Genomic DNA, 228,535 nt, shown 5'->3' on the forward strand with positions numbered 1-228,535 from the left:
GAACGTGGCGGAAGCATCCGACACCGAAGGCATCCTCCGTCAAAATCTCATTGACGCTGGCTGTGATTTGGAACTCGTCCAACAGTGCATGGACTTGGCCCAGGGAGAGAGAATGGAAGAAATGAAGCGGATTCTGACCCGGCACAGGCAGACCTTGTTGGACATGATTCATGCGGAGCAAAAGAAGATCGATTGTCTGGACTATCTCTTTTATAACATGGAAAAGAATTTAAGTCGATGATAAGGAGTAACGATTATGAATGAAACACTGACTTTGACCCAGGAGTGGGATAAAACCTTCCCGAAGAGTGACAAGGTGAATCACAGCAAAGTGACGTTCCACAACCGCTACGGCATCACTTTGGCCGCTGACCTCTACGTCCCCAAGGGCGCGTCCGGCAAGCTGCCCGCCATTGCCGTCTGCGGTCCCTTCGGCGCGGTGAAGGAACAGTCCGCCGGCCTGTATGCCCAGACCATGGCGGAGCGGGGCTTCCTCACCCTCGCGTTCGATCCCTCCTTCACCGGTGAGAGTGGAGGCGCTCCCCGGTATATGGCCTCTCCCGACATCAACACCGAGGACTTCCAGGCGGCGGTGGACTATCTCTCTCTGCGGGACGATGTGGACCCGGAGAAGATCGGCATCATCGGCATCTGCGGCTGGGGTGGTCTGGCATTGAATGTGGCGGCCCTGGACACCCGCATCAAGGCTTCCGTGGCCTCCACCATGTATGACATGAGCCGGGTGAACTCCAACGGCTACTTTGATGGGGAGGACAGCGAGGAGGCCCGCTATGCCAAACGCAAGGCTTTGAACGCTCAGAGGCTGGTTGACTACAAGAGCGGCGAGTACGCCCTGGGCGGCGGCGTGGCCGACCCCATGCCGGAGGACGCTCCCTTCTACTTCAAGGACTATCACGATTACTACAAGACCCCGCGGGGTTATCACCCCAGGTCCCTCAATTCCAACGGCGGCTGGAATGTCACCGGCTGTATGTCCTTCCTCAACCAACCCATCCTGGCCTATGCGGGGGAGATTCGCTCCGCCGTTCTGGTGATGCACGGGGACAAGGCCCACTCCTGCTACTTCGGAAAGGACGCTTTTGCCAGGCTGAAGGGGGACAACAAGGAACTGCTGCTCATCCCCGGTGCTGTCCACACCGACCTCTACGACCGGACGGATATTATCCCCTTCGACAAGCTGGTTGAGTTCTTCCAAAAAAATCTGAAATAAAAGGAGGTCCCGGCATGGTAAAACAGACTGCGGGCAGGGATGCCCTGAATGATTTTGCTCCCAAGTTTGCGGAGCTGAACGATGATGTGCTGTTTGGCGAGGTCTGGTCGAGGGAGGATAAGCTGTCGCTGAAAACACGCTCCATCGTGACCATCACCGCCCTCATCAGCAAGGGGATCGTGGACAGCTCCCTGACCTATCACCTCTCCACCGCCCGGGAGAACGGCGTGACCCGCACCGAGATGGCGGAAATCCTGACCCATCTGGCCTTCTACGCCGGATGGCCCAACGCCTGGGCCGCATTCCGTATGGCAAAGGAGGTCTATGCCGGGGACGGCGAACAGGAACAGCACGGCGGCTTCTTTGGGCAGGGTGAACCGAATACAGCCTTCGCGCAGTATTTCACTGGCGGCAGTTACCTCAAGCCCCTGACTGATCCCCAAAAGACGGTGTTCATCGCCAACGTCACCTTTGAGCCGCGTTGCCGCAACAACTGGCACATCCACCACGCCCAAAGCGGTGGCGGGCAGCTCCTGATCTGCGTGGACGGCGAGGGCTGGTATCAGGAGGATGGGAAACCTGCCCAAAGCCTAAAACCCGGCGATGTGGTCACAATTCCAGCTGGTGTGAAGCATTGGCATGGGGCCAAGGCAGACTGCTGGTTCAGCCATCTGGCGGTGGAGTGTCCGGGTGAGGACACATCCAATGAGTGGCTGGAGCCGGTAACAGATGACATCTATGATGGGCTGTCTTTGCGCAGAAAGGAAGAACCAAAATGAAAAACAGATTTCTTTCCCTTTCTATGGCAGTCTGCATGATTTGCCTTCTCATATTGACCTCCTGCTCTGCGGCGGAGGTCCCCGCTGACAATGGCGGAACGAACTTGGATAGCACAGCGCTCACATCTGCGGCTCAGCCTGTGGAAGCGTTTACCGATGTGCCCTCTGACGCCTGGTACGCCGAGGCCGTTCAATACTGCCAGGGGAAGGGCTTGATGGCCGGCACTTCCAACACCACCTTTGCCCCGGAGGCCACCCTGACCCGCGCCATGTTGGTCACGATTCTGTGGCGGCAGGCGGAAAAGCCGGTGGTGAATTACCTCATGCAGTTTTCCGACGTCCCTGAGGGCCAGTGGTACAGCGAGGCCGTCCGCTGGGCAGCCAGCGAAACGCTGGTGGCCGGCTATGGCGATGGCCGCTTTGGTACCAATGATCCCATTACCCAGGAGCAGCTGGATTTGATTTTTCAGCGATATACAGATCAGCCTGTCACTGACGGTATTCCCGGCTTTGACGGCAGCTCCAGGCACACTACACGGGCCCAAGCCGCGACGGCGGTGATGAACTATGCCCAGCTTTCCCGGCGGGGTACGGGGAAGGTGCTGGTGGCCTATTTCTCCGCTACCGGAAATACCCGTCCGGTGGCGGAAAAAGTGGCGGAGGTGACAGGCGGCGACCTCTTTGAAATCGTCCCCGCCCAGCCCTACACCGCCGCCGACCTGAACTACAACACCGAATGCCGGGCCAACGCCGAGCAGAACGACCCCGGCGCCCGGCCCGCCATCGCCAGCACCGTGGAGAATATGGAGCAGTATGATGCGGTGTTCATCGGCTACCCCATCTGGTGGGGCCGCGCCCCCAAGATCATCCATACCTTTCTGGAGACCTATAACCTGAGCGGCAAGACCGTCGCCGCCTTCTGCACCTCCGGGGGCAGCCCTCACGAGGACGCCACCCTCCGGGGCTATGAGCCGGACGCCGTTTGGCTGGAGGGCCGGCGGTTCTCGGGCGCCTCTCAGGTGGAGGACTGGGTCAATGGATTGGATTTACCCAAAGCTGCGGAGGAGGAAAACAAGATGTACCTTCAAATCGGCAATACGGTCTGGACTGCGACCCTGGAGGACAATCCCTCGGCCACAGCGTGGAAGGGGCTGTTGGCCAAAGGACCGCTGACCGTGGATATGAGCGATTATGGCGGGTTTGAGAAGGTAGGCAGTATCGGCACGGCTCTTGCCCAAACCAACCGGCAAATTACCACCAGGCCAGGGGATATCATCCTCTATCAGGGCAGCAGCGTCACCATCTACTATGATCAAAACACCTGGAATTTTACCCTTCTGGGGCACATCGACGGCGTTACAGAAGCTGAGCTTCGTCAAGTGCTGCAAGCCGGCGGAGGCAATGTCTCCGTTACTTTTTCGCTGGAGCGGCCAGGGGACAGCGGAGCCGGAGTGTTCAATTTTGAAGCCAGAAGCGTTACCCTCAACAGCGGCTATACCATGCCCATCAACGGCCTGGGGACCTACAGCCTCCGCGGAGCGACCTGTGTCCATTCGGTAAAGTCCGCTCTGCAAAGCGGGGTCCGGCTGATTGATACTGCCTCCGCCTATGGCAACGAGGAAGAAGTAGGCCGAGCCATCCGGGAGGCCATTGACGAGGGCGTCATAAAACGGGAAGATGTGTTCATCATCACGAAGATCTACCCCGGCAGCGAAATGGCAGACCCGGAGCAGTCCATCCAGGCGTGTCTGGACCGGCTGGACATTGACTATGTGGATATGATGCTCCTGCACCACCCGGACCGGAACGATGTGAAAGCGTACAGGGCAATGGAAAAATTTGTGGAGGACGGAACAATCCGTTCCCTGGGTCTGTCCAACTGGTATGTAGAGGAGTTGGAATCTTTCTTGCCCCAGGTGACAATCACCCCGGCCCTGGTTCAGAACGAGATCCACCCCTACTATCAGGAGAATGATGTGATCCCCTATATCCAGAACCTTGGGATCGTGGTCCAGGGTTGGTATCCCCTGGGGGGCCGGGGCCATAGGTTGGAGCTGCTGGGGGACGAGGTGATCTCCGGAATCGCCAAGGCCCACGGGGTCTCCTCCGCCCAGGTGATCCTTCGCTGGAATCTGCAAAAGGGCGTGGCAGTCATCCCCGGCTCCAGCAACCCCGACCATATCAAGGAGAACACCGAATTGTACGGCTTCGAGCTGACCAATGGGGAAATGGGACAGATCAATGCCCTTGACCGGAACGAAAAGCATGATTGGTATTAAAATGACCCCCCCTATGCGCTGCTGTAGGCTGTGTATAGGGGGGATTTCGCTGTTTGGTCAAACATCTGTCCCGAACAAATTTACCCTTGACCAAAGCTCTCTGAGGGGATTCGATCTGAACATACGATTCTTTGGAGCAGGGATGTAATCTGCCGCATTGGCTCTTATGAGCTGTGAACATGCTGTATGCAACAATAAGACCCCGCGCCGTCAGACGCAAGGTCTTATTTTTCTATGGCGTAGGCTCAGTGTTAGTGCTCTGCACAGGGAGGTTTCCTTCATAAACATTAGACAAAGGTCTATATTCAGCAATCTGCCACACTGTTTCCGCTCACTCTTGTAGGGGGGAATATCACTCTTCTAACCGGCATTTCCGGGTGCTCAATCCTCTCTAACAATGTCAACGCCGATATGAAATTGCAAGAAAACGCCGAAGAAATTTTGTCATTTTTCGGCGGTGGTGGGTAACAAAATCAGCAGTTGCCTTGCTCAAAAAGAGTGTTCACGATTTGCTGCTTCTGGCGCATAAATTCCTTGCGTTCTTTCAGGCGGTAAGACTCACCCTTGATGTTGATAACGGTGCAGTGATGCAGGACACGGTCCAGGATGGCGGAGGCGATGGTGACGTCGGCAAAGACCTCGTTCCACTGGGAGAAGGTCTTGTTGGAGGTAAAGACGGTGGACGTCTTCTCATATCGCCTGGCAATCAACTGGAAGAACAGGTTTGCGCCCTGGATGTCCATGGGGAGGTAGCCGATCTCGTCGATGATAAGCATCCTGTACTTGGCGAGAACCTTGAGCTTGTCCGGCAGACGGTTCTCAAAATGGGCCTTCTTGAACTGCTCAATAAGCTGATGGCAGTTGATGTAGTAGGTGGAGAAACGGTGCTGTGCTGCCACAAGGCCCAGAGCGGAGGCCAGATGGGTCTTGCCCACGCCGGGCGGGCCAAGGAAGACCACATTCTCCCCGTTTTCCAGGAAGCGCATGGTGGCCAGTTCGTCGATCTGACGCTTGTCGATGGAGGGTTGGAAAGAGAAGTCGAAATCGTCCAGGGTCTTCTTGATGGGGAAGCCGGACATCTGGATCTGCTTCTCATAGGCCCGTCTCCGCTTGGATTTGGCTTCTTCTGAGAAAATGTGATCCAAAACCTCCACAATGTTGAGATCCTCCGCCACCGCCCGTTCCAGGTAATTGTCCAGAATCTCCAGGGTGTTTTTCATCTTAAGGGCTTCCAGGTTTTCCCTCAGCCTGTCCATAGTAAATTCAGTCATACAGCACCTCGTCATATCTGGATAAATCGGAGGGCTTCAAGGGGAAATCTATTACTTTGCCCTGTTCCAGCAGAACATTTTCCGCATCTATTGTCTGTTTCAGCGTAAGCCTTCTATAATGCTGAGGATTGACAACCATGTCCTTCCTTTGGTACGATATTCGGTGCAGAGCGATTTGCTTCCCCTCGTAATACGCAGCCAGCATACTGTCGAGGGCCACGACTGCCACATCTTTGCCGACATACTCCGCTGGCACGGAGTACTGATTTCCGGCGTACGAGATGAGGCAGTCTTTTTGTACTCGCCTCAGGTTGATTTTGTCGATGATATACTCGCGGGAGAGAGGGCTCAGCCCCTCTTTTTGTAGCCGCTCAAAAGGAATCTCGCTGGTGGTGGCGTGGACTTTCCCGTTCACCTTGTTGCACCAGGCCAGAGCCTGTCCGTTCAAGTCCGCCAGGCTGTTGTACTGGATCCCCACCATGAAATTATCTCTGACAAACTGAACCGTCCGCTCCATTTTCCCCTTGGTCTGACCTCGGTACGGCCGGCACAGAATTGGCTTGAACCCATAGAATCCCGCGAAGTCCTCAAACTGCCGGTTCAGCGTGGAGTCCTCCTGCTTCAAAAGCCGCTTGATGACTACCTGCTTTTGGATGGCTCTTAGCGGCTTTGCCGCTTAGAGCCATCGCATCCCCCTTGCGGGGACATATTGTCATACAGGATCTCCTCCGGGTAACCTCCGAAATACCGAAATGCGTTCTGATGGCACCGTATCAACGTGTTTGTGCTCATATCCGTTACGAACTCGATGTACCGCATCCGCGAATACCCCAGAATCATGAGAAAGCAATACAGCTTCTTCCACTTTCCGTCCTCGTATACCAGGTGATCCTCGAAGAATCCCCAGTCCATCTGCCCCTGCTTCCCCGGCATCGTCTCAAACCGCACTGTTGCTTTCTCATTCAAGTCCATCTTCCGGCTGCTCACATACGCCTTGACAATACTGTAACCTCCGTCAAACCCCATCTCCCGCAGCTTCTCCAGGATCCGCAGCGCTGAATACGGCGCCTCCTCCAGCCACTCGTCCACGATCTGCTTGTATGGGTCCATCTTTGTGGGCTTGGGTTCGCTCAATGTGTACTCCGGCTTCTGCGGCGACTCCGCGTACCGCTTTGCCGTCCGCGGGTCCATGTGGTACTTCCGGCCCAGCTCCACATAGCTCAACCCTTTTTGTCTGTCGCTTCGGATTTCCATCCACTGTGCTCCTTTCATTTCCTGACTCCCTTTCCGGGCTCTTTTTCGCCCTGATTGGGAGTCTATCTTTTTTCCCTCCTCTCCGCCACAAAACTACATTTTTTCCTCGGCGTTTTCTTTCATTTTATCATTGGCGCTGACACATCTACCTTCCGAAGTATCTCCAACAGCAACCCTTTGACAGAAGAATCAAAGGGACATTGAACACAGATGCAGGGAATGATCTTGGTGTGGGGGTTCTCTACCTCAATAATTCGATTCTCGGTAATCAGAGTGATTGCCCTGCTGATGGCAGATGATTTCCCAATACCAGAGGCCCCTATGATCGTAAAGCTGTCGGAGCCACCCATGATACCGCTGTACTCCTGCTGCATGATGGCCTTGAAGTTCTGGTTCTGCTGCTGGACTGCCAGTTTCGTCCCCTTTTTCTGCAATGACCGCATCAAGGCCAGATAGAGCTTACTATAAATCTCCAAGGACATCTGAGAGGGAACATACACCCAGTAGAGGTTGGAAAGTGCCATGAGCCGTACAGGAGCATCAGCATCACAGATAGCAGCATCATACTTCGGCAGCACTTCCAGGGCAGACAGCAGTTCATTCCCAGACTTCATCGGTGGCAGGATACGGATAACATCAGACAGATTATTCACGGCTCGTCCCCTCCTTCATGTAGTCCCGATGATTCTTTGTCTGCTCCTGTCTCCTGGTACTGCGGATATCCTTCATGTGAACATCACCATGACCAGCACCACTACCCACGATGGCCTCAATGTGTTGAGCAAGGTTGATCTGAGCCTGTAGGTTATCCCTGACTGCACCTCTGGCAATGACCTTCTGGCTCTCTTGTAACTCCTGTACTGCTGTCAAATCCTTACCCTCAAATCTGGATTCGATGATGGAAAACTCGGTATATGTACCATCCTCCAGTACCCACACGGAGGTCACATTTTCTGGATTGTAGGCTACAGTCACATCACCGCCAGATAGATACTGTTCCGTATACCCCTCACAGTGATACCGCAACTTGTTTACCTTCAATCCTGACCTGCTGAACTTACCTGTAGTCCTCGGTAGCAACGTCAGCATCAGCTCTCTTTTCCCAATTTCAATAAGATTAGCTCCGATTTGGGATTTTCCCCAATTCCAGATTTGGGAGGCGTAGGGCTTCACTTGGGCGGCAATCATGTCCTCGGTATAGGGAAAGCTCTCAATGATCCGCTGAGAGTTGTAGTAGATGATGCAATGCAGGACGATCTTCTCAAAGTCGGTCATAGTCAGACAAGCATCCTTCCGGTAGTCATGCGCACCACGTTCCTGATAGTCAGGCTCAATTACACCTTTGCCCTTCAAATGCTTCTTGTAGCTCTCCTGTACCAGATCGAAGAACTTCTCTATCAGCCCCTTCAACTCTGGCCTGTAAGAAGGTAGATTAACAACCTTAACCCCCAGCTCTGCAATCTGCTCAAAGTTCTCGGATGTATACTCGCTACCCATATCGGTGATGAACGTAGCTGGAAGCATACTACAGTCCCAATCCTCTTTCTGGATAGAGATACCGAACTTCTGACACCAGCTAACCTTGTCAGATATGATGTTGAGCATCAGCCCTCGGAGGCTGTAGACACCACCTTCCCACGACAACGAATACCCACAACACAGACCACTGTAGGCATCAATGCAGGCTGTCAGGATAGGTCTGCCAACCAGACTACCAGTGTCGTTGACAAGGTAGATGTCGCAGACGGTAGCATCAAACATTCCTACTCCAGCAGCAGGTGCAAACTCCTGTACTCCCTCACCCACAAGGGGTCGATTGTTCCGCTGATAATTCTTCAACCCATCACGGGAGATATAGAAGTTTTGAAGGTTCCTGGTCTTGCGGTAGAAGTACCGGAACTGATAGAAGGACGGATATTCCTTAGTCAGTACCCCCAGGCTATCACAATACTTCTCCTTGAGCATCATCGTGTAGGCCGTCATGAGAGATTGTTTCTTCGTGGTGTAGAAGAATTTGTTCAACGCCCACCGGATGTTCTTCTCGTCCTGGGTCAACACTCGTTCATCCTCCCTACGTCTCGGAGCAAGAGCAGCCACATCCAGGTAGACCAGATACAGACAGAGATAGCTTCTGACGGTCTGCTTCGACACTCTATGTTTTTCAGCCACGGAGCAGATCAACCGGGAACGCATCCGGTCATCGGCTACAAAGGGCAGGATAGGAGCAATCATTGTGTACCTCTTGTACATGACCTTCCTCTGATCTGCATCCAGAGCATCAACATCAGATGGAATAATCCCTGTAGCCTTGGACAACTCCTCGCAGGTACACTCGAAGTAGGATTCCAGAACCATCATCTCGACCCACACGGGCATCGTTCTCTTGATGCAGTCAATTACCAGAACTCTATCAGCCTGTACTTCCAGCACTCGGATGATGTTCTCACCAGACCGAAGCAGATCATACTTCTTCATCAATGACCACCCCCCAATCCGTGCCCCCATGCCTGAGCCAGTAGTCCCTTGAAGTGTCCAGCAGTTTCACCGTCAGAGGCTTCATCAGGAACTTGCGGAACACACACTCCCTGACCATTAGATCACCATCTGCCTTGGTGCATACAAAGTCAGAGGTATATTCCCCAACCTCCAATCCGTCCAGCAGAACATTACACCTGATCTCGACAACCTCATCACTGGATTGCAGCAGGTCAGCATAGGCATACTGGATAGCATCATACGTCCGGCAGACCTCAGCACACTTACCAATCACCCTCTTCTCACATCGGCCCTTGAAGTTCTTCTTCCTCATGATTGTAGTCCTCCCCTGTGGGAACACTCTGCTCCAGTTCCCCAAAAGCAGTCCCCAAAAACGAAGTCAGCTCAATCTGGGGGAATTGGGGCCTGTACTTTTTGGGATAGCTGACTTGCTCAAAGCCCCTGTTTGCAAGGCTTTCAAGCCTGTTGCCATTTCCCCAAAAATCCAATCTGGGAATATCACCATGTCGTAGGGCAATGTGATTTATTCTGTAAGGGGCAAAGTCGTTTATCCACCCCGCCCCCCAGGCCGGACGCCCCTACTCCATGGTGATATAGTGCAAAATGTTCCTAAAATCCTTGTGTTAAGCAGGGAAAGGATAGTCCAGAGGACAAAAATAAGACCCCGCATCGTGAGATGCAAGGTCTTATTTTTCTATGTCGGAGGCTAAGTGTTATTGCCCTGAACAGGATAAATCACATTGCCCTACGACACTTGCTCTCGGTCGCTCTGGGATTTTTTATAGCTGCCTGAGCGGCGGCCAGCCGGGCGATGGGCACGCGGAAGGGGGAGCAGGACACATAGTCCAGGCCGATGTCGTGGCAGAACATCACGGAGGAGGGATCGCCGCCGTGCTCGCCGCAGATGCCCAGCTTCACGTCGGGGTTGGTGGACCGGCCCCAGCGGCAGGCATTGGCGATCAGACGGCCCACGCCATGCTGGTCCAGCCGGGCGAAGGGATCGCTCTCGTAGATCTTCTTCTCATAGTAGGCGTCCAGGAACTTGCCGGCGTCGTCCCGGCTGAAGCCGAAGACCAGCTGGGTCAGGTCGTTGGAGCCGAAGGAGAAGAAGTCAGAGTGGGGGGCAATGTCGTCGGCGCACATGGCGGCCCGGGGAATCTCGATCATGTTGCCCACCTTGTACTTCATATCGGAGCCGGCCGCCTTGATCAGCTCGTCGGCCACGCTGGTGACGATGCTCTTCACATAGGCGAACTCCTTCAGCTCGCCCACCAGGGGGATCATGATCTCGGGGACCATGGTCCACTCGGGATGGCGGGCCTGGACGGCCAGGGCGGCCTTGATGACGGCGCGGGTCTGCATCCGGGCGATCTCGGGGAAGGTGACGCTCAGGCGGCAGCCGCGGTGGCCCATCATGGGGTTGAACTCATGGAGACCGGCGATGATGGCCTTGATGTCCTCCACGCTCTTGCCCATATCCTTGGCCATGAGGGCGATGTCCTCCTCCTCGGTGGGGACGAACTCGTGGAGCGGGGGGTCCAGGAAACGGACGGTCATGGGGCGGCCCTCCAGGGCCTCGTACATGGCCTCGAAGTCGCCCTGCTGCATGGGCTCCAGCTTGGCCAGAGCCTTCTCGCGCTGTTCCACGGTGTCGGAGCAGATCATCTCCCGGATGGCGGGGATGCGGTCCTCCTCAAAGAACATGTGCTCGGTGCGGCACAGGCCGATGCCCTCCGCGCCGAACTTCACCGCCTGAGCGGTGTCCCGGGGGTTGTCGGCGTTGGTGCGCACGCCCATCTGGCGGTACTTGTCCGCCCAGGCCATGATGCGGCCGAATTCGCCGGAGATGGAGGCGTCGATGGTGGGGATGGCCTCGCCGTAGATGTTGCCGGTGGAGCCGTCCAGGGAGATCCAGTCGCCCTCCTGGTAGACCTTGCCGTCCAGCTCGAACTTCTTGTTCTCCTCGTCCATCTTGATGGCGCCGCAGCCAGACACACAGCAGGTGCCCATGCCCCGGGCCACCACGGCGGCGTGGGAGGTCATGCCGCCCCGGACCGTGAGGATGCCCTGGGAGGCCACCATGCCCTCGATGTCCTCGGGGGAGGTCTCCAGGCGGACCAGGCAGACCTTCTCGCCCCGGGCGGCCCACTCCTTGGCGTCGTCAGCGGTGAAGACGATCTTGCCGCAGGCGGCGCCGGGGGAGGCGGGCAGTGCGGTGGCGATGGGGGTGGCCTTCTTCAGCGCGGCGGGGTCAAACTGGGGATGGAGCAGGGTGTCCAGGTTGCGGGGGTCGATCATGGCCACCGCCTTCTTTTCGTCGATCATGCCCTCGTCCACCAGATCGCAGGCGATCTTCAGGGCGGCGGCGGCGGTGCGCTTGCCGTTGCGGGTCTGGAGCATGTAGAGCTTGCCGTGCTCCACGGTGAACTCCATGTCCTGCATGTCGCGGTAGTGGTCCTCCAGCTTCTGGCACACGTCCTGGAACTGGGCAAAGGCTTCGGGGAACTTTTCCGCCATCTCCTGGATGGGCATGGGGGTGCGCACGCCGGCCACCACGTCCTCGCCCTGAGCGTTGGTGAGGAACTCGCCCATCAGCTTCTTCTCGCCGGTGGCGGGGTTGCGGGTGAAGGCCACGCCGGTGCCGCAGTCGTCGCCCATGTTGCCGAAGGCCATGGACTGCACGTTGACGGCGGTGCCCCAGGAGCCGGGGATGTCGTTCATGCGGCGGTAGACAATGGCCCGGGGGTTGTTCCAGGAGCGGAAGACGGCCTTGATGGCCCCCATCAGCTGCTCCTTGGGGTCGGAGGGGAAGTCGGCGCCAATCTTGGCCTTGTACTCCGCCTTGAACTGGCTGGCCAGCGTCTTCAGGTCGTCGGCGTTCAGCTCCACGTCCTGGGTGACCCCCTTCTTCTCCTTCATCTCGTCGATGAGCTGCTCAAAATACTTCTTGCCCACCTCCATGACAACGTCGGAGTACATCTGGATGAAGCGGCGGTAGCAGTCCCAGGCCCAGCGGGGGTTGTTGGACTGCTTGGCGATGACGTCCACCACCTGCTCGTTCAGGCCCAGGTTCAGGATGGTGTCCATCATGCCGGGCATGGAGGCCCGGGCGCCGGAGCGGACGGAGACCAGCAGGGGGTTCTCCAGATCACCGAACTTTTTCCCGGTGATTTTCTCCAGCTTGTCGATATATTCCATGATTTCGGCCTGGATCTCGTCGTTGATCTTCTCGCCGTCCTCATAATACTGGGTACAGGCCTCGGTGGTGATGGTGAAGCCCTGGGGGACGGGCATGCCGATGTTGGTCATCTCAGCCAGGTTGGCGCCCTTGCCGCCCAGCAGGTTGCGCATGTTGGCGTTGCCCTCGGAAAAGAGGTACAAGAATTTGGTAGCCATTGGTAAACATCATTCCTTTCTAGCGTATACGGCGCTCCAGCCGTCCGTCTCCCGGCGGGAACGCCGTGGTGGGGAGAGAACTGCGGACTAGAAAAATGGTTCGCAGTTTCTGGAATACCGTGCATAATATTATACAGACGGCTTATCGGTTTTTCAAGATTATTTAGAAAATTTTCCATAGAAATTCCAGGCGAAATTTTGTTGAAAAAGGCGGTTACAGGCGTTATCCTTTGAGAGGGGCGAAAATACATCAGAAAAGAGGCGGGTTTTTTATGGAAAAGGAGCTGGGACAGCTGCTGGGGCTGTATCTGCTGGCGGCAAATCTGGCCGCGTTTCTGCTCATGGGCCTGGACAAGGGCCGGGCGAAGCGGGGGAAGTGGCGTATCTCCGAGAAAACTCTGTTTCTCCCGGCCGTCCTGGGGGGCGCTCTGGGCGGGACGCTGGGGATGCGGTTTTTTCACCACAAGACCAAACACTGGTCCTTCCGCTGGGGCTTTCCCCTGCTGCTCCTCCTGCAGCTGGCCGGGCTGGGCTGGTTCGCCTGGCGGTGATGCGGAGCGAGCCGGAAAAACGGACAAAACCTCCTGTATGCGCAATTGCGGTACAGGAGGTTTTGCTGTGGGGCGACGATCCTGAGGATCAGGCGGGGCACTGGCGTCCGGTGTGGTCGATGGTGTACTGGCCGGTCAGAATCATCTGGGAGATGGGGACGAAGGTGTAGCCCTCCTGAAGGAGGGTCTGGATGATGGTGGGCAGGGCCTCCGGCGTGTGGAGGGCGGCGTTGTGAAACAGGACGATGGACCCGGGCTGGACCTTGGAGGTCACCCGTTGGATGATCTCTCCAGCTTCCAGGTCCTTCCAGTCCAGACTATCGCCTTCCCACATAGCTTCAAGGGGAGGGCTTTGTGAAAAAAGAAAAAACCTTTCGAATTTTGTCGAACTATGTTATAATTTTTGTGCATATTGTTTGGGCCAAGGCATGCCTTGGCCGTCCTGCACGGGTGCAGGACGAGTCCTATTCCCCCATTATGTGACCTGAAAAGGCCGGAAAGAAGAGATGAGAGATGAAAAAGAGATATTTGAGCAGTCTGCTGGCAGGATGCATGGTGTTGAGCTTTCTGCCAGTCCGCGGGCTGGCGGCGGAGGCCCGGACGGGAGCGGCTCCCCCCGCTGCGGAGGCGATCGTGTACCGCCATTGGGAGGACCTCTCCGCCTGTGATTCCGCCGTGTTCTCCGTTGGAGAGTGGGACGACTCCGGCGTGTTTGTGGACGGCGTCTATGAGGGGTACCGGGCGCAGCTGGACGAGGCCGGTCAGGGGGTATACGATCTGCTGCGGGAGGCGGCCAAGGACATGTGGGCCGTCTCCAGCGAGCAGAGCCTCACCATCACCGCCGACACCACTGCGCCGGACTGGAGCGCTCAGGTGCTGGCGCCCGCCTGGTACGCGCTGGAGCGGGACCATCCCGAGTGGCCCTGGCTCCGGGGCGAGGGGGTGACATTTTCCGTCCCCGTTCTGGAGGAGGCTCAGGTCACGATCACAATTACAGGGATCGCGGAGGAGGTCCTCAGCGGACGGGAGGCATTGTCCGCCGCAGTGGAGGAGGGGGTGGCAGAAATCCCGGCTGATATTGAGGCAGGCGATCGCCTGCAGATGATCCACGACTACCTCTGCCGCCGGGCCGTATATGACCGGGAGGCGGACTTCGGGCAGACGGCCTACAGCGCACTGGTCAACGGACGGGCGTCCAGCGCGGGGTATGCGGCCGCCTTTAAGCTGCTGTGCGACGCGCTGGGGTTCCCCTGCGTCCATGTCAGCGGCCTTGGGGTGCAGAACACAGGGATGGAAAGCCATGACTGGAACTACGTCAAGGTGTGGAACTGGTGGTATGCGGTGGACGCAACCTGGGACGATATCCGGGAGGACGCGGAGTTTATCGCCTGCGACTTCTTACTGGCGGGCGGCGACACGCTGAACTGCGAGCTGAGGTTTCAGGAGAGCCATCTGGAGTGCAATGTGTGGTCAGGGAGCGAAGGGACGACGGACGCCGTGGCGTTCCCCTATCCGATGCTGTACCCCGAGGCGCTGCTCCCTCGCAAGACCGTGGCCGTGTTCGGCACGATGTATGCTCAGGTCAGCGCAGGCCAGACGCTGGGCAGCATAACCGAGTTTGACTACTCGCCCTCGTTCGTCATGACAGTGGAGGGGGAGGAGTTTTCGGCCTACCGGTCCTGCTGGAAGGAGGACCCCAATACGGTGCTGAGCGAGCCTGGCGAATATGAATATTATCTGTTTATCCTCCCGGCGGACCGCTCGGACGGACCGTTTGCCGATGATGTGGCGAAGGTGGTCGTCACCGTCACCATGACGCAGAGGACGCTGGCCGCTGCGGTTCAGGGGACGGTGGACAAGGTGTACGATGGAACCGCCGGCGCCGGTACGCTGAACGGCAGTGTGGTGTTGGAGGGGGTCGCGGGGGCGGATCAGGTCTTTGTCACGGCGATCCCCGGCCCATATCCCGGCGCCAGCGCCGGAGAGGACTATCCAGTGGTGCTGACCCTGTCGCCGCTTTTCGGGGCGGATGCGGACAAATATGTCCTGCCGCCGCAGACCTTGACCGCCAGCGGCCGGATTCTCCCGAAGCCGCTCACCGGGGCGGCGGTGGTCCAGGACGGCGTGCTCACCTATCATGGCGGCGCGCAGACCGGCGCGTTTACAGTCACGCTGGACGGCGAGACCCTGACGCCGGGCAGGGACTACACGATCAGCGGCGGTCAGGCCATCGACGCGGGGGAGACCGCTGTCACGGTTACCGGTATGGGGAACTACACCGGCACCGCCGGGGGCAGGATGGTCATCGAAAAGGCGGAGCCCAGTTGTTCGATCCCGGAGGGGCTGGAAGCCGCCCCCGGCGCTCCGCTGAGCACCGTGCCGCTGCCCTCCGGCTGGGCCTGGCTGGCCCCTGAGACGGAGGCCGCCAGCACCGGAGCCTTTCCGGCAGTGTACACCCCCGCCGATCCGGCCAACTACTGTTCTGTGGAGCGGGATCTGACGGTCACCGTCCAGAGCGAAAGCGCGCCAGAAGCACCCGGTACCTCCGGCGGTTCCGGCGGCGATACCGAGAATTCCGGCGGCGATACCGGAGATTCCAGTGGAGATACCAGCGGTTCCGGCGAAGGTACGGGCGGTTCCGGCGGAGGCTCCGGCAGCTCCGGTGGAGGCTCCGCCGGCTCCAACGGCAGCGCCGCCTCGTCCGGGAGCGTTTCCACGGAGCAGAGCGGCGGGTCCGCATCCGTTACCACCATCGCGCCTGCCAGCACGGTGGTCGATGGAACCGCTGTGGCGGCGGTCTCCTCCAGTGACATGGCGGAGGCGGTGGCGCAGGCCCGGACCGGAGGCAGCGGGGAGGTGGTCATCGCTCCCAAGACCGCCGGAGATCTGGAGCGGGTGCAGGTGAGCATTCCTGCCTGGTCGGTGGGACAGGTGGGCAGCCGCACCGGCGCAGATCTGACCATTTGCACTCCCATCGCCAGCGTGACGGTGGCCAACCGGAGCCTGGCCGGGCTGTCTGCCAGCGGCGGCTCCGTCGTCGCCGCTGTGGAGCACACCGGCGGCAGCGTCTACGCTCTGAGCATAACTGCGGGCGGTCGGGCTGTGGAGAGCCTGGACGGCGGTGTAACCCTCCGGCTCCCCTGTCCCGGCGCGGACCCGGGCACGGTGGCTGTCCTCCTCCAGGATGACGGGTCCCGCCTGGTCCTTCGCCGGTCCGCCGCTGTGGACGGGGTTTTAACCGTTCCCCTGAGCGGCCCCGCCCAGGTGGAGATCGTGAGCAATGGCAGGAGCTTTGACGATGTGTCCGCCTCCAGCTGGGCCTATGGAGCCGTCTCCTTTGCCAGCGGGCACGGACTGTTCAGCGGTACCGGGGCCAATACCTTCTCCCCCGACCTGAATATGACCCGCGGCATGCTGGCAGCCGTCCTCCATAATCTGGCGGACAACCCGGACAGCGCCCATTCGGCCGCCTTCTCCGATGTGGACAGCGGCGTCTACTACGCGGACGCCGTGGCCTGGGCCTTTGAGCAGGGGATCGTCTCCGGCTATGGCAGCGGCGTGTTTGGCGCGGAGGACAGCGTGACCCGGGAGCAGCTGGCGGTCATGCTGTATCGGACCGCGGGAAGTCCCTCCGCCGGGAACGGCGGGAGCAGAGGCTTTGCGGATTCCGAGGCCATCGGCGGGTATGCCTCCACCGCCATGGATTGGGCGGTGGAGACAGGGATCATCAACGGAGTCGGCAATGGGCGGCTGGACCCGCAGGGACTGGCGACCCGGGCCCAGGTGGCCCAGATGCTGAAGAACTATGTGGAAAGCAGGTTTTAAAGGCGCATAGAACAGGGGACAGCAGCTTGCCGCTGCTGTCCCGTTTTTTGGAGCGGGTCCCGCGGTCATATCCGGCTGTCTCCGCCGCATAGGATGGAGGGAGCTTTGCGTGAGGAGGGACAGACCTTGCATATTCAGCACACGCACCCTGCCGGCGCGGCGCCGGAGGTGAGGGAGGAGGCGCTGCGCCGGCTCTACTGCAGCTGCCTGCGGGAATTACAGGGACAGGGCTGGGATGAGAACGGCCTGTGCCGCAGGCGTCCGGTGCGGCGGGCCCCCCAGGAGGAACAGCCGTAAGGAGGGGAGGGGTCTGGCTTGGACGCCATCTATGCCCGTCAGTCGGTGGACAAGGCGGACAGCCTTTCCATTCAGGGGCAGATCGACCTGTGCAGCCGTAAGGCCGGGGAGGACGTGCAGGTGTATCAGGACCGGGGGTTTTCGGGAAAAAATACCAACCGCCCCGCATTTCAGCGGATGATGGAGGATGTGGAAAAGGGCCTCATTCAGAAGATCGTCGTATACCGGCTGGACCGCCTGTCCCGTTCCATTGCCGATTTTGGCAGGCTCTGGGATATTCTGGAGCGGCACGGGGTGGAATTCATCTCCATCAACGAGACCTTTGACACCTCCACCCCCATGGGGCGGGCGATGCTGAACATCATCATGGTGTTCGCGCAGCTGGAGCGGGAGACGACCGCCGAGCGGGTGCGGGACAACTATTACCAGCGGGCGAAGCTGGGCTCCTGGCCGGGCGGGCCCGCCCCCTACGGGTTCTCCATCGGCCGCCTTCCCGGTGCGGACGGACGGTTGGCGCCCGCCCTGATCCCAAACGAACATATGGCCGCCGTGGAGGAGATCTTTTCCGCCTACCTTGGCCCGGACGCCTCGCTGGGCAGCGTGGCCCGAGGTCTGAATGCCAGGGGGGTCCCCGCCCCCAAGCGGACCACCTGGGACAATGTGGCCCTCTCCCGCATTTTGCACAGTCCCCTGTATGTGATGGCGGACGAGGACGTCTACCTCTATTATAAAGCGAAGGGGCTGCGCTTTGCCAATCCGCTGGAAGCCTTCGACGGCCTCCACGCCGGGATGATCACCGGCAGGCGGGACCGCAGTGCCGGAAAGTATCAGGATCTGCAAGACCAGCAGTTTGCGCTGGCCAGCCATTTTGGAGTGATCCCCTCGGGGCTGTGGCTGGACTGCCAGTACAAGCTGGAGCGCAGCCGCAAGCTGGGCTTTGCGGGACGGGGCAGGCACACCTGGCTGTCCGGACTGATGAAGTGCGCCAAGTGCGGCTACAGCATCAAGGTCAACCGGGACAAGGAAAAATACTACCTGCTCTGCAGCGGCCGCTCCAACCTGGGGCTGTGCGACAGCACGAACCGGGTGGACCTGCGGGAGCTGGAATCGGCGGTGGCAGCGGAGCTGGAGCGGCTGCTGCGCGAGTGTCCTGGGACAGATGAGGCGGGGCAGACCGGGCAGGAGTCCGCCCATGAGCTGACCGCCATCGACCGGAAGATCGGCCGGCTGATCGACGCGCTGGCGGAGAGCAGCGACCTGTCCATGGGGTACATCAACCGCGCCATCCAGGAGCTGGAGCGGCAGCGCCAGGAGCTCCTGGACCGGCAGGCAAAGGGGCGGGCCAGAACGCTGGAACGGAAGCGCCTGCGCTTTGAGCCGCTGAGCTTTGAGGAGAAAAAGCTGGTGGCGGCGCAGTTTATCCAGGAGATCCGGCTGGAGCAGGACACTGCGGCTGTCATTTGGAACGTATAAGACGCGGGATGAGGCGTTTTGCCTCGTCCCGCGTCCTTTGTTATGGCTCCCCTGTGGGGGAACCGGCGTCTGTGCCAACAAGTCCCGACAGAGGGATGAAGGAGGGGATGCGCTGCTGCGCCGTCTTTTTCCAGGCGGTCAAGGCTTGAAGCGGTTTGGGAACCATCCACATCCCACTGGATGGGCTCCATGCCAATGGAGCGCACCGCGTTGATAGAGCTGTCGTCATAATCGCCGTAGGGCAGGCGGACCAGGGTGGGCCGGACGCCGGTGACCTGTTCGATCTTGTCATTGCAGGCGTTCAGGTCGGCCACCACCTCATCGGCGGAGAGCTGAGGGTAGTGGGCGTGGGTGTTGGAGTGGTTCATCACCTCGTGGCCCGCGTCGGAGAGGGCCTTCACCGATTCGGGGTACTTATCCACCCACTCGCCCACCACGAAAAAGGTGGCGGGGACGTTGTACTGCCCCAGAATATCGATGAGCTGCTGGGTGTCCTCGTTGCCCCAGGGTAATGTTATTTTGCGGACGTTGGAATGAGTAAGAGATATAGGCTCCTTGCGCTACCTTTTGAATTGTGGTATGATAAATTTAAAGTACTTCAGAAAGTAGAGTGAACTGCAAATGACGCCAGATCAGGATTATGAACTCTTTGAGTTCGCCTCGAACGATTTTCTGGATGATGAGCTGATAAACAAAGGGCTATGTATTGCACGGGATGTCATAAGCGCTTTATTGAAATCACTGCGCCAATCTCCTATAAAAGTATGCGTTTATGGGTATGTGGATTTAGAAATCAATGCAATGGTGATAAAAAGCAAGGAAGTTTACAAAATTACGATATCAACTGGCGCATTAACACAATTCTTTTGTTGGTATAAAATGTGGTTTCAAGCCCCAGCTATGAAAGAGCTGTTTCAGAGCGAAAAAGATGATGCGGATACACTGGTTGAAAAATTGTATAAGTTTTCTATAGAGTATATTGCCGCGCATGAGCTTTTCCATGCTCTGAACGGACATTGTGATATTCCCAAGAATGAAGAACATTTTGTATCAGAAAAGCTGGATATAAGTAGCGAAGAGCAACACCTTTTTAACCAAATACTTGAGTTTGATGCTGATCGAGCAGCCGTAAGAAGCTGTATATACCTGTTGTTAAGAGGAAATAGCACATATGCTGATTTATTCAGAGAAGTGGGCCTACTTTCCTTTGCACTGTATAATGTTTTTCTGGTATTCCAAAATGAATCAAAAATCGGTTTTGATAATTACATAAAACACGTATTCTATTTCAAAGATCATCCATATGACGGTATCCGATTTTCATATTCTTTTGCCTTTATAGTGGATGCTTTGCTACAAATTTCTCTACAGCAGGTAGTTATTGATTATTTTATATTCCCAACCACCGAGAGATTTATTACATTTGAAAAACGGGTGCTTGGGGTACCTGAGGTCAAAAATTGTCTCTTCTCGGCTTCATTTACATACCGAGGTGCCCAACATATTATGAATTTAAATAATGCATGGAACGATGTCGCTGAAAGGCTAAGACCTTATGCGCATATTCCTTTAGCAACGGGTGAACATATTCCCGCAATGCGAATATTTCTTGATGATTCTGGTAAATTTTATAACGCATCAGAAGGCAATACGCAAACTGATGATTCCATTGAGTAAACTAATTCGCAATTTCCTGAAGCGTAAATTTTCAGTTCACAGTTATTACTTCTGCAATTCGTATCGTTACATGGTGATTATTATGGTTGTTAGATGCAGAATGCCGCATACAGCGGCACCGACTTTTGCCCATCCTCCATGCCAAAATTCTTTCCAGACAGCTTGATGGCATACTCCGGCCGGAACATCTTCCTGTAGGTGTTCAGACTTTTAGCTTGGGTATGTTCAGCCGCCTTGACCTCAATGGGGATAATAGCTCCATCCAGCTGAACCAGAAAATCCACCTCATAACCGTGATCACCCGTCCAGTAGTAACAGCTGTGTCCACTTGAAACCAACTGGTTGCAGACATAATTCTCCGCCATGCCGCCCTTGAAGTCATCCAGGTCGTGGGTGGAATACAGAATATCCTCCGGAACGATTTCCTTCTTCGCACACAGTAGCCCCACATCAGACACATAGGTCTTGAAAGCATCGATATCTCGGAAATTCTCCAGCGGTTTCTTGGCCTGTTCCACTCGATGCACCCTTGTCACAATGCCAGAGAGGACAAGCCACTCAATGGCATTCTCAAACTCGGAGGCCCGCCCGCCCTTTTTCACCAGCTTGTACTGGAATCGGGTGTTTTTCTTGGAGAGCTGCACCGTAATATTGTCGTAGACCAGCCGGGTCTTTTTGATCTCGTTCTCCTTGTTGTATTTGCTCATGTCGTTGAGATATGCTGCCAAAATTGTCTCCTGGATGTGCCGCACCAGAATATAGTCGTGGGTCTCCACAAACTTGCTGACACAGTCGGGCATACCTCCCACCACCTGGTACTGGCGGTAATAATTCATTGCGGCCTCGTGAAGAGCGGTGGGCATGGGGGTGTCGTGGGCAAAGCAGTCCTTGATCTGTTCCACCAGGCCAGCTTCCCCGCAGGCCAAGAGAAATTCCTCCATATCCATAGGGTAGAGGGTTTTCATATCCACCTTTCCCACCGGGAAAGAGAACCGTTTCCGGTTGACCGCCACCCCCAGCAGACTGCCGCAGGCAATTACATGGTAGTCCGGGGCCTGTTCACAGAAGTATTTCAGGGCGGTCAGCGCCCGTTCGTACAACTGCACCTCGTCGAAGATCACCAACGTCTTTTCCCGGATGATGGTCTGTCCGGCGATTCGGGAGAGAAGGGGAACCAGGTAGCCAGGCTCGATGTTTTCCTCGAAGGTCTTTATCAAGCTGGGATTGGTTTCAAAGTTAAAATAAGCCACATTTTCATAGTGTTTTTTGCCAAATTCCAGCAAAATATAGGTCTTTCCTACTTGTCTTGCTCCTTGTAGGATCAGTGGCTTACGATAGGGACTGTTCTTCCATTCCAGAAGATATTTTGTTACCTTACGTTCCATATAGAACCCCCTGCGTAAATTTTAATATTAGTATAACCGATTTTAGCGCAAAAATCAATTGTATTTTCGCGTTATCCAGCAAAACCGGGTCAAGACAGCTAATTAACCATCTTGACCCGGCTCATCTAGGATACCCAGTTCGTCAGAAAACAGATATGTCATTTCGATATGCCCGTCCTCAAAGACCAAAATCTCCTTCACGGTCTCGGCCATTGTAGTGCGATCCAGTTCGGTAAGTTTTCCGTGTTCCAGGAGTGAAATCATCCAGGGGCGGTTGAAAATATTTTCCGGCTGCTCCTGCTTCAGTTGAGCCAGTTGGGCAGACAGTGCTTCTTCCTGACGGGTGTAGTCTTCCTTGTAGCGCAAGTATTCGGACTGAGTAAGCAATCCGGATCGAAAATCCTCATAGGCGCTCTTTTTTAGATGATAGATTCGCTCCAGATTGCCCCGGATGTGTTCCTGCTCCGCTTGCAGACTGCGGAGCTTTTTCTTGGGGATGGCCTCCTCCGCAAGAGCTTTTAAGTCACCCACCGCTTGAATGATTTTGTTCAGGTCATCCAGGACAATATGCTCCAGCTCCTGCTGGGAGATGCCGTGGCGAGTGCAGACGGTAGAGCCGTAACGTTTGTAAGACCCACAGCAGTAGTAGATACCGCCGGGATGATTGGTCTTGCTCATAGCCCGTCCACAGTCACCGCAGCGGAGAAACCCGGCAAAGGGACTGACATTCTGCTCAAAGGATGGAGCGCGGGTGTCCTTTGCTAAAAGTACTTGTACTCTGTCCCACTGCTGACGGGAAATAATGGGCTCATGAGTTCCCTCCACAACAGTCCACTGGCTTCGATCCAACTGCTTTGCCCTGCCGTGCATGATTTGCCGGGGAGCGCGACCCTGCTCCATATTGCCGATGTACATCTGATTTTTCAGCATCCGGTGGATGGTAGCGTAGGTCCAGTAGGTAGTTTTCCCCAGCTTTTGGCCATTGTGGTAGCGTTCCCCGTTCAGCTTCTTGTACTCGCTGGGACAGGGAACCCCCTCCTCGTTGAGCAGCTTGGCGATCCTGATCTTTCCATTACCCTGTTCATACAGATCAAAAATGCGCTGGACCACAGTGGCAGCACATGGGTCGATCAACAGTTTGTTGTGGTCCTCCGGATCCTTCCGGTAGCCGTAGGAAGCAAAGGCTCCGATAAAGGCTCCCTGTTTCTGCTTGGCCTGCATAGCGCTTTTTACCTTGTTGGAGATGTCCCGGGCATACTGCTCGTTGAACACGTTTTTGAAGGGGAGCAACATGTCATAGGGGCCGTTTTCGCTGTCGATATGGTCGTTGACCGCCAGGAAACGGACCCCATGCTCGGGAAACCAGCGCTCCAGATAGCGGCCTGAGTTGATGTAGTCCCGGCCAAACCGGGAGAGGTCTTTGACGATCACACAGTTGATCTTCCCGGCCTCGATATCGGCAATCATCCTTTGAAAATCCGGTCGCTGGAAGTTTGTGCCAGTAAAGCCGTCATCGCTATATTGGCTGATCACCTGCAAATCAGGCTGCCGGGCGGCGAAATCCTCTAACAGTGCTCGTTGGTTGGCGATGCTGTCACTCTCAGGCTTGTCCCCGTCCTCCCGGGACAGGCGGGTATATAAGGCGGCCCGCCAGATGGCCTGAGATGGGCTTGAAATCGGTATGTTCCGCTTTGTCCGGGCCATAAGGCGGGCCCTCCTTTCCTTAGCATATGTACATGGACTTATGTACCGCAGTGGGCCCGGAGCAAGTCACGCACCAGGTCTTTGATTCCTCGATGTGAAGAAAACTGACGCTCAATACGATAGTACCGGCGCTGCTCTTGGATGGGCTGGCGGCTAATGGCATGTACGTTTGTGCTTTGCATAATCTATTCCCCCTTCTGTACTATTCTTATTTGGATTCGGGATACTTTATGTCAGGCTGAACCATCCCACAGTCAAACTCCAAATCAGGCCGGATTTTGTTGTAAACTGTGTTTTTGCCTGAACCGGTGACTTGGATATGGGTTTTGAAATAATTTTGCACCTCTGGGTGCTTTTTTGCTTCTTTGAACTGTTCAAGAGATATGCCAGTTGCTTTCCGAATTTGTGTGGGCGTGAGGTTGGTTTTGCCATCCCATCCGGCGAGGAATTTCAGCAGCTGACTGGCGTGAGTGGGCTTGCCCATATACGTCCGACCTATTGTTGCGGCAGTTCGGCAACTTTCCGGAAGTTCGGTATGCTCCCGAATCTGACAATCGATGAAGTAATTTTTTAAATGTTGAACAACACCATTAGGCGGCTGCAAAATCCACAAATCAATAGGCTGGGCCTCGCCATGATTTCGTAGTGCGCTTCGGAATACCAGCTGCACGATATCTCGGGCCAGAGTGATATCTTGCACGTCCATAATGCAAGGAAAGCTGTCTAACCGGCATTTGCCTTCCTCCACCTCCAAAACAGTGTTGATTTTATCCCGGCATGTCCCATCAGAATCCAGGGCAAGTGTGCGGCTGATGTAGTCCCGGGGCTCGAAGCGGTTCAGCCCGGCGCAGATAACACAGGTACTCTCCCGGTATAGATTGGAGCCGTTCAGTCCTCCAAAGTAGGGCAGCAGTGGCTGGGGTTGCCCATCGCTTCCAATGTAGGGGATTAGAAGATCATGGAAGTCGTGTAGAGAGTTCCAGAAAGCTTCGGCATAGCTCTTGTAGGTCACAAGCAAGATTTTCTTGTGATCCTTAGCAATTTGCGGTAGAATATAATGAAACCATGCAACAAGGGCAGCCTGATTTTGCTTCTTAGACAACCCCGACTTGGAGCTGTTGAACGAGTCTCCTCGCTGGATGTTGATTTGCAGGCGGTCAAAGAATTCCAGATTTTGATCCGGAAAGCACTTGATGTCCGGATTTTGGGATAACTCCGGTGAGAGCGACGCTGTGCCGCTGAACAGAAATGTAGCGGGTTGGCCCTCACCACAGATCTTTCGGAGCCTGGGGAAGAATAGTGAGAAGTCCTGGCCAACTGCGAAGTAGGCGCTATCGGCACTCTTGAGAATGCCTGCCAGCTGAATGGACGGATGATCTGTCGTCCCCAAGTATTTCACAAACAAAGAGGTCAGATGTTCCAGCCGTTCGGTTGTAAACCCGGCCTCTTCCAATTCCTTGTGTGAAACCAAACCATACATCCCGCGACATTTGCGTACTGTTTTGGAGAGCTGAAAGTATGGGGTGCGCATAACGGTGCTCCACTCATATAGTACAGCGGCTTTCTCCTTCCAGAACTGTGGTTGATAGCTGGGTTTGAATCGAGCGAGCTCAGATTCGATATTGTTTATCACGTCAAGATTCAGCGCGTTGTCCTCGATCATAGGTGGCAACTCGTCCACAAGAAGGAGTGTCCGGCTGTGTAGGCCAGAGGAATCTTCCCACGTCAGGAACGGCGACATATCTTCCATATACCACTGATATCGGGCATGGAGCATGATCAGAATCGGTGTATCGTGGATTTGGCTGGCGGACTGTACCAGGGGACAGTCCGCATAGTCGGGGCAGCTGCGGCCCAGACACTCCTGATAGGAGGTAGCAGTGCCATTTAGGCACTTGCCTTGGGCCAGATTATAGTCGTTGGGGGCGGAGATGGCCCTGGCGACAGGAGATCGGTCTCCGGGTCCGTTGCACAGTTCCTCTAATTCCTCCGCTTCAGCGGTCTTCTCCACCACAACAATCACGCCGCCGATAGTTTGCGCAATAGGAGTGTTTTCCAAAAATTCGCCGGAGAATATCATCAGCAGAGCGCGGATTAGTGTGGACTTGCCCAGACCCGGCTGGAACGGAATTGCGGTAGCAGTGCCAGGAACCGCTTGGAGAACAGCTTCCACCGCTTTAGCAAGCAGTTCCCGCTGGCCAGTTAAATATGTTAGACCACGTTTCGAAAAGTAATCGTCCAGCTTTTCCATGACATGGGGATACAGCAGCATGGGATCAGATTGGTCACGGGGATTCAAATTTTTAAATCCCCGTGTGTCCTCCCGAACTTCTGGAGCTGCCCGAGCATCCGAATTACCGGAAACAAGCCCGTGTCTCACAGCGGTTTCACCCCATCAGAACCATTCATGGCAGCTTCGGGAGCATTCGGAATGGCCATATGGCTGTTAGGGCCGCCGAACAGTGTCCCGAAGACAGTCTGAACGCTCTCCGGAAGCTGAGAAACTGGAAGGGCCATACAGCTGATCATGCCCCCACCAGAAGTTTTCTTATCTTTCCCGTAGAAGGGGTAGCGCCATGTTGCCGGGTTTCCGCTTTCATGCTTGAATGGGATGCCAGCTTCCAGAAGGCTGCGTTGTACCGCTGCCTCGCTTTTTGTTGTTGATAGATCGAAGCCGGAGATATGTTGCCCGGGCAGCCATTTTGAGTAGGCCTCCAGCAGAATAGTACGGGGGATAATGATGTAGTCAACTCCGTCCAATGGCCGAATCAACCCCATTGTTCCCTGGTATCCTTGACGGCCTTGTAGGATTTGACCCTGGTAGGTTGGAAAGAAATATTCCAAAAGAAAGCGGTAGAAGGTTTGGAAATCGTTGTAAGTATATTGCGTGTTTTGTTCTTTCTCCTCCTGTGGTGCGGATTCCGGCAGGACCAGCCGCCAGTAGTGGAGCAGGATTTCAACAGCTTGTTCTTCGGTGATCCATTCCGTTTCGTCTGAGGCGAAACGAAGATATTGCTCAAGCAGTGAGAGTGCAGCACACATGAGTATCGTTTGGAGGTCTGACTTTGGCTGGCTGAACTGTCCGTTTTTCTTGAATGGCTGAAAGCGAGTCATATTGCGTTTCCATTCGCGCAGTTCTTTTTTGCTGTTACAAAACCATTGCAAGAAGATCATGATCCCCAGATAGCAGGCTTGGGACAATTTTTTTAGTTCTTCCAACTTTTCCAGATTGCAGGAGCCAAGTTGGTCAGCATCTAATGCAAGGGTGCTTCGGTTATCCTCAGCTTTTCCGCCTTTGAATAAAATCGGCAAGGACAGCGGAGACATAGAAGTAATTTGTTTGCTCACAGACGGCGGAAGTCCGGGCAAGAGCACGAAAGCAGAATTGACATATGGAAAGCAGAATTTTCTGGATTTTCCGCAGTATATGTCAGGAATTTTTCCACCGATATAATCGATGACAGATATAGACGGCTTAGTTTCACACATAGAAAGACGGGGGCGTATAATCCACGGACGTAGTAGCTTCCATCCATCACCGCACCATTTTGAGGGGCCCTGGATAGCACTAAGCAGAACACTTAGGACAGGGGTTAATTTTTCCGGCGATGTATTTAAGAGAACTGCTGGTAGTGGTGGCAATATACCAACTATTAGGTGAGCCACATGGCTAAGCAGAATCAGCAGCAGAAGAATAGCCATTGTTCCAGGCTGTTCTGTATAATCCGGGGCACGAAACAGCTGTGTTATCGCTTCGGCGAAAGGCTGTTTCTTCAGAACCTTCTTTTTGAGCGGATTATGCTTGACTTCGAGTTCACGTTCAGGCTTTTTAGTCTGTTCTGATTTCTGAGCCTTTCCGCCAGACATTGCGGATGGAATCAACTGTTTGTTGATCTTGACCATGTCTGCGGTGAGTTCGGTATGCGGTTGTTCGATTGTAACAATGTACAGTTCGGGTGATTTCTTATTGCTGCTCATGATCATAAACTCCTTTCCGAATTTTCCCCGAGTAGTTCGGAGACTATGGGAAAGTATACATAAACTCCCGAACTCTGGAAATGGAATCCAAGATCAGATTTTTTTCGATTTTGGGCTGGTTTGAGATGTTGATTTATTATGCGGAAGGAGGAAGTTGTTTGTCAGCGGAAAAGAGAGATTCCGTAGTCGGCATAAGTCGGAATCTGACTGATGCACTGATGGCACAGATTGACTCAGGTGTCATCATACCGACAGAGGAGTCGGCACTTCAATGGAACTCCATGCTCGATTATGCTCCCAATAGAAATGACATATCAGATATGCGGGAAGATGTATGGATTGGGATTGGAGAATTTCAGAAGCTGGCCGAGCGTTTTAAGATGCCAACGCACAATGCGGTTGCGTTTTTTGAAACGGCAATAGAAAAGGAAAAGGAACTTCGAGCATCCAGTGCGAAAAGAGATGCGTTCAGATCGCTGATCCATCTTGCGTTATCTGGCAGGGGATTCGTATTTGGAACCGCTTTTGATGGAGAACGACCCTTGTCTGTTCGTCCGTGTGATTCATTGGAGTCGTTCAATATCCCAGCAGAGAGTAGCGAGAAGTTTCGTCAAATTGCATGGAGAAACAACGCTTTATTGAGCGGCGCAGTTTATTTTCAGCAGGATTACGCCTGCTGTCAGCGAATCATAGATGAGTTGAAAAAACAGAGCGAAATTACATCCGGTTGGCTTGGTATTGATAAGGCAATCAAGAACGACGCTGTAGTATTGTCAGAAAAGAATATTCGGGATTTTTTTGAGATTTATCGTGAATACTGCATAGAACAGACTGGAGCGGGTGAAAACAGAGCGACTTGCGAAATAGCTGAGGGACAAAAGGTGCTACAAGATCTGAGATATATTGAAGAAACAATAATGTTATTGATTTCTTTGGATCAGCTGATTCACCGACTCGAAGCGGTTTTAGAAATACCAGCAGATAATTTGCGTTTAAGTGAGAAAATCCAATGGCTTGACGACTTTTACGAGTGGCTAAGGAATGCGGATCAGGATAAATTAAACCATGTAACGGGAATCGAGTTGGGAGTTACTCCGTTGCTTGGACTGAATGATTTTATAATTGCAGCAAAATCAGGTGCCCCCCCAAAAGGCTTGGAAAAACAGCTGCCTATCTTGGACAGGAAAGTGGCGAGTAAATCTTTGCGTCGATCAGAGAGACAGGCATTGTATGAATACCAAAAGCATCCTTTTTATCAGTGTTTTCGCGGAATACAATCTGAATTATCAAAAGTGTGGGTTGCTGAAGTTGCCCCCTTCTATCTGATGCACTGGTTTATTAACAAGTTGAACCCCAAGGGGCCGTTTTTGAAAAAGAGTTATAAATTTACAAATGTGCATATACAAATAGCAGATTCTGTTAAAGCACCGGAGGATTGGCGTTTGTTCTTTTTCCAACATTGTCATTTGCATTTTTTTGACAAATTGTGCGACTGGTATGAGACTGCAAGGAGCGAAAACCCAACTCTTGCTCCTTGCAACCAAAAATTGTGTAATGCGCTCTATGCAAGATGCAGAAATCAGCTTGTCAAGCAGGAGTGGTTGGTGGTCGGAAGTGAGCATATGCCACCGGACAGTAACGATACTGGAAGTGAGCTTATACCAGACATCAGCGATAGTGAGATTCCCATCTTTATGCTGTATCAACAGCTTGATGGGATGTTTGATTGCTTTCATATTCCTGTGTATGCGAAGTCCATGTGTCGTACAGATAATTTGTTTTACTTCTTTTACGAAAAGCAGGACCTGCGCGTGGTAAAGATTAAGCGTAAAATACGTGAGATATTGAGGCGCGAAAAGCACGCCTTGGTAAAGCGATATAAAGAAATTGCGTTTCTGAACCCAGACGGGATTGGACATGGCATTATGCCGTTGGAGTGGCATCAAAGACTGGCAGAGTATTTAGAATCAGTAATCAAAAGCGACTCAGATGTTAAGAAATATGCCATGGGAGATATTGACCCGTATTATCCTGGAAGCCGAATCCGTTTATCTGCAATAAACAAAGGGATACGGTATGAGGAAAACAGAGACAAAATTTTTCCGGAAGATGTACAGCCATATTTGGCTATCGTGGAGTGGTACATGCAAAAGGCGTGCGGCGATATGATTGCCGCTGATTTGCAGCCCCGAGTTTTAGGCATGTGCAAGCGATTGTTTTTGGAGAGCGGATGAACCATTTTTTCAGGGGGGCTTTTCTATAAGAGATAGAACCAGTCCCCCCTTGGGGAAGACAAACCATACGAGGACAAGCGACACCCATCGTCCAAGCGTAATGCGTAGCAATGGAGCTTGGACGAGTATGGTTTTCTTACACAAGGGAGGCTGGTGATTTCCTGACTGGTATATTCCCTTCAGTTATGTCCTCTGTTGCAAATCAATTCTATTGTTAGCTGATAACAGCCCTGGCACGGCAGTAGAAGTTGTCCATGCAGCTTACGGCGGCAGCTCTTGGTATCTTCAAGAACCGTGCCGCCTCATGCAGCGCGAAGCCGTCTATCAAAAGCTGAATAATCCTGCTCTCTCTTGGCGTGGCCACCTTTGCTACTTGTTCCAAAAGGGCCTTGCGCTCAGTCTGTTGCTCAACGTCCTGCTTTGGGTCAGAGATGGCGCTGTGGTAATCTGGGGTATCCAGACTTACAGTGTAGCCGTAGCGTTTGGCTCGGGAGTTGTACTCTCTGTCTCGGAGAATAGAATCTTTCATAGCCCGGAACGCCATCGCCTTGAACTCCACCCCGACGGGCGGATCGCGGAAATACTGCTGTACAGCAGAGAGATAGCCGAAGATCACAATGTCATAGTAATCATCCATCGGGAGACGCTTGCGGCGGAGATAGTCAATGACCAGATCATGGTTCTGCTCCGCAAATTCCCGTTCCTCTTGGGTCATAGGCCGCAAAGCTCTCATACTTGCTCAACTCCTTTCAGTGATAGGGCATAACAAGAGGGAACCCCCTGTGGCACAAGGGATTCCCTCAAAGATAGGTTTGCTTAATCAACCTCCAGCGGCAGACAGACGATATGGCCATCCATGCCCCAAAACATTTCAGGGGTGTAGAACCGTTCCCGATACCGCTCGATCTGCTCCGGGGTCAGGCCGGTAAAGTGGTCGCTATCCGGCGGAACACCGCACAGGAAGAACGTACCGCACACGATATCGTACATTTGACCGTTCTTATCCCGCAGGCCACGGTTTGCCGGCAGATTCATAAACTTTCCTTCTTCGTTGCAGACCAGCACGACAGAATCGTCAAGATCGTCAAGATGGACGGCCTGGATATAGCCGCCCACAATCTCCTGCATGGCCGACAGGGAATCATCGATTTCTTTCACTTCCGGTCTGCACTCAGGCTCAACGACTAAAACACGCATTTCAACTCGCCTCCGCCAGCTCCGGCACCAGTTGGGCGGCGTTCACGATTTCCATGAACTGCTGACCGAATGCCTTTGCCTGGACCGCTTCCTCCGGGCTGAGCGTGTTGACCGTCTGGAAGTTGAACAGGGCGTAGGGCTTGCCCTGCTTGCTGGTGGCCTTCTCCAAAGTGATCTTCGTGACCACGCTGGAAAGCGGCGTCAGGGTACTCAGAAGCCGGGTGGAGTATTTCAGAAAACGGCCTTTGCTGGTCACAGGGACACGCACCAGCAGCGGAATGACGCTGTTGGGCCGCAACAGGAACAACAGCACCGATTCCTTGCAAGCCTTGGCGTTGCTTTCTCCGTCCTTGGAACCGAAGTCATTATAGGGACAGAGAGCGCAGGACTTTCCATCGTGGGAGATGATGCTGTTCTGGCTCATGCAGATAGGAGGCGTACCCTCCACCGGATCAGGGGTATCCCAATAGGCCCTCGGCGTGGTGTAGTCCAGAACGATGCCCACCAACTCTTTCTCCGCCTCATTTCCCGCCAGACCCGGCACCTCAAAGACGGTAGAGCCGCCGGAGGGCGACTTCACAATGTCGAACAGGTCGAGGGTCAACGGCTGGCTCTTCAAGTTGGCCCGGATAATGTCCAGAGCGTTGTTTTTCAGGGCCAGATAGGAGGAATCCACCGGGGTCAAAGAGGTTTCCGGCGCAGAGGTAACGGTGATGTTCTGATTTTCCGTGGGTTGCTGCAACTCCTGTACCTTGCCGCTCATGCGGCCTTTGAGTTTCGTGTTATCCATGATGAACCTCCCAAATTTAACTCGCCACCTTGATCGTAAAGCGGCGGTAGGATGACTTGTTAGCGTATTTCTTATAAAGAGTAGGATGCTCGGCCTTCAAGGTCTTGCTGTCAAGCCGCTCCTGGGACACGCTTTTCCAGGTCACGACACGACCCCCGGCAGTTCCTACCTCGTTATCGCCCATCATCTCCTTCAGCAGATTTTCGGCCTTCTGCTTTTTCTCGGTGACGATCTCCAACTGCGCACAGGCTTCATCGTACTCTGAGAGCAGAGCGGTAGCAGTATCCGGCAGGGTAATATGAGATTTGGGCGTACTGCTGGGGAATCGCTCAGACAGGAACCTGGCTGAGGCAGCGGAGCCATCCAGCGGCGGGGGTGTGCAGTCCTGCACATGGTTCCAGAAAGCGGTTTCCAGCTCAACGAGCATGGAGATCAATTCCTCGTCACGCTCCACAAACCGCCATTTGAAGGTGTTGCCGCCGATCAGGACGGCGATGTAGGCCCCCTTGTATCCTGTCACAGCCATATAATGGGCCAACTGGAGTGCGTACTCGTCCGGGATGGTGTCCTCCCACTCGCCAGCCTTGTAAGCGGAGGCTGTCTTGGCCTCGAAGATACACGTCCCAACTTCCGGGACTTCACAGGTTCCGTCCAAATTCGCCAGCATGAAGGGATGTTCCTCGCTCTGGAGCAGTTCGCTCCTGTGATCGACCCAAATCCCGGTACGCGTGGTAAACTCAGCCCGGACAAATGGCTCCAGCTGAGTTCCCCAATAGGCAGCCTCCCCAGCTTCCTGGTGCGGGAGCTGGCCCGTCTTATCCAGCCACAGCTCCACGGGGGACTTATATCGGTTGATGCCGCAGACCACGGATGCGTCCGAACCACCGATACCCTGCTTCCGGTACTCCAACCATTCTTCATAGGGCATATTCTCGGTGGATACCAATACTTTTGCGGGCATATAATAACCCTCACTTTCACTGAAATAGAATAAGGAGCACACAGCCATGTAGCCATGCGCTCCCTATTTGCCATAGAACATCACGCCGCCGTCAGTGCCAGCTTGTACGCCTTGTCAATCATAGGATTGCCCTCGACAGTCCGCAGGAACAGGTTTTCATCATAATTCTTCGTCCTGCGGATGGGGTTAGCGTGGGTGGCAAAGTCACTGACAGCGTTGACGAAACGATAGCCGTTCTTACCCACGTTGGAGAGGTCGGGAGCATCCCAGTACCGTCGCTTCATGTCCTCCAGCAGACGCAGATTGTTCTTGCGCTGCACATCGGGCATATCCAGGGTGACGGGGAAGAACTCGGCCATGAACTCCATGACCTTCTTGTCGGTCAGCTTGATCTTGGACAGAGTGTCAATGCTCCGGCCCAGCTCGCCCATGTACTTCTCGGCCAGTCCCAGGGTCTCCTCGGCTTCATGGACACGGAGCATGACATTTTCGGTGTGCTTGGTGGTCCAGATGCGCTTGGCGGTGTCTAGAGCCAGATTGAGGGTATTGGCGCAGACTACCCGGATGGGGGTCATGGCGACCTTAATACCGCTACTGCCGTCGTGGGAGTTCATCACCACCAGATAGGGGGCGATCTCGTCCCCGGCGATGATGTAGCGGTGGGGCATACGGGCCAGCATCCAGACCTTGCGGCCACCCTGCAAGGCCCCGGCAGTCTCATAGGTCACGCCGGCGCCCAGCAGATCGTCGGTGAACTGGAAAGCGTCCTCATTCTGCACCACCTTGTAGCGGTCGGAGACGATACCCAGGGCGGCGTTGTCGGTGCTGCGGAGATTCACCTTGTAGCCGGGGATCAGGGAGCCGTTCTCGGTGTAGACATCCTTCTGGATGACCTCCCAATCCAGGCCGGCATAGATCAGGGCATCAGCAGAGGTGGGGGCCTCCTCAACTCTTGTACCCAGGCCATGCCAAGGCTTTTGACGGACATAGAACATGGTTTCAATGTTAGCGGACATTACAAATCCCTCCCAAAAGTAAAATGAGGCCCCGGGGAATTACCCCGAGGCCTTCATGGTTATAGTATGTATTTGTAAGATGGACGGAATCAAATGGGCACGGCTATAGGACGGTTCTTTTATGGAAGTTTTTCTTCTTCACTGAGAAGGGTTCTGATATGCTGTACCTCAGGAAAATTGCCAGATTTTACAGCTTCCCCTAGCTTTTTTATCAATTCTGAACGTTTAGTCGCTGTCAAGGCATCGTCAGATTGTTTTTGCATAGATTCGGATCTGATTGTATCCAACACACATTCTTTTGCAGCATTGATTTGTGCTCTGGCTGTTTGTCCAGCAAGTTGAATATTTTCGATTGCTGAGACAGCCTGTTCAATAAGTTGTTCCTGTTCTCTTTTTCGTTCTGAACTATTTTGTGGTCCTGCACTTCCCATAATAAGTCACCAATCCTTTAGTGTTTGCAACAGCATCTGTGCTGTGGATGTAATTTCAGGTGTAAGTGTGTTAGCGTTTGGCACCAAAAGGTCCTTTATAATTGCTATGAGTTCCATCTTTTGCTCGTGCTTCTGGCGATCGTTTGCCATTCCTCGTTGTATCTCACCGCTGATTTGAGCAATCCTAACTTCTTTCTCAGCTAAAATTGCCGCTCGTTGAGTTTGACCAATTTCACGGTTCCTTGCAATTTCAACGCCGGCACTTAGTGCTTGTTTCAGTGCGTCCATTGCAACCGAAACGCCAATCGTTGTAGGGTCGTTTGGAATTGGAATCGGAACACTTGGTTTATTATCAATCTTTGATCCATCCATAATTTTTTACCTCAATACCACATCGATTTTAAATCCCGAAGTAAATCATTGTATTTTTTGTCCGTATTCGCACCAATTTCCTGTACACAAAGCACAGAGATTTCTTGCAGTAATTTTGCACTTTTTGTAAGAATTTCATTGCTCTTCATGCGATATGCAGCTTGAATCATATTCAAGATTTCTAATTCTTCCGTTTGTGCATCTGCAATATTGAGAACGGTTCGCCTAAGGGAATCAATATCGTTAATAAGGGAGCGAACATCAGCCCGATATTCCTTTGCCTGTTGCAGATATTCTTCGGCAGCTTCCATTCGGGCAGCTGTACCAAACACTCCGAAAAAAGTTCCCACATCAAATGACGCGCTGACATAAGGTGTATCTGATGGAAAGATCAACTCCACAGGCTGTGCTGGGAGCTTCACCAAAGTTGATGATATAGTTAGACCCAGCTGCTGATATACCTGCTCTCTTTTTTTAGCTACTGTCTCCGCATTTTTTGATGTTTTGTTCCAAGATGACCTAAGCCTGTCCTTAGCCTTATAGAAACTCTCGTTTACAGAACTAATGATCTGGTCCGCCTCGTTGCGAATGTCGAATGAAGTGCGTATCGTTTTGTCAGGGCTGCCGTTTACTTTATTCTTCACATCCTGAGCAATTGTTTCATTGATGTCAGTAGCGCATTCTACAGCAGCCTTTCCGATTTCAACCGGGAGCATGATAATATCTTTTCCAATATCAGCAAAGTCCGCCAAAATATCAAAGAGTCCCATCTTATCACCTCATAAAATAGATATATTCTCGTTCAAATTTGGACAGTTATTTCGGGAATCCGGCACCTCCTCCTTTACTCCTTCAAATCCGTCTCAATCCCACTGATGTCGATCACCTCTTTATGTTTCAGTTCCAGGATTTTCTGGGGTTTGGGCGGATTACCTCCCGCCGCTTTCCATCCGGCCACAAAAGCAATCCGCACCATAGCGAACAGTGCGTTTTCTGCTTGGTCATACTCCCGCCGATCCAAAAAATCACCGAACGCTTTTTCAAAATCAACTTTCGCCATAACACCCGTCCATTCTCTATAAAGATGATTATATCATACTTATAAGTATTATTTCAACATTAAATATTTGCCGCAACTTCGGCGTTCCTGTTTAGCTGCCATCCAAACAACCGGCATCTGGCAAATATTTCAACTGCTGTCCCCGCAAATAGAGGCTGGTCAGCCAATGTAGGTCATTTTTGCGAAGATTTTCCGCGAATTGCTGGAGCTCACTGTCTGGTGGAACTTGTACAGCTGTGCGGGAAGTAGTCTTGCGGGACAGGCGGTACAGCTCCTCCGTTGCCGCATCGTGGAACAGAGCAAGCTTTGCTTCCTGTTCATGCGCCAGCAAAATTCCCCGGAGCGGTTCATCCTCACTCAAACTGACGTGAAAAATCAGGCTAACCAGAGTCGGATTGCACAGTTGCTCAGCAGCCATATCCAACCGATCCTCTTTCACACTGAAAAATAGCGGCTTTTTCACCGTTTTACCCTGAATTTGACAGGAATCGCACAGTAACTCTAATTCGTATTCCTCAATGCCGCAGAAGCGGCTCCCGTAGAGGAAATATCCACCCTGGGGCGTTAGTAGAACTGCCTTTTTGCCGTTTCTGTCCGGGTTACGCTCATATCGCTCCAATGCCAATACAATGGGGTCTTTGATATCTTTTGGCACAATGTTCACCTCCTTTTCCGCATTTTATCTCAGGAGTGCCTATATGGGAATACAGGTTGATTCTAAAATAAAAATATTATTTTTGAAGTAACTTCTGTGGCTTTTAAACAAGAAATGTGATATTCTGAGCATAACATGATTTTTGAGGTGACCGTCATGCTGTGTCTGGATAAAAACGACCTGTTGGACAATATGATTTTGCAGGAATTGAGCGGACGGCCAGTACCTTTTGATATCTGGCTTGATGCGATGGACGAACTGGCCGGAGAACCGGACTGTGAGCAGCTTTTGGAAGAAAAAGGCCTTAGCCGGGAGGATGTGCTGCGGAGCGCGGAGGCCTATAAAACGGGCTTCCGCCGCCGTCTGTCGGACAGGGACCTTCCGGTCTATGACCGCTTTGCGTTGTGCCGCTTGCTCAGTGAACAGGCGCAGTCCGAACCTTCTGAGGAATTGCTGCGCATCTACTGTGGGATACTCTGTGATCCCGGTCTCCTGCTGGATCATGAACCGGAGATTACCGACGCTGAGGATCGAACCGACTATGAGGAGCAAATCATTTGGCAGTACTTTGACCTTTTGACGGAACAAAATAAGCTGCTGCATACGATAAAGCAGCGCAAAGAATTGGCCGGAAGGTTTGAGAAAATAACAAAAGAAAACCGCAGTCCCAAACCTGTGGACTGCGATACCGGACGGAGTTATGAGATTTTACAGTGCTTTTTGGGCCTGTTCGATATGCCTCAAAAAGGCAACGAAAGCATCCTGCTGGACAATCTGTCCCACTATATACAGGTCGCCGGGGCGTCCCCTGCGCTCAAATCGATAGAACCGCTTTTCCTGTTCCGCCTGCTCACCCGCCGCCAGAGTTATATGTGTTCTCAGCCAGGCTTCGAGGCCAAGCTGCCGCCGCTCTGGAGGCGAGATAACAATAAAGTTGATGAAAACAACGGTCGGAACTTCAAGCAATACCGGCTCAATTTACATCTGTTTTGTCGGCTATGTCATATCTACCGCAAGGATGAAGCGGTTGATTTTCCTCTCTGCTGGTATGGGCTGGAGCAAGTCACTGTCCTCAAAGCTTTTTACTGGGATCATATTGCTACCGATTGGCGTTATGCGGACAGTGAAGATGATTTTCCGTTTATACCGACGATAGAAGAGTTGGTAGAAGATTTCCTGTTTTCTTGTTTTGAAAACGGCTACGGCGATAATGTGCTGTTTATGGACAGCGGATTGACTTACAGAGAATTAGAGCGTTTTCAATGCTCCTCAAATCCGGCAATCAGCCATACTTTGGAAAAACTTTCGGACTATATGAACTGCCATGCGGCTGAATTGGCGGAGCGGTTTTTGCAGGCCGACTTGCCGCAGGTCAAAGTGCTATGCCGGGATATTCTGGAACAGGCCGGTATTGAGGGGATATATCAACCAAAATCTGCCCATAATCTTGCCCTGTTTCTCGCGTCCATCAATGGAGGGCTAATGGATATACAGGACTACTTCGCCGGACAGTACTTGATTCAGGCGGGACACGCGCTGTCCGCTACGGTTTAGGGAATGTCAAAACAGCCTGAATCATGTCTGACAGCTTGTCCAACTGTTCGGTGGAGAGATCACGCACCAGCAGCTGGAGCCGCTGAATAGCGGCCTCCCTGTCTTGATCTGCTGCATCAGAACTCTCCGCGAACAGCTCCTCAAATGTAACGCCTAATGCCCTGACCAGCTTGTCCAGGGTTGTAATCGTAGGACTTTTCAGTCCCCGTTCCAGATGGCCAAGAAACGCCGGATTGATACCCGCTTGCAGCGCAAGCTGCTCTTGGCTCAGTCCCCGCAGATGCCGGAAGTACCGTACCCGGGCTCCTACATCCATCCGCTCCATACCTTCACCGCCTTTTGTATATAGCATACCCAGTCTTTTGGTATTCTACAAACGGTTAAAAGTATGGAATATTAATACCGAAAAGAACTGAACTCAATGCCGCAAAATAACATCACCCCATGCGGCGTCGAAGCTGATGGACACCAGCTTCTGGTCCCGTTGGACGCAGTAGATGGGCAGCTGCCGCGCGGCGGCGGAGGCCCCCACGGCGGCAGGGTAATTGACCACATAGAACATTGCCGCCGCCAGACAGAGGCAGGCTGCCGCCGTCCACCACTTTTTTTCGATGAAGAAAATCTTGATGTGTTCCCGTTTTTTTGCCATCATTACAGCACTCCCGTTCCTTTAGATAGCAAATCATATGAAAAATGCGCCTGGAACATGAGCGTTCCAGACGCGTTTTTCCTCACCGGTCGCCGGGAAAGCGGAGCCCCGCCCCCAGCCGGGCCTGCTCCACCGCCTCCACCGTGTCTACAGTGATGTCCAGCTGGCTGTAGGCCGTATCGCAGTCGCCGGAACGGATCAGGCCGGTGATGGCTTGCACCTCGTAGAACCAACGGTTGGGGTTGGGCTGGCGGTCGATTACCTCCTCGCCCTCCCGGGTCACCACCTGGAGCCGGGCCAGGCCGTTGCTGCCGTTGTGGATGTGGATGTACCCCTGTTCTCCCTCGATCTGATAGGAGCTGACACCTTGGACGTCCTTCGCCCCGGCCAGGGAGGCGGTGAAGCCGGGGTACTCCATCAGCACCACCCCAGAGGTGTCCGCTCCGTTGGCGAAGCGGTTGGGGTGGTAGACCGCCGCCTGCGGCCTGCCGAAGAGGGCGATGGTCAGGTACACGTTGTAGTAGTTGATGTCCATCAGACAGCCGCCCGCGAAGGCGGGGTTGAAGACGTTGGGGACCTCCCCGGCCAGCAGCCTTTCGTAGCGGGCGCTGTACTGGGTGTAGTTGCCCAGCACCAGCTTTACCTGGCCGATCCTGGTCAGGCTCTCCCGCAGGGGCGGGTAGTTGGGCAGGAAGGTGGTGGGGACGGCCTCGATGAGAAACTGCCGCCGCTCCTTTGCCAGCTCCACCAGCTCCCGTGCCTGGTCTCCCCGGGTGCAGAAGGGCTTCTCGCAGATGACATGCTTCCCGGCCAGCAGAGCTGCCTTGGTCTGCTCGTAGTGGAGCAGGTTGGGGGAGGCGATGTACACCACATCGACGCTTTTGTCCTTCAGGAAGGCGTCCAGGTTGGTGTGGACGGTTTTCGCGCCGTAGGCGCCGGCCAGCTCCTGCCCCGATGCCTGGGAGCGGGAATAGACTGCCTCCAAATGGATTCCCTCGGTCTGCTGTACGCCGTCCAGGATTTCCCGGACGATCATCCCGGAGCCGATGGTACCCAGACGAATTTCATTCATTTCGGTTCCCCTCCATGGGATTTGGCCTCCGCAGTGGCCTCTTCCAGGATCTCCAGGACGCGGATGACCTCCTCGTCCCGGACGCATTTTTCCCCGCCGTGCTCAATGGCGGCGATCAGGCTGTCGTAGATGCGTTCGTAGTGGGCGCAGCCCACAGGGACCGCCTCGGTTACCGGCTGGCCCGCCCCGTCCCGGTAGACCAGGGTGCCCCACCGGTCCCGGGGAGCGGGGGCGGTGCTGATCTGATGCCGTCCCACCGGTTTGGCCTTTCCCGAGTTGTGGATCACCGGGGGCAGGGTAAAGCTGCCGTTCGTGCCGTGGAGGGTGAAGCGGGGGTAGTCGATCTGAACGCACATGCTGGTGTTGACCGAGGCTTTGCAGCTTCCGTAGAAAAACTCCAGGTCGTAGTAGTCGTCCCCAATGCCGGGGTGGTGGATGGAGCGCACGTCGAAGCGGGTCCTCTCCGGCATCCCCAGCAGGCTGATGATCTGGTCGATCTGGTGGACCGCCAGGTTGTACAGGGTGCCCAGGTGGTCGTACCAGCCGTTGGGGCGGAAGTAGTCGTAGTGGCTCTCCAGCCGCACCAGCTGGCCCAGCTTGCCGCTCCGGACCACCTCCTGGACGGCCAGGAAGTCGGCGTCAAACCGGCGGTTCTGGTTAGGCATGCACACCAGCCCCTTCTCGTTGGCCAGAGCGAAGACCTCCCGGGCCTGGGCCGCCGTGGGGGCGAAGGGCTTTTCCACCAGAGCGTGTTTTCCGGCGGTTAAAATCTGTTTGGCGTAGGGCACGTGGAACCGGTCCGGGGCGCTGACCACCACCAGATCGATCTCCGGGTCGGCCAGCACCCGGTCCAGGTTGCTGGTGAAGGTCAGCTCGGGGTAGAAGGGTTCGTACCCGGCAAACTGGGGGACGTCCTCCTCCCGGCGGAAGATGTATTTCACCCGAACGTCCTCCCGGCCCTCCACATAGGGCAGGTGGTACTCCCGCACGCTGACGCCAAAGCCGATGCAGGCGATGGTAAGCATGATCCCGCCCCCTTACGCCTTCTCCGCCAGCTGGCGCATTTTGGCCCGCTGCAGGTTCTCTTTCATCACCGGACCCACCGTCTGGACCAGGATGACCACGATGAGCACCAGACCCTGGAAGGTGTCCTGAATGTCCACGCTGAGGCCGGGGATGGAGACGATGATGAAGTTGATGGTGGTATAGGACAGAGCGCCGAAGATCACGCCCACCATATTGCCCTTGCCGCCCGCCATGCTCACACCGGCCAGCACCACCGAGGCGATGGCGTACATCTCGTAGCTGACGCCGGAGGAGGCGGGGGTGACGTTGCCGATCTTGCAGGCCTGGAGCATGCTGGCCACTCCCACGCAGATGCCGGTGAGGATGAAGACGGAAATTTTCACCCAGGTGACGTTGATGCCCGCCAGCCGGGCGCTCTTCTCGTTGGAACCCACGGCGTAGATGGTCTTTCCGTACTTGGTTTTCTTGGAGATGACGATGAACAGGACTGCCATCAGCAGGAAGACGAAGGTGATGTAGGGGATGGAGAAGCCGCCGATGGCCAGCTTGCCGGTGCCGAACTTCATGCGCAGGAACTCATACCGGCTGTTGTCGCTGAGCATGGCGAACTGGCTGGAGGAGGAGCCGCTGATGGCCGGATCGATCTTCCGCACCACCGACAGGGTGAGGGAGCGGTAGATGAGCATGGTGCCCAGGGTGACCACAAAGGGGGGCATTTTGCCAAAGCCCACCAGCAGGCCGTTCACCGCCCCGCACAGCGCGCCGGTGATGACGGCGGCCAGGGCCATGAGCAGGATGGAGTTGGTGGTGTTGAAGACGATGATGGTCACGCCGGTGCACAGCACCAGCTGGGAGCCCACCGACAGGTCGATCTGGCCGGTGATGATGACGAAGGCCATGCCAAGGGCGATGGTGCCCACGATGACAGTGTTCTGGCTGGAGAGGATGGCGGCGATGTGGCTCCATTTGAAGGAGTTGCCGTTGGAGTGGATGGTCAGGGCGTAGCCGATCATGATGATGAACAGCACAAAGATGAAGCTGTACTGGGACCAGACCCTGCCCAGTGAGCCGCCCAGGCCCTGTTTCTCGTTTTTCATGATTTTGCCTCCTCACTGGTCTTGACCGCATTGGTGGAGTAGAGCATCACATCCTGCTCGTTGACCTGATCGTGGGGGAAGGTTTTCACAATGCGCCCCTCGTAGAACACCACGCAGCGGTCGGCCACCTTTTGGATCTCGGGGATCTCCAGAGTGTTGATGATGACGGTTTTGCCCGCCTCGGCAAAGCTGAGGATCAGGCGGTAGATCTCCTCCTTGGCCCCTACGTCCACCCCCTGGGTGGGGTTGTCGAAGAGGAGCACGTCCGCCCCGGTGTTCAGCCACCGGGCCAGGAAGACCTTCTGCTGGTTGCCGCCGGACAGGGACAGGATGCTCTCGCCGCTGTCCCCGGCCTTGATGTGCAGGCTCTCCTTCTGGGCCTGGTAGCGCCGCTCCTCCTCCGGACGGCGGATGAAGGGCTGCTTTCCCGACAGCTCGTGCTCGGCCAGGTAGAAATTTTCCAGGATGCTCATGTCGGGCACCACCGAATTCTCCTTCCGGTTGGCGGGGAGCATGGCCACCCCGTGCTTCATGAACCGGACGATGCTGCCGCCCATGGGACGGCCGTTGACCCGCATGGTCCCGCCGCCGGCGGGGAGGGCGCCGAACATGGTCTGCATCAGCTCGCTGGCTCCGCAGCCCGCCAGACCGGTGAAGGCCACGATCTCTCCCCGCTTCACCGTCAGGTCCACGCCGGAAAAGCCCTGGCCGGTGTAGTGTTTCAGCTCCAGCACCGTCTCTCCCAGCGCCCGGGGGACATACACGTCCTCGTCCACATACTGGCTGCCCACCATGGCGGAGGTGATCTCGTGGGGGCTGGTGTCCTTTATATATCCGGAGGAAATGAACTCTCCATTCCGAAGCACGGTGTACCGGTCAGCGATGGAAAAGATTTCCGGCATCTTGTGGGAGATGAAAAGGAAGGATTTCCCCTGTGCTTTCAATTTTTTCAGAATCTCAAACAGGTGGTCGATCTCGTTGTTGGACAGGGCCGTGGTGGGTTCGTCCAGGATCAGCAGCTTGGCGTCGGCGTAGAGGGCGCGGCAGATCTCCAGCAGCTGCTTCTCGCTGGTTTTCAGCTCGGACACCATGGCGGTGGGTTCAATGTCCACCCCCAGGTCCTGGAACAGCTGCCTGGCCCGGGCCACCTGCTCCCGCTGCCGCAGCAGGCCGAACCGGGTCAGCTCCCGGCACAGGAAGATGTTGTCGGCCACGGTCAGGTCGTTGATCACGTTCAGCTCCTGGTGGACAAAGGCGATGCCCGCCGCCTCCATCTGCTGGATGGTGGGGGTGGGGTAGTCCTTTCCGTCGAAGGTGATGGTACCGGCGTCCGCCGGGATCACCCCGGTGAGGATGTTCATCAGGGTGGATTTGCCCGCCCCGTTTTCCCCCAGCAGGGCGTGAATCTCCCCCTCCTCCACCGACAGGTGGATGTCAGACAGGGCCTGGGACCCGCCGAAGGCCTTGGATACATGGTTCATTTCAAGGATCGTCATAGCGCACTCTCCCTGTAGTTTGATACAAGAGAGCGGATGCGGGGCGAACCCCGCATCCGCTCCGGTGGTTTATGATCTGCGGTGGATGTGCCAGGCTCAGTGGCCCTGGAAGCCCTCGTACTGGCTGACGTTGGTGGGATCGACGATCCACACGGGCTGATACTCGCCTGCGCCCACCTCGTAGCTCCAGTTGCCGGCCAGATAATCCAGGCCGGTCTCAATGACGTCCTCCATCATCTTGGGGCTGAAGTACATGGACATCATGTCGTCGAAGTACTGCTTGGCCAGGTCGGACTGGTCGTCGGTGCCGGCCATCACGTCGTAGAGCTCCTGCATGCCGCCGATGGCGGAGATGTACACGTCCATGGCCTCCAGGTCGGCCAGGGTGGCGGGGGAGGCGCCGGCCTCCAGGTAGTTGAGCACGCCGAAGGTCATCTCATCGTCCATGGAGTAGATAAACAGCTTGCCGCCATTGGCCTTGGCGGCGGCCACGATCTCGTCGAACTTCTGCTCGATGTAGCTGTGGGCGCCGTCGGCGGACCAGTTGCACACCACGGTGTAGCCGTTGAAGACGGCGTCCAGCTGATCCTGAGTCCAGACCTCGGTGGTCTTGTAATTGCCGGTCTGGGCGTCCTGATACTCCACCTCGCCCTTCAGGAACTGCTCAAAGCCCTCCTGGCGGCGGGAGCACACGGTGCCGTTGTCGCCGTAGAGCACCACCACGGTGTCGCCGGGCTGCATGCCGTTCTTCTGGAGCCAGTAGGCGATGCCCGCGCCGCACTGCCAGTTGTCGCCGGAGGCGTTGAGGATGGCGTACTTCTCGGTGGCCTCAATGATGCGGTCGAAGGAGATGAAGGGGATGCCCTCGGCGTAGAGGGCCTCCTGGCCGGCCTGGGCGGAGTCGTCCAGGGCCATCATGACCACCAGAACCGCGTCGCCGTTGGCGATGATGGTCTGGCAGTGGTCCACCTGCTCCTCACCGGAGGAGGCGGGGATGTAGGTGGCCTTGTACTGGCCGGCGGCGGTGATTTCATCGCACTTGGCCTGGGCGTAGGCGCCGGCCTGGGCGGTCCAGCCGTGGTCAGGGGTTGGACCCAGCACATAAACGGTGTTCTTGCCGTCGTTTCCGGCGGGGGTGGACGAGGCGGGGGTGGACCCGCTTGGGGTGGACCCGCTTGGGGTGGAGCCGCTGGGCTGACTGCCGCCGCCGCAGGCCACAAGGGACACAGACATGGCAAAAGCCAGCGCGAGTGCTGCAAACTTTTTCATTGTTCTTCCTCCATACAATAAAATTTATAACAACCGCCTTCGCGGCTATTAACGGTTGGGAGCGGGAGCCGTCACAGCTTCACATCCACGGGGCGGCCCTCCTCCGAGGAGCGGATGGAGGCGAAGACCGCCTTCATGGAGCGGATTACGTCCCCGGCGTCCAGCACGCTGGGCCGGTTCTGGGACACGGCCTCCACAAACTCGTCGATGACCCCGGAGGCCGTCTGATCGTCGTTGGTCTGGATCTTTTCCAGGTCGAAGTACCGGACCTCCCCCTCCTTGGGGATGAGGGTGATGGAGTGGGCGGGGTCGTCGTAGATGCGCAGGATGCCCTTGGTGCCGTAGAGGACGGTGGAGTTGTCCTCCGCGCCGTAGTGGGTCCAGCTGGCGGTCATGGTGCCAAAGGCTCCGCCGGAGGTCTCGTAGATGCAGATGGCGTTGTCGTCCACGCCGATGAGCTGGCCGTCCGCCCCCCGCTTGTCCAGGGTGAGCAGCCGGGCGGTGGTGCGCACGATGTCCTGGCCCAGGATGTAGCGGAGCATGTCGGTCTTGTGGATGCCCAGGTCGGCCATAGCCCCCATGGCGGCCCGCTTTTTGTCAAAGAACCAGGTGTTGTTCCCCGGGGTGATGGACCAGGTCTCCGGCCCGCCGTGGCCGAAGGTGGTGCGGAAGGTGACCACCCGGCCGATCTCCCCCGCCGCCACCAGCTCCCTGGCCTTGACGTGGGCCTTGGCCAGCCGCTGGTTTTGGCCGATGAGCAGCCGCTTGCCCGCCTTGTCCGCCTCGGCCAGCATGGCCTCGCACTCGGCCAGGGTGACGGCCATGGGCTTTTCGCACAGCACGTGCTTGCCCGCCCGGAGGGCGGCGATGGCCAGCTCCGCGTGGGCGTGGTTGGCCACGCAGACGGACACCCCGTCGATGGCGGGGTCGTCCAGCAGCTCCTGGACGGAGGCGCAGGCCCTGCCGCCGTATTTGGCGGCGATCTCCGCCGTGCGCTGAGCGTCCGCGTCGAAGAAGGCGGTGAGCTTCGCCTCCGGATTGGCGGCGTACTCCGGGATGTGCCGCACCTGGGCGATCTTGCCGCAGCCGATGATTCCGATGTTTCTCATAAAAATCCTCTCCTTTGATTCAGATCCGTTTCAAGTTCCCTGGGGCGGGGCGGCCGATTCCCGCTTCATCAGGCGGTGGGGGAGAAGGGCGCGCTCCGAAGGGACCGCCGTCTCGTTTTGCGGGCCGTCCAGCAGGTCCACGCTCTGCCGTCCCAGCTCGTGGCAGGGCTGGGCGATGGTGGTCAGGTAGGGGTGGACCATGGTGGTGTAGTCCACGTCGTCAAAGCCGGTCACCGTCAAGTCTCGGGGCACGTCCAGCCCCAGCTCCTGGGCGGCGGAGATGACGCTGAGGGCCAGAATGTCGGAGATGCAGAAGACCGCCGTGGGCCGCGGGACGGCGGCCAGCAGGGTCCGGGCCGCCTCCTGGCCGGAGGCGAAGGAGTAGACGGCGTCGGCCTGGGCGTACCAGCTCTCCTCCACAGGCAGGCCGGCCTGGGCCATGGCGTCCAGATAGCCCTCCCGGCGCAGGCGGGTGGAAATGTACTGGTTGTCCGCCCCCAGCATGGCGATGCGCCGGTGGCCCAGCTCCTGGAGGTAGACCGTCATCTCCCGGGCGGCCCCGTAGTTGTCGATGGACACCGAGGGACAGGCCAGACCGGGCACATATTCGCAGCACTGGATGATGGGAAAGCGGCCGGCATAGCGGTCCAGCCAATTGTAGTCCTGGCGGCAGCCCAGCAGGATGGCTCCGTCCGCCCGGCGGCTGTCCAGCATTTGGAGAAAATGCCGTTCCCCGCCGGCGTGGCCCAGGGTGTTGCAGATGAGCACACTGTATTCCAGCTCCCAGGCCCGGTCGCCGATGCCGGTGAGGATGTGGGAGTAGTAGGGGTTGGAGAAGTTGGGGGCCAGAGCCAGAATCACCCGGCTCTCGTTGCGCCGCAGATTTCGGGCCGACTGGTTGGGGACATAGTGCAGCGCCTCGATGGCCTCCCGCACCCGCTGGGCGGTGGCGGGCTTGACCGCCGGGCTGTTGTTCAGCGTCCTGGACACCGTGGCCACGGACACGCCCGCACGCCGGGCGACCTGTTCGATCGTTACCAAGGTCCAACCTCCTGTCCAGCTGGCTGAAAATGTAATCCATTACATTCTTCCTGTATGTCTATGATAACAGTTTTGTCTTCGACTGTCAAATATCTTTTGTGCAGTTTTGCAAGTTTGTGTGCTTTGGCAAATTTCAAGGACGAATTTGTATCTTTTGACGAATCTCATAATTTCCCTTGACAAAAATCCCATTTGCATTTAGGCTGAAAGCACAAATTTGTGGAGAAGGAGCGTGGTCCCATGATTCAATTTGGCCTGCTGACCGCGATTTTAGACGGCTGGTCCTACGAGGAGGCGGTGGACATTGCCGCCGGGCTGGGCTTTCAGTGCCTGGAGGTGGCCTGCTGGCCCGCCGGCAAGGCGGAGCGCCGGTACGCCGGCGTGTCCCACATCGACGCGGAGCGGGTGCTGGAGGACGGCGCTTACGCCCGGCACGTGCTGGACTGCGTTCATGAGAAGGGGATGCACATCTCTTCCCTGGCCTACTACCCCAACACCATGGACCCGGACCCGCTCAAACGGGCCGCTGCGGTGGAACACCTGAAGGCGCTGATCCGGGCCTCCGCCAGGCTGGACGTGAACATGGTGACCACCTTCATCGGCTGCGACCAGCACAAGACGGTGGAGGAGAATATCGAGCTGTTTCAGCAGATCTGGCCCCCCATCATCAAGCTGGCGGAGGAACAGGGGGTGAAGGTGGCCATCGAGAACTGTCCCATGCTCTTCGGCCCGGACCAGTGGCCCAACGGACAGAACCTGATGCGCTCTCCGGCGCTTTACCGCAGGCTGTTTGAGCTGATCCCCTCCCCCAATTTCGGGCTGAACTTCGATCCCAGCCACTACGTCTGGCAGGGGATGGACTACATCAAAACCATCTACGACTTCCGGGACCGGCTGTTCCACGTCCACTTCAAGGACATCAAGCTCTACCCCGAGAAGCTGGCCGAGTGCGGCGTGATGGCCTATCCCCTGGACTACATGTCCCCCAAGCTCCCCGGCCTGGGCGATGTGGACTGGGGCAAGTTTGTCTCCGCCCTCAACGACATCCGCTACAGCGGCGATGCCGTCATCGAGGTGGAGGACAAGGCTTTTGAGGACAGCCGGGAGGATATTCTCAAGTCCATCCAGCTCTCCAAGCGGTATCTGGACCAGTTTATCATCTGAGCAGCAAAATAAGCAGGCTTCCCTGCAAAGGGAAGCCTGCTTGTTTTCTGACATGCCGGCTGGACTTACTGGAAATTCCGGATGACGATGCCCTCGGCCTCGAAGGCGCTGCGGATGCGCTCCACAAAGGCCAGAGCCTTGGCCCCGTCGCCGTGGACGCACAGGGTGTCGCCCCGGATGGGCACGTCCTTGCCGGTGATGGTGGTGACCATGCCCTCCTTCACCATGCGGATGCAGCGCTCCACCGCCAGGTCCTCATCGGTGATCATGGAGCCGGGCTGTTTCCGGGGCACCAGATTCAGGTCGTCCTGATAGGCCCGGTCGGCAAAGATCTCGGCCGCCGTTTTCAGGCCCATCTTCTCGGCCTCCTCGCCCAGGACGGCCCCGGCGCAGTAGAAGATCATGATGGAGGGGTCGATCTCATACACCGCCTCGCAGATGGCCTTGGACACCTCCCGGTCGTACTGGCACAGGTTGCCCAGCGCGCCGTGGGGGGCCACATGCTGCAGCTTCAGGCCGCTGCTGTGGGCGAAGGCCCACAGAGCGCCGATCTGGTACTTCATATAGTTCTTGACCTCGTCGGGGCTGAGGACCATCTTCCGGCGGCCGAAGCCCATCAGGTCGGGGTAGCCGGGGTGAGCGCCCACCGCCACCCCCCGCTCCTTGGCGGTGCGGACCACCCGGTCCATGACCATGGGGTCACCGGCGTGGTAGCCGCAGGCGATGTTGGCGGAGGTGATATAGGGGAGGATGCCCTCGTCGTTGCCGATGGTGTAGGCGCCGAAGCTCTCCCCCATATCGCTGTTCAAGTCGATCTGATACATCAAGGTTCACTCCTTTTTCAATCATGAACGGGACGCGGCGGCGCGCCCCGTTTTTCATCCGGTGTGCCGCACGACCTGGACTTGGTAGCTCCGCCCGTTTACGGTGACCCTGTAGGCGGTCCCCACCGCCTGCGCCGGTACCGGCGCAGGCGGGGACTGGGGCTGATCCAAGCGGGCCTTCAGGGCCTCCAGCGCCTGGGCGGACTCCCGCCAGAGCCGGTGGGCCTCCTCCACGGATACCGCCTGGAACCGGATTACGTCGCCGGTTTTGCGCTGGCCCACCAGAGGCAGGTCGGCGGAGATGACGGTGGCGATCTTGGTGTAGCCGCCCACCGTCTGCCGCTCGGCCAGCATGATGATGGGCTGGCCCGAGGTGGGGACCTGGATGGCGCCGGTGGCCATGCCGTCGGAGATGATGTTGCCGTCCTGCTTGTGGGCGATCACAGCCCCCTCCAGGCGGCAGCCCATACGGTCAAAGTCCTTGCTGACGGTGTAGGGCTGGGACAGGAAGGTGTCGATGCCCTCCTTTGTGAACATGTCGTCCTGGGGGCCCAGGATGACCCGGATGACGGCCTCCTTCCCCGCCGGGGCGGGGACCGGAGCGGTCCGGGGCAGAGGGAGGCGGGGATTCGGGGCCCGGAAGCCGATCCGGTCCCCCTTGGCCAGCTTGCGGCCCTGATAGCCGCCCACCTGGTTCTGCAGGGCGGTGGCCCGGCTGCCCATCACCTGGGGAACGTCCAGCCCCCCGGCGAAGGCGATATAGGCCCGGCAGCCGGTTTTGGCGGCCCCCAGCTTCAGCTGGTCGCCGGCCTTCACCGCCACCGCCTGATACATGGGACAGGGCTGGCCATTGAGGGCGGGTCCCATGTCCGCGCCGGTGACGGCGACCACATTGTCCGCGTCGAAGCGGAGGGTGGGGCCCAGAACGGTGGCCTCCAGGGCGCTCTCCCCCATGGGGTTGCCCACCAGAAGGTTGGCGGTGCGGAAGGCGTTCTGGTCCATGGGACCGGCCGGGGACATGCCAAACTGCTCATATCCGTACCGGCCCTCGTCCTGAATGGTGGTCAGAACACCGGGATTTTCTGCGGTAAAGCCCATCGTCACGTCCCCCTTTCATAGGTCCTGCACTGGTACTCGCCCAGCTCCACCTGCCGCTTGATCTCCATAAACTCCGCCTGATCCACCGGGACGTGGCGAATCCACTGGCCCGCCTTCAGCAGGAAGGGGTTTTCCTTCCGGTAGTCGCAGGCCAGGATGGGGGTGGTGCCGATGATGTTCCAGCCGCAGGGCTGGTCAAAGGGAATGATGTCGCTGAGGGCCAGCTGGACCACGATGCTGCCGCCGGGGATGCGCACCCGGGGGGACTCCCGCCGCTTGAAGGAGAAAGGATGTTCAAACCGGGCGGTGTAGGGGTGCCCCGGGGCGAAGCCCAGCATGTACACGTAGTAGTCGCTGCCGCTGTGAATCCGGATGATCTCCTCGGGGGTGGTGTTCTCCAGTCTGGCGATCTCCTCCAGGTCCAGGGCGTACTCCCCCTCGTAGAGGACAGGAATCTCGGTGACGGTGGCGCGGGGCAGGTGGGAAAGGTCCAGGCTGGCGGCGGCGGCCTGAATGGTCTCTTTCAGCTGGTCCAGGTCGGCCCGCAGGGAGTCGTAGTGGATGAGCAGAGCCCGGTAGGTGGGGACCAGCTCCCCTATGCCGGGGATCGTTCTCTGCTCCAGGTCGTATTTCAGGGCGCGGACCTTCTGGTTGACCTCCATGCTGATCTCGTTCTCAAACTCCACCAGAAGGGCCTGATCGCCCACATAGCGCAGGGTGTAGTCAGACACAGCGTTTTCCTCCATCCAATCCGCAGCTGCTCAGCTGTTGTAGATCTTGGGGTCGAACTCGCTCTCGCTCTTGGACACGATCACGGTGGTAGCGGCGTCGCCCACCACGTTCAGCATGGTCAGCACCATCTCGCAGGGCTTGTTCATGGCCAGGATCAGGGAGTAGATCAGGGTGCACAGCTCGGTGCCGAAGCCGGCGCCGGTGAGCACCGCGTACAGCATCACGGTGCCGGCGGCGGGGATGGCGGGGGTGCCCATGGAGGCGCAGATGGCCAGCAGGGTCATGGTGGCGTAGTGCATGGGGGTGACCTCCAGGCCGGCGCAGGTGGCGATGAAGGCGGCGCCCACAATGTGCATGATGGCGGTGCCGTTCATGTTGATGGTCATGCCCACAGGCAGGACAAAGTTGGTAATCTCCTCGCTGCAGCCCAACTCGTTGACGCAGGTCTCCTTATTCAGGGGCAGGGCGGGGGCGGATGCGGCGGCGCCGAAGGCGATGATGGCAACCTTGATCATCTTCTTCATGAAGATGAAGGGGTTGCAATGGGTGGAGGCGGCGATGGCGGCGGGGTAGGCCACAAACAGGTAGATGACCAGGACGAGCAGGGTCACCAGGATGTAGGAGAAGATGTTGCTGACCTGATCAATGCCGTAGATGGCGAAGGTGCGGGTGACCATGCAGAACACGGAGATGGGGGAGCAGGTGATGATCAGGAAGTCCAGGAATTTCTGGGTGATTTGGGCGGCCTCGCCGCAGAAGGTCTTGAACACGGTGATCTGGCTGCCCATGGAGGCGATGCACACGCCGATGGCCACCGCGCAGGCGATGACGGCCAGCATCCGGTTGTTGGTGGTCATGGGAGCGATCAGGTTGTCGGGCACGGCGTTGACGATGGTGACCAGGATGTTGCTGGTCTCGATCTCGGTGACGTTGGCCGCGGCCTGGTCCACGCTGAAGGGACGGTAGATGTTCATGCCGATGACGATCTCAGAGGCGACGGCGGCCAGGACGCAGGCCGCCAGATAGAACAGAACAAAGGCGATGATGGTTTTGCCTGCGATGCGGCCCAGCTTTCTCATATCGTTCATGCTGCACACAGACATGATGATGGAGAAGAACACCATCGGGACGATGGCCAGCTTCAGGGCGTTGGTGAAGACGGTCTGGACGATGTAGAACAGGCCCAGCGCGCTGCGTCCGGCGCTGACGGTGATGTCCTGGAAGAAGATCATGTTGATGATATTCCAGGTGTCGGGGGCCATGGAGGTCTTGGCCAGGCTGGCGATCACGCCGAATACGACGCCCAGGATCAGACCGGTGATCATGCGCTTGACAAAGTTTTTACGTGCTTTTTCTCCCATGTTGGTCACTCCTTTAAAGTAGTTGGTTCTGCGGGGTCCTCTTGCCGGTTCTTAGTATAGCATAAGGAGGGACATGGGGTAAAATGAATAATTTTAAGGAATATTATTTAGAATTTCTATATTCAATGACGAAATTTCATCGATCTGTCAAATATCGGGATTTTGAATAATGTGCCATAAAATTATCTATTTGCCGGGCCGTTCTTTACGTGTTATACTCAAAATACCGAATTTAAACCACAAAACGATTGATCGGGAGGATAAGTTTCATGAAAATCGTAGTATTGGACGGATATACCGAAAATCCCGGCGACCTGAGCTGGGACGAGCTGGGGAAGCTGGGGGAGCTGACGGTCTATGACCGCACCAGCCTCTCCGATGAGGACGAGGCCATCGCCCGCATCGGGGATGCGGAGGTGGTGTTTACCAACAAGACCCCCATCACCAAAAAGATCATCGACGCCTGCCCCGGCATGAAGATGATCTCCATGCTGGCCACCGGTTACAACGTGGTGGACTACGTCTACGCCGCCGAACAGGGCATCCCCGTTACCAATGTACCCACCTACGGCACCGCCTCGGTCAGCCAGTTTTCCATCGCCCTGCTGCTGGAGGTGTGCCACCACATCGGCCACCACGACGCCTCCGTCCACGCCGGCAACTGGGCCAACTGCATCGACTGGTGCTACTGGGACTACCCCCTCATCGAGCTGGAGGGCAAGACCATCGGCATCATCGGCTTCGGCCGCATCGGCCAGACCGAAGGGCGCATCGCCAAGGCCATGGGCATGAAGGTGCTGGCCTATGACCTGTACCCCAACGACTCCGGCCGGGAGATCGCGGAGTATGTGGACCTGGACACCCTCTACGCCCAGGCCGATGTGATCACCCTCCACTGCAACCTGACCCCGGAGAACACCTGCATGATCAACAAGGACTCCATCGCCAAGATGAAGGACGGCGTGATCCTGATCAACAACGCCCGGGGCCAGCTGATCAACGAGCAGGACGTGGCCGACGCCCTGAACAGCGGCAAAATGGGGGCCGCCGGTCTGGATGTGGTGTACACCGAGCCCATCCGCGCCAACAACCCCCTGCTCCAGGCCAAGAACTGCATCATCACTCCCCACATCTCCTGGGCCCCCAAGGAGAGCCGCCAGCGCATCATGGACTGCGCGGTGTCCAACGTCAAAGCCTATCTGGACGGCAAACCTGTCAATGTGGTCAACCTGAAATAAGGGGAGAGAGCTATGAGTTTGCGTTCCGATGCGCAGAGCATCATCTCCGCCTCCATCCGGGCGGTCCAGCCTGACGCCGCAGTCCAGCGCGCCCTCCGGGGCCGGGAGTTTCCCGGCCGGGTGGTGCTGGCGGCGGCGGGCAAGGCCGCATGGCAGATGGCCAAAGCCGCCAGGGACTGCCTGGGGGACCGGATCAGCGCCGGAGTGGTGGTCACCAAATATGGCCACGTGTCCGGCCCCATCCCCGGCTGCACCTGCTATGAGGCGGGCCACCCCGTCCCCGACGAGAACTCCTTTCAGGGCGCCCAGGCGGTGCTGGACCTGGTCTCCGGGCTGACGGAGCAGGATACGGTCATCTTTCTGCTGTCCGGCGGGGGGAGCGCCCTCTTCGAGAAGCCGCTGGTCCCCGGAGAGGAACTCCAGGACGTCACCAGCCAGCTGCTGTCCAGCGGGGCGGACATCGTGGAGATGAATACCATCCGCAAGCGGCTGTCCGCCGTGAAGGGGGGGCGCTTCGCCCAGCTGTGCGCCCCCGCCCGGGTGTTTGCCATCGTCCTCAGCGACATTTTGGGCGACCCGCTGGATATGATCGCCTCCGGCCCCGCCTGCGCTGACCAGTCCACCTGTGAGCAGGCCCTGGCCATCGCAGAGAAGTACCGCCTCACCCTCACCCCCCGGGCCAAGGAGCTGCTGGCTCAGGAGACCCCCAAGGCTCTTGACAATGTGGAGACTCAGATCACCGGCAGCGTCCGGGAGCTGTGCGCCGCCGCCGCCAGCGCTGCCCGGGAGCTGGGCTATGAGCCGGTTATCCTCACCGACCTGCTGGCCTGTCAGGCCAGGGAGGCGGGGGCCTTCCTGGCCTCCATCGCCCGCACCCACCAGGGGCGGGGGAAAAAGCTGGCCTTCCTGGCGGGGGGAGAGACGGTGGTGAAGCTCACCGGCTCCGGCAGGGGGGGCCGCAATCAGGAGCTGGCTCTGTCCGCCGCCCAGGGCATCGAGGGACTGGACAGCGTGCTGGTCTTCTCCCTGGGGTCCGACGGCACCGACGGCCCCACCGACGCCGCAGGAGGCATAGTAGACGGCCGGACGGCCTCTGTGCTCCGGGAGCAGGGCCTGCTGATCCACCAGGTGCTGGAGGACAACGACGCCTACCACGCCCTGGCCAAGGCGGATGGCCTGATTGTCACCGGCCCCACTGGGACCAACGTCAACGATGTGGCGGTGGCGCTGATCGGTGGATAATATAAAATTTTGTAATATTCAAAATAAAGAATATAAATTTTACAAATAAGCGAGTTTGTGCTATAGTGATGACATCAACCGAAAGGAGAATGAATCATGTTTCATCCTGCCAGCCGTATGGAAGCCCTTCCCTTCTCCGAGATCCGTGTGATGATGGAGAAAGCGACCCAGATGCAGAAGAACGGTGAGGACGTGATCCACATGGAGATCGGCCGCCCCGACTTCGATACCCCCCAGGTCATCAAGGAGGCCGCCAACCAGGCTCTGGCCAACGGCAACGTGTTTTACACCTCCAACTACGGTACCCCCGAACTGCGCCAGGCTATCGCCGACAAGCTGAAGCGGGACAACGGCATCGATTACAAGGCCGAGGAGATCCTGGTGACCATCGGCGTGGGCGAGGGTACCTATGCCGCCGTGGCCGCCTTCACCGAGCCCGGCGACGAGATTCTGGTCCCCGACCCGGTGTGGCTCAACTACATCCACGTGCCCCACTTTTTCGGCGCGGTGCCGGTCAGCTACAAGCTGAGGGAGGAGAACGACTACCAGATCGACCTGGACGAGATCGAGGGCCTGATCACCTCCAAGACCAGGATGCTGGTCATCAACACCCCCGGCAACCCCACCGGCGTGGTCCAGTCCCGGGAGACCCTGGAGAAGCTGGCCGAGATCGCCAAGAAGCACGATCTGATCGTGGTCTCCGACGAGATCTACGAGAAGCTGGTCTACGACGGGGCCAAGCATGTGAGCATCGCCGCCCTGCCCGGCATGAAGGAGCGGACCATCACCCTCAACGGCTTCTCCAAATGCTACTCCATGACCGGCTGGCGTCTGGGCTACGTGGCCGCCCCGGTGGAGTTCATCAAGGCCATGGTCCGGGTCCACGCCTACATCAACACCTGCGCCCCCTCCTTTGTCCAGGAGGCCGGCATCACCGCCCTGGAGAAGGCCGAGCCCGACGTACAGGAGATGGTGAAGGAGTACCAGCGCCGCCGGGACTACACCGTGTCCGCCATCAACGCCATCGACGGCCTGAGCTGCAAGACCCCCGGCGGAGCCTTCTACATCTTCGTCAACATCAAGGAGCTGGGAAAAACCTCCGCAGAGATGGCCGACTATCTGCTTGACACCGCCAAGATTGCCGCCGTGCCCGGTTCCGCTTTCGGTCCCCAGGGCGAGGGCTACATCCGCCTGTCCTACGCCTGCAGCTACGAGCGCATCGTGGAGGCCATGGACCGGCTGAAGAAGGCCGTGGAGGCCCTCAAAGCGTAAACGCCTCCCCCAGAGGGATGTGGAATTTGAGGTCCTCCAGATAGAGGGCCAGCTGCTCCTCAAAAAACTCCAGCGCCGGTTCGCTGGTGACCAGCGGGAAGCGGTGGGTGATTTTGTAGCAGCACCGGTCGGGCGGCGGGTTTTGCAGCTCGCTGACGTAAATGGGCCGGGAACGGGCCATGTCGCAGACGACGGATTCGGGCGCGATCATCCAGCTCTGGCCCTCCTGCCAGAGGCGGCGGGCCAGGGTGATGGTGTCGGTGGAGACGCAGGGCCGGGAGTAATTGGTCAGCCACTGGTTGTGCCAGAGCTGGTAGGGGTCGTCCCACTTGAGAAAGATCTCCCGGGAGGGGTCCAGCTCCTCGGTGTGGACCAGGGGCTTGGCCACCTCCGGCTGGGTGGACTGCATCAGGTAGAATTTTTCCTGAAAGACCTGCTCGCAGATGATGTTTTTGTAATGCAGGTGGTAGAACACGAAGGCCACGTCGATGTCGTGGTTGTCCAGGATGCTGTACAGCTCTGCCGACTGGTGGGTGCGCACGTTCAGGTCCACGATGGAGTCGGGTCCCATCAGCTCCCGGTAAAAGGGGGCCAGCAGCGCCACGTTGACGCTGTCGGTGCAGCCCACCGAGAGCAGCACCCGGTCCCGGCTGCGCTTCAACAGCCTGGTCTCCTTCCAAAGGGAGAGCATCCGCTCAGCGATGGGGATGAACTCCGTCCCCTCTGGGGTCAGCTCGATCTGCTTGAACCCCTTGCTGCGGGTGATGAGCGCAAAGTCCAGCTCCTTTTCCAGCACCTTGAGCCGGTGGCTGATGGTGGGCTGGGAGAGAAACAGGGTCTCTGCGGTTTTGGAGATGCTCTTTGTGTTGACGATGGTCAAAAACATTTCCACATCGGTCAGATCCATAGAGGGTTACCTCCTTAAATATTTGTTTTTTCTATATTATAAACGATAATTCGAGTTTTGGAAAGAAGGTTTTTATTATGGCAGTTGGATGCAGGATCAGACGCAACTTTGAACGCCCGGACCGGGCTCTGGTGGAGGCGTTCCGGGGGATCCCAGTGGCCAATATTGACGACTGCATGGGCCGTCTGGCCAGCGTGGACGCCGGCCTGGAACCCATGAACCACTCCCCTATGCTGGGTACCGCCTTTACCGTGCTCTGCCCCGCCGGCGACAACCTGATGTTCCACAAGGCCCTGGATATGGCCCAGCCTGGCGACGTGCTGGTCATCGCAGCTCGGGGCAGCCTCAGCCGCGCCCTGTGCGGCGAGATCATGGCCACCTACGCCAAGAGCCGCGGCCTGGCCGGCTTCATCATCGACGGCTGTGTCCGGGACCGGGACGAGCTGGCCCAGTTCACCGATTTCCCCATCTACGCCCGCGGCGTTGTGCCCAATGGCCCCTATAAGAACGGCCCTGGCGAGATCAATTTCCCCGTCAGCGTAGGCGGCCAGGTGATCTGTCCGGGTGACATCCTGGTGGGCGACGGCGACAGCGTGCTGGTGGTCAAGCCCGAGGACGCGGAGCGGGTCGCCAAGGAGGCCGCCGCCGTCCAGAAGAAGGAACAGGGTCAGATTGCCGACATCCTGGCCGGGAAGGGCTTCCCCCGTCCCTTTGTGGACCAGGTGCTGGAGCAGATCGGCGTGGAGTACGTAGACTGATTTCCTTCCGGACTGGACGCGTCCGCGTTGGAGGCGTCCAGTCACAAGCGGTTTGAGTTTCGAGATTGAAAACCCGCTCCTTTGGGAGCGGGTTTTTCCTGTTAAAATCCCCTGCGCATCTTTACCAAAAGTCTTGTTTGTGATATACTACACTCCAACTGAGCCTAAAATCCGCAAGGAGGATGACGAACTATGGACCTGAGCGAAAAAATGGTGAGCAGTCAAACCATCTTCGAGGGGAAGATCATTAAGGTGACGCTGGACCAGGCCCGGCTGCCCGACGGCACACTGGCGGGACGGGAGGTCGTGTACCATCCCGGCGGGGTGGCGGTGCTGGCCCTGGACGAGGACAACACCGTCTATCTGGTCAGGCAGTACCGCTATCCCATCCAGCAGCTGCTGCTGGAGCTGCCCGCCGGCAAACTGGACCACGGCGCGGAGGAGGACCGTCTGCTGGGCGCCCAGCGGGAGCTGAGCGAGGAGACCGGCCTGGAGGCGGCGGAGTGGACCTATCTGGGTTACACCCTGGCCTCTCCCGGATTCTGTGACGAAGCGCTGCACATGTACCTGGCCCGGGGGCTCGCCCGGAAGAAGCAGCACCTGGACGCGGACGAGTTTCTGGATGTGGTCACCATGCCCTTTGACCAGCTGGTCCGGCAGGTGATGGACGGTACCATCACCGACGGCAAAACGGTGTCCACCACCCTGAAGGTAAAGGTCCTGCTGGGCCTGTAAGCGGATAGAACAGGAGGTCAACGCATGGGAAAAAAGGTCCTGATTGTAGAGGATGAGCAGAGCATTGTGGACATTTTGTCCTTCAACCTGACCCGCGAGGGCTATGACACTCTGGAGGCCCTGGACGGCCCCACCGGTCTGCAGCTGGCCCTGGAGCAGAACCCGGATCTGGTGCTGTTGGACCTGATGCTGCCCGGCATGAGCGGCTTTGACGTGTGCCAGAAGCTGCGGCAGGCGGGGTCCATGGTGCCCATCGTCATGCTCACCGCCCGGGAGGAGGAGGACGACAAGGTCCGGGGCCTGGAGCTGGGGGCGGACGACTATATTACAAAGCCCTTCAAGAACCGGGAGCTGATGGCTCGGGTGAAGGCCAACATCCGCCGGATGGGGATGGCGGCTCCTGCCGCCGTCCCCGCTCCCGCGCCGGAGGAGGGCGCGCCCCTGGGCCAGCGGGTGCAGGTGGACGAGGAGCGGGCCACCATTTTTAAAGACGGGGCCTCTCTGGACCTGACCCAGCGGGAGTACGATCTGATCCGTTTCCTGGCCGCACGGCCGGGGAAGATCTTCTCCCGGGAGGCCCTGATGGAGCACGTGTGGAACTACGAGGGCTACGTGGGCGATGTGCGGGCGGTGGATGTGGCCATCCGCCGCCTGCGGGAGAAGATCGAGGATGACCCCGCCTCCCCCGTCTTTATCAAGACCAAGCGGGGAATGGGGTATTACTTCGGGGAGTAACGTCCCGTTTTTGCAGGAGCAGCCCCCTTTGCGGCCTGCTCCATAAGGAAGCTTGCATCTGAAAGGAGGTTCCGCCATGCTGCGCAGCCTGCATATGAAGCTGGTCATGATCATGATCCTGCTGATCATGTCGTTGATGATCGTGGTGGGGGCCTTCCTGATCAACTCGGTGACCGCCTTCTACATGGAGGACTTTTACAGCCAGGTCTCCGACGTGTTCCAGGACCCGCTGCTGTACCACGACCTGATTACCCCCTCCGAGGAGGAGGAGGACGGGGCGGACCAGCTGTTCCAGGTGCTGAACGCCTACGCCGGCGAGCTGGGGGTGGACAACCGCAACCGCAAGCTGTACATCCTGGACGGCAGCGGGGTGGTCCGCGTCTCCCCTGACGGAGGGGATGTGCAGCTGGAGTACACGGAAAACCTGACATTTGCCCTGGCCTCCGGCCTGGAGACCGGCGAGGTGGGGGACGAGAGCAATCTGGCCCTGGATTACATGGACGTGGCCATCCCCATCCACCGGGGCGGGGAGGACTACATCGTCTATATCCTGGACAACAAGTCCACCTCCAACGACCTGACCGACCAGATGCTGGTGCTGATCATCGAGGCCCTGATCTTTGGCCTGGTGATCTCCATCCTGCTGTCCTTCCTGCTGTCCAAGACCATGGTCACCCCCATTCAGAGCCTGACCGAAGGGGCCATGCGGGTGGCGGAGCGGGATTTCTCCAAAAAGATTAAGGTGCCCTCCCAGGATGAGATCGGCGTGCTCACCGACACCTTCAACGACATGGCCGGCCAGCTTCAGGACACCCTGCGCCAGGTGGAGAACGAGCGCAACAAGCTGGACACCCTCTTCCTCCACATGACCGACGGCGTGGTGGCCTTCTCCCGGGCGGGACTGGTCATCCACTCCAACCCCGCCGCCAACCGGATGCTCCGCCGGGCCATCGGGCCGGAGACCACCTACGAGGAGCTGTTCGGTGAAATCGCCCCCCTGGAGCGGGCGCTGGACACCCCCGACCACCTGGAGGGGGAGCTGCAGGTGCGGGACAGCTTTTTCCAGCTGCTCATGGCCCCCTTCGACCGGGGCCGGGCGGGGGGCGGCGCGCTGGCGGTGCTCCACGACGTCACCGAGCAGAGGAAGAACGAGGAGCTGCGCCGGGAGTTTGTAGCCAACGTCTCCCACGAGCTGCGCACCCCGCTGACCAACATTCGCTCCTACGCTGAGACCCTGATGGAGAGCGCCAGGGACATGCCGCCGGAGATGGAAAAAAAGTTCCTGGGGGTCATCCTCAACGAGAGCGACCGCATGACCCACATCGTCCAGGACCTGCTCACCCTGTCCCGGTTCGATTCGGAGCGGGACGAACTGAAGCTGTCGAAATTCCCCTTTGGAGAGGCGGTGCGGGACATTTACAACGCCGTCTATATGGAGGCCCAGAAGCACAACCACACCCTCACCCTGGACCTGGAGCCCGACCTGCCGGACATCCTGGCCGACCGGGAGCGGGTGCTGCAGGTGATGATGAACATCGTATCCAATTCCATCAAATACACCCCCGACGGGGGCCACATCGACATCTACGCCGGCCGCCGGAGGGACCGGGTCTGGATGATCGTGGACGACGACGGCATCGGCATCCCCGAGGAGGACCGCCCCCGGGTTTTTGAGCGGTTCTACCGGGTGGACAAGGCCCGCTCCCGCCAGTCGGGGGGTACTGGGCTGGGGCTGTCCATCGCCAAGGAGATCGTGGAGCGCCACCGGGGACGCATCACCCTGCTGAACAAAGAGGGGCCCGGTCTGGCCATCCGGCTGGACCTGAACATTGAGGGACCTGGCGATGGAAGGTAGAAAGCAGCAGGTGGCGGAGCGGCTGAAGGATGTGCTGATCCTTCTGCTCACTCTGTCCGCCCTATGGCTGGCGGCCCAGACGCCGCTGGCCGCTCCCCTGGGGGGCCTGTTCCAGGAGGAGGGCCGCCAGACGGTCACGGCCCCCGGCCAGGAGGTGAGCTGGGGGACGGGCGCTCTGCCCATGGCTATGGTGGTCAATCTGCCCGGCGGGACCAATCCCTCCCTGACCATCCCCGAAGGGAGCGAGAGCGTGCGCCGGGGCCTGCAGTACGATCAGGCCGCCTGCCAGGAGCTGTTCCAGCGGGTGGCGGGTCCCCTGGTGGAGGCCCTGTCCAGCGCGGGCGCGCCGGAGCGGATCACCCGCCGGGAGTGGGAGGAGACACTGACCGGCGCTCTGGGGGTGTATATGGACTTCCAGGGCCGGATTCCCATGCCCGTTTTGGCGGGATGGCTGTCGGTGCGGGACACCCAGCTCACCGCCACGGTCCGGCGTCTGGTCCTCACCGTGTGGGAGGACGGGGTGGACCTGTACTACCGGGACGAGGAAGACGGCGGGTACTACCGCTGCCGGTCTGAGGTGGCCGACCCCTTTTCCCTGGCGGAGGCCCTGTCCGGCCTGACGGGCAACGGGGCCTTTTACGCCTTTGAGTCGGAGCTGTATCAGAGCCTGGACCCGGACACCCTGTTCTTTGCGGAGACGCCCGCCCTGGCGGTGTATTCTGCCGCCAATCCCATGAGCGCCGGGCAGGAGACCCTCCAGAGCCTGGTCCAGGACCTGGGCTTTTCCCTGAGCTCCACCAGCTTCTACTCCACTGACGAGCAGGTGGCCCGCAGCGGGGACGACAGCGTGCGCCTGTCCGACCGGGGGTGGTCCAGTACCAGTATGAGGGCCGCCAGGGGGGAGGGTTGTTCCCCGTGCTGAGCCAGGGGGAGGCGGGCAGCCTCTTCGACAGCGTGGAGACCTGCCGCCAGATCGCCCTGTCCGCCATGGGGACCCGGTGCGGCGAGGCCCGGCTCTACCTGATGTCGGTCCAGACCCGGCAGGAGGGCTGGGAGATCGACTTCGGCTACAGTCTGAACGGGGTCCCCGTGCTGAACGAGGGGGGCGCGCCGCCCGCTTCCTGGTAGAGGGGGGCGAGGTGGTCCAGTTCTCCCTGTATCTGCGCAGCTATACCAACAGTGGCGTGACCTCCCTGGTGCTCCCCCCAGACAGAGCGCGGCCGCCCTGCTGGCCAAGGGGCTGGAGGGCCAGGAGCTGCTGCTCACCTATTCCGAGGCCGGGACGCCGCCGCCGCCGGCTGGTCGGCCAGGGACAACCGCCGGGAGGAGGGCTGAGCCATGCCGTGGAGCAAGATGAAAAACATCATTCTGGTCATCCTGGCGGTGACCAATCTGGCCCTGCTGGTGCTGGTGGGCGGCCGGGCCATCCAGGGCAGCCGCCTGCTCAGCCGGGCCAGGGAGGACTCCATCCAGTTCCTCCGGGGCCGGGGGTGGAGGTGGACGAGAGCGTGATCCCCCAGGCCATCGAGCTGCCCCCCCAGACCGTGGAGCGGGATCTGGAGGGGGAGGAGAAGGCCGCCGCCGCCCTGCTGGGCAGTCCGGTGACCGCCGAGTCCCGAGGGGGCGAGGTGTACCGCTACTACAATGAAAAGGGCTCGGTCCAGTTCCACAGCGACGGCACCCTGTCCGCCCAGCTGGAGGAGGGGGCCTTCCCCTGAGCGGCGACCGGGCGGCGGCCTGCACGGCCCTGATGGAGCGGATGGGCTTTCAGGGAAGCATCACCGGCGGGGAGGGGGAGGCGCTCATCTTCCGCCAGACCTGGAAGGAGATCCCGCTGTTCACCCAGCAGGTGACCCTGGTGTGCCGGGGACAGGAGCTGTCCGCCATCACTGCGGGCCGCCAGCTGGTGGGCCGGCCCCAGCTGGACCCCTCCCGGGAGACCATCTCGGTGGCCACCGCCCTGATCCGGTTTTTTAACGGCGTGGGCGCGCTGGGGGATGTGTGCAACCGGATCGACGCCATTGAGCCGGGCTACGTGGCCGCCGCCTCTCTGTCCGGCCCCATTCTGCTCACCCCGGTGTGGCGGGTGACCACCGACACCGGAGCCTATCAGCTGGATACCGTCACCGGAGGGGTGACCCGGGTGTCCTGAACGGGGCGGGCGGCGCATATTCTGGAGGGGGCGGACCGTCCCCCAACCTACCATCCCCAAGGAGGAACCCTATGTCAGATCGAACCCGCCCCATCGGCGTCCTGGATTCCGGGATCGGGGGCTTCAGCGTAGCCCGGCAGGTGCAGAGGCTTCTGCCGGAGGAGGACCTGCTCTACTTTGGCGACGGCGCCCACATCCCCTACGGCAACCACGATGAGGAGACCATCGTGGCCATGGCCCGGTACATGTTCCGCTTTCTGGAACAGCGCCAGGTCAAGGCCCTGCTGGTGGCCTGCAATACCATCTCCTGCGTCCTGGACCGGTGCGGGGACGCGGTGTCCTGTCCGGTGTTCAACGCGGTCCAGGCCGGGGTGGACGCGGCGGCCGGGCTGGAGGTGGATAAGGTGGGGGTGATCTCCACCGTGTTTACCCACAACGCCCGGATTTACCCCAAAAAGCTGTTGGCCCAGAGTCCCCGGAAGCTGGTGGTACTCAGCTGCGGCTGCTCCGACCTGGCCAGGCTGGTGGAACACAGCCTGGGCGATCCGGATGGGATGATCCAGGTGGAGGAAAACCTGCGCCAGGAGCTGGACCACATGGTGCTGGAGGAGAAGGTGGACTGCTGCGTACTGGGCTGCACCCACTACCCCCTGGCGGCGGACCGCATCCACAAGCTGTACCCCGGCCTGCCCCTCATCGACCCGGCGGAGGAGATGGCCCGGTCCCTGCGTACCTATCTGGAGGGGGCGGGCCTGTCCAACCCGGAAAAAAGACCGGGCAGGCTGACCATCTATACCACCGGCGACGTGGCCGAATACGCCCTCCGGGCCCGTCAGGTGGGGCTGGAGCGGGTGGACCGGGTGGAGTTTTACCCGCCCATGGCGCTGAGCGGACAGAGGAGGGAGGAGCTGCCATGAGTTTGCTGCCGATCAAAAAGGGGATCAATTTTTCGGGCCCCACCGCCAGACCCTTCGCCAGCAAGAAGGCTATGACCGCCTTCCTCAAGGGCTGGAGAGGGGGCTGGACAGCCGGGACGAGATGGGCCGGAACCTGCTGTCCTGCTGCGCCCTGCTCTACCGGCACTACAGCGGAGACAGGCGCTTCCAGGCCGACGCCCGCCGGGCGGAAAAGCGGGCGGGGGAGCTGCTCGCCATGGGCATTTCCCTGACCCAGCCCGATTTTGCCGGCAAGACCCCCCAGGACCACCTGAGCGAGGCGGGGCTGACCGGGCTGCAGCCATAGAAAGACGGGCGGCCAAAGGCCGCCCCTACAAAAGAGAAACGAGGAACCCCCATGTCAGAATTGCAATTTACCATCCCCACCCTGTTCGGTCTGGAGGGGGTGTGCGCCGACGAGGTCCGGCGGCTGAATCTGCCCCAGGTGCAGGCGGAGAATGGCCGGGTGCTGTGTACCGGGACGGACGCCAGCCTGCCCCGGCTCAACCTGAACATCCGCACCGGGGAGCGGGTGCTGCTCACCCTGGGGACCTTTCCCGCCCGGGACTTCGACGCCCTCTTTGAGGGGACCCGCGCCCTGCCCTGGGAGCGGTTTATCCCCAAAAACGGCCAGTTCCCGGTGAAGGGCCACTGCCTCAACTCCGCCCTCCGCTCGGTGCCCGCCTGCCAGTCCATCGTGAAAAAAGCGATCGCCGCCCGGCTGGGCGGTAAATACGGCCTGAACACCCTCCCTGAGACGGGGGCGCTGCATCAGGTGCAGTTCTCCATCATGGGGGACGAGGCGGCGCTGATGCTGGATACCTCCGGCCCCGGCCTCCACAAGCGGGGCTACCGGGCCCAGGGGGTGGCCGCTCCCCTGCGGGAGACCCTGGCCGCCGGGCTGGTGCTGCTGTCCCGCTACCGGGGAAAGGACCCCCTGTGCGACCCCTTCTGCGGCTCGGGGACCATCCCCATCGAGGCCGCCCTCATCGCCAAAAACCGGGCCCCCGGCCTGAACCGGTCCTTCTCCGCCCAGAAGTGGAGCTGGCTGGACAAGAAGCTCTGGATGTCCGCCGCCGACGAGGCAGAGGACCGTGAGTTTGACGGCGAATACGAAATCTGGGGCGGCGATATCGACCCCGAGGCCGTGGCCCTGGCGAAGCACAACGCCCAGCTGGCCGAGGTGGAGGACATCGTCCGCTTCGACGTGGACGACGCCACCCGGTTCCACTGGGGCGGGCTGTACGGCCGGGTAGTGACCAACCCGCCCTACGGCGAGCGGGTGATGGAGCGGAAAGAGGCGGAGGAGCTGTACCGGGCCTTCGGAAGGGCATGGGACAAGCTGCCCGAGGGCTGGAAGCTGTATCTCCTCTCCTCCCACACCGAGTTTGAGCGCACCTTTGGCAAGCGGGCGGACAAAAAGCGCAAGCTGTACAATGGGATGCTGAAATGTGATCTGTTTATGTATCTATAGAGAGATGAGGTGCCCGCCATGCGCCATCTGTTCATCATCAATCCCGCCGCCGGGAAGCGGGGGAGCACCGCCCGGCTGGAGGAGCGGCTGGACAGGCTGTCCTTCCCCCACGAGGCGGCCTACACCCGGACGGCGGGGGATGCTTGGCGGCTGGCCAGGGAGGCGGTCCGCTCCGGGGAGCCCGTCCGCATTTACGCCTGTGGAGGGGACGGCACCCTGAACGAGGTGGTCAACGGGGCGGCGGGGCATCCTCATGCGGCCGTCACCAACGTGCCCAAGGGGACGGGAAACGATTTTCTGAAGATGTTCGGCCCCGATTACCGGACGCTGTTCTACGACCTGGAGGCCCTGGCCGCCGGGCCCCAGACCCCCTTCGACCTGATCGACTGCAACGGCCAGCTGGGTATCGACGTGGCCTGCGCCGGGGTGGACGCCCGGGTGGCCGCCGGGGTCCACCGGTACAAGGATCTGCCCCTTGTCTCGGGGATTGGGGCCTATCTCCTGTCCCTGCTGGAGAACATCTTTTTCCGGGGCATCGCCCGGCCCATTTCCGTGGAGATGGGGGAGCTGCGGTGGGAGGACAAGCCCGCCTCCCTGCTGTGCGTGTGCAACGGGCGGCACTACGGCGGGGGCTTTATGCCCGTGGGGGAGGCCATGCCTGACGACGGCGTGCTGGACATGCTGCTGGTGCGGCAGGTGGGGCTGTTCACCTTCCTGCGGCTGGTGGGGAAGTACGCCAGGGGGCTTTACCGGCAGTACCCGGAGCTGATTCTGGATTACCACGGGCAGGAGGTGTCCTTCTCCGCCCGGGAGCCCATCACCGTGGTGGTGGACGGCGAGGTTATGCGGGACACCGCCTTTACCATCCGCCTGTCGGAGAAGAAGGTGAACTTCTTCTACCCCGCCGGGGCCGGATATCAGCCCGCCGGCAAAACCTCTTGACGCAGGCCCGGGCCGAAGAGATACTAGGGGCAGCTGGGACGGCGTGACAAAGCAGCGGGATGGGGGGTTATCATACGGGCAGGAGGGCGGTCAACCGGATTGCAGCTGGAAGACGGTCAATGTTCAGACAAGTTTATAGCTTGAGAACATGCTGTCTTCTTGCTGGAACGAGGGGGCGGCTACTTCTTAAGACGCCTCAAATTAGCACTCCGCCCGTCCGTTTGTGAACGAAATGTAAAACCTTTCAATTTGACCCCTGATTTTTTAAAATTGGGGGTTGATTTTTTTGCCGGGAGAGGTTATTATCTTAAACAGAGTTAGCACTCAAAACTTTTAAGTGCTAAAACCAGGCTTTGTTGATCCAAAAAATTAAGTCATATAAGGAGGAACCCATTATGAAACTCAAACCCCTGGCTGACCGTGTCATCGTGAAACTGGTGGAGGCAGAGGAGACCACCAAGGGCGGCATCATCCTCACCGGCGCCGCCAAGGAGAAGCCCGAGGTGGCCGAGGTCATTGCCGTCGGCCCCGGCGGCATGGTGGAGGGCAAGGAAGTCGTCATGACCGTGAAGGTGGGCGATAAGGTCATCACCAGCAAGTATTCCGGCACCCAGGTCAAGCTGGACGGCGAGGAAGTCACCATCGTCCGCCAGAACGACATCCTGGCTGTTGTGGAGTAAACCATTGATCTGAATTATATTGGAGGTAATGCGTTATGGCTAAAATTATTTGCTACGGCGAGGAGGCCCGCAAGGCGCTGGAGAAGGGCGTCAACCAGCTGGCCGACACCGTGAAGATCACCCTGGGCCCCAAGGGCCGCAACGTAGTGCTGGACAAGAAGTTCGGCGCTCCCCTCATCACCAACGACGGCGTGACCATCGCCAAGGAGATCGAGCTGGAGGACCCCTTTGAGAACATGGGCGCCCAGCTGGTGAAGGAGGTCTCCACCAAGACCAACGACGTGGCCGGCGACGGCACCACCACCGCCACCCTGCTGGCCCAGGCCATCGTGGGCGAGGGCCTGAAGAACCTGGCCGCCGGGGCCAACCCCATGGTCATGAAGAAGGGCATCGCCAAGGCCACCACCGCCGCCATCGAGGCCATGAAGGCCAACAGCCAGAAGGTGAAGGACTCCAACGACATCGCCCGCGTGGGCGCGGTCTCCTCCGGCGACGAGGCCATCGGCAAGCTCATCGCCGAGGCCATGGAGAAGGTGGGCCACGACGGCGTCATCACCATTGAGGAGTCCAAGACCGCCGAGACCTCCTCCGAGGTGGTAGAGGGCATGCAGTTCGACCGGGGCTATATCACCCCCTATATGGTCACCGACACCGAGAAGATGGTGGCCGAGCTGGACGACGCCCTCATCCTCATCACCGATAAGAAGATCTCCAACATCCAGGAGCTGCTGCCCATTCTGGAGCAGGTAGTCCAGTCCGGCAAGAAGCTGCTGATCATCGCTGAGGACGTGGAGGGCGACGCCCTGTCCACCCTGATTGTCAACCGGCTCCGCGGCACTTTGAACGTGGTGTGCGTCAAGGCCCCCGGCTTCGGAGACCGCCGCAAGGAGATGCTCCAGGATATCGCCATCCTCACTGGCGGCGAGGTCATCTCCGCCGACGTGGGCTTGGAGCTGAAGGAGGCTCAGATGAACATGCTGGGCTCCGCCCGCCAGGTGAAGGTCACCAAGGAGAACACCACCATCGTCAACGGCGCCGGCTCCACCGAGGAGATCAAGGCCCGCATCGGCCAGATCAAGAGCCAGATCGAGGTCACCACCTCCGACTACGACAAGGAGAAGCTCCAGGAGCGGCTGGCCAAGCTGGCCGGCGGCGTGGCCGTCATCAAGGTGGGCGCCGCCACCGAGGTGGAGATGAAGGAGAAGAAGCTGCGCATCGAGGACGCCCTGAACGCCACCCGCGCCGCGGTGGAGGAGGGCATCGTGGCCGGCGGCGGCACCGCCTACCTGAACGCCATCCCCGCCGTGGAGAAGCTGCTGGCCGAGACCGAGGGCGACGAAAAGACCGGCGTGCAGATCATTGCCCGGGCCCTTACCGCCCCCGTGAAGCAGATCGCCGCCAATGCCGGCATCGACGGCTCTGTGGTGCTGGAGAAGATCCGGGAGTCCGGCAAGGCTGGCTACGGCTTCGACGCCTACAAGGAGGAGTACTGCGATATGATCCCCGCCGGCATCGTGGACCCCACCAAGGTGACCCGTTCCGCCCTGGAGAACGCCGCCTCCATCGCCGCCACCCTGCTGACCACCGAGTCTCTGGTGGCCGACAAGCCCCAGCCCCCCGCACCTCCTGCCGCCCCCTCCCCCGACATGGGCATGTATTAAGGACCAAAAAGAGCCTGGAGCGAAAGCTCCAGGCTCTTTTGCGTTATGCGGGCCGCTCCAGGGCCAGTTCTTCCTGTGCCTCCCGCTCGTTGTCGGCCGAGAAGCAAAACCGCCCGGCCCAATCGTAGACCTCCACGTGTCCTCTTACCCAAACCATGCTGTAATCCATAGCGTCTTGCTCCTTTCTTGTATCGTGATCCCAGTATACAAGAGGAGCTGTCCCATAAACCGGACTTTTCCGGCTGGTTGCACTTTTTTTCCGTTGGAGGTATAATCAGCTCAGAGGGAGGCGAACGCAATGGTTGAACTGATCGGTTATCTTGGCTCTGTTCTGGTCGTGGTGTCCATGCTGATGTCCTCAGTGGTGAAGCTGCGGGTTATCAACACCATAGGCAGCGGGATCTTTGCGGGCTACGCCCTGCTGATCCACTCCTACCCCACGGCGCTGATGAACGCCTGCCTGGTGGGCATCAACCTGTACAACCTGGTGCGGCTGCGGCAGGGGGACCGGAGCTATGACCTGGCGGAGACCGCTCCGGAGGACGGCCTTCTGCGCTTTCTGCTGGCCCGCTACCGGGAGGACATCCGCAAATATTTTCCGGGCTTTGTGGAGCAGCGCACGGCGGACCGGGCCTACGTGGTCTTCTGCGGCGGCGACCCGGCGGGCATTCTGCTGGGGACCGTGGCCGGGCAGGGGACGCTGAAGGTGACGCTGGACTACTCCACCCCCGCCTACCGGGACTGCTCCATCGGGACCTATCTGTATGGAAAACTCCCCTCCAAAGGGGTGCATACCCTGATCTTTGGCGAGGAGGAGTCCCAGGACCACGCCGCCTATTTGACCCGGATGGGCTTTTCCAGGGAGAATGGCGTTTTCGTCAAGCACTTAGACTGATCCAGAAGGGAGGGGATTTGTTTGGACCCGATTTTTTACACCGTCCGCGCCATCAACGGCGACTATGCCGACTTGGTCGCTGACAGCGGCGGGGAGCACTCTATCACCATGTTCCTGCTCCCCGAGGGTGTCACAATAGGCAGCCGTTTGAAGCTGGAAAATTTCCAGTGGGAGCTGGTATAGACGCCCTTGCATCCAGAGAGGGCCTGTGCTATACTGGGAAAGCGAATTTCAGGGAAAGGAAGAGAATCTATGGGGATTTTCGATTACATCATCACCTTTCTTCCGATGGCTCTTATCATCGCGGTTGTGATTGGGGTGTTTGCAAAGCGGAGCCAGTATCAGAACCGATCCAATGCCGGGGCATTTTTCTTTGAGAACGGCAGTCTGGTGCTGAACACGGGGCTCCCTTATCCCATCCCCTTTGAGGAGATCGACTGCGTGGAGCTGCATTACAGCGCCCGGGAGCTGAACAGCAAGCTGTCCTACGGGCTGGGTGTGAAGGTGATCCGGAAAAACGGCAGGAAGAAGTGGGTCTACTACAAGGGCTACCGGACGGCCAAGCTGGCCACCCCCTTTGACATGGAGGCGGCCCTGAAGGAGCGGGGCATTCGCTGCGTTATGATCGATACATAAAAGATCCCGGCCTTACGGCCGGGATCTTTGCTGCTTATTTGTTGCTTCTGCGCCAGATACCCATTTTTTCTGCGTCCTGGATGAGCTGCTCCCGGAACTGGGGGGCGGCAATGGAGATGATGGCCTCGGCCCGCTCCCAGGTGGACAGGCCCTTCAGGTTGATCATGCCGTGCTCGGTGACGATGTACTGCACGCAGGACCGGGGGTCGGTGGCGATGGAGCCGGGGGTGAGGGTGGGGACGATGCGGCTCTTGACGGAGCCGTCCTTGCCGGTGACGGTGGAGGACATGCAGATAAAGCTCTTGCCGCCCTTGGACAGGTAGGCGCCCATCACGAAGTCCAGCTGGCCGCCGGTGCCGGAGATGTGCTTCAGTCCGGCGGATTCGGCGTTGACCTGGCCGAACAGGTCCATATCAATGGCGTTGTTGATGGAGATAAAGTTGTCCAGCTGGGCCAGGACGCGCACGTCGTTGGTGTAGTCCACCGGGGCGGCCATGACGGCGGGGTTGCGGTCCACGTAGTCGTACAGCTTCTGGGTGCCGGCGGCGAAGGCGTAGACCTGACGGCCCTTGTCCAGGGCCTTGTTCCGGCCGGTGAGCTTGCCCGCCAGGGCCATGTCTACGAAGCCGTCCACGTACATCTCGGTGTGGACGCCCAGGTCCTTCAGATCGGACTGGGCGATCATGGAACCCACAGTGTTGGGCATGCCGCCGATGCCCAGCTGAAGACAGGCCCCGTTGGGGATCTGCTCCACAATGAGCTTGGCCACCGCCCGGTCCACATCGGTGGGCTCGCCGCCCCCGCCCAGCTGGGCCACGGCGGGGTTGTCCCCCTCTACCACGTAGTCCACGTCAGCGATGTTGATCTCGCTGCCGGTGAGGCCGTAGACCCAGGGCAGGTTGTGGTTGACCTCCAGGATGATGACCTTGGCTTTTTCCAGCATGTCGGCCAGGTGGGAGGCGGCCAGGGCGTAGCTGAAGTTGCCGTGGCTGTCCATGGGGGTGACCTGGATCATGGCCACGTCCACCGAGATGTTCTCCCGGTAGAACCGGGGCAGCTCGGAGTAGCGCATGGGGGCGAAGAAGCCCATCCCCTTGCCGATGATCTTCCGGTCCACGCCGGAGCAGTGCCAGGAGTTCCAGGTGAAGTGGTCCCCAGCGTCATCGGCCTTGGCGATCTCGGGCATCCACATGGTGACGCCTCCCCGCACCTTCACATCGGTGAGCTCGTCCTTCCGGGCGGCCAGGGCCTTGTCCAGGGCCACGGGGTGGTTGGTGCACCAGCCGTAGTCCACCCAGTCGCCCGGCTTGACCGCCTTCACGGCCTGCTCGGGGGTGGTCAGCTTCTGCTGGTAAAGGGCTTGATAATCCATGATGATCTCCTCCATATCCAAATATTTTTCTGTTCCGGAACGATACGTGCACATCATTGTTTCAGCTCTTCCGGCGTATCGCTCGTTTCGGGGGCTGGCTCTGGACTCTTGATCTGATTATGCACAGCGGCCTTCTGGATCATGGTGATGTCCGCTTGGCTGCGCATAAACCGCCTCTTTCCCGCGTGGGGTTCGGTCACCGGCCCAGGTCCAGGTAGTAGGGCTTCATCAGGCTGGCCTGCTCAGTGGAGTCCTTGGGCTGATTTTTCCGGGGCGGCTCAGGGGGCATGCCAGGACGGCCCCGGCGCTGGGGACCGGCCCCCCTTTTTTTCTTCTGCTGGGGCGCGGGCCTCTTCGAAGCCTCCTGCCGTGCCTTGACCGGCTTCTGCTGGGCATGTTTCCCCTTGGACTGCTTGGCCCTTTTGGACTCCTCCGCCGGCTTGGGACTGCTCTGCCTGGCCGGCTTTGGCTCAGAAGCCTGGGGTTCGGGCTGCTTTTTTTTCTGCTGTCCCCCCTGTTTCTTGGGCTTTTCCGCCGCCTTGGGCAGAATTCCGGCCAGCAGGGACCGCCGGGGGGCCAGCAGCCGGGCGGTGGCATCCATGATCACGTCGCTGTCCAGAGGGCTGGGGCGGTGGAATTCCGTGTTGGGCATGGCGTCGCCGGTGTCCAGCAAAGCGCCGGGCCGCACGCCCCGCTTGGGCGGGGAGGGGGGAGCGGGCAGATCGTCGAAGGCGTCCTCCTCCGGGAGGGAGGTGTGGAGGGGGGCGGCCTCCGGGGCGGCGCTCTTCTTTTTCCGGCGGCGCTTCTTCTTGGGGGCGGCCTCCTCGGGGACGGCCTCCGCCCTGGCCGCCGCCAGACCGGCCTGCTCGGCGGCCCGGCGGGCCTCCTCCCGCTGGCGGCGCAGCTCCCTGGCGGCCTGACGGGCCTCAGCGTCCTCCTCATTGATGATTTTTCCGTTTTTGTCCCGTTTGGGGGCCTCGAACACCCGCATGGGGTAGGGATGGTCCTCCACCAGGGGGACCTTTTTTCCGATCAGCTTCTCGATGTCCTTCAGCAGAGGCTTTTCTCCAAAGTCACAGAAGGCGATGGCCTCGCCTCCCCGGCCCGCCCGGCCGGTGCGGCCGATGCGGTGGACGTAGGTTTCGGGCACCTCGGGCAGGTTGTAGTTGAACACATGGGACAGCTCCTCGATGTCCAGCCCGCGGGCGGCGATGTCGGTGGCTACCAGACAGCGGACGCGCCCGGCCTTGAAGTCGGCAAGGGCCTGCTGGCGGGCGGTCTGGCTCTTGTTGCCGTGGATGGCGGCGGCAGAGATGCCCGCCTTGCCCAGGTCACGGGCCACCTTGTTGGCCCCGTGCTTGGTGCGGGTGAAGACCAGGGCGTTTTTCACCCGCTTTTCCCCCATCAGATGGGCCAGCAGATTGGTCTTGTTCCCCTTGTCCACCAGATAAACGGACTGGCGGATGACCTCCACCGGGGAGGAGATGGGGTTCACCGCCACCTTCACCGGGTTTTTCAGCAGGGAGTTCACCAGGTCGGTGATCTCCGGGGGCATGGTGGCGGAGAAAAAGAGGGTCTGCTTTTTCTGGGGGAGCCACTTGAGAATCTTTCGCACGTCGTGGATGAAGCCCATGTCCAGCATACGGTCGGCCTCGTCCAGGACGAACATCTCCAGCCGGTCCAGAGAGACGTAGCCCTGGTTGTGGAGGTCCATCAGCCGTCCGGGGGTGGCCACCAGGATGTCCACCCCCCGGTTCAGGGCCTCCACCTGGGGATTCTGGCCCACGCCGCCGAAGATGACGGCGTGGTGCAGCTTCAGGTATTTGCCGTAGGCGGTGAAGCTCTCACCGATCTGGATGGCCAGCTCCCGGGTGGGGGTGAGGATGAGGGCCCGGATGGGCCGCCTGGGGCCGGACACAGCCTCCAGGCGCTGCAAAATGGGGGTGGCGAAGGCACAGGTCTTGCCGGTGCCCGTCTGGGCACAGCCCAGCACGTCCCGCCCGGCCAGGGCGGGGGGGATGGCCTGCTCCTGGATGGGAGAGGGCTTTTCATAGCCCTGCTCCTCCAGGGCCTTTAAGATGGGGGCGTTCAGCCCCAGGTCACGAAACTGCATTCAAAACTTCCTTTTTTTCGTTCGCGCCGGAGCACCGGCGCGGCCCGCGCTTTTCCCTGCGGGCTGGGGCGGTTATTTGCCGGCCTGGAGCCGCTCCAGAATGATCTTGGCGGTTTCGGCCAGCTCCTGTCCCGGCGGGCAAGGGATGACCAGGTCGGCGTATTTGCTGTAAAGGGGCTCCCGGAAGGCCATCACGTCGGCCAGGGTCTGGCCCGGCTCCATGGCGATGCCCCGGGTGGACAGGTTGTGGATGCGGCGGGTCAGCTCCTCCAGGGGGACCTGGAGGTAGACCACCGGTCCCAGCCCCTTCAGATGGAGGGCCGCCTCCTCCCGGCATACGGCGCTGCCCCCGGGCGCGATGACGGTGCGGCGGCAGTCCAGGCTGCGCACCGCCGCCTCCTCGGCGTCCAGAAACGCCGCCGTCCCCCGGCGGTCCAGGATCTCCTGGAGCAGGGCCCCCTCCCGCTCCTGAATGAGCAGATCCACGTCCAGAAACTGGTAGCCCAGCAGCTTGGCCAGCAGGACGCCCGCGGTGCTTTTGCCGGAACCCGGCATACCGATGAGAGTGATATTATCCAAATCTGTTTCCAACCTTTACATACAAATTCATTCTGTAGTATAACACAAAGCCGGAAAAAAGAAAAGGGGGAACCAGACGAAAAGGGGGTGACAAAGGGGCTGGAAGATGGTATGATTCCCCCTAGACTATTTTTTAGGGAGGAAGCTATGGATCTGCTGGCTGCGTTTGGGATCTTTCTGCTGTGTGTGTTCGGGTGTATGGTGAAGGGGCTGTCCCTGTTTTGGGCCCTTCTGGCGGGCTTTTTCTGCTTTTTCGCGGTGGGGGTGCGCCGGGGGACGCCCGCCGGTCCCCTGCTGAAGATGGCCTGGAGCGGCATGGCCACCGCGCTGAAGGTACTGCGGGTGCTGCTGCTGCTGGGCCTGCTCACCGGACTGTGGCGGGCCGGAGGGACGGTGGCCTTTTTCGTCTGGATGGGGGTGCGCCTGATCACGCCCCAGACCTTTGTTCTGGTGGCCTTTCTGCTGGCCTCCGTCTTCAGCCTGGCCTTTGGCAGCTGCTTCGGCGTGGTGGGGACGGCGGGGGTCATCCTCATGACCATCGCCCGCAGCGGCGGAGCCAACCTGGTGGTGACGGCGGGGGCCATTATGTCGGGCATTTACTTCGGGGAGCGGCTGTCCCCTGCGTCCTCCTCGGCGGCGCTGGTGTCCGCAGTGGCGGGGGTGGACCAGCGGGCCTTCCAGATGCGGATGTGGCGGGACACCCCCGTCCCCTTTCTGGCCACCCTGGCCCTCTACGGAGGGTTGTCCGTCCTGTGCCCCATCCAGCAGGTGGACGCCCAGATTATGTCCGCCCTGGAGGAGGGATTTTCCCTGACCTGGCCCGCCATCCTGCCCGCGGCGGCGCTGCTCCTGCTGCCCTGGCTGAAGGTGAGCGCCCTTGCGTCCATTGCGGTCAGCTGTGTGCTGGCGGCGGGCTGCGCGCTGTTTGTCCAGCGCCTGCCGCTGGGCGAGGTGCTGCATGCCTGTACGCTGGGCTACCGCCCCGTTCTGCCGGAGCTGACGGAGCTGATGAGCGGCGGCGGGCTGATCTCCATGGTTGGGGTGTGCCTGATTGTGGTCCTCTCCTGCGCCTATTCCGGTATGTTCAACGGCACCGGGCTGCTGGCCCCGGTGACCAGCCGGGTGGGGGCGCTGGCGGAGCGGGCCGGACTGTTTGGCGCCCATGTGGCGGTGTCCTTCGGCTGCTGCGCCCTGTTCTGCAACCAGACGGTGGGCATTGTCATGAGCGGGCAGCTGCTGGGGGAGGAGTACCGCCGGCGGGCGCTGCCGCCCATGGAGCTGGCCGCCAATATCGGCAATTCGGTGGTCAACCTGGCGGGGCTGGTGCCCTGGGCCATTGCCTGCACCGTGCCCCTGACCACCATGGAGATTGGGGTTTCCATTCTGCCCCTGTCCTTCTACCTCTACCTGCTGCCCCTGTGGTGCTGGTTCCGGGCGGGACGGATGAAAGATTTGCCAAAAACCTGTTGAGTTTTCCGTCCGCCTAAGCTATAATTATGCTAATACCCACCGGGCAGGGACCCGGGTACGGCCTGCCAGGAGAGCGGGCCACGAAACAAAGGAGAGGAATATGAAGTTCCAACTTGTCAGCGACAGCTCCTGCGATCTGGGCCGGGAGGAGATGGAGCGGCTGGGCGTGGCGATGGTGTCCTACTACGTGGCCTTTGAGGACGAGGTCTACTACCGGGAGGAGCGGGACATCCCCACCCATCAGTTCTATCAGATGATGGCGGACCGCCCCGGCGTGTTTCCCAAAACCTCCATGCCCACCCTGGAGGACTACCTGGAGGCTTTCCGCCCCCTGGCGGCCCAGGGCCAGCCCATTTTGTGCATCTGTCTCAACGCCAACTTCAGCGGCTCCTTCCAGACGGCCCTGAACGCGGCGGAGGAGCTGCGGGAGGAGTACCCCGGCGTTTCGATCCGGGTGATGGACTCCACCCTGGCCACGGTGCTCCAGGGCCTGCTGGTGGAGGAGGCTGCCGCCCTCCGGGACGCGGGCTTCACCCTGGACGAGGCGGCGGAGGCCCTGGCGGCCCTGCCCGCCACCGGGCGCATCTTCTTTACCACCAGCGACCTGGAGTACCTCCGCCACGGCGGGCGCATCGGCCGGGCGGCGGCGGCCACCGGCGCGCTGCTGAAGGTAAAGCCCCTCATCGGCTACAAGGATGCCGGCCTCATCTCCGACGGCATCGCTCAGGGGCGGAAGAAGTCGCTGGTCAAGGTGCGGGAACTGTTTTTCCGCCACCTGGAGCGGGAGGGCATCGACCTGGACCAGTACCGCCTGGCCACCGGCTTCGGTCTGGACCGGGAGGAGCACGCCGCCTTTGCCCAGGCGGTTTACGACGGCCTGCTGGAGCTGGGCTGCGACCGGCCGGAGGTGAAACGGCCCTATCAGATCGGCGTGACCATCGGGGTCCACACCGGTCCCACCCCCATTGGAGTCGGCCTGCTGAAGCGGGCGATCTGAGGAACGTCCCGGCCCGTTTGGGCCGGGATGTTTTCCATGGGGGAGGATTTTTTGTAACGGTTTTGTCACTTGAAATTTGACGAAAATATGATATCCTGAAAAGGAACGATTTCGACAGCATTAGACCGGTTCCCGCTGGGAGGTGTATGCGCTTGGCGCGTTATCAGGGAAAGCGTGTTGCCCGGAGCTACCGGGCAGTGATTCTTTTCGTCGCGGCGGCTGCGGCCGTCGCGTTGGCAGTGGCGGGGGTGGTCCGTCTGGTGTACGGGGGCCAGGTTCCCCCGCCTCCGGACGTCTCCCAGAGGGAGACCGACTCCTCCGCAGACCACTCCTCGGAACCTGCGTCCCAGCTGGACAGCGCGCCCAAAGCGCCGCCCTACGATTTTTCCCAGCCCGCCCCCGCCAGCGAGGCGGTGGATAACCGCTACTTTGACGACGCCGCCTTTGTGGGCGACTCCCGTACCGACGGCTTTATGCTCTACAGCGGGGTGGGGACCGGGAAAAACCTCACCTCCAACGGCCTGTCCATCTTCACCCTGTCCGAGAAGAAGGCGTTTACCGTGGAGGGGGAGACCTACACCCTGCTGGAGGCGCTGGCCCTGGAGGAGTACGGCAAGGTGTACCTCTCCCTGGGCGTCAACGAGCTGGGGATCTACAAGGACAAGTCCTTTTACAGCAGCTACAGCGCGGCCATCGACCAGATCCGTCTGGTGCAGCCCGGCGCTGTGATCTACATCCAGGGGCTGATCCCCGTGAACGAGGCGCAGGTGGAGGAGCACAACGGCAACAAGTACAATCTGTCCAACGACCATCTGCGGGTGTACAACGACCTGATGCGCCAGGTGGCGGAGGAGAAGCAAGTGGTCTATCTGGACCTGTACTCCGAATTCGCGGACGAGAACGGCTCTCTGCCCGAGGGGCTCAGCCGGGACGGCGTCCACCTGACCAAGGAGCCCTGCCAGCGGTGGCTGGAGTATTTGAAGACCCATACCGTAGACTTTGACGCGCTGTACCCCGACGGCCCTCCCGTGGTGGAGCTGCCTGAGCCGGAGGGACCGGAGATATCGACCGCAGATGGGAGTGAACCAGGATGAGAAAGCTGTTTCCATTGCCCCTGGTCCTGGCGCTGGTGCTGGGCCTGGCCGCCTGCGGCGGCGGAGCAAACGACGCGCCGCCCCTCTATTCCGCCGGGCTTGTGACCAAGCTGGTGGAGGCAGGGGCTTTTTCCGAGGAGCTGGAGGAACTGGACGCGGACACCGCCTTTCTGCTCTACCGGCTGGCGGACAGCGGCCTGGAGCGGGCGGACATGAAGGAGTGCACCGTGCTCCGCTCCGCCGGGGCCACCTGCGAGGAGGGGGCGGTGCTGGTTTTTGCCAGCGCGGACCAGGCCAACACTGCGGTGGACGCCCTGAGCAGCTACATCGACGGCCAGATTACCGCCAACGAGGATTACCGCCCCGGCGAGCTGCCCAAGCTGGAGGACGCGCTCATCAGCCGGCGGGGGGAGACAGTCCTGCTGGTGGTGGCCGGCGACATAGACGCCGCCAAGCAGGCGGTGGAATAAGGAAAGATCCCGGCCTTGAGGCCGGGATCTTCTTATTCCTGACAGTAGCCGCAGGGCTCGTCCACCGTGACGGTATACTTTTCCAGCAGGGCCACCGGGTGGTAGGACAGCTTGCTGGTGCGCAGGCCAGGGTCGCCGGTGTCGTCCTCCCGGTTGAGGAAGGCCACGCCCTCCCCGGCGAAGTGCTGGGCGAACTGAGCCACCAGCATCTGGTAACAGCCTTCGTAATCCCGGTCGGCCTTCTCGATGTGGATGAACAGGGTGTCTCCGATGATCTCCCCCAGGGAGAAGCCCGCAATCTGGCCGTCCACCAGCAGCACGCCCCCCAACAGGTCGTAGGTCTGGTAGTTGTCCAGCACCTCGTGGGTTTTGGCAATGTCCTCGTGGAATGTGGCCGCCCCCTTGTCCCAGCGGGCGGCGTAGCGGTCCAGAAAGGTCTTCACCTCAGGGATGTCCGACGGGGTGATGGGACGGAAGGCCCAGCTGCCATAGGTTTTCAGGAACTTGTTCACATGGTTGCGCTGGCCGCTGAGCTTTTTGCCCCGAAAATACTTCAGATCCTCTGCCCGGTACAGGTAGTCGAAGTTGTTCCGCTCGCCCACGGCGGTGCTGGCGGGGAAGTGCTTCTGGAGCTGCTCCAGCTCGTCCTTGGGGACAGGGTAGAAGGCGATGGGCATGTTCCGGCGGCAGCAGTAGCCGGCGATCTCCCGAAAATGCTCGGGCCGCCCGCCCCCCAGGGGCAGAGTGAAGGTGGGGCCCAGGCCGGGGTAGTCCACCTTAAAGTAGAGGGAGCCGCCGTAGACGGCCCACTCGGTCTTGTAGATGTCCCGCCAGATGAACACGGTGCCGGGGGTGGTGTCGCAGATGCGGCTGCGGCTGTAGCCGAAGAATTGACGCAGGCGGGGCAGGTCCTCCAGCTGGAGGGGATGGAAGTCCAACATAGATTCAAATCCTTTAAACCAGTATTTTACTCCATTATATCCGATAACCGCCCATAATACCAGCCCGTAACACCCTGCTTTTTGCACAAAAAACCGGTCTTTGTCCTTCGGACCACCGTCAAAAGGTCTCCTGGGGACACCGGCAGGCGGTAATCGGTAGAGTCCTCGCACTCCAGCCCCTTGGGGCCCTGGCGCAGGTATTCGTTGAGGATGTACAGCTCCCGTCCTGTCTCCCGGTGGCGGCACAGGGACAGCTCCTCCCCGTGCTCCAGCAGCTCCAGGGCGGAACGGCCCCAGCGGATGTTCAGCGAACCGGCGCTGGCCTCCTGGGGGTCCAGGGCGGCGGCGGCGGGCAGGCCGTCCCAGGCGGTCCAGGAGAAGTCTTCGCTGTCCTCCGAGGGCAGCATCAGGGCGTTGAGCTGGCCGTCCGCTTTGAGTACGCAGGCGCCGTCAATGGAGATGATCCTCCGGTCCCAGGTGAACAGGGGGGCGGAGGAGGGGATGGAGGGGTCGTAAAGGGTGACGGGCCAGTGGCCCACGATCACCCATTTGGGGAAGGAGCGGCCCTGCCCCAGGAAGTCGTCATTTTTCATGCACTTCCAGCTGTCCAGCTCCTCCATCCGGTCCAGAGAGGGGACCCCTCCGTGGACAAACAGGAGGTGCTCGGTCTCCAGGATGGTGGGCATGGCCCGCAGCCAGGCCCACTCCCGGGGAAAGGCGGCCCGCAGGTCCCGGCGGAGGCGGGGCAGGTCCTCCCACTGCTCAAAGCCCCCCTCCCGGGCCATCTGGCGGAGGGTGGACTCCGGATGCTGGGGGAGGTAGGAGGCGAAGAAGCCCTGGTCCAGCTCGCCGCTCTCGAAGAAGCGGAGCACCAACCCGTCGCAGTTGCCGCAGATGGGGTAGAGGGTGTGGGTCTTGGAGAGGGCCATGAGATGGCGCAGGAGGGGCAGGCTGTCCCGCCCCTTCTCCAGAAGATCGCCGTCCAGGACCAGGATGTCCTCCGGGGTGAGGCGGACCTTGTCCATCAGGGCCAGAAAGAAGGGGAGGTTGCCGTGGATGTCGCTGACGGCAATGATCCGCCGCCCCGGCTCGAATTTGGGGCGGATAACACGGGCTTTCTCCATAGCGGTGACCTCCTTGTGTTTGGCTTGCTGTCAGCATAACACAGGTGGGGAGGAAATTTCAAGCAGGAAAAAGGGCGGGAATTTCCCGCCCAGCTGCTCGATCTCCGGATAAAGATCATAGTACACGATCATTTGTCCTGCCGACCGATATTGGGAGAGGGAAACGAGCATCCTCGTTTCCCTCAAAAATACTGAATTGCCGGCAGCTTATTCCTTCTCGAACACGTCCTTGCCCAGGCCGCAGGTGGGGCAGACCCAGTCCTCGGGGACCTGCTCCCAGGGGGTGCCGGGGGCGACGCCGTTGTCAGGGTCGCCTACCGCAGGGTCATAGACGTAACCGCAGGGGCAGACATACTTGTCCATCTTGTGTTCCTCCCGTACTCAGCCGAAGTAGCGCTCCAGCAGACCCTTGAAGGCCTTGCCGTGGCGGGCCTCGTCTTGACATTGGATTCCAAATACACAATATGCTGTATTTAATTGTAGTTATTTGCTGCAATATCACAAAATATACAAATGCTTTCCCACGCTTTTCCCACCAAATTTTTGCTTGTGGGAAAGTGTGGGAAACGCTGTTTTACACAGTTTTGCTCCGACTTTTCAAAGCTGAGGCCAGTATCTCTTGACGGTCTTATTGATTCAGAGTCTCAAGGATTGCTTCCCTGGATCAGATTTGATGGCGAAGAACATGAAGCGTGAGAAAATAAGCTTGTCAAAATGGAGTCGGACAAGTTCATTTTTTTATAGGCAACCCACTATACCATTGTGAACCTCAATTGTGTATGCTTTACTGAGTTGACTTTTTAGGGAAAGTCGGATATGCTATAGTAAAGTACACAACTGATGAAAAAATTGCGTGTGGTTTAATAGAGGTGAAACAATGCTTGATGAAAAGACGATAAATATTGTCAGAAAGATTTTTTCCAAACATGATAATATAATGACAACAGCTCAACTGGATTCGTTCAGAATTTACTATGCGGATATTCAGCAGCTATTAAACGAGGGCTTCATCGAAAAAATTAAACGAGGCTATTATCATTGGGCAGAAGCCTATGGTGAACAGGAAATTAAAATTATAAACCGTCTGTTTCCTGATGCGGTGCTCTGTATGGAAACTGCCCTCTTTTACTATCAGTACAGCGACCGCAATCCTGCCGAGTGGAATATTACGATTGATAAAAACGTTTCCAGAAGCCGTACAAACATTGATTACCCGTTCGTAAAGGCATTTCGTGTTGAGCCAGATTTAGTTTCCCTCGGTGAAACAAAAGGCAGCATCAATTTTGTCGATGTCCGTATCTATGACCGTGACCGTACCATTTGCGATGTACTGCGGAATATGAATAAAATGGACAAAGAGATTTTTAATAAGGCAATACAGGGATATGTAAAAGACCCGAAAAAAAATATACCGAATCTTATGGAGTATGCAAAAGTATTGCGTATGCAAAAGCGTGTAAAAGAATTGATTGGAGTGTGGTTATGATGGCTGATGTAGCAGCATCTGTTTTGGCAAAGCTTAAGAATAAGGCGAAAGCGGCTGGTATCAGCTATCAGCAGTGCCTACAGCTTTTTATGCAGGAGGAGTTTTTGCGGAAACTCTCAAAATCTGGATATGAGGATACACTTATTCTTAAGGGCGGATTGTTTATTTATACGCTCACCAATTTCGAAAGCCGAGCAACGATTGATGTGGATTTCCTACTTCGCAGCGTTTCCAATTCGTTGGACGAGGTAAAAGAGCTTATTCTAAAAATCCTTGCTACGCCTACTGGTAATGATTATATTGAGATGACTGCGAAAGGATTTGAGGAAATCTCGCCGCAAAGGAAGTATCACGGCATCAGCACACAAATTATCGGAAAGATAAAAAATGTCCGAGTTCCCTTTAATGTGGATATTGGTGTGGGCGATGTAATTGTCCCCCGTGCTGAGCAGCGTACTATTCATACACAGCTTCCCGATTTTGAGGCTCCTGTCATTATGACCTATTCTCTTGAAAGCACTATTGCGGAAAAGTTTGACTCTATCCTGCAAAGGTTTGAATTGACAGGCAGAATGAAAGATTTTTACGATATTTACTATCTGGCAAGGACTTTTAATTTTGATGGATCAAGATTGCAAATGGCAATATCCAGAACATTGGAACGGCGAGGAACGCCCTACGAAAAGGATAGTTTCAAGCGTATTCTCACACTTGCCGAGGATGTGGATATGCAGAAGCGTTGGAAATTTTTTTTGAAAACTATAAAACATGATACACTTGAGTTTTCGACAGTCATTGAGGAAATACAGACTTTTCTTGAGCCTGTATTTGATGCGATTGTGAATGAAAAAGAATGGCAAAAGCAGTGGCACTCAATAGAATGTGATTGGAAAGTGGTAGAAGAAAATGAGTAATTTAGGGCCTGCTTCGTAACCTCAAACTGCTTAGAAGACAAGCAATATGGGATGAAATATGGTAGAATAGGTGCAAGGGAATTGGGAAAAAGCAAGGAAAAAGCGTGCATTTATAGGGGGCGGAGTGGATGTACAAGGACAACAGTCAGCTTCGGATGGAAGATTTCATCTTTCCATATGGGAAACTGGACCCAGAAAACGATTGGGTGAAACTGGCGGCGCTGGTTCCGTGGGAGATAGCGGAGGAACGGTATGCAGCGCGATTCGTGAACAATGGTCACCCGGCCCATCCGGCACGGATGGCATTAGGGGCGCTGCTGATTCAGCGGCGGCTGAAATGCAGCGACCAATGGCTGGTGAAGCACATTGGAGAAAACCCGTATCTGCAATATTTCATCGGCATGAAGGAGTACGGGCCGTGTCCGTTCGGGGCGTCCACGCTGGTGGCGTTCCGGAAACGGTTCAGCGAGGAGGACCTGGCAGCAATTCTGGAGACGTCTGTCCCAAAAGCGGAGACAGGGAAACAGGATGACTCGGATGACGGGAACGATCCGCCTAACAGCGGGACATTGATTCTGGACGCCACATGCTGCCCCGCGGACATCGCCTATCCTCAGGACATCGATTTACTCAACCAAGTGCGGGAGAAAGCGGAGAAAACGGTGGACGAGCTGTGTAAAGCGGCAGGACAGAAGAAGCCCCGGATGTACCGCAAGCGCGCCCGGAAGGACTATCTCCGTCTGTCCAAAAGCAAGAAGCGCAGTGGGAAAGCAATCCGTTCCGCGATACGCAAACAGCTGCAATACATCCGCCGGGATATCAGGTACATAGCTGAATTGGTTCAAAAAGGTGCAAAATTGTCTTCAAAGCAGGCGGACCGCCTGAATATCATGACTACTGTCTACGAGCAGCAGCGCCTCATGTTTGAATCCGGGACCCACAGCATTCCCCGGCGCATCGTCAGTCTGGCCCAGCCCTGGGTCCGGCCCATCGTTCGGGGAAAAGCCCACGCCAAAACCGAGTTTGGCTCAAAACTGCATATCAGTCTGGTGGATGGCTATGCCAGGATCGAACGGCTGGACTTCGAGCCCTTCAACGAATCGGAAGACCTCTGGCGGGCGGTGGCTCGGTATCGGGAGCGCTATGGCTGTTACCCGGAACGTATCCTGGCGGACAAAATCTACCGCAGCCGCCAGACACTGGCTTTTTGCAAAGAGCATGGTATTCGTCTGTCCGGTCCGGCCCTGGAAAAGCCGCCAAAAGCTCCCGGCCTGTCCCGTCAAGCAAAGAAACTGGAGTATCAGGACAACTGCGACCGCAATGCTGTGGAGGGTGTTTTTGGGACGGTCAAGACCGCTTACGGCCTGGACCGCGTCATGGCACGCCTACAGGAAACCGCTGTCTGTGTGATTGGCGTTGCACTGCTGCTCTCAAACCTTTCCTTATCCCTGAGGGCCGCTCTCGCTCTGTTTTGCCTTATGCTTCTGCTGTTTGTCTTGCCGAGGTTGCGGAGCAGAGCCTATGTAAAGAAAAGCAGAAGAATTTAAAACTCTTAGATAATTTGTGTGGAAAGTCAAATGCAAAAAAGTGGGGGTAAGGGTTTGAGGGCAGCTTTGCCAGTGCACTGAAAGAAACCCGATAGCACACTGCGCCCAAAGCAGTCAAAACACCGGCTTTATCCCGCCTGTGGTGGCCTTGGCAGTCTGGAATCACTGCGCTTTTGCGTGGAGAGAGGGACGCATCTTATTCTGGTTTTCCACACAGTCTACCGAATTTTCGGAATTAATAGCAAATAGTATAAATACATTATAAGTGCTGCCCATAGTATCAACAGAGTGGTATTATCTTGTAAATAATATTTCAATTGATTTTTTTACCATTTTCTGCTATAATAAGCTGTGTGTTGAGCAATTAAGTTTACATCTGGTATAGAAAAAGAATTTATTACTTGCCCTTAATTCTCTATACACACGACACGCTTAATAGTTCGAACTATCCTTGATAAAGAGTTCGCACTTGTCACCCCTCATTTTTGCTCCGTAATTATTATTAGAATATGCATTGATATTGAAGTAAAAGAATATTAAAGTCCAGGTGAGATAATGAAAAAGCATGAGGGATTAGAGTATTTTTTGTCAAAAAATCTTCTTATTTTTTTATTCACATACTATATGCTTATTTTGATAGGTGGCTGTGCAAGTACAATATATATAGGCTGCTCTCTCACAGAGCAGATTACACAAGCCTTATTACTGCTTAAAACTTTTATTATTTCTTTGTCAGTTAGTGGGATGCTTTGTAGCATCCAATATATAAAACGTTTGTATAAAGCTTGCATTACAGGGAGAATTAATACACAACCTGATACATTTAAAAGGATTGGAAATTTGGCGTACTTCATTTCACGGCCTTTTTTTGCTTGTGTGTTTTCTGTAATTGCAATATTCTGCTTATTATCAGGTATGTTTATAATTACCGGAAGCTTGGATTATATTTTGAACAAAAAATTTTTGTATTTATGTGTAATAATCTCGGCTATTATAGGATTTTCGATTGGAAAGGTTTTGGATAAATTTGAAGGAATTTGTATGGAGCGTATTGAAAACTTGAAATAGTAGGAGTACGGGTCTTATTTATAGTGTTATACATAATTTCCAACTATTTTAAAAATCAACATCATTAACTAATATTTTATAAAGATAAGAGGTGACATGATGAAAATTCAAATGGATGAACGGAAACAAATTATTATTGAATTGCAAAAATTGGCTGAGGAGGTACGGGATTTAAAAGCTGAGCATCGACAAAAGCGACCTATAGTTATTGAATTTAGTGGTTCACCTAAAGCAGGGAAAACATCTTGTATTAATTCACTTGAGTTATTCTTAAAAAGAAATGGTTTCTCAGTTCAAATTGTTCAAGAGAGAGCAAGTGTTTGCCCTGTTAGTGATAAGCAAAGCCCCATGTTTAACCTGTGGACAGCGTGTATGTCTTTAGCCGGTTTGATCGGTACTCTTGAAAACAAGAAAAATCAAGTCGATGTTTTAATCTTAGATAGAGGTGTTTTCGATGCATTATGCTGGTTTGAATGGCTCGTTTCCACTTCAAAAATGGAAGAGGAACAGAGGAAAATTACGGAACAATTTCTATTGGCTAATGAGTTAGTTTCTTGTATAGATATTGTTTTCGCTTTCCGTGTCCAGCCTAATATATCAATTGAACGTGAGTATGCTACGTTGCTTACTGATAAACTTGGAACCATAATGAATGAAAAAGTGTTAGGAGAATATTTAAAGGCTATTGAGCATACCTATTCTACCAAGAGTAAATATTTCCATAGAGTATTTGAGATTGACACTTCCCGCAAAAATCAAGACGAAGTGGGCAAAGAAGTCACAGAAGCAACACTGGACACCTTAAAGTATCTTTTGATGGAGCGTGTAGGTTATTTTGCTAAAAACGATGTGTTAATGGATATACTTAAAAATGGGCCTATCCTTTACCATAGTGTGTTGAACTCCGTTCTACCAAAATTGGAATTCGATTTAAGAAATAATGTAGAAAAAAATAGTCAGTTATTACAGCCTCTCCCCGTAGCGATAATCACTAATAAGGCTAAAGATAAAGTGCTTGTGATAAAGAAAAACAAATCCGCTGTATCAAGCGATTCGCCAGAACGGGATAGAATACTTTTATACGTTGGAGGTCATTCCCGATATGAAGATGCCACAGATTTAATTTCAAATAATTTCTTGACAATTTGCAAAACAGCATTGAAACGGGAAATTAAAGAAGAAATTGGTATCTCTGTCGCATTGGATGAAATTATCCCATTATATATATATACTCCAACGAATGAAATAAGTAGTAGGCATTTAGCAGTATGTTTTTTAGTATCGATTGATGAAGATGGATTAAAGTTGCATTTAGATCCTCAAGAGCTTATTCTCAACAAGGGAAGAAGCAAGAGTGGTAGATTTTTTTCCTTACTTGAATTGGCTGGGGAAAGCGACTACGAGGAGTGGAGCAAAGAAATCCTGAGATACTGCTTTGATATTGAGATTTCTGATAATATTCAGTCTTCCTTGTTTAACCTATAGCAATATACGATAAGCGTCCCCTGTATTAGATTGGTGCGGGGGGCGCTTTTGCTTATCATAGCGTATCAAGTCAATTTTGACGCTTACGAAAAATGCGGATAAGGTACAATAAGTTGCGCAAATAAAAAAGACAAGGTTTGCAGCTCTCTGGTAGAATGAAGTAGCGACACACCATTCAGAGAGGAGATAGCAAACCATGTCAGAGAAGATTGTACAGCTAAATGAAGAAGTAATCAAGGGTCAACTTAAAGAGCTGGTACGCGGGAGCGTGGAAGAAACGCTGAATGCGCTGCTGGAGCAGGAGGCGGAGAAACTGACTCAGGCAGCCCGGTATGAGCGAAATGAGGCTCGCCAGGGGTACCGCAGTGGTCACTACAGCCGAAACCTTACCACCACCTCCGGCGATGTTACGCTGCATGTGCCCCGCCTAAAGGGAGTCTCGTTTGAAACGGCCATTATAGAGCGGTATCGCCGGCGTGAAAGCAGTGTGGAGGAATCTCTTATCGAAATGTACCTGGCTGGCGTCTCGGTGCGCAGGGTAGAGGATATCACCGAGGCACTGTGGGGCAGCAAAGTGTCCCCAGCGACCATCAGCGAGCTGAACAAAAAAGCGTATGTCCACATTGAAGATTGGCGCAACCGGCCTTTACAAGGTGGACGCTATCCGTATGTCTATGTGGATGGGATCTATCTGCGGCGAAACTGGGGCGGAGAGTATGAGAATGTAGCCGTTCTGGTGGCGATTGCGGTAAATGAGGACGGATACCGTGAGGTTTTAGGCGCTGCCGAGGGTATGAAAGAGGACAAGGCCAGTTGGGTCAGCTTCTTCCAGTGGCTGCGAGGCCGTGGCCTGGACGGGGTCAAGCTGGTGGTTGGGGACAAGTGTCTTGGTATGCTGGAGGCTGTGGGAGAAGTGTTCCCGGAGGCCAAATACCAGCGGTGTACCGTCCATTTCTACCGCAATGTCTTTTCTGTGGTTCCCCGTTCCAAGGTGAAGCTGGTGGCCAAGATGCTCAAGGCGATCCATGCCCAGGAGAGCAAAAAAGCTGCTCGGGAGAAGGCTAAGGCCGTGGTGGTCCAGCTGCGGGAAATGAAGCTGAAGGAGGCGGCCAAGAAAGTAGAGGACGGCATTGAAGAGACGCTGACCTACTGCGACTTTCCCAGCGAACACTGGACTCGTATCCGTACCAACAATGTCATTGAACGGCTCAACCGGGAGATCCGCCGCCGCACCAGAGTAGTGGGCTGCTTCCCGGATGGCAATTCTGCTTTGATGCTGGTCTGTGCCAGGCTCCGCCATGTAGCTGGCACACAGTGGGGCAACAAGAAGTACATGAATATGAAGCACTTAGTGGCTGCCCTGGAGGATGCCTCTATTGCTGGCTGATTTTATTCTGCCAGAGCCTGCAAACTATTTTGCGCATTATTCTTGACATTACCAAAATGCGCAAAAAGGTTTGCAGGATCAGGGAGGAATGAAATCAGCCACAATAGGGGGTATCTCCCAAGGCGGTCTCGGATGCTTTATGCTCATGTATTTCTTGTTGCCCCCACTGGATACTGGCCACATGGCGAAGCTTGGTGCGGACCAGCATAAGGGCAGAATTACCATTTTTAATATTTCTTTTTATGTAAAGGAAAGCAGGGTAAATTCCTTGGTTTATCAAGGAATTTACCCTGCTTCTTTTCATAATATCTTTCTTTACATAAGGGACGCCAACCTACTGACCACCCCTTGACGCATAATTTTCGCCCTGGACTGACTGGAAACAGTTCGTCCAGGGCGGCTTTTTCATTCCTCAAACAGTTTTGAGGCGGGCACGTTCAGGGCCTCCGCAATTTTGAACAGCGTTTCCATCGACACGCCAAAGACCCGTGTGGGGCTTTCGATTTTTGCGACATACGACCATGACCGGCCGATCTTATCCGCAAACGCCTCCTGCGTCAGCCCCAGCAATTTACGGTAGTATTGCACCTTCAATCCGAAGCGGATGTACTGCTCCCGATATTCCGTTTCCATAGCGCACCCCTCTTTCCGCTAAAAGGGTAACACGAAAACGGAAAATTATTTAGAGAGCCTAATTGCCATTTATGGCAATATAATGATATAATAGGGCAACCACAGGATAAGAAAACCTACCGTCCGGCGAACGGGCGGGCACAAGGAGGTCATGCGATGGAGAAAACCTGTTTTTTTATCGGCCACCGGGACGCGCCGGACAGTCTGGCCCCGGAGCTGGACGCCCTGGTGGAGCGGCATATCACGGAGTATGGCGTGGGGGAGTTTGTTGTGGGGCGCTACGGCGGTTTTGACGCGCTGGCGGCAAGCGCGGTGAAGCGGGCCAAGGCGCGCCGCCCGGACGTGCGGCTGGTCTGCCTGCGGCCCTACCACCCGGCGGAACGGCCTGAAAAGACGCCCAGCGGCTTTGACGGCTCCTTTTATCCTCCGGGGATGGAGCGAGTTCCGAGAAAACTGGCTATCGTCCGGGCCAACCGCTACATGGTGGACAACAGCGACTTTCTGATCGCCTACGCACGGCATCCCGGCAACGCCCGTGAGCTGGTAGAGTACGCTCAGCGGCGGGAGTGGCGGGGCCTGCTGCGGGTGGAAGTGCTGGGCCAACCGTAAGCTGTGATGACCTACTGATAAAGATAAGCGCACAAGAATAAGAGCCGTTGACTTTGAAATCAACAGCTCTTACTCTTTCTGATATTGTTATCCATGGCCAGACCCAGGACAGGGCGGCTTTTTTCATTCCTCAAGCAGCTTTGAAACGGGAACTTCGAGCGCATCCGCAATTCTGAACAGCGTCTTCATCGACACGCCAAAAGTCTGTGTCTTTGACGCTGCCTTGATGCTTTCCAATACATAAATTTATTGACACTCCTGATGTTCAACTATATAATGCAGATTTGTCCAGTCTTTTACTTGATTGGACACACACAATGTTATTGGCAAAGGGGTACTCTTTGCCAGAATAGGAGGAAAATATGAATAAGCAGGAATTGATCGAACGTATGGCGGGCAAGACCGGGATGGCAAAAAAGGACTGCGGTATTGCCTTGGATGGTATGCTGTCTGCAATCACAGAGGCTTTGCAAAAGGATGACAAAATAAAGCTGACTGGCTTTGGCACTTTTGAGGTGAAGCACCGGGCCGCCAGAACAGGCCGCAATCCGCAAACCAAGGAGACTGTGGAAATTCCGGCGCAGAGCGTTCCGGTGTTTAAGGCGGGAAAGGTCTTGAAAGAAAGCATTCTTGGTAGCAGCGAGAAAAGAGTATTGTCAAAAGCTGCGCTTTAGTATATAATTCCTCTGTGAATAGGTGACAGGAGAAGTGGTTATTGCAGGGGGGAAGTGATTACACTGGATGACACCAAGACCCGGATCATCGTTGCCGCAATCAAGGCTGTACGGCAGTATGGCCTGGAAGGGGTGCGTATTCAGAACGTCAGCGAGTTGGCGGGGATTTCATCAGGAGCGATTTACCGCCACTTTGACGGCAAGGATCAACTGCTGGTGGAGTGCTTCACTTATGTGGACAAGCAGGCGGCGGCAATCTTTGAACATTTGAAATTCAACCCGCTGTTTATGCTCACTGACCCTATGGGTGCGGTAAAGGCGCTGTGGGTGCCCTATTTTCGGTTTTGGACATCCCGCCCGGACGAAACAGTTTTTTATCACCGCTTTCGGGACAGTACGTTTTTCCCCCAGTATGACAAGAGCCGGGATGTGACCTATTTCAAGACGTTTATTGGAATGGTTGACGTTTTCAAAAAGGTATTTCCAAGCCTGGACAAAATCAATCAGGATTTATTGTGGCTCCACGTCCTCACATCCACTGTTATGTACGCAAAGTATGTGGTGGAAGGGACGCTTCCAGACAATCAGGAAACCGAGGACACTGTGTTTCAGTTGTTAACCACTGGACTGAGCGGCTATTTGAAACCGGAGAAGCCTAAAAAATCAAGACGAAAATGAAAATGTGCCGCTGGAGGCGGTTCATTTTTAGTAGTTTGATAATGAACGTTCACTATCATACCGGTTAAAGGCACACTCGGTTCTCAAATTTTTTTGGCGCTAAGGGGGGTGAACATTCACTAACTTTGGAATAACCTTCTTTCTATTCGGAAAACTATCTGCATCGAATACAAAGGAGATTATTGCCATGTTCAGCCAGGAAGCAGCTTTCACAATTACCGCCGACCACATTTCCCAATATGCGGCGCACCTCCAGGAACAAGAGCGAGCCAAGAACACTGTAAAGAAATATGTTCATGACCTTAACGATTTCATGTTGTTTCTGAATGGGAAAGCCGTCACAAAGGTGGCCGTGATTGCGTGGAAAGAGCATCTGGCTGATACCTATACCCCAGCCACAGTCAATTCCATGCTGGCAGCGGTCAACAGTTTTTTCCAGTTCATGGACTGGCCGAAGCTGTCTGTCAGGCCGCTGAAAGTACAGCGTCCCCTTTTCTGTGATGAAAGCCGGGAAATGACCCGCGCTGAATATGTCCGTTTGGTGAACGCGGCCCAGCGGCAGGGAAATGAACGGCTGTCCCTGCTCCTTCAAACAATTTGCGCCACAGGCATCCGGGTATCAGAACTCCGATTTATCACCGTGGACGCTGTGACCCTGGGCCGTACAGTGGTCACGAACAAGGGAAAACGGCGAACTGTCTTTCTGCCTGGGAAGCTGTGCGGGCTGCTGAAAAAGTATCTGAAAAAACAAAAAATCACCGACGGATCGGTGTTTGTGACGCGGACGGGCAAACCCCTTGACCGCTCCAATATCTGGCGGGATATGAAGGCTCTGTGTGAAAGCGCCGGGGTTGAGCCAGACAAGGTGTTCCCCCACAACCTGCGGCATCTGTTCGCCCGGACGTATTACTCGCTGGAAAAAGATTTGTCCCGGCTGGCGGATATTCTGGGCCATTCCAATGTCAGCACCACCCGCATTTATACCGCAGAGAGCGGTTTTGTTCACGCCCGACAGATGGAGCGGCTGGGTCTGATCCTTACAACATAATTTTTGTTATGTTGTTGTTTAGACCGCAACAGGTCAATATACATATCGCATTATACAGGAAAAACGGCTTTCTGACAAGTCCTTTTACAACTTAGGCATGAAGAAACTGACGGGATGCTCTCTATATTTATCTCGCCTGTCTTTTCTTGCACTTTTTTCAGATTCTCTGCGTCCTTACAGTGAAATTGGGGCGGTTGGGCTTCACTCTAATACAACATAACAAAAATTAAGTTGTTAATAGGCAGCTTGAGTTAAATATGGTGAGGGATATGAGTATGGAAAAAATATTGATCGTGGACGACAGCATTGTGCAGGCAGCACAGCTAAAGTCAATTATAGAAGATGAGTATGATATTACCGTCGCACAAACTGCGGAGGACGGGCTGCGTTTAGTGAGCGAGGGGGATTTTTCCCTCATTCTGCTGGATGTCGTGATGCCTGGAATGGACGGTTTTACGCTGCTGAAAATGTTGCAGGAGCAAATCGTGACTCAAAGCATCCCGGTCATCTTGATTACCAGCCTTGCAGATGTGACGAATGAGCAGCGTGGACTTGTTTTAGGAGCCGTGGATTATATTACAAAGCCATACATTCCCCTGATCGTTAAGGCAAGGGTCAACACACATATCAAACTCTACAAATATCGCAGACAGATTGAGCAGCAATCCATGACCGACCAACTGACAGGAATTGCCAACCGGCGTCGGTATGAACAATACCGCGCGACAAAATGGAGAGAAGCGATCCGCCTGCACGTTCCGTTCTCCATCTGTATGTTTGATATTGACCGCTTCAAAGTGTATAACGATACCTTTGGCCATCCTGCCGGAGATAAGGTGATCGCTTCCGTTGCTCAGACAGCGGCGTCCTATTTGAAACGCAGTACGGATTTTCTTGCCCGCTATGGCGGCGAGGAATTTGTGGCATTGTCCCTGGGCGACAGTTCGCAGCAGATTTTTGAACACTTGAAGAAAATCCGACAGGCAGTAGAAAACCTGCACATCCCCCATGATCCGTCTGTGGCCGAATGGGTCACGGTCAGTGTCGGAGGGGTCACGATTGTTCCTGATACGGAAAGCGCCTATGATTTTTACTTAAAAATCGCGGACACCATGCTGTACGATGCAAAGAAAAACGGCCGGAACCGGGTCGTTTGGGCCGATGAAAGGCTGAAACAGTTGTGGGAAAAAAGGTAGTCTGACTGACATCAAAATATCAATTCATATGGGAGGTATATTGTGAGCTTATTGGAGCTTTTCAGAAAAAGGGCAAAAGAACGGCCACCTCAAGAGGATAAAGATACAAATGGCACAGAAGAACTCGATATTTATTCGGGTATGCGGGTGGAAGTAACAACCGCCGCAGGACAGATACTCTTTGTGGCAAAGCTGATGGGCCTGCATGGGGACAAGGCGGAGCTGCACCAATATTCGGAGGCCGCGATTGTCAAGGATGTTGAAACCATCCATGCCAGGATCAGAGGATATAGCGACTATGAGCGCAAAGCGGTCTATATGGAGGGCATAATTACACCCGGCCCCAAGCATATATGGCAAGTGGAGGAGCTGACCATCGTCCGCGTGGGAAATGACCGTGCCTTTTTCCGCCTGACCACAAACCTTGACGCCACCGCCACCATGTTCAGCGGATTGGCAATGGGAGAAAAGCCCTGCAAGCTGCTGAACATCAGTGTGGGCGGGGCCAGCGTCAGCTCGGAGTACAGATACCACAAGGGAGACAAATTTCTGCTGAAGGTCAGGCTGTTGGAGGACAGGCCGGAATCGGTCATGTTCAGCCAAATCGTGCGCGTTGTAGAAAAGGACGAGGGAAAATTCGAGTACGGGTGCCGATTTTTGGAATTGACCGAAGTCGATCAGGAACAAATAACACGGAATATTTTTGCAGCCCAGCGCCAAAAAAGGGGACGTTCCTAAACATTCGTGAAAACATAAAGGAGAGTAGAAAATGAGTATGTTCTATCGCCATAATCGCGGCGGCAAGCGGCTCCAAAGAAAACCAAAGTCTGAAAACAATTCAGGAGCACGGCTTGCCGCGCTCCTTTTGTGTTTGTCTATGCTGATGGGCTTCCTCCCCGCGCTGGCATCAGCGGCAGACGATAGGGAAAAACTTTCCAGCATTGTGACGTTTGAAAGCATTTCCCTTCACTACGCTGGTGCTGGCGGTCAGCCGGAGGGGACGGCTATTCAAGATGGCACTCTGCTTGAAAAAGATAAACAGTTGGTATTGCGCTATACATACAATATCACAGAGGATCAATGCGCCCAAATTGCCGCAGGAACGAACTACTACCTGGAAGTTTCGCCGCATTTGGTTCTGCCTAATTTGAGGGATGGATCAGAAGTGACCATTGAAACAGAGAATGGCCCAGTACCGTTTGGAAAAATCTATTCAGACGGCAGTAGGGCCTGGGTTACATTTTACGCAAAATCAGACAGCCCTGATACAGTTTTGTCAGAGTATGGTGAACTCAACAACGCTTTTTTCTATTTGAATTGCAACCGGGCAGATCAAGTTCCTACGGGAGAAAGTCCCATAGAGGGGAACAGCAACCTCTATGCGATGAAATTTGAAAATAACGAGCAAATCACTTTCGGCTATGCGGAAAATGAGCCGGTGACGGCAAAAGCACAGATTAACAAAGACGGCAAGTTGCAGGATAAGACAATTACCTGGACAATCAACTATACCCCGTGGCAGAACCCTGCCGGGGACGATGGTGTTGACCTGGACACCCCCTTTGAGCTGCGGGACACCATTGATACCTCTTTGCACAGCTATGTACCCAACAGCGTGACAATCGGCGGATCGCCCGTGTCTGCCTATACTTCCCGCGATGAAATCCAGGGCAATGAGGACGCATATGTGATTGTGGAAACGCCAGAGAACGGCAGCAACACTGTTTTGACCTTTGGCGGCACAAAATTCAACGCAGGAGAAGCAACCCAGGGGAACCCGGCAACGCCGCTGACGATTGCCTATCAGACCTCTATCAACGATGATCTTCTCCTGCCAGGAGGCACAGGCGGTAAGAAAGTAACAAACGCCGCCGACTTGTTTGCCGGTGAAAATGACGTGTTCAATAGTTTGAATATCACCAGCAGTAGCACCGTTCCCATTCCTCAACCCACATGGGTGACAAAGGAGGGACACACGACCCGTAATCCCGGTAATGGCTCCACGACTGATTGGACGGTCACATTCCAGCCGAATGGCTTTACTTTTGAGGATGGTAACAATTTGACACTCCATGACCGGCTCCCCAATGGCAGTACATTGGTGGACGGCTCCGTAAAGGTAGATGGAACGGCGGTAACAGCAACAGCCGGAACGAATAATGACTTTACCATTTCCCCAATTACAACAAATAACCAGCCTGTCACAATCACCTATCAGAGCCATGTGCCGGAGGAGATGTACGACAGTGCCACAAACCTGGGCAGTAATATCGCATGGTTTACGTTCGAGTATGACAATCAGAATTATAAGACACCCGAAGCCAAAAAAGATGTTGGCAGCGGGGACGGCAGCGGAACCCCCGGCACGGCCACGCTGGTAAAGACAAATAAGAGCTATAACGCGGCAACCCGCACAATTGAATGGACGGTGACGATCAATCCTCACAAGGCCAATCTCAAAAGCGGCACTTTTACCGATGATTTGGGGACTGTTGGCCCTCGGTGTACTGCTGGGCATACAAGCGGTCTAGAATTGATGGATGGTACAGATGATATTGCAATTAAAATCGACGGAAATGACCCCACAGACGATGAAAAAGCACTTATAGATTTACAATATAGTCAGCAGGTGCTTACTATCAAGGTTCGCGAAATCGGCCCAAAAACGATCACCCTCACCTATACCACAAAGGTATGCGACCCCTGTGTATTTGCGAATAACACAGCAAAAACAGCGTTCAAAAACACCATATCGACAAGTGATATGGTAATCGGAAGTCAGACCGCTGGCCGCAGTGCCAGCGCTGACAGTACGGCCAATGTCAGCGCCACAGTCTTGACCAAAAAAGCGCCGGTCTATGATTACGCCAGCGGCACCATGAAATGGACGGTAGAAGTGTGTCAGCGCCAATGATAAAATGAAAGAAAACGCCGAGGAAAAAATGTAGTTTTGTGGCGGAGGTGAAGGGAAAAAGATAGACTTCCAATCAGGGCGAAAAAGAGCCCGGAAAGGGAGTCAGGAAATGAAAGGAGCACAGTGGATGGAAATCCGAAGCGACAGACAAAAAGGGCTGAGCTATGTGGAGCTGGGCCGGAAGTACCACATGGACCCGCGAACAGCAAAGCGGTACGCGGAATCGCCGCAGAAGCCGGAGTACACATTGAGCGAACCCAAGCCCACGAAGATGGACCCGTACAAGCAGATCGTGGACGAGTGGCTGGAGGAGGCGCCGTATTCGGCGCTGCGGATCCTGGAGAAGCTGCGGGAGATGGGGTTTGACGGAGGTTACAGTATTGTCAAGGCGTATGTGAGCAGCCGGAAGATGGACTTGAATGAGAAAGCGACGGTACGGTTTGAGACGATGCCCGGGAAGCAGGGGCAGATGGACTGGGGATTCTTCGAGGATCACCTGGTGTACGAGGATGGGAAGTGGAAAAAGCTGTACTGTTTTCTCATGATTCTGGGATATTCGCGGATGCGGTACATCGAATTTGTCACAGATATGAGCACAAACACGCTGATTCAATGCCATCAGAACGCGTTTCAGTATTTCGGAGGCTACCCGGAGGAGATTCTGTACGATAACATGTCCCCGCAAGGGGGATGCGATGGCTCTAAGCGGCAAAGCCGCTAAGAGCCATCCAAAAGCAGGTAGTCATCAAGCGGCTTTTGAAGCAGGAGGACTCCACGCTGAACCGGCAGTTTGAGGACTTCGCGGGATTCTACGGATTCAAACCCATTCTGTGCCGGCCCTACCGGGGGCAGACGAAGGGGAAAGTAGAGCGGACGGTGCAGTTTGTCAGAGATAATTTTATGGTGGGGATCAAGTACAACAGTCTGGCGGACTTGAACGGACAGGCCCTGGCCTGGTGCAATAAGGTCAATGGGAAAGTCCACGCCACCACCAACGAAATTCCCTTTGAGCGGTTGAAAAAAGAGAGACTGAGTCCTCTCTCCCGCGAGTACATCATCGACAAAATCAACCTGAGGCGGGTACAAAAAGACTGCCTCATCTCCTACGCCGGAAATCAGTACTCCGTGCCAGCGGAGTATGTCGGCAAAGATGTGGCAGTCGTGGCCCTCGACAGTATGCTGGCTGCGTATTACGAGGGGAAGCAGATCGCGCTGCACCGAATATCGTACCAAAGGAAGGACATGGTTGTCAATCCTCAGCACTATAGAAGGCTTACGCTGAAACAGACAATAGATGCGGAAAATGTTCTGCTGGAACAGGGCAAAGTGATAGATTTCCCCTTGAAGCCCTCCGATTTGTCCAGATATGACGAGGTGCTGTATGAGTGAATTTACTATGGACAGGCTGAGGGAAAACCTGGAAAGCCTTAAGATGAAAAACACCCTGGAGATTCTGGACAATTACCTGGAACGGGCGGTGGCGGACAAGCTCAACATTGTGGAGGTTTTGGATCACATTTTCTCAGAAGAAGCCAAATCCAAGCGGAGACGGGCCTATGAGAAGCAAATCCAGATGTCCGGATTCCCCATTAAGAAGACCCTGGACGACTTCGATTTCTCCTTCCAGCCCTCCATCGACAAGCGCCAGATCGATGAGTTGGCCACCATGCGCTTCCTGGAAAACGGGGAGAATGTGGTCTTCCTTGGCCCGCCCGGCGTGGGCAAGACCCATCTGGCCTCCGCTCTGGGCCTGGTGGCAGCACAGCATCGCTTTTCCACCTACTACATCAACTGCCATCAGCTTATTGAGCAGCTCAAGAAGGCCCATTTTGAGAACCGTCTGCCGGACAAGCTCAAGGTTCTCGCCAAGTACAGGATGCTTATCATCGACGAGATCGGCTACCTCCCCATGGACATCCAGGGCGCAAACCTGTTCTTCCAGTTGATTGCCAGGCGATATGAGAAGACGTCCACCGTCTTTACCTCCAACAAGACCTTCTCCCAGTGGAACGAGGTCTTTGCCGACGTCACCATCGCCTCCGCCATCCTGGACCGTGTCCTGCATCACTGCACTGTCATTAACATCAAGGGCGAGTCTTACCGCCTGAAAGAACGCAAGGAATTTATGCGCCAGAAGCAGCAAATCGTGAACACTCTTTTTGAGCAAGGAAACGCTTGATTTTGTCCCCCCCTTACCGCCGAAAAACAACAAAATTTCTTCGGCGTTTTCTTACAATTTCATATCGGTGTTGACAGATTTTTCTCAATGCGAGTAGTGGCCTTTTTCTCCTCGAACTCCTTCAACAATTCCGCGCCGTTGGGCTGCACTTTCAAATAGCTTTCAATGTTAGCGTAAGTCAGATTCTTGTAAGACTTCTTATTGGGGTTCTTCTTGATGGATTTGGTTTCCATCGTAGCATTGGGGAAGTCTTGACGGTAGGCTTTCCACGTTTCATATTCGGGAGTGCCAAAAATGCGGGCCTGCTTGTAAAAAGCCTTGGTGACTTGGGCAGTGGTGCTGTCGATGGTGATGATAGCGTTCTTTTTCATGGTGATAATCTCCTTTACATTTTTGATTTTGTTTTTTCAAGAGGTCGTGTGTCTCTCGCTCTTTCTGAAATTAGTATAGCATGGGGCAAAGAAAAACCTGTACTTTAATAACGACATGTGCTACAATAGAGAAAAAGAAAAACAGACCTATAAAAAGTCTGCAAATTCCAGAGAGAAACGGCAATTTTAGCGGAGGGGATAGATTATTTTGGGCTCGGTGGCTCGAAAACTTGTAAAAAGATGTTACATCTTCTCTCAAACTTCTTATTTCTTGCCGCAAAGCTATAAAAACTTATCAAAAGTTGATTGTTTTATCTAATTTCTTTGTAATTAGGCGGAAAACCGCTTGATATGAGTGCAATTTATTCAAGTTGCACATGTGAAAGCTGAAAAAGTGAATACGGGGCGGGAGTTGCACACTGACTTGCACATAGCCACAAAAAAGAGGGGAACAGGTTTCCCCGTCCCCCTCAAAAAGTGCTGAAATTGTGCTAAATTACAGTGTTTCGCTTACTTGAAGTACCGCTCCAGCAGGCCCTTGAAGGCCTTGCCGTGGCGGGCCTCGTCGCGAGCCATCTCGTGGACGGTGTCATGGATGGCATCCAGGTTGTTCTTCTTGGCGCACACGGCCAGGTCGAACTTGCCCTTGGTGGCGCCGAACTCGCAGTCCACGCGCCAGGCCAGGTTCTTCTTGGTGTCGGCGGTCATGTTGGGCTCCAGGTCCTCGCCCAGCAGCTCGGCGAACTTGGCGGCGTGCTCGGCCTCCTCGAAGGCGGCCTTCTCCCAGTACAGGCTTGCCACACTTGGCACTTTTCCCCTTGTGGATATTGGCTTTTTGCCACAAAAAAATCCACAATGGAGGGGTTACAGTGGCAAAGAACGACACAGGCGTTTACCAGCTCCCCAACAAAAATTGGGGCTTTCGCTATGTGCTGATGGTAAACGGCGAACGGAAAGAGGCGCGAAAAACAAAGGATGAATTTGGCGCACCGTTCAAAACAAAGCGGGAGGCAATCAAGGCGCGGCAAGCTGCTATTGAGGCGGAACAAAATTCCCGGAGGCCAAAACCCACGGTCAGAAAGACGGTGGCGGAGGTCTATCAAGAGTATTGCGAAAAGGGGCGGAGCGGCAAAGCCTACAACACCATTCGCAAACAAGAAAGCCTGTGGGTTAATCACCTGTGCGCCGCTTTTGGCAAGAGGTACATTGATGAAATCAGCGCGGCGGAGGTTGTGGACTATTTGACCGAACTGTACTATAACCGGGGGCTGTCCTATCGCTATGTAGAAAGTTTCTTGAAAATGTTCTATCTGATTTTTGGTCAGGCGTATTCCCGAAATTATCTGGCTGTGGACAATTACAATAAGCTGTGTACCAACAAGGACACGCGAATCCACATGCCAAAGCTGAAAACGGATGATGATATTGATATTGTGGCGTTCAGCCGGGAAGAACTTGTGATTTTGGATGATTATTTCCGGGGGACAAACGCGGAAACGGCGTACATGCTGGGGCGGTTTTGCGGGTTGCGTATCAATGAGTGCTTCGGCCTGAAATGGGAAAATGTTGACGTAGAGCGCGGCACGATTTTGATTGACCGTCAAATGCAATATCAGGATGGACTTATCAAGTTAGTGCCGCTGAAAACCCACAACGCCAGACGGACGATTTACATGTGCGATAAATTGAAAGCGTACTTTCAAGAATTGGCGCGGCGGCGGTCAGAGGATGAAATTCAATTCGCCGCGCTGCGTTCCCAAAATCAACGGCTCATTGAGGACTTGGGCGGCAAGCAGATTTTTTCAACGGCGCTTGTCAACTGTCTGCCTAACGGCAAAATTCAGACGGTCAACTCCATGAAATACCCCACGCGGGAAATCAAAGCCCGGTTTCATATTGACTTCAAATATCATCACTTGCGGCACACCTATGGCACACTCATGGCGGAAATGAATACCCCCACCCATTTGCTGTGCAATCAGATGGGGCATGGCAATATTCAAGTGACACAGCGGTATTATATTGCCGTGTCAAAGTCGGGGGTCAATATCCTGCAAGGTAATTTGAACATGCTTTAAGAACTTCCTACAAGAAAGCAGATAGAAATGGCAAGTTTCTATCTGCTTTCTTGTCTTTCTACATGACGATGGTTGGAGGTTGAATAATGGGAGGAAGTTTTAAATCCAGTAAATCTGATGTTGGAATTTGAACAGATATATCCCTAATGTCACCTATTTCAACTGTGATTGGGGCAGTATTACGAATAAGCTGTTTTCTGGTTTGTCCATTCTCATCAATTATGGTGGCATTTTCGTCAAGCAATGCAACACGCATCCTTATTTCATTTTGCCACGCATAGCTCTCAATTTTGCAGAATTCATCCAAATTCCCGTAGTAATCGTTAGGATAATAATGAACTTCATCTATTTTGAAATTAATATTGTCACCGTACTGCTTATAAAGGCATCCTAAAATGCGGTTTAAGAACTCATTAGGATTGTATATTATGACTGCTGTATCACCGAATTCTTTTAGTTGCTTATCAGGGACTTCAAATTTTTGTTCCGCAGATAAATATGTCAGCCCATACATACAATAAATATTGCAAAACTGATAGAAGTTTTGGTCAATGTAAAAGGCATCTTTCATGACGGCTCTCAAATCATCGGGGAATAAGCTGAAAAAATCATCTCCAACTTTGGGGTCAACTCGTCTAACAACTCCCTCCATTATATCGCCCTGTACGCCACTTTTCATTGTATTATCACCAGCCTGGCTTCGTTCAATAGAACTCCATGACCCATATTCATATAGCGAACGCATGAAAACAGAGCCATCCTGCAACTTGTCTGCCCACTGTTTGTCGGTAATTTTTACTGGTAGACATGGTAGCTTTTCCATTTTATAGCCTCCTATTATTCATATAATGCTGAAATTTGTTGTAGGAACTTTTGCATATCCTCAACCACATCGGGAGGGCTGATAATTTTTGCCCTGTTCCGAAAGCCGCATACCCACGAAAAAAATTGGTCGCTTATCTCCACATCGGCGGTCACTACAAAATGTTGCTCCCCGTCTGGCCTGTAAAATGCATCGGGGGCCATTCCAAAGCGTTCTATGGCTGTGTCCAGTAGCGGACTGTCAAAGTGAATACTGACGCGCTTTTGCTCTCCTCCAAACATGGAAAACACGCGGCGGGTGTATGTTTCTATGTCGATAGCGTCAAAGGCTTCTGCGCCCTCTCGCGGCTCGTCCAAGGCTGTTACTTCTTTCATACGGTCAATACGATATGTCCGCATGTCCTGGGATTTATCGTCATAGGCCAGCAGATAATAATTGCCCTCGTTTATCAGCAGCTTATAGGGGCTAACTTTGTAGGTGGCTCCCCTGTGGCGTTCTACTTGGATATTTTTATCTTGAATTGTGTACTTCAAATATTTGAAGCTGATTTTCTGCGGGGGTTTAGGTTTTCCGTTCTCTTTATCAGCCATAGCAGCTTGAATAATACCGATAATCAACAGAATATCCCTGCGGGTGGTCTTTACTCTGTCGCATAGAAAAATTTCCCTCTCTAATTCCTCGGCTTGGTAGCTGCTGCAAAATTGGCTTATCGTGGAAACAAGTTCTTTTGCCTTTTCAGCAGAGATAAACTTCGTCGCGTGAACACATTCCGCCAGTAGGCGCAAATCGTCAAATTCAAATTGCCGGGATAGCAAGCGGTATTTTCCGCCCTGGCCCCCGTCTATGTCCATACCGAACACATCACGCAGGGCGGCAATATCGCGGTAAATGGCGCGGCGTTCTGCTTCAATACCGCATTCATTTTTGAGATAGTCGGTAATGTCCCCGGCTGTGACGGGGTGGTTTTCGTCTGAATTTTCCAGAAAGAATTTTGCAACAAAAAGTGTTTTCACCTTTTGATTTTCAGATTTAGCCATTCCGGGGCCTCCCCTCCCTGTGCTTTATATGGTACATCATACCCCCAAACCGCCGATATGTCAATGAACGGGGGCCGCTCATGCAGAGCGGCCCCCGTTCATCATGCCGATATACTTATAAACTGTCGTGCGGCTCAAATTGCATACTCGCGATAATTCGCTGACGTTCAGACTTCCAGCGGCAAAGGCGGGGTAATGGCGGAAGAAGATAGGCGGTATATCCTCGGCGGTGGTCTGCCTATCTGCTTCCCCTTGGCCTTGGCGTTTGCCATTCCAGAACGGACGCGGGCGCGTATCATGGAAAGTTCTAATTGACTGAATACCCCAGCCATTTGCAAAAATGCCTCGCTCATGGGGTCGGCCTGTCCGTTACGGCAATCAAGGGTGATACTGCCTATTATCTGCAATCGCAAGTGCTTTGCGCTCACTGTGTCGATAATCTCGCATAGCTGCTGCGTGCTGCGGGCAAGGCGTGGGACTTCCAGGGTGATAATACTGTCCCCGGCCTGGGCCTGTTCCAGCATGGCCCGTTGCTGACTTTTTATTTTGCTGTCCCCGTGTTCGTACTCCAAAAATATCTGTTCCGCTCCCGCCGCTTTCAATTCGCGGACTTGTCTGTTTATGTCCTGTTTGCTCTCATTGGTGGAACAACGCGCATATCCGTATATCATTTTATATCCCCCTCTATGGGGCGGGGATTGCTCCCCGCCCTGTGTATGTTACCCGGCAACTACCATTTGCACGTCACAGTCTAAACAAGCGATATTGACCGTTTTTGTAGCCCGGACGGAATTTCCGCAACAGGGGCAAATATACTTTCGCGTGCTGGACGGTCGGCGCGGCGTGGTCGTTTCTGTGCTGCTGTGCTTTCCCGTTCCTGTCACTTGGAAACCGCCGTATTCGTTTCGGTTAATCAGAATATCGGTCAGGCCGTTTTCAAGGATAAAGTCTAACAGGGCATCGCCGGGGGCGGTATGTGACCACCCGTATTTGTCGCTGTGGGTGACGGTCAGGCCGTGGGCCTCGGCTGCGGCCTTAAAGCGTTTATTGTGGTATGTATTCCCCCGGCTGCAATCCTGTACCCCGTTTTCATAGTTGAAATAGTGTACCATTTCATGTAACAGGGTGGCGGCTACTTCCTCGATGGGCCGCGCCAGCGTTCCCGCGCCGATGTTGATTTCGTGCGTATCGCCAACGGCGGAAACCCATGTATTGTCCCGCAAAGAGAAGTGACCGTATGCGCGGGGCGTGGATTGAATGGTGATGGTGGGCCTTGAAAGTGTACCTTCAAAAAATTCGGCGTTCAGCATGTCGAACATTTTGTTGAGATACCCGGCTACTCTGTTATAGCTTGTCAACTGTTTCATTCCTGAATTTCTCCTTTATATCTTGATTTTGTGGAGAGGGCAAGCTATAATGTTCTTGCCCTCTCCTTGACGGTTTGGGTATGGCCTCTTGCCTGTGGCTTTGGTCGGCGTATCAGGCAAGGGCCTTTTCTTATGCGCTGATGGAGAAGCGGCGGCTGGAAACGGCTTTTGTGTAAGCCTTGTAAACGTCGGGCATGACCTTTTTGAAAGACGTGGTATCGAACCGATTGGAGATAACGGAAGTCCAGCGCACGATATACTGTCCAGCGGTCAATTCCTCTGTTTCCCGTTCCAGCATTTCAGCTTTGATACTGTCCCGGATGGCTTCGGCCTCTGCCTTGGCTTCTTCAATGACGGCCTCCCATTCGTTGAGGGCTTCAATCTTGGCTACCAGTTCATTTCTACTCATGTTCAAATCTCCTTTTGTTTTATTGGGGTGTTCCCCTTAACTGTCTCTATTATGGACTAAATCACGTGCATAGTCAATCGGCAACATGCACGAAATTTAGTCTTTGTTTTTGTGGATTTTATGCACTTGACATCGTGCATATCCTGTGCTACAATAGGGACAATGGAAAAGGGCCGCAATTTTTCAGCGGCCCCCGGATGGGAGGAAATACAATGGCGTTGCAATTCAAGGTCAATATCTTGGAGGCCCTAAAGGGAAAGGGGTACACCACTTACAAATTACGCAAGGATAATATTCTAAGTCAATCCACGCTTCAAAAGCTGCGGGAGGGCAAGGGGCTGGCCTGGGAGAACATAGAGCGGCTTTGTGCTTTGCTGGACTGTCAGCCGGGGGATTTGTTGGAATACGTCAAAGAGGCGGCGGAGACTGTTCAATAAAACAGATGGTTTCGTGAACACTTGCGCGGCGGCGGAAATGGGGGAAATATCCCCGTTTTCGGGGTCGATTTTGTCCAGGAAAATACGGCTACCCTTTTGTGAACACTGGGCCGCTACGCGGCCTGTCAGAATGGAGGATTGCCCCATGTTTCCAGATACAGACTTGCCCCTTGCCCTTATCATGGAAGAAATTCTTGGATGGGAAAATAAAGAAGATAGCAACACGGAAAAAGAAGATTCTGCAAGTTAGCAACATCTTTCTACAAGAAATAAGAAGTCGGCGGGAGATTGTTACATCTTCCACCGACTTCTTGACTTGAATAGTGTAGATCAAAAAGACCAGCTCACTTTATTGTTATGTCAATCTTCTTTAATGTGCTCTGTATTGACTTTCCTAATTGTTCGGCTATTTCCTATCCGTACCGCTTAACCTCAATACCTGGGGCCTGTCCCCGCTGCAATCTATATAGATAATGAGAAATGGCGTTGTTTTGTTCCTTGTTTTCTCTGTTTCCTGCCATAAAAGCAAGGATAGGGGCGATTTCACTAAACACGGCTGCGCCTCCTTTCTCCACATGGGGGTGTTATCTATGTAAACAGGCGGCAGCTCCGCGCCGTTCTTCCCGGCGCGGCTTGCCTGATATGCCTTTTTAGGTTTCAATACCTCGGCGGCGGTGGTAGAAAATCCGCCGTGAAATTCTTGTCCTTAATTACCGCTTTATGACAAATATTATTCAAAATATCATAAAATGGTAATTAAGGACAAGAATTTTTGAGGTACACTTTTCAAGCGTGACACGTCTAATCAAATATTTTCCAGCACATACCGCTTTACACCGACCTCTTTTATCACACCTTTTCTAAGCCGCGTTATCACGTTCTTGGAGTAACCCCAGCTATTCAAATCCGCTGTTGTAAACTCTTGTCTATCATCTTCCAAATGTGAACGAATAGCGGCCCAATCCTTATTTGCTTTTGCTGTCTTTCTGGCCTGTGCTAATTCGGTTTTCTGTTCTCTGTTCCGTTCCCCCAGAACTTTTCCGCTGTCGATGTATTCCACATCTTCACTGTCGAACATTACCGTAAATTCATAATCACCATCAGGCGTTACTCCTTGGAGCGGGAAGTCTCCACGGCAACCGCCCAGCACCCAGGATTGAACCTATTGATAATCCTCGGCGGCATACGTCATGCGGCACACTCCGCCGTTTTGGTATTGGCAGTACATAGCAGGGCGAACCGCGTCCCATAGTTTAGCGTCCTTGCCGCTCAAAAAACCATTGTACGCCGTTTTTATTCCATAGGCCCATAGGCTCCAATCCAAGGCAACACCTCTGTACCTGTTGCCGCCCTTTACCGCCTCTTTTGTGTAGCACCATGTAAATTCAGCGGCTCCGGTCTGTTGTCTGCCCGCGCCAAAGGTGGCAATCTTCTTTACACCATCAACATAATTTAAGCGGCGTAGTGTTTCTTTTGCTGTTGAACAATCATCCGATGCAAAGAACGCAACCAATTCTTTTTCGTCCTGTTCATCGACAAGAACCAATTCGTCAATATGCCTGTGATAGAGCGCGTCATATTCAAGAGCTGTGCGTTGCCCCGTTGTCAGCCTTAAAATATTATCCGCTGCTGTGCCTTTGAATATCGCTTTTTCCTTGATTTTCTTATAATCTGTGCCCCATATAGCCCTAAAAAAATCGTCTCGTTTGTATTTGCCAGCATCCCATAAAATTCTGTGGTGTGCATTACCGCTCTGTTCTTCTTCGTCTAAAGCGTTGTCAGCACTTACATTTTCATGTTCCCATTGAATAGGCAAGCCTCGGAATGTTAGCGGCTCAGCAGCTGACAAATTTGTATCTACACTTTCAAATCCGAGCGGGGACGGGTGTGTCGGATTATCGGCTGGCATTTTCGTTTGCCGCTCCGCCTGTATTCTCTCACCCAATTCCTTTAGTTGCTGCTGAATTTCTGCTTGCCGCTGCGCTTCTGCTTCACTAACAATTCTGTCAAGGCCCATAATAGCCCGCCAGCGATTATTTGAAAGTGTGCGTTCTCCGCTTGAACATTGCTCATTGACAAACTCCCATTTCCTTACACACTGAAACGGCACATATTTTTCACCGCCCCGCTTGCTCCACCAGAGGAATACTTGTGCTGCCAGTTCATCGCCATCGTCCGTCTGAAAGACATGCCAAATATCGTAAGCAACACTTGTCCATTTACTGTCGTTGCAATCTGATGGAATATTTTTCAAATCCTCAAATATTTCACGCTGTTCTTCTGTCATTTCTGACTTTAATTCATTTTCTGTTTTGCCCTCAATTACTATACCTTGGTATTCAACATCTTTTCCAGAAATGTTTTTCTTCTTAGGATTACTTTTGGTCGACCGCCGTTGACGAGTGGTATTATTGGCACTTGACCGCCTATTATCTTTTGTCCTCTCAAATGAGAAGTTTGCCTTAATCAGCTCATAGATTTCTTGTGTCTTGTCTGTTAAACCCCAGTCACTGTCCCATCCTGCCCGTTCATAAATAAGGCGTCCGGTATCGCAAAATAAATCGACTTTGATTCTCTTATCTAATGTGATTGCTCCCTTTTTACAGACATAGCTTGGTCGACCACTGGTAACCAATAAATTAATGCTGTCAAATAGCAGTGTTGCTGTCTCCTTATTTATACCCAAATACATGTGATACCCGCCGTTTGTTGACATTTTTGTATGGTCTGCGATTTTTTTGGCATCTATGAAAAATGGTGCTTCTGTGTCTACGGGCTGCTTTTTGCCGTTTTTGTCCTCCATTTTGTCGAAGTCGATAACAAATACAAACAAATCATTATACTTTGCGTTCTCTAAGTAAAAACTAGGCATTAGTGTTTCTAATTTTTCATCATAATATCTACACATTGATGCTATTCTATCTGCTTCTTCAAATGTCATATGATAGTGAGAATACCAATCCTTTTTGTCTCCTTTCTTATTTGCAAGTTTTAATTTTTCCTTGTCACGCCAATAAATCATCTTATTTTGCTGTGCAAGGCAAAAACAATCGTTATAGCCTTGCTGCTTTTCCGCCAGTAACGGAACCGCTGATGTTTCCATGATAACATTCCTCCTTATAGATTTTGACAAGTCACAGATAACGTGTTACTGGCACTAAGCGGAACCGTGGAGGAACAGAGCAGCGGCGGCTCCATCATGGAACACGGCCCCGCTGTTCAATCTGCGACTTGTCAAAATCTACAAGAATTGGCGTTGTCTTTCTTACTTTCTAACTATATTATACTTCAAAAATTTTTTTACTGCAAGAAACGCGAATAACGCTCATTTCTCCCACATTCCGAAACATTCTTGCGACCTTCATGTAAAAACGTGTTGCCGACACGCAAAAAGATGTTGCAACTTCTTGGAAGATGTTGCTTTCACGCCCTGTTTTCTTTCCCTGGCTCGGCGGCTGAAAAAATTGTATCTACACTTTCAATTTCGAGCGGGAGCGGGACTACCCCATACCGCAACGGGGCAGCAGCCAGCCCCCTACCGGGGGATGGTTTTGGGAAAATCACATTTTGATTTTTCAATGCTGGTTTTTTCGGGGAATTTCCCGACCGACACAAAATCACGGCAGAAACGGCCGAAAACGGCGGACGCGGTTGCATGGAGCAGAAACAAAACAACCTACCGATGGAATTATTCACCATCGGTAGATTGTTTCAATTATTATAAAGAATTACAATCAATGCACTGTTCTTACTACAGTGAATCATTTTTGATGCGGTCAGTCAGCCTCTTTCCTCGTGCTTTCATTAAACCTTTTTATGGCCATAAATCTGCTGTAGTTCTCTCCATCTGGCAACCAACTCTCCGCATATTCTTTCACTTTTTCGCTATCGGCTCCAAAATAGACTTTTCGACCATCAAAAGAGAGGAACGGATTGGGAAACCACATTAAGAAACGGAGTATCTTGGGAGAACGAGAGTTGGGTGAACGATGATCTGGGTCAAGACGCTTTCCAAGGTCTCCCAATTCTTCTGGTTCGCCACCAATCGCGGAATAAATTACCTGAAAAAATTCGTGATATTCTGTAGGTATATGTTCCTCCATCCACATAAATGCCAGAGTGCGACATACATCCACTAACGTGCGGCGAGTATTTCCCTCTTTATCTTTCATTTTCTCTTCTATGTTACTCTTCTTTGAGGTTGTTTCCTCAATATCGGAACTCAAAGACGTAATTTTTTTCTTCAATGTATTTTTCTCAGAAAATTTGAAAAATCCCAACGAAGCCAGTTGCCTCTCTTGCGCTTCTTTTTCGGCAGTCAATTTATCTAACCGTTCTTGATACATCTGCAATAGAGATTCGTGGCTTTTTTTCATCTCCTTTAATTTCCTATCTAAATGGCTGTCGATTTGTTCCCGTTCTTTAGCGCGGTTCATATACGCCACAAATCGAAAATCAAGCATCGAATTATCCGGTTCTGGCAACTGCGTCAAGGGTAATTGACACCGTTCATATAGAAACTGTTCATACTTTTTCTCAAATTCTATCTCTTCTCGTGCGGACTGTGCGTCCATTTCGATAGTATACCCGCACTTGCTGCACTTTAAGGTCACAAGCTGTTTTCCTGTTGCTCCAGCGGCCAACCCAACGGCCCCACCGGCAATCACCATGCCTACGGCGGCTTTTTTTCCATCAAATCCCCCTGTCCGCTCACTGATAGCAACCAGTTTTCCGTCACAATTTGGGCAAAAATGTAATTCTCCCATTTTCTGCGTTGCTCCCTCCATAGTTTATGTGTCAATCCGAAATAGTTGACAATGTTCATTGTGCCATTTTACGGTTTCCTGTGCTTGGGTGTCGTGTTTAAGACATACCTTGCAACATTGCAGAGTTTTTTGATACCCTGCAAGTAATTGCTCCAGATTGATATTTTCGCTGCTTTCAAAAGCCTCCCGGTTATACCTGCACCCTTGCTTGTGTAGCTTTCTGCTGGTCAGATTGATTGCGTACCGTGGCATAGAACATACCCCCTTTTCTTGATTATACGTCTAAAGAGCTATAAAGTCAACCCATAGATGTTTATAATTTCGCCTGAAAGGGTATACAATCATCCTACAGATGAAGTTCGGAGGGCCACACATGGATGGTGCTAATTTAGAAGAAATTGGGAAACGGATTAGCGAACGGCGAAAACTAATGCGCCTCACGCAAGAACAGCTTGCCGAACAGATGGAGGTTTCCATCCAAATGATTTCAAATTTGGAACGCGGCATGAAAGCAATCCGAATTGACAACCTTATCCGGGCCAGTCAAATCCTTGGAGTGAGTACGGATTATATTTTGACGGGTCAGCAGACAGACCATGACATAAATTCTCTTGCCGAACAAATATCGTTGCTCAAAGAGGATAGGCGAAAAATCGTTGAAATGCTTGTTACTTTTTGCTTGCAAGAACAATAAATGAGGGAGCGATACTGACTTGTACCGTTCCCTCATTTTGTATATGTTCAATGTTCCTTGCGCTTTATGCGCCGCGTTCTTCCAGAATTTCCATCTTGTCCGCTTGCCATTCCTTTTCGGCCTCATGCTGGAACGTTCCCAGCTCATACATCAATTCTTCATCGGTCATGCTCTCATATCCGGCCCTGGCCTGTTCGCGCTCGGCTTCTTCATCCTCTGTGTAGCGGGACAGCAGCAGGGCAATCGTGTTGCGGCGTTCATCGTTCATAGTCATTTCTCCTTTTCAGATTTTTGTAAAGTGTATTTCAAAAAGCGGTTTGCTTCTTGATGGTGATTAGCTAACTCTGGCAAGCTCCGCGCCCTCGGCAGGGGCCTTGCGGCTGCTTTCCGCTGTATCGTCCTTTTCGGCGGCGGGAAGCTCAACGGGGAGGACATACAAAATCTTGCCGTTGCTGCTGATGTCGGGGAGCTTGCCATAATCGGGGAATTGCTCAATAAACCAATTCCTGGTAAATAGGTAGGGGTTTTTCTGTTGGGCGGCAATTTTCTTGACCGCCTCAAAGGTAACAAGCAGCTCGGCGGCGTTCTCATGCAGATTGATGTACCCCTCCATGCGCTCATAAGTCAGGCCCTTGTTCGCGTTAGCCTTGGAGGGGGAGCGGTGGGTCTTGTGGACAATCCTCATACCGGGGTAGGCCGCTTGGAGCTTAGACAGCGTTTCAAACTCGGGCTTGCTGGGGTCGCTGGCGGCAATGGCAAAGCTCTTGCTGACGGTGATAGTGTTGGTGGTAAAGTTGATTTTGTACTCTCTCACTTTGATAACCTCCATATTTTAATAAGATTTGTTGAGTGACAGTCTTGTATTAGGCGGCGGGCTTTTCCGCAATTTCCTTTTTACCATACTGCGGATAGGTTTTGAGAAACCACGCCTTGACCTTGGGATAGCTGGGCTTATCCTTGCCCGTTGGTGTGTGGTATACCTTGATAGCCTCAAACGCTTTTACGCCCTCACCGCTGCTGTCCTGGGCCTTGATGTACTTCTCCATTTCGTCCAGCGTCAGACCCTTGTAGGTGGCCTTGTCAGCGCGGATAACGGCGGTTCTGTGCTGGATGGTGTAGTCCGGGAAATCCCTGTGGAGCTTGGTAAGCTCTCGGTATTCCCTGGTGGAAATGTCGGCGGCGCGGGCGGCAAATGCCTTAGTGATGGTGATGGTCTGCTCTCCGTGATTGATGATGTAATCTTTTTTCATGGTGTCGCTCTCCTTTTTATTTTGAATTTTGTTTTTCAAAAGTTTTGTGTCTCTCGCTCTTTTTGAAATTAGTATAACATGGGGCAAAGAAAAACCTGTACTTTAATAACGACATGTGCTATAATGAAGAAAAGAAAAAAACAGACTTCTGAAAAGTCTGCAAAATCCATCGGCAAGCGGCAATTTTTAGAAATTCCCATTCATTTTTTCGCTCGGCGGCTCTTAATCTTGTAAAAAGACGTTGGGTATTGAAGAAATCAGCTTGTTTCTTGTTGCAAAGATATTCGGGCTTCTGAAAACTTGCTCAATTTGTCTGAAAATCCGTTAATTAGGCGCGAAAACGCTTGATTATAGGGCAAAAAACTAAATATCCACATGTGGCAAAATATCAGTGGCAACGGCGGGGAACTATCCACAAAAACTACCACAACGGGGCTGTGACACACAAAAAAAGAGGGAAACAGGTTTCCCCGTTCCCCTCTTAAAAGTGCTGATTATCCGGCGTTTTCTTACTTGAAGTACCGCTCCAGCAGGCCCTTGAACGCCTTGCCGTGGCGGGCCTCGTCCCGAGCCATCTCATGGACGGTGTCGTGGATGGCGTCCAGGCCCAGCTCCTTGGCCTTCTTGGCGATGGCAACCTTGCCGGCGGTAGCGCCGTTCTCGGCTTCCACGCGCATCTCCAGGTTCTTCTTGGTGGAGTCGGTGACCACCTCGCCCAGCAGCTCGGCGAACTTGGCGGCGTGCTCGGCCTCCTCGAAGGCGGCCTTCTCCCAGTACAGGCCGATCTCGGGATAGCCCTCGCGGTGGGCCACGCGGGCCATGGCCAGGTACATGCCGACCTCGGTGCACTCGCCCTGGAAGTTGGCGCGCAGGCCCTCCAGGATCTCGGGATCAACGCCCTGGGCGACGCCCACGACGTGCTCGGCAGCCCAGGACATCTCGCCCTTCTGCTCCACGAACTTCTCGGGGCCTACCCCGCACTGGGGGCACTTGGCGGGGGCGGAGTCGCCCTCGTAGACATAACCGCACACGCTGCAAACGAACTTTTTCATGATAATGTTTCCTCCTTCAAATATTTGGTTTGATGCAGACAGCTGGGACATAGACCATAGAATGTGAGCTCGCAGCGTTCCACCGCGAACCCGTATTGCGAGCTGACAGCCTGTTCCAAGTCCCCGCCCGGACGGAGGTCCGGCAGGTCCAGAACGGAGCCGCAGCGATTGCAAACAAAGTGACTGTGGGGGGTGACGATGCCGTCGAAGCGTTCCTGCCCCTGGACCACCCCCACGCTCTGGACCAGGCCCTGTTCCCGGAAGAAGGCCAGGTTGCGGTAGACGGTGCCCAGGCTCAAGTCGGGGTGGGAGGGCTTGAGCTGTTGGTACACCCACTCGGCGGAGGGGTGGCAGCTTGTCCTCCGGATGGCGTTCAGGATCGCCTCCCGTTTTTTGCTGTAGCGAACGGTGCGTTCCATGAGCGGCCCCCCTTAACAATATTGATTCTTATTATGCTGATATCATATCACACCGGAAGGGACTTGTAAAGGGGAAAAACAACAAAATTTGGAGGGGCTGCCAAATTTTTTGCCTACTCAGTATCCCCCGATCTCCGCTCCTTTAAACGGCGGAGGACGGTTTCTTCCACCTGATTGCCGTATTTCATCCCCAGCAGGAACAGGGCCAGTCCCACCAGAGCGATGGGGACCATCACCCAGGGGGACAGCCCCAGAGTGGAGCCCCCCAGGGCGCTGGCAAAGAGCAGTCCCCAGGGCCGGGCCAGCAGGACGATCAGGGCGAAGCTGCGGAAGGAGAGGCTGGTCAGTCCGGCCAGGATGCACAGTATGTCGTCGGGGAAGAAGGGGAAGAGGAAGGCCAAAGTCAGGAAGACGGGGGCCTTGGTCCGCAGGACGCCCTGGTACTTCTCGGACAGCTTTTTGCTGACGATCCGCCCGGCAAACTCCCGGCCCAGGACCCGAGCCAGGCTGAAGGTCACCAGGGAGGCGGAGGCCACGGCGGTGAAGGTGATGAGAAAGCCCGGCAGGGTGCCGAACAGGACCCCGCCCGCCGCCGCCACGATGTTGCTGGGGATGGGGGCGAAGACCACCGACAGGAACTGCACCAGGAAAAACAGCAGGTGGGAGTAAGGGGCGAAGCCGGCGATGTAGGCCCGCAGGGCCTCCAGGGAGCGGACCGCCTGGAAGAAGCCGCTGTCATGTAAAAACCACCCGCCGCCCGCCAGCAGCAGGAGAACGGCAGTCAAAAGGATGAGCTTGTTTCGGTTCATGGAACGATCGCCTCCTTGATCAGAGGGTATTTTACCACAGACCGGTGGAAAGCACGACAAAAAACTCCTTAAATTTTCGTGAAAAAGCTGTGAACAGAGGCGGCGGAAAGCAGGCGCGGCAAGGGAAAAACCTGCCGCGCCTGTTGATATTATGACACCGTCCGGATGGAGGAGATGGCCTCAGCGATGGCCTTGGCGGTGTCCGGATTATTCATAGTGTACAGGTGGATGCCGTCCACGCCCCCGGCGATGAGGTCGGAGATCTGGTCGATGGCGTAGGCGATGCTGGCCTCCCGCAGGGCCTCGGGGTGGTCGCCGTACTTGGCCAGCAGGCGGGTGAGCTTGCTGGGGATGGTGGCGCCGCACATGGTCACCATCCGCTGGATGGAGTTTTTGGACTGGATGGGCATGATGCCCGCCTCGATGGGTACGTTGATGCCCGCGATGCGGGCCCGCTCCAGAAAGCGGAAGAAGTCGTCGTTGTCGAAAAACAGCTGGCTGACCAGATGCTGGGCGCCGGCGTCCACCTTCTCCTTCAGGCGGCGGATGTCGCTGACCAGGTCGGGACTTTCAAAGTGGCCCTCGGGGTAGCAGGCGGCGGAGATGCCGAAATCCCCCTTCTCCCGGATGTAGGCCACCAACTCGCTGGCGTAGTGGAAGTCGGTTTTCGGGGGATAGTCCGGGTTCACGTCCCCCCGCAGGGCCAGGATGTTCTCCACTCCGGCCTCCTTCAGCTCGGCCAGGATGCGGTCCGCGTCCTCCCGTCCGGCGGCCACACAGGTCAGGTGGGCCATGGCGGGGATGTGGTACTTGTTTTCGATGAGAGCGGCGATCTCGCTGGTGCTCTGGTTCACGTTGCTGGAGCCGCCCGCCCCGTAGGTGACGCTGATAAAGTCGAAACGGATGTCCTTCAGGCCGTCCAGGGTCTGGTAGATGCTGTCCACAGGGGCGGATTTCTTGGGGGGGAATACCTCGCAGGAAAAGACGGGCCGGTCCTGGCCGAACAGCTCGCGGAGTTTCATACAAATTCCTTCTTTCTAAATGTCCAGCTCCAGCAGGACGGGGCAGTGGTCGCTGCCCTCCACATCGGAGAGGATCTCCGCCCGCAGGATTTTGTTCCGGAGGCGGTCGGAGACGATAAAGTAGTCGATGCGCCACCCCGCGTTGTTTTGCCGGGCGTGGAAGCGGTAGGACCACCAGGAGTAGGCCCCTTCCCGGTCGGGGTAGAGCCAGCGGAAGGTGTCGGTAAAGCCGGAGGAGAGGAGGGCGGTCATCTTTTCCCGTTCCTGGTCGGAGAAGCCGGCGTTGCCCCGGTTGGTTTTGGGATTTTTCAGGTCGATCTCCTCGTGGGCCACGTTCAGGTCGCCGCAGTAGATCACCGGCTTGGCTTTGTCCAGGGACATGAGGTAGTCCCGCAGGTCGTCCTCCCACTCCATGCGGTAATCGATGCGCTTCAGGCCGTCCTGGGCGTTGGGGGTGTAGCAGCACACCAGGTAGAAGCCCTCATACTCCAGGGTGATGAGCCGCCCCTCGTGGTCGTGGCGGTCCAGGTCCATGCCGCAGGCTTGGGCGAGGGGGGCGTGGGGGGTGAAGACGGCGGTGCCGGAGTACCCCTTCTTCTCGGCGGAGTTCCAGAACTCCAGCACCCCCTCCCCCAAGGGGACGTCCGCCTGACCCCGCTCCATCTTCGTCTCCTGAAGACAGAGGAAGTCGGGCTTTTGCCCCTGGTAGAAGTCGGAAAAGCCCTTTTTCATGCAGGCCCGCAGGCCGTTGACGTTCCAGGAAATGAATACCATGAAAAAACTCCTTTAGTGGTTCAGCACCCGCACCCGGATCATGTTGGGGATGGCCCGCAGCTCCTCCACGGCCTCCTCGGTGAGGCGGGTGTTCACGTCCACCATGGTGTAGGCGTAGTCCTGCTTGGACTTGTTGGTCATGTTCTCCACGTTGATGTGGTCGTCGGAGAGGGTGGTCATGATCTGGGTCAGCATGGCGGGGACGTTCTTGTGGATCAGGCACAGCCGGGAGATGCCGCTCCACTCCTGGGCGACGTTGGGCAGGTTCACCGAGTTTTTGATGTTGCCGTTGATCAGATAGTCCTGGAGCTGCCGGGCGGCCATAACGGCGCAGTTCTCCTCGCTCTCCGGGGTGGAGGCCCCCAGGTGTGGCAGGGCGATGACGTTTTTCACGGTGGTGATCCGGTCGTCGGGGAAGTCGGTGACATACTTGGCCACCCGGCCCGATTCCAGGGCGGCGATCATGTCGCCGTCGTTGACCAGCCCGCCCCGGGCCAGATTGAGCACCCGCACCTGCCCCTTCATCTTGGCGATGGCCTCGGCGTTGATAAAGTCCTTGGTGTCGCTGGTGTAGGGGATGTGGAGGGTGACGTAGTCGGACACCCGGTACAGCTCGGACACCTCCTTCACCACATGGACGTGGCGGTCCAGCCGCAGGGCGGCGTCCACCGACAGGAAGGGGTCAAAGCCGTACACGTCCATCCCCAGGTCCAGGGCGATGTTGCACACCAGCGCGCCGATGGCCCCCAGGCCGATGACGCCCAGGGCCTTTTTGTACAGCTCCGGACCGGCGAAGGCGGACTTGCCCTTCTCCACGGCGGCGGCCACGTCCACCTTGGGGGTGTGGGCCTGCTCCTGCACCCAGTCGGCGCCCCCCAGAATGTCCCGGGAGGCCACCAGCATGGCGGCGATGACCAGCTCCTTCACCGCGTTGGCGTTGGCGCCGGGGGTGTTGAAGACCACAATGCCGTGCTCCGAGCAGCGGTCGATGGGGATGTTGTTGGTCCCCGCCCCCGCCCGGGCGATGGCCCGGAGGGAATCGGGGAATTCATAGTCGTGCATGGGGGCGGAGCGGACCAGGATGCCGTCCTCGTTCTTCACGTCGCTCCCCACCTGGAAGCGGCTGCGGTCCAGCCGGTCCAGGCCAACGGAGGAAATTTTGTTCAGTGTTTTGATACGGTACATGTGTCTGACCTCGAATCGTGTTTTTTATTGCCGCTCGTCCTTCAGGCCCACCAGATAGTCCAGTGAGACATGGTAGAATCGTGCCATTTTGACCAGAACAGGGGCGGTTGGCTCCCGCTCGTTTGTCTCGTAGCGGCGGTAGGACATCAAAGAAATACCCAACTCTTTGCTCACCGCTTCTTGAGTTAAGCTGAGCTCTTTGCGAAGGATATAAAGCCGTTCTGCAACGATTAACATTTTTCACCCGCCCTCTTGACATAACCAAACGGAACGAATATAATACAGTTACAATAACGTTCCAATTGGAACGAAGCGGAGGAGATCTTATTGGACGACCTGACAAGATGTCTGTACGAATTTGCATGCGAGAAGCGCCTGGGGAGCCTGTTGGAGGACGAGGAGTACAAAGAGATGCTTCAAACGATTGAATCCCAGAAGGCAAAAGTCGAGTCCGTTCTGGACGGGGAACGGCGGCGGGAGCTGGAGCTGTTGATTGACTGTGTAGCCAGTCAAGGCGGCATTGTGGGGGAGCACCTGTTTCAGGCGGCGCTGGCCCTGTCCAAAGAACTTACGCGCCTACCCGCGCCTTAAGCTTCACCCCGTCCAGGGCGGGGGTGATGACGATAAACAGCGCGCCGCTGCCGATCCCCTGGATCAGGGTGCCCAGGAACTGGGGCACAAAGGCGGCCATGGTCCCCGTCATGGCGCAGCCCGCCAGAGCGTAGGCGGCAGGGGAGAACAGTCCGGCTGCCACCACCGCGGCCAGGTTGCGCCGGCACAGCAGCCGCTCGCCCTTGTTGGTGAAGAACAGTACGATCACCGCCTTAATGACCAGGGTGGGCAGCACCCACATGGGGGCGGTGAGCAGGTCGGCCAGCCCCGCGCCGATGGCGGCGGCCGCCGCCGCGTAGGGGACGGGCAGCAGGCAGGCGGCCAGATAGATGAGCGCATCGCCCAGGTGGATGTACCCCCCGGTGGGGATGGGGATGTGGAGCAGGTAGGCGGTCATCACAGCGATGGCCGCGGCGAAGAGCGCAGTGATGGTAAGCAGATGAATTTTATCCTTTTGCAGCATAAGAACTCCTCCTTTATTTGGTTGGTGAGAGAAGTATATGGCGAATTTCCCACTTTGTCAATGGGTTAGTTCGCCTTCTCAAAGGCCCGGATAAAGTCGCACAGCCGCTCCACGCCCTCCACCGGCATGGCGTTGTAGATGGAGGCCCGCATGCCGCCGGTCATCCGGTGGCCCTTCAGGTTGACAAACCCGGCCTGGGCGGCCTCCTGGACGAACTTGGCGTCCAGCTCCTCGCTGGCGGTGCGGAAGGTGACGTTCATCCCGGAGCGGGAGTCCTTCTCCGCGTGGCCGGTGAACAGGCGGGAGCTGTCCAGCACGTCGTAGAGCATCCCGGCCCGCTGCCGCTTCCGCTTCTCCATACCGGCGGGGCCGCCATTCTCCTCCACCCAGTCCAGCATCAGCCCCAGCATGTAGATGCACCAGCAGGGCGGGGTGTTGTACATGGAATCCTTGTCGATCATGGTCTTGTAGTTCATCATCAGGGGGGTGTAGGGCAGCTCATGGCCCTGGAGGCCCTCCTTGATGATGACCACCGTCAGCCCGGCGGGGGCCATGTTCTTCTGCGCCCCGGCGTAAATCAGGCCGAATTTGGATACATCCACCGGCATGGACAGGATGTTGGAGGACATGTCGCACACCAGGGGTACACCGCCCGTCTCAGGGGTGTAGTCCCACTCGGTGCCATAGATGGTGTTGTTGGCGCAGTAGTAGAAGTAGCTGGCGTCCGGGTTCCGCTTCAGCGCCTCCTGCCGGGGGATATAGCTGTGATTCCGGTCGGCGGTGTCGCAGGCCAGGCTAATCTGGCCGTATTTTCTGGCCTCCTTGCAGGCCAGCCCGGAGAAATTGCCGGTGACGGCGTAATCCGCCGTTCCGGTCTTGCCAATCAGGTTCAGGGGAATCATGGAGAACTGGCCGGAGGCCCCCGTCTGGAGGAAGAGGATGTGGTAGTCCTGGGGGACGTTCATCAGCCGGCGCAGCTTATTCTGTGTCTCCTGAAAGATGTCCATGAAGACCTTAGAGCGGTGGCTCATCTCCATCACGGACATACCGGAACCCCGGTAGTTGGTGATTTCCGACCCGGCGCGCTCCAGCACGGACAGCGGGAGCACCGAGGGACCGGCGGCAAAATTGTAGACGCGGGAAGCGTTCATAGAGAAGAGCCCCTTTCTATACATAAAAAATGTGTGGACCGCCGCAGTGCGGTTGATTTTCTATTATAGTCCGGGAAAAATAGGGTGTCAATGGGCAAAGGGGAAAAGGGCTGGGGCCTCCGCCCCGGATTTTACTTATTGCACAAAAATTCACCTTTTAAATTGGGTGTATTTGACAAAAAACCGTCCTTGACGCAGGCCAGTCCGCCCTGCTAGAATTACGGGCAAGCCACTGAGAGAGGCGGCCGGTCCAAGTACGGACTGACATGACAAAGCGGATTCAAAGGAGGTTCTTGCAATGGTGAAGGAAAATGAGATCAAAAACGAGGCTCAGGTGGAGAAGATCAACTGGCTGGCCTGCAGTGCTCCCTATGAGGTCTGGCTCAACGCTGGCAGCGTGATGCTGGACGCCCGCTCCCTGCTGGGCCTGTTCGCCCTGGTGGGCCGGAAGGCCAACGTGGTGGTGGAGGACGGCGTCGCTCCCCGCTCCTTCCAGAAGCTGGTCGCCCAGATGGGCTGAGTGCAGCGCGCCCACGCGTCCCAGCCGGACGCGGGGGCGCCATATTTTTCTTGCAATCCGGCGGGAGACATGGTAGAATCGACCGGCCTCCGCAGGAGCGGAGGGGAAATGAGGAGCAACTATGAAGGTTCGTATTATCACCGATTCCGCCAGCGATCTGCTGCCGCCCCACCGGCCCGAGGTGACCGTCCTGCCCATGGACGTGACCTTCGGCGGGGAGACCTACCAGGACGGCGTCAACCTGACCCACCATCAGTTTTACGAGAAGCTCATCGAGGGGGAGGACCTGCCCACCACCAGCCAGATCTCCCCTTCCCGGTTTGAGGACGCCTTCCGGGCCGCCGTGGAGGCGGGGGAGCGCGTGGTGGCGGTGGTGCTGTCCGCCAGGCTGTCGGGCACCTACCAGAGCGCCTGCATCGCGGCAGAGGAGTTTCCGGACCAGGTCTTCGTGGTGGACAGCGCCAACGCCACCATCGGGGAGCTGATCCTGGTGGAGCGGGCGCTGGAGCTGCTGGACCAGGGGCTGGACGCCTCCGCCATCGCCGCAGGGCTGGAGGAGGAGAAGGCCGATATCCGCCTGGTGGCCCTGCTGGACACGCTGGAGTACCTGAAGAGGGGCGGCCGGGTGTCCCCCTCCGCGGCTCTGGTGGGCGGGCTGCTGTCCATCAAGCCGGTGGTGGCCGTCCAGGGGGGCGAGGTGGTGGTGCTGGGCAAGGCCAGAGGGTCCAAGAACGGCAACAACCTGCTGGTCCAGGAGATCCGGAAGACGGGGGGCGTAGATTTCTCCCGGCCCTACCGCCTGGGCTACGCCGGGCTGGACGACGGCCTGCTGCGCAAGTACATCTCCGACAGCGCCGCCCTGTGGACGGAGCACGCCGGCCGCCTGCCCCTGGGCACCGTGGGCGGCACCATCGGCACCCACGTGGGTCCCGGAGCCATCGCCGTGGCGTTTTTCCAGAAGCGCTGATATTTAACAAAAGCAGCTGACCGTCTGTCCCTTCGGACAGACGGTCAGTTTTCGGTCCGGAAATGTGCTTTGCCGCAGGTGAGTTGGCCGGGGAGGGGAAAAATCCCTTTGCTTATACCTTCTCCACCGGGAAGAGCACCCCGGTCTCCAGCTGATCAACGGGCGTGTGGTCCGGATCGCCGAAGTAGCGGTCCATGGCGGGGCCGCAGATCCGGTACTCGGTGTGTCCGGCCAGCCAGGCGCACAGGGCGTCGTAGGCCAGGTGCAGGTTGTCGTAGGCCCCTCTGTGCTGCACCGCCGCACAGAGGCAGGCGGGCTTGCTCTTCACGCCGGGGCCGTCCTGGGCCACCACCATCTGGGCCTCCACGTCGGAACTCTTGGGGTTGAACGCCTCGTCGTGATAGAGCATCTGGATGGGTCCCGCCTGGGTCAGTCCACGGGCCTCCGCCTCCCGGTACAGACGCTGAAAGAAGTCGTGGTACTGGTCCACGCCGATGGTTTCCCGGATGGAGAAGACCTTCTGCTCCGGGTCCTGGATCAAAACAACATGATACTGCGTTTCCATAATGCTGATTCCCTCCATGCGGAGGATGTCCGCCTCAATCTGGTGGATGATCCCCTGCTGGCGGCTCAGCTCCCGGCAGAGGTCCAGCCGCCGCCGGCGCAGGTGGGGGAGCAGCTGCTCGTCCTCCAGCTCCAGCAGCGGGCCGATTTCCCCCAGGGAGAAGCCGTAGCTCTTCAGCCACTGGATGCGCAGCAGATCGGACAGCTGTTCCTGCCGGTAGTAGCGGTAGCCGTTGTCCCCAACCGCCTGGGGGCGCAGCAGGCCCAGCGCGTCATAGTGGCGCAGCATCCGGGGGGTGACCCGGCTCAGCCGGGAAAAATCACCGATGGTCAGCATGACATTCCTCCTGTTTTGAATGTGGGAACCGGTTCCGAACCACAGGATAAACCCTCACACAGTGGGAATGTCAAGGGCTTTTTCGAAAAAATATTCCGGCGGCTGCGTATGTCCGCACACCGCCGCCGCCCAGCTGGAACCGGTCCAGGTCCGGAACCACAGGCCGTCCATCCGGACGGGGCCGTCACCCGGTAATGGGACCCGGATGTCCCGGATGGAGGAGGTCAGCCCCCGGCCGCTCTCCTTGGCCCGGGCCTCCTTCAGGGTCCACAGCAGGGTGAAGGCGGGCCAGAGGCCGGGCTGCTCCTCCAGCCAGGCCAGCTCCGCCGGGGAGCATACCCGCTCCGGCAGGCCGGGCCGCCACTCCTTGATGATCTGGACGTCCGCTCCCACCGGGCCGCTGTCCAGGGCGCACAGGGCCAGGGCTCCGCTGTGGGACAGGTTGAAGTGGAGCTCCTCGTGCCTTGGGAAATAGGGCTTGCCTCCCTCGCGGCGGGCGATCTCCGGCAGGGGGGACAGCCCCCACGTCTCCCGGACCGCCAGGGCCAGCAGGTCTCTGGCCTGACTGCGGCAGGTCAGGTCCCTCGCGGCGTAAATGACCATCAAAAATCCCCCTCTCCCGTTCAGTATACCAGAAAGGAGCGGGGGAAACAATTTATTTTAACAGGGCAGAGGCAGCCAGGAGCCCACGGCGGACAGGTCCCGGAAGAGCAGTCCCTCGGGGGGATAGAGGGTGAACCAGCCGATGAGCAGGGCCAGGGCCAGGGCGGCCAGAACGGGCAGCGCCCACCTCACGCCCCTGAAGGGCCCGGAAAACCGGGTGGCCAGCCAGAAGCCCAGCGTCATGACCAGCACGAAGAGGGTGATATCCACCCACATGGCCTCGCCCCCCAGCGTTACGTGGTACACCCAGCCCAGCAGCAGGGTCAGGGCGGACAGCAGGGGCAGCATCAGCAGCCAGGGGCGGGTCCCGCCGGGGCGGCCCCGGTTGAGGTAGAGCGCCGCCCCCAGAAAGGGCCAGAACACCAGCTTGACATGTTCCCACAGGCTCTCGTTCACCGGGGAGAACAGGGCGGTGACGGCGTTTGGCTGCCACTCATACAAAAAATGGAGGACGCACCCCGCCAGGATGGCAGCGATCCAGGTGACGGCGAGCTGTCGTTTCGGATAGAACACTTCTCTCACTCCTTCCGGTACAACTTATGCGCAGACGGGCTGTTTCATACGATCCCGCATATTTTTTTGCGCCTGGGAAACGCTATAGGAAACGCAGCATGCTCCGCCCGCAGGACGGAGCATACAAATCATCAAAAGGAGAGAGCGCTATGAGCATGACCAATCAGGACTACGGCAAGCTGGTCAACCAGCGGTCCAAGCCGTCGCCCATGGGAAAAAATATCCTGTGGGCCTTTCTGGTGGGGGGCGCCATCTGCACCATCGGCCAGGGGCTGACCAACCTGTATCAGAGTTACGGCCTGGACAAGGACCAGGCGGGGACGGCCACCTCGGTCACCCTGATCTTCGCCGCCGCCCTGCTCACCGGGCTGGGGGTCTTTGACAAGATCGCCAAGCGGGCGGGGGCGGGGACGCTGGTGCCCATCACCGGCTTTGCCAACGCCATGGTGTCCCCGGCGCTGGAGTTCAAAAGCGAGGGCTTCGTCACCGGCACGGCGGCCAAGCTGTTCACCGTGGCCGGGCCGGTGCTGGTGTTCGGCATCAGCGCCAGCGTGATCTACGGGCTGATTTTGTGCCTGCTGAAGTCCTTTTAGGGATGCGGATGGAAGAAAACGCGGCAGTGACCGGGAGCGCCGGCCGCTGCCGCAAATTTTTTTGAGGAATATGCAACCAAACCAGGGGGAATTCCGTATCATTCAGTGAAAGGGGGGAGCACATGGAGAACATATGGAACGACCCCGGCACGCTGGCGCGGCGGTACGCGCCGGCGGTGTTCCGGCTGGCCTACGCCAGAACGGGCAGCCGGACGGACGCGGAGGATATCATGCAGGAGGTGTTTCTCCGCCTGATCAGGGCCGGGCCGGTCTTTGCCAGCGAGGAGCACGCCAAGGCGTGGCTGCTGCGGGTGGCCTCCAACTGCGCCAGCGACCTGTTCCGCCTGCCCTGGCGGCGGCGGGAGGAGCCGCTGAAGGACAACCTGCCCGCGCCGGAGGAGCCGGAGACGGGGAGCGTGACGGAAGCGGTGCTCTCGCTGCCCGCCCGGTACCGGATTCCCATCCATCTGTACTACTATGAGGACTACTCGGTGGCGGAGATCGCCAAAATCATCGGGAGGAGCGAGGGGACGGTGAAATCCCGTCTGTTCCGGGCCCGGAATCTGCTGCGGGAGCGGCTGAAGGAGGAGGAGCAGGGTGAAGGACAGATACAGCTGTGAAATGGACCGGCTGGAGCCCCGGCGGGAAAAGCTGGATGAGCTCTACAAAATGATCGAAGGAGGAACGGAAATGAAACAGGCAAAGCGATTGAGCCGCCGGACGGCGGCGGTCATTCTGGCGTGCGCGGTGCTGACCATCACGGCGGCCGCGGCGGCGGTCCCCGCCGTGTGGGAGACGCTCCAGCGCCAGCTGGGGGCCTTTGCCCCCTACGCCCAGACCATCGACGGAGCGGTGTGCCAGGACCAGGGCATGGAGGTCCAGGTGCTCAGCGCCCTGTCCGACGGTCTGGAGGCCCGGGTCTACTTCTCGGTGCGGGACGTGAAGGGGGACCGGCTGAACGAGTACCTGACCCTGCGCGGCCAGCTGGAGGCCGAGGCCATCCCCAAGGCGGAGGGTTTGGGAATCCGAGAAGTTACCGCCCCCACCAGCAATTTCAAGCTGCTGTCCTACGACCCAGAGACCAGAACCGCCCTGTTCTCCACCAGCATCTGGTATGTGGAAGGGGATGAGCCGGGCCAGGGGGCGCGGCTGTCCCTCGCCGGGCTGACGACCCGGGAGATGACGGTGTACGGGGAGGTCTCCTGCGCCGGGGTCACCGGTGAGACGCTGGACAGCCTGCCCGTGGGGGAGGAGGCCCAGGTCATCTTCCGGATTGACAGCATTGACAACTCCCCCTATACCAGCGCCGACCTGCCTGCGGAACCGGTGGTGCTGGCCCCGGAACAGAACCCCATGCCCCTGGAGGGGGCGGAGGACATCTGGGTGTCCTCCATGGGCTTTGCCAGCGACGGCTGCTTCCATATCCGCCTGGGCTTCGGGGAGGGAATCGACGTGCCCCTGTACAAGTCGGGAGAGGGCCAGCTCTACAGCGACCTGCTCCCGGAGGGGGTGGACGATGACCGGCGGTACACCTTCCAGGCCACCCTGGTGCCGGGGGGCGTGGACATCCTGTACCCCCTGATTGGCCTGGAGGACCTGGAACTGCTCCAGCCGGGCAAGGCCCGGGTCTACGGGACCTGCACCCGGCCGGGCACGGAGCTGGAGGGGGAGTGGTCCATTGCCTTTGAGCTGGAGCACCACCGCTCCGTCACCCTGGATTGGACCGGGGAACTGGCCGGACGGCAGGTGGAGCGGGTGACCGTCTCCCCCCTGTCCGTCACCATAACCAGCAACGACGGGGGAGGCTTTGCCCGCACCCCGCTGTACGCGGTGAAGCGGGACGGCTCCACCGTGGCCGCCGAGCCCGGCAGGGGCAGCTACTCCAACCGGGCCTTCGGCGCCGGTGCCGCCGAGCCGGTGTGGGAGGCCTACAACACCTGGCAGCTTGAGGAGCCGGTGGACCTGAAGGCGCTGGCCCGCCTCACCCTGCTGGACGAGACCATCCCGGTGCATCAATCTTGAGCTTCATACCGGCGCAAAGGGGCGGCCATAGCCGCCCCTTTCGTTATTTCGCCACAAATACCGCCACACTCCGCTCCCTGACAACGGCCTGCATGCCGTTGACAGGAGTTTCGGACTGTTCCGCCGTCCAGGTGTCCACCGCCTTGACCCAGTGCATGGAGGCGGGCAGCTGAGGCAGGGTGACGGTCAGATCCTCCCACCAGGCGTTGGAGGCCACGTAGACCACCTGGGGGCCGGCGTCCCGCTCCCAGCCGGAGAACATCACGCCGATATACCGGTCGTGGCCGTCGAAGGGCCGGTCCCGCCAGGGGGCGGCCCCGTGGAAGCTGACGTCGGGGAAGCCGCAGGAGCCGTCCCCGGTCTGGGTGCGCAGCACCCGCCAGTGCTTGCGGAAGGCGATCATATACTGGAAAAACTGGAACATGTCCCGGTTCTGCTCCAGACGGTTCCAGTCCAGCCAGGAGATGATGTTGTCCTGGCAGTAGGCGTTGTTGTTGCCGAACTGGGTGTTGCAGAACTCGTCCCCGGCCAGGAACATGGGGGTGCCCCGGGAGCACATCAGCAGGGCGAAGGCGTTGCGGCACATCCGCTTGCGCAGAGCGTTGATTTCCGGGCTGTCCGTCTCTCCCTCGGCGCCGCAGTTCCAGCTGTTGTTGTCGTTGGCCCCGTCGGTGTTGTTCCAGCCGTTGGCCAGGTTGTGCTTTTCGTTGTAGCAGTACAGGTCCCACAGGGGGAAGCCGTCATGGCAGGTGATGAAGTTTACCGAGGCGTTGACCCGGCCCTGGCTGGCGTACATGTCCTGGGAGCCGGCGATGCGCAGGGCGGCCCACTGGGCGCAGCCCTCGTCCCCCTTCAGATAGCGGCGGATGTCGTCCCGGTAGCGGCCGTTCCACTCCGCCCACCGGTTCCAGGAGGGGAACGTGCCCACCTGGTACAGCCCGCCGGCGTCCCAGGCCTCGGCAATCAGCTTTACGTTGCCCAAAATGGGGTCGAAGGCCAGAGACTGGAGCAGGGGGGGAGCCCCCATGGGGGAGCCGTCCTCGCTGCGGCCCAGGATGGAGGCCAGGTCGAAGCGGAAGCCGTTCACCCGGTAGGTGGTTACCCAGTAGCGCAGGCAGTCCAGAATCATCTGGCGGACGATCGGGTGGTTGCAGTTCATGGTGTTGCCGCAGCCGGAGAAGTTGTAGTACTGTCCGTCGGGGGTGAGCAGGTAGTAGATGTTGTTGTCAAAGCCCTTGAAGGAGAAGAAGGGGCCCTTTTCGTTGCCCTCGGCGGTGTGGTTGAAGACCACGTCCAGGTACACCTCGATCCCCCGCTGGTTGCAGGCCTGGATGAGCTGCTTGAGCTCGTTGCCCTCCCGGTTGTACTCGGTGGAGGCGGTGTAGCTGGTGTTGGGGGCGAAGAAGCTGACGGTGCTGTACCCCCAGTAGTTGTAGAGAATATTGCCGTCCACCTCCCGGTAATCCTGCATCTCGTCGAACTCGAAGATGGGCATCAGCTCGATGGCGTTGACCCCCAGCTGGGTGAGGTAATCCAGCTTCTCCATAATGCCGGAGAAGGTGCCGGGGTGGGCCGTGTTGGAGGAGGGGTCCTTGGTGAAGCCCCGGACGTGCATCTCGTAGATGATCAGGTCCTCCATGGGGATGAGGGGCTGGGGCATGTCCGCCCAGTCGAAGTCGTCCTTGACCACCCGGGCCTTGTAGTGCTGGCCGAAGGGGGACTTGGCCCCCCACTGGCTCTGTCCGGTGACCGCCTTGGCGTAGGGGTCCAGCAGGTACTTGGTCTTGTCGAAGATCAGCCCCTTTTTGGGGTCGTAGGGGCCGTCCACCCGGTAGGCGTACTCAAACTCCTCAATGTTCAGCTGGAACACGATCATGGAGTACACGTTGCCGATGCGGTAGTGCTGAGGGAAGGGGAGCACCGCGAAGGGCTCGTCCTGTTCCCGGTGGAACAGGAGCAGCTCCACCGAGGTGGCCCCGTGGGAGTGGACGGTGAAGCTGACCCCGCCGGGGATGGCGGCGGCGCCGTTGATCTCGTAGAAGCCGGGGCGGACGTCAAACCCGGCAATGCGGTCCAGAGGGACTAGGTGGATGGTGCGGGGGAGGGGCGTGTGCACAGCGGCCTCTCCGGAGATGGGAGCAGTATTCGGCATGGATCGATCCTCCTTACAAAAAATGTGCTGTCTCCATTATACGCTTTTTTTTCCATTTGTCATTTCTTTTTCTTCCGCCCTGATTTTTCAGGGTTTTTTGTACTTGCGCCCGAGGACGAAGTTTGCTATAATTCAGATAGTCTTCAGCGCGGCGGTCCGGAACGGGCCGTACGGCGCAGTCAAATTTTGTCATGTAAGGAGCGATCGAATATGGGTTTTTTCGGAGGACAGACCAAGCAGGAGCCGATGGGCACGCAATCCTTTGAGGAGGAGACCTTTGAGGATGCGTTTGATGCCCTTCCCCCCCTGCCCAAGCCCCAGGACAACACCATCATCGCCAAAGGGATCACCTTTATCGGTACTGTGGAGGGCGAAGGCATCGTCCAGATCGAGGGCCGCGTAGAGGGTGAGATCAAGCTGAAGGGTTCGGTCACCGTGGCCACCACCGGTGTGGTGAAGGGCCCCATCACCGCCGACTCGGTGCGGGTGGCGGGCGAGGTCCAGGGCAGCATCACCGCCCGGGACAACCTGTGCCTGGAGCGCACCGGCAGCATCCACGGCGACGTGTCCACCTGCTCCCTGGTGGTGGAGAACGGCCGCTTGGATGGCAGCAGCAAGATGCTGGCCGCCCCGGAGCGTCCCCGGGAGGTGCAGCCCTCGGAGATCTCCAGCAGCAGCATGGAATTTGATTTCTCCATCGGTGAGGAATAAAAAACGTCCCGGAGCGAAAGCTCCGGGATATTTTTTGTACTTCTTATACTTCCTTGATGCCGTGCTTCTCGGCGTAGCCGGTGAGGATCAGGGTGAGGGCGCCGTCGCCGGTGACATTGCAGGCGGTGCCGAAGCTGTCCTGCAGGGCGAAGATGGCCAGCATCAGGGCGGTGCCGTCGCCGGTGAAGCCCAGCACGCCAAAGATCAGGCCCAGGGAGGCCATCACCGTTCCGCCGGGGACGCCGGGAGCGCCAATGGCAAAGATGCCCAGCAGCAGGATGAACAGGATCATGGAGGCCGCGCTGGGCAGCTTGCCGTAGAGGACCTTGGAGACGATCATGACGAAGAAGGTCTCGGTCAGCGCGGAGCCGCACAGGTGGATGTTGGCGAACAGGGGGATGCCGAACTCCACCATGTCCGGGCGGAGGGAGGGGCTCTTCCGGGCGCCGTCCAGGGCCACGGCCAGGGTGGCGGCGGAGGACATGGTGCCCACGGCGGTGAGGTAGGCGGGGCCGTAATACTTGATCACGTCAATGGCGCTGCGGCCGGAGTAGGCCCCGGCGAAGCCGTAGAGGACGGCCAGCCAGATGTAGTGGCCCGCCATCACGATGACGATGGCCAGCAGGAAGGCGGGGAACTGCTTGGTGATGGTGCCGTCGTAGCTCAGGCCGCAGAAGGTGAGGGCGATGAAGAAGGGCAGCACCGGGATAACCACCTTTTTCACCACGGACAGGACGATGTTCTGGAATTCGTCCAGGATGGTGATGACAGTGCCGGCCTTGGTCCACACGGCGGCCAGGCCGACGAGGATGGAGAAGACCAGGGCGCTCATCACCGGCATGATCTGGGGGATATCCAGCTGGAAGGCCACGTCGGGCAGCTCCTTCAGGCCGTCCATGGTGGAGGCGATGGGCAGATGGGGCACCAGCAGGTAGCCCGCAGCCATGGACATGAGGGTGGCCAGCACGGTGCTGACGTAGGCGATGATGATGGCCACCCCCAGCATCCGGGTGGCGTTGGACCCCATCTTGGTGATGGAGGGGGCGATGAAGCCGATGACGATGAGGGGCACGCAGAACATGATGAGCTGGTTGAGCACATACTTCAGCGTGACCACAACGGTCATGGCGCGCTCCGGCAGGAACAGGCCGGCGATGATGCCGGCGACGATGCCTACCAGCAGCTTGAGCGGCAGATTGTCAGATTTTTTCATACATGATCTCCTTTCTTCCTGTCCTGAGACACACAAAACCTTCGGACTCCTCTATGATAGCATAGAATGGCAAAAAAGGCAAATCCGCCTCAGGCAAACAGGGTGTGCTCCAGCAGAATCTTGATCCCCATCCCGATGAGGACCAGCCCGCCTGCCAGCTCGGCCCGGCTCCGGTACCGGGCGCCGAAGACGGAACCCGCCTTTACCCCGACGGCGGACAGGACAAAGGTGGTCACGCCGATGAACAGCACGGCGGGCAGGATGACCACCTGGAGAAAGGCGAAGGTGACCCCAACGGCCAGGGCGTCGATGGAGGTGGCTACCGCCAGGGGGAGCATAGCCCCCGGCCGGAAGGAGCTGTCCAGCTCCTCCGCCTCGCCGCCCCGGGCCTCCCGCACCATGTTGAAGCCGATCAGCCCCAGGAGAAAAAAGGCGATCCAGTGGTCCACCGAGACGATCATCCCCTGAAAGCGCACCCCAAGCAGCCAGCCCAGAAAGGGCATCAGGGCCTGGAACCCTCCGAACCAGCCGCCGCAGGCCAGACAGTGCCTCAGGCGGGGCCGGCCGGTGGACAGCCCCTTGCAGATGGATACGGCGAAGGCGTCCATGGACAGGCTGACCGCAATGATAAAAAGCTCATACAACCGCATAAAAAGTCCTCCTAAGCGGCGGGATGGTAAGAAAAAAGACCCACCCGTCCCCTGGGACAGGTAAGTCTCGTCGTTTCAGGCCCGGCCAGGAGGGGAACGCCTCCAGTGTGTTGACCAGGCCGCGCGGGCGCGCCGGCTACTCCCTTACTGTGTGAGTGCCAGTGTACCACAGGACCGCATCCCTTGTCAACATATTTTCTCCCCGGCGGAAATATGCGGAGATTGGGAGATTTGACAAAATGAATAAGAAAAACGGGCGGGATTTATAGAAAATGACAGTTCACTTTTCCCCGGCAAAGTGGTATTCTGTTTACAGTCTTTGAAGCAGCGGAGGACCACAACATGACCAAGCAGATGCACAATGCTGAATACCGCTATTTTAGCTTTACTTACAGCTTTACCTACTTTGGAGGTAAGGCTTGTTTCGGTTTGGCTGAACGCGCGTGTATGTAAGCATGGTCCCCGGAAGACCACCTGTACATGACGACCCGCGGCCGAACCGGCCGCGGGTTTTTTGTACCAATTCTATTTATCATTTCAGGAGGGGTTCAAGTTATGATCGTTATTTTAAAGCGGGATCACAATCCCGGCCAGCTGGACAGCCTGATCTCCTGGCTCCAGGAGAAGGGCATCACCATCCACACCAGCGAGGGGGAGACCAACACCATCCTGGGCCTGGTGGGGGACACCTCCAAGCTGGACATCGACCTCATCGCCGCCCTGGACATCGTGGAGGATGTAAAGCGGGTCCAGGAGCCCTACAAGAACGCCAACCGGAAGTTCCACCCCGAGGACACCGTGGTGAAGGTGCGGGACACCCAGATCGGCGGCGGGCCCCTCACCATCATGGCCGGTCCCTGCTCGGTGGAGAGCGAGGATCAGGTGGTGGCCATCGCCAAGGCCGTCAAGGCCAGCGGAGCCACCATGCTCCGGGGGGGCGCCTTCAAGCCCCGCACCTCCCCCTACGCCTTCCAGGGCCTGGGGGAGACCGGGCTGGAGTACCTGAAGGCCGCCCGGGCGGAGACCGGCCTGCCCATCGTCACCGAGCTGATGGACGTGACCCACCTGCACCTGTTCAAGGACGTGGACGTGATCCAGATCGGCGCCCGGAACATGCAGAACTTCGACCTGCTCAAGGCGGTGGGCCACCAGGACAAGCCGGTGATGATCAAGCGGGGCATGTCCGCCACCTACGAGGAGTGGCTGATGAGCGCCGAGTACGTCATGGCCGGGGGGAACGAGAACGTGATCCTCTGCGAGCGGGGCATCCGCACCTTTGAGAGCTACACCCGCAACACCCTGGACCTGGCGGCCATCCCGGTGCTGCGCAAGCTGACCCACCTGCCCATCATCGTGGACCCCAGCCACGCCACCGGGAAATACTGGCTGGTGGAGCCGCTGGCCATGGGGGCGGTGGCCGCCGGGACGGACGGCCTGCAGATCGAGGTCCATAACGACCCCGCCCACGCCCTGTGCGACGGCCCCCAGTCCCTGAAGCCCGAGGCATTCGCCCCGCTGGCGCGGAAGCTTCTGTCCCTCCACGCGGTTGTGAAGGGGATGGAGGCGTAAACCATGCAGATCGGAATCGTGGGCCTGGGCCTGATTGGCGGGTCTATGGCCAAGAGCATCAAAAACCGTACCAGCCACACCGTCTGGGGGACCGACCTGGACCAGGAGACCATGACCCTGGCCCGGATCTGCGGAGCCATCGACGGCCCGCTGGACGGGGAAAAGCTGCCCCAGTGCGACCTGGTTCTGGTGGCCATCCGGCCCCAGGCGGCGGCGGACTGGGTGCGGGAGCACGGGGCGCAGATCGGCAAGTCCGCCATTCTGGTGGACCTGTGCGGCGTGAAGCGGGTGGTGGTGGAGCAGATCGCCCCCATCGCTGAGGAGCACGGCTTCGCCTACATCGGCGGCCACCCCATGGCCGGCCGGGAGCGGGGGGGCTTTACCTCCTCCACCGACGACCTGTATGTGGGGGCCTCCATGATCCTCACCCCGGACAAGCGCACCGACATGAAGCTGCTGGAGACCCTCCAGACCTTCTTCCTGGACGTGGGCTTCGCCAAGCTCACCTTCTCCCAGCCGGAGGAGCACGACCGGATCATCGCCTTCACCTCCCAGCTGGCCCACATCGTCTCCAGCGCCTACGTCAAGTCGCCGGAGGCCCAGCGCCGCCGGGGCTTCTCCGCCGGAAGCTTCCGGGACATGACCCGGGTGGCCCGGCTGGACGAGGACATGTGGACCGAGCTGTTCCTGGACGACGCCGACTACCTCACCCACGAGCTGGAGGTGCTCATCGGCCACCTGGAGGAGTACCGGTCCGCGCTGAAGGAGAGGGACGCCTCGCGGCTCCACGACCTCCTCAAGGAGGGCCGGGAGCTGAAGGCCACCGCCGGCGGGAACTGACATATAAAGGAGGAATTGCCATGTCCATCCAGACCATCCACGTCCGCACCGATCCGGAGTATGATGTGGTCATCGGCCCCGGCCTGCTGCAGGAGTGCGGCTCCCGCCTGAGAGGGGCGGTCCCCCTGTGCCATATGGCGGTGGTGACCGACAGCAATGTGGCTCCCCTGTACCTGGAGACGGTAAAAAGCTCCCTCCGGGAGGCGGGCTATCAGGTGAGTGCCTGCGTCTTCCCCGCCGGGGAGGGGAGCAAGAATTTTGACACCCTGTCCAAAATCCTGGAGTTTCTGGCGGAGGAGCAGCTCACCCGCACCGACTGCGTAGCTGCCCTGGGCGGCGGCGTTACCGGGGACATGGCGGGGCTGGCCGCCGCGCTGTACCTGCGGGGGGTGAAATACGTCCAGCTGCCCACCACCCTGCTGTCCGCGGTGGACTCCTCCGTGGGGGGCAAGACGGCCATCGACCTGAAGGCGGGCAAAAACCTGGCCGGGGCCTTTCTGCAGCCCTCCGCTGTCATCTGTGACACCGACTGTCTGAAAACCCTGCCCCAGGACGTGTTTGCGGATGGGGCGGCGGAGGCGCTCAAGACGGGCGTGCTGTGCAGCGAGGCGTTGTTTGCCCGCATGGAGTTCGGACTGCGTGTGTCCGAGCTGGAGGAGATCATCGCCCAGTGCGTGGCGTTCAAGGCCGGTGTGGTGGAGCGGGACGAGAAGGAGCAGGGGGAGCGGAAGCTGCTCAACCTGGGCCATACCATCGGCCACGCCATTGAGAAGTGCAGCGGCTTCACCATCCCCCACGGCCACGCCGTGGCGGCGGGGCTGGCCATCATGACCCGTGCGGCGGAAAACCTGGGGTGGATGACAGGCGAGTCCAAGCAGGCCCTTGAAGCGGAACGCATTGAGAGCGCCGTGGAAACGCTGGGATTGCCCTCTGCTGCCGAATACCCCCCCGCGGCCTTGGCCCAGGCGGCGTTGCGCGACAAAAAGCGGGCGGGAGACAGTATCACGATTGTGGTGCCGAGTAAGATCGGCCGCTGTGAGTTGAAAACGATCCCGGTCACGGAGCTGCAATCCATCATCGAAGCGGGGTGGGCGCTGGAATGAACCTCTGCATCACCCCCGGCCCCCTGGAGGGGACGGTCACCCCGCCCCCCAGCAAGTCCCAGGCCCACCGGGCCATTCTGGCCCAGCTGCTGGCGGGAGGCGGGACCGTCTCCAACCTGGAGACGTCCCAGGACATTGAGGCCACCCAACGCTGTGCCGCCGCGCTGAAAGCTCAGGGGACAGACCTGCCCCTGCTGGACTGCGGGGAATCGGGTTCCACCCTGCGGTTTCTGATCCCCATTGCGCTGGCCCTCCGGGGCGGAGGCCGCTTCACCGGCCGGGGCCGGTTGATGGACCGGCCCCAAAAGCCCTACTTCGACATTTTTGACGAAAAGGGCATTTTCTACGAGCAGAAGGACGGCGCGCTCACCGTCAAAGGCGAGCTGAAGCCGGGGGAGTACCGGCTCCCCGGCAACGTGTCCAGCCAGTTTGTCACCGGACTGCTCTACGCCCTGCCCTTGCTGGAGGGGGAAAGCCGAATTGTCCTCACCTCGCCCCTGGAGAGCCGGGGTTACGTGGACATGACCCTAGACGTGCTGGACCACTTCGGCGTCCGGGCTGAGGTGCTGGAGGACGGTTTTTTGGTCCCGGGAGACCAGGTTTTCCAGGCACGGGATTTTACCATTGAGGCCGACTGGTCTCAGGCGGCGTTCTGGCTGGCAGCGGGTTTATTGGGGAATCCGGTGCTGACGGTTGGCTTGAGCGACCAGTCTACCCAGGGGGATCGGGTGATTGACGAACATTTTGCCAGCTTCGCCTGGGGGACGTGGCGGACGGTGGAGATTGACGTCTCCGACTGTCCCGACCTGCTCCCACCCCTGGCCGTCATGGCGGCCTTCCACGACGGGGCCACCCGCCTGACCAACGCCGCCCGCCTGCGGCTGAAGGAGAGCGACCGGCTGGCTACCGTCACGAAGATGCTCACCGCCCTGGGCGGGCAGGTGGAGGAGGGACCTGACTGGCTGGCCATCCCCGGAACCCGCTTTTTGAAGGGTGGCACGGTGGACGGGGCCAACGACCACCGGATTGTCATGGCGGCGGCCATCGCCGCCACCCGCTGTACCGGCCCGGTGACCATCCTGGGGGCGGAGGCGGTGAACAAATCTTACCCCAGGTTCTGGGAGGAATATAAGCGGTTGGGAGGGGAATTTGATGTCCTCTGAGTTTGGAAAGATTTTAAAGGTTTCGGTCTTCGGCCAGTCCCACGGGACGGCCATCGGGGTGAACATCGACGGCCTGCCCGCCGGGGAGGAGATCGACCTGGAGGAGCTTCAGCGGTTCCTGGACCGCCGCCGTCCAGGGAAGAACAAGCTGTCCACCGCCCGGAACGAGGGGGACGTGCCGGAAATTCTCTCCGGTCTGCTGGACGGCAAAACCTGCGGCGCGCCCCTGTGCGCCGTCATCCGCAACAGCGACCAGCACTCCAAGGACTACGCGGAGCTGGCGGACAAGCCCCGCCCCGGTCACGCAGACTACACCGCCTGGGTGAAGTGGAAGGGCCATGCCGACATGCGGGGAGGGGGCCACTTCTCCGGCCGGCTCACCGCCCCCCTGTGCATCGCCGGGGGGATCGCCAAGCAGATTCTGGCCCGGCGGGGGATTTATGTGGGGGCACACCTGCGCGGAGTGGGAGGGGTTGCCGACGCGCCATTTCCCTTAACCCCCACGCCGGAGCTGTTTGAAGAAGTAATCCGAAAACCGTTCCCGGTGCTGGACGACAAGGCCGGAGAAACGATGCAGGCCGTTATTTTGAGCGCAAAAGAATATTTGGACAGTGTCGGCGGTGTGGTGGAGTGCGCGGCCATCGGTCTGCCCGCCGGGCTGGGCGATCCCATGTTTGACGGGGTGGAGAACCGTCTGGCGGCGGCGCTGTTCGGCATCCCCGCCGTCAAGGGGGTGGAGTTCGGCGCTGGATTTGGGGCCGCCGCTGTTTTGGGGTCCTCGAATAACGACTCCTTCCTGGTGAAGGACGGCAACATTGTGACAGAAACCAACCACGCCGGCGGCGTCTTGGGGGGAATCACCACCGGAATGCCCCTTGTCCTGCAGGCGGCGTTCAAGCCCACGCCGTCCATTGCCAAGCAGCAGCAGACCGTCAGCCTGTCCGCCATGGAAAACACAGACCTGGAAATCCACGGCCGCCACGACCCCTGCATCGCCCACCGGGCCGTCCCGGTGGTGGAGGCGGTCACCGCCTGTGTACTATTAGACTTACTGTTGGAGGGAAATCATGGAACTTTCTGAAATTCGTACCAAAATCGACGCGGTGGACGACCAGCTTTTGACCCTCTTCCTGGAGCGCATGGCCCTGAGCGAGGAGGTGGCCGCCTACAAACATGAGCACAAGCTGCCCATCCTGAACAAGGCCCGGGAGCGGGAGATCCTGGCCAAGGTCACCCAGCGGGCGGGGGACAAGGAGCGGTACGCCTACCACCTGTACTCCACCCTGTTTGAGCTGGCCCGGTCCCGGCAGGCGGAGCTGATCTCCGCCCCCACCAAGGTGGCGGAGCGGGTTAGGACCGCCCTGGCCTCCAACAGCGAGGTGTTCCCCCAGACGGGCATGGTGGCCTGCCAGGGGGTGGAGGGGGGCAACTCCCAGGCGGCCTGCGACCGGCTGCTCCCCCGGGGCAACATCATGTATGTGAAGAGTTTCGACGGGGTGGTGTCCGCAGTGGAGTCCGGGCTGTGCCAGTTCGGCGTGCTGCCCATCGAAAATAGCTCCAACGGCTCGGTGCGCAAGGTGTACCAGCTGCTCCAGGAGCACGACCTGTCGGTGGTCCGCTCCACCCGGCTGTGCATCCGCCACGAGCTGCTGGCCCTGCCCGGCGTGAAGCAGGAGGAGATTACCGAAATTTACTCCCATGAGCAGGCCATCGGCCAGTGCTCCCAGTTCCTGAGCAGGCTGAAGGACGTGAAGGTCATCCCCTGCGGCAACACCGCCCTGGCCGCCAAGATGGTGGCCGAGAGCGGCAGCCGCCATGCCGCCGCCATCTCCTCCCACCCCTGCGCCGCCCTGTACGGCCTGGAGTGTGTCAACAGCGCCATCCAGGACAGCGACAACAACTATACCCGCTTCATCTGCGTCGCCAAGGACCCGGTGATCTACGCCGGAGCCAGCCGGATCAGCCTGATTGTGGCCTTTGAGAACAAGCCGGGCGCCCTGTATGAGATCATCTCCAAGCTGGCGGCCATGGACATCAACATGACCAAGCTGGAGTCCTGCCCGGTGGCGGGGAGCGACTTTGAGTTCATCTTCTTCCTGGAGCTGGAAGCCTCGGTCAAGGCCCCAGGGGTGCTGGCCATGCTGGAGGAGATGGAGCGCAGCTGTGCCCAGTTCCAGCTTTTGGGCAATTACGCGGAAGTGTGAGCCATGGGAGAGAAGATCTACGGCCTTCTGGGCCGGAAGCTGGGCCACAGCTGGTCGGTCCCCATCCACCAGGCCCTGGGCTGTGAGGGCTACCGCCTCATCGAGCTGGAGCCGGAGGAGCTGGGCGGCTTTCTCCGCCGGGAGGACATCGGCGGGCTGAACGTCACCATCCCCTACAAGCGGGAGGTGATGGCCTTCTGCGACGTCATCGACGAGGGAGCCGAGGCCATCGGCAGCGTGAACACCATCGTCCGCCGGGAGGGGAAGCTGTACGGCTACAATACAGATATCGACGGCTTTCTGTACATGCTCCGCCGGGCGCGTATCTCCCTCATGGGGAAGAAGGTGGTTGTTTTGGGCAGTGGGGGGGCGTCCCTGACGGCCCAGGCCGCCGCCAAGCGGGAGGGGGCCCGGGAGGTGGTAGTGGTCTCCCGCACCGGTCCGGACAACTACGAGAACCTGGACCATCACGCCGGTGCGGATGTGCTGATCAACACCACCCCGGTGGGGATGTGGCCCAACCTGGAGGGCCAGCCCGTGGATTTGGAGCGGTTCCCCAGGGCGGAGGCGGTTGTGGACATTATCTACAACCCCAATCGGACCAATCTGATCCTCCAGGCAGAGGGGATTGACAAGCGGGACCGGCTGCTGGCCGGGGAGGGCCTCCGCCCGGAGGAACGGGAGTTTCACGGCGGCCATCCCATCCGCTGTACCGGCGGCCTGCCTATGCTGGTCCACCAGGCCAAGCGGGCGGAGGAGCTGTTTTTCGGACAACCAATCCCGGACTATCAGACCGAGCTGATCCTGTCCCGGCTCTGGCAGGACCGGACCAACATCGTCCTGGTAGGGATGCCCGGCTGCGGCAAGACCACCGTGGGCCGGGAATTGGCCAAACTCACCGGCAAGCCCCTTGTGGATCTGGATGAGGAGATCGTCCGCCGGGCGGGCAAGCCTATTCCGGATATTTTCCGGGAGGAGGGCGAGAACGCCTTCCGGGACCTGGAGTCCCGGGTGCTGGCGGAGACCTGCGCCAAGGACGGCCAGGTGATTGCCACCGGCGGCGGGGCGGTGCTCCGTCCGGAAAATCAGACCGCCATGCGCCGCACCGGACGGGTGTACTGGCTGCGCCGGGACCTGAACGTCCTGCCCAAGGAGGGCCGTCCCCTGTCCCAGAAGGGCAGCCTGGAGGAGATGTACCAGATGCGGAAGCCTCTGTATGAGGCGGCGGCGGATTTCCGGGTTGACAACAATCAAACGGCGGCGGAGGCCGCCCAGCAGATATGGAGTGAGCTGTGTGCAAATATTGGTAATCAATGGCCCTAATATGAACATGCTGGGCATCCGCCAGCCGGAGATATACGGCAAAGCCACCTACGAGGACTTAAAGGCCATGATTCAGGCCGAGGCGGACAGGCTGGGGGTGGCGGTGGACTTCTTTCAGTCCAACCACGAGGGCGCCCTGGTGGACGCCATCCAGAAGGCGTACTTTGACAAAACGGACGGCATCATCATCAACCCAGCCGCCTACACCCACACCAGCGTGGCCCTGCTGGACGCCGTGAAGGCGGTGGGCCTCCCCACGGTGGAGGTCCACATCTCCGACCCGGATACGCGGGAGGATTTTCGCCATATCTCCTACATCCGCGCCGCCTGCGCGGCCACCATCAAGGGCCATGGCCTGGAGGGCTACCTGGAAGCCCTTCGGCTGCTGGCGGGCAAATGAACGAGCCCCCGTCCCCTCGCCCGAGGGAACGGGGGTTTCGTTTCGGCACTGCCGGCAAAATAAACGATGTGGATGCGCCTCATGCTGTTGGGGGCTGATCTGACAGCCGCACCGAAATCATGGACGCCGCATTTTTCTCCACCGAGTTGAGGATGAATCCGGCCAGGTCGCAGGCGTAGAACTCTCCTGTTGTTTCCAGCCCCCGTTCAAGGATGCAGCGGCTGAGGGCGGCGTAACCTGCGGAGATATCCCAATGGCCCCGGCAGCAGAGGTACAGATAATTCCCGGCGGGCTTCTCCTTATAATAGGGGAAGTCCGCTTTTTCTTTGATCCGGGTGTAGAGGTGGCTGATGGCCCCCGGCCCGCCCTGCTCCCCCGGCTGGTGGATGGCCCCCAACTGGAAGTCGGTCTGTATTCCGTATTGGCTGCACAGCGCCCGGCACCGCTCCAGCACAACAATCAGCGTTTCATCCTCGCTGTCCGCCGGAGTCATCAACCCCTCCAATTCTCCGACAGGGAGCGCCAGCAGGTGCTCTCTGTCAAACCAGGCAGTTCGGGGAACCATGTCCGGTCCCGGCCCAAACTCCAGATTGTGCAGAGCGCTGGACAGAACGAAGTCCATGTGCTCCAGCCTCCGCCGCTCCGCCTCCAGGCGGTCCTTCTGTTCCCGCAGAAGTTCTATGGTTTTGGTAGTATCCTGCCCTCGAAGACAGCGGCAGATTTCCTCCAGTGGCGTCCCCGTCTGGCGGAAGATGGAGATTGCGTAAAAATCGTAGAACTGCTCCACATCGTAGTAAAAATAGCCGTTGTCGCCCTGGTGGGCCGGGAGGAGCAGTCCCACATCTTTGTAGTGGCGCAGAGTTTCCTTGGTAGTGCCGCACAGGGCGGCGAAAGCCCCGGAGGTCAGCCAGCCTTTTTTCCGCTCCATAAAAATTTCCTCCCCCAAATTGAAAATACCTCTTGACTGCGTGGCGGCCACACGGTTTATGATACCCCCTGTCAGAAATAATTGCAAGCCCGTTGGACAACAATATGAGAAAACAAGAGAACATTTGTCAAGGGGGATTTCACCATAAAAATGAAATCCCCCCCGTTAAACTAGGATTAGTATCTCAAAATAAAGTATATCACATATACCCAACTCAACAGTCCGTGAAAAATGGCCCACCCAACAGAGTGCCAAGTAGAATAACTAATTACCATTGCCAAAGCGCTGCCAAATGTGATACCTGTCTTTACTGTTTTTTCGACAGTTTCTCTTTTTTGTTCATCCATGTATATGTATCCTCCCCGAAATTTCGATTTATCGAATTAACACGAGCCAAGTATACCACTAATGCGAATGACATTCAACCCTCATTTATAGGCGTTGATAGTACTGGCAAGCAAGGCACCGGTATATACCCGGCGCAGCTTGTTGGTGGCTGAAGGCCCCCAAGCCCCCGGTGATCGGCGCGGCTGCGTCCGATGCACAAGCCACCGTTGGCGTCTGCTGATTATATACCGGCAGGGAAGGACACCCCGGCGAAGCCGCCCCCGGAGGGCGCACGGCTGCCGTCAGGCAGTACTACCATCGGCCCTTGGCAGGTGGTGAGTAAGTGCGCTCTTAGGAGGGCCTATAAAGAAGAAGGAGCGCCCAGGTCATTCCCAGACACTCCCGCTTCGGTTCCCTTCTGCTGGTCGATCACCGCCTTTTCAGCCTGTGTCATTTTGCCACAAATGAACCGTCAGCCAATGTGTATTTGGATGGTGAAACCACCCTTTACACAATACATCTCAGGAGGTTTTTGATATGGATTTTGGATGCAGCAGCTTTACCTGGAGGACAAAGGATGGCCAGCACCTTTTGGGACGGACCTACGACCAGTTCGGAGACCTGACGGCCAACTGGGTAATCAGTGTTCCACAGGGGATGCCCTGTGCCCCCGGACTTCACGGGGAGGGGGCGGTCTCCGGCGAATACAGTTACACCGGTATGGCGGTGCTTGGCTTCGGGGAGCCCATTCTGGTGGACGGGGTAAACTCCGCTGGCTTGATGGGGGCCTTGCTCCATTTCCCAGAGTATGCGGTCTATGAGGAAAGTGCCGGCCCGGGCAGAACCGCCGTCCATCCGGGCCGTCTGCTGGCCTGGCTGCTCAGCCGGTGCGCCGGGGTGGAGGAGGCGGTGGAAGAGCTGTCCCATATTACCTTGGTAGACGAGCTGATTGCGGACAAGCCCCTGCCCGCCCACTATATCCTCAGCGACCGGACGGGGGAGGCGGTCATCATCGAGCCGGAGGAGGGCGGTCTGTCCATCCACCGGGAGACCATCGGCGTGCTGACCAACAGCCCGGACTACCACTGGCAGCGGACCAACCTGCGCAACTTCGTGGGGGTCACCAATCTGCCCAAGGCCCCCAAAACTATCGCCGGGCACGAGATCCGGGAGTTTGGAGAGCGCCTGGGCGGCGGTTCCGGCCTGCCGGGGGACTATTCCTCCCCCTCCCGTTTTGTGCGGCTGGCCTTCATGAAGGAGTTTGCCGTCCCCGGAAAAGACGAGCTGGACGGGGTATCCCGGATGTTCCGGGCCTTCGCCCCGGTGGACATCCCCGAGGGGCTGGCCAAGGCCGACCCCAATTACGATGTGTACGAGCAGACCCTGTGTACCAGCGTCATGTGCGCCGAGAGCGGCGTGTACTACTTTGCCCCCGCCCAGAACCGGCGCATTTCCGCCGTCCGGCTCCCGGCACAGGGAACAGAAATGCAGTATTTTGACCTGGGGGACGGCCAGGACATTGACTGGAGGAATTAGGACATGGACAAGCTGGACTCGTACCACCTGCCGGTCACGGGCAGGAATATCCTGCGCTTTGCCTTTCCCACCATCGTCATGACGGTGTTCAATACCTTCTACACCATGGTGGACGGTCTGTTCGTCTCCAACCTCATCGGCATGGAGGCCCTGTCCGCCATCAACCTCACCGCTCCGGCCATCGCCCTGATCACAGCCATCTCCGGAATGCTGGCCACCGGCGGCAGCGCCGTGGTGATGAAAAAGATGGGGGGGCACAAAGAACAGGAGGCCCGGCAGGATTTTACCCTGCTGATTCTCACCAACGCCGTTGTGGGCGCGGTGATGATGGTGCTGGGCTACACCCTGATGGACACCCTGCTGGGGGCTATGGGCCTCTCCCCGGCGGTGTTCGGCTACTGCCGCACCTATCTGAGCAACTATCTGCTGTTCACCATTCCTATCTTGCTCATGTATAACTTTTCCCTCTACCTGATTGCCGCCGACAAGTCCACCCTATCCCTGATCTGTACCGTGGCGGGGGGCGTGACCAATATCATTCTGGATTATGCTCTGATTTCTCTGTTCGACCTGGGCATCCAGGGGGCGGCCATCGCCACCGGACTGGGCTACTCCATCACCGCCGTGGTGGGCTTCCTGGTGTTCCGGAAAAAGGACAGCCTGCTCCACTTAGCAAAGCCGGTGTTCCGGGGTGGGGTGCTGTTCCACGCCTCCACCAACGGTATGTCGGAGTTGGCGACCTCCTTGGTGTCTGGCATTACCACCCTGCTGTTCAACCTGGCGATGCTGAAGTACATAGGAGAGGACGGCGTGGCGGCTATCACCATCATCATGTATGTACTTATGTTCGTCAGCGCCCTGTTTATCGGCTACTCCTACGGCGTGGCCCCCATGATTTCCTACTACCACGGGGAGCAGAACCACGAAAAACTGAAGAAGCTGGTGGGATTCAGCGTCAAATTCATCATCGGGACATCTGTCCTCTGTACGGTAATCTCCATTCTGGCCACCGTCCCCTTGGTGGGCGTCTTCACCCGGCCGGACAGCCCGGTGTATGAACTGGCGGTGACGGGCAACCGCCTGTGCTCCATCGCGCTGCTGTTCGTGGGGCTGAACGTCTTTGCCAGCGGCATGTTCACCGCCCTGTCCAACGGGGTGGTATCCGCCGTGCTGGCCTTCTCCCGGTCCTTCCTGTTCACCGTTGCCAGCATTCAGATCATGCCCGTCCTGCTGGGGGGCGTCACCGGCGTGTGGCTGGCGACGCCGGTGGCTGAGCTGCTGGGGACTGTGATGGCGGCGGCGCTGCTGCTGAAATACCGGAAGCGGTATGGCTATTGATTTGAAACTCCCTCTTGACAACCGCTGCGATCCGTTCTATACTGTGCTTGTTAATACAATACAGTAAAAGACGGATAGGCGGTGGGAATTTGGAGATCGTAGTCAGCAACAAAACCAGCCGTCCCCTGTACGAGCAGATCTCAACCCAGGTCAGGGCGCAGATTATGAGCGGGGAGCTGAAGGCGGGAGACCCCCTTCCCTCCATCCGCTCCCTGGCCAGGTCCCTGCAGATCAGCGTTTTGACGGTGCAGAAGGCATACGACCTTCTGCAAACGGACGGGTTTATCGAGACGACGGCGGGAAAGGGCTGCTTTGTTTCCGCACAGAATCAGGACTTTTATCTGGAGGAGCAGCAAAAGAAAATCGAGGAGCATTTTACGGAGGCGATTGAGATTGCCCGTACAAGCGGAATCTCTCTTGATAAAATGCTGAACCTGTTGACGCTTCTGTACGAGGAGGATTGACCATGACTAATGCGCTCACTGTTTCAGGACTGACCAAGACCTATCCGGATTTTGTTTTGGATCAGGTCTCGTTTTCCGTCCCCAGCGGCTCCATTGTGGGGCTGATTGGGGAAAATGGCGCCGGGAAAAGTACAACCATCCATGCGGTCCTGGGCCTGATCCGAAAGGAGGCGGGCCAGGTCTACATTTTCGGGAAAGAGGGACTGGACGGCGATACCAAGGAAGAGATCGGCGTGGTCTTTGACGGCAGCAACTACCCCGAAATCCTCTCCCCCAGGAAGCTCAACGGAGTCATGAGGAACATCTACCGCTCCTGGGATGAAACGGCCTACTTCCGCCTTTTGAAGCAGTTTTCCCTGCCCCCGGACAAGCCCCTCAAGCAGTTCTCCAAGGGGATGAAGATGAAGCTGGCAATCTCCGTTGCCCTTTCCCACCACTCCAAGCTGCTGATCCTGGACGAAGCCACCAGCGGTCTGGACCCGGTGATCCGGGACGACATTCTGGATATGCTGCTGGACTTCGTTCAGGAGGAGGACCACTCCATTCTGGTGTCCTCCCACATCACCAGCGACCTGGAGAAGATTGCGGACTATATCGTGTTCATCCATGCAGGGAAAGTGGTCTTTTCCAAGCCCAAGGATGAGCTGGTGGAGCAGTACGGCGTCCTCAAGTGCGGCGCGGCGCAGTTTGACGCGCTGGACAAGGCCGGCATCATCGCGTACCGAAAAATGGACTATGAATGGCAGGTGCTGGTGGCTGACCGGGAGAAGATGCAGAAGAAGTATCCGAAGGCCATGGTGGTTCCGGCCACCATGGACGAGATCATGCTGCTCTATGTAAAGGGGGAGAAGTAATGAAAGGCGTTCTGCTGAAAGACCTCTATATCGCAAAAAGCAATATCCTGGTCACCGCAGTCAGTCTGGTCGTTCTGGGATTTGGACTGTCGTTCCTTCTGGAGACAAGCGCCCTGCTGGTTCTGGCCCCGGTGGCCTCCACCACCGCGGTTTTTATCAGCATCACCAGCGACGCCGCCTCCAAGTGGAACAAAAATGTGATCACCATGCCGGTGTCCAGAAGCCAGATCATTGGAGAGAAATTCATATTTTACATCCTGCTTGCCGTCCTGGGACTGATGACCGCGCTGATTCCCTGCCTGATTCTTGGGGCCTTCGGTGTTGACATGACCCTCCATTCCCTGTGCCTGTACGGGTCAATCGGCATCAGCGCCACACTGCTGGCCGGCGGCATCAGCCTGCCCTGCGCCTATCTGTTTGACCCGGAAAAATCCCAGATCGTGTTTATGATGTCCTTCATGGCGTCCACGGGGATCATTGTGGGGATCGTGCTGCTCACCAATCTGTTTCTTCCCGTGAAAGAGAATATCCTGTTGGCGTTTCTCATTGTACTTGCCATTTCCGCTGTCTGGTTCTTTATCTCCTATCGGGCCGCAGTAAAGGTATATCAGAAACGGGATATTACCTAAGCGGTTCCATCTTCCCTCCAGACCAGCGGGCGGCTGCGGCTGCTCCGCTGGCTTTTTTAAGAGGGAAAACATTTCATGACATATCCGCAGCATTTCATGACATCGGGGGTTGCATCCCTGCTCCTCTTTTGTTATTCTGAATTTATTGTGTTTTCCCCGCCTCCGGCGGGGAAAACACAATAAGAGCATCAAAACCGTGGTGGTGAACATGATAAAATTTGCGATCTGCGACGATGAACCCATGATGGCCCAGGAGCTTGCCAGCCGTCTTGCGGACTATATGAGAGAAAAATCAATCACCGCTTACGACCTCAGCAGCTTTCCCGATGGCCGCGCCCTGCTGGGTGCGGTTGATCGCTTTGATGTGATCTTCCTGGACATCCAGATGGAGCAGCCGGACGGCATGGAGACGGCCAGACTGTTGCGCCGGCGGGGGGATCACAGCCTGCTGGTCTTTGTGACGGTGCTGAAGGAGCTGGTTTTCGACGCGTTCCAGGTGGAGGCATACGACTATCTGCTCAAGCCCCTGGACAGCGCCCGCTTCCATCAGACAATGAATCGGGTGCTCCGCTCCCTGGAACAGAGGACAGCCGGGGACGTCGTGATCCAGAGGGGAACCGGCTGCGAGGTGGTTCCTCTGTCGGATCTTGTGTACTGTGAGGTATTGGGCCGGAAAATCTACCTTCACAAACGTGACGGGACAGTGAGCGATTACTACGACAAGCTGGAGGACCTGGAGCGGCGGGTGGACGGGCGTTTTTTCAAGTGCCATCGCAGTTTCCTGGTCAATCTGGATTATGTGCGCGGGTGCCAAGACGGGCAGGTTCTGCTGTCTCCGGGGGAACGCATCCCCGCCTCCCGGCTGCGGGAGCGGGAACTGACCCAGGCCCTTTTGCGGCATATGAAAGAGAGGGAAATTTGATATGGACTATTTCGTTCTGTTTCTGGACAGTTTCTGCCTCGTTGTGGGACATGGGGTGATGCACATGGTCTTTATCAGCCGCCTGACCGGGAAAAAGCAGAAGCTGTGGTGCTTTGCGGCGTACATTCTCCTCCTCGGCGTTGTCCAGCTTGTCTCAATCCGGCTTTCCCTCAGTGGGACGCTCTCCATTGTTGTTGGCGTGCTTGCACTCTATGTAATCAGCCGCTTTGGGATGGGAAACGGGCAATCCGTGTCCTGGCTGGCCGCCGTGCTGGCCTTCTACATCTCACAGCTCTCGTTCGGGATCATTAACTCCGTGGAGGCGGCGCTCTTTCCTCGCTTTATCGGAAGCCCGCTGCTGTATCTGCTGCTTTTAGCGGCACAGATTCTCTTCCTTATGCTGTGCGCCGGCTGCTATTACGCCGTGCTGAAGCTGCTGACCTGGACGGAGGACAGCCAGACGCCTTATATCGGACTTCTGCTGTTTCCAGGACTGTTTTTCTTTGCTGCGGAACTGTATATCCTCCAGACCGCCTACAGCTTTTTTGCCCCCGTCATTTCTCTGGAGGAGGTTGGAAAGCACGGTACGCTGCTACTCCTGCAGGTTATGGGGCTGGCGGCGCTGCTGTGTACCCTGTACGCCTACCGCCAGCTCTGCAAGGGCTTTCAAGCCCAGGCGGAGCTGCAATCGCTGACCCAGGCCGCGCGCGCGCAGAAGGTCTACATCACCGAGGCTCAGGCGCGCTACGAGCAGACGAAATCCTTCCGCCACGACATCAAAAATCACCTGTCCGTGTTGGACGGCTTGCTCAAAAATGGAACACTGGAGGAGGGCAGGGATTATCTGAGAAAGCTGGAGACCGTCTCAGAGGCCCTGTCCTTCCCGTACCAGACCGGCAACCCGGTGGTAGATATTCTATTGGGGGAGAAGCTGGGACTGGCGAAGGAGATTGCGGCGGAGGTGTCCCTGGTTCTTCCGAAGCCCTGCGGGATCGACGATTTTGACCTGTGCGTGCTCTTTGCCAACGCTCTGGACAACGCCATCACCGCCTGCCGGGCCAAGGATGGGGCCAAGGCCATCCGCATCAGCGGGAGGCGGCAGGGAGATTTCTACATGCTGGCCTTTGAGAACACCTGCTCGGATGACCCCCTGCCCCCGGCGGGGACCGGGCTTTCCAACATCAAGGCGGTGGCGGAAAAGTACCACGGGACGCTGCTGACGGAGAAAAAGGGACGGCAGTTTTATTTGAGTGTGCTGCTGAACATTTCGGACTTACAAGAACGCTATTGTGGCCACCATTAAATGTCATCGGCCCTCAAACTCGGCCATTTCGGACGGGCGGCAGCTTGCGGGTGCGGGGCAGCCGTAGTATAATAGTTTGTCATAATAGTAAGGGAGGTGGAGCTTCCATGCTGCGTATTGCCATCTGCGACGATGACAGCGGCGCCGTCCAATCCAACCGGAGCATCGCGGAGGACTGCCTGAAGCAATGCGGGAGCGCCGGTGAGATCACCGCCTATACTCACAGCAGCAATCTCCTCTGCGACATCACCGAGGACGGGTTTTTCTTTGACCTGGTCCTGCTGGACATTGAAATGCCCGGCAGCACCGGGATGGAGCTGGCCGGGAAGATCAGGCCCATTTTGCCCAATGTGAAGATCATCTTCATTACCTCCCATGTGGAGTACGCCATCGACGCCTTTGAGCTGTCCATCTTCCGGTACGTCCCCAAGAATGACATCGCCCGGCGGCTCCCTGGGGCGATCTGTGACGCCATCCGGCTGATCGAACTGGAGGAGGGGCAGTTTTACACCATTCAGACCAGCAGCCGCCTGGAGAAAATCCCATATAAGGAGATCCTGTTCCTTTCCCGGGACGGCAAAAACACCAGCATCACCACCGCAGGCGGGGCGGCCAAGGTGCGCAAGAGCTTACAGCAGGTCTATGAGGAGCTGGGCGCAGAGGAGTTTATCTTCATCGACCGGGGCTGCATCGTCAACATGATTCACGTCATGCAGGTCAAAGAGGGCATGGCCGTCCTGAAAAACGGCGCCGCCCTCCCCATCAGCCGCTCCCATCTGCAGGAAGTAAAGGCCCGGATCAACGCCTACTGGGGGGCGCACATATGACGGACGCGTTTCTGCTGCTCTCCGGCCTGTTGACCGGGGCGGTGCGTGTTCTGGTGGGCCTGACGCTCGTTCACCGGCTGCTGTCCATAAAAAGGCCAGACCGAAAAAGCATCGCGGCGGGACTGGCCGGGGCGCTGGTTCTCACGGTTTTGCTGTCCCTGCTCCATGCGCCGGATTTCTACCGGATGGCTCTGGAGGCAGTGCTGATTGCCGCCTGTGCCCACTGGCTGCAAGGGGCCGAGTTGAGAATGGGCCTGTTTGTGGGCATCTTTTACGAGATTGGCGTCTCCTTCTGGTCGTTTCTCCTGCCGGCCTGGATGGGTGTGCTGTTCCGCTCCCAGGACTTCCTCAATACCGGAACATTGGCCGGACAGTCCGCCCTCTGGCTGCTCCACGGGCTGCTGGCCGTTTTGGCGGTCTGGCTCTCCAGAGGTCGAGAGATTGACCGCAAATCCGCATTCCGGGCCGTCTCCGCGCTGGCGCTGGCGGGATTCCTCGGGGTTATTACGCTGTCGGAGCAGACGGTTCTGGCGATCCCCGACGACACCCTCTCTATGTGGACCATCCTGGCGGTGGTGCTGATGATGTCGGTGCTGGTGTTCAACATCAACCGGCAGTATGAGGTGGAAAAGGAGCTGGCAAAGCTGAAATCAGAGCAGGCCGAGCTGCTGGAACGGGACTATACCAACCTCAACCGGGCCTACCAGGTCAACGCCAAGCTGTTCCATGACTTCCACAACCACATCGGTGTCCTGCGGCAATTCCTCACCCATGAGAAGTACGGGGAGGCCGTCCGCTACCTGGATGAATTGCAGGCCCCGGTGCAGAACCTGACCGCCAACCTCTGGACAGGGGACGAGACGGCGGACTACCTGATCAGCAGCAAGGCGACCGCGGCGGAGGCCGATGGCATCCGGTTCCAGGCCCAGGTGGAGTTCCCCCGCCGCACCAACATCCGCAGCGTGGATCTGTGCGCGATTTTGGGGAACCTTTTGGACAACGCCATCGAGGCGGCCCGGCAGGTGCCCGACCCGTCGGGGCGAACGGTGGCCCTCACCATCCGCCGCATCCACCAGATGCTGGTCATCAAGGTGGAGAACAGTTTTTCTGCTGTACCCGTCCAGGAAAATGGCGAACTGAAAACCACCAAGACCGAGGGCGGTCTTCACGGCTGGGGCCTGAAAAGCGCCCAGACCGCCGCGGAAAAGTACGACGGCATGGTGCAGGCGGGCGTTTCCGGGGAGGTGTTCCGGGCGGTGGCTACACTGTCCTATCAGGGAATGGAGGATATTCATGAGTAAATACGACGCTTTGTGGGCCTATGTGCAAGAGGATGGAAGCCCGACCCTCAAATTGACCTTCGGACAGATCCAGGAGATCGCGGGCATCCCCATTGACCACTCTTTCCTGCAATACAAAAAGGAATTGACGGACTACGGGTATCAGGCTGGGAAAATCTCTATGAAAGAGCAGACGGTTGTTTTTAGAAAGATTTAGCGGAGAAACTATATGATTATTTTAATAATGGGAGCATCACACACTGGAAAGACAGTCCTTGCTCAGAAGCTGCTCGAAAAACATAAATATCCCTACTTATCAATAGACCATCTGAAAATGGGGCTGATTCGGAGCGGACATACGGAGCTTACTCCACTGAGCGCGGATGCTGACCTCACGGCATATTTATGGCCCATTGTTCGTGAAATGATCAAAACCGCCGTAGAGAACGGGCAAAACCTTACCGTCGAGGGGTGCTATATCCCTTTTGACTGGAAAAAGGATTTTGAGGGGAAGTATCTCGACCACATCAAATATGTTTGCCTGATTATGAGCGAGAACTACATAAGAAATCATTTTCCCGATATAAAGGGATACGCAAGTGTGATTGAAAATCGTTTGGATGACGATGGCTGCACAATGGAGGGCGTGCTTGCCGATAATGCACGGATGCTGGAATTTGCCCAAAAATATGCGATGAATTATGTGCTGATCGACGATGAATACGATATTTCCCTGGAATTTTAGCTTACCGGGCGCTTACCCTCTGTGGGTAAGCGCCCCTTTTCGCGGTCAAAACCCAACCGTTTGCGGACATTCCCGCACAGCGCCCGGTTTTCTGCTATGATGCAGATACATCAAAGGAAGCAACCGCTTCAAGGAGGAATCTGTTATGCGTCATGTTGTGATTCGCGGTATTCTGGCTCTGATCTGGCTGGCGGCGGCGGCCGTCAGCGGCGTGTCCGGCAATCTGGAGTGGGCCGGGCTCTACGTCCTGATGGGGGCGGCCTTCGGGTATTCCGCCTGCGTGTCCTGGAACAAGGCAAAGAACGATAAGAGGGGGAGCTGACCATGGACGGGAACATCCTGGAGCTGCAAAACCTCCGCGCCTGGTACAGCAAGGGGAAAAACGTGCTGTCCGGCTTCTCCCTCCAGATGCGGCCCCATGAGGTGGTGGGGCTGATCGGCCTGAACGGGGCCGGGAAGACCACCTTCTTGAAAACCCTGTCCGGTCTCCATGAGGGCTTCCGCTGTGACGGCATCCGCCTGAACGGCCAGCTGGTTACCTTCCGAGATAAGGGCTTCAAGCTGAGCCGGTATACCGTCTTTGCCGAGGACAACTCTTTCCAGTATTTCACCTTCCGGGAGTACCTGTCCTATGCGGCGGCGGCGTACAAAACGAAATTGCCCGACGTGGCGGAGCTGGTGCGGGGCTTTCGCTTTGAGGACTACACCGACACTCTGCTGAAAGACCTGTCCACCGGCAATCAGAAAAAAGTGTTCCTGATCACCGCCTTCGCCCTGAAACGGCCGCTTCTTCTGCTGGACGAACCGGTAAACGGACTGGACTTTCAGAGCACAGAGTACCTGTACCAGCTGATCGCCGGGTACAAGGAGTACGGGACGGTTCTGTTCTCCTCCCACATCCTGGAGAGCATCACCCTGACCTCCGACCGGGTACTGGTTCTGGAGGACGGCCAGATCCGCCGGAGCTTTGAGGGCGGTGAACTCAACGCCGCCAACATTCGGGAGGCCCTGCATGATGAAAATGAGCTTTGACGTCACCGCCAAAAAGCTGTTTGGCGTGCACTATGAGCGGCTGATTCGGACGCTCTTTCTGGATCTGGTAATCTTTTGGGGCCTGCACATCGCCGGGTTCCAAGTGGAGATTGCCCCCTCCATCCTGTACCTGATGTCCGGTGCCTTCTCCGCCGGGGTCATGTGGCAGGCTCTCTCCGCCGGGGACAGCCGGGCTAATCTGGAAAATATGTTCATGCTCCCCTTTGAGGGCCGGACCCTGGTGTTTTCCTATATGGCCGCCCTGGGGGCCTACACCCTGCTCACCCAAACCGCCGGCCTGCTGGCGGTGGTCTGGGCAGTCTCCGAATGGAGTTGGGCGGAGATTTTGGGCAGTATCCTCTGCGCCCTGGCCGCCATTGTGATCGTATCCTGTCTCTATCCCCTGCGCCTGGGCCGCGTGGACGCCTATGCCTTTTATGTCCGGCCAGCCAGCCGCGGGCGGACGGTCAAAGTCCACCGCCGCTATTCTGTGCGGCGTTATCTGTTCCGCTATCTGATGGCCCACAAAAATTATCTGGTCAACACCGCAGCTATGTGGGGCGTGGCCTGCGTCCTGCCGGTGCTGCTGGGGCAGATGGAGGCCCGGTTCGTCCTGCCCATCGGCTTTGCCATCCTCTCCCTGAACACCCCCATCTGCATCCTGCTGTCCTGCGACCCGGCCCTGGAGCGGGCGGTGCGGTTCCTGCCGGGGCAGGGCAAGGCGTTCTGTGTCCCCTATTGCCTGTTTATTTTCGGGTGCAATCTGGTGGCGGACACGGTTTTCCTGTGCAGCTGGCAGATCCAACTCGGCGGGATCGGCCCGCTCCACGCTCTGACGGCGGCGGTCTTCGCTCTGCTGAGCGCGTCCGGCTCCGTCCTGCTGGAGTGGTACTGTCCCATCCGGGGCTGGAAGATCGAGAGCGACCTCTGGCACCACCCGCGAAAATATGTTGTGCCCGCCGTCATGCTCCTGCTGGCCGGGCTGGTGGGTATGATTTGAACAGATTTTCTGCCTGGGCGGACGGAATCGCTCAGGCAAACTTTTTTCAAAAAGACAGTCCGCTGTAACATTTCGCGGACATTTATCTGTTATACTGCCCTTATCACCCAAAGGAGGCTGGGCCATGAAACGGATACTGATTGTGGAGGACGACGCCCTTTTGAATAAAACGTTAGCCTACAACCTGAGTTCTGACGGCTGGGATGTGACCCCCGCCCTGAATGCCAGAACCGCCGCAGCTCTGCTGGCCGGGACAGAATACGACCTGGTGCTGCTGGACATCAATCTGCCGGACGGGAACGGCTATGACCTGTGCGGGCTGATTAAGCCGGAGCACCCGGACACGGTGGTGATCTTCCTCACCGCCAACGACCAGGAGAGCGATCAACTCCGAGGTTATGAGGCGGGAGCGGTGGACTACATCACCAAACCCTTCTCCATTGGGGCCTTGCAGCGGAAGATCCGTGCCATGTTCGCCATGCTGGAGCACCACAGACCGGCAAAGGATCTCTACGACGACGGCAGGCTGTTCCTGGACTTCTCGGAGCAGTCCGCCACCCTGAACGGGAAGCCTCTGACTCTCTCCTCCATGGAGTACAAGATGCTCTACCTGTTCTGCAAAAATCCCCGCCAGGTCCTGACCCGGCAGCGGCTCCTGGAGCGGCTGTGGGACGTGGACGAGAAATTTGTGGACGAGCACACCCTGACCACCTCCATCAGCCGCATCCGGGGCAAGATCGAGGCGGAGGGCGACACCTATATCAAGACCATCTACGGCATCGGCTACCAGTGGACGGGAGGCGAGCGGAAATGAGGCGCGTTTCGGTCAAGACGATGTTCCTGCTGGTGGAAACCGGCGCGGCTGCCTCCATGCTGGTGCTCACCTTCCTCCTCTCCAACCTGACGGGCCAGGGGTGGGTGCTGCTGGCCGGCGCGCTGCTGACGGCCTGCGCTCTTTTTTGGATGTTCCTCCTGACGCTGTTTTTCGCCAGGCGGCTGTCCCGCTTCACCAACGACCTGTGCCAGACTATGGACAGCATGATCAGCGGCGGCCAAGAGCCGGCCAGAGCCGAAGACCGTGAGACCATCTTCGCCCGCATCAGCTACCGCCTCTCCCGGCTATATAACATCCTCCAGGAAAACCGGCGCAGGGTGGACGAAGAGCGGCGGGAACTGCAAACGCTGGTGTCGGATATCTCCCATCAGGTGAAAACGCCAGTGGCAAATCTGAAAATGGTGACGGATACCCTGCTGGCAAAGCCCGTTACCGAGCAGGAACGGCGGGACTTCTTGCAGGGCATCCGCAGCCAGACAGATAAGCTGGAATTTCTGGTGCAGTCTATGGGGAAAGCCTCCCGCCTGGAGACCGGGGCGGTCACCCTGGAAAAGAAGGACGCGCCGCTGCTGGACACGCTGGCCCAGGCTATGAGCGGCATCGTCTACGGGGCGGAGCAAAAGGGCGTCTCTGTGGAGGTACAGTGCCCTGACGACCTGCGGGTGTCCCACGACAGCAAGTGGACGGCGGAGGCCCTGTTCAATCTGTTGGACAACGCAGTGAAGTACACCCCGGCGGGCGGGAAGATCAGCGTATCGGTGGAGCAGTGGGAGATGTATGTCAAGCTGGATGTGGCCGACACCGGTAAGGGCATCCCGGAGAGCCGCCAGGCCGCTATCTTCCGGCGTTTTTACCGGGAAGAGGAGGTCCACGACCAACCGGGAGTGGGCATCGGCCTGTATCTGGCCCGGGAGATCATTTCCCGGCAGGGCGGCTATATCAAGGTGGCCTCGGAGGTTGGCCGGGGGTCTACCTTTTCCGTGTTCCTGCCCCGGCGATAAACTGTTCACAAAAAATTCACATTCAAAGCTCCAATTCGGACATTTCTGAGACATTTGGATTTTACAATCGCTCTGCAACAGGCGAGAACGTCCGCAAAATTTGCGTGTTTCCCCCGCCGGAGGCGGGGGAAACACAGATACAATCTCTGCGGGACAGGCGAACAGCCGTGAAAGGAGCAGACGAAAATGAACGTATTACAGACCATCGACCTGAAAAAGCAGTATGGCAGCGAGCCGAACATCACCCGCGCCCTGGATGGGGTCAACCTCTCAGTGGAGCAGGGGGAGTTTGTGGCCGTGGTGGGCACATCCGGCAGCGGCAAGTCCACCCTGCTCAATATGATGGGCGGGCTGGACACCCCCACCTCCGGTAGTGTCATCGTCCGGGGGGACGAGCTGGCAAAGAAGAACGACGAGGAGCTGACCATCTTCCGCCGCCGAAACATTGGCTTCATCTTTCAGAACTACAACCTGGTCCCCATTCTGAATGTCTACGAGAACATCGTCCTGCCGGTGGAGCTGGACGGGGACACGGTGGACCAGAAGTTCATGGACGAAATCGTCCACATGCTGGCCCTGGAGGATAAGCTGCAAAATATGCCCAACAACCTCTCCGGCGGACAGCAGCAGCGGGTGGCGATTGCCCGGGCCTTGATTACCAAGCCGGCCATTGTCCTGGCCGACGAGCCCACCGGCAACCTGGACAGCAAGACCAGCGCCGACGTGCTGGGCCTGCTCAAGCGCACCAGCACGCAGTTCAACCAGACCATTGTGATGATCACCCACAACAACGAGATCGCCCAGCTGGCCGACCGCATCGTGCGGATCGAGGACGGCAAAATCGTGGGCTGAGGGGGTGGCGGCGATGACTTGGCCTTTTGAAAACGACACCAGCGCGGTGGAGAAGAAGCTGGCGAGCCGCAGCATCAAAGCCGACAAGCGCCGGAGCGTGTTTGTCATCCTCACCATCGCCCTGGCCGTCTGCCTCATGGGGACCCTCTGCTTTCTCTACTCCGCCCAGCAGCTGAAAACCCTGGATGGTATTCTGGGACAGTATCAGGCCGGGTGCGTCGGGCTGACCCGGGAGGAGGTCGTCCGGCTTGCGGATGACGGCAGGTTTGAAAAATGGGGCTGTACCGTCGAGGCAGGAACCGCCCGCCATGAGGACAGCATTTTACAGGTCAGCTATGTCAGCCCGGAGATGATCGACCTGATGGGCTATGGCAGGATTACCGGGACCTATCCCCAGGGGGAAAACGAGCTGTGTGTGGAGCGCGCCTTTTTCCGCTACTTCGGTTTGCCAGAGGAGGTTGGTCAGACTGTCGTTCTGGACCTGGACGATGGGGAAAGGAGCTATACGGTCACAGGTATTCTGGAAACAGAGAACATCAGCCGTATTTTCACGGTTTGGATTTCGGAGACCGCCGTGGAGCCGGAGAGTCCCTATGAGCTGCGGTTCCGCTTTGCCGGGAGCCAGGGTATGGAGCCGGCCCAGCTTCGGGCGGACATTGAGCAGTTTTTTGCGGAAATGGGCATCCCGGAGGACCGTACCTTTTACAGCTCCAGCTACTTTGGCATGGTGGACCTCTACCTGGGAAACGGGATGGAGGTCTATGCCGCGGCGGTGCTGATTGCCGTGGTCTGCGCCATCGTGATCTACAACATCTTCTATATCTCCGTCATGGGAAAAATGCGGGAGTACGGCCGTCTGAAGGTGCTGGGGACCACGCCCAGACAGCTCAAGCGGGTGGTCAAGCGGGAGCGCCGCTTCCTGACCGCCATCGCCATCCCCCTGGGGCTGATTTGCGCCGCAGGTATTGCGTTGATCGCCGTTCCCGGCTACTGGTCCTGGGGGGACAACATCCGATCCGCTGTGGTGGTCTCCCTCCTGACCTATGGCACCGTCCTGATTGCCACCCGGAAACCTATGGCGATGGCAGGAAAGGTCTCCGCCATTGAGGCCATCCGCACCACCGCCTATTCCCAGCAGCAGGGCCCCAGCGTTTCCAGGCAGCTCCACCGCCGCCTGACCATGCCCCGTCTGGCCTGGATGAATTTCTCCCGAAACCGGAAAAAGGCGTTCGTTACCACCCTCTCCCTGGGCCTGACCGGGATTCTGCTGCTGTGCGTTTCCGCTTACGCAAATTCAGTGGACGTCAAAGAAATGGCCCAGGCCCAATTTGGAGACCGGAGCCAGTATCTGCTGCAATATGAGGACTTCGCGGGCCGGGAATTTGTGGAGATGCAGAGGGAGAACCCCTTGGGCCAGACTCTGCGGGAGGAGCTGGCCGCCCTGCCCGGCGTGGATTATATCACGGCCTACAGCCTGACCTGTGTGGAAATTCCAGCCATCAGCGCGATTCCGGGCAACAGCGAGCATGAACCCTTTGTTGTCAGGGGAATTTCCCGGGAGGATATGACGGAGATGTACGCGGGCAGCGGGGTTCTGGAGGGAACCGCGGACTACCGGCAGCTGCTGGACGGGGACGGCATCCTGGTCTGTCCCGCCGGCAGCGCGCTGAAGGAAATCTATCGGACCGGCTATCAGGTTGGGGATAGCATTACCGTTTCCTGCTACAACGGACAGTCCAAGACCTATACCGTCATGGGCATCGTGCAGGATGTTCAGATCGGCAGCTCGACTCATTTCTTCATTCTGCCCGAGGAGGAGCTGTCCACCCTTTATCCTGAGATTTCGGACTTTACCGGCTACGTCAATCTCCACACGGAGCAGGACAGTGATCAGCTGCGGCGGGCGGTATTTGGCGCCGTGTCCGACCAGCGGGTGGCGGTTTCCGGCCTGGACGACCTGTCCGCCGAGCTGGAGCGGGGCCTGCGGGGCGAGCTGGCCCGGGATTACGGCATTTTAGTCTTTATCTTTGTGTTTTCCCTGATTAACCTTGCCAACACCCTGATTACCAATCTGCTCACCCGCCAGCAGGAGTTCGGCGTGTTCCAGTCCGTAGGCATGAGCGACCGGCAGCTGTCTAACATGCTGTCCTTTGAGTGCCTGTACTATGTGGGGATCACGCTGCTGGTCACCCTGACTCTGGGGACGATGTGCAGTCTGGTTGTCTGTAAGGTATTCAATCAGATTGGCCTGTTCGGAACGCTCACCTACCATTTCCCGGCGCTCCAGGTGCTGCTGTTCGCCGCCGCGCTGCTTCTGGTGCAGGGGGTGTTCTCCGCCTGCGCGGTCCGCTATACCAGAAGGCTGTCTCTGGTGGAGCGGATCAAGGCGTTGGACTGACCCCGCCCGGAATGGAACGGTTACAGTCGAAGGAGGTATGTTATTATGACCTGGCCTTTTGAAAACGACACCAGTGCGGTGATTTATAAAATAGCATCTGCCAAATTGAAGTACAGCAAGCTTCAAAAAAGGATCTCAATCTTTGCAATCGCATTAGCTGCCATGCTCATGTCCGCGGTGCTGCTGTTGATTTCAGGTATCGCAGCAGTAAACAGAAGCGGTGGGAACAGCGTGACAGGCTCTTACCATGCGCTTATTTCCGGCGTTAGTCAGGAAGAGTTTGAGCGCCTTCAGGCAGAACAAGAGTCTGTGCTGACCGGTCTGACTGTTTCACTGGGGGGTATCAAAGCTGGAAATGGGAGACTGAATCTCTCATACTCCAATACCGATGCCCTCACGCTGAACGGCCTGACGGTATCTGATGGACGGATGCCGGAGGCGGAACACGAAATACTCATTGAAAAAGACTATTTGGATTATCTGAAGTTGGATGCAGGAATTGGTGACAGCATTTCGATTGCTATGCCCGGCACACAGGATGAAACGGTATTTTCGATTTGCGGGTACTTGGAGACAGCAGCTTCTGGAACCGGCAGGTCCTTGTACGCGGGGATCGTCTCTGAGCAGTATTTTTTAGCTCAAGGCGGCTGGGACACATTTTCTCCATCTGCCATGATCCGGGTAAACACCGGAACGGCCGCTTCTAAAGCGGAAATCGAAAAGCTGGTAGTGGAAATGCTTGACCACGCGGGAATCAGAAAAATCCCATCCTTCAACGAGGCGTACATCAACCTGTCAAAACCATCTCTTTTCCTGATTGGGACGGCGGCAGCTGGATTGGCGGTGATCATCGTGGCCTGTATCCTGGTGATCTATTGCATCTTCTACATTGCCATCGTCAACTCCATCAAGGAGTATGGGCAATTACGGACGATTGGCATGACAGGCCGGCAAATCAAACGGATGGTGTTTCGTGAGGGCTTTACGCTGTCAGCAACATCTATCCCCATCGGTCTGGCAGCAGGAACCATATTCTCCTGTCTGCTGATCCCGCAAGGGTTCCGGCCCGCCAGCCTGTTGTGGGTATGGCCTATGGTGATCGTCCTGATTTATCTGACGGTGAGGCTCTCCCTCCGAAAACCCGCCAGACTCGCCGCGTCCGTATCCCCCATAGACGCCTCCCGCTATATGGGACAGCAGAGCGGAAAAAAGCGGCAGGCAAGGCTGTCGGAGAAGATCTCACCGGTTATGCTGGCAAAAAAGCATATTTCCACCAACCGGAAAAAGAATGTGCTGACCGTCCTGTCACTGGTTCTTACCGGCGTCCTGCTTATGGGGCTGTCATCGGTGCTTTCCTCCATCAACGCAAGGGATATGTCCCTGTCAGGCTTCCCCAGGGGCCAGTTTATCATCAACATCAGTGACGAACGGCTGCGGAATGACCCGCTGGAGCAGGTGCAGGCTTCCGCACCTTTTACAGACAGTTTGAAAGATTCTCTGCGCATGGTTTCGGGTCTGGAAGCGATGACAGAATATCACTATCTCCCGGCAGCTTTTGCGCCAGAGGCGGCGGAATCCGAAATCTCGATTGTTGGCTTCAACCGTGACGATATGGATTTGATATGTGCTTGCCGGAGCAGCCAAGCCGATCTGGAATATAATGCCCTGGTGGAGCAAAATCTGTTGATTGTCGGCCGTCCCGATTCTCTGGAACGAGACTATGGGATTCGGGCAGAGGCCGGGCAAACACTCGAATTAACGATTTTTGATGGAAGTGACAGCTATCAAAGAAGTTTTACAGTTGGCGCTGTGCTTGATCAGAGAAAAATTGGCGGCAACAGCGATAAACTTGATATGCTGATGCTTCCGGTGGATGTTATGAATAATCTTGTGTCCTGCGACACCATGTACCAGCTCGCGCTTCGTGTCTCCGATGATAGGGAGGCACGGGCCGAGGCTGAGATCGACCAGATTTTGAAGGAAACCACTGGCCTCAGCGTGACGTCGCTATCCGCCGCCATTGCTCAGAACGAAAACTTTATACAGGGGATGAAGTTGGTTCTGACCGTCACCGTCGCTTTCATCGGCTGCTTTGCCATGATGAATCTGGTCAATACGATCCTCACCAGCGTGATTATCCGCCGGAAAGAGTTTGCCCTGATGCGCTGCGTAGGAATGTCCCAAAAGCAGCTGTCTTCTATGGTTCGCTGTGAAAGCCTGATGACTTCAGGGATAGGGCTGTTTTTCTCCGTGCTGATTGGCGGCGGCGTTGGCGCTGCCCTGTGTTCTCATTTGAAAAGTGGGCTGATGGTTTACCTGCACTATCGTTTCCCCTCTGAGATTGCCTTGGCTTACAGTACACTTGTTATTTTATCCGCGCTTACTGTGACATGGGCTGCACTGAAACATCAAAACAAACTGTCTCTGATAGAGCAGCTGCGCGTTTAATTTGGAGGTAGCGTATGACCTGGCCCTTTGAGAACGACACCGGCGCTGTTGTGAAGAAGCTGGCAAAGCGGAGCCTTGCCAGCGAGAAGCGCCGGAACCTGATGGTGGTCATCGCCGTGGCCCTGGCGGCAGTCCTGATCTCCTTTGCGGCAATTCTGTCCGCTTCTGTGGCGCAGATCCAGCGCAATCAGGTGGCCGACACCTACGAGGCGGTGTTCACCGGCGTGGAGGCGGACCATGTGGCGGCGCTGAAAGATCTGCCGGAGTTTGCCCGGGTGGGCGAATACTATCTGCTGGGGCAGGAGCATTCGGAGCAAGGGTACAACGCCTCCTATGTGTACTGCGACAGCGACATGATCCATATTGCCCGCAGCCAGATGGAGCTGGTAAAGGGAGCACTCCCGGTACAGGCGAACGAGGTCGCTGTCAGCGAATATTTCCTCTCCGCCTACGGCTCCCATGCCAAAATCGGTGAAACGGTTCGATTGGACACCGAGAGCTTTCGTGGAGACTACACCGTGACCGGTATTCTGTCCAACGTGGGAGAAAAGGAGGGAAACATCTGCGCCGTTGCGGTTTCCAAGGCGGCCTTGACCCGGTGGGGCGGATTTGATCCTGCCGGGTATCGCGCCTATGTGCATTTCCAGAACGCTGAACAGCTGAGCCAGGAGGTCATGACCGCCTGCTGCCGGGACATTGCCGCCCGGTATGGCCTCCCCCATGTGGGCATGAACAGCAGCTACTTCGCCTATGCGTCCAAGTCCATTGACTTTGCCGCCACCGGCGGCGTTGCGGCCCTGGCGCTGATTGGCGGCTATGTGGTCATCCAGAGCATATTCCGTATCTCCGTCCAGGATAAAATCCAGAGCTATGGGCAGCTGCGCACCATCGGGGCGACGTCCAAACAGATCCGGCGCATTGTCAAAAAGGAGAGCCGCCGGCTGGGCGGCGTTGGGATTTTCCTGGGCGTGCTGCTGGGCGTTCTCGGCGGGCTGCTCCTGTTTCCCAAGGGGTTCCACGGGCCTTACTATGGATTGGCTGTGCTTCTGACCGTCCTGGCCTGCTGGTTCATGGTGTCTGTCTCCGTCCGCAGGCCAGTGAAGATCGCCGCCGGTGTCTCGCCGCTGGAGGCGGTACGCTTTTCCGCCGGACAGGAACGGGTCCGCAGCCGGACGAAACGCATCAGGCTCAACCCTGTATCTATGGGACTGGAAAACTTCCGGCGGGACCGGAAAAAGGCGGTGAGCATCGCGGCCTCTCTCAGCCTGGGCGGCATCCTCCTGCTGATCGTGTCCTCCGTAGTTCTGACCCGCTCGCCGGAGCAGGCCGCGAGGCTGTACTTCCCGAATGGGGACTATAAGATATACCTGTCCTCGGAGCAGCCGGAGGAGGAAATCATGGCCGCGGGCAACCCGCTGAATGACGGGTTGCGCCGGGAAATCCTCTCCATAGACGGGGTGACGGATGTGCTGGTCACCCGCCAGTCTCTCCACGCAAAATTCGGGACCTCCGCAGGTACTGGGGCCGGTATGTGCGATGCTCTGACGGACGAAAACCGGCAGGAGGTGGAGGCCGCGCTGGTATCCGGCGCTATGCCGGCGGACGTCCACAGCGTTCTTCTGGCCGCAAGCTATCAAAAGGACCTCGCTGAGATGGATGTCGGGGCCGCTATGGAGCTGTCTCTGGGTCAAGAGACCGTGACCGTCACCATATCCGGCCTGCTTGACCCGGCGAGGGGGACAAGCAACGGACATGGAGCCCTTGGCTTGGATTCGGTGGCTTTGTTCGCGCCGGAGGAGCTGTTTTGGGAACTCCATCCTGAGATCGAAAACTTTGACTACTCCTGGAGCATTGTCAGCGACCCGAAAAAAGCGGAGCCTGTGGAAGCCGGTCTGCAAGAAATTCTGTCCAGCCGAAGCAATCTCGGGCTGGATACCATCGGGACGCGCATTGCGTATGAGAAAATGCAGAGCGGCCTTATTTTCGGCAGTATGAAGGCGCTCTCCTGGCTGATCTTCCTCTTTGGCGTCGTCAATCTGATCAACACGACCCTCTCCAACCAGATGTCCCGGAAGCGTGAAAACAGCATCCTGCGCTCCGTCGGCCTGACCGGCAGGCAGCTATGCCGGATGAACATTTGCGAAGGACTCTGCTATGCGGCCTTTGCCGCTCTAGCTGTCCTATTGATCGGTCTTCCGATTGCAGTTGTGGTGTGCCGGGAGGTCAGCCGGCAATCCTTTGCCGGTGAGATCGTGCCCTACCAATTTCCGATACTGGAAATGAGCCTGTTTCTCCTGGTGCTGTTCGGCCTGGAAGTTCTCCTGTCCGCCTGGACGGTCAGCAGGCAGAGAAAGCAGTCCTTGGTCGAGCAGATGCGGGCGGTGGAATAGTGTTCCCGCAGAACATCTCATGACGTTCAGAGAGCATTTCGTTACAAGAGCCTTGAAGCCGTACGCTCCACCCGATAAACTGATCAGCGTAAGAGCCCTATTCTGCGTAAGAACTTCAAGGAGGAATGAGTTATGATGCCGATTTCCAGTGTGAATACCGGTGCGGTCCAGCCTTTGACAACCGCTGAGAAGGTGCTGGGAGCGTCCAAGGGCCAGAAGCCCGAGGAGGAGGTCCAGGGCCGTCCGCGGAAGCCCGTAATGGATGAATACATTCCAGAGGAGCCCCAGGAGCCGTCCGGCCGCTATTGGATGGGCAAGGATGAGGATGGCCAGCCCAAGATCTACTTCGACGACCCGGAGCGGGCGGCGGACGCACCTGAACAGCCGAAGGGCGCCCCTGAAGCCGGAGAACCCGATCCGGCGGGCCAGGGCGCGAAGGGTCCCGAGGGGAAAAAGGGCAAGGACGAGGTCTGGGAGGGCAATACCGACGAGGTGGACCGGGAGATCGAAAAACTGAAAAAGAAGCAGCAGGAACTGGAGCAGCGGCTCAACACCGAGACCGACGAGGCCAAGCTCAAGGATCTGGAGCGTCAGCTGGCCCAGGTGGAGCGGGAGCTGAAGCAGAAGGACAACGATACCTACCGGCGTCAACACACCACAGTCAAACAGCTCTCTTAATTTCTGGAACGCGGCGGTTTTCGAACACCGCCGCGTTCCTCTGTGCAGATAAACTATTTTAAGGAGATTTTGAACATGGAGGATTGGAACATCCTGTTTGCATCGTTCCAGGAACACAAAAAAGTGTCATCGTGATCCTCATTGCAGCGGTGATAGGGGCCGCATTGGGGGTGACAGCTTTTTATCATGGCTGGCTTGGCTGAAGATTGGCCTTGCACTCTTCTTTCCTGATGAGCATAGTTGCCTCCACAAGCTTTTTCATCCGCCGGGCAGACCGGTTGTTTACCTTTTATTGTCGTTCAAAAGGGATTTGCGGATTATATTGAGCGGAAGCTCATAATATGACCGATCAAAAAGAGCGGCAAAATAACGCTTGAGAAAGAGAGCGGTATCTGCTATACTCGTGGTGCAGCAGTGTGCTCTCTTTCTTTGCGGGAAAGGAGCCGAATCGTGAGAAAGAATTGGAAAGGCAAAGAATAAGGTATGCAAACAACCTTCAGCCGGTCATTGGCAAAGTGCCTCTGCGGGATGTGCGCCCCACGCACCGCAGGAACATTCTGGCTGGAATGGCTGCCGGTTACGCAGGCTCAACCATCCGACAAGCCTATATCGCTATGGGTACTATGGCTCTGCTGTGACGGATGATTCACTGGTTAAGGAGATGTAAAGCAATATGAAATTAGGCATCGTGGGTCTGCCCAACGTGGGCAAATCGACCCTGTTCAACGCCATCACCAACGCCGGCGCGGAGAGCGCCAACTATCCCTTCTGCACCATCGACCCCAACGTGGGCATGGTGGCCGTCCCGGACGCCCGGCTGGACAGGTTATCCGAGATGTACCACCCGAAAAAGACCACCCCGGCGGTCATTGAGTTTGTGGACATCGCCGGTCTGGTGAAGGGAGCCAGCCGGGGGGAGGGCCTGGGCAACAAGTTTTTGGGCAACATCCGGGTCACCGACGCCATCGTCCACGTGGTCCGCTGCTTTGACGACGACAACGTGATTCACGTGGAGGGAGCCACCGACCCCATCCGGGACATCGACACCATTGACCTGGAGCTGGTCATGGCCGACCTGGAGATGGTGGAGCGCCGCATCGACAAGGCGAAAAAGGCCGCCAAGGGGGACAAAAAATTCCTCCAGGAGGCCGCCGACTTTGAGGGCCTGCGGGACTGGCTCAACGATGGAAAGTCCGCCCGGAGCTATACGCAGGTGGACATCTCCGCAGAGTACCCCGACTGCGAGCTGCTGTCCCTCAAGCCGGTGATCTATGCCGCCAACCTGGACGAGGACGGCTTCTCCGCCCCCTCCGCCGTCCCCTACTACGCCCAGGTGGAGCAGCGGGCCAGAGAGCAGGGAGCCCAGGTGATCCCTGTGTGCGCCAAGCTGGAGGCGGAGATCGCCCAGCTGGCCCCGGAGGAGAAGCAGCTGTTTTTGGACGACCTGGGGGTGGCGGAGAGCGGCCTGGACCGGCTGGTGAAGGCCAGCTACACCCTGCTGGGCCTGATCTCTTACCTCACCTCCGGGGAGGACGAGTGCCGGGCCTGGACCATCACCCAGGGCACCAAGGCCCCCCAGGCGGCAGGCAAGATCCACTCCGACTTTGAGCGGGGCTTCATCCGGGCCGAGGTGGTCTCCTACGACAGCCTGATGGCCTGCGGGACTATGGCCGCCGCCCGTGAGAAGGGGTTGATCCGCTCCGAGGGCAAGGAGTACGTGGTCCAGGACGGGGACATCATCCTGTTCCGGTTTAACGTATAAGCGGAGGACATCGCCGTGAACATCTATTTTGATCTGTTCCTCACCTTTGCCAAGGTGGGGGTGTGCACCTTCGGCGGAGGCTACGCCATGCTGCCCATCCTCCAGCGGGAGGTGGTGGAGAAGAAGGGCTGGGCCACCGACGGGGAGCTCACCGACTACTTCGCCGTAGGCCAGTGTACCCCCGGCATCATCGCCGTCAACACCGCCACCTTCATCGGATTTAAGTACAAGGGCATCCCCGGCGGCATTCTGGCCACCCTGGGGGTGGTGTTCCCCTCCCTGATCATCATCACCGCCATCGCCGCCTTCCTGTCCAACTTCGCAGACATCCCGATGGTGCGCCACGCCCTGGCCGGCATCAACGCCGCCGTAGTGGCCCTGATCGCCTCCAGCGTGGTAAAGCTGGGCAAATCCACCCTGAAAAACGGGGCGGCCATCGCGATTTTTCTGTGCGTGCTGGTCCTGGCTGCGGCGGGCAGCCTGACCGGCTTCGGTACGGGGACGCTGGCCTCCGTGATGGAGCTGGCCACCTCCCCGGCAGTGCTCATCGTGCTGGCCGGACTGACCGGCTGGCTGGTGTTCGGGCTGGGCAAGAAGGGCGGTGCGGAGAAATGATCCTGCTGAGGCTGTTTTTTGAGTTTGCCAAGGTGGGCCTCTTCGCCGTGGGCGGCGGACTGGCCACCATTCCCTTCCTCCAGAATATGGGCGCCCAGACAGGCTGGTTTACCGACACCGATCTGACCACCATGATCGCCGTGTCCGAGTCCACCCCCGGCCCCATGGGGGTGAACATGGCCACCTACGTGGGCTTTGCCACGGCGGGCCCGCTGGGCGCGGTGGTGGCTACGGTGGGGTTGATCACCCCGTCCATCATCATTATCATGATCATTGCCGGGTTTTTGCAGAAATTCCGCCAGTCCCGGACGGTGGACTCCGTCTTCCAGGGACTGCGCCCCGCCTCCACGGCGCTGATCGCCTCCGCCGGACTGTCGGTGGCCCTGTCGGTGCTGGTGGCCGCAGGCGGGACGGCGGAGCACGCCTTCTCCGTCCGCTGGCCCGCGCTGGTCCTGAGTCTGGCGGTGTTCCTGTGCATGCAGAGCAAGCGGCTGAAGAAGCTGCATCCGGTGGTCTTTATTGCCGCCGCCGCAGTGATCGGCGCGGTATGTCAATTTTGAATGAGGTGTTCCTATGGCGAAACGAGTAATTGTAGTCAAGTCGGCGCTGATGCCACGGTTCTATCAGGACTTCCACTGTGTGATGGGGGCCTGCAAGGACAACTGCTGTGACGACAACTGGCGGATTGAATTCAACAAAAAGGACTACCTGACCGTCAAGCGGGCGGTCCAGGAGGCGGGGCTGGAGGAGGAGGCGCGGTGCGTGCGCCGGCTCCGGGAGCGGGAGCACGACGGCTATTATGCCGAGTTTACCGTGCGCGAGACCGGGCGGTGTACCTTCCACACCCCGGAGGGGCTGTGCCGCCTCCAGCTGGAGTGCGGGGCGGAGACCCTGCCCAGCGTGTGCCGGAACTTCCCCAGGCGGCAGATCTACACCATCGCGGGGCTGGAGCGGTCGCTGTCACCGGCCTGCGAGGGGGTCCTGGCCCTGCTTTGGGACCTGACTGAGGGCATCGATTTTGTGGAGGAGCCGCTGCCCAAGGCGGAGTGGCGGGACGGCGTTCCGATCTCCCCGGTGGCGGAGCGGTTTGGGGACATCCGCTCCCTGTGCATCGACGTGCTCCAGGAGCGGAGGCTGAAGCTGTCCCAGCGGATGCTGCTGCTGGGCCTGCTGCTCCAGCGCCTGCGGGACGCGGACTGGAAGGCTGCGGATACGGCCGGCCGGTGGCTGGAGCAGTCCGAGGCCCTGCTGCGGGACCCCGGCGCGGCGTCCGCTGCGCTGGTCCGTCTGCCCCGGCAGACGGGAATGTACCTCAGTGAAAATCTCCGGGTGCTGGTGGGCGCCTACTCCCAGAGCCAGAAGGAGCTGGTGGAGGAGCTGTGCGCCGCGGTCAGCGACGACTGCAGCCTCCTGGGGACAGGCAGCGTTCAGCTCGACCTGTCCCGCTATCAGGAGCTGGAGGGCAAGCTGGAGGAACTGCTGGGCCATTCGGAGCATTTCTTTGAAAATCTGATGGTCAACCTGGTGTTTTACACTACCTTCCCCAGTCTGGAATCCCCGGAAAACCTGTGGAACGAGTATGTGAACCTGTGCAATATGTACAGCTTTTACCGCTTCACCGCTGTCTGCGGCTGTCACAAGGAGGTCAGCCGGGAGCGGCTGTTCCATGTGCTGGTTCAGGCCAACCGGCGGCTGCTCCATAACCGGAGCAATCAGGCGCAGCTGCGGGATGAGCTGATCCAGAACAGCAGCACCTCGCTGGCGCACATGGCCATTCTGCTGGGCGGCTGAGCGCCCTGAGAAGGAAGACGCCTTTTACGGAGGGCGTCTTCTTTTGCATGCGGGTAAATATGCAGTATAATCGCATAAATATTCATTTTTGGTGAAAATATCTGGAAAAAACCGGCGAAAAAATGTATAGTCATGCAAAAATCCACTTGCAATCCAGGGGAAAGCGTGATAGACTGTCCCCATAAGACACGGAGAGGGTGGAGGTCCACCCTTTATCTGGAATTTTTGGAGGGAAACAAATCATGGCAGACGTAAAAAAGGTTGTTTTGGCATATTCCGGCGGTTTGGATACATCCATCATCATCCCCTGGCTGAAGGAGAACTACAACGATCCGGAGATCATCGCCGTCTCCGGCGACGTGGGCCAGGGCACCGAGCTGGACGGCCTGGAGGAGAAGGCCCTCAAGACCGGCGCCTCCAAGCTCTACGTGGAGGACCTGACCGACGAGATGGTGGATGAGGTGATCATCCCTTCCATGATGATGGGGGCCAAGTATGAGGACTATCTCCTGGGCACCGCCTTCGCCCGGCCCATCATTGCCCGGCGGCTGGTGGAGATCGCCAAGAAGGAGGGGGCCGACGCCATCTGCCACGGCTGCACCGGCAAGGGCAATGATCAGGTCCGCTTTGAGCTGGCCATCAAGCGGTTCGCCCCCGAGATGAAGATCATCGCCCCCTGGCGGGAGTGGGACATCAAGGGCCGGGACGAGGAGATCGACTACGCCGAGGCCCACAACGTCCCCCTGAAGATCAGCCGGGAGACCAACTACTCCAAGGACAAGAACCTGTGGCACCTGTCCCACGAGGGCCTGGACCTGGAGGACCCCGCCAACGAGCCCCAGTATGACAAGCCCGGCTTTTTGGAGATGGGCGTCTCCCCCGCCATGGCCCCCGATGAAGCCGCTTACGTCACCCTGGACTTTGAGAAGGGCTGGCCGGTGGCCATCAATGGGGAGAAGATGAAGGCCAGCGACATCATCCGCAGGCTCAACGACCTGGGCGGGAAGAACGGCATCGGCCTGCTGGACATCGTGGAAAACCGGCTGGTGGGCATGAAGGACCGGGGCGTATATGAGACTCCCGGCGGCACCATCCTCTACCGGGCCCACGAGGTGCTGGAGATGATCACCATCGACAAGGACACCAAGCACATGAAGAGTAAGCTGGCGGTGGACTTTGCCGACCTGGTGTACAACGGCAAGTGGTTCACCCCCCTGCGGGAGGCCCTCCAGGCCTTCGCGGTCAAGACCCAGGAGCACGTCACCGGCGCCGTAAAGCTGAAGCTCTACAAGGGCAACATCATTACCGCCTCGGTCACCTCCCCCGAGAGCCTGTATTCCGAGAATCTGGTCACCTTTGAGGAGAGCGACTACAACCAGGACGACGCCACCGGCTTCATCAACCTGTGGGGCCTGCCGGACACCGTCCAGGCGCTGCGGGAGCAGAGGAAGCTGTAAGCATCCGGCCCGCTCTGAGCGGAATAGCAGTAAGGAGCATACTGATGAAGATTTTGATGATTAACGGCAGCCCCAAGGCCAGGGGAAACACCGGCATCGCGCTGAGAGAGATGGAACAGGTCTTCGCCCAAGAGGGGATCGAGACTGAGCTGCTTCATATTGGGGGGCAGGATATCCGGGGCTGCATTGCCTGCGGCGGGTGCGCCGAAAAGGGCCGGTGCGTCTTTGACGACCTGGTGAATCAAACGGCGGCTAAATTTGAAGCCAGTGATGGCCTGGTGGTGGGCAGCCCGGTGTATTTTGCCTCGGCCAATGCCACTTTGGTGGCGTTCCTCACCCGGCTGTTTTACAGCACCCAGTTCGACAAAACCATGAAGGTGGGCGCCGCTGTGGCAGTGGCCCGGCGGGGCGGGCTGTCAGCCACCTTTGACGAGCTGAACAAATTCTTCACCATTTCCGGAATGCCTGTGGTTTCCAGCCAATACTGGAACAGCATCCACGGCCGTCTGCCCGGCGAGGCGGCGCAGGATGCGGAGGGCCTTCAGACCATGCGGACCCTGGCCCGGAACATGTCTTTCCTGATGAAGTCCATTCGGCTGGGGAAGGACGCGTTCGGGCTGCCTGAAAAGGAAGAACCTGTGCGGACCAATTTTATCCGTTAGGAATAAGGAGCGATACCTATGAAATTATGGGCCGGACGGTTTCAAAAGGAAACCGACACCCTTGTCAACGACTTTAACTCCTCCATTGGCTTCGACGCCCGGCTGTACCAGCAGGACATCGCCGGGTCCATCGCCCACGCCGAGATGCTGGGCCGGACCGGCATCATCGAGGCCCACGAGGCCGAGACCATCGTCACCGGGCTGAAGGCCATTCTGGCCGACATCGAGGCCGGTCAGGTGGAGTTTTCTCTGGAAAACGAGGACATCCACATGAACATCGAGGCCATGCTCACCGACCGGGTGGGCGAGGCCGGCAAGCGGCTGCACACCGCCCGGTCCCGGAACGATCAGGTGGCGGTGGACACCCGGCTGTATGTCCGCTCCGAGATCCCCGTCCTCATCACTCAGGTGCTGGACCTGGAGGAGGTGCTGGTGAAGAAGGCCAAGGCCAATCTGGAGACGGTCATGCCCGGCTACACCCACATGCAGCGGGCCCAGCCCACCACCTTCGGCCACTACATGATGGCCTACGCCAACATGTTCAAGCGGGACGTCACCCGTCTGGAGGACTGTCTGGCGCGGCTGGACGAATGCCCCCTGGGGGCGGGCGCCCTGGCCACCTCCACCTACCCGGTGGACCGCTTTCAGACCGCCGCCGCTCTGGGCTTCGCCAAGCCCACCGACAATTCCATGGATTCCGTCTCCGACCGGGACTACGCCATTGAGCTGCTGTCCGCCCTGTCCATCCTGATGATGCATCTGTCCCGGTTCTCCGAGGAGATCATCCTGTGGTGCTCCTGGGAGTTCAAGTTTGTGGACCTGGACGACGCCTACTCCACCGGCTCCTCCATCATGCCCCAGAAGAAGAACCCCGACGTGGCCGAGCTGGTCCGGGGCAAGACGGGCCGGGTGTACGGCGCGCTGGTCACCCTGCTCACCGTGATGAAAGCCCTCCCCCTGGCCTACAACAAGGATATGCAGGAGGACAAGGAGGCCACCTTCGACGCCATCGATACCGTGGAGCTGTGCCTGCCCGTCTTCGCCGCCATGGTGGACACCCTCACCGTCCGGTCCAAGGACATGGCCCGGGCGGCGGCGGGCGGCTTTATCAACGCCACCGACTGCGCCGACTATCTGGTGAAGAAGGGCCTGCCCTTCCGGGAGGCGTATATGATCGTGGGCCGTCTGGTCAACCTGTGCCTCAAGACGGGGGACACCCTGGACACCCTCACCCTCCGGGACTTCCGGGCCATCTCCGGCCTGTTCGACACCGACGTGTACCAGGCCCTGGCCCTGAAGACCTGCGTCAACGGCCGCAAGGTCTACGGCGGCCCCGCTAAGGAGAGCGTGGAGAAGCAGATCAGCCTGATCGAAGAATTTGTGGCCGCGCGGCGGTAAAGGAGAGACAACGATGTTCAACGAAATCACCGGCGGCGTGTGCGCCGCCCAGGGCTTCAAGGCGGGCGGCGTCCACTGCGGCGTGAAGGCCACCAGCAGCCCGGACAAAAACGACTTAGCCATGATTCTCTCCGAAAAGGAGTGTACCGCCGCCGGGGTGTATACCCTGAACCGGGTGAAGGCGGCCCCCATCTACGTGACCATGGACCACCTGGAGGACGGCACCGCCTGGGGCATCGTAGCCAACAGCGGCAACGCCAATGCCTGCTGTCCCGGCAGCCACGAGAACGCGGAGGCCATGTGCGCCGCCGCCGCCCAGGCCACCGGACGGGAGGCGGCGGACTTCGCCGTCTGCTCCACCGGAGTCATCGGCCAGACCATCAACATTGGAGCCATCCAGGCGGGGATGCCCGCCCTGGCGGCCTCCCTGTCTGATGACGGCTCTGATCTGGCCGCCGCCGCGATCATGACCACCGATACCGTGAAGAAGGAGCTGGCCGTCTCCTTCTCCGTGGGGGGCAGGGAGGTGCGCCTGGGGGCCATTGCCAAGGGCTCCGGCATGATCCACCCCAATATGGGCACCATGCTGTGCTTCATCACAACCGACTGCGCCATCACCCTGGAGCTGCTGGAGGACGCCCTGCGGGACACGGCCCAAAAGACCTTCAACCGGGTCACCGTGGACGGGGACACCTCCACCAACGACACCTGCGTCATCCTGGCCAACGGCATGGCGGGCAACCCCCTCATCGAGTGGAAGGACGAGGGCTACGCCGCCTTCAAGGAGGCGCTGGACCACGTCTGCCGCCAACTGGCGCGAAGCATCGCCGGAGACGGCGAGGGGGCCGGCAAGCTGGTCACCTGCAGGATAACCGGCGCCCGCAGCGAGGAGAGCGCCGAGCGCCTGGCCAAGGCGGTGGTGGGCTCCTCCCTGGTGAAGGCCGCCATGTGCGGCGCCGACGCCAACTGGGGCCGGGTTATGGCCGCCATGGGCTACTCCAAAGCCCCCTTCCGTCCCGAGCATGTGGACATCTCCTTTGCATCGGAGGCCGGGTCCGTTCTGGTCTGCCGGCAGGGGGACGGCGTCCCCTTTGACGAGGCCAAGGCCACGGAGATCCTGTCTCAGAAGGAGGCCGTCATTGCCGTCAACCTGAACGAGGGGGATGACTCCGCCGAGTGCTGGGGCTGTGATCTGACGGCGGAATACGTCCGCATCAACGGCGATTACCGCAGCTGAAACAAGATAGGAGGAACCGACTATGTCCTTCCAGGAGATCGACCGGGCCCAGGTGCTGGCTGAGGCCCTGCCCTATATCCAACGGTTTTCCGGCAAAACCATCATCGTCAAGTACGACAGCAGCGCGGTCCCCGGCGAGGCCCGGGACGCCGCCATTTCCGACATGATCCTGCTCTCCCTGGTGGGGGTGCGGGTGGTTCTGCTCCACAGCGGCCGGACGGAGATCGACGCCATGCTGGCCCGGCTGGGTCTGGAGTCCCGCTTTGAGGGCGGCCTGCGCTGCACCGGCGCGGAGATTATGCCGGTGGTGCAGCAGGTGCTGTGCGGCCAGGTGAACAAGGACCTGGTGGCCGCCATGAACCGGCTGGGCGGCAAGGCCGTGGGCCTGTGCGGCCTGGACGGCGGCCTGTTCCAGGCGCGGCAGCTGGACGAGCGGCATGGCCTGGTGGGCAGCGTGACCAAGGTGGACCCCTCCACCATCGCCGCCGCCCTGGACAGCGGCTGTATCCCCGTGGTGGCCCCCGTGGCCCAGGGGATGGACCAGATGGTGTCCTACAACGTGAACGCGGACACCGCCGCCGCCAAGCTGGCCGTGGCCTTGAAGGCGGAAAAGCTGATCCTCCTCACCGGGGTCCGGGGTCTGCTCCGGGACCCCGCGGACGAAGCTACCCTCATCCCCGAGCTGCAGCTGTCCTCCGTCCCCGCCCTGGTGCGGGAGGGGGTCATCTCCGGGGATATGATCCACCCGGTGGACTGCTGTGTCAACGCGGTCCGCTCCGGGGTCAAGTCCGCCGTCATCCTGGACGGCCGGGTGCCCCACTCCCTGCTCACCGAGCTGCTCACCGATGCCGGCGTGGGCACCATGCTCACCAATTAAGGAGGTCCTCTCCATGAAAAAAGACCTGCTCAAGCTGCTGGACCTGTCCAAGGAGGACATCGTGTCCATCCTGAATACGGCGGACCAGCTGAAATACGAGACCAAGCATAACATCCACAAGGACTACCTGAAGGGCAAGACCCTGGCCATGATTTTCGAGAAAAACTCCACCCGCACCCGGGTGTCCTTCGAAACGGGCATGTATCAGCTGGGGGGCCACGCCCTGTTTCTGTCCGGCAAGGAGAGCCAGATCGGCCGGGGGGAACCCATCGAGGACACCGCCCGGGTGCTGGACCGGTACTGCGACGGCATCATGATCCGCACCTTCGCCCAGGAGGAGGTGGAGCGGCTGGCCCAGTACACCCAGATCCCGGTGATCAACGGCCTGACCGACTTCTGCCACCCCTGCCAGGTGCTGGCCGACCTGCTCACCATTCGGGAGCACCGGGCGGCGCTGGAGGGCCTGAAGATGTGCTACATCGGGGACGGCAACAACATGGCCAACTCCCTGATCGTGGGCGGCCTGAAGATGGGGATGGAGGTGTCGGTGGCCTGTCCCGAGGGCTACGACCCCGACCAGCAGGTGCTGGACTTTGCCAAGGGCAGTCCGGAGCACAAGTTCTCCCTGTTCCGCACCCCCAAGGAGGCCGCCGCGGGCGCCGACGTGATGATCACCGACGTATGGGCCTCCATGGGCCAGGAGGAGGAGAAGGCGGTCCGGGTAAAAGCCTTCCAGGGCTACCAGATCAACGAGGAGCTGATGGCCCTGACCAACTCCGGCTGCATGGTGCAGCACTGCCTCCCCGCCCACCGGGGGGAGGAGATCACCGCCGGCGTCTTCGAGGCCCATGCGGAGGAGATCTTCGACGAGGCGGAAAACCGGCTCCACGCCCAGAAGGCGGTCATGTACCTGCTGATGAAGGAAGAGGAGCAGTAACGAATCAAAAAACAGACCTCCGGCACTGGGCCGGAGGTCTGTTTTTTTGCGCTATGGGCGGCCACAGTCCTCTGCCGTGGCCTCGGGCACGCTGTCGTAGTCCCACTGGTGGTCGGTAAGGGCCATAACGTCGCTGGTGACATTGAAGTAGCCATATACTGGTTCCCCATCCTGATTGATTCCGGGATTCAGGTCCCATGTGGGGTCAACGCAGTACCACTCCCCATTGAGCTTTACCATGTTCCAGGCGTGATTCTCGCGGTTCTGGAAGCCCGCCCCAGTGACGGTGATACATTCAATCCCTGCCATATCCATCAGCAGCCGGAAGGTCTCGGCGTAACCCAGGCAGACCCCCTTGCCCTCAATCAGCGGACCGTAGGGCTCGTAGGAGGTCCGGGGCGCGCCGCTTTTCTCGTAGTGCCGCTGGTCGTAGCTGACAGTTCCGGTAAGCCAGACGTACAGGGCATATTCTTTGTCGTAGTCGGTCATCCCTGGGGCGACCTGCCCGGCAAACACCGCCTCCGCCGCTTTCAGGACCGCCTTGTCCTCCTTGGACAGGCCGGAGTCGTCCCCGCTCTCCCATGCGGCCAGGATGTCCGAATTGTCAAAGAGGGTCATGTCGTCGGTCTGAGGGTCGGTGTAGATATAGCGCCCGTCAGGTCGCTTTTCCGGCTCAGGGCGGAGAAAATCCGGGACTCCCTCAGCGAAGATGCCGTCGCCGTAGCAGCGCTCAAAGGCGCTCTGGGCGTCGGGGACATTTTCGCAGATGAGCAGGGCCACCTCCTGGCCGCAGGTGAGGACCTTGCCGTTCTCCACCAAAGCGGCCTGCTCAGGGGCATAGCCGGTAAAGGCCCCCTGCCGGTCCAGCAGATGCTCCTGGAAGGCTTGTACAACCGTATCCTGGTTGCTCTTCGGCACCGAGAGCACAGCCAGTTCAAAGGCTCTGACTCCTTCCATGCGGACGATGGCCGCGTCATACCAGTCCAGGTCCTCCAGACCGTAGAAATCAGAGAGGAGGGTATTCATCTCCTCGTCGCTGTGGTATTCCTCCTCCTCGCCAAATCCCTGCTGCTGCGCTCCGGCGTAGAGATACCAGCGGAACAGGCCGTCGTCCTCCCAACATTCAGAGGTACAGGCCCACATGACCCGGGCAATCACCTCGCAGGGCTGAGTGGTGGTCTCATTTTCCTTTTTTCCGCACCCCGGCAGCAGCAGGACCAGGGCCAGCAGCAGAGAAAGGCGCCGTCTCATGGAAGCCCCCGGATGTCTTCTATCAGCGCGTCCACATCCGCGTCCGTGGTGGACCAGGAGGTGCAGAACCGGACGGCGGTGTGGGCCTGGTCCACCTTCTCCCAGACCTCAAAGGAGTATTTGCTCTTCAGGACTGACACCCCGCCGTTGGTCAGCACGGGGAACTGCTGGTTGGTGGGGGAGTCCACAAAGAGGGGACAGCCCTTGGCCTGGAAGGCGTCCCGGATGCGCAGAGCCTGGGCCACCTCCTTTTGGCCAATTTCCAGGAACAGCCCGTCGGTGAGGAAGGCTTCAAACTGGACCCCCAGCAGCCGGCCCTTGGCCAGCATCCCGCCGTGCTGCTTGATAAGATAGCGGAAATCGTGGTTTAGATTGGGGTTGGGGATGACCACCGCTTCCCCGAAGAGTAGCCCCGCTTTGGTGCCCCCCAGGTAGAACGCGTCGCACAGCCGGGCCAGGTCGGGCAGGGTGATGTCAGATGCTGCCAGGCCGGCCGCCAGCCGGGCTCCGTCCACAAACAGGGGCAGCCGCCACCGTTTGCAGGTCTCATGGATGGCCTCCAGCTCCGCCAGGGTGTACACCGTCCCCAGCTCGGTGGGGTGGGAGAGGTACACCATTCCCGGCTGGACCGTGTGCTCCCAGGCCGGGTTGGTGTGGTGAGCCTCGCAGTAGTCGTGAATCTGTTGGGCGGTAATTTTGCCCTCCGAGGCGGGCAGGGCCAGCACCTTGTGGCCGGCGGCCTCGATGGCCCCGGTCTCATGGGTGTTGATATGGCCCGTCTCGGCGCACAGCGCCCCTTGATGGGGGCGCAGCGCGGCGGAGATGATGGTGGCGTTGGCCTGAGTGCCGCCTACCAGGAAGTGGACCCCGGCCTCGGGGGCCTGACACAGCTCCCGGAGCATGGCCCGGGCCCGTTCGCAGTGGAGGTCCACTCCGTAGCCGGGACAGGCTTCATCGTTGGTGTTCACCAGGGCCTCCAGAATTTTTGGGTGGGCCCCGGTGGTGTAGTCGCATTCAAACCGGATCATATTCGGCCTCCTTACCGCAGCTTGGCTCCGCACTCGCTCTCCAGAGCGGCCAGGATGGACTTCACATCCTCGTCCGCCTCCTCGGAGGTGAGAGAGCGGTCGTCCGCCCGGAGGACCAGGTTGAAGGCGACGGACTTTTTGCCCTCGTCGATGCCCTTGCCCCGGTAGATGTCGAAGAGGGAGACCTCCTTCAGCAGACCCTTGGCCCCCCTGCGGATGGCCTTCTCCAGCGCGCCCACCGTGACGGCCTCATCACACACCACGGCGATGTCCCGGGTGACGGAGGGGAACCTGGGCAGGGGGACGTACTCCGGGTCGGCGCCCATGGCGTGATGGTACAGGGAATCGAAACTCAACTCGGCGCAGTACAGCTCCCCGTCCACACCAAAATTTTTCGCCACGTTGGGGTGAATCTGGCCCATTACACCCACCTGATTGGTGCCGCACCAAATTGTGGCAAAGCGGCCAGGATGGTAAGAGCCGTCGGAGGGGGCCCCCAGGGAGCCCTCGAAGTGGATGTCCTCGGCCCGGATACCGTTCAGAATGGCCTCTGCTGTCCCTTTCAAATCGTAGAAGTCAAAGCCCTCGCCGTAAGCCCCAAGGGTGAGTATCTTGGCCTCGCTGGCCAGACCGTCCTCCCTGCCGGGGAGATAGACCCGGCCCAGCTCATACAGGCGCGCGTCCTTGTTCCGGTAGTTGTAGTTCCGGGCGAGAATGTCCAGCATGGAGGGCAGGGTAGTGGTGCGCATGATGGAGGTGTCCTCCCCCAGGGGGTTCAGGATTTTGAAGGACTTCCTGTGGAAGTCGTTCTCCGGCCAGCCGATTTTGTCGTACCAGGTGGGGGAGATGAAGGAGTAGGTGATGATCTCGTCATAGCCGCAGGCGCGGCAGACGGAGCCCAGGGTCCGCTCCAGCTTCTGCTCGGGGGAGTAGCCCCCCAGGGTGGTCTGGCCCTTCATCAGGGTGGTGGGGATGTTGTTGTAGCCGTAGAACCGGGCCACCTCCTCGGCCAGGTCGGCCATCTCCTTCACGTCGCCCCGCCAGGAGGGGACTTCCACCACACCCCGCTCCTTTGTGGTGGTAAAGCCCAGCTTCTGGAGGATGGTGTACATCACATTTTCCGACACGTCGGTGCCTAGCAGGGCGTTGATCTTGCCCGGCTCCACCTTCAGAACGGTGGGCTGGGGGACGTAGTTCAGAATGTCGATCACCCCGTCCAGCACCTGGCCGGCCCCCAGCAGCTCCACCAGCTCGCAGGCCCGGTTGACGGCGGGGAGGGTGTTGAGGATATCCAGCCCCTTCTCAAACTTGGCGGAGGCTTCGGTGCGCATGCCCAGGGCCAGGGCGGTCTTGCGGATGGTGGTGCCGTCGAAGTTGGCGGACTCGAAGACCACGTCCACTGTGTCCTCCACAATCTCGGAGTTGAGCCCGCCCATGATGCCGGCCAGACCCACCGCCCGGGTGTCGTCAGCGATGACCAGCATGTTGGAATTCAGCTTGCGGACGTTTCCGTCCAGGGTGGTCAGCTCCTCCCCGTCCTGGGCCCGGCGGACCACAATCTTGCCGCCCTTCACATAGCGGTAGTCGAAGGCGTGCATGGGCTGGCCGTACTCCAGCATGACGTAGTTGGTGATATCCACGATGTTGTTGATGGGCCGCACCCCCATGGCCCGCAGACGCTCCCGCATCCATTTGGGGGAGGGGCCGATCTTCACATTCCGCACCATCCGGGCGGTGTACCGGGGGCACAGCTCCGGGTCGGGGGTCTCCACATCCAGCAGCTCGGGGAGGACGCCTTCCCCGCCCCCCTTGACCTCCGGAGTGTGGAAGCGGCAGGGCTTGTTGAAGGTGGCCGCCGCCTCCCGGGCCAGACCGATGACGGACAGGCAGTCGGGCCGGTTGGGGGTGATCTCAAACTCAACGACATGGTCGTCCAGGCCGGTGACGGCCTTGATGTCATCCCCAGGCTTGCAGTCCTCCTGGAGGACGAAGATGCCGTCGGGGATGCAGTGGGGGAACTCCCGCTGCTCAGCGTGGAGGTCGGCCAGAGTGCAGATGGTGCGGGTCTTGGTGTTGAAGGCCACCAGATCCATGGAGTGGATGTTCTGGCAGACGGTCTCCACAGTGGTGCCCATAGGGGTCCCGTTCTCCGCCCAAACCAGGGCTGCCGACCAGCGGCCGTCCCCCAGGGACTTCACTTCACCCGCTCCCGCAGCCACCACAGAGCCGAAAATCTTGTGACCCAGCTCGATCTCCGCCGGGATGGAGGGCTTGTCCGGGTCGATAGGGTGGTAGTCGTTCAGGAGGGCAGCGGCGGTGATGACGCCATAGGGGAAGTCACGCTCGTCCAGGCCCAGCTCGGACAGGGAGCACAGCATGCCGTTGGACAGCACCCCCCGCAGCTTGCCCTTCTCAATCTTCTTGCCGCCGGGCAGGGTGGACTTGTGGAGGGCCACAGGGACCAGGTCGCCCACATGGATGTTCCACGCCCCGGTGACGATCTGGACCGGCTCCTTTTTGCCCACGTCCAGCTGGCACACCCACATGTGGTCGGAATTCTCGTGGCGTTCCATGGACAGGATGCGTCCCACCACCACGTTGGAAATTTCCCCGCCCATGTCGTGGGTCAGCTCCACCTTGGAGCCGGAGAGGGTCATGGCCTCGGCGAAGTCCCGGTCGCCGGCGTCGATCTCAACAAACTCGTTGAGCCATTTTCTGCTTAAATTCATATCTACAAACTCCTCTTGCAAGCGTTAATTTATCAAAAAACGGAAAAGTTCTTTCGGCTCCTTTCTTTCAAGAAAGGAGCGCCCGCCCGGCGAGGGCCGGGGTATGGGGCGGAGCCCCATCAGAACTGCTCCAAAAACCGCACGTCGTTCTCGAAAATCAGCCGCAGGTCGGCGATCTTGAACCGGCGCATGGCGGTGCGCTCCAGGCCCATGCCGAAGGCCCAGCCCGACCACTCCTCGGGGTCGATGTTGGCCATGCGCAGCACGTTGGGGTGGATCATCCCCGCGCCCAGCAGCTCGATCCAGCCCTCGCCCTTGCAGGTGGGGCAGCCAACGCCGCCGCACTTGTGGCATTGCACGTCCATCTCGCAGGAGGGCTCGGTGAAGGGGAAGTGGTGGGGCCGGAACCGGGTGACGGTGCCCTTTCCGAACAGCTCCTCGGCCAGCAGGTTCAGGGTGCCCTTCAGGTCGGCCATGGTGATGTGCTTGTCGATGACCATCCCCTCCACCTGGTGGAACATGGGGGAATGGGTGGCGTCGATCTCGTCCTTGCGGTAGACCCGGCCGGGGGCGATGATGCGGATGGGCAGGGGCATGGAGTCCATGGCCCGCACCTGCATGGGGGAGGTCTGGGACCGGAGCATCACCCGGGCGTCCCGGTCGAAGTAGAAGGAGTCCGACCAGTCCCGGGAGGGGTGGCCCTCCTCGGCGTTGAGGCGGTCGAAGTTCAGCTCGGCCAGCTCGATTTCGGGGCCGTCCAGCACGGTGAAGCCCATGCCCACAAAGATGTCCTTGATCTCGTCCAGGGCGCGGTACATGGGGTGCTTGTGGCCCTGCCTGGCCGCTTTGCCGGGGACGGTGACGTCGATGGCCTCGGCCTTCAGCCGGGCTTCCAGGGCGGAGGCGGCCAGCTTTTGGGCGGTGGATTCGATGGCCTCCTCCAGGGCGGCGCGGACCTCGTTGGCCAGGGCCCCCATGGCGGGCCGCTCCTCGGCGGACAGCTTGCCCATCTGCTTGAGGACGGCGGTGAGCTCCCCCTTTTTGCCCAGGTACTTCACCCGCAGCTCGTCCAGAGCGGCGGGGTCTGCGGCTTTGGTGATCGTCTCCAGCGCTTCGCGTTCGATTTTCGCTAACTGTTCTTTCATCGGTAAAACTCCTTCTTTTGGATTGGTGGCGGGGTCAATCGGGGAGGATGTCCCCCACGGGGACTCCCATGGACACATTGCAGCGGTTCAGGCTGTACAGCCCCTTGGAGAGGTCGGAGGCTCCGTGCTTGGTGGTGAGGGTGATGGCGAAGTGGTCCTGGATAAACCCGGCGGCCCAGGACTCCTTCAGGCCATTGGGGTAGGCGAAGAGGAGGGGGGGACTGCCCAGGTTCTCCTCTATCCGGTCGATGCTGGTCTGGAGGTCGGGGAAGAGCCGGGCCTCGTAGTCCTCCCGGCTCTCGCCCCAGCGGCGCTTGATGCCGTGCTCCTCCTCGTCGTGGGAGGCGTAGGTGTGGGAGCCGAACTCCACCAGTCCGGAGCTGGACATCTCCCGGCACATGTCCCAGGTGAGGAAGCCGGGGACCTCCTCCTGGGTGTACTTGACGATGAGGGAGATCACCGCCTTGGCCTGGTACTCCTGAAGGAGGGGGTAGGCCAGGGCGTAGTTGCTGTCGTACCCATCGTCAAAGGTGAGCATGACCGCCCTCTGGGGCAGAGGCTCCCCGGCGGCCAGCTGGCTGGGCAGGACGGTGACATAGCCGTGGCTGTCCAGCCACTCCAGGTCCTCCCGCAGGCGGACGTCGGTGAGCATCCAGTTGTTGCAGGGCACTCCCTCGGGGACAAAGTGGTGGTACATCAGCACGTACAGCTTGGTGTTGGGCGGGTCCGGATCGGCGTCCGGCTCCGGGGCGGGGGTGAGAACCGCGGGCGGCTCCGGCGGCGGCTGAGGGAGCTGCTCCGGCAGGGAACCGGCGCGGGGACCGATCAGTGTGCTGAAGAGGAATAAAAAGGTGGATATCAGCCATTTCAAGGGAAACACCCCCATGCTTCAAATAAAAACGCCCTCCGTCCCCAGTGCTGGGACGAAAGGCAATCCTTCCGCGGTACCACCCGCATTCGCGCCTGCGGCGCGCGCTTGACCTCCGGTAACGGCGGAGGGGCCGTCCCCCTCTCGGGGGCCGCTCCCGGGCGAACCAAGCGGGCTGGACTCCGGGGCGGCTTTCAGCCGGCGGCCGCCCCTCTCTGCGGAGTGTTTCCCGCTATTTTCCCGTTCAACGCATTTTCCGGCCGCTGAATGCGGCGTTCCCTACATTTATATCACAAATCATCTTGTAATGCAAGAGGAAAAGGGGTATAATTTTGGAAAACGGACCATCTGAAAAACCGTCAGAACTGCGGGGGAATTAATCTGGACAAAAAAGGTACTCTATGTTACAATGAGAAAAACAGAAAGGAACATCCAACATCATGAGAACACGCGCCCTTTCGCTGCTGCTGTCCCTGGCCACCGCAGCTGCGCTGTCCGGCCTTGCCTGCGGGGCGGAGGAGGCCGGGGTCCCTCCCGGCGCCAGGCTCGGAGAGGTCCGCGCCACCGAGATCGTCACCTATGTAGACGGCTGTCCCATCCCCTCGGTCAACGTTGACGGGAACATGGCCATCGCGGTGGAGGACCTGGCGGACTACGGCTTCTCCGTCCGCTGGGACCCGGAGGCCGGCATCCTCTATGCGGATTCCGTCCGGCGGCCGGAGACGCCCCCGAACTACGTCCCCGTCCCCTGTGAAATGCCGGGTGAGGTCCTGGGCAGCGTCTGCGCCAGCGGCATCCGGGTGTACGTGAACGGGCTGCCCGTCCCCGCCTTTCACCTGGACGGGCGGATGATGGTCACCCTGCGGGACCTGGCCGGGGACAACACCAACAACTTCTGGCGGACCAACCCCAACCGGCACATCGGCTACTCCAACCTGGGCTTCCGCCTGGAGTGGGACCCGGATACCTCCACCAGCCGCCTGGACGCCCTACACATTGGGGACGCCCTGGAAATAGATGGCACAGAATATCCCATTGTGGAGTTTTTGACCGGCGCCTTTCAGGAGGGCGGCGCCAATCCGGTGATCTATCAGGACGGGGAAGAACTGGACACCGGCCTGTTTGGCAGCCGGAGGGACCGCTATCTCAGCGAGACGACCTTCCAGCTCCTGCTGGAGGACTATTCCTGGTCCTTTGAGGAGGGCGCGGTCCGCCTCCGCCTGCCGGATACCATCCCGGACCGCTTCTTTGTGGGCGGGGAGTATGCGCAGCAGACCCAGTACCCCGACCGGCGGGGGGTCGCCATAGGCGTGTCCAAGGACCGCTGGGGCGCGGCTCTGCCGGTGGTGGCCGTCCCCGTCCTTGTGGAGCGGAACGGGACCACGGAGGAGTGTCAGGTCAACGCCTGCGTATGGGCCTGCAGCCTCAGCGATCGCGGTGCCTTCTCCTGGCTTTCCTTCGACTGGGAGCTGTTTGAGATTGTTGGGCTGCCAATGATTGAGACGGCCCCATAACACCAACACGATAAAAGATTAGGGAGGTTTCCCCATGCTTGAACTGCGGCATATCCGCTACGACGTAGAGCAGGACGGCGACAACAAGGGCATCCTGCACGATATTGATCTGACCATCAGCGAACGCTTTGTGGCCATCACCGGTCCCAACGGCGGCGGCAAGTCCACCCTGGCCAAGGTGATCGCCGGCATCCTCACCCCTACCCAGGGCAGTATCCTCTTCAACGGGGAGGACATCACCGGGCTGTCCATCACCGAGCGGGCCCGGAAGGGGATCAGCTTCGCCTTCCAGCAGCCGGTGCGCTTCAAGGGGCTGACGGTAAAGGACCTGATCACCCTGGCCAGCGGCAAGGACATCGGGGTGCCCGAGGCGTGCAGCTATCTGTCCGAGGTGGGGCTGTGCGCCAAGGACTACATCGACCGGGAGGTGGACGCCTCCCTGTCGGGCGGGGAGCTGAAGCGCATCGAGATCGCCACCATCATGGCCCGGGGGACGGCCCTGTCCGTCTTTGACGAGCCGGAGGCGGGCATCGACCTGTGGTCCTTTACCAACTTGATCCAGGTCTTTGAGCAGCTGCACAAGAAGATCAACGGCTCCATCCTGATTATCTCCCACCAGGAGCGGATTTTGAACATTGCGGACCGGATCATCGTCCTGGCCGACGGCCGGGTGGTCAACGACGGTCCCCGGAAGGACGTGCTGCCCACCCTGCTGGGGGGCGCGCCCGGCGTGTGTTCCGCGCTGACGGACAAGGTTAAATAAGGAGAAAATAATTATGGACGCAATTCAGAAGAGTTTATTGGAGCAGGTGGCCGGGCTCCACGAGGTCCCCGAGGGGGCCTACAACATCCGGGCCAACGGCCAGAAGGCCGGACGGAACACCACCGCCAACATCGACATCGTCACCAAAACCGACAAGGATGGCATCGACATCATCATCAAGCCGGGTACCAAACACGAATCGGTCCACATCCCGGTGGTGCTGAGCATGAGCGGCCTGAAGGATATGGTGTACAACGACTTCTTCATCGGTGAGGACAGCGACGTGACCATCATCGCCGGCTGCGGCATCCACAACTGCGGGGTGCAGAGCTCGGAGCACTCGGGCATCCATACCTTCCACGTGGGCAAAAATGCCCGGGTGCGCTATGTGGAAAAGCACTACGGCGAGGGGGACGGCTCCGGCGAGAACATTATGAACCCCACCACCGTGGTGGAGATGGAGGAGGGGGGCTACATGGAGATGGAGACCACCCAGATCAAGGGGGTGGACTCCACCGTCCGTACCACCACCGCCAAGCTGGGTCCCAACGCCACCCTCATCATCAAGGAGAAGGTGATGACCCACGGGAAGCAGCTGGCCAAGTCCGACTTCACTGTGGACCTGGACGGCGAGGGCTGCCACACCAACGTCATTTCCCGCTCCGTGGCCCGGGACCAGTCCAAACAGATTTTCCTGGCTCGGATCAACGGCAACGCCGCCTGCTACGGCCATTCCGAGTGCGACGCCATCATCATGGACGAGGGGGTGGTGTCCGCCATTCCCGAGGTCACCGCCAACTGCCTGGACGCCCAGCTGGTCCACGAGGCCGCCATCGGCAAGATCGCCGGGGAGCAGCTCACCAAGCTCATGACCCTGGGCCTGACCGAAAAGGAGGCCGAGGAACAGATCGTCAACGGGTTTTTGAAGTAATGGGCCATCAGATTCAAGCCGTTATCGGCAAGCGGGAGGCCATCCAAGTTTTCGCGGACTGCTGGGTACAGGCCCGAGTGGTGGACCTGCCCCAGGACTGCGCTTTGGTCTATCTCACGGACGCTCTTTTTGACGATATCACCGAGCTGTTTGACGAGCCGGATCGGGAGCTGCCTTCCCCCTTGGCCCTGTTTACCTCCGCCATCCGCTGGGCTCTGGAGGGGGCCGCCCGCCCTGGCCCCCTGGCCTATATTGAGACCGACTACGCTGGTGGAGTTGGCACCCAGGCCGGGGTGCTGCTGGAGCGGGGGAAGGTGGTCTTGGGGCCCGTCGAGGGAGAAAGAACTGTCAACCGCCTGCTGAACGCCATCGGCGTGTGGCACAGGCCCGGCGAGGACGAGTTCGACGCCCTGGGCCTGGGGCGTTACCGCCATATGCCACTGTAGGGACGCATCATGATGCGTCAGTCTGTGAGCCAAGGAGAAGCCGTCGTGGAATTTTATGCTGGAGAGGAGTTTTTGCTGTGCTGCCCTTAGCCACCGCCGCCCAAATGAAGGAGCTGGACCGCCGGGCCATTGAGGAGCGGGGGGTGTCCTCCCTGGAGCTGATGGAGCACGCCGCCCGGGCCGTGGCAGACACGGTGTGGGAGCTGCTCCACCCGGAGGAGGACGGTTTCAGCCCTGTCCTCAGCAGCGTTTCCTCCATGATCGTCATGCGCAAAAAGGACGGCCCGCCCCCTACTGACGAGGAGGAGCGTCAGGCAGAGGAGCTGCGGGAGATCATTGAGGGGAAAAACACCGACCCCACCCCCCGGATTGCGGTGTTCTGCGGTCCGGGCAACAACGGCGGGGACGGGGTTGCCTGCGCCCGTTTGCTGATGGAACAGGGCGGTTGCCGCGTCCGGGCCTTCTTCGTGGGGGACCGGGCCAAAATGACCCCGGACGAAACGGCCATGGAGGACAGGCTCACTGCCGCCGGGGGCCGTCTGGAGGATTTTTCCGTAGACATGACCGACCGCTCCACCCTGGAGGCCACCATGGACTGCGAACAGCAGAAAATCCTCGCCTGGCTTTCCACCTGCGACGTGATGGTGGACGCCCTCTTTGGCATCGGGCTGAAGCGCCCGGTGGAGGGGGTGTTCCGCACCGCCGTGCTGCAGATGCAGAGCCGGATGAACTGTCCGGTGGTGGCCTGCGACGTCCCCTCCGGGGTGAACGCCGACACCGGCGAGGTGCTGGGGGAGGCGGTTCAGGCCAAGGTAACGGTCACCTTCACCCGGGGCAAGCCGGGGCTGTACTCCGGTCCGGGAGCCGGGCGGGCCGGGGAGGCCCGCATTGTGGATATCGGCATCCCCCATGACCTAGAATACCAGATGTTCCGGGCGCTGCCCCGGCTGGAGGTCATGCACCAGCCGGACAGCCAGCTCCCGCTCCGCCCCCGGAACGCCCACAAGGGGGACTTTGGCAAGCTGTTCATCCTGGCCGGGTCGGAGGGCTGCACCGGCGCCCCCGTTCTGGCGGCCCGGGCCGCTCTGCGCACCGGGGCGGGGCTGGTGTACTTAGGGGTTCCCCAGGAAATCTACCCCATCGTGGCCGTCAAGTGCGACGAGGCCATGCCCTTCCCCCTGCCGGAGGACTACTCCGCCATTTTGGAGCGGGCAGGAGGCTGCGACGCCGCCCTGATCGGCCCCGGTTTGGGGCGCAGTCCCAGGGTGAAGCAGCTGGTGCTGTCCCTGCTAACTGATTTGGACCTTCCGGTGGTGCTGGACGCCGATGGCATAAACGCCTTGGCGGGGCATATAGATGTACTGGACAGGCGGAGAGCCCCCACCGTCCTCACCCCCCACGAGGGGGAATTTTCCAGGCTGACGGGGTGCGCTCTGCCGGTGAAGGACCGGCTGTCCGCCGCCCGGGATTTTTCCAGGGACCACGGCTGCGTGCTGGTCCTCAAGGGCCAGGGCACCGTCACCGCCGCTCCCGACGGCTCCGCCTGTATCAACGCCACCGGCAACCCCGGCATGGCCAAGGGCGGTTCCGGGGACGTGCTGGCGGGGATGATTGCCGCCCTGCTGGGACAGAAGCACCTGCGTCAGGAGCGGGACAACACCCCGGAGCTGGCGGCTGCCGCCGTCTGTTTCCACGGTCTGGCCGGCGACCTGTGCGCCCGGAACTTCGGGGAGTACGCCATGTTGCCCGCCGATGTCATTGAGGCACTGCCCCAGGTCCTGCGGCAGTGGTGCGAACGCTAAGAAAACGGAGGTAACGCTGTGCGCAAGCTGGTGCTGTGCGTACTGATGACAACCCTCCTCACCGGCTGCGGACAGCCTGGGGTGAGCGAGGCGGAGGAGCTGGCCCTGACCATTCGGGGCGAATACCTGGCTATGGACCGGTGCGCGGTCCAGGTATCGGTCACCGCCGACTACGGCCAGCGGGTGTACCAGTATGAGCTGGCCGCGGCGGTGAGCGGGGAGGAGACGGTACTCACCCTGTCCGCCCCCGAGACGGTGGCGGGACTCACCGCCCGGATTACCGGGGAGGACAGCCGGCTGGAGTTTGACGGCGTGTCGGTGGAGACCGGCCCCCTGGACGCCGGCGGCCTCACCCCGGTCTCCGCCCTGCCCGCCCTGCTGGAAGCGGCGAAGTCGGGCTACATCACCGCCTGCGCCCTGGAGGAGGAGGATACCCTTCTCCGGGTGGACTGCGGCGATCCGGCGGGTTCCCCCGGCTCGGGCACCGAGACGGTGCTGTGGTTCGACGCGTCCACCCACGCCCTGGTGCGGGGTGAGGTGAGTGTGGACGGCTTCCGAGTGGTTTTGTGCGAGGTGACCCAATTTACCCCGAGTTGAACGAACGAGAAAAGGAGCTGCGAAGGATGGACAAACGAGAGAGCCGCGCCTGGGTGGACATCGATCTGGACGCCCTGGCCCACAACTACCACGCCCTGCGCAACTGGGTCCGGATGAGCGAGCCCCCCGGCGAGCCGGTGAAGCTGCTGGGGATGGTGAAGGCCAACGCCTACGGCCACGGAGCCCCTGCCATCGGCAGAAAGCTCCAGGAGCTGGGGACGGAGATGCTGGCGGTGGCCTGTCTGGCCGAGGCCGTCGAGCTGCGCCAGGCGGGGGTGACCATCCCCATCCTCTGCCTGGGCCAGACCCCGGTGGAGCTGGCCGGGGAGCTGATGGAGTACGATGTCACCCAGACGGTGGGCGACCTGGAGCTGGGCCGGGCCCTGTCCGCCGCCGCCGCGGCCGCCGGGAAGGAGCTGGCCATCCACATCAAGCTGGACACCGGCATGGGCCGGCTGGGCTTTATGTGGCGGGAGGGCAGCCAGGGGGAGACGGTGGAGCAGATCCGCCAGCTGTGCGCCCTGCCCGGGCTGCGGGCGGAGGGGCTGTTTACCCATTTCGCCGCCGCCGACGAGGAGATCGACTACACCGAGCTCCAGGGCCGCCGCTTCCGGGAGGCCCGGGAGGTGCTGGAGCAGTCTGGCATTTTTCTGAAAAATTACCATTGCGCCTCCAGCGCCGCCGTGTTAAACTATCCTTGGACCCATATGAATATGGTGCGGCCCGGCATCGCCATGTACGGCCATTACCCCGACCCGGCCAGCGAGATCCGGGGCGCCCCCGATCTGCGTCCGGTGATGACCCTGAAGGCCCGGGTCACCTCGGTGCGGGCCATGCCTCTGGGGGCCAAGCTGGGCTACGGCTGTACCGCCGTGCTGGAGCGGGAATCCCGGATCGCGGTGCTGTCCATCGGCTATGCCGACGGCCTGCCCCGGTCCCTGTCCAACAAGCTGAAGGTGAAGCTCCACGGGACCCCCTGTCCCGTTCTGGGCCGCATCTGCATGGATATGTGCATGGCCGACGTCACCGCCCTGCCCCAGGTGCGGGTGGGGGACGCGGCGGTGATCTACGACAAGGACCTGAACCGCATTTCCGAGCTGGCCGGCACCATCACCGATGAGATGGTGTGCCGGATCTCCCCCCGGGTGCCCCGGGTGTACTGGGAGAACGGCGTCCGCCTGCCCTGAAGGCTCCCGCTGCCGTGACCGGCCGGCCTGTCCCCGCATAAGATGGGATGGAGCGCGGAGGAGGTGCTGTTCCTCCTCCAGGGTGGAAGGCGCGGCGGGCAGCTGGAGTGGGCCGGGACCGGGCGCGGTCATATGACGGCTCAGATGCTCTTCCCCAGTGAGGCTGATCTCAAATTTATACCAGAAAAACTTGCGTTTTTCTGGTATAATGCCCGCCGCCCCGTGGGAGAATCATAGTACAGCGTTACATACGGCTGTTTTGGCTGTAACGCGGTGCTATCTTCCAGCGGAGTGTGAGTGTACTTGGATAACAGCGTAAAACGAGGCGACATCTTCTACGCCGATTTAAGCCCCGTGGTGGGCAGCGAGCAGGGCGGCGTGCGCCCAGTGCTCATCGTGCAGAACGACACCGGCAACCGGCACAGCCCCACGGTCATCGCCGCGGCCATCACGTCTCAGACGGGGAAGGCCCGGCTGCCCACCCATATCTCGGTGGCGCCCCTGAGCTGCGGCCTGCCCAAGGAGTCGGTGATCCTGCTGGAGCAGGTGCGCACCCTGGATAAGCGCCGCCTGCGGGAGAAGATGGGCCGTCTGGACGACGGCGTGATGCGCCAGGTGGACAACGCCATCGCCGTGAGCTTTGGACTCCACCCGGAGACGATGGTGTAACGGCAGGTCCCGCCCCCGGCGGGACCTACATATCAAGAAGGAGCGTACCTATGAGAAGATTGGACAAGCGTTGGACCATCCGTCTGGGGGCGCTGGCCCTGTCGGCGGCCCTGCTGGGGACGGCTGCGGCCCTGGCCGCGGGAGGTCAGACCGATCCCCTTGTCACCCTGAGCTATTTGAACGAGACCGCCCTCCCCCAGATCGTCAAGCAGGCGGAGGAGAAGACCGCCGCTAAGCAGAAGGAGCTGGAGCAGGCCCTGGCCTTTCAGATCAGCCAGTACCTGGCCCAGGCGGGCCAGGGGACGGGGACCGGTCCGGCCAGCTCGGGTTCCTACACGCTGGTGTCCATGAGCAGCGGACAGGTGATGTCGCTGGGGGTGGGCTGCGAGCTGCTGCCCCGCATCGGCGCCGTGACCGTAAAGGCCAACACCGCCCCGGCGCTCATCGATCTGTCCACCGGCGGGACGGTGAACTCGGGCACGGCCCTCACCGCCAACCACCTGTACATGGCCACCATCGCGGATCGCACCCTCACCGCCTCGGGCGACGTGAAGCTGCTGGTTCGGGGAAGCTATTCCATTGCATGATTTGTACAAAACCGCCCGCTGAATTCAGCGGGCGGTTTTGTTTGCAATTCAGCGCGTTAGCGAGTATAATGAGACAATCCAAGGATAGAAGGAGTTTTTTGCCATGAAAGATCTGCGACTGCCCCAGGGGTACAAGCCCCTGCTGTCCATCTATGAGACCCAGCGGGCCATCGACCTGGGCAACCGGCTCTTTGCCGACAAGCTGGCGGGAGCCCTGCGGCTGCACCGGGTGTCCGCCCCCCTGTTCGTCCCGGTGTCCTCCGGCCTGAACGACGACCTGAACGGTGTGGAGCGGGCGGTGACCTTTGACGTCAACGGCGTGGAGGGGGACGCCGCCGTGGTCCACTCCCTGGCCAAGTGGAAGCGGTACGCCCTGAAGCGGTATCAGTTCCACCCCGGCGAGGGGCTGTACACCAACATGAACGCCATCCGCCGGGACGAGGAGCTGGACTCCCTCCACTCCGCCTACGTGGACCAGTGGGACTGGGAAAAGATTATCACCCGGGAGGAGCGGAATGTCGAGTATCTGAAGCAGACGGTGTGCGCCATCGTCAGCGCCCTGTTTGAGACCCAGTCCTTTCTGCGCACCGTCTTCCCCCAGCTGAACGTGCTGCCCCAGGTGTCTACCGACATCGCTTTTGTCACCGCCCAGGAGCTGGAGGACCTGTTCCCCGAAAAGGCCCCCAAGGAGCGGGAGGACGCCTTTGTGAAGGACCACCCCACCACCTTCCTCATGGGCATCGGCGGAACGCTGAAGTCGGGCAGGCCCCACGACGGCCGTGCCCCCGACTACGACGACTGGGACCTGAACGGCGACCTGCTGGTGTGGGACAGCGTGGGCCAGCGGTCCTTTGAGGTGTCCTCCATGGGCATCCGGGTGGATGAGGAGAGCCTGGCCCGCCAGCTGAAGCTGGCCGGCTGCGAGGACCGCCGGGAGCTGCCCTTCCACAACATGCTGCTGAAGGGGGAGCTGCCCCTGACCATGGGCGGCGGCATTGGCCAGAGCCGGGTGTCCATGCTGCTGCTGGGCAAGGCCCACATCGGCGAGGTCCAGTCCTCCCTGTGGGACGAGGCCAACCTCCAGGCCGCCAGGGCGGCGGGAATCACGCTGCTGTAATGGCCATCACCGTAACCCGGCTGAATCCCGATGAGGTTCTGCGCTACATGGGCTGTCCGCCGGAGAAGGCGGACGGCCTCCTGCGGGGGCAGGTGGAGCGGTGCGCCCAGGAGCTGCTGGAGGTCATCCGCCCCCGGTGGAGCTGGCGGGCGGCGGACCTTGCCTTGGAGGAGGCTGGCGTCCGCCTGGAGGGCGGTCTGCTCCTGCCGGGGCGGGACCTGAAGGCCCACCTGTCCGGCTGCAGCCGGGGGGCGGTCTTCTGCGCCACCCTGGGGGCAGAGGCGGACGCTCTTATCCGCCGGACGGAGCGGCTGGACATGGCCAAGGCCCTCACCCTGGACTGCTGCGCCTCCGCCGCCGTGGAGGAGGTCTGCGACCAGATCGAGCGGGAGCTCCAGGGACACTTCCCCGGCTGCTCCTTCCCCTTCCGGTACAGCCCCGGCTACGGGGACCTGCCCCTGGAGGTCCAGGGGCCGCTGCTGGACCTGCTGGACGCCCCCCGCCGGGTGGGGCTGTGCGCCACGGACAGCCACCTGCTTACCCCCCGGAAGTCGGTCACCGCCATCCTGGGGATCGCAGACGGACCAATCGAACAAACGAAGCGCAGCTGTCTGGGCTGTCCGGCTCAGAGCGGCTGTCAATACCGAAAGGCGGGCGGACACTGTGGAATTTCGTGAACTGTTAAACACCCCCGGCCCCATCCTTCTGGACGGCGGCATGGGCACCATGCTCCAGGCCAGGGGCCTCAAGCTGGGGGAACACCCCGAGCTGGCCGCCCTGGAGCACTCCGGCTGGCTGCTGGACATCCACCGGGCCTACGTGGACGCCGGGACGCAGATCCTCTGTGCCAACACCTTCGGGGCCAACCGGGAGAAGCTGCTCCGCACGGGGAGGACGGTGGAGGAGGTGATCCCGGCCTCCATCGCCATCGCCAGGGAGGCGGCGCAGGGAAAGGCCCTGGTGGCCCTGGACCTGGGTCCCATCGGCCAGCTGCTGGAACCCACCGGAACCCTGGAGTTTGAGACGGCGGTGGACATCTTCGCCCAGCAGGTACGGGCGGCGGTATCCGCCGGGGCGGACCTGGTGATGATCGAGACCATGACCGACCTTCAGGAGTGCCGGGCCGCCCTGCTGGCGGTGAAGGAGAACAGCAGCCTGCCGGTGATCGTCTCCCTCACCTACGAGGAGCGGGGACGGACCTTCCTGGGCCACGCCCCCGCCTGCGCCGCCCTCACCCTGGAGGGGATGGGAGCGGACGCCATCGGCATCAACTGCTCCCTGGGTCCCCGGGAGATGCCCGCCCTGGTGGAGGAGCTGACCCGGTGGACCACCCTGCCCATTTCGATCAAGCCCAACGCCGGCCTGCCCGATCCCGGCGGGGCGGGCTACGACATCACGGCGGACCAGTTTGCCGCCGCCATGGCCGGCCTGACGGAGCTGGGCGTCAAATTCTACGGCGGCTGCTGCGGCACCACCCCGGAGTACATCGCCAAGCTGAAGGCGGCCCTGGCCGGGCGGACCATCCGGGACATTCCCAGAAACATTCCCGCCGCCGTGTGCAGTCCGGTGCAGGCGGTGGTCATCGACCGGGTGCGGGTCATTGGCGAGCGCATCAATCCCACCGGCAAAAAGCGGATGAAGGAGGCCCTCCTCCGGGAGGACATCGATTACATGCTGGGCCAGGCCCTGGAGCAGACCCAGGCCGGGGCGGATATTCTGGATGTGAACGTGGGCCTGCCCGAGATCGACGAGGCGGCCATGATGGTGAAGGTGGTCAAGGCTCTCCAGGGGGTGACCGACGCCCCCCTCCAGCTGGATTCCACCCGTCCCGAGGTGCTGGAGAGGGCCCTGCGGGTGTACTGCGGGAAAGCCATCATCAACTCGGTGAACGGGGACGAGGAGGTGCTGGAGGCCATCCTCCCCCTGGCGAAGAAGTACGGCGCGGCGGTGGTGGGGCTGACCCTGGACAAGAAGGGTATCCCCAAAACCGCCCTGGACCGGCTGGACATCGCCCGGAAGATCATGAACCGGGCCATGAACTACGGCATCCGGAAGGAGGATGTCTACATCGACTGCCTCACCCTCACCGTGTCGGCGGAGCAGGCGGCGGCCTCCCAGACCCTGGAGGCCCTGAGCCGGGTGAAGAAGGAGCTGGGGCTGAAGACGGTGCTGGGGGTGTCCAACATCTCCTTCGGCCTGCCCGCCCGGCCCCTGGTGAACCAGAATTTCCTCATGATGGCCATGACCCGCGGGTTGGACCTGCCCATCCTCAACCCCAATCTGGCGGCCATGATGGCGGCCGTCCGGTGCTACCACCTGCTGATGAACATCGACACCGACGCCCGGGACTACATCGCCGCCTACGGCAGCGCCACCGTGTCCACCACCGTCACCGCCGGGGCGGCCCAGGCCGCCGCCCCGTCCGGCGGGGAGCGGACGCTGGAGCAGATCGTGCTCGCCGGGCTGAAGGGGGAGGCGGGTCCCGCCGCCCGGAAGCTGCTGGAGACCGCCGCGCCCATGGAGGTGGTGGATGGCGTGCTCATCCCCGCCCTGGACCAGGTGGGGGCGGACTTTGAGGCGGGGAAGGTCTTCCTGCCCCAGCTGATCCAGGCGGCGGGGGCGGCCCAGGCCGCCTTCGAGGTCATCCGGGAGCACCTGTCCGCCCGGCCCGGCCGGGAGGAGGAGCCCAAGGGGACCATCGTCCTGGCCACCGTCAAGGGGGACATTCACGATATCGGAAAGAACATCGTCAAGGTGCTGCTGGAGAACTACGGCTACCCCGTGGTGGACCTGGGCCGGGATGTGGAGCCCTCCGCCGTGGTGGAGGCCGCAAAGAAGCACAGCGCCCCTCTGGTGGGCCTGTCCGCCCTGATGACCACCACCCTGGGCAGTATGGAGGAGACCATCCGCCTCCTCCGGGCGGAGGGGACGCCCTGCAAGGTGGTGGTGGGGGGCGCGGTGCTCACCCCGGACTACGCCAAACGGATCGGAGCTGACTTCTACGCCAAGGACGCCAAGGAGAGCGTGGACGTGGCCCGTCAGGTCATCGGATAAAGGAATATGGAAGGGGGCGGCCTCAGCCGCCCCCTTAATTCTTGCGCTTTTTCTGCCGATATGGTACAATGAGGAAAATCGTCGAAGCGAGGGAGGAGAAGTGCCGTGAACTCATATCCGCCTGATCTGCTGCCGGAGCAGGACCAAGAGACTGAACCGCTTCCCGCAGCCGTACCGCCCAGACACCGGAGCCAGCAGACGCCGCCGTCCCGGAGGTCCTCCTCCGGCGGAGGGGGCTGGATGGGCAAGCTGACCCTGGTGGTGGCTCTGCTGGCCCTGCTGGTGTCCTGCGTGACCCTGTTTTTGATCCTGCGCCCAGAGAAGCAGGAGGAGGAGCCGCCCCCCGACATCTCGGAGGAGGAGCCGGTCACCTTCCGGTTTGGGGACCGACAGCTGACCCCTCTGGAGGGCATGCCCCTGAACCCCTATGACCGGGAGGGATTCACCGTGGACAGCCGGGGCCGGGTGTCCTATGAGCGGGACGGAAAAGCGGCCAAAACCGGCGTGGATGTGTCCACCTATCAGAATGAGATCGACTGGCCCGCCGTTGCGGCGGACGGCATCGACTTTGCCATCCTCCGCCTGGGCTACCGGGGGTATACTGAGGGCGGGCTGTTTATGGACCAGACCTTCCAGGCCAACCTGGACGGCGCGCTGGACGCCGGGCTGGAGGTGGGCGTCTACTTCTTCTCCCAGGCCATCACCCCCGAGGAGGCGGAGGCGGAGGCCGCCTACGTCCTCAACGCGGTGGAGGGGTATGAGATCGCCTACCCCATCGCCTTCGACTGGGAGCCCATCACCTCGGGCAGCGGGGCCCGTACCGAGAGCCTGGACAACCGCACCCTCACCCAGTGTGCGGCGGCCTTCTGCGCCAAGGTCCGGGAGGCGGGCTATACGCCGGCAGTCTATTTCAACCAGAGTCTGGGCTATCTGCGCTACGACCTGCGGGAGCTGACCGGGTATACCCTGTGGCTGGCGGAGTACGACACCAAACCGGATTTCTACTACCACTTTGACCTGTGGCAGTACACCCACACCGGTCAGGTGGCCGGCATCCAGGGGGACGTGGACCTGGACCTGGATCTGCGCTGAATACAGCGGGCCCCCCAACAGGGCGGGTCCGCTTTTTTGGAAAGAAGGCGGGGACCATGGAGAATCTGTCCCAGCGGGATTTTACCAGGACCGCCATTGCCATGGTCCCGGCGGTCAGAAGGTGAGGATCTCCTCCCAGATGTCCTGGGCGGTCTTATCCACCAGCTCGAAGTCCACATGGGGGTTGTAGACAGCCTCCAGGTCGTCGTGCATGGCCTTGGCCAGCGCCAGGGAGGAGACCGCCTCCTCCACAAGGGCGGCGGACACCTTTTTGGCGAAACGCAGCCGGGGCCGGTTGTGCCGCAGGACCTCGCTGTCTGCGGCGGCGTCCAGGCGGATGCGGCGGTAGGGAGCGCCGGGGAAGGGCAGCGAGGAGGGAGTGGTGAGAAAGGCCAGTCCCAGCTGGGGCGCCAGAAGGTGGGCCAGCCGGTCGGGAGCCATGGGGTCCGGACAGGCCACCGCGTCATAGCCGTTGGAGGTCATCCCGGCCAGCAGATGGATGAGCAGCTCGTGAGCCAGGCCGCAGGTGTCGGTCAGAGCATAGATCCGTTGGCACTGGGCCAGGGCGGTGTCATACAGGCACACCGGTCCCTGGTGGGTGACCGCCCCTAGGAAGCGCAGGGTGACCCGGCCGGGCCGCTCCGCCTTCCGGCGGGGGACCTCCCGGATCAGGATGCCGTGGGCCCGCTTGGCCAGCTTCTGGGCCAGAGGCTCGGTGAGCAGGGCGGAACGCTGATCCTCCATGATCTCTGCCGCCGCCCCCAAGCAGCGGTAGGCCCGCTGGTAGCAGCCCTTGTAGCCAGACATGCAGTCCATGATCTCCTGCCGCAGGGACCACAGGGCTTCCTTGTCGTAGCAGTCCCCCATGTTTACGTAGCGTTCCACCACGCCGGGGTATTTGGGCTCCACCACATGGGGCGTTGTGCCATAAGGACACTGGACAAGCTATTATAATAAGGCGTAACTGCTCAGTTTTTACAACCAAATATGGAAAGCAGGGCTTTGGTACAGACTGGCTTTTGACCTAATGATGACATTTACTTTGACGAAGACTTTAGCGGCACGGCCATCATTTTTCTTTTGATTTTCCTTTATATTCCATTTAAAATATGTCACTTATCTCCAAGAAGAGATAGGTGACATGTTTCTATAAAAAGCACAAAATAAATAGAAAGCAGGCGATCTATTATGAAAGTGAGCATTTTAGAATTAGGCTTAAAAGCGCTGCTGGAAGAACGACGTGAGGATTTGTTGGATTCCCTACTTGCTGCCGGTATTGATGTCGAAAAAGGAACATGGGATCATGCGAAGGTAGTCCGTAATGCAAAACGGAGCATGGATCTCCTTTTAGACCAGGCTGAGCAGGAAAGCGGTCCATATTTACATGTCATTTTTGATGGATTTAAAAAGGGCGACTATCTTTCCACAATGGCTTACATCTACATTGTGTCTGAATGCAATTATCATTTTCCACCCTACGGTATCATCCAACATGCAATTGATGACAGACTTCTGGAGGAGTACTGCCTTGCCCTGCAAGAAGAACTGTTTGCCATAATAGAGTCAGATGCTGGATAGAATTGATTTGGTAAGAGTGTCCTGGAATTGTTGTGGTGAAAGTACAATTCTGCTATAATAATATGAAACAGGCAACAATGTGTGTCTGTGGAAACGTTGAGGTAAGAGGGTGCGCCGGTAAGCATTGTCTTACTGAGTTTTCAGGAGGGGTTGTGCAGCGAAACCTCAAACCAGCTAGGCTGAAAAGTTGAAAGAAAATGCTCTAAAAGGCTCCGCCACAGGCGGGGCCTTTTAAATCGCACACAATGTATAAAGAATAAAAAATAAGTCTAAAACAACTATGACGAAAGCATGTTTTTGCTGCTTTCGTCATAGTTATTTTTATAAGCTTTGCGAGGAGGTATCCCTATGCGAATATGGGTTTATGGGGACAGTCCAGAGCGGATTCGAGAAATGATAGAGGAAAATATCAGCTTCGATGATACTGTGACAGGCACCTCGGTTTGTGCGGAAATTGGTTCCGTATTTCCTCAGAGCGGTTTAATTCCGGCCATATCGGCCGCGATTCGAAACGATATTGATCTGCTGCTCGTCCCCACATTTGAGCTGTTGGGGAACACAGCCAAAGCGAAACAAACAATAGAGCTGTTCCGAAGCTACCATGTCTCGGTCAGATCTGTTTCCAGTAATGGAATCAACAGCTCCTGATATCCGGCGCGGTCACATTGCTTGACGGCCTCTGCAGAGGCTTCCAGGGCCGTTCCGGCGCAGCCCTGCAACAATGAGCGGCTGGACTCGCTCAGCGGTTTATCGGAGCAACACAGCTCATAGTCATCGGGCGCCATATGCCACGGACTGAGCAGCTCTGGATATCGGCCACACAGCTGCGCCGCGATGGACAAGCCTTTGCCATCGAAATCCCCGGAATAGAATAATTCTGCTCCTTCCGCCGCCAGCAGATCCAGCAGCCGCAGCGCAGCCACAGAGGGCTGGCCGGAGGTACAGATCAGCGGGGAATGAAATTGAGCGGAGTGGTCGCAGAGCTGGGTGAACACCATCTCATTTTCCACGATGTAGGCCCGTCCTGAAGAACTGTATGCGCCGGTCAGTCCGGACAGATTGGCGAGGGACAAGGTACATATCTCGTGACTTTGCCTGAGCAGTCGGTAAGCGGGGTGTTCCTCTTTTCCTGTGTAAAGGACAAGCCCCACCTGAGAGACAAGGCTGGAAATGCTGTCGCACAAGATACCGTTTTCATAGTACAGGATATCTCGTTGCTCCGCGCTTTCCGGAACCTCCAAGCCGGAACGAAAGGACAGAAGGTATAAAAACAGCTTTCCGACCAACGTTCCGCTGTCCAGGGCGTGGGGATCAGAGGTGGCCTGGGCGCTGAGGACGGCCAGACGAACCGTTCTCTGTGTGTGCCGCTCCAGCCAGTCCAGGCTTCGGCAGGCTTGCAGCAGACCGCGTCCTGTCCCCTCCGGATCCTTGGCGGCCTCCCGGCGAAGCAGCTGATATCCGCCGCTCTGGGGATCGGACAGCGTTTGGAGCCACCGGATGCAGGAGCTGTTGACCGTCTGCTCCAGCACCTGGGTCAGCATGGCGGAAAAACGGCTGTTTTCCACCTCACGCAGCTCATTTTTTGTTCTGATCTCCGTGTCAAAGTAAGCCTCCAGGACTTCCTTTAGAGAGACTTTCCCAAAACGGAGTTCCTGCAGCGCCGCCTCAAACTGTGCCGTCTGAAATCGCAGCGGCGGAGAGAAGGGACGGCCGAAGACGCCTCGAGCGGCGGCGCACTCCTCCTGGGTAGCGTCGTCCAAACGGACGGTTCCCGCCGGCCGGCCGTAGCTGCGGTATTTTTTCAGCAATTCCTGCATGATGCGCCGGTACCCGGGGTGATCCTTCAAATAGGCCGCGCAGGCCCTGGCCTGTTCGCTCATAGGCTGTCCTCCAGTGTCCGCTGTGTCCCGTTCCAGTGGTAGCGCAGGATGGTCACCACCGGGGCATTGGGCGGGTGGTGCATCTCGGCGATGTCCAGGTCCGGCACGCAGGCGTAACAGCCCCACAGGGCCTGGGAGTTGATGATGTAGTCAAAATCCAGAGTTCTCATCAGTTCAAACATGGCGCTGATATTCTGGTCGTCCACACCGGCAAAGGCCTCGTCCAGGGCCAGCAGCTGGGGGCAGGCCTCCCCGCCCTTGTGATACTGGGCGGAGACGGCGGCAAACAGGGGCACATACATAGCCATCGCCTTTTCGCCTCCGCTGAACTTGTTGAAGGCCCGGTCAGACAGCTCCTTTTTCCCGTCTTCTCCCCGCTGATAGAACAGGTGAAACTCGTACCAGCCCCGGTAGTCCAGCACTGAGCGGATCAGATCAGCGTAATTGACTGACATTCCTTGGGTATGTGCCTCCTCCCGGGCCCGTTTGACCTTGTTCCGGAAATGGGAGGAGACTTTCTGGCTGTCCTCCGGCGTGAGCAGGGCCCGGTCCTTGTTCAGCAAAGTGACCAGGTGGGCGGTATCCAACTCCCCCTCCCCCTCCGACTTTTTCTCCTTCCAGTCCAGGCTGAAGGTCAGCCCCATAGAGGTGGTCAGTCCCGCCATCAGGATAGTCATATCCTGGACCCACCGGCCGCTCTCCTCAATGCGAGCGCGCAGCTTGTGGCTGATAGTCTCGGTCAGGATGTTTTCAAACAGCTCCCGATCCCGATCCTCCAGAATGCTGTCGGTGGAGTCGATGTCGGTCTGGAGGGACTGGATAAAATCATAGAGGGAGAGCTCCTTCCCGCCCTTTTTCAGCAGGATGCACAGACGCTGCCGAAGATGTGCGGGCTGGCTGGGCGCGTCAAAGACTAATCTGATTTCCGGGTGATAGCTTAACAGGCTGTTGTTTGACCTCTGATAGTTGCTCCGCAGAGCGTCCGCCATATGCTCCGGCGTATAGTTCCGGTCGGCGGGCGGGATTTTACTCACCGCCTGCCGGGCGCGCTCCTCCAAATCCAGGCCCTCGTCCAGCCCGGAGAATCCCAGCTTCAGGTCCTCCAGGAAGTAGCGCTCCGTGTCCTGCTCGTCGATCGTCGCGTTCAAGAGGTTTTCTTTTCGCCGGGCAATGACTTCATTGGAATTTTTCAGCTCTACTTCCAGAGCGGCGCACGCATTATCCGCCTTCCGGTTTTCCTGATTCTGGTGGTCGATCTCCTGATCCAGCTCCATAAGGCGGCGGGCACGGGCCTGATTTTCCGGCCGATCCAAATAGGCCTGCAGCTCCTCGGCGGAGGACCGGCTGACTTGCAGCGATCGTTGCACGGCTTCATTGTCCTTTCTCTGGTCCGCCGTCTGATCCCGCTGCTCGTCAATGGTATTCTGCTCATCCTCCGCGGCACGGACCGCATAGTCCAGCTTCTGGCGGCTGTGTTCCAGGTCGTTCAGCGTATCTTGATAGCCGGTGGCCGCCTCCTGGGCCTCCTCATAGTCCGGGACCGTCCGCTCGTAGGGCAGACCGGCACTGAGGCTGACGGTTTTTTCCTCCAGCGCGGACCAGGCTTGCTTTGCCGCCTGCTCGACGGCCTGCTTTTTCTGTTGCTCCTCCTCGGACTGACGCAGCGCCCGGCGGGCCTGATCCAACAGCGCCAGCGCCTGGTCCAGCTCTTCGGCGGACGGCATCCGGGAGCGCTCCTGCTCCAGCTGCTCCAGCCGTCCGGTCCAGTCCAAAATCTCAGTCTGTGCGGACTGCACCTTTGCAGACAACTGCTCCAACCGTTCCTCCAGCTCGAAAATCTGACGCTGCCGGTTGGCCTCCCGGGCGGCGGCGCCTACGAATCCGGCAGGGGCCTCGGCGTGGCTGCGGCCCTGGATCATGCCGCAGCGGAACCGGCCGTCGGGGAGAAGGGCTGTCTCGGCGCTGAGGTCGGTTTGGGATATCCCCCGGAGACAGGCGGCGGTTTCTTTGGGAAAGCGCCCCTTGGCATCGGGGATCAGACCCTGGACAGGCTGTTCTACAGCGGGTCCGGGGATCAGAAAACGATCCGGGTACTCCTCCAACAGTTCCCGAACGGCGGACAGGTGTTCCTCCGGCACTACCAGGGCGTCCAGCAGCCCGGTATCAGTCAGTTGGGCCTCCAGCAGGTCCCGCTCCTCCTGGGGAAGGTCAGGGGCGAAGTCCACCAGCTCATAGAGGGGGGCGCAGGGAATGCCCCGCAGCATCAGCTGGAGGCGGGCGGCCTGAATTTGCTCCCGGCGGGGCGGAATGGGGTCTGGTTGGGCTTTCAGTTGTTTTAACTCCCGCTCCCGCTCTTTTTGCTCCTCCAACAAGGTGTTCCGGAAGGTTTCCGCCTGAAGCAGCTGTGCCCGTAGATTTGACTCACGTATCCGGACGCATTCATCCACCTGATTGCGGACAGGACTCCAGTCCGCCGGAGTATGATAAGCGGCAAGGGCCCGCCGGAGGTCCAGCCAGAGGTCCTGTGTGATCTCCAGCTGGGTATTCTGATCCCGCCAGAGGGTAAAGGACTCCAGCAACCTGTCCCGCTCCTCCCGCTCCTGGGTCTGGGCGTCCCGCAGTACGATTTGGGCCTCCCTCACAAGAGTACCGGCCTGGTCTGCGGCCTGACAGGCGTTGTCGTAGATCGTTCTGGCCTCCTCCGATTTTTGCAGGGCGCGCAGAACCTCGCCGATCTGCCGGCTCCTCTGCCGGAGCGCGGCAAAAAGAGCCTGCGAATCCGTGACGAACTGTTCTGCCTTGAGGCTGTGAACATATTGATCGTGCTCCTGTCCCAGACGCAGCAGCTCGTTTTGATCGTCCAGCTCCCGCAGAAGCCGCCGAACTGCGGCGCGAGTGTCATCACACTCCCGGGTCAGCGTCCGCAGATCGACTTCCCGCCTGGATATCCCGTCCTCCAGCTTTTGGAGCCGGTTCTCTCCCTGTTCCAGCTGAACGGCCAGCCGGGTACAGTTCTCTAAAACCTGTTTCAGTTGGGCGCCCTTGGCGGACAGGTCGTCATCTCCCATAGCAGTCCGCTGGGCCCTTGCCTGCTCCAGCCGGGTCCCGGACTGACGTTTCCGCTCCGACTGCTCCTCCAGCTGCCGCTCCAGATCGCCGCGCAGGTTCTCCGCGTCCCGGAGCTGATTGCGCAGACGCTGAACGGAACTCCGGGCCTCCAGATAAGCCTGACCCTTGCGGCCCAGAATGTATTGGTTGTACCGGTTATATTCGTTCCGGATGATCCTGGCGTCCTGCATGGCTCTCTGATAGCCGTGGAGGGTGTCCTCCAGATTGTCCATTTGCTCCATGGTGCTGACCATGGCTGACAGATCGTCGTCTGTAAGCACCTGGAGGGACAGATTTAAGAGTTTTTTCACCTCGGTGGGGCGGAAATCCTTGGACAGCTTGGGCGCCCGAACCATAATCAGCAGCTGGACCAGCTGGTCGTACTGCCGGATGTCCTCAAAGCCGAAAATCTGTTTGTTGACCATCTCCTTGTAGGCTGTCTGGCTCTCAGCCCAACAGCTGGGATCTTCGATAAGCTGATGCAGTTTCCGCTTGCTGAGAGGCAGGTTTTGCCCGCCCATTTTTTCGTATAACTGAAGTCCGCCCGGCCCAATCCGCCTCCCGTCCCGGAGGCAGAAGCCCCAGAAATCAATCTCCCGCTTCCCCCGTTGGGCCCGCATTCCCACACCGATAGTCCGGTACTCCTCCGCGCCGGGCTTGCGAAATTCCAGATACAGATAGCCGGTGGACTCCTCCCGCTCGTTGTCGCCCAGCAGGTAAAACTCCATCTTGCGATCCCGGGAGCCAAAGGGGTCCAGCCGCTCCGGACGCTTATCTCCGTCCAGGATAAAGGGGACAAAGCTCTGGGTGGTGATGGATTTTCCCGCCGCATTGTTGCCCCGCAGCAGGATATGGCCGTCATGGATGGGAAATTCCTCCTGGTCGTACAGCCAGAAGTTGAGAAATCCCAGCTTATTCATCTTCCAGCGGCTCATCTTCCTCCCCCTCCCTTGACTCATTTTGATAAGCGGCGGGGTAACTCCCTACCAGTTTGCCCGCGGCCGGGTAGAGCAGTATGTCCTCCTCCAGTACCTCAAGGAGCATCCAATCGGCCATATAAGCGGTCAGCTCCTGATAGATGCGCTCCGAAGAACAGGCGCGCAGCTGGGAGCCCCAGCCGTTTCCATACCGGGCCCGGCAGCGTTCCAGCTCATAGAAAAACTCCCGGCGAGTGAGCAGCACGGTGTCGTCCGCCCGGCGGGGATAGACGCCCTGTTCGATCTGTTCTCTCAACTGAGCGCACAGCAGCAACGACACGTCGGACAGCGCCCGGGTCCCGGGGTAGAGCAGCCCGCAGCGCTCCCCCTCGGACAGGAGAAAGAACGCGCCGTTTTTGTAGAGCTGAAGCTCCCCGTTCAAAAACTGATCCAGATTTCCGCCCACTGTGCGGCGCTGATTTTTGATGTAGTCATAATCGCTCTGGGTCTGGTCGGAGCAGTAGAGTCCGGGAGCCAGCGCCAGCTGCCGGTAGACCCGCCGCCGGCGCTGTTCGGTTTCGTCGCCCTCCCAGGCGAGGGCCTCAAAATCCTCGATGGACCGGCACCCCATGATATCCCGCCCAAAATGTACCGGAAAGTGCCGGGACAGGCCGGTGTTTTCATAGAGTACTTCTTGACTTTGATCGTTGCCAAAGAGTGCGCTGTTCCCGTCGTAGACCAGCACCAGCCCCACCTCCTGGGCGTACTGGAGGACCCGGACCAGGGATTTGCGGTGGGGAAACCGGGTCCAGTCCACCGGCTGCACCTCGCTGAGAAAGGTCTCTACAGCCTGGGTCAGGGAGGAGAGCAGAAAGGGAGCGCCGTCGTCCAGATCGGCCAGATACAGCAGGACGGCGCATAACAGGCAGTAGTCCAGCGGCTCCTGAAAGGACTGTATTCCCATCCAGGGCATGGCCCTGGGCGGCACCTTCTCCAGCTTGACCACCGACTCATTGACCACCAGGTTCCAGCCCAGCAGCTCGTTGACCAGCCTGCGGTAGTCGGGCAGAGTCCGCTTCAGGTTGAAATAGAGCTCACGGTCTTCCGCCCGGGTGACCCAAAACCGGTCCAGCAGAGCGCGAAATTCATACATGGCCGGCCTCCTCAAACATCAGCACACAGTTTGGCATAGTCAGTATCCCATCGGTACATCTGAGCTGGCAGGTCTGATTTCCCCGCCTTTTCAGCGTGTAGGACTGCCCGTACTGGGTCTGGCCCCGCTTGTCCGGACTGAGGTTGGCCAGCGCCACCCAGGACAGGAAAACTGTGCGCACGGCGGGAGAGACGGGGGTATCCAACGCGGCCAGGTCCAGCTTCCCGTCCCGGATGTACCCCATAACCTCCTGCCGGAGGGCCCGTTCCTCCTCCAGGATCTTCTGGCGCTGGGCCGCCTTTTCGGCGCTCTTGTCCGCAAACCCGGAGCGATCCATTCGGGGCTTGTAGGTCCGTGTCCGGGGCACAAGGGAATACTCCATGGGAGGTTCGTCGTAGGGGCTGAGGTCGATTCGCTCCGATTCCCGGATGTGGTCAAAGGTAAAGTGCCGGGCCTGCTGGGCGCCGAATACCAGGGCGGAGAGGCGATGGCTCTCCTCCACCGTCTTGAAGCCGGCAAACAGGGTGAGCAGGTGCCTCAGCTCCGCCTTGTTGCTCACCCCCATATTCTCCATCTGTACCAGCAGTGCCGCGTTCTGCACCGCCCTGCGGATGACCTCGTTGGTCACGTTCAGCACCTGCCGGGCGGCGGGGTCGCTGCCGGTGAACCAGTCAGTCAGGGATTGCCAGACCCCTTGGCACCGGGTCTGCAGCTCCGCTTCCCAGTTGGGGGACTGTTCAGACTGAGGGCGGGGGATCTCCAGTTCACTGCGCCGGACCAGGTCTAAAATATGGGTGACCTGTTCCGGAGCGAACCTTTCCAGCTGCGCGCCGATCTGGGCGGCACTGTGCTGGAGGTCCTGAATAAAATCCTCCAGATATCGCACTAAATTCTGCTTATAAACAATAAAATCCACTGATTTCATCTGCATTTCCATTCCGGGGCCGTAGAACTCCCGGAGAAAATCCTGATGATTCTGGCTCAGCCGCTGGAAGTCCTCCTGCAGGTCCTGCCACCAGGCGTTGGCCTCTCGGAGGGGCAGAGTGTCCAGCTGTTCCGCTTTATACAGGTCCTCCCGGATGCGGCGGAAGGGGCTGACAGAGAGCCCGGCAGTCCGGGTGGACAGATTTTCCAGCGTGATGGTCAGCCGTTCGATTTCGATGGCCGTCTGGGACATCATATATTGATACTGCTTGTTTTTGAACTCGGCGATGGTGCGGGGCTTGCGCGGGTCCTGGATGGGCGTGAGGTTCTTCCACTTGACCAGCTGCTGGAGGTCAAGCGTCAGCTGCTCCGGGGTATAGTCCGCAAAGACGTCCTGTCCCCGAAGCAGGAGCAGTACAGCGTCCCGATCCATCTGGTAGTGCATCTTTTGGTGTTCCAGGTAGAAGATGCGCATAATTGTTCGATAGGCCCTGTAGTTATCTGCTGAGAGATATCTGGTTTCGGAAATATTTTCCAATAAATCAGCTTGCAGCATGATATACCTGCCTTTCACACTCAATTCCTTTTATCGACTTAATCATACTATATCCGTCCCGACATTACAATCATATATCGCAGTTTTTGCTTCATACAGTTTACTGGAGGCGATTTTCATGAAAGATTCTGCTTTGATTTTAAACGAATCTCACATACCATCGTTCAAAGCTGACAACGAAATGATTTATCAGACCGTCAGCGCCTGGCTTACAAAGGAACTCCAAAAGCGTGGAAAATGAATGGAAAAGGGACAACGCTGATTGTGTTGTCCCCTCCAATTATAAATTGTAATCTTGAATCCTTTTATGAGCAATATGGTAAACCTCATCGTCCTCGCGTGCCCCGATTACAATCAAGACCATACGATCCTTTTCGCGAACAAGCTGATAGACAATGCGCAATCCGGCCCCACGCAGCTTGACCTTCAAAAATCCGGCCAGTTGCGTATTGTCTTTATTCCCCAGCCGTTTGCCGTAACCGCCTTCTGTATCTGGCAGAGAGTTTGTTCGTACCTTCGCAATGGCTTTTTTAACCAAAACCCGTTGGCTTCCATCCAGAGCTCGAAAATCATCCAAAACTTCGGGCAAATATCTGATCTCCCAGCTCATTCAAACTCCACCTCAGATGTGTCAGCATAGTCCTCGGGAGAAAGCCCCAGTGCCTCGTCAATTTGATGGTCGGAGAGCAGCTTGGCGGGATCGAAATGAGTCATACGCGCAGATGCCTCCGCCAGCAGACGGGCGTCGTTTACCTCATCCATCAGGCGCACATATTCCTCCGGAGACATGAGAACGCACTCGGCGCTGTTGTTTTTCATGACGACCTTGGCACCATAACGCTTGACATCTTCGAAAATTCTGCCAGCGAGACCTTTGTTGAACAGGGAAATCGAAACAGTGTTTTCGATTGCTCCACGAATTGCATCCATCTTGCTCACGCTCCTTTGTATCATCATTATATGCTCTAGCAGTAAATATGTCAACAAATTTACCAATTTATTTGCTGCTTCATGTGATTTAAATGCCTTTGCCATTTTATTGGCAAAGGCATGCAATTAATAATAGGTTTCTTGAAGAATTTTGTGTTGCCTTACTGAAAGAACTGCGTACTTTGGCAGTAGAGGGGGGGAACATTGGGACTGGTTTGATAAAACGGTTTCTCTACCGGTTGGATATTATTTAAAATAAGGGAATGTGCTAAATAGTATTGTAGGCGAAATGTGATTTTGCTATAATTGTCTCATCTTTATTAAATCATGGAGGAAAATATATTGAATCTACTTGAACGGCCAGAGTACAATTTTTTAAAGACTGACCCACATCTTGGCAAACACATTATTTTCCTCACCTATGGGGGCAGCTATGCCTATGGAACCAATGCGGAGGGCTCCGACATTGACATCCGGGGCTGTGCGCTGAACAGCAAGGACGACCTGCTGGGTATGGGTGGCTTTGAACAGGTGACGGACGCGGAGACGGACACCACGGTGTACGCCTTCAACAAGCTGCTGACTCTGCTCATCAGCTGCAACCCCAACACCATCGAGCTGCTGGGCTGCAGGCCGGAGCACTACCTGTTGCTGACTTCCATCGGGAAACAGCTTATCGACCAGCGCAAAATGTTTCTCTCCCGCCGGGCGGCCATCTCCTTCGGCGGTTACGCCAACCAGCAGCTCCGCCGGCTGGAGAACGCCCTGGCCCACGACGCCTACCCCGCCGAGGCCAAGGAGCGGCACATCATGGGCTCCTGTGAGAACACCATATTCACCTTCCCGGAGCGGTACCGCAGCTTCTCTCCGGAGCAGATCAAGCTGTCCGTCGCCCAGGTGGACGGCGGGCCCCAGGTGGTGGCGGATATCCGCATGGAACAGGTCCCCCTGCGCACCCTCACCGGCATGGTCAGCGAGCTGGTGGAGATCGCCCGGAACTACGACAAGATCCACCACCGGAACAAAAAGAAGGACGACGCCCACCTGAACAAGCACGCCATGCACCTGGTGCGGCTCTATTTGATGTGCCTGGATATCCTGGAGAAGGAGGAGATCGTCACGTTCCGGGCGGCGGATCACGCTCTGCTGATGGACATCCGGAACGGGCGCTATCAGAGGGAGGATCACACCTTTAACTCCGCCTTTTACGACCTGCTGAACGACCTGGAAAAGCGGCTGGACTACGCCAGAGAACATACATCCCTCCCGGAGACGCCCGACCTGGCCCGGATCGAGGCGTTCCAGATGGAGATCAACGAGAGGGTGGTGCGGGATGAAATTTGAAATTCCTGCTGGAGCACAGAAAATCCTCCGAACGCTCGCCGACGCCGGCTATGAGGCATACCTGGTGGGCGGCTGTGTGCGGGACTTGCTCCGAGGCGTTGCCCCCCATGACTGGGACATCTGCACCTCCGCCCGCCCGGAGGAGACGGAGGCCTGCTTCGCCGGGCAGCGGATCATCGAGACCGGGCTGAAGCGTGGCACCGTCACGGTGCTGGTGGAGGGCGAGCCCTACGAGATCACCACCTACCGCACCGAGGGCCCCTATTCCGACAGCCGCCGCCCGGACTATGTGGAGTTTGTTTCCAGCCTGGAGGCCGACCTGGCCCGCCGGGATTTTACCATGAACGCCATCGCCATGGACCTGGAAGGAAACCTGCGGGACCCATTCGGCGGAGCGGCTGACATTCAGGCCGGCCTGATCCGCTGTGTGGGGGAGCCCGCCCAACGTTTCCAGGAGGACGGCCTGCGGGTGATGCGGGCTCTGCGGTTCGCCTCTGTGCTCGACTATAAAATCGAGCATGGTACTGCCGGGGCCATCCATGAAAACCGCCGCATACTGGAGCATGTGGCGGCGGAGCGGATCAATGTGGAATTGTCCAAGCTGCTTGTGGGAGAACAAGCGGGAGATATTCTGCGGCAGTACCCTGATGTGCTGTGTGAATTCTGGCCGGAGCTGGGGCCGCTGGTCACCCTGGAGCAGAACAACCCCTGGCACTGCTGGGGCGGCTGGGAGCACACCATCCATGCGGTGGAGGCGGCCCCGCCTGACCTGGTTTTGCGGCTGACCATGCTCCTCCACGACATCGGCAAGCCTGCCTGCAAATCCACCGACGAGAAGAGCATCGACCACTTCTACGGTCACCCCGCTGTCAGCGCCAAGCTGGCCGACCGGATGCTCCGGGAACTAAAGTTTGACAACAGGACCCGGGAACGGGTGGTCACCCTAGTGGAGTACCACGACGTCCAGATTCCCAACCGGGACCGCTCCATCCGCAAATGGCTGGGCCGCCTGGGGCCGGAGACCTTTTTCCAGCTGCTGGAGGTCAAGCGGGCGGACGGCATGGGACAGAGTTATGAGCTGGTCAAGGACCGTTTGACTCAACTGGAGGAGATGAGGACGAAGGCGGCGGAGATCGTCGTCCAGGGGCAGTGCTTTTCCCTGAAGAATCTGGCTATCAATGGCCGGGACGTGATCGCCGCCGGTGTTGCTCCGGGACCGGAGGTGGGTCGGGTGCTGGAGCGGCTGCTGGAGCGGGTGACCGGCGGGGAGATTCCCAATGAGCGGGAGCGGCTGCTGGGGCTGCTACGACCCGACGATAGTTCCTCCGTTGGGGTGTAGCACCTGCCCGGTCATATAGCTGGCGTCGTCGGAGGCCAGGAACACATAGCAGGGCGCCACCTCACAGGGCTGTCCCGCCCGGAGCATAGGCACCTTGGAGGTCCCGGAGCCGAAGGTCCGCACCTCCTCGGCGGAGTAGGATGCGGGGATCAGAGGGGTCCAGATGGGTCCCGGCGCCACCGCATTGACCCGGATGCCCTGCTCGGCCAGGGACAGGGAGAGGGACCGGGTCAGGGCCACGATGGCCCCTTTCGTGGCGCTGTAGTCGATCAGGTCCTTGTTCCCCTCGTAGGCCGTGACTGAGGTGGTGTTGATGATGCTCCCGCCCCGTCCCATGTGGGGGAGGGCGGCCTGGATCAGGTAGAAATAGGAAAACACATTGGTCTGAAACACGCAGGAGAGCTGGCCCGGCGTAATGTCGAGAATGCTCCGCTTGATGTACTGCACGGCGTGGTTGTTGACCAGGATGTCCAGCCCGCCGAACCGCTGGACGGTCTGGGCCACGCAGCGTTTTGCCGTGCCTGGGTCCTTCAGGTCCCCGCGGAGCGGCAGGCATTGGGCGCCCAGCTCCCTGACCCGCGCCTCCGTCTCCGCCGCGTCGGTCTCCTCGTCGTAGTAGGCGATGGCCACGTTCGCCCCCTCCTTGGCAAAGGCGTAGGCCACCGCCCGGCCGATGCCGCTATCCCCGCCGGTGATCAGCGCGGTGCGGCCCTCCAGCTTCCGGCAGACGGGGGCGCACTCCGACACCGGCCTGGGCTCCATCACATACTCCAGCCCCGGCTGACGGGTTTGGTGCTGGGGCGGAAAGCAGGAGGGCGGCGTTTTGAAGTCGGCTATGTTATATGTGCACTTTTTGCATTCCATAGACAAATACCTCCTTTGCCCATTCTATGCGGCCGGGAGGTATTTGTTTTTCATATTTTGCGGCCCCTGCTTCATACAATTTCCTGGAGGCGATTTTTATGAAAAACCCGATTTTAGTCTTAAACGAATCCTGCACACCGTCTTTCAAGGTTGATGACAAGATAGTTTATCAGACTGTTACTGCCTGGCTCACAAAAGAACTCCGCAAATGATGCCTTTGCCATTTTATCGGCAAAGGCATTTAAAATAATTTCTTGCCACGCGGCTGCTCACAGGGTATGATGTTCCTGAGCAGTTACGCCTTGAAGGAGGTGTAACAAATCCTTTGTGCGATCTATATTGATCCATCAACATTGGTGGATATTAAGGATGTCCATATTGATACCTCACTGCCTGTAGAACAGCGATTAGCCAGCGTGCTTCAGCAAATGAACGGAAATCCGTATTTCTTCTGCAGTAACGGTCTGGTCGTCAAATGCTCTTTTACAAGGAGAGAAAAGACTGTAAGAGATTTTAGAGGATATATTAGAGCATCTTTAAATCATGGAGGAAAATACATTGAATCTACTTGAACGGCCAGAGTACAATTTTTTAAAGACTGACCCACATCTCGGCAAACATATTATTTTCCTCACTTATGGGGGCAGCTACGCCTATGGAACCAATGTGGAGGGCTCCGACATTGACATCCGAGGCTGTACCCTGAACAGCAAGGCCGACCTGCTGGGTATGGGTGACTTTGAGCAGGTGGTGGACGCAGATCTTATCCTGCCGAGGCAAAGGAGCGGCACATTTTGGGTTCCTGTGAGAACACCATATTCACGTTCCCAGAGCGCTACCGCAGCTTCACTCCAGAACAGATCAAGCTGTCCGTCGCCCAGGTGGACGGCGGGCCCCAGGTGGTGGCGGATATCCGCATGGAACAGGTCCCCCTGCGCACCCTCACCGGCATGGTCAGCGAGCTGGTGGAGATTACCCGAAACTACGACAAAATCCACCACCGAAATAAGAAAAAGGACGACGCCCACCTGAATAAGCACGCCATGCACCTGGTGCGGCTCTATCTCATGTGTCTGGATATCCTGGAGAAGGAGGAGATCGTCACGTTCCGGGCGGCGGATCACGCTCTGCTGATGGACATCCGGAACGGGCGCTATCAGAGGGAGGATCACGCCTTTAACTCCGCCTTTTACGACCTGCTGAACGACCTGGAAAAGCGGCTGGACTACGCGAAGGAGCATACCGCCCTCCCGGAGACGCCCGACCTGGCCCGGATCGAGGCGTTCCAGATAGAGGTCAACGAGAGGGTGGTGCGGGATGAAATTTGAAATTTCTGTTGAAGTACAAAAAATCCTCCTGACGCTCACCGGCGCCGGCTATGAGGCCTATCTGGTAGGCGGCTGTGTGCGGGACCTGCTGAGGGGCGTCCAACCTCACGACTGGGATATCTGCACCTCCGCCCGACCGGAGGAGACGGAGGCCTGCTTTGCCGGGCAGCGGATCATCGAAACCGGTCTAAAGCACGGCACCGTCACTGTATTGGAGGAAGACGAGCCCTATGAGATTACCACCTACCGCACCGAGGGCCCCTACTCCGACAGCCACCGCCCGGACTTTGTGGAGTTTGTCTCCAGCTTGGAGGCCGATCTGGCCCGGCGGGACTTTACTATGAATGCAGTCGCTCTGAAGCTGGACGGCAGCCTGTGGGTAATGTGGGGCTTGCGGTTTGGGGCGGTATTCGGTGATGGGATTGAGAAAAAAACGGCCCAGGCCATCCGCGAAAACCGCCATATGCTAAAGCATGTAGCGATGGGACGCATTCATGTGAAGTTGCGTAAGCTGTTAGTGGGAGAGCAAACGGGCGATGTGCTGCGCCAGTACCCAGATGTGCTGTGCGAGTTTTGGCCGGAGCTGGGACCGCTAGTTGCCCTGGAGCAGAACAATCCTTGGTATTGCTGGGGCTGTTGGAAGTACATGATCCACGCGGTGGAAGCGGCCCCCTCCAGAACCGGTCCTGCGGATCTTCCATGACATTGGCAAGCCTTGCTGTCGGTCCACCGATGACAAGGGGATCGACTACTTTTACGGACAGCCTACCGTCAGCGCCAGGTTGTCCGGCCAAATGCTCCAGACACTGAAATTCGACAACAAAACCCGCCGGCAGGTGGTGACTCTGTTGGAGCACCACGATGTACAGATTCCATGCCGGGACCGGTCTATCTGCAAATGGATGGGGCGGTTGGGGCTGGAGGTGGGCCGGGTGCTAAAACGGCTGCTGGAAGGGGTCCTGAACGGAGAGGTGCAGAACCGCCGGGAAGAACTTTTCGGGATAGTTCTCCGGCCATTCAGCTCCGGCTTCACCGGAGACTAGGACCAGTATGCGCCCTTATTTGCCCAAGGGGAAGCCATACAGCAGATCCTTTTCCTTTTTCTCCATATTCTCGGCGAATTTCTTGACGTTTTCGTCCATAATATAGATAGCGGATATCTTAAATGCCCTGCGGGCTTCAGGGGATGCAGGCTCGGAGAAATAGATCCCATTCAGGTAGCACAGCATGAGATGCCTGTATTGCTGCCACGCATAGGTGTGCCGTGCCCAAGTTTCCTGGTACTTTCGAAAATCAAGATGTTTGTTGACTGTGAACAAGGCGGCGAAAAAAACTAAAATCAAAAGCGTGGACAATACTGCGAAATCGGACACTGCGGCACCGTTTAGAATGGGCTCATGAAATACGGCACATACTGCGCCTAGAAACAGCACGGCCTGGAAAATTCCCCATACAATCAGAATGGCTAAAAATTTTCCTTTGCCCTTAAAGTTTTTCGTGTTGTTTTCGCGCATCTTCGTATCGGCAGTCTGGTATGCCCTGGTAAATTCGTCAAGGAAAGCGACCTCGTCAATCCGCTCTTCCAGGGCGCAGCCAAGACAGGTCCGGGTGTTTTCAATCCAGCACGTCTGCCATTTCAGGAACAGCTCATCGGAGTTTGTCATGATGCTTCCTCCATCGTACAGCTACAGTGATAATCTCATTATATCACGGCGGCAGTGCCAGCACAATAAAAAGTACGTTCGAGTGGAATAAATCCACGTATAGCTGTTGACAAAATGGAGCAGACTATCTATAATCTTTATGGTGAATTTTACCCTTTTCAACAGGGAGTTGACATAAAAATGCTGATATAAACTCTCCTCTTGTAGAAAATTGCAAAATTCAGCTGCCCCTTGACAGGCAAACTGGCAATCCGTAGCAGAAGTTTTTAAAACCAATACTAAATCAAGGATGGATCTAACATGTATTTAAGCATGTTCCGTGTGATCCGAACAGCGGATCAGACTCCCGCAAAGGAAGTGCTGGAGGAGTTCCTGCGCTTTATCGGCTGTATGGTAAATGACAATCCGATCACAGACTGGCAGGAAGAACAGCCAGTGGCGGCAGGCACGGAAAACATATTTGATATTTTGCTGTGTCCGGTAATGGACGGCCAGCAAGCGATTGTGTGTACCCACGAGTGTCTTCCGGGAGAAAACAGACGTGCGCTCTGGACGGATACCACATCTCTGGAAAGGCTACAGGATTACCAGGTGTTGCTTCAGGAGGTCATTGCGCGCGCCTGGGGGACAGGCGGGGAGCAGAAGGTTCTGAATCAACTCCAGCGGATATGCGACATCTTTTTCCAGAAGAACCTCTTCGGCTTTTTCCAGTGCAAGCATTCCTTTCGCATTATCAATATGCTAGAGGTGTATGGACCGCGTTTGCAGTTCGGCGTGGAACAGAGGAAAATCGATGCCGATAAGTCCGAGTTCATTTCTGACATGTATCGCAGCTTCCTGGAAACGGCCCAGGCCCTGGATGAGATCGAGGACCCGTGCCTTTATACCCGCTATGCTAGGATCAACATTGAGCACAAAATCCGAGGGGTCTGCGCGCAGACTTCTGGCCTGGCGCAAACGGCCAGCCTTGTTCCTGCAAAAGAACTGCTGCGTCAAGCGGAAGAGCTTTACAGCGACTATCCCGATTACGACGGGATACTGCTTTTGGCGTCTTCGATTTGCAAAAGTGATTCTCTGCTGTACCTGTCCGCATCCAACTATTTCAGACTCCTGCTGGAGACAGCCCGATCCTATGAGAATTCCTTTAATTCGGTCGCCAACTATGAGTATGGCCGGTATCTGGAGCGGGTTTATCGGGATTGGGACCGTGCAATCCAGTTTTACCGGAAAGCGGTGGAATTGAATCCCAAGAATTATCAGGCGCAGTTCAAGCTGGGCTGCTATGAGGCGCAGCACCGGAGAGATTATATCTCAGCGATTGAAGTGTTCCAAAAACTGCGCGGTAGCATCGCAAAATATTACTCCGGCGACGAGCAACTGGACTATACAAAGCTACCGTTAAGGTGCATCCAGTATTTGTACAAGACGGACATCTGGCTATGGATTCTGAACCGGGAATTGCAGTATACAATCTCGGCCGAGTTAAGCCTGGAGCAAGCGCACCAGGACGCGCTGGAATATCAGGAAAACCGATGCTTGAAGCAGGTTTATGCAAGCGATAAGGCCTACTGGGGCAAGCTTCAGGAATATCACAAGGATAGCCAGCCGGTTCAAATTATGCTTGCATGTTCCCAGGTTTCCTAATCCAAATATGGTAACGGCCCGACAGAGAAAGAGGCGATGAAACAGAATGGAGAGCGGAAAGACATTGAATTCCAGCGTCCAGCGGATTGTTAAACTGGAAAAGCTGTATCAGGATGGCTTGGTCATTGAAGAGCCAAAGGAGCTGGAACATTCCTTAATGCTGCCTGAGTATCGTCGGGCAGCGGTTATGGTAAGCGAAATCGTACAAAGGGCCGAGCAGTTGAAAGAACCGTATGATGGCACAGCTGTGAACAATATCATTTCCTTTGTGGGCAAACGGGGAACAGGCAAGACCTCGGTCATGCGGTCATTCAAGGAATTTTTAAAGAATACGAAATCGGGCGGAGATGTCTCTCTGTTCCAGGCAGGAGAGACATGGGATCTGCCCGATGAGACCTGTTTTGTAACCCTGAGGTATATCGATACCAGTATTTTAAAGTCCAGCGAAGATGTAATGATCATCGTCCTGACACGCATGTTCCAATATGTGCGAAAGCTGCTGGAAACACCTTCCTGTTATGGACTGCCAGCGACAGATCAGGAGGAGACACGCTCGCTGTTCCGCAAATTTGAACAGGTCTATGAGTCGATTATGACTTTGAATGAAAAGCGGACTTTCCACGAGGGGGAGTCTGCGCTCCAGTGTCTGCAAAGTGTAAACAGCAGTTTTTCCTTGGCGGACAACTTCCGCTGTCTGGTGAAGGAGTTTTTGAAATTTGTAGCGGACAAGGGACAGAGAAATCACCGCAGGCCCTATCTGGTCGTCGCGCTGGACGACGTGGATCGCTACATGCCGGACATCCAAAAGGGTGAACTGCAAAAGGACGTATATACCCTGCTGGGCCAGATTGACGAATATATGAAAATTCCTGGTGTCATTGTATTGCTGTCCTATGATGAGGTTCTGCTAAGAGACAACTGCCAGAAACATATTGAACAGAAATTTCTGATGGATAGGTACTCGGCGAGGGCCAACGAGCAGGTTTTACAGTATCTGGAAAAAATTATTCCTAGCCAGCAAAAGATCTATATGCCCAACCTGTCCCGGGTGGATTATGACGATTCGGCCCAATTGCGGGTTGAAGTAGCCCCGGAGCTCAAGCTGACGGTAAAACAGCTGACTTTAGGATATCTGGCCAGCCAGTATGGCTGCTTTTTTGATGGATTGGGCGATAAGGAGCACTTTTTTGAAGAACGAAATCTGCGTAGCCTGTCCAAGCTTATGCTGGTTCTTAGATTATCTGACCGGGAAAAGAAGTTGGGGCAGGGCTATCAAAAGCTCTCAAACTATATCTATAACCGGCTCAACAACTTTGTCCTGAACACAGAGGAAGCGGTTCAGTTCAGTAAGTGGCTGGAGGAACCCATCGACCGCACAAGCCGGGATATTATAGAGTATGTTCAGGCAGAAATGAAGGGAGGGCTCTTTTTTGCACGCAGCCAGCCGAGCGAAAATTGGGGCAGCAGCTATGGTGAGCTGATGTACAATCTCTACCGAGCGTCCCACACAGAGACCCCAGGGGAACAAATACTCTCCGAAAAAATGGTTCAAAGTGTTCTGCTGTCTTATTCCATCACTCTGCCTCAACTAGTTCAGCGCGGAGACCGGGAGTTAATCAAGAAAATCCTGGGTAGTTCTATTGCCGGACAGTGGGCTAATGATGTTTTGCCGACTTTTTTTGTGAATCAGAATAACACAAAAATGACGGGGCGCGGCCGCGTGGGTGCGTATAACATAAAGAACGGGTTCGATAGCATTTTTCACTTTTCATATACAAAAACAGCGGAGGCGGGCAAATTTGAACTGAGGGATTTTATTCAGGCAGTCGAATTGCTGGGGATGTTTTTTACAACGGTGCAGAAGGACGGCTTCCCCAGCCATCTTTCCCTTGCTTTGGAAATAAGAAAGCCTGACTGGGACTGGAACTCAGACATCGAGTTTGTATTGGGGTCGCAGGCAGACTCGGCATGTTTTAATCTGTTCAATTTTGTGGTGAACGCATACAATTGGGAGGAGTATTTTGAACAGCTTCATAAATCCCTTGCCGGTGTGGTCGAGAGCAGGATATCGGAGGAAGCCGCTTATACAAATGCTTCCGTTGACCAGTTGAGTCTAGTAGTTAACGAGAAAAAACCGGACGGGCTGGCCTTACTCCGCAAATATTCTTTAAAGAACCAGTTTAAAAAGTGGTCGGAGAATTTCGGCGATTTGGCCATGCCAATTCAGCATTTTGACATGATGTATAATATCTTACGGAGACAGCAGGATGACCGCAATCATGGCTTGAGGGCAGAGGCGAATCCCAGCGAGTATTTGGATTCCTGCAGGATCGTATATCAAAATATTCTGGATGAGCTGTATGCACAGGACGAGTTTTATAACAAAAGCCGGTGGGGAGACGAGCCGTTCGCCAGCTTTGGGGATACCTTCCTGAATTGCCCGTTCATCTTCTACACCCTGGTGAAGAAAAAAACACACGTAACCGAGCTGCTGAAAGACTGGACTGGGCAACTTGTGAATCAACTGCTGGTTCCTATGGCGGATGACAGCTTTCTGAAGCCGAATGGTTAACCACGAGAACGACAGCACAGTCGAAAATTTGTGCGCGTTAGTCCGGGCGCTGTTCTGTGAGGTGGATATCTCCAACGTACTCAGCGGCGAAGTGGTGTTTGACTGTATTTCCTGTGAGAGGGCGGCAAGGCTGGCCGTTAAGACGCAGAAGCTGTACGAATGGTGCAGTGAGCTAGAGTGTCAGAAGCGGATGGAGGCCATCAGCGATGGCATGTGGCGTCGGGATCGCTACCGGATGCGCCGGTCCATCCGAGGAAAAATCCATGTATTTGAGCTGCTGGCCGATCTGGTGGAGTGCCTGTTGCTAGTGCAGAATAGTGAAATCCTGTGTCGCTACGAGGAAGTACTGAATTGGCGGGAGCTGATCCAGAGCGTAGGAGAGGAAATTCCGGTTTCCACTATGTACGCCATCTGCGATCTGGCCCGAGGAGAGTCGGCGCGGAAAAATTTTACCTGGGACTTTGTGACAAAGCAGAATAACGAGGCGCTGAACATGATCCTGCGACGGGGGATTTCCGATCATCATATGCATCTCTGGCCGTCCGTCCCTTATTTTCAGGTGTCTTGGCTGAATCTGATGAACCGCATCTTGGACGGGGATTATGTCCGTAGGCTGAATTGGATTGACCGAACCGAGTGGAACATAAAGCAGAAAGCGTTGAATTTTGGCGACAGACTGGAGGATATACAGGAAACAGCCGGCCGGATTGATTCGCTGGTAACCCTGCACCGGCAGGCGGCGCTGATTCGCGTATACCTTTGCAGCCGGCTGAAGGGCTTTGACTTAAATCTCTGGGAGAAATCGGAAGAAAACGACTTGCGGGAGGATAAACAGCGAAAGATTCTGCAAAGGGTGCAGTATCTGCTGATCCATCCAGAGGAGTTGTACATTGAGAGCAGCCGGATTCAGAACGAAATCGCATCCCTCCGTCAGGATGCGGATGAGATCGACTACATGTTGCGAATGTTTGAAGGCAGACCGGTCAAAAGCCAAAATGCATATGCCGTGTTCAGCGGGGAGCGGTGGTTTTTATACTCCGTCGTCCAGGACATTTATCTGACCCACCCCAAGCTGAATCAGCAGGAGCAAAACTTGTTTTACGCCTATCTGTTGATTATGATCCGGCTGAGGAGCAAGCTGGTGCAGACCAATCAGAGGGTCGGGTTTGACAATTTTCAGCGAATTCAGCAGCGCAAGGGGTACTTTCTTGGGGATGCCCAATCGACCGAGCTGATTATGCGCATGGCGATTCGAGAGCCGCTCCGGCAGAAACCCTATCTGCGGGAGATGGAGGTACGCATTACCCCCAGGGACACGGCGGAGAAAATTTTACAGGATATTTTAGCCCTGGAGAGGGACCATACAGAGGACCCAATGGATTTTAAGTTTCCTGGTGAACAGGAGCAGAAACGGTATTATTATGTCCTACACTTTATCAAGCAGCCAGACGAGGGGCTGGACAGGCTCAGACAAAGCGCAGAGGGTACCGTGTTTCTGCTGGAGTACCGGCACACCCAGTTCCGCAAGAAGGTAAAAAAAACTGCCCAAGCTATCATGCTGTTTCGGGAGCGGTATTCGGAAGCCGCCTGCCGTGTAGGCGGGATCGATGCCTGTTCTCAGGAGATCGGTTGCCGTCCGGAGGTCTTTGCCACCGCCTTCCGGACTTTGGGCGAGCACAGCTGTGTACGGGAGGAGTTTGGACAGAAACTCACAGTGCCGCGACTCCGAAAAACCTACCATGTGGGAGAGGACTTCTTGGACCTTGCGGACGGGCTGCGGGCCATTGATGAGGCGGTTCTCTTTCTAAATCTGGATTATGGGGATCGTCTTGGACATGCTTTGGCGTTGTGTATCGAGCCAAAGTCCTGGTACGAAGCAAAGAAAATGCAGATATCAATCCCGGTACAGGATTATTTGGATAACATTGCGTGGCTTTACCATGCCCTGCGCCGGTACCGGGTCCCGGGACAGGAAAATGTAGTCCACTTTCTGGAAAAGGAATTTGAATATTACTTTAACCGTATTTACCTAAGCAATTTCCGGGAAGAGGAACTGGATTCTATTATGGATGCGGCGGTAAAAGATTATCAGGACGATCGGGCGGCGGAGCGGTACCACAAGCACAGCTGTATTTTTACAATTGAGCATTATTGCGGCTCCTGGATGCTACGAGGCGACCACCCGTCCCTGTACCGGAATGGATATTTTAAACCGAACAAGATTCCGCTGGATGAGTGGGACCGGCACAGTGCCAACCGGTGCTGTCCAGCCAATGTAGACATCCGGTATACCCCGGAGTGCAGCTTGCTGTACTATCTGTATCACTATAGTAGCCGGGTGAAATATACCGGAATGGAAGTTATCAATGTCACAGTGGATCAGGAGTACATTACCGCAGTTCAGGTGGCACAAAGGGAATTGCAGTTTGAAATTGCCCGCCGTGGGATCGGCGTTGAAAGCAATCCCACTTCGAATGTCAAAATCAGTACGTTGCGGAGCTACAGCAAACATCCGATTACCACGTTATATAACCGAGGTTTGGTTCACTCTCCGGAAAAGCTATGCAGCTGTGCACAGATTAATGTGTCCATCAATACCGATGACAGCGGGGTGTTTTTTACATCGTTGGAGAGCGAATATGCTGTTATGGCGCGTGCGTTGGAGCTGGCGGCAGACGCAGAAGGAAATCCATGCTTCTGCAAATGGGAGATCAACGAGTGGATGAATCAGGTGCGTAAAATTGGAAATGAGCAAAGCTTTCTGCCAAATCCTAGGTGAAATGTAAATTGAAACAGCCTCAAGGGCTTGTTGTCTGTGCAGAGCAGGCGGCAAGCCTTTCCGCTTTCATATCTTAAAGGAATTAACATAGTATTGATCAGAGGTGGTTGATAAGGTAGAATAAGGGACCTGTTGACAAAAGCCAAACCGAAGTTGAGTATTTCAAACTCAGCCTCGGTTAGAAAGAATATTATTGCAAAAAAGGTGGCCTTAGCCATCCTTTTAAGATTTAATGCCATGGCGGATAAGAGGCATTCCTCAATCGCGGCAGAAATGCCTCTTTTTCGGATTTTTGAGAGGCAGTGTTCTCGCTTCATTACGGAGAAACTGCCTTCAGCCCATATTTTTCGCAGTCGCATCATAGACAGGTATTTAGGCGTTCCTACACGGGCGTGCCCCCTGAAAAACGCAGGATAGCAGCTACTGGCCAGAATTCTTCGCCGAGTACTGATTTTATCCAAACAACTGCTTCGCCTGGGACAAAACTGGCAATCCCGTTCTGCTGCTTGGTAGTTACGCAGGTATTTCCCCGTAGACTTATTGCAATACAGTTTGTGATATCTAAGCAGTTTTCCTTCTGGACAGACAAAAGCGTCCTCTTGCTGTGCATAGAAAAAGCCATATTTTTCCGGAGCGTTGGAAAACTGAATTGTGGGAATATATCCGGTAATACCAAGAAGCTCCAGTCCACGATGGACAGCGCCTGTGTCATACCCCGATCCAAAGCGATCTGTTTCATTGGAACACCGTATTGTATCTGACGCTCCAAATGCCGCAGAACCAGAAGGCTTTCTTTTCGGTTGGCAGCGTACACATCTACTCCTACTCCAGTCAAAATGCCGTGTTTGCAGTCCACTGTGGCCTCCATCAGATAACCGATGCCGCACTTATTTCCATGATTAATATAACCGCAATCGGGATCTGTGGTACTGATAGTATAACTTTTCTTTACTATTTGTGCCGGTGGTTTCTTAAAACCAGGCTGTTCCGCCAACTCTTCATCCAGACGATCTAAATAGGCTCTGCTCCGCAACGTCAGCAAAACAAACAGCAGAAGCATAAGGCAAAACAGAGCGAGAGCGGCCCTCAGGGATAAGGAAAGGTTTGAGAGCAGCAGTGCAACGCCAATCACACAGACAGCGGTTTCCTGTAGGCGTGCCATGACGCGGTCCAGGCCGTAAGCGGTCTTGACCGTCCCAAAAACACCCTCCACAGCATTGCGGTCGCAGTTGTCCTGATACTCCAGTTTCTTTGCTTGACGGGACAGGCCGGGAGCTTTTGGCGGCTTTCCCAGGGCCGGACCGGACAGACGAATACCAAGCTCTTTGCAAAAAGCCAGTGTCTGGCGGCTGCGGTAGATTTTGTCCGCCAGGATACGTTCCGGGTAACAGCCATAGCGCTCCCGGTACCGAGCCACCGCCCGCCAGAGGTCTTCCGATTCGTTGAAGGGCTCGAAGTCCAGCCGTTCGATCCTGGCATAGCCATCCACCAGACTGATATGCAGTTTTGAGCCAAACTCGGTATTGGCGTGGGCTTTTCCCCGAACGATGGGCCGGACCCAGGGCTGGGCCAGACTGACGATGCGCCGGGGAATGCTGTGGGTCCCGGATTCAAACATGAGGCGCTGCTGCTCGTAGACAGTAGTCATGATATTCAGGCGGTCCGCCTGCTTTGAAGACAATTTTGCACCTTTTTGAACCAATTCAGCTATGTACCTGATATCCCGGCGGATGTATTGCAGCTGTTTGCGTATCGCGGAACGGATTGCGTTCCCACTGCGCTTCTTGCTTTTGGACAGACGGAGATAGTCCTTCCGGGCGCGCTTGCGGTACATCCGGGGCTTCTTCTGTCCTGCCGCTTTACACAGCTCGTCCACCGTTTTCTCCGCTTTCTCCCGCACTTGGTTGAGTAAATCGATGTCCTGAGGATAGGCGATGTCCGCGGGGCAGCATGTGGCGTCCAGAATCAATGTCCCGCTGTTAGGCGGATCGTTCCCGTCATCCGAGTCATCCTGTTTCCCTGTCGCCGCTTTTGGGACAGACGCCTCCAGAATTGCTGCCAGGTCCTCCTCGCTGAACCGTTTCCGGAACGCTACCAGCGTGGACGCTCCGAACGGACACGGCCCGTACTCCTTCATGCCGATGAAATATTGCAGATACGGGTTTTCTCCAATGTGCTTCACCAGCCATTGGTCGCTGCATTTCAGCCGCCGCTGAATCAGCAGCGCCCCTAATGCCATCCGTGCCGGATGGGCCGGGTGACCATTGTTCACGAATCGCGCTGCATACCGTTCCTCCGCTATCTCCCACGGAACCAGCGCCGCCAGTTTCACCCAATCGTTTTCTGGGTCCAGTTTCCCATATGGAAAGATGAAATCTTCCATCCGAAGCTGACTGTTGTCCTTATACATCCACTCCGCCCCCTATAAGTGCACGCTTTTTCCTTGCTTTTTCCCAATTCCCTTGCACCTATTCTACCATATTTCATCCCATATTGCTTGTCTTCTAAGCAGTTTGAGGTTACGAAGCAGGCCCTAAATAACTCTGCATACTCTTTTCGACTTCCAGTTCTATATCGACCCAACTATTTCTGGAAACATTGGACGGAAGATAACTTCCGTCGGCCGCTATTGCGTTACCGTCCACAAGACCACTTTCAATACAGATTGGTATCATACTCCCCACATCAACCATCAGCATCCCTATCTGTCCACTTTTCCGACCCATCATCCTTCTCACCTCAAATCCTATTTTACCATATTGAGGTGTATTCTTCTACTTTTGTCAACAGGTCCAACTCTTGACACTACCAGGTGGTTCTGATGAGAGATTTAACTTTGGTTCTAAATGAGTATCGGCTATTAACAGAAAATCGCCCCAGTGCAGCAATCAATCAGGCGGTCACAGCCTGGCTCACAAAAGAACTCCGCAAATGATGCCTTTGCCATTTTATCGGCAAAGGCATTTAAAATAATTTCTTGCCACGCGGCTGCTCATAGGGTATGATGTTCCTGAGCAGTTACGCCTTGAAGGAGGTGTAACAAATCCTTTGCGCGATCTATACACGACTGAGTAAGGAGGACGAAGACAAGCAGCAGCCCGAGTCGGAGAGCATCCAGAACCAGAAGTCGCTGCTGACCCGCTACGCCGTCGATCACGGGTGGGATATCTACTCGATTTTTTGCGACGAGGACTACTCCGGCGTAGACAGTCAGCGCCCGGACTTCAACCGTATGATCGAAGCCGCCAAACAAAAAAAGTTCCAAATCGTCCTGTGCAAGAGCCAGTCCCGGTTTACCCGGGATATGGAACTGGTTGAGAAGTACATCCACGGTCTATTCCCCATCTGGGGCATCCGGTTCATCGCGGTGGCGGACAACGCCGACACGGAGGTCAAGGGCAACAAGAAAGCCCGGCAGATCAATGGTCTGGTAAACGAGTGGTATCTGGAGGACCTGTCGGAAAACGTCCGTATGGTGTTCGATCTGAAGCGAAAAGAGGGCAAATACATCGGCGGCTTTCCCATCTACGGCTACTGCAAGGACCCGGCGGACAAAAACCACATCATCCCCGACCCGGAGGCAGCGGAGGTGGTGCGGCAAATCTATCAGTGGTCGCTGGAGGGACACGGGCGGCAGAACATCGCCTACATGCTGAACCAGCGGGGCATCCCTAACCCCACCCGCTACAAGGCGGAGCGGGGCTGGACCTGCAACCATCCCATCAAGAACGACTTTGGCCTGTGGAACAAGGTTACGGTGGGGAGAATCCTGACGAATGAGATGTACACAGGCGTGATGATCCAAGGGCGGCGGAAGAAGGTCAGCTACAAATCCAAGGTCATCATCGACACACCAGAGAGCGAGTGGTACCGGGTGGAGGGCACCCACGAGCCCATCATCGACCGGGCGACCTTTGAGGCGGTCCAGCGGGGTTTGAAGTTGCGTACCCGGACGGATGGCACCGGCGAGGCTCATCTGCTGTCTGGGCTGGTGAAGTGCGCCGATTGCGGCTCCACTATGAGCAAGTGTTCCAATGGAAAGCAGACCTATCTGCGGTGCAAGCTGTACGCCGACAGCGGCAGTCAAAAGCTGTGTACCCGGCACTCGGTGCGGCTGGACCAGCTTATTGACCTGATTTCGGAGCGCATCCGGTACTATGTCCAGACCTACTACCGGCTGGCCCCCAACGACATCCAGCCTCAGAAGGACACCCGGCGGGAGGCATTGGAGCAGGAGAAAAAGAGTCTGTCCGCCCAGTTGGAGAAGCGCAGCCAGGCGCTGAAAACGCTGTACCTGGATAAGGTGGCCGGTATCCTCAGCGAGGGACAGTTCGTGGAGCTGAACCAGTCCTTTCTGCAAGAAAAAAGCCGCCTGGAACGGCGGCTTGATTCTATCAAGGAGGAGCTGGCGGAGCGGGAACAGCCTCAACAGCAGGCGGACCTGATGGAGCGGGCCCGGGAGCTGCTGAAGCTGGAGACCGTCCCCCGGGAGCTGGTGGTGGGACTGGTGGAAAAGATCGAGGTCTGTGAGAAAGACCCGGAAACCGGCCGACAGGAGATCAGGGTCACTTGGCGGTTTTAAGCTTCCCCTTGGCGGCCCGGACGATGTCCCCCACGCCGTTCAATACCATGGACGGGCGGTAAGAGAAGGTCTTCAGCGTCTCCGGGGTGGAGATGCCCGACAGGACCAGCACGGTGGACATCCCGCTCTCCAGGCCGGAGATGACGTCGGTGTCCATCCGGTCGCCCACCATCACCGCGTCCTCCGAGTGGCACTTGAGCAGGCGCAGTCCGGTGCGCATCATCAGGGGATTGGGCTTGCCGCAGAAGTAGGCCCTGGTTCCGGTGGCCATCTCGATGGGGGCCACCAGTGCGCCGCAGGCGGGGACAGTGATCCCTTCCCCCGGGGCGGAGACGTCAGAGTTGGCCCCAATGAGCTTGGCCCCGCCCAGCACCAGGTTGATGGCCTTGGTGATGGTGTTCAGGGAGTAGTTCTGGCTCTCGCCGATGACCACATAGTCGGGGTCAATGTCGTTCATGGTGATATCCGCGTCGTACAGGGCGTTGAGCAGGCCGGCCTCCCCCAGGGCGTAGACCGAGCAGCCGGGGGCCTGACTCTTCAAAAAGGCCGCCGTGGCCAGGGCGCTGGTGTAGAAGTGCTCCTCGGGCACGTCCAGCCCCATTCGGGCCAGCTTCTGCTGGAGCTCCTTGGGGGTGGAGCCGCTGTTGTTGGTCAAAAAGAGATAGGATTTTTTCTCCTCGTTGAGCCACCGGATAAACTCCGGGACCCCGGGCAGGACCTGGCTGCCGTGGTAGATCACGCCGTCCATGTCGCAGATGAAGCCCTTTTTCTTCTGAAAATCAATGGAATACATACTTGTTTCCTCATTTCTCTGCCGCTGAATCCAACGGCATAATATCCAAACCAGTATATCAGATTGCGGTGCGATGCACAAGTGACTGAGTCCAAGAAGAAAAACGAAGTTTTTCGCCAAAGTTCTGTTCGGTTCCTTTTCTTTCAAGAAGAGGAACAAAGCCCCCGTTGTGTCCTTGCGGCACCACCCCCTGGGGCGCGGTTCCGTCCACGATGGCCGTGCCCACGGCGGGGAGGATGACGGCGTCCAGGGAGTCCGGATCGCCGGAGCAGAGGATGTACTCCGTCTCCAGGCCGGCCTCCTCGGCCCAGGCGCCGATTTTGCGCATCAGGGTGGACTTGCCGCAGCCGGGTCCGCCCTTCAGGATGTAGATGGCCCTGGCCTCCTCCGGGGAGAGCAGGTGGTCGTACAGGGAGTAGAAGCCGGTGGGGGAGTTGGCTCCCAGAAAGTATTGGATATGGGACAAAGCAGTCATAAGCGACCCTCCGTATCAAACAAATTTACGCCTCAGCCTATGTTTGGACAGGGAGATTGGTGAAAAATCCGGTGGATCAAAATCCAAATCTGGGATTGTAACCCGGTCCGGTTTTTGGTATAATAACTGGAGAGAACAATGAGCCCGGCGGCCTGGGCTGATTTGAGGAAAGAAAGGTTGGACAACAGGATGACTCAACAGTGGACAGAGACCTTCCGCGGCGAGATCGAACACTTTCAGGACACCATCAGCGCTTTTGACAAGGGAGAAATCGACCGGAAGGCGTACAAGGGGATTTCCGGCGGCCTGGGCTCCTACGCCCAGCGGGACGCCTCCAAGCACATGCTGCGCCTGCGCATGCCTGGGGGACGGCTGACTCTGGAGCGGCTGAAATTTTTGGCGGAGACGGTGGAGCGGGAGCAGGTGTCCCGCCTGAAGCTGACCACCTGTGAGACGGTCCAGCTCCACGACCTGGCGGCGGACCAGGTGCCCGGCATTATGGCGGCGGCCATCGGCTGCGGCATCCTGACCAAGGGGGGCGGCGGCGACAACCCCCGCAACGTGATGGCCAGCCCCCTGTCCGGCGTCCAGCCCGGCGAGGCCTTCGACGTGGTTCCCTATGCCGAAGCGGTCACCAGGTATCTGCTGTCCATCTGCCGGGACATCAAGATGCCCCGCAAGCTGAAGATCGCCTTCTGCAACGGGGTGGACGACTGCGTCCACAGCGCCTTCCGGGACATGGGCTTCCTGGCCCGGGAGAACGGGACCTTCGCCCTGCGCATCGCCGGCGGTCTTGGGGCGGCCCGGCCCTCCATGGGCGTGCTGGTGGATGAGAATGTGGCCCCCAAGGAGGTCCTCTACTACGTCCGGGCCATGGTGGACACCTTCTGCGCCCACGGCGACTACAACAACCGGGCCAGGGCCCGCACCCGCTACATGCAGGACACCCTGGGCCCCGACGGCCTGAAGGAGGTCTTCCTCAAGAACGTGGCCGCCCGGAAGGCGGAGGGCGGGCTGGATATCACCGGCCTGGAGGCCCCCGCCAGTATCGCCCGGGACAACAGCGGCACGGTGGACCACCCCCGTGCCATTCCCCAGAAGCAGGCGGGTATGTACGCCGTGAAATACCACCCCATCGGGGGACTGCTGCCGGTGGAGAAGCCCCGCCAGCTCTATGAGCTGCTGAAGGACATCCCCGGGGCCGAGGTCCGCGTTGCCCCCCACGAGACCCTGTATGTCATCAACCTCACCGCCGCAGAGGCGGAGAAGGTAATTGCCGCTACCGGCGACAGCGCCGCCACCGAGTTTGAGTGCAGCGTGGCCTGCATCGGGGCGTCCACCTGCCAGCAGGGGGTCCGGGACAGCCAGAGCGTTCTTCAGGCTGCGGTCCAGGCGGTCCGGCAGGCCAACATCCCCGACGGCGCCCTGCCCAGGATCTGCATCTCGGGCTGTCCCTCCAGCTGCGCCGCCCATCAGGCGGGGGCCATCGGCTTCCAGGGCGGGGTGAAGCTGGTGGAGAAAAAGCCCCAGCCCGCCTTCAAGATGTTCCTCGGCGGCGCCGGCGAGCTGGGCCAGGCCCGGTTTGGCGCGGAGGCCGGGACCATCCTGGAGAGCGACCTGCCCGCCCTGCTGGTGGAGCTGGGCCGGGCCGCGGCGGCGGCCGGACAGAGCTGGGCTCAGTGGTCCCTGGACCACGCCCAGGAGCGGGACACCATCATCGCCAAGTACGCATAAGACCAAAGGCCGCGGGGACGGCCCTTCGGGGGCCGTTCCCATTTTTATGAAGGATGGATTCCATGAGACGACGCTTCGCCACCCTCGCCGCCCTGGCGGCCCTGACCCTGCTGGCGGCGGCGGGCAGCCTGGCCTTTGGGGCGGTCCCCATCCCCCTGGGGGAGGTGCTGGCCGTTCTGGCGGGCCGGGGCGGGGATGTGCAGAGCCGCATCGTCCTGCTGGCCCGCCTGCCCCGGCTGTGCGGCTGCCTGCTGGCGGGGGCGGCCCTGGCCTGCTCCGGCGCGATCATCCAGGGGGTGCTGAACAACCCCCTGGCCGCCCCCAACATCATCGGGGTCAACTCCGGGGCGGGACTGGCCACCGCCCTGTGCTGCGCCGCCGCCCCCAGGGCCGCCCACCTCACCCCCGCTGCCGCCTTTCTGGGGGCGCTGGCCGGGGTGATGCTGGTGCTGTTCATCGCGGAGCGGGCGGGGGCGGCCCGGATCACCCTGGTGCTGGCGGGGGTGGCCCTGTCCAGCATGTTCAGCGCGGGGATCGACGGGGTGCTCACCTTCTTCCCGGACGCCCTCAACGGCTACACGGACTTCCGCATCGGCGGGGTGCGCAATCTGTCCATGGCCCGGCTGGTGCCGGCCTTCTGGGTGATCCTGCCCGCCCTGCTGGCGGCCCTGTCCCTGTCCAACGAGCTGGACCTGCTCCTGCTGGGCCGGGAGACGGCCCAGAGCCTGGGCCTGCCCGCCCGGCGGCTGCGGCTGGTGCTGCTGATGCTGGCGGCGGCCCTGGCGGGGGCGGCGGTGAGCTTTGCGGGCCTGCTGGGCTTTGTGGGCCTGCTGGCGCCCCACATCATGCGCCGCCTGCTGGGGGAGGACAGCTTTTTCCTGCTGGCGGCCTCCGCCCTGGGGGGCGCCCTGCTGCTGACGGCCTGCGATCTGGCCGCCCGGCTGCTGTTCGCCCCCTACGAGGTGCCCCTGGGGGTGGTGCTCTCTCTGACGGGAGGTCCCTTCTTCATCTGGCTGCTGCTGCGCCAGCGGAGAGGGGGAGGGGTATGATCCAGCTGAGGGGCCTGCGGGCCGGTTACCCTGGCCGGACCGTGCTGGAGGGGATCGATCTGGACTTCCGTCCCGGAGAGGTGCTGGCCATCCTGGGTCCCAACGGCTGCGGGAAGAGCACCCTCCTGCGGACCGCCAACGGCCTGCTGCCCCGGACGGGGGGCGAGGTCCTGGTGGATGGCGTCTCCATCGACCGGCTGACCCCCCGGGATCTGGCCCGGAAGGCGGCCTATCTGCCCCAGTCCCGGCAGGTGCCCGCAATCACCGCCCGGCGGATGGTGCTCCACGGCCGGTTCCCCTACCTGTCCTACCCCCGGCGGTACAGCCGGGAGGACCGGGCCATGGTGAGCCGGGCTTTGGACTGGGCGGGGGCGGCGGAGCTGGCGGACCGGCCCCTGGCGGAGCTGTCCGGGGGCCAGCGGCAGAAGGTCTACCTGGCCATGGCCCTGGCCCAGGATACCGCCGCCATCCTTATGGACGAGCCCACCACCTATCTGGACGTGGCCTGTCAGCTGGAGGTGATGGCCCTGGCCCGCCGTCTGGCGGAGGAGGGCCGGGCGGTGGTGATGGTTCTCCACGACCTGTGTCTGGCCCTGCGCTGTGCCCACCGGGCGGCACTGGTGAGCGAAGGCCGCCTGTGTCAGGTGGGCTCCCCGGAGGAGCTGTTCCGGGGAGGGGAGCTGGAGCGGGTGATGGGCATGGCCCTGGGCCGGGTGGAGACCGGCGAAGGCTGGCGGTATTACTACCGGTGATGGAAGGAGGAGCCATGGCATATTTTCCTTTTTTTGTGGACCTGACCGGTCAGCGGGGACTGATCGCCGGGGGCGGGACGGTGGCCCTGCGCAAGGCGGAGAAGCTGATCCCCTACGGTCCGGCGCTGACCGTGGCGGCCCCGGACCTCCTGCCCGGCTTTGAGGCGCTCCCCGGCCTGACCCTGCTCCGCCGTCCCTTCACCCCCCGGCTGCTGGAGGGGATGCGCTTTGTGATCGCCGCCACCGGTGACCCCGCCCTGAACCACCGGATCGCGGCCCTGTGCCGGGAACGGGGGGTGCTGGTCAACGTGGTGGACGACCGGGATTGGTGTACCTTTCTCTTTCCCGCCCTGGTCCGGGAGGGCCCGCTGTCGGTGGGAATCTCCACCGGCGGCGCCAGTCCTACCGGGGCGGTGTGGGTGAAGGAGCGGCTGGAGGGACTGCTGCCCGAGGGCTTCGGCGGCTTGCTGGAGTGGCTGGAGTCGGTCCGGCCTGTAGTGCAGGAGGCCCTGCCCGGCCCGCAGAGCCGCGGTCCGGTGTTTGCCCGGCTGTTCGGGGAGGCCCTGGAGCTGGGCCGTCCGCTCACCGGGGCCGAGCTGGCGGCTGTGCTGGAGCAGGCGGGGGGTCTGGAAAGTTCGCGGAAGCTAACTGTGGACAAGGTGGAAAAGGGGGCGGTTCCTGGCGGCGGAATGGTGTAAAATGTCTCTTGACAGCGAGGCGTCCCCAGGGTAAAATGTGGTGGAAATGAAAGAAATCCTGCAAAATGCAGGAAAAACCGCCGGAAATTGCAAGGATCTCATACGGACTGTCGTTGGACAGGAAGAAGAGGAAGGAGAGCACGATGCATACATTTGAGACTAAAATTCAGGAGCTGAAGACCTCCGTTCTGACCGAGGTGGCCCGCCTGACCTGGGAGGATAAGCTCCAGAGCGGCATCCTGGACGTGCCGGAGAAGATCATCCCTGGCCCGGAGGCCAGCCTGCGCTGCTGCATCTACAAGGAGCGGGCCATCATCAATAGCCGGGTGAAGATGGCCATGGGCGGGGACAAGAGCAACCCCAGCGTGGTAGAGGTTCTGCCCATCGCCTGCGACGAGTGCCCGGTCACCGAGATGACGGTGAGCGCCTCCTGCCGGGGCTGTC

At 58.0% G+C, this 228,535-nt stretch carries 222 protein-coding genes and 4 pseudogenes (1 of these 226 cut by a window edge); 132 read left to right on the forward strand and 94 right to left on the reverse strand.

The genetic code is table 11. The annotated features are described in order from the left end of the window. Positions 1-4 precede the first annotated feature (4 nt). Genes VV088_RS20155 through VV088_RS20170 form a run of 4 tightly spaced genes read left to right on the forward strand, consistent with a single transcriptional unit; the run spans position 5 to position 4,289 of the window. Positions 5-241, forward strand: coding sequence for a hypothetical protein (locus VV088_RS20155; protein WP_334602443.1), 237 nt, complete (start codon positions 5-7; stop codon positions 239-241). 15 nt (positions 242-256) lie between these two features. Then, complete coding sequence (locus tag VV088_RS20160) at positions 257-1,231, forward strand: alpha/beta hydrolase (RefSeq protein ID WP_334602444.1); 975 nt, start codon at positions 257-259, stop codon at positions 1,229-1,231. Positions 1,232-1,245: 14 nt separating this feature from the next. Further along, entirely contained in the window at positions 1,246-2,010 is a 765-nt protein-coding gene (locus VV088_RS20165) for a carboxymuconolactone decarboxylase family protein (RefSeq protein WP_334601332.1), read from the forward strand. Next, complete coding sequence (locus tag VV088_RS20170) at positions 2,007-4,289, forward strand: flavodoxin (RefSeq protein WP_334602445.1); 2,283 nt, start codon at positions 2,007-2,009, stop codon at positions 4,287-4,289. Before VV088_RS20165 ends, VV088_RS20170 begins: the two co-directional genes overlap by 4 nt. Positions 4,290-4,762: 473 nt before the next feature. On the opposite strand, the gene istB (VV088_RS20175) is transcribed toward VV088_RS20170, so the two are convergent. The 7 genes and pseudogenes from istB (VV088_RS20175) to ppdK all read right to left on the reverse strand — a co-directional run bounded on the left by istB (VV088_RS20175) (position 4,763) and on the right by ppdK (position 12,706). Further along, positions 4,763-5,560 carry an IS21-like element helper ATPase IstB gene (gene istB / locus VV088_RS20175; RefSeq protein WP_334602446.1) on the reverse strand — a complete coding sequence of 266 codons (798 nt, stop codon included), beginning with the start codon at positions 5,558-5,560 and terminating at the stop codon, positions 4,763-4,765. Next, the gene (locus VV088_RS20180) at positions 5,553-6,041 is read right to left on the reverse strand and encodes a Mu transposase domain-containing protein (RefSeq protein ID WP_442913195.1); all 489 of its coding nucleotides are present in this window, start codon (positions 6,039-6,041) and stop codon (positions 5,553-5,555) included. The genes istB (VV088_RS20175) and VV088_RS20180 overlap by 8 nt, the downstream gene beginning before the upstream one ends. Next, positions 6,018-6,832 (reverse strand): annotated as a pseudogene (gene istA / locus VV088_RS20185) (IS21 family transposase); the annotation flags it as partial. The gene VV088_RS20180 and the pseudogene istA (VV088_RS20185), both read right to left, overlap by 24 nt. Positions 6,833-6,933: 101 nt before the next feature. Next, positions 6,934-7,467, reverse strand: coding sequence for a hypothetical protein (locus VV088_RS20190; RefSeq protein WP_334602448.1), 534 nt, complete (start codon positions 7,465-7,467; stop codon positions 6,934-6,936). After that, positions 7,460-9,289, reverse strand: a complete 1,830-nt coding sequence (locus VV088_RS20195) for a Mu transposase C-terminal domain-containing protein (RefSeq protein WP_334602449.1) — start codon at positions 9,287-9,289, stop codon at positions 7,460-7,462. The genes VV088_RS20190 and VV088_RS20195 overlap by 8 nt, the downstream gene beginning before the upstream one ends. Next, positions 9,276-9,623 carry a hypothetical protein gene (locus tag VV088_RS20200; protein ID WP_334602450.1) on the reverse strand — a complete coding sequence of 116 codons (348 nt, stop codon included), beginning with the start codon at positions 9,621-9,623 and terminating at the stop codon, positions 9,276-9,278. Before VV088_RS20200 ends, VV088_RS20195 begins: the two co-directional genes overlap by 14 nt. A gap of 422 nt (positions 9,624-10,045) precedes the next feature. Then, positions 10,046-12,706: a pyruvate, phosphate dikinase gene (gene ppdK / locus VV088_RS20205; protein ID WP_334602451.1), complete on the reverse strand. Its 2,661-nt coding sequence runs from the start codon at positions 12,704-12,706 to the stop codon at positions 10,046-10,048. A gap of 272 nt (positions 12,707-12,978) precedes the next feature. Between ppdK and VV088_RS20210 the strand changes: the two genes are divergently transcribed. After that, positions 12,979-13,257 carry a DUF1294 domain-containing protein gene (locus VV088_RS20210; RefSeq protein ID WP_334602452.1) on the forward strand — a complete coding sequence of 93 codons (279 nt, stop codon included), beginning with the start codon at positions 12,979-12,981 and terminating at the stop codon, positions 13,255-13,257. 88 nt (positions 13,258-13,345) lie between these two features. Here VV088_RS20210 and VV088_RS20215 read toward each other — a convergent pair whose 3' ends face one another. Then, the gene (locus VV088_RS20215) at positions 13,346-13,591 is read right to left on the reverse strand and encodes a hypothetical protein (RefSeq protein ID WP_334602453.1); all 246 of its coding nucleotides are present in this window, start codon (positions 13,589-13,591) and stop codon (positions 13,346-13,348) included. A 179-nt stretch (positions 13,592-13,770) separates the two neighbouring features. Between VV088_RS20215 and VV088_RS20220 the strand changes: the two genes are divergently transcribed. The 3 genes from VV088_RS20220 to VV088_RS20230 all read left to right on the forward strand — a co-directional run bounded on the left by VV088_RS20220 (position 13,771) and on the right by VV088_RS20230 (position 18,852). Then, positions 13,771-17,082, forward strand: a complete 3,312-nt coding sequence (locus VV088_RS20220; protein WP_334602454.1) for an S-layer homology domain-containing protein — start codon at positions 13,771-13,773, stop codon at positions 17,080-17,082. Positions 17,083-17,208: 126 nt separating this feature from the next. Then, positions 17,209-17,379 carry a hypothetical protein gene (locus VV088_RS20225; RefSeq protein WP_334602455.1) on the forward strand — a complete coding sequence of 57 codons (171 nt, stop codon included), beginning with the start codon at positions 17,209-17,211 and terminating at the stop codon, positions 17,377-17,379. Positions 17,380-17,397: 18 nt separating this feature from the next. Further along, positions 17,398-18,852, forward strand: coding sequence for a recombinase family protein (locus VV088_RS20230; RefSeq protein WP_334602456.1), 1,455 nt, complete (start codon positions 17,398-17,400; stop codon positions 18,850-18,852). Positions 18,853-19,094: 242 nt separating this feature from the next. Here the strand turns inward: VV088_RS20230 and VV088_RS20235 are convergent. Further along, positions 19,095-19,400, reverse strand: a pseudogene (locus VV088_RS20235) (polysaccharide deacetylase family protein); the annotation flags it as partial. Positions 19,401-19,473: 73 nt separating this feature from the next. Here VV088_RS20235 and VV088_RS20240 point away from each other — a divergent pair. Then, entirely contained in the window at positions 19,474-20,529 is a 1,056-nt protein-coding gene (locus VV088_RS20240; protein ID WP_334602457.1) for a hypothetical protein, read from the forward strand. 89 nt (positions 20,530-20,618) lie between these two features. Here VV088_RS20240 and VV088_RS20245 read toward each other — a convergent pair whose 3' ends face one another. From VV088_RS20245 to VV088_RS20260, 4 genes are all read right to left on the reverse strand, one after another. Next, positions 20,619-21,914, reverse strand: a complete 1,296-nt coding sequence (locus tag VV088_RS20245; RefSeq protein WP_334602458.1) for an ATP-binding protein — start codon at positions 21,912-21,914, stop codon at positions 20,619-20,621. A 102-nt stretch (positions 21,915-22,016) separates the two neighbouring features. After that, positions 22,017-23,618: a recombinase family protein gene (locus VV088_RS20250; RefSeq protein WP_334602459.1), complete on the reverse strand. Its 1,602-nt coding sequence runs from the start codon at positions 23,616-23,618 to the stop codon at positions 22,017-22,019. Positions 23,619-23,826: 208 nt separating this feature from the next. Then, the gene (locus VV088_RS20255) at positions 23,827-25,917 is read right to left on the reverse strand and encodes a hypothetical protein (protein WP_334602460.1); all 2,091 of its coding nucleotides are present in this window, start codon (positions 25,915-25,917) and stop codon (positions 23,827-23,829) included. Positions 25,918-25,994: 77 nt separating this feature from the next. Continuing rightward, the gene (locus VV088_RS20260) at positions 25,995-27,596 is read right to left on the reverse strand and encodes a hypothetical protein (protein WP_334602461.1); all 1,602 of its coding nucleotides are present in this window, start codon (positions 27,594-27,596) and stop codon (positions 25,995-25,997) included. 158 nt (positions 27,597-27,754) lie between these two features. Between VV088_RS20260 and VV088_RS20265 the strand changes: the two genes are divergently transcribed. Next, positions 27,755-29,830: a hypothetical protein gene (locus tag VV088_RS20265; protein ID WP_334602462.1), complete on the forward strand. Its 2,076-nt coding sequence runs from the start codon at positions 27,755-27,757 to the stop codon at positions 29,828-29,830. Positions 29,831-30,044: 214 nt separating this feature from the next. Here VV088_RS20265 and VV088_RS20270 read toward each other — a convergent pair whose 3' ends face one another. From VV088_RS20270 to VV088_RS20315, 10 genes are all read right to left on the reverse strand, one after another. Next, positions 30,045-30,563 carry a hypothetical protein gene (locus VV088_RS20270; RefSeq protein ID WP_334602463.1) on the reverse strand — a complete coding sequence of 173 codons (519 nt, stop codon included), beginning with the start codon at positions 30,561-30,563 and terminating at the stop codon, positions 30,045-30,047. A gap of 83 nt (positions 30,564-30,646) precedes the next feature. Next, the gene (locus VV088_RS20275) at positions 30,647-31,027 is read right to left on the reverse strand and encodes a DUF3846 domain-containing protein (RefSeq protein ID WP_334602464.1); all 381 of its coding nucleotides are present in this window, start codon (positions 31,025-31,027) and stop codon (positions 30,647-30,649) included. Position 31,028: 1 nt separating this feature from the next. Further along, positions 31,029-31,817: a hypothetical protein gene (locus VV088_RS20280; protein ID WP_334602465.1), complete on the reverse strand. Its 789-nt coding sequence runs from the start codon at positions 31,815-31,817 to the stop codon at positions 31,029-31,031. 16 nt (positions 31,818-31,833) lie between these two features. Then, a complete protein-coding gene (locus VV088_RS20285) occupies positions 31,834-32,778 on the reverse strand; it encodes a YqaJ viral recombinase family nuclease (RefSeq protein WP_334602466.1) in 945 nt (314 codons plus the stop codon). An 80-nt stretch (positions 32,779-32,858) separates the two neighbouring features. Then, on the reverse strand, positions 32,859-33,794 hold the full coding sequence (locus VV088_RS20290; RefSeq protein ID WP_334602467.1) for a DUF932 domain-containing protein: 936 nt from the start codon (positions 33,792-33,794) through the stop codon (positions 32,859-32,861). A gap of 119 nt (positions 33,795-33,913) precedes the next feature. Continuing rightward, on the reverse strand, positions 33,914-34,225 hold the full coding sequence (locus VV088_RS20295; protein WP_334602468.1) for a hypothetical protein: 312 nt from the start codon (positions 34,223-34,225) through the stop codon (positions 33,914-33,916). A 6-nt stretch (positions 34,226-34,231) separates the two neighbouring features. After that, positions 34,232-34,597, reverse strand: a complete 366-nt coding sequence (locus VV088_RS20300; protein ID WP_334602469.1) for a hypothetical protein — start codon at positions 34,595-34,597, stop codon at positions 34,232-34,234. An 11-nt stretch (positions 34,598-34,608) separates the two neighbouring features. Continuing rightward, on the reverse strand, positions 34,609-35,367 hold the full coding sequence (locus VV088_RS20305; RefSeq protein WP_334602470.1) for a hypothetical protein: 759 nt from the start codon (positions 35,365-35,367) through the stop codon (positions 34,609-34,611). A gap of 74 nt (positions 35,368-35,441) precedes the next feature. Beyond that, positions 35,442-35,657 (reverse strand): hypothetical protein, encoded by a 216-nt coding sequence (locus VV088_RS20310; protein WP_334602471.1) that lies wholly within the window; start codon positions 35,655-35,657, stop codon positions 35,442-35,444. 91 nt (positions 35,658-35,748) lie between these two features. After that, the gene (locus VV088_RS20315) at positions 35,749-36,312 is read right to left on the reverse strand and encodes a hypothetical protein (RefSeq protein WP_334602472.1); all 564 of its coding nucleotides are present in this window, start codon (positions 36,310-36,312) and stop codon (positions 35,749-35,751) included. Positions 36,313-36,447: 135 nt separating this feature from the next. Here VV088_RS20315 and VV088_RS20320 point away from each other — a divergent pair, with 135 nt between their 5' ends. Next, entirely contained in the window at positions 36,448-37,866 is a 1,419-nt protein-coding gene (locus VV088_RS20320) for a hypothetical protein (RefSeq protein ID WP_334602473.1), read from the forward strand. Here VV088_RS20320 and VV088_RS20325 read toward each other — a convergent pair. From VV088_RS20325 to VV088_RS20365, 9 genes are all read right to left on the reverse strand, one after another. Further along, positions 37,856-38,191 carry a helix-turn-helix domain-containing protein gene (locus VV088_RS20325; RefSeq protein WP_334602474.1) on the reverse strand — a complete coding sequence of 112 codons (336 nt, stop codon included), beginning with the start codon at positions 38,189-38,191 and terminating at the stop codon, positions 37,856-37,858. The two genes, VV088_RS20320 and VV088_RS20325, sit on opposite strands and share 11 nt — an antisense overlap. 93 nt (positions 38,192-38,284) lie before the next feature. Continuing rightward, positions 38,285-38,518 (reverse strand): hypothetical protein, encoded by a 234-nt coding sequence (locus tag VV088_RS20330; RefSeq protein WP_334602475.1) that lies wholly within the window; start codon positions 38,516-38,518, stop codon positions 38,285-38,287. A gap of 79 nt (positions 38,519-38,597) precedes the next feature. Next, the gene (locus VV088_RS20335) at positions 38,598-39,587 is read right to left on the reverse strand and encodes a Gfo/Idh/MocA family protein (protein ID WP_334602476.1); all 990 of its coding nucleotides are present in this window, start codon (positions 39,585-39,587) and stop codon (positions 38,598-38,600) included. Further along, positions 39,584-40,612, reverse strand: a complete 1,029-nt coding sequence (locus VV088_RS20340; protein ID WP_334602477.1) for a Gfo/Idh/MocA family oxidoreductase — start codon at positions 40,610-40,612, stop codon at positions 39,584-39,586. Before VV088_RS20340 ends, VV088_RS20335 begins: the two co-directional genes overlap by 4 nt. A gap of 12 nt (positions 40,613-40,624) precedes the next feature. Further along, positions 40,625-41,710 (reverse strand): ABC transporter permease, encoded by a 1,086-nt coding sequence (locus tag VV088_RS20345; RefSeq protein ID WP_334602478.1) that lies wholly within the window; start codon positions 41,708-41,710, stop codon positions 40,625-40,627. Further along, entirely contained in the window at positions 41,707-43,206 is a 1,500-nt protein-coding gene (locus VV088_RS20350) for a sugar ABC transporter ATP-binding protein (RefSeq protein ID WP_334602479.1), read from the reverse strand. Before VV088_RS20350 ends, VV088_RS20345 begins: the two co-directional genes overlap by 4 nt. Positions 43,207-43,302: 96 nt before the next feature. Beyond that, positions 43,303-44,475, reverse strand: a complete 1,173-nt coding sequence (locus VV088_RS20355) for a substrate-binding domain-containing protein (RefSeq protein ID WP_334602480.1) — start codon at positions 44,473-44,475, stop codon at positions 43,303-43,305. 71 nt (positions 44,476-44,546) lie between these two features. After that, entirely contained in the window at positions 44,547-45,584 is a 1,038-nt protein-coding gene (locus VV088_RS20360; protein ID WP_334602482.1) for a Gfo/Idh/MocA family protein, read from the reverse strand. Positions 45,585-45,614: 30 nt separating this feature from the next. Further along, positions 45,615-46,625: a LacI family DNA-binding transcriptional regulator gene (locus VV088_RS20365; RefSeq protein WP_334602483.1), complete on the reverse strand. Its 1,011-nt coding sequence runs from the start codon at positions 46,623-46,625 to the stop codon at positions 45,615-45,617. A gap of 243 nt (positions 46,626-46,868) precedes the next feature. Here VV088_RS20365 and VV088_RS20370 point away from each other — a divergent pair, with 243 nt between their 5' ends. Beyond that, entirely contained in the window at positions 46,869-47,789 is a 921-nt protein-coding gene (locus tag VV088_RS20370; protein WP_334602866.1) for a sugar phosphate isomerase/epimerase family protein, read from the forward strand. A gap of 65 nt (positions 47,790-47,854) precedes the next feature. Here the strand turns inward: VV088_RS20370 and VV088_RS20375 are convergent, their stop codons facing one another. The 4 genes from VV088_RS20375 to VV088_RS20390 are packed head-to-tail and all read right to left on the reverse strand — an operon-like array spanning position 47,855 to position 51,804. Beyond that, positions 47,855-48,613, reverse strand: a complete 759-nt coding sequence (locus VV088_RS20375) for a LamB/YcsF family protein (protein WP_334602484.1) — start codon at positions 48,611-48,613, stop codon at positions 47,855-47,857. Between the two features lie 54 nt (positions 48,614-48,667). Beyond that, positions 48,668-49,711 carry a biotin-dependent carboxyltransferase family protein gene (locus tag VV088_RS20380; protein ID WP_334602485.1) on the reverse strand — a complete coding sequence of 348 codons (1,044 nt, stop codon included), beginning with the start codon at positions 49,709-49,711 and terminating at the stop codon, positions 48,668-48,670. A gap of 2 nt (positions 49,712-49,713) precedes the next feature. Beyond that, positions 49,714-50,442, reverse strand: a complete 729-nt coding sequence (locus VV088_RS20385) for a 5-oxoprolinase subunit B family protein (RefSeq protein ID WP_334602486.1) — start codon at positions 50,440-50,442, stop codon at positions 49,714-49,716. Positions 50,443-50,472: 30 nt separating this feature from the next. Next, on the reverse strand, positions 50,473-51,804 hold the full coding sequence (locus tag VV088_RS20390) for a dicarboxylate/amino acid:cation symporter (RefSeq protein ID WP_334602487.1): 1,332 nt from the start codon (positions 51,802-51,804) through the stop codon (positions 50,473-50,475). Between the two features lie 269 nt (positions 51,805-52,073). Here VV088_RS20390 and VV088_RS20395 point away from each other — a divergent pair, with 269 nt between their 5' ends. The 3 genes from VV088_RS20395 to VV088_RS20405 all read left to right on the forward strand — a co-directional run bounded on the left by VV088_RS20395 (position 52,074) and on the right by VV088_RS20405 (position 55,556). Continuing rightward, a complete protein-coding gene (locus VV088_RS20395; protein WP_334602488.1) occupies positions 52,074-53,042 on the forward strand; it encodes a D-2-hydroxyacid dehydrogenase in 969 nt (322 codons plus the stop codon). Between the two features lie 12 nt (positions 53,043-53,054). Then, the gene (locus VV088_RS20400) at positions 53,055-54,284 is read left to right on the forward strand and encodes a glycerate kinase type-2 family protein (protein WP_334602489.1); all 1,230 of its coding nucleotides are present in this window, start codon (positions 53,055-53,057) and stop codon (positions 54,282-54,284) included. Positions 54,285-54,380: 96 nt separating this feature from the next. Then, the gene (locus tag VV088_RS20405; RefSeq protein WP_334602490.1) at positions 54,381-55,556 is read left to right on the forward strand and encodes a pyridoxal phosphate-dependent aminotransferase; all 1,176 of its coding nucleotides are present in this window, start codon (positions 54,381-54,383) and stop codon (positions 55,554-55,556) included. Here the strand turns inward: VV088_RS20405 and VV088_RS20410 are convergent. Next, a complete protein-coding gene (locus tag VV088_RS20410) occupies positions 55,546-56,463 on the reverse strand; it encodes a LysR family transcriptional regulator (protein ID WP_334602491.1) in 918 nt (305 codons plus the stop codon). The two genes, VV088_RS20405 and VV088_RS20410, sit on opposite strands and share 11 nt — an antisense overlap. A 77-nt stretch (positions 56,464-56,540) precedes the next feature. Between VV088_RS20410 and VV088_RS20415 the strand changes: the two genes are divergently transcribed. The 15 genes from VV088_RS20415 (at position 56,541) to groL (ending at position 68,390) form a co-directional block, all read left to right on the forward strand. Next, positions 56,541-57,221, forward strand: coding sequence for an RraA family protein (locus tag VV088_RS20415; RefSeq protein WP_334602492.1), 681 nt, complete (start codon positions 56,541-56,543; stop codon positions 57,219-57,221). Between the two features lie 192 nt (positions 57,222-57,413). After that, positions 57,414-57,956, forward strand: coding sequence for an NUDIX hydrolase (locus VV088_RS20420; RefSeq protein WP_334602493.1), 543 nt, complete (start codon positions 57,414-57,416; stop codon positions 57,954-57,956). Positions 57,957-57,980: 24 nt separating this feature from the next. Continuing rightward, on the forward strand, positions 57,981-58,691 hold the full coding sequence (locus VV088_RS20425) for a response regulator transcription factor (protein WP_334602494.1): 711 nt from the start codon (positions 57,981-57,983) through the stop codon (positions 58,689-58,691). 76 nt (positions 58,692-58,767) lie between these two features. Then, a complete protein-coding gene (locus VV088_RS20430; RefSeq protein WP_334602495.1) occupies positions 58,768-60,546 on the forward strand; it encodes an ATP-binding protein in 1,779 nt (592 codons plus the stop codon). Beyond that, a complete protein-coding gene (locus VV088_RS20435) occupies positions 60,536-61,468 on the forward strand; it encodes a hypothetical protein (RefSeq protein ID WP_334602496.1) in 933 nt (310 codons plus the stop codon). Before VV088_RS20430 ends, VV088_RS20435 begins: the two co-directional genes overlap by 11 nt. After that, positions 61,462-61,674, forward strand: a complete 213-nt coding sequence (locus VV088_RS20440) for a hypothetical protein (protein WP_334602497.1) — start codon at positions 61,462-61,464, stop codon at positions 61,672-61,674. The genes VV088_RS20435 and VV088_RS20440 overlap by 7 nt, the downstream gene beginning before the upstream one ends. 210 nt (positions 61,675-61,884) lie before the next feature. Next, positions 61,885-62,058, forward strand: coding sequence for a hypothetical protein (locus VV088_RS20445; protein WP_334602498.1), 174 nt, complete (start codon positions 61,885-61,887; stop codon positions 62,056-62,058). Beyond that, entirely contained in the window at positions 62,043-62,264 is a 222-nt protein-coding gene (locus tag VV088_RS20450; protein WP_334602499.1) for a hypothetical protein, read from the forward strand. The genes VV088_RS20445 and VV088_RS20450 overlap by 16 nt, the downstream gene beginning before the upstream one ends. Positions 62,265-62,305: 41 nt before the next feature. After that, positions 62,306-62,698 (forward strand): hypothetical protein, encoded by a 393-nt coding sequence (locus tag VV088_RS20455; protein WP_334602500.1) that lies wholly within the window; start codon positions 62,306-62,308, stop codon positions 62,696-62,698. Between the two features lie 71 nt (positions 62,699-62,769). Further along, entirely contained in the window at positions 62,770-63,615 is an 846-nt protein-coding gene (gene murI, locus VV088_RS20460) for a glutamate racemase (RefSeq protein ID WP_334602501.1), read from the forward strand. 121 nt (positions 63,616-63,736) lie between these two features. After that, a complete protein-coding gene (locus VV088_RS20465; protein ID WP_334602502.1) occupies positions 63,737-63,940 on the forward strand; it encodes a hypothetical protein in 204 nt (67 codons plus the stop codon). A gap of 51 nt (positions 63,941-63,991) precedes the next feature. Continuing rightward, entirely contained in the window at positions 63,992-65,107 is a 1,116-nt protein-coding gene (locus VV088_RS20470; RefSeq protein WP_334602503.1) for a THUMP domain-containing class I SAM-dependent RNA methyltransferase, read from the forward strand. A gap of 18 nt (positions 65,108-65,125) precedes the next feature. Further along, entirely contained in the window at positions 65,126-66,049 is a 924-nt protein-coding gene (locus VV088_RS20475; RefSeq protein WP_334602504.1) for a diacylglycerol/lipid kinase family protein, read from the forward strand. Between the two features lie 395 nt (positions 66,050-66,444). Further along, the gene (locus tag VV088_RS20480) at positions 66,445-66,729 is read left to right on the forward strand and encodes a co-chaperone GroES (RefSeq protein WP_334602505.1); all 285 of its coding nucleotides are present in this window, start codon (positions 66,445-66,447) and stop codon (positions 66,727-66,729) included. A 35-nt stretch (positions 66,730-66,764) separates the two neighbouring features. Beyond that, positions 66,765-68,390 carry a chaperonin GroEL gene (gene groL, locus VV088_RS20485; protein WP_334602506.1) on the forward strand — a complete coding sequence of 542 codons (1,626 nt, stop codon included), beginning with the start codon at positions 66,765-66,767 and terminating at the stop codon, positions 68,388-68,390. Between the two features lie 43 nt (positions 68,391-68,433). Here the strand turns inward: groL and VV088_RS20490 are convergent, their stop codons facing one another. Further along, complete coding sequence (locus tag VV088_RS20490; protein ID WP_334602507.1) at positions 68,434-68,559, reverse strand: hypothetical protein; 126 nt, start codon at positions 68,557-68,559, stop codon at positions 68,434-68,436. 129 nt (positions 68,560-68,688) lie between these two features. Here VV088_RS20490 and VV088_RS20495 point away from each other — a divergent pair, with 129 nt between their 5' ends. From VV088_RS20495 to VV088_RS20505, 3 genes are all read left to right on the forward strand, one after another. Further along, on the forward strand, positions 68,689-69,285 hold the full coding sequence (locus tag VV088_RS20495; protein ID WP_334602508.1) for a YgjV family protein: 597 nt from the start codon (positions 68,689-68,691) through the stop codon (positions 69,283-69,285). A gap of 21 nt (positions 69,286-69,306) precedes the next feature. Beyond that, on the forward strand, positions 69,307-69,468 hold the full coding sequence (locus VV088_RS20500; protein WP_334602509.1) for a hypothetical protein: 162 nt from the start codon (positions 69,307-69,309) through the stop codon (positions 69,466-69,468). 69 nt (positions 69,469-69,537) lie between these two features. Next, positions 69,538-69,921, forward strand: a complete 384-nt coding sequence (locus VV088_RS20505; RefSeq protein ID WP_334602510.1) for a hypothetical protein — start codon at positions 69,538-69,540, stop codon at positions 69,919-69,921. Positions 69,922-69,955: 34 nt separating this feature from the next. Here VV088_RS20505 and VV088_RS20510 read toward each other — a convergent pair whose 3' ends face one another. From VV088_RS20510 to VV088_RS20520, 3 genes are all read right to left on the reverse strand, one after another. Then, complete coding sequence (locus VV088_RS20510) at positions 69,956-71,293, reverse strand: butyryl-CoA:acetate CoA-transferase (protein WP_334602511.1); 1,338 nt, start codon at positions 71,291-71,293, stop codon at positions 69,956-69,958. A 196-nt stretch (positions 71,294-71,489) separates the two neighbouring features. After that, positions 71,490-73,406: a DEAD/DEAH box helicase gene (locus VV088_RS20515; RefSeq protein ID WP_334602512.1), complete on the reverse strand. Its 1,917-nt coding sequence runs from the start codon at positions 73,404-73,406 to the stop codon at positions 71,490-71,492. A 72-nt stretch (positions 73,407-73,478) separates the two neighbouring features. Then, positions 73,479-73,985: a shikimate kinase gene (locus VV088_RS20520; protein WP_334602513.1), complete on the reverse strand. Its 507-nt coding sequence runs from the start codon at positions 73,983-73,985 to the stop codon at positions 73,479-73,481. Positions 73,986-74,132: 147 nt separating this feature from the next. Here VV088_RS20520 and VV088_RS20525 point away from each other — a divergent pair, with 147 nt between their 5' ends. The 4 genes from VV088_RS20525 (at position 74,133) to VV088_RS20540 (ending at position 78,016) form a co-directional block, all read left to right on the forward strand. Continuing rightward, positions 74,133-75,455, forward strand: coding sequence for a Na+/H+ antiporter NhaC family protein (locus VV088_RS20525; RefSeq protein WP_334602514.1), 1,323 nt, complete (start codon positions 74,133-74,135; stop codon positions 75,453-75,455). Between the two features lie 100 nt (positions 75,456-75,555). Then, positions 75,556-76,452: a DegV family protein gene (locus VV088_RS20530; RefSeq protein WP_334602515.1), complete on the forward strand. Its 897-nt coding sequence runs from the start codon at positions 75,556-75,558 to the stop codon at positions 76,450-76,452. Between the two features lie 152 nt (positions 76,453-76,604). Then, positions 76,605-77,546 (forward strand): GDSL-type esterase/lipase family protein, encoded by a 942-nt coding sequence (locus VV088_RS20535; protein WP_334602516.1) that lies wholly within the window; start codon positions 76,605-76,607, stop codon positions 77,544-77,546. After that, complete coding sequence (locus VV088_RS20540; protein ID WP_334602517.1) at positions 77,543-78,016, forward strand: DUF4358 domain-containing protein; 474 nt, start codon at positions 77,543-77,545, stop codon at positions 78,014-78,016. The genes VV088_RS20535 and VV088_RS20540 overlap by 4 nt, the downstream gene beginning before the upstream one ends. A 32-nt stretch (positions 78,017-78,048) precedes the next feature. Here the strand turns inward: VV088_RS20540 and VV088_RS20545 are convergent, their stop codons facing one another. The 3 genes from VV088_RS20545 to VV088_RS20555 form a co-directional block, all read right to left on the reverse strand. Further along, complete coding sequence (locus VV088_RS20545) at positions 78,049-78,957, reverse strand: DUF2156 domain-containing protein (RefSeq protein ID WP_334602518.1); 909 nt, start codon at positions 78,955-78,957, stop codon at positions 78,049-78,051. Positions 78,958-78,983: 26 nt separating this feature from the next. Next, positions 78,984-80,081 carry a metallophosphoesterase gene (locus tag VV088_RS20550; RefSeq protein WP_334602519.1) on the reverse strand — a complete coding sequence of 366 codons (1,098 nt, stop codon included), beginning with the start codon at positions 80,079-80,081 and terminating at the stop codon, positions 78,984-78,986. 207 nt (positions 80,082-80,288) lie between these two features. Beyond that, entirely contained in the window at positions 80,289-80,444 is a 156-nt protein-coding gene (locus tag VV088_RS20555; RefSeq protein ID WP_334602520.1) for a rubredoxin, read from the reverse strand. A gap of 514 nt (positions 80,445-80,958) precedes the next feature. Between VV088_RS20555 and VV088_RS20560 the strand changes: the two genes are divergently transcribed. The 6 genes from VV088_RS20560 to VV088_RS20585 all read left to right on the forward strand — a co-directional run bounded on the left by VV088_RS20560 (position 80,959) and on the right by VV088_RS20585 (position 87,968). Beyond that, positions 80,959-81,567, forward strand: coding sequence for a type IV toxin-antitoxin system AbiEi family antitoxin domain-containing protein (locus VV088_RS20560; protein WP_334602521.1), 609 nt, complete (start codon positions 80,959-80,961; stop codon positions 81,565-81,567). Further along, the gene (locus tag VV088_RS20565) at positions 81,564-82,481 is read left to right on the forward strand and encodes a nucleotidyl transferase AbiEii/AbiGii toxin family protein (protein WP_334602522.1); all 918 of its coding nucleotides are present in this window, start codon (positions 81,564-81,566) and stop codon (positions 82,479-82,481) included. Before VV088_RS20560 ends, VV088_RS20565 begins: the two co-directional genes overlap by 4 nt. Positions 82,482-82,609: 128 nt before the next feature. Further along, a complete protein-coding gene (locus VV088_RS20570) occupies positions 82,610-84,028 on the forward strand; it encodes an IS5 family transposase (RefSeq protein WP_334602523.1) in 1,419 nt (472 codons plus the stop codon). 555 nt (positions 84,029-84,583) lie between these two features. Beyond that, positions 84,584-85,096: a hypothetical protein gene (locus VV088_RS20575; protein ID WP_334602524.1), complete on the forward strand. Its 513-nt coding sequence runs from the start codon at positions 84,584-84,586 to the stop codon at positions 85,094-85,096. Between the two features lie 96 nt (positions 85,097-85,192). Next, on the forward strand, positions 85,193-86,581 hold the full coding sequence (locus tag VV088_RS20580) for an NUDIX hydrolase (protein WP_334602525.1): 1,389 nt from the start codon (positions 85,193-85,195) through the stop codon (positions 86,579-86,581). Between the two features lie 196 nt (positions 86,582-86,777). Continuing rightward, positions 86,778-87,968 carry an IS256 family transposase gene (locus VV088_RS20585; protein ID WP_334602526.1) on the forward strand — a complete coding sequence of 397 codons (1,191 nt, stop codon included), beginning with the start codon at positions 86,778-86,780 and terminating at the stop codon, positions 87,966-87,968. Positions 87,969-88,373: 405 nt separating this feature from the next. Here the strand turns inward: VV088_RS20585 and VV088_RS20590 are convergent, their stop codons facing one another. Then, complete coding sequence (locus VV088_RS20590) at positions 88,374-88,601, reverse strand: helix-turn-helix domain-containing protein (protein ID WP_160666988.1); 228 nt, start codon at positions 88,599-88,601, stop codon at positions 88,374-88,376. Between the two features lie 156 nt (positions 88,602-88,757). Between VV088_RS20590 and VV088_RS20595 the strand changes: the two genes are divergently transcribed. The 10 genes from VV088_RS20595 (at position 88,758) to istB (VV088_RS20640) (ending at position 97,899) form a co-directional block, all read left to right on the forward strand. Further along, a complete protein-coding gene (locus VV088_RS20595) occupies positions 88,758-89,210 on the forward strand; it encodes a hypothetical protein (RefSeq protein WP_334602527.1) in 453 nt (150 codons plus the stop codon). A gap of 362 nt (positions 89,211-89,572) precedes the next feature. Continuing rightward, the gene (locus tag VV088_RS20600; protein ID WP_016321175.1) at positions 89,573-89,884 is read left to right on the forward strand and encodes an HU family DNA-binding protein; all 312 of its coding nucleotides are present in this window, start codon (positions 89,573-89,575) and stop codon (positions 89,882-89,884) included. Between the two features lie 54 nt (positions 89,885-89,938). Then, positions 89,939-90,562, forward strand: a complete 624-nt coding sequence (locus VV088_RS20605) for a TetR/AcrR family transcriptional regulator (RefSeq protein ID WP_334602528.1) — start codon at positions 89,939-89,941, stop codon at positions 90,560-90,562. A 187-nt stretch (positions 90,563-90,749) separates the two neighbouring features. Next, on the forward strand, positions 90,750-91,610 hold the full coding sequence (locus tag VV088_RS20610) for a tyrosine-type recombinase/integrase (RefSeq protein ID WP_016321177.1): 861 nt from the start codon (positions 90,750-90,752) through the stop codon (positions 91,608-91,610). Between the two features lie 275 nt (positions 91,611-91,885). Beyond that, a complete protein-coding gene (locus VV088_RS20615; protein WP_334602529.1) occupies positions 91,886-92,806 on the forward strand; it encodes a diguanylate cyclase in 921 nt (306 codons plus the stop codon). Between the two features lie 183 nt (positions 92,807-92,989). Then, entirely contained in the window at positions 92,990-93,544 is a 555-nt protein-coding gene (locus VV088_RS20620) for a PilZ domain-containing protein (protein WP_297981083.1), read from the forward strand. A 31-nt stretch (positions 93,545-93,575) separates the two neighbouring features. Further along, positions 93,576-95,720, forward strand: a complete 2,145-nt coding sequence (locus VV088_RS20625) for a hypothetical protein (protein ID WP_334602530.1) — start codon at positions 93,576-93,578, stop codon at positions 95,718-95,720. A gap of 109 nt (positions 95,721-95,829) precedes the next feature. Further along, complete coding sequence (istA, locus tag VV088_RS20630; protein ID WP_334602531.1) at positions 95,830-96,441, forward strand: IS21 family transposase; 612 nt, start codon at positions 95,830-95,832, stop codon at positions 96,439-96,441. Between the two features lie 35 nt (positions 96,442-96,476). Then, positions 96,477-97,109: a Mu transposase domain-containing protein gene (locus VV088_RS22900; protein WP_442913185.1), complete on the forward strand. Its 633-nt coding sequence runs from the start codon at positions 96,477-96,479 to the stop codon at positions 97,107-97,109. Then, positions 97,102-97,899, forward strand: coding sequence for an IS21-like element helper ATPase IstB (gene istB / locus VV088_RS20640; RefSeq protein WP_290451179.1), 798 nt, complete (start codon positions 97,102-97,104; stop codon positions 97,897-97,899). Before VV088_RS22900 ends, istB (VV088_RS20640) begins: the two co-directional genes overlap by 8 nt. A gap of 59 nt (positions 97,900-97,958) precedes the next feature. On the opposite strand, the gene VV088_RS20645 is transcribed toward istB (VV088_RS20640), so the two are convergent. Continuing rightward, entirely contained in the window at positions 97,959-98,270 is a 312-nt protein-coding gene (locus VV088_RS20645; RefSeq protein ID WP_334602532.1) for a hypothetical protein, read from the reverse strand. Between the two features lie 510 nt (positions 98,271-98,780). Then, a pseudogene (locus VV088_RS20650) lies at positions 98,781-99,065 on the reverse strand (hypothetical protein); the annotation flags it as partial. A 74-nt stretch (positions 99,066-99,139) separates the two neighbouring features. Between VV088_RS20650 and VV088_RS20655 the strand changes: the two are divergent. After that, on the forward strand, positions 99,140-100,348 hold the full coding sequence (locus VV088_RS20655; RefSeq protein WP_334602533.1) for a tyrosine-type recombinase/integrase: 1,209 nt from the start codon (positions 99,140-99,142) through the stop codon (positions 100,346-100,348). Positions 100,349-100,406: 58 nt separating this feature from the next. Here the strand turns inward: VV088_RS20655 and VV088_RS20660 are convergent, their stop codons facing one another. From VV088_RS20660 to VV088_RS20680, 5 genes are all read right to left on the reverse strand, one after another. Then, positions 100,407-101,171: a hypothetical protein gene (locus VV088_RS20660; RefSeq protein WP_334602534.1), complete on the reverse strand. Its 765-nt coding sequence runs from the start codon at positions 101,169-101,171 to the stop codon at positions 100,407-100,409. Positions 101,172-101,185: 14 nt separating this feature from the next. Then, entirely contained in the window at positions 101,186-102,208 is a 1,023-nt protein-coding gene (locus VV088_RS20665; RefSeq protein WP_334602535.1) for a helix-turn-helix transcriptional regulator, read from the reverse strand. 167 nt (positions 102,209-102,375) lie between these two features. Beyond that, positions 102,376-102,879 (reverse strand): recombinase family protein, encoded by a 504-nt coding sequence (locus VV088_RS20670; RefSeq protein ID WP_334602536.1) that lies wholly within the window; start codon positions 102,877-102,879, stop codon positions 102,376-102,378. 48 nt (positions 102,880-102,927) lie between these two features. Then, positions 102,928-103,575, reverse strand: a complete 648-nt coding sequence (locus tag VV088_RS20675; protein WP_334602537.1) for a SprT-like domain-containing protein — start codon at positions 103,573-103,575, stop codon at positions 102,928-102,930. Between the two features lie 130 nt (positions 103,576-103,705). After that, on the reverse strand, positions 103,706-103,984 hold the full coding sequence (locus tag VV088_RS20680) for a hypothetical protein (protein ID WP_334602538.1): 279 nt from the start codon (positions 103,982-103,984) through the stop codon (positions 103,706-103,708). 212 nt (positions 103,985-104,196) lie between these two features. Between VV088_RS20680 and VV088_RS20685 the strand changes: the two genes are divergently transcribed. Further along, positions 104,197-104,421: a helix-turn-helix domain-containing protein gene (locus VV088_RS20685; RefSeq protein ID WP_334602539.1), complete on the forward strand. Its 225-nt coding sequence runs from the start codon at positions 104,197-104,199 to the stop codon at positions 104,419-104,421. A gap of 413 nt (positions 104,422-104,834) precedes the next feature. Here VV088_RS20685 and VV088_RS20690 read toward each other — a convergent pair whose 3' ends face one another. The 4 genes from VV088_RS20690 to VV088_RS20705 form a co-directional block, all read right to left on the reverse strand. Further along, complete coding sequence (locus tag VV088_RS20690; RefSeq protein WP_334602540.1) at positions 104,835-104,975, reverse strand: hypothetical protein; 141 nt, start codon at positions 104,973-104,975, stop codon at positions 104,835-104,837. Between the two features lie 251 nt (positions 104,976-105,226). Beyond that, positions 105,227-105,499, reverse strand: a complete 273-nt coding sequence (locus VV088_RS20695) for a hypothetical protein (protein WP_334602541.1) — start codon at positions 105,497-105,499, stop codon at positions 105,227-105,229. 84 nt (positions 105,500-105,583) lie between these two features. Next, a complete protein-coding gene (locus VV088_RS20700) occupies positions 105,584-107,524 on the reverse strand; it encodes a hypothetical protein (protein ID WP_334602542.1) in 1,941 nt (646 codons plus the stop codon). A gap of 673 nt (positions 107,525-108,197) precedes the next feature. After that, positions 108,198-109,187, reverse strand: a complete 990-nt coding sequence (locus VV088_RS20705) for a hypothetical protein (RefSeq protein ID WP_334602543.1) — start codon at positions 109,185-109,187, stop codon at positions 108,198-108,200. A 373-nt stretch (positions 109,188-109,560) separates the two neighbouring features. On the opposite strand from VV088_RS20705, the gene VV088_RS20710 reads away from it, so the two are divergent. Next, positions 109,561-109,881 (forward strand): helix-turn-helix domain-containing protein, encoded by a 321-nt coding sequence (locus tag VV088_RS20710; protein WP_334602544.1) that lies wholly within the window; start codon positions 109,561-109,563, stop codon positions 109,879-109,881. Positions 109,882-109,945: 64 nt separating this feature from the next. On the opposite strand, the gene VV088_RS20715 is transcribed toward VV088_RS20710, so the two are convergent. The 10 genes from VV088_RS20715 to VV088_RS20760 form a co-directional block, all read right to left on the reverse strand. Next, positions 109,946-110,149 carry a hypothetical protein gene (locus tag VV088_RS20715; RefSeq protein ID WP_334602545.1) on the reverse strand — a complete coding sequence of 68 codons (204 nt, stop codon included), beginning with the start codon at positions 110,147-110,149 and terminating at the stop codon, positions 109,946-109,948. A gap of 66 nt (positions 110,150-110,215) precedes the next feature. Then, the gene (locus VV088_RS20720; RefSeq protein WP_334602546.1) at positions 110,216-110,695 is read right to left on the reverse strand and encodes a hypothetical protein; all 480 of its coding nucleotides are present in this window, start codon (positions 110,693-110,695) and stop codon (positions 110,216-110,218) included. A gap of 49 nt (positions 110,696-110,744) precedes the next feature. Further along, a complete protein-coding gene (locus VV088_RS20725; protein ID WP_334602547.1) occupies positions 110,745-111,131 on the reverse strand; it encodes a hypothetical protein in 387 nt (128 codons plus the stop codon). Between the two features lie 509 nt (positions 111,132-111,640). Next, complete coding sequence (locus VV088_RS20730) at positions 111,641-112,183, reverse strand: rubredoxin-like domain-containing protein (RefSeq protein WP_334602548.1); 543 nt, start codon at positions 112,181-112,183, stop codon at positions 111,641-111,643. After that, positions 112,180-112,602 carry a Fur family transcriptional regulator gene (locus tag VV088_RS20735; protein WP_334602549.1) on the reverse strand — a complete coding sequence of 141 codons (423 nt, stop codon included), beginning with the start codon at positions 112,600-112,602 and terminating at the stop codon, positions 112,180-112,182. Before VV088_RS20735 ends, VV088_RS20730 begins: the two co-directional genes overlap by 4 nt. 113 nt (positions 112,603-112,715) lie before the next feature. Then, positions 112,716-113,411 carry a TVP38/TMEM64 family protein gene (locus tag VV088_RS20740; protein ID WP_334602550.1) on the reverse strand — a complete coding sequence of 232 codons (696 nt, stop codon included), beginning with the start codon at positions 113,409-113,411 and terminating at the stop codon, positions 112,716-112,718. A 149-nt stretch (positions 113,412-113,560) separates the two neighbouring features. Continuing rightward, positions 113,561-114,433: a methylenetetrahydrofolate reductase [NAD(P)H] gene (gene metF / locus VV088_RS20745; RefSeq protein ID WP_334602551.1), complete on the reverse strand. Its 873-nt coding sequence runs from the start codon at positions 114,431-114,433 to the stop codon at positions 113,561-113,563. Positions 114,434-114,448: 15 nt separating this feature from the next. Continuing rightward, entirely contained in the window at positions 114,449-115,207 is a 759-nt protein-coding gene (locus VV088_RS20750; protein ID WP_334602552.1) for an exodeoxyribonuclease III, read from the reverse strand. A 12-nt stretch (positions 115,208-115,219) separates the two neighbouring features. Next, complete coding sequence (locus VV088_RS20755) at positions 115,220-116,392, reverse strand: phosphoglycerate dehydrogenase (protein ID WP_334602553.1); 1,173 nt, start codon at positions 116,390-116,392, stop codon at positions 115,220-115,222. 24 nt (positions 116,393-116,416) lie between these two features. Beyond that, positions 116,417-116,629: a helix-turn-helix domain-containing protein gene (locus tag VV088_RS20760; RefSeq protein ID WP_334602554.1), complete on the reverse strand. Its 213-nt coding sequence runs from the start codon at positions 116,627-116,629 to the stop codon at positions 116,417-116,419. Between the two features lie 90 nt (positions 116,630-116,719). Between VV088_RS20760 and VV088_RS20765 the strand changes: the two genes are divergently transcribed. Then, entirely contained in the window at positions 116,720-116,983 is a 264-nt protein-coding gene (locus VV088_RS20765; RefSeq protein WP_334602555.1) for a hypothetical protein, read from the forward strand. Here VV088_RS20765 and VV088_RS20770 read toward each other — a convergent pair. Together VV088_RS20770 and serC are read right to left on the reverse strand one after the other, a co-directional pair. Then, positions 116,961-117,467: a TIGR04002 family protein gene (locus VV088_RS20770; protein ID WP_334602556.1), complete on the reverse strand. Its 507-nt coding sequence runs from the start codon at positions 117,465-117,467 to the stop codon at positions 116,961-116,963. The genes VV088_RS20765 and VV088_RS20770 overlap by 23 nt on opposite strands. 65 nt (positions 117,468-117,532) lie before the next feature. After that, positions 117,533-118,618, reverse strand: a complete 1,086-nt coding sequence (serC, locus tag VV088_RS20775; RefSeq protein WP_334602557.1) for a 3-phosphoserine/phosphohydroxythreonine transaminase — start codon at positions 118,616-118,618, stop codon at positions 117,533-117,535. 298 nt (positions 118,619-118,916) lie between these two features. Here serC and VV088_RS20780 point away from each other — a divergent pair, with 298 nt between their 5' ends. Together VV088_RS20780 and VV088_RS20785 are read left to right on the forward strand one after the other, a co-directional pair. Next, positions 118,917-119,138, forward strand: coding sequence for an HPr family phosphocarrier protein (locus VV088_RS20780; RefSeq protein WP_334602558.1), 222 nt, complete (start codon positions 118,917-118,919; stop codon positions 119,136-119,138). 121 nt (positions 119,139-119,259) lie between these two features. Then, on the forward strand, positions 119,260-120,105 hold the full coding sequence (locus tag VV088_RS20785; protein WP_334602559.1) for a DegV family protein: 846 nt from the start codon (positions 119,260-119,262) through the stop codon (positions 120,103-120,105). A gap of 112 nt (positions 120,106-120,217) precedes the next feature. Here the strand turns inward: VV088_RS20785 and VV088_RS20790 are convergent, their stop codons facing one another. The 3 genes from VV088_RS20790 to VV088_RS20800 are packed head-to-tail and all read right to left on the reverse strand — an operon-like array spanning position 120,218 to position 122,182. After that, the gene (locus tag VV088_RS20790) at positions 120,218-121,006 is read right to left on the reverse strand and encodes a MerR family transcriptional regulator (RefSeq protein ID WP_334602560.1); all 789 of its coding nucleotides are present in this window, start codon (positions 121,004-121,006) and stop codon (positions 120,218-120,220) included. Positions 121,007-121,060: 54 nt separating this feature from the next. Then, on the reverse strand, positions 121,061-121,609 hold the full coding sequence (locus VV088_RS20795) for a 4'-phosphopantetheinyl transferase family protein (protein ID WP_334602561.1): 549 nt from the start codon (positions 121,607-121,609) through the stop codon (positions 121,061-121,063). A 57-nt stretch (positions 121,610-121,666) separates the two neighbouring features. After that, entirely contained in the window at positions 121,667-122,182 is a 516-nt protein-coding gene (locus VV088_RS20800) for a DUF6512 family protein (RefSeq protein WP_334602562.1), read from the reverse strand. Positions 122,183-122,331: 149 nt separating this feature from the next. Here VV088_RS20800 and spoVAC point away from each other — a divergent pair, with 149 nt between their 5' ends. From spoVAC to VV088_RS20815, 3 genes are all read left to right on the forward strand, one after another. Further along, on the forward strand, positions 122,332-122,775 hold the full coding sequence (spoVAC, locus tag VV088_RS20805; protein WP_334602563.1) for a stage V sporulation protein AC: 444 nt from the start codon (positions 122,332-122,334) through the stop codon (positions 122,773-122,775). Positions 122,776-122,897: 122 nt separating this feature from the next. Further along, a complete protein-coding gene (locus VV088_RS20810; protein ID WP_334602564.1) occupies positions 122,898-123,395 on the forward strand; it encodes an RNA polymerase sigma factor in 498 nt (165 codons plus the stop codon). Beyond that, complete coding sequence (locus tag VV088_RS20815) at positions 123,373-124,797, forward strand: hypothetical protein (RefSeq protein WP_334602565.1); 1,425 nt, start codon at positions 123,373-123,375, stop codon at positions 124,795-124,797. Before VV088_RS20810 ends, VV088_RS20815 begins: the two co-directional genes overlap by 23 nt. A gap of 43 nt (positions 124,798-124,840) precedes the next feature. Here VV088_RS20815 and VV088_RS20820 read toward each other — a convergent pair whose 3' ends face one another. Then, entirely contained in the window at positions 124,841-126,949 is a 2,109-nt protein-coding gene (locus VV088_RS20820) for a glycogen debranching protein (protein ID WP_334602566.1), read from the reverse strand. 210 nt (positions 126,950-127,159) lie between these two features. Between VV088_RS20820 and VV088_RS20825 the strand changes: the two genes are divergently transcribed. After that, on the forward strand, positions 127,160-127,660 hold the full coding sequence (locus VV088_RS20825; protein ID WP_334602567.1) for a bactofilin family protein: 501 nt from the start codon (positions 127,160-127,162) through the stop codon (positions 127,658-127,660). 43 nt (positions 127,661-127,703) lie between these two features. Here the strand turns inward: VV088_RS20825 and VV088_RS20830 are convergent, their stop codons facing one another. Further along, entirely contained in the window at positions 127,704-128,873 is a 1,170-nt protein-coding gene (locus tag VV088_RS20830) for a dicarboxylate/amino acid:cation symporter (protein ID WP_334602568.1), read from the reverse strand. An 89-nt stretch (positions 128,874-128,962) separates the two neighbouring features. After that, the gene (locus VV088_RS20835; RefSeq protein ID WP_334602569.1) at positions 128,963-129,523 is read right to left on the reverse strand and encodes a manganese efflux pump MntP; all 561 of its coding nucleotides are present in this window, start codon (positions 129,521-129,523) and stop codon (positions 128,963-128,965) included. A 555-nt stretch (positions 129,524-130,078) separates the two neighbouring features. On the opposite strand from VV088_RS20835, the gene aroF reads away from it, so the two are divergent. The 8 genes from aroF to aroQ are packed head-to-tail and all read left to right on the forward strand — an operon-like array spanning position 130,079 to position 138,125. Next, on the forward strand, positions 130,079-131,092 hold the full coding sequence (aroF, locus tag VV088_RS20840; RefSeq protein ID WP_334602570.1) for a 3-deoxy-7-phosphoheptulonate synthase: 1,014 nt from the start codon (positions 130,079-130,081) through the stop codon (positions 131,090-131,092). Positions 131,093-131,095: 3 nt separating this feature from the next. Next, complete coding sequence (locus tag VV088_RS20845) at positions 131,096-131,932, forward strand: prephenate dehydrogenase (RefSeq protein WP_334602571.1); 837 nt, start codon at positions 131,096-131,098, stop codon at positions 131,930-131,932. 20 nt (positions 131,933-131,952) lie between these two features. Next, complete coding sequence (aroB, locus tag VV088_RS20850; RefSeq protein WP_334602572.1) at positions 131,953-133,035, forward strand: 3-dehydroquinate synthase; 1,083 nt, start codon at positions 131,953-131,955, stop codon at positions 133,033-133,035. Further along, positions 133,032-134,198, forward strand: a complete 1,167-nt coding sequence (locus VV088_RS20855) for a 3-phosphoshikimate 1-carboxyvinyltransferase (RefSeq protein ID WP_334602573.1) — start codon at positions 133,032-133,034, stop codon at positions 134,196-134,198. The genes aroB and VV088_RS20855 overlap by 4 nt, the downstream gene beginning before the upstream one ends. Beyond that, positions 134,188-135,279, forward strand: coding sequence for a chorismate synthase (aroC, locus tag VV088_RS20860; RefSeq protein WP_334602574.1), 1,092 nt, complete (start codon positions 134,188-134,190; stop codon positions 135,277-135,279). The genes VV088_RS20855 and aroC overlap by 11 nt, the downstream gene beginning before the upstream one ends. Beyond that, complete coding sequence (locus VV088_RS20865; protein WP_334602575.1) at positions 135,266-136,402, forward strand: bifunctional chorismate mutase/prephenate dehydratase; 1,137 nt, start codon at positions 135,266-135,268, stop codon at positions 136,400-136,402. Before aroC ends, VV088_RS20865 begins: the two co-directional genes overlap by 14 nt. Positions 136,403-136,405: 3 nt before the next feature. Further along, positions 136,406-137,725 (forward strand): shikimate kinase, encoded by a 1,320-nt coding sequence (locus tag VV088_RS20870; RefSeq protein ID WP_334602576.1) that lies wholly within the window; start codon positions 136,406-136,408, stop codon positions 137,723-137,725. After that, positions 137,697-138,125: a type II 3-dehydroquinate dehydratase gene (gene aroQ / locus VV088_RS20875; RefSeq protein WP_334602577.1), complete on the forward strand. Its 429-nt coding sequence runs from the start codon at positions 137,697-137,699 to the stop codon at positions 138,123-138,125. Before VV088_RS20870 ends, aroQ begins: the two co-directional genes overlap by 29 nt. Positions 138,126-138,204: 79 nt before the next feature. Here the strand turns inward: aroQ and VV088_RS20880 are convergent, their stop codons facing one another. After that, positions 138,205-139,053, reverse strand: coding sequence for a MerR family transcriptional regulator (locus VV088_RS20880; protein ID WP_334602578.1), 849 nt, complete (start codon positions 139,051-139,053; stop codon positions 138,205-138,207). 176 nt (positions 139,054-139,229) lie between these two features. Further along, a complete protein-coding gene (locus VV088_RS20885) occupies positions 139,230-139,400 on the reverse strand; it encodes a hypothetical protein (RefSeq protein ID WP_334602579.1) in 171 nt (56 codons plus the stop codon). Between the two features lie 517 nt (positions 139,401-139,917). On the opposite strand from VV088_RS20885, the gene VV088_RS20890 reads away from it, so the two are divergent. From VV088_RS20890 to argF, 31 genes are all read left to right on the forward strand, one after another. After that, complete coding sequence (locus VV088_RS20890) at positions 139,918-140,916, forward strand: linear amide C-N hydrolase (protein ID WP_334602580.1); 999 nt, start codon at positions 139,918-139,920, stop codon at positions 140,914-140,916. A 3-nt stretch (positions 140,917-140,919) separates the two neighbouring features. Further along, a complete protein-coding gene (locus VV088_RS20895) occupies positions 140,920-142,254 on the forward strand; it encodes an MATE family efflux transporter (protein WP_334602581.1) in 1,335 nt (444 codons plus the stop codon). Between the two features lie 89 nt (positions 142,255-142,343). After that, complete coding sequence (locus VV088_RS20900) at positions 142,344-142,718, forward strand: GntR family transcriptional regulator (protein ID WP_334602582.1); 375 nt, start codon at positions 142,344-142,346, stop codon at positions 142,716-142,718. A 2-nt stretch (positions 142,719-142,720) separates the two neighbouring features. After that, a complete protein-coding gene (locus VV088_RS20905; protein WP_334602584.1) occupies positions 142,721-143,572 on the forward strand; it encodes an ABC transporter ATP-binding protein in 852 nt (283 codons plus the stop codon). Continuing rightward, positions 143,572-144,201 carry an ABC-2 transporter permease gene (locus VV088_RS20910; RefSeq protein WP_334602585.1) on the forward strand — a complete coding sequence of 210 codons (630 nt, stop codon included), beginning with the start codon at positions 143,572-143,574 and terminating at the stop codon, positions 144,199-144,201. Before VV088_RS20905 ends, VV088_RS20910 begins: the two co-directional genes overlap by 1 nt. Positions 144,202-144,409: 208 nt before the next feature. Continuing rightward, positions 144,410-145,123, forward strand: a complete 714-nt coding sequence (locus VV088_RS20915) for a LytR/AlgR family response regulator transcription factor (RefSeq protein WP_334602586.1) — start codon at positions 144,410-144,412, stop codon at positions 145,121-145,123. A 1-nt stretch (position 145,124) separates the two neighbouring features. Beyond that, positions 145,125-146,426 carry a sensor histidine kinase gene (locus VV088_RS20920; protein ID WP_334602587.1) on the forward strand — a complete coding sequence of 434 codons (1,302 nt, stop codon included), beginning with the start codon at positions 145,125-145,127 and terminating at the stop codon, positions 146,424-146,426. A gap of 107 nt (positions 146,427-146,533) precedes the next feature. After that, on the forward strand, positions 146,534-147,253 hold the full coding sequence (locus VV088_RS20925) for a LytR/AlgR family response regulator transcription factor (protein ID WP_334602588.1): 720 nt from the start codon (positions 146,534-146,536) through the stop codon (positions 147,251-147,253). Beyond that, complete coding sequence (locus VV088_RS20930; protein ID WP_334602589.1) at positions 147,250-148,554, forward strand: sensor histidine kinase; 1,305 nt, start codon at positions 147,250-147,252, stop codon at positions 148,552-148,554. The genes VV088_RS20925 and VV088_RS20930 overlap by 4 nt, the downstream gene beginning before the upstream one ends. Further along, complete coding sequence (locus tag VV088_RS20935; RefSeq protein ID WP_334602590.1) at positions 148,547-148,750, forward strand: hypothetical protein; 204 nt, start codon at positions 148,547-148,549, stop codon at positions 148,748-148,750. The genes VV088_RS20930 and VV088_RS20935 overlap by 8 nt, the downstream gene beginning before the upstream one ends. A 12-nt stretch (positions 148,751-148,762) precedes the next feature. Next, on the forward strand, positions 148,763-149,278 hold the full coding sequence (locus VV088_RS20940) for an AAA family ATPase (protein WP_334602591.1): 516 nt from the start codon (positions 148,763-148,765) through the stop codon (positions 149,276-149,278). A gap of 145 nt (positions 149,279-149,423) precedes the next feature. Beyond that, positions 149,424-149,600, forward strand: coding sequence for a hypothetical protein (locus tag VV088_RS20945; protein WP_334602592.1), 177 nt, complete (start codon positions 149,424-149,426; stop codon positions 149,598-149,600). A 2-nt stretch (positions 149,601-149,602) separates the two neighbouring features. Beyond that, complete coding sequence (locus tag VV088_RS20950) at positions 149,603-150,310, forward strand: ABC transporter ATP-binding protein (protein ID WP_334602593.1); 708 nt, start codon at positions 149,603-149,605, stop codon at positions 150,308-150,310. Further along, entirely contained in the window at positions 150,291-151,310 is a 1,020-nt protein-coding gene (locus tag VV088_RS20955) for a hypothetical protein (protein ID WP_334602594.1), read from the forward strand. The genes VV088_RS20950 and VV088_RS20955 overlap by 20 nt, the downstream gene beginning before the upstream one ends. 124 nt (positions 151,311-151,434) lie before the next feature. After that, positions 151,435-152,124 (forward strand): response regulator transcription factor, encoded by a 690-nt coding sequence (locus VV088_RS20960; RefSeq protein ID WP_334602595.1) that lies wholly within the window; start codon positions 151,435-151,437, stop codon positions 152,122-152,124. Continuing rightward, positions 152,121-153,146 carry a sensor histidine kinase gene (locus VV088_RS20965; RefSeq protein ID WP_334602596.1) on the forward strand — a complete coding sequence of 342 codons (1,026 nt, stop codon included), beginning with the start codon at positions 152,121-152,123 and terminating at the stop codon, positions 153,144-153,146. The genes VV088_RS20960 and VV088_RS20965 overlap by 4 nt, the downstream gene beginning before the upstream one ends. Positions 153,147-153,332: 186 nt before the next feature. Next, the gene (locus VV088_RS20970) at positions 153,333-153,998 is read left to right on the forward strand and encodes an ABC transporter ATP-binding protein (protein ID WP_251317034.1); all 666 of its coding nucleotides are present in this window, start codon (positions 153,333-153,335) and stop codon (positions 153,996-153,998) included. Between the two features lie 13 nt (positions 153,999-154,011). After that, entirely contained in the window at positions 154,012-156,396 is a 2,385-nt protein-coding gene (locus VV088_RS20975) for an FtsX-like permease family protein (RefSeq protein ID WP_334602597.1), read from the forward strand. Between the two features lie 45 nt (positions 156,397-156,441). Next, positions 156,442-158,844 carry an ABC transporter permease gene (locus VV088_RS20980; protein ID WP_334602598.1) on the forward strand — a complete coding sequence of 801 codons (2,403 nt, stop codon included), beginning with the start codon at positions 156,442-156,444 and terminating at the stop codon, positions 158,842-158,844. Between the two features lie 14 nt (positions 158,845-158,858). Continuing rightward, positions 158,859-161,234, forward strand: coding sequence for an ABC transporter permease (locus VV088_RS20985; RefSeq protein ID WP_334602599.1), 2,376 nt, complete (start codon positions 158,859-158,861; stop codon positions 161,232-161,234). A 132-nt stretch (positions 161,235-161,366) separates the two neighbouring features. Further along, complete coding sequence (locus VV088_RS20990; protein WP_334602600.1) at positions 161,367-161,912, forward strand: hypothetical protein; 546 nt, start codon at positions 161,367-161,369, stop codon at positions 161,910-161,912. 673 nt (positions 161,913-162,585) lie between these two features. Then, the gene (ychF, locus tag VV088_RS20995; RefSeq protein ID WP_334602601.1) at positions 162,586-163,674 is read left to right on the forward strand and encodes a redox-regulated ATPase YchF; all 1,089 of its coding nucleotides are present in this window, start codon (positions 162,586-162,588) and stop codon (positions 163,672-163,674) included. Positions 163,675-163,689: 15 nt separating this feature from the next. Next, entirely contained in the window at positions 163,690-164,289 is a 600-nt protein-coding gene (locus VV088_RS21000; RefSeq protein WP_334602602.1) for a chromate transporter, read from the forward strand. Continuing rightward, on the forward strand, positions 164,286-164,849 hold the full coding sequence (locus VV088_RS21005; protein WP_334602603.1) for a chromate transporter: 564 nt from the start codon (positions 164,286-164,288) through the stop codon (positions 164,847-164,849). The genes VV088_RS21000 and VV088_RS21005 overlap by 4 nt, the downstream gene beginning before the upstream one ends. A gap of 13 nt (positions 164,850-164,862) precedes the next feature. Beyond that, positions 164,863-166,080: a flagellin lysine-N-methylase gene (gene fliB / locus VV088_RS21010; RefSeq protein ID WP_334602604.1), complete on the forward strand. Its 1,218-nt coding sequence runs from the start codon at positions 164,863-164,865 to the stop codon at positions 166,078-166,080. Positions 166,081-166,322: 242 nt separating this feature from the next. Next, on the forward strand, positions 166,323-167,537 hold the full coding sequence (locus tag VV088_RS21015; RefSeq protein ID WP_334602605.1) for an argininosuccinate synthase: 1,215 nt from the start codon (positions 166,323-166,325) through the stop codon (positions 167,535-167,537). 44 nt (positions 167,538-167,581) lie between these two features. Next, the gene (locus VV088_RS21020; RefSeq protein ID WP_334602606.1) at positions 167,582-168,199 is read left to right on the forward strand and encodes a flavodoxin family protein; all 618 of its coding nucleotides are present in this window, start codon (positions 167,582-167,584) and stop codon (positions 168,197-168,199) included. Between the two features lie 18 nt (positions 168,200-168,217). Continuing rightward, entirely contained in the window at positions 168,218-169,597 is a 1,380-nt protein-coding gene (argH, locus tag VV088_RS21025; protein ID WP_334602608.1) for an argininosuccinate lyase, read from the forward strand. A gap of 13 nt (positions 169,598-169,610) precedes the next feature. Beyond that, complete coding sequence (gene argJ, locus VV088_RS21030) at positions 169,611-170,834, forward strand: bifunctional glutamate N-acetyltransferase/amino-acid acetyltransferase ArgJ (RefSeq protein ID WP_334602609.1); 1,224 nt, start codon at positions 169,611-169,613, stop codon at positions 170,832-170,834. A gap of 22 nt (positions 170,835-170,856) precedes the next feature. Continuing rightward, the gene (gene argB / locus VV088_RS21035; protein WP_334602610.1) at positions 170,857-171,711 is read left to right on the forward strand and encodes an acetylglutamate kinase; all 855 of its coding nucleotides are present in this window, start codon (positions 170,857-170,859) and stop codon (positions 171,709-171,711) included. Between the two features lie 13 nt (positions 171,712-171,724). Further along, entirely contained in the window at positions 171,725-172,648 is a 924-nt protein-coding gene (gene argF / locus VV088_RS21040; protein WP_334602611.1) for an ornithine carbamoyltransferase, read from the forward strand. A 51-nt stretch (positions 172,649-172,699) separates the two neighbouring features. Here the strand turns inward: argF and VV088_RS21045 are convergent, their stop codons facing one another. The 5 genes from VV088_RS21045 to VV088_RS21065 all read right to left on the reverse strand — a co-directional run bounded on the left by VV088_RS21045 (position 172,700) and on the right by VV088_RS21065 (position 179,672). Then, positions 172,700-173,899 carry a transglutaminase domain-containing protein gene (locus VV088_RS21045; RefSeq protein ID WP_334602612.1) on the reverse strand — a complete coding sequence of 400 codons (1,200 nt, stop codon included), beginning with the start codon at positions 173,897-173,899 and terminating at the stop codon, positions 172,700-172,702. After that, a complete protein-coding gene (locus VV088_RS21050; RefSeq protein ID WP_334602613.1) occupies positions 173,896-174,927 on the reverse strand; it encodes a threonine aldolase family protein in 1,032 nt (343 codons plus the stop codon). Before VV088_RS21050 ends, VV088_RS21045 begins: the two co-directional genes overlap by 4 nt. 11 nt (positions 174,928-174,938) lie before the next feature. Continuing rightward, entirely contained in the window at positions 174,939-177,656 is a 2,718-nt protein-coding gene (gene pheT, locus VV088_RS21055) for a phenylalanine--tRNA ligase subunit beta (RefSeq protein ID WP_334602614.1), read from the reverse strand. A gap of 119 nt (positions 177,657-177,775) precedes the next feature. Beyond that, positions 177,776-178,801: a phenylalanine--tRNA ligase subunit alpha gene (locus VV088_RS21060; protein WP_334602615.1), complete on the reverse strand. Its 1,026-nt coding sequence runs from the start codon at positions 178,799-178,801 to the stop codon at positions 177,776-177,778. A gap of 34 nt (positions 178,802-178,835) precedes the next feature. Continuing rightward, the gene (locus tag VV088_RS21065; protein ID WP_334602616.1) at positions 178,836-179,672 is read right to left on the reverse strand and encodes a polysaccharide deacetylase family protein; all 837 of its coding nucleotides are present in this window, start codon (positions 179,670-179,672) and stop codon (positions 178,836-178,838) included. 437 nt (positions 179,673-180,109) lie between these two features. Here VV088_RS21065 and VV088_RS21070 point away from each other — a divergent pair, with 437 nt between their 5' ends. From VV088_RS21070 to VV088_RS21130, 13 genes are all read left to right on the forward strand, one after another. Further along, positions 180,110-181,183, forward strand: coding sequence for a hypothetical protein (locus VV088_RS21070; protein WP_334602617.1), 1,074 nt, complete (start codon positions 180,110-180,112; stop codon positions 181,181-181,183). A 34-nt stretch (positions 181,184-181,217) separates the two neighbouring features. Beyond that, the gene (locus tag VV088_RS21075; RefSeq protein WP_334602618.1) at positions 181,218-181,946 is read left to right on the forward strand and encodes an ABC transporter ATP-binding protein; all 729 of its coding nucleotides are present in this window, start codon (positions 181,218-181,220) and stop codon (positions 181,944-181,946) included. A 13-nt stretch (positions 181,947-181,959) separates the two neighbouring features. Next, on the forward strand, positions 181,960-182,877 hold the full coding sequence (locus VV088_RS21080) for a SufB/SufD family protein (RefSeq protein ID WP_334602619.1): 918 nt from the start codon (positions 181,960-181,962) through the stop codon (positions 182,875-182,877). Next, complete coding sequence (locus VV088_RS21085) at positions 182,877-183,323, forward strand: hypothetical protein (RefSeq protein ID WP_334602620.1); 447 nt, start codon at positions 182,877-182,879, stop codon at positions 183,321-183,323. The genes VV088_RS21080 and VV088_RS21085 overlap by 1 nt, the downstream gene beginning before the upstream one ends. Before the next feature lie 77 nt (positions 183,324-183,400). Further along, positions 183,401-185,125, forward strand: coding sequence for an NAD(P)H-hydrate dehydratase (locus VV088_RS21090; protein WP_334602621.1), 1,725 nt, complete (start codon positions 183,401-183,403; stop codon positions 185,123-185,125). Positions 185,126-185,143: 18 nt separating this feature from the next. Further along, on the forward strand, positions 185,144-185,722 hold the full coding sequence (locus tag VV088_RS21095) for a hypothetical protein (RefSeq protein ID WP_334602622.1): 579 nt from the start codon (positions 185,144-185,146) through the stop codon (positions 185,720-185,722). A 26-nt stretch (positions 185,723-185,748) separates the two neighbouring features. Then, entirely contained in the window at positions 185,749-186,909 is a 1,161-nt protein-coding gene (alr, locus tag VV088_RS21100) for an alanine racemase (RefSeq protein ID WP_334602623.1), read from the forward strand. 303 nt (positions 186,910-187,212) lie between these two features. After that, positions 187,213-187,578, forward strand: a complete 366-nt coding sequence (locus tag VV088_RS21105) for a type II toxin-antitoxin system PemK/MazF family toxin (RefSeq protein WP_334602624.1) — start codon at positions 187,213-187,215, stop codon at positions 187,576-187,578. Positions 187,579-187,628: 50 nt separating this feature from the next. Beyond that, complete coding sequence (locus tag VV088_RS21110; RefSeq protein ID WP_334602625.1) at positions 187,629-188,165, forward strand: hypothetical protein; 537 nt, start codon at positions 187,629-187,631, stop codon at positions 188,163-188,165. Between the two features lie 103 nt (positions 188,166-188,268). Continuing rightward, on the forward strand, positions 188,269-189,282 hold the full coding sequence (asnA, locus tag VV088_RS21115; RefSeq protein WP_334602626.1) for an aspartate--ammonia ligase: 1,014 nt from the start codon (positions 188,269-188,271) through the stop codon (positions 189,280-189,282). Further along, on the forward strand, positions 189,282-189,959 hold the full coding sequence (locus tag VV088_RS21120; protein ID WP_334602627.1) for a methionine synthase: 678 nt from the start codon (positions 189,282-189,284) through the stop codon (positions 189,957-189,959). The genes asnA and VV088_RS21120 overlap by 1 nt, the downstream gene beginning before the upstream one ends. Continuing rightward, positions 189,946-192,336 carry a homocysteine S-methyltransferase family protein gene (locus VV088_RS21125; RefSeq protein WP_334602628.1) on the forward strand — a complete coding sequence of 797 codons (2,391 nt, stop codon included), beginning with the start codon at positions 189,946-189,948 and terminating at the stop codon, positions 192,334-192,336. Before VV088_RS21120 ends, VV088_RS21125 begins: the two co-directional genes overlap by 14 nt. Positions 192,337-192,576: 240 nt before the next feature. After that, positions 192,577-193,428: a glycoside hydrolase family 25 protein gene (locus VV088_RS21130; RefSeq protein WP_334602629.1), complete on the forward strand. Its 852-nt coding sequence runs from the start codon at positions 192,577-192,579 to the stop codon at positions 193,426-193,428. 114 nt (positions 193,429-193,542) lie between these two features. On the opposite strand, the gene VV088_RS21135 is transcribed toward VV088_RS21130, so the two are convergent. After that, the gene (locus tag VV088_RS21135; RefSeq protein ID WP_334602630.1) at positions 193,543-194,340 is read right to left on the reverse strand and encodes a hypothetical protein; all 798 of its coding nucleotides are present in this window, start codon (positions 194,338-194,340) and stop codon (positions 193,543-193,545) included. Between the two features lie 276 nt (positions 194,341-194,616). Between VV088_RS21135 and VV088_RS21140 the strand changes: the two genes are divergently transcribed. Continuing rightward, positions 194,617-195,006, forward strand: coding sequence for a hypothetical protein (locus VV088_RS21140; RefSeq protein WP_334602631.1), 390 nt, complete (start codon positions 194,617-194,619; stop codon positions 195,004-195,006). A gap of 596 nt (positions 195,007-195,602) precedes the next feature. Here VV088_RS21140 and VV088_RS21145 read toward each other — a convergent pair. The 4 genes from VV088_RS21145 to VV088_RS21160 are packed head-to-tail and all read right to left on the reverse strand — an operon-like array spanning position 195,603 to position 203,544. Then, a complete protein-coding gene (locus VV088_RS21145; protein ID WP_334602632.1) occupies positions 195,603-196,886 on the reverse strand; it encodes a TIGR02679 family protein in 1,284 nt (427 codons plus the stop codon). Beyond that, positions 196,883-200,929: a TIGR02680 family protein gene (locus tag VV088_RS21150; protein ID WP_334602633.1), complete on the reverse strand. Its 4,047-nt coding sequence runs from the start codon at positions 200,927-200,929 to the stop codon at positions 196,883-196,885. Before VV088_RS21150 ends, VV088_RS21145 begins: the two co-directional genes overlap by 4 nt. Further along, a complete protein-coding gene (locus VV088_RS21155; RefSeq protein ID WP_334602634.1) occupies positions 200,907-202,064 on the reverse strand; it encodes a TIGR02678 family protein in 1,158 nt (385 codons plus the stop codon). Before VV088_RS21155 ends, VV088_RS21150 begins: the two co-directional genes overlap by 23 nt. Next, a complete protein-coding gene (locus VV088_RS21160; RefSeq protein WP_334602635.1) occupies positions 202,057-203,544 on the reverse strand; it encodes a TIGR02677 family protein in 1,488 nt (495 codons plus the stop codon). The genes VV088_RS21155 and VV088_RS21160 overlap by 8 nt, the downstream gene beginning before the upstream one ends. A gap of 118 nt (positions 203,545-203,662) precedes the next feature. Here VV088_RS21160 and VV088_RS21165 point away from each other — a divergent pair, with 118 nt between their 5' ends. Further along, the gene (locus tag VV088_RS21165; RefSeq protein ID WP_334602636.1) at positions 203,663-203,785 is read left to right on the forward strand and encodes a hypothetical protein; all 123 of its coding nucleotides are present in this window, start codon (positions 203,663-203,665) and stop codon (positions 203,783-203,785) included. Positions 203,786-203,824: 39 nt separating this feature from the next. Here VV088_RS21165 and VV088_RS21170 read toward each other — a convergent pair whose 3' ends face one another. Then, a complete protein-coding gene (locus VV088_RS21170) occupies positions 203,825-204,154 on the reverse strand; it encodes a type II toxin-antitoxin system RelE family toxin (protein ID WP_334602637.1) in 330 nt (109 codons plus the stop codon). Next, positions 204,151-204,474, reverse strand: coding sequence for a type II toxin-antitoxin system Phd/YefM family antitoxin (locus VV088_RS21175; RefSeq protein WP_334602638.1), 324 nt, complete (start codon positions 204,472-204,474; stop codon positions 204,151-204,153). Before VV088_RS21175 ends, VV088_RS21170 begins: the two co-directional genes overlap by 4 nt. A gap of 342 nt (positions 204,475-204,816) precedes the next feature. Between VV088_RS21175 and VV088_RS21180 the strand changes: the two genes are divergently transcribed. Together VV088_RS21180 and VV088_RS21185 are read left to right on the forward strand one after the other, a co-directional pair. Beyond that, positions 204,817-205,818: a DNA polymerase beta superfamily protein gene (locus VV088_RS21180; RefSeq protein WP_334602639.1), complete on the forward strand. Its 1,002-nt coding sequence runs from the start codon at positions 204,817-204,819 to the stop codon at positions 205,816-205,818. Then, positions 205,808-207,157 (forward strand): CCA tRNA nucleotidyltransferase, encoded by a 1,350-nt coding sequence (locus VV088_RS21185; RefSeq protein WP_334602640.1) that lies wholly within the window; start codon positions 205,808-205,810, stop codon positions 207,155-207,157. The genes VV088_RS21180 and VV088_RS21185 overlap by 11 nt, the downstream gene beginning before the upstream one ends. On the opposite strand, the gene VV088_RS21190 is transcribed toward VV088_RS21185, so the two are convergent. Further along, entirely contained in the window at positions 207,122-208,021 is a 900-nt protein-coding gene (locus VV088_RS21190) for an SDR family oxidoreductase (protein WP_334602641.1), read from the reverse strand. The genes VV088_RS21185 and VV088_RS21190 overlap by 36 nt on opposite strands. Positions 208,022-208,359: 338 nt before the next feature. On the opposite strand from VV088_RS21190, the gene VV088_RS22905 reads away from it, so the two are divergent. The 4 genes from VV088_RS22905 to VV088_RS21205 all read left to right on the forward strand — a co-directional run bounded on the left by VV088_RS22905 (position 208,360) and on the right by VV088_RS21205 (position 210,392). After that, on the forward strand, positions 208,360-208,593 hold the full coding sequence (locus VV088_RS22905; RefSeq protein WP_442913196.1) for a DUF6870 family protein: 234 nt from the start codon (positions 208,360-208,362) through the stop codon (positions 208,591-208,593). A gap of 222 nt (positions 208,594-208,815) precedes the next feature. Further along, positions 208,816-209,349 carry a hypothetical protein gene (locus VV088_RS21195; RefSeq protein WP_334602642.1) on the forward strand — a complete coding sequence of 178 codons (534 nt, stop codon included), beginning with the start codon at positions 208,816-208,818 and terminating at the stop codon, positions 209,347-209,349. Next, positions 209,339-210,052 carry a hypothetical protein gene (locus tag VV088_RS21200; RefSeq protein WP_334602643.1) on the forward strand — a complete coding sequence of 238 codons (714 nt, stop codon included), beginning with the start codon at positions 209,339-209,341 and terminating at the stop codon, positions 210,050-210,052. Before VV088_RS21195 ends, VV088_RS21200 begins: the two co-directional genes overlap by 11 nt. A gap of 91 nt (positions 210,053-210,143) precedes the next feature. Continuing rightward, the gene (locus VV088_RS21205; RefSeq protein WP_334602644.1) at positions 210,144-210,392 is read left to right on the forward strand and encodes a hypothetical protein; all 249 of its coding nucleotides are present in this window, start codon (positions 210,144-210,146) and stop codon (positions 210,390-210,392) included. A 15-nt stretch (positions 210,393-210,407) separates the two neighbouring features. Here VV088_RS21205 and VV088_RS21210 read toward each other — a convergent pair whose 3' ends face one another. After that, the gene (locus tag VV088_RS21210; protein ID WP_334602645.1) at positions 210,408-211,013 is read right to left on the reverse strand and encodes a hypothetical protein; all 606 of its coding nucleotides are present in this window, start codon (positions 211,011-211,013) and stop codon (positions 210,408-210,410) included. Positions 211,014-211,313: 300 nt separating this feature from the next. Between VV088_RS21210 and VV088_RS21215 the strand changes: the two genes are divergently transcribed. From VV088_RS21215 to VV088_RS21225, 3 genes are read left to right on the forward strand one after another with little or no spacing between them, the layout of a single operon-like run. Then, positions 211,314-212,657 carry a hypothetical protein gene (locus VV088_RS21215; RefSeq protein ID WP_334602646.1) on the forward strand — a complete coding sequence of 448 codons (1,344 nt, stop codon included), beginning with the start codon at positions 211,314-211,316 and terminating at the stop codon, positions 212,655-212,657. A 46-nt stretch (positions 212,658-212,703) separates the two neighbouring features. Then, positions 212,704-215,229, forward strand: coding sequence for a hypothetical protein (locus VV088_RS21220; protein WP_334602647.1), 2,526 nt, complete (start codon positions 212,704-212,706; stop codon positions 215,227-215,229). Next, entirely contained in the window at positions 215,222-218,008 is a 2,787-nt protein-coding gene (locus VV088_RS21225; RefSeq protein ID WP_334602648.1) for a hypothetical protein, read from the forward strand. Before VV088_RS21220 ends, VV088_RS21225 begins: the two co-directional genes overlap by 8 nt. Here VV088_RS21225 and VV088_RS22910 read toward each other — a convergent pair. Together VV088_RS22910 and VV088_RS21230 are read right to left on the reverse strand one after the other, a co-directional pair. Further along, complete coding sequence (locus VV088_RS22910; RefSeq protein ID WP_442913197.1) at positions 217,957-218,895, reverse strand: transposase; 939 nt, start codon at positions 218,893-218,895, stop codon at positions 217,957-217,959. The genes VV088_RS21225 and VV088_RS22910 overlap by 52 nt on opposite strands. 128 nt (positions 218,896-219,023) lie before the next feature. Beyond that, positions 219,024-220,418, reverse strand: a pseudogene (locus tag VV088_RS21230) (IS5 family transposase); the annotation flags it as partial. A 645-nt stretch (positions 220,419-221,063) separates the two neighbouring features. Here VV088_RS21230 and VV088_RS21235 point away from each other — a divergent pair. Beyond that, on the forward strand, positions 221,064-222,590 hold the full coding sequence (locus tag VV088_RS21235) for a recombinase family protein (protein ID WP_334602867.1): 1,527 nt from the start codon (positions 221,064-221,066) through the stop codon (positions 222,588-222,590). Here VV088_RS21235 and VV088_RS21240 read toward each other — a convergent pair. Next, positions 222,574-223,383: an HAD-IIA family hydrolase gene (locus VV088_RS21240; protein ID WP_334602650.1), complete on the reverse strand. Its 810-nt coding sequence runs from the start codon at positions 223,381-223,383 to the stop codon at positions 222,574-222,576. The genes VV088_RS21235 and VV088_RS21240 overlap by 17 nt on opposite strands. Before the next feature lie 58 nt (positions 223,384-223,441). Further along, positions 223,442-223,858: a hypothetical protein gene (locus tag VV088_RS21245; protein ID WP_334602651.1), complete on the reverse strand. Its 417-nt coding sequence runs from the start codon at positions 223,856-223,858 to the stop codon at positions 223,442-223,444. Positions 223,859-224,047: 189 nt separating this feature from the next. Here VV088_RS21245 and VV088_RS21250 point away from each other — a divergent pair, with 189 nt between their 5' ends. From VV088_RS21250 to VV088_RS21270, 5 genes are all read left to right on the forward strand, one after another. Then, a complete protein-coding gene (locus VV088_RS21250; protein ID WP_334602652.1) occupies positions 224,048-225,592 on the forward strand; it encodes a nitrite/sulfite reductase in 1,545 nt (514 codons plus the stop codon). Between the two features lie 62 nt (positions 225,593-225,654). Then, positions 225,655-226,641, forward strand: coding sequence for a FecCD family ABC transporter permease (locus VV088_RS21255; RefSeq protein WP_334602653.1), 987 nt, complete (start codon positions 225,655-225,657; stop codon positions 226,639-226,641). After that, positions 226,638-227,393 (forward strand): ABC transporter ATP-binding protein, encoded by a 756-nt coding sequence (locus tag VV088_RS21260; RefSeq protein ID WP_334602654.1) that lies wholly within the window; start codon positions 226,638-226,640, stop codon positions 227,391-227,393. The genes VV088_RS21255 and VV088_RS21260 overlap by 4 nt, the downstream gene beginning before the upstream one ends. 14 nt (positions 227,394-227,407) lie before the next feature. Beyond that, positions 227,408-228,091, forward strand: coding sequence for a precorrin-2 dehydrogenase/sirohydrochlorin ferrochelatase family protein (locus tag VV088_RS21265; RefSeq protein WP_334602655.1), 684 nt, complete (start codon positions 227,408-227,410; stop codon positions 228,089-228,091). 143 nt (positions 228,092-228,234) lie between these two features. Next, on the forward strand, positions 228,235-228,535 hold the beginning of the coding sequence (locus VV088_RS21270) for a 4Fe-4S dicluster domain-containing protein (RefSeq protein WP_334602656.1). 1,187 nt of this gene lie beyond the right edge of the window; only the first 301 of its 1,488 coding nucleotides appear in the window; it begins with the start codon at positions 228,235-228,237; its stop codon lies off the right edge, out of view.

This window comes from Lawsonibacter sp. JLR.KK007 (assembly GCF_036941135.1).
Classification (GTDB): domain Bacteria; phylum Bacillota; class Clostridia; order Oscillospirales; family Oscillospiraceae; genus Lawsonibacter.

What these genes read in the sequence shown, in the direction of transcription:
- VV088_RS20160 (WP_334602444.1), top strand. Translation starts at nt 257, where the DNA reads ATGAATGAAACACTGACTTTGACCCAGGAGTGGGATAAAACCTTCCCG.
- VV088_RS20165 (WP_334601332.1), top strand. Translation starts at nt 1,246, where the DNA reads ATGGTAAAACAGACTGCGGGCAGGGATGCCCTGAATGATTTTGCTCCC.
- VV088_RS20170 (WP_334602445.1), top strand. Translation starts at nt 2,007, where the DNA reads ATGAAAAACAGATTTCTTTCCCTTTCTATGGCAGTCTGCATGATTTGC.
- istB (WP_334602446.1), bottom strand. Translation starts at nt 5,560, where the DNA reads ATGACTGAATTTACTATGGACAGGCTGAGGGAAAACCTGGAAGCCCTT.
- VV088_RS20180 (WP_442913195.1), bottom strand. Translation starts at nt 6,041, where the DNA reads ATGGTGGGGATCCAGTACAACAGCCTGGCGGACTTGAACGGACAGGCT.
- VV088_RS20195 (WP_334602449.1), bottom strand. Translation starts at nt 9,289, where the DNA reads ATGAAGAAGTATGATCTGCTTCGGTCTGGTGAGAACATCATCCGAGTG.
- VV088_RS20200 (WP_334602450.1), bottom strand. Translation starts at nt 9,623, where the DNA reads ATGAGGAAGAAGAACTTCAAGGGCCGATGTGAGAAGAGGGTGATTGGT.
- ppdK (WP_334602451.1), bottom strand. Translation starts at nt 12,706, where the DNA reads ATGGCTACCAAATTCTTGTACCTCTTTTCCGAGGGCAACGCCAACATG.
- VV088_RS20210 (WP_334602452.1), top strand. Translation starts at nt 12,979, where the DNA reads ATGGAAAAGGAGCTGGGACAGCTGCTGGGGCTGTATCTGCTGGCGGCA.
- VV088_RS20215 (WP_334602453.1), bottom strand. Translation starts at nt 13,591, where the DNA reads ATGTGGGAAGGCGATAGTCTGGACTGGAAGGACCTGGAAGCTGGAGAG.
- VV088_RS20220 (WP_334602454.1), top strand. Translation starts at nt 13,771, where the DNA reads ATGAAAAAGAGATATTTGAGCAGTCTGCTGGCAGGATGCATGGTGTTG.
- VV088_RS20240 (WP_334602457.1), top strand. Translation starts at nt 19,474, where the DNA reads ATGACGCCAGATCAGGATTATGAACTCTTTGAGTTCGCCTCGAACGAT.
- VV088_RS20245 (WP_334602458.1), bottom strand. Translation starts at nt 21,914, where the DNA reads ATGGAACGTAAGGTAACAAAATATCTTCTGGAATGGAAGAACAGTCCC.
- VV088_RS20250 (WP_334602459.1), bottom strand. Translation starts at nt 23,618, where the DNA reads ATGGCCCGGACAAAGCGGAACATACCGATTTCAAGCCCATCTCAGGCC.
- VV088_RS20260 (WP_334602461.1), bottom strand. Translation starts at nt 27,596, where the DNA reads ATGAGCAGCAATAAGAAATCACCCGAACTGTACATTGTTACAATCGAA.
- VV088_RS20270 (WP_334602463.1), bottom strand. Translation starts at nt 30,563, where the DNA reads ATGAGAGCTTTGCGGCCTATGACCCAAGAGGAACGGGAATTTGCGGAG.
- VV088_RS20275 (WP_334602464.1), bottom strand. Translation starts at nt 31,027, where the DNA reads ATGCGTGTTTTAGTCGTTGAGCCTGAGTGCAGACCGGAAGTGAAAGAA.
- VV088_RS20280 (WP_334602465.1), bottom strand. Translation starts at nt 31,817, where the DNA reads ATGGATAACACGAAACTCAAAGGCCGCATGAGCGGCAAGGTACAGGAG.
- VV088_RS20285 (WP_334602466.1), bottom strand. Translation starts at nt 32,778, where the DNA reads ATGCCCGCAAAAGTATTGGTATCCACCGAGAATATGCCCTATGAAGAA.
- VV088_RS20290 (WP_334602467.1), bottom strand. Translation starts at nt 33,794, where the DNA reads ATGTCCGCTAACATTGAAACCATGTTCTATGTCCGTCAAAAGCCTTGG.
- VV088_RS20295 (WP_334602468.1), bottom strand. Translation starts at nt 34,225, where the DNA reads ATGGGAAGTGCAGGACCACAAAATAGTTCAGAACGAAAAAGAGAACAG.
- VV088_RS20300 (WP_334602469.1), bottom strand. Translation starts at nt 34,597, where the DNA reads ATGGATGGATCAAAGATTGATAATAAACCAAGTGTTCCGATTCCAATT.
- VV088_RS20305 (WP_334602470.1), bottom strand. Translation starts at nt 35,367, where the DNA reads ATGGGACTCTTTGATATTTTGGCGGACTTTGCTGATATTGGAAAAGAT.
- VV088_RS20310 (WP_334602471.1), bottom strand. Translation starts at nt 35,657, where the DNA reads ATGGCGAAAGTTGATTTTGAAAAAGCGTTCGGTGATTTTTTGGATCGG.
- VV088_RS20320 (WP_334602473.1), top strand. Translation starts at nt 36,448, where the DNA reads ATGATTTTTGAGGTGACCGTCATGCTGTGTCTGGATAAAAACGACCTG.
- VV088_RS20325 (WP_334602474.1), bottom strand. Translation starts at nt 38,191, where the DNA reads ATGGAGCGGATGGATGTAGGAGCCCGGGTACGGTACTTCCGGCATCTG.
- VV088_RS20330 (WP_334602475.1), bottom strand. Translation starts at nt 38,518, where the DNA reads ATGATGGCAAAAAAACGGGAACACATCAAGATTTTCTTCATCGAAAAA.
- VV088_RS20335 (WP_334602476.1), bottom strand. Translation starts at nt 39,587, where the DNA reads ATGAATGAAATTCGTCTGGGTACCATCGGCTCCGGGATGATCGTCCGG.
- VV088_RS20340 (WP_334602477.1), bottom strand. Translation starts at nt 40,612, where the DNA reads ATGCTTACCATCGCCTGCATCGGCTTTGGCGTCAGCGTGCGGGAGTAC.
- VV088_RS20345 (WP_334602478.1), bottom strand. Translation starts at nt 41,710, where the DNA reads ATGAAAAACGAGAAACAGGGCCTGGGCGGCTCACTGGGCAGGGTCTGG.
- VV088_RS20350 (WP_334602479.1), bottom strand. Translation starts at nt 43,206, where the DNA reads ATGACGATCCTTGAAATGAACCATGTATCCAAGGCCTTCGGCGGGTCC.
- VV088_RS20355 (WP_334602480.1), bottom strand. Translation starts at nt 44,475, where the DNA reads ATGAAAAAGTTTGCAGCACTCGCGCTGGCTTTTGCCATGTCTGTGTCC.
- VV088_RS20360 (WP_334602482.1), bottom strand. Translation starts at nt 45,584, where the DNA reads ATGAGAAACATCGGAATCATCGGCTGCGGCAAGATCGCCCAGGTGCGG.
- VV088_RS20375 (WP_334602484.1), bottom strand. Translation starts at nt 48,613, where the DNA reads ATGTATCAGATCGACTTGAACAGCGATATGGGGGAGAGCTTCGGCGCC.
- VV088_RS20380 (WP_334602485.1), bottom strand. Translation starts at nt 49,711, where the DNA reads ATGGGCTTTACCGCAGAAAATCCCGGTGTTCTGACCACCATTCAGGAC.
- VV088_RS20390 (WP_334602487.1), bottom strand. Translation starts at nt 51,804, where the DNA reads ATGGGAGAAAAAGCACGTAAAAACTTTGTCAAGCGCATGATCACCGGT.
- VV088_RS20395 (WP_334602488.1), top strand. Translation starts at nt 52,074, where the DNA reads ATGAAAATCGTAGTATTGGACGGATATACCGAAAATCCCGGCGACCTG.
- VV088_RS20400 (WP_334602489.1), top strand. Translation starts at nt 53,055, where the DNA reads ATGAGTTTGCGTTCCGATGCGCAGAGCATCATCTCCGCCTCCATCCGG.
- VV088_RS20405 (WP_334602490.1), top strand. Translation starts at nt 54,381, where the DNA reads ATGTTTCATCCTGCCAGCCGTATGGAAGCCCTTCCCTTCTCCGAGATC.
- VV088_RS20410 (WP_334602491.1), bottom strand. Translation starts at nt 56,463, where the DNA reads ATGGATCTGACCGATGTGGAAATGTTTTTGACCATCGTCAACACAAAG.
- VV088_RS20415 (WP_334602492.1), top strand. Translation starts at nt 56,541, where the DNA reads ATGGCAGTTGGATGCAGGATCAGACGCAACTTTGAACGCCCGGACCGG.
- VV088_RS20420 (WP_334602493.1), top strand. Translation starts at nt 57,414, where the DNA reads ATGGACCTGAGCGAAAAAATGGTGAGCAGTCAAACCATCTTCGAGGGG.
- VV088_RS20425 (WP_334602494.1), top strand. Translation starts at nt 57,981, where the DNA reads ATGGGAAAAAAGGTCCTGATTGTAGAGGATGAGCAGAGCATTGTGGAC.
- VV088_RS20430 (WP_334602495.1), top strand. Translation starts at nt 58,768, where the DNA reads ATGCTGCGCAGCCTGCATATGAAGCTGGTCATGATCATGATCCTGCTG.
- VV088_RS20435 (WP_334602496.1), top strand. Translation starts at nt 60,536, where the DNA reads ATGGAAGGTAGAAAGCAGCAGGTGGCGGAGCGGCTGAAGGATGTGCTG.
- VV088_RS20445 (WP_334602498.1), top strand. Translation starts at nt 61,885, where the DNA reads ATGCCGTGGAGCAAGATGAAAAACATCATTCTGGTCATCCTGGCGGTG.
- VV088_RS20455 (WP_334602500.1), top strand. Translation starts at nt 62,306, where the DNA reads ATGGGCTTTCAGGGAAGCATCACCGGCGGGGAGGGGGAGGCGCTCATC.
- murI (WP_334602501.1), top strand. Translation starts at nt 62,770, where the DNA reads ATGTCAGATCGAACCCGCCCCATCGGCGTCCTGGATTCCGGGATCGGG.
- VV088_RS20465 (WP_334602502.1), top strand. Translation starts at nt 63,737, where the DNA reads ATGGGCCGGAACCTGCTGTCCTGCTGCGCCCTGCTCTACCGGCACTAC.
- VV088_RS20470 (WP_334602503.1), top strand. Translation starts at nt 63,992, where the DNA reads ATGTCAGAATTGCAATTTACCATCCCCACCCTGTTCGGTCTGGAGGGG.
- VV088_RS20475 (WP_334602504.1), top strand. Translation starts at nt 65,126, where the DNA reads ATGCGCCATCTGTTCATCATCAATCCCGCCGCCGGGAAGCGGGGGAGC.
- VV088_RS20480 (WP_334602505.1), top strand. Translation starts at nt 66,445, where the DNA reads ATGAAACTCAAACCCCTGGCTGACCGTGTCATCGTGAAACTGGTGGAG.
- groL (WP_334602506.1), top strand. Translation starts at nt 66,765, where the DNA reads ATGGCTAAAATTATTTGCTACGGCGAGGAGGCCCGCAAGGCGCTGGAG.
- VV088_RS20490 (WP_334602507.1), bottom strand. Translation starts at nt 68,559, where the DNA reads ATGGATTACAGCATGGTTTGGGTAAGAGGACACGTGGAGGTCTACGAT.
- VV088_RS20495 (WP_334602508.1), top strand. Translation starts at nt 68,689, where the DNA reads ATGGTTGAACTGATCGGTTATCTTGGCTCTGTTCTGGTCGTGGTGTCC.
- VV088_RS20505 (WP_334602510.1), top strand. Translation starts at nt 69,538, where the DNA reads ATGGGGATTTTCGATTACATCATCACCTTTCTTCCGATGGCTCTTATC.
- VV088_RS20510 (WP_334602511.1), bottom strand. Translation starts at nt 71,293, where the DNA reads ATGGATTATCAAGCCCTTTACCAGCAGAAGCTGACCACCCCCGAGCAG.
- VV088_RS20515 (WP_334602512.1), bottom strand. Translation starts at nt 73,406, where the DNA reads ATGCAGTTTCGTGACCTGGGGCTGAACGCCCCCATCTTAAAGGCCCTG.
- VV088_RS20525 (WP_334602514.1), top strand. Translation starts at nt 74,133, where the DNA reads ATGGATCTGCTGGCTGCGTTTGGGATCTTTCTGCTGTGTGTGTTCGGG.
- VV088_RS20530 (WP_334602515.1), top strand. Translation starts at nt 75,556, where the DNA reads ATGAAGTTCCAACTTGTCAGCGACAGCTCCTGCGATCTGGGCCGGGAG.
- VV088_RS20540 (WP_334602517.1), top strand. Translation starts at nt 77,543, where the DNA reads ATGAGAAAGCTGTTTCCATTGCCCCTGGTCCTGGCGCTGGTGCTGGGC.
- VV088_RS20545 (WP_334602518.1), bottom strand. Translation starts at nt 78,957, where the DNA reads ATGTTGGACTTCCATCCCCTCCAGCTGGAGGACCTGCCCCGCCTGCGT.
- VV088_RS20550 (WP_334602519.1), bottom strand. Translation starts at nt 80,081, where the DNA reads ATGGAGAAAGCCCGTGTTATCCGCCCCAAATTCGAGCCGGGGCGGCGG.
- VV088_RS20555 (WP_334602520.1), bottom strand. Translation starts at nt 80,444, where the DNA reads ATGGACAAGTATGTCTGCCCCTGCGGTTACGTCTATGACCCTGCGGTA.
- VV088_RS20560 (WP_334602521.1), top strand. Translation starts at nt 80,959, where the DNA reads ATGCTTGATGAAAAGACGATAAATATTGTCAGAAAGATTTTTTCCAAA.
- VV088_RS20565 (WP_334602522.1), top strand. Translation starts at nt 81,564, where the DNA reads ATGATGGCTGATGTAGCAGCATCTGTTTTGGCAAAGCTTAAGAATAAG.
- VV088_RS20570 (WP_334602523.1), top strand. Translation starts at nt 82,610, where the DNA reads ATGTACAAGGACAACAGTCAGCTTCGGATGGAAGATTTCATCTTTCCA.
- VV088_RS20575 (WP_334602524.1), top strand. Translation starts at nt 84,584, where the DNA reads ATGAAAAAGCATGAGGGATTAGAGTATTTTTTGTCAAAAAATCTTCTT.
- VV088_RS20580 (WP_334602525.1), top strand. Translation starts at nt 85,193, where the DNA reads ATGATGAAAATTCAAATGGATGAACGGAAACAAATTATTATTGAATTG.
- VV088_RS20585 (WP_334602526.1), top strand. Translation starts at nt 86,778, where the DNA reads ATGTCAGAGAAGATTGTACAGCTAAATGAAGAAGTAATCAAGGGTCAA.
- VV088_RS20590 (WP_160666988.1), bottom strand. Translation starts at nt 88,601, where the DNA reads ATGGAAACGGAATATCGGGAGCAGTACATCCGCTTCGGATTGAAGGTG.
- VV088_RS20595 (WP_334602527.1), top strand. Translation starts at nt 88,758, where the DNA reads ATGGAGAAAACCTGTTTTTTTATCGGCCACCGGGACGCGCCGGACAGT.
- VV088_RS20600 (WP_016321175.1), top strand. Translation starts at nt 89,573, where the DNA reads ATGAATAAGCAGGAATTGATCGAACGTATGGCGGGCAAGACCGGGATG.
- VV088_RS20610 (WP_016321177.1), top strand. Translation starts at nt 90,750, where the DNA reads ATGTTCAGCCAGGAAGCAGCTTTCACAATTACCGCCGACCACATTTCC.
- VV088_RS20615 (WP_334602529.1), top strand. Translation starts at nt 91,886, where the DNA reads ATGGAAAAAATATTGATCGTGGACGACAGCATTGTGCAGGCAGCACAG.
- VV088_RS20625 (WP_334602530.1), top strand. Translation starts at nt 93,576, where the DNA reads ATGAGTATGTTCTATCGCCATAATCGCGGCGGCAAGCGGCTCCAAAGA.
- istA (WP_334602531.1), top strand. Translation starts at nt 95,830, where the DNA reads ATGAAAGGAGCACAGTGGATGGAAATCCGAAGCGACAGACAAAAAGGG.
- istB (WP_290451179.1), top strand. Translation starts at nt 97,102, where the DNA reads ATGAGTGAATTTACTATGGACAGGCTGAGGGAAAACCTGGAAAGCCTT.
- VV088_RS20645 (WP_334602532.1), bottom strand. Translation starts at nt 98,270, where the DNA reads ATGAAAAAGAACGCTATCATCACCATCGACAGCACCACTGCCCAAGTC.
- VV088_RS20660 (WP_334602534.1), bottom strand. Translation starts at nt 101,171, where the DNA reads ATGGAAAAGCTACCATGTCTACCAGTAAAAATTACCGACAAACAGTGG.
- VV088_RS20665 (WP_334602535.1), bottom strand. Translation starts at nt 102,208, where the DNA reads ATGGCTAAATCTGAAAATCAAAAGGTGAAAACACTTTTTGTTGCAAAA.
- VV088_RS20670 (WP_334602536.1), bottom strand. Translation starts at nt 102,879, where the DNA reads ATGATATACGGATATGCGCGTTGTTCCACCAATGAGAGCAAACAGGAC.
- VV088_RS20675 (WP_334602537.1), bottom strand. Translation starts at nt 103,575, where the DNA reads ATGAAACAGTTGACAAGCTATAACAGAGTAGCCGGGTATCTCAACAAA.
- VV088_RS20680 (WP_334602538.1), bottom strand. Translation starts at nt 103,984, where the DNA reads ATGAGTAGAAATGAACTGGTAGCCAAGATTGAAGCCCTCAACGAATGG.
- VV088_RS20685 (WP_334602539.1), top strand. Translation starts at nt 104,197, where the DNA reads ATGGCGTTGCAATTCAAGGTCAATATCTTGGAGGCCCTAAAGGGAAAG.
- VV088_RS20695 (WP_334602541.1), bottom strand. Translation starts at nt 105,499, where the DNA reads ATGTTCGACAGTGAAGATGTGGAATACATCGACAGCGGAAAAGTTCTG.
- VV088_RS20700 (WP_334602542.1), bottom strand. Translation starts at nt 107,524, where the DNA reads ATGGAAACATCAGCGGTTCCGTTACTGGCGGAAAAGCAGCAAGGCTAT.
- VV088_RS20705 (WP_334602543.1), bottom strand. Translation starts at nt 109,187, where the DNA reads ATGGGAGAATTACATTTTTGCCCAAATTGTGACGGAAAACTGGTTGCT.
- VV088_RS20710 (WP_334602544.1), top strand. Translation starts at nt 109,561, where the DNA reads ATGGATGGTGCTAATTTAGAAGAAATTGGGAAACGGATTAGCGAACGG.
- VV088_RS20715 (WP_334602545.1), bottom strand. Translation starts at nt 110,149, where the DNA reads ATGAACGATGAACGCCGCAACACGATTGCCCTGCTGCTGTCCCGCTAC.
- VV088_RS20725 (WP_334602547.1), bottom strand. Translation starts at nt 111,131, where the DNA reads ATGAAAAAAGATTACATCATCAATCACGGAGAGCAGACCATCACCATC.
- VV088_RS20730 (WP_334602548.1), bottom strand. Translation starts at nt 112,183, where the DNA reads ATGAAAAAGTTCGTTTGCAGCGTGTGCGGTTATGTCTACGAGGGCGAC.
- VV088_RS20735 (WP_334602549.1), bottom strand. Translation starts at nt 112,602, where the DNA reads ATGGAACGCACCGTTCGCTACAGCAAAAAACGGGAGGCGATCCTGAAC.
- VV088_RS20740 (WP_334602550.1), bottom strand. Translation starts at nt 113,411, where the DNA reads ATGAACCGAAACAAGCTCATCCTTTTGACTGCCGTTCTCCTGCTGCTG.
- metF (WP_334602551.1), bottom strand. Translation starts at nt 114,433, where the DNA reads ATGAAACTCCGCGAGCTGTTCGGCCAGGACCGGCCCGTCTTTTCCTGC.
- VV088_RS20750 (WP_334602552.1), bottom strand. Translation starts at nt 115,207, where the DNA reads ATGGTATTCATTTCCTGGAACGTCAACGGCCTGCGGGCCTGCATGAAA.
- VV088_RS20755 (WP_334602553.1), bottom strand. Translation starts at nt 116,392, where the DNA reads ATGTACCGTATCAAAACACTGAACAAAATTTCCTCCGTTGGCCTGGAC.
- VV088_RS20760 (WP_334602554.1), bottom strand. Translation starts at nt 116,629, where the DNA reads ATGTTAATCGTTGCAGAACGGCTTTATATCCTTCGCAAAGAGCTCAGC.
- VV088_RS20770 (WP_334602556.1), bottom strand. Translation starts at nt 117,467, where the DNA reads ATGCTGCAAAAGGATAAAATTCATCTGCTTACCATCACTGCGCTCTTC.
- serC (WP_334602557.1), bottom strand. Translation starts at nt 118,618, where the DNA reads ATGAACGCTTCCCGCGTCTACAATTTTGCCGCCGGTCCCTCGGTGCTC.
- VV088_RS20780 (WP_334602558.1), top strand. Translation starts at nt 118,917, where the DNA reads ATGGTGAAGGAAAATGAGATCAAAAACGAGGCTCAGGTGGAGAAGATC.
- VV088_RS20785 (WP_334602559.1), top strand. Translation starts at nt 119,260, where the DNA reads ATGAAGGTTCGTATTATCACCGATTCCGCCAGCGATCTGCTGCCGCCC.
- VV088_RS20790 (WP_334602560.1), bottom strand. Translation starts at nt 121,006, where the DNA reads ATGCTGACCATCGGTGATTTTTCCCGGCTGAGCCGGGTCACCCCCCGG.
- VV088_RS20795 (WP_334602561.1), bottom strand. Translation starts at nt 121,609, where the DNA reads ATGGTCATTTACGCCGCGAGGGACCTGACCTGCCGCAGTCAGGCCAGA.
- spoVAC (WP_334602563.1), top strand. Translation starts at nt 122,332, where the DNA reads ATGAGCATGACCAATCAGGACTACGGCAAGCTGGTCAACCAGCGGTCC.
- VV088_RS20810 (WP_334602564.1), top strand. Translation starts at nt 122,898, where the DNA reads ATGGAGAACATATGGAACGACCCCGGCACGCTGGCGCGGCGGTACGCG.
- VV088_RS20820 (WP_334602566.1), bottom strand. Translation starts at nt 126,949, where the DNA reads ATGCCGAATACTGCTCCCATCTCCGGAGAGGCCGCTGTGCACACGCCC.
- VV088_RS20825 (WP_334602567.1), top strand. Translation starts at nt 127,160, where the DNA reads ATGGGTTTTTTCGGAGGACAGACCAAGCAGGAGCCGATGGGCACGCAA.
- VV088_RS20830 (WP_334602568.1), bottom strand. Translation starts at nt 128,873, where the DNA reads ATGAAAAAATCTGACAATCTGCCGCTCAAGCTGCTGGTAGGCATCGTC.
- VV088_RS20835 (WP_334602569.1), bottom strand. Translation starts at nt 129,523, where the DNA reads ATGCGGTTGTATGAGCTTTTTATCATTGCGGTCAGCCTGTCCATGGAC.
- aroF (WP_334602570.1), top strand. Translation starts at nt 130,079, where the DNA reads ATGATCGTTATTTTAAAGCGGGATCACAATCCCGGCCAGCTGGACAGC.
- VV088_RS20845 (WP_334602571.1), top strand. Translation starts at nt 131,096, where the DNA reads ATGCAGATCGGAATCGTGGGCCTGGGCCTGATTGGCGGGTCTATGGCC.
- aroB (WP_334602572.1), top strand. Translation starts at nt 131,953, where the DNA reads ATGTCCATCCAGACCATCCACGTCCGCACCGATCCGGAGTATGATGTG.
- VV088_RS20855 (WP_334602573.1), top strand. Translation starts at nt 133,032, where the DNA reads ATGAACCTCTGCATCACCCCCGGCCCCCTGGAGGGGACGGTCACCCCG.
- aroC (WP_334602574.1), top strand. Translation starts at nt 134,188, where the DNA reads ATGTCCTCTGAGTTTGGAAAGATTTTAAAGGTTTCGGTCTTCGGCCAG.
- VV088_RS20865 (WP_334602575.1), top strand. Translation starts at nt 135,266, where the DNA reads ATGGAACTTTCTGAAATTCGTACCAAAATCGACGCGGTGGACGACCAG.
- VV088_RS20870 (WP_334602576.1), top strand. Translation starts at nt 136,406, where the DNA reads ATGGGAGAGAAGATCTACGGCCTTCTGGGCCGGAAGCTGGGCCACAGC.
- VV088_RS20880 (WP_334602578.1), bottom strand. Translation starts at nt 139,053, where the DNA reads ATGGAGCGGAAAAAAGGCTGGCTGACCTCCGGGGCTTTCGCCGCCCTG.
- VV088_RS20885 (WP_334602579.1), bottom strand. Translation starts at nt 139,400, where the DNA reads ATGGATGAACAAAAAAGAGAAACTGTCGAAAAAACAGTAAAGACAGGT.
- VV088_RS20890 (WP_334602580.1), top strand. Translation starts at nt 139,918, where the DNA reads ATGGATTTTGGATGCAGCAGCTTTACCTGGAGGACAAAGGATGGCCAG.
- VV088_RS20895 (WP_334602581.1), top strand. Translation starts at nt 140,920, where the DNA reads ATGGACAAGCTGGACTCGTACCACCTGCCGGTCACGGGCAGGAATATC.
- VV088_RS20905 (WP_334602584.1), top strand. Translation starts at nt 142,721, where the DNA reads ATGACTAATGCGCTCACTGTTTCAGGACTGACCAAGACCTATCCGGAT.
- VV088_RS20910 (WP_334602585.1), top strand. Translation starts at nt 143,572, where the DNA reads ATGAAAGGCGTTCTGCTGAAAGACCTCTATATCGCAAAAAGCAATATC.
- VV088_RS20915 (WP_334602586.1), top strand. Translation starts at nt 144,410, where the DNA reads ATGATAAAATTTGCGATCTGCGACGATGAACCCATGATGGCCCAGGAG.
- VV088_RS20920 (WP_334602587.1), top strand. Translation starts at nt 145,125, where the DNA reads ATGGACTATTTCGTTCTGTTTCTGGACAGTTTCTGCCTCGTTGTGGGA.
- VV088_RS20925 (WP_334602588.1), top strand. Translation starts at nt 146,534, where the DNA reads ATGCTGCGTATTGCCATCTGCGACGATGACAGCGGCGCCGTCCAATCC.
- VV088_RS20930 (WP_334602589.1), top strand. Translation starts at nt 147,250, where the DNA reads ATGACGGACGCGTTTCTGCTGCTCTCCGGCCTGTTGACCGGGGCGGTG.
- VV088_RS20935 (WP_334602590.1), top strand. Translation starts at nt 148,547, where the DNA reads ATGAGTAAATACGACGCTTTGTGGGCCTATGTGCAAGAGGATGGAAGC.
- VV088_RS20940 (WP_334602591.1), top strand. Translation starts at nt 148,763, where the DNA reads ATGATTATTTTAATAATGGGAGCATCACACACTGGAAAGACAGTCCTT.
- VV088_RS20945 (WP_334602592.1), top strand. Translation starts at nt 149,424, where the DNA reads ATGCGTCATGTTGTGATTCGCGGTATTCTGGCTCTGATCTGGCTGGCG.
- VV088_RS20950 (WP_334602593.1), top strand. Translation starts at nt 149,603, where the DNA reads ATGGACGGGAACATCCTGGAGCTGCAAAACCTCCGCGCCTGGTACAGC.
- VV088_RS20955 (WP_334602594.1), top strand. Translation starts at nt 150,291, where the DNA reads ATGATGAAAATGAGCTTTGACGTCACCGCCAAAAAGCTGTTTGGCGTG.
- VV088_RS20960 (WP_334602595.1), top strand. Translation starts at nt 151,435, where the DNA reads ATGAAACGGATACTGATTGTGGAGGACGACGCCCTTTTGAATAAAACG.
- VV088_RS20965 (WP_334602596.1), top strand. Translation starts at nt 152,121, where the DNA reads ATGAGGCGCGTTTCGGTCAAGACGATGTTCCTGCTGGTGGAAACCGGC.
- VV088_RS20970 (WP_251317034.1), top strand. Translation starts at nt 153,333, where the DNA reads ATGAACGTATTACAGACCATCGACCTGAAAAAGCAGTATGGCAGCGAG.
- VV088_RS20975 (WP_334602597.1), top strand. Translation starts at nt 154,012, where the DNA reads ATGACTTGGCCTTTTGAAAACGACACCAGCGCGGTGGAGAAGAAGCTG.
- VV088_RS20980 (WP_334602598.1), top strand. Translation starts at nt 156,442, where the DNA reads ATGACCTGGCCTTTTGAAAACGACACCAGTGCGGTGATTTATAAAATA.
- VV088_RS20985 (WP_334602599.1), top strand. Translation starts at nt 158,859, where the DNA reads ATGACCTGGCCCTTTGAGAACGACACCGGCGCTGTTGTGAAGAAGCTG.
- VV088_RS20990 (WP_334602600.1), top strand. Translation starts at nt 161,367, where the DNA reads ATGATGCCGATTTCCAGTGTGAATACCGGTGCGGTCCAGCCTTTGACA.
- ychF (WP_334602601.1), top strand. Translation starts at nt 162,586, where the DNA reads ATGAAATTAGGCATCGTGGGTCTGCCCAACGTGGGCAAATCGACCCTG.
- VV088_RS21005 (WP_334602603.1), top strand. Translation starts at nt 164,286, where the DNA reads ATGATCCTGCTGAGGCTGTTTTTTGAGTTTGCCAAGGTGGGCCTCTTC.
- fliB (WP_334602604.1), top strand. Translation starts at nt 164,863, where the DNA reads ATGGCGAAACGAGTAATTGTAGTCAAGTCGGCGCTGATGCCACGGTTC.
- VV088_RS21015 (WP_334602605.1), top strand. Translation starts at nt 166,323, where the DNA reads ATGGCAGACGTAAAAAAGGTTGTTTTGGCATATTCCGGCGGTTTGGAT.
- VV088_RS21020 (WP_334602606.1), top strand. Translation starts at nt 167,582, where the DNA reads ATGAAGATTTTGATGATTAACGGCAGCCCCAAGGCCAGGGGAAACACC.
- argH (WP_334602608.1), top strand. Translation starts at nt 168,218, where the DNA reads ATGAAATTATGGGCCGGACGGTTTCAAAAGGAAACCGACACCCTTGTC.
- argJ (WP_334602609.1), top strand. Translation starts at nt 169,611, where the DNA reads ATGTTCAACGAAATCACCGGCGGCGTGTGCGCCGCCCAGGGCTTCAAG.
- argB (WP_334602610.1), top strand. Translation starts at nt 170,857, where the DNA reads ATGTCCTTCCAGGAGATCGACCGGGCCCAGGTGCTGGCTGAGGCCCTG.
- argF (WP_334602611.1), top strand. Translation starts at nt 171,725, where the DNA reads ATGAAAAAAGACCTGCTCAAGCTGCTGGACCTGTCCAAGGAGGACATC.
- VV088_RS21045 (WP_334602612.1), bottom strand. Translation starts at nt 173,899, where the DNA reads ATGAGACGGCGCCTTTCTCTGCTGCTGGCCCTGGTCCTGCTGCTGCCG.
- VV088_RS21050 (WP_334602613.1), bottom strand. Translation starts at nt 174,927, where the DNA reads ATGATCCGGTTTGAATGCGACTACACCACCGGGGCCCACCCAAAAATT.
- pheT (WP_334602614.1), bottom strand. Translation starts at nt 177,656, where the DNA reads ATGAATTTAAGCAGAAAATGGCTCAACGAGTTTGTTGAGATCGACGCC.
- VV088_RS21060 (WP_334602615.1), bottom strand. Translation starts at nt 178,801, where the DNA reads ATGAAAGAACAGTTAGCGAAAATCGAACGCGAAGCGCTGGAGACGATC.
- VV088_RS21070 (WP_334602617.1), top strand. Translation starts at nt 180,110, where the DNA reads ATGAGAACACGCGCCCTTTCGCTGCTGCTGTCCCTGGCCACCGCAGCT.
- VV088_RS21075 (WP_334602618.1), top strand. Translation starts at nt 181,218, where the DNA reads ATGCTTGAACTGCGGCATATCCGCTACGACGTAGAGCAGGACGGCGAC.
- VV088_RS21080 (WP_334602619.1), top strand. Translation starts at nt 181,960, where the DNA reads ATGGACGCAATTCAGAAGAGTTTATTGGAGCAGGTGGCCGGGCTCCAC.
- VV088_RS21085 (WP_334602620.1), top strand. Translation starts at nt 182,877, where the DNA reads ATGGGCCATCAGATTCAAGCCGTTATCGGCAAGCGGGAGGCCATCCAA.
- alr (WP_334602623.1), top strand. Translation starts at nt 185,749, where the DNA reads ATGGACAAACGAGAGAGCCGCGCCTGGGTGGACATCGATCTGGACGCC.
- VV088_RS21110 (WP_334602625.1), top strand. Translation starts at nt 187,629, where the DNA reads ATGAGAAGATTGGACAAGCGTTGGACCATCCGTCTGGGGGCGCTGGCC.
- asnA (WP_334602626.1), top strand. Translation starts at nt 188,269, where the DNA reads ATGAAAGATCTGCGACTGCCCCAGGGGTACAAGCCCCTGCTGTCCATC.
- VV088_RS21120 (WP_334602627.1), top strand. Translation starts at nt 189,282, where the DNA reads ATGGCCATCACCGTAACCCGGCTGAATCCCGATGAGGTTCTGCGCTAC.
- VV088_RS21130 (WP_334602629.1), top strand. Translation starts at nt 192,577, where the DNA reads ATGGGCAAGCTGACCCTGGTGGTGGCTCTGCTGGCCCTGCTGGTGTCC.
- VV088_RS21140 (WP_334602631.1), top strand. Translation starts at nt 194,617, where the DNA reads ATGAAAGTGAGCATTTTAGAATTAGGCTTAAAAGCGCTGCTGGAAGAA.
- VV088_RS21145 (WP_334602632.1), bottom strand. Translation starts at nt 196,886, where the DNA reads ATGAGCGAACAGGCCAGGGCCTGCGCGGCCTATTTGAAGGATCACCCC.
- VV088_RS21150 (WP_334602633.1), bottom strand. Translation starts at nt 200,929, where the DNA reads ATGAGCCGCTGGAAGATGAATAAGCTGGGATTTCTCAACTTCTGGCTG.
- VV088_RS21155 (WP_334602634.1), bottom strand. Translation starts at nt 202,064, where the DNA reads ATGTATGAATTTCGCGCTCTGCTGGACCGGTTTTGGGTCACCCGGGCG.
- VV088_RS21160 (WP_334602635.1), bottom strand. Translation starts at nt 203,544, where the DNA reads ATGCTGCAAGCTGATTTATTGGAAAATATTTCCGAAACCAGATATCTC.
- VV088_RS21165 (WP_334602636.1), top strand. Translation starts at nt 203,663, where the DNA reads ATGAAAGATTCTGCTTTGATTTTAAACGAATCTCACATACCATCGTTC.
- VV088_RS21170 (WP_334602637.1), bottom strand. Translation starts at nt 204,154, where the DNA reads ATGAGCTGGGAGATCAGATATTTGCCCGAAGTTTTGGATGATTTTCGA.
- VV088_RS21175 (WP_334602638.1), bottom strand. Translation starts at nt 204,474, where the DNA reads ATGGATGCAATTCGTGGAGCAATCGAAAACACTGTTTCGATTTCCCTG.
- VV088_RS21185 (WP_334602640.1), top strand. Translation starts at nt 205,808, where the DNA reads ATGAAATTTGAAATTCCTGCTGGAGCACAGAAAATCCTCCGAACGCTC.
- VV088_RS21190 (WP_334602641.1), bottom strand. Translation starts at nt 208,021, where the DNA reads ATGGAATGCAAAAAGTGCACATATAACATAGCCGACTTCAAAACGCCG.
- VV088_RS21200 (WP_334602643.1), top strand. Translation starts at nt 209,339, where the DNA reads ATGAAATTTGAAATTTCTGTTGAAGTACAAAAAATCCTCCTGACGCTC.
- VV088_RS21205 (WP_334602644.1), top strand. Translation starts at nt 210,144, where the DNA reads ATGCTCCAGACACTGAAATTCGACAACAAAACCCGCCGGCAGGTGGTG.
- VV088_RS21210 (WP_334602645.1), bottom strand. Translation starts at nt 211,013, where the DNA reads ATGACAAACTCCGATGAGCTGTTCCTGAAATGGCAGACGTGCTGGATT.
- VV088_RS21215 (WP_334602646.1), top strand. Translation starts at nt 211,314, where the DNA reads ATGTATTTAAGCATGTTCCGTGTGATCCGAACAGCGGATCAGACTCCC.
- VV088_RS21220 (WP_334602647.1), top strand. Translation starts at nt 212,704, where the DNA reads ATGGAGAGCGGAAAGACATTGAATTCCAGCGTCCAGCGGATTGTTAAA.
- VV088_RS21225 (WP_334602648.1), top strand. Translation starts at nt 215,222, where the DNA reads ATGGTTAACCACGAGAACGACAGCACAGTCGAAAATTTGTGCGCGTTA.
- VV088_RS21240 (WP_334602650.1), bottom strand. Translation starts at nt 223,383, where the DNA reads ATGTATTCCATTGATTTTCAGAAGAAAAAGGGCTTCATCTGCGACATG.
- VV088_RS21245 (WP_334602651.1), bottom strand. Translation starts at nt 223,858, where the DNA reads ATGACTGCTTTGTCCCATATCCAATACTTTCTGGGAGCCAACTCCCCC.
- VV088_RS21250 (WP_334602652.1), top strand. Translation starts at nt 224,048, where the DNA reads ATGACTCAACAGTGGACAGAGACCTTCCGCGGCGAGATCGAACACTTT.
- VV088_RS21255 (WP_334602653.1), top strand. Translation starts at nt 225,655, where the DNA reads ATGAGACGACGCTTCGCCACCCTCGCCGCCCTGGCGGCCCTGACCCTG.
- VV088_RS21260 (WP_334602654.1), top strand. Translation starts at nt 226,638, where the DNA reads ATGATCCAGCTGAGGGGCCTGCGGGCCGGTTACCCTGGCCGGACCGTG.
- VV088_RS21265 (WP_334602655.1), top strand. Translation starts at nt 227,408, where the DNA reads ATGGCATATTTTCCTTTTTTTGTGGACCTGACCGGTCAGCGGGGACTG.